Source organism: Marinobacter sp. CA1 (assembly GCF_020546665.1).
GTDB classification, from domain to species: domain Bacteria; phylum Pseudomonadota; class Gammaproteobacteria; order Pseudomonadales; family Oleiphilaceae; genus Marinobacter; species Marinobacter xestospongiae.
Window position 1 is genome coordinate 1,358,860 of the sequence record NZ_CP071785.1, and the last position, 226,063, is coordinate 1,584,922.

Sequence of the window (226,063 nt, forward strand, 5' to 3'; positions counted from 1 at the left end):
CCGGTCATTCCTGAACCCTTCCGTCACCAGTTGCGGGAGCGCTTCAAGGGCACCCTGATTGTGGCCGGGGGCTATGATCGTGACCGCGCCAACGACCTGCTGGCTGCTGGCCTGACGGACCTGGTGGCGTTTGGCCGCCCGTTCGTGGCCAACCCTGACCTGCCGGAACGGTTGCTGCACGACTGGCCCCTGGCGGCCGCGGACCCGACAGCACTGTTTGGCGGCGACCAGCGTGGTTACAGCGATTATCCCCGTTTTGATCCATCCACCATTGATCCGGCCGTTGCGGCCAACCACTCCGAAGGAGCTGACTCATGAAGGCCATTGGCTATCGAACCCCGCAGCCCATTGACAGTGCCGAGGCACTGGAATCGTTTGACCTGGCGCAGCCCCAGCCTGGTCCCCACGACGTTCTGGTCCGGGTGGCTGCTGTTGCGGTGAACCCGGTGGACAGCAAGATTCGCCGCAACGTCACGCCGGAAGAGGGCGGCCCCCGAATCCTGGGGTGGGACGCCGCGGGGGACGTGGTGGCGGTGGGGGAGCAGGTGACACTGTTCCAGCCGGGTGACCGGGTCTGGTACGCCGGCGACCTGAATCGGCCGGGCAGCAATGCCGAGTATCAACGGGTGGATGAGCGCCTGGTGGGCCGAATGCCGGAAACCCTGACCTACGCCGAGGCCGCGGCCATGCCGTTGACCACCATCACCGCCTGGGAGCTGTTGTTTGATCGCCTTGGCCTGGCGCGGCGGGCCGCCGGTTCGGAGCGAGCGCTGACGGCGGACTCGCCGTGCCTGCTGGTGGTCGGAGCCGGCGGTGGGGTGGGGTCGATCCTGGTGCAGCTGGCCCGTCAACTGACCGGTGCCCGGGTTATCGCTACCGCTTCCCGGGCAGAAACACGGGACTGGCTGCTGACGCTGGGGGCGGATCATGTCATCAATCACCACGACGATCTGGCGGATCAACTGGCGGGACTGGGGTTGGACAACGTCAGCCATGTGGCGTCGTTGAACGGTACCGAACAGCACCTGGCAGCGTTGGTGGAGGTTTTGCGTCCCCAGGGGCGATTCGGATTGATTGATGATCCCCAGACGCTGGATGTGATGGCGCTGAAGCGCAAGAGCATTTCACTGCACTGGGAGTTCATGTTTACCCGTTCCATGTTCGCCACCGATGATCGCATCGAACAGCACCGGCTGTTGACGGAAGTGGCGTCCCTAGTGGATCAGGGCATTCTGCGGACCACTATGGGGCAGCATCTGGGCGGGCTCTCGGTGGCCAACCTGCGGCGGGCCCATGAGCTTCAGGAATCCGGTCAGGTGCGGGGGAAACTGGTGTTGGACGGGTTCTAGAATTTCAGTGATTAAGCCCCGGCCCTGGCGGCCGGGGTGGTTCGATGTTGCTTACAGCACCGATTCAAACCCTTCGAACTGAGGCGGTCCCAGGTACAGATCCTTGGCCGGTTTGGCGTTGGCGTGCGCCTTCTTGAACGCTTCAGATTTGGTCCAGTCGATAAACGCCTGCTCCGAATCCCATACCGTGTGGGTGCTGAACAGGGTGTGGTCCTCGTGTTTTGGGCCCTGCAGCAGGTGGAAACTCTGGATACCGGGTACCTCGTCCAGGTAGCTGTCCCGTCCCTGCCAGATCTCGATGAATTCCTGTTCTTTGCCCGGCGTAATACGGAACCGGTTCATGGCGATATACATGGGCTGAACCTCTGTTGGTTAATGATTCTCATTGAATGTTATTTCGGTAACCCCTGTGTAGGCAAGCCCGCATACTGCAAGGTTCGACATTTGGCTAATATCCTCGTTCTGGCAACATGCGATTTTTAGATCTATAAAGATGGTCAGAGGCTGCGATTGTTGGTGGAGATCTGTATTCAGCCTCTATACCTATCCAACGTATCTGCGGTCATTGATACGGAAAGGAATCCCCTCTGTCCAAAGATGAATAGAACGATAAGCAGTCCAGGGGTTCCCGAGAGTGTTAAACAGACTAACGATTCGATATCGCCTTCTGATTTCCTACGCCTTGCCGGTGATCGCGGTGATCGCGGTGACCATCTACGGCATGACGTCCTTCACCCGGGTTGAGCAGGGGGTTTTGAGCCTCTATGACGACCGGATAGTGCCACTCAAACAGCTAAAGAACATTTCCGACAGCTACGCCGTACTGATCATTGATGCCGTCAACAAGGCCAATGCCGGCCGGATGACGGCGTCGGAGGCGGCCAATGGCATCCGTCAGGCCCAGCAGACCATTGAGGACCAGTGGGGGCGTTACAGCGAAACCCGGCTGACTGAGGAAGAAGCGCGGTTGGTCCGGCAGGTGGAAACGGATTTCCAGCGCGCTGACCGGGCCATTGCTGATGCACTCACCGCGTTGTCGAGGACAAGCGGCAATGCGGAAGGTCAACTGGATGCGATTGACGGGCCTCTCTACGACGCCATTGATCCGGTTACCTCGCGCATCGAGGAACTGATGCAGGTGCAATTACGGGCATCGGAAGTGATTCGTGATGATACCGTCGAACTGCACGATCGAGTTGTGTTGATCTATTCCGTTACCTGTATCGGCCTGATTGTGGTGCTACTGGTGGTGGGGATGTTGATCGGCCGCTCCATTTCCGGGCCCATTGGCAATCTGAGGGCAATGATCAATCGCATTGCCGAAAACTCGGACCTGTCCCTGCGCCTGCAGAGCGTGGGTACCGATGAGGTGGCGGCAACGTCGGACTCCTTCAACAACATGCTGGACCAGATGGAGTCATTGGTGCGCCGGTTGTCTGGTGCCACTGCGGAAGTGGCCTCGGCCGCGGAAGAAATGTCAGCGGTCAGCAACCAGACCCAGCAGTCCATTGACCTGCAGGCGGAGCAGACCGATCAGGTAGCGACCGCGATGAACCAGATGAGCGCCGCCAGCCAGGACGTGGCCCGCAGCGCCAGTGAAGCCCAGGCGGCGGCCACCAACGCCGATCAGTTGGCCAGCGAAGGCCGGAATAAAGGCAACGACAACCGGGAGCGTTTGCAGAAGCTGTCGACCGAAGTGGCGTCGATCTCCGAGACCATTCGTGGTCTGGCGGACCAGAGCCAGTCCATCGGTCGGGTGATCCAGGTGATCAACGACATCGCCGAGCAGACCAATCTGTTGGCGTTGAATGCTGCCATTGAGGCCGCGCGGGCGGGCGAGCAGGGCCGTGGCTTTGCCGTGGTGGCCGATGAGGTTCGCTCCCTGGCTCGGCGCACCCAGGATTCCACCGAAGAGATCGAGTCCCTGGTAACGGCGCTTCAGGGCGAGAGTGACCGGGCGGTGGCCGCCATGGAATCCGGCCAGCGGGACGTGGAAGCCAGCCGTGACCAAGTGGTGGAAGTTGCCGATATCCTGGAGCGCATCAGTGGGGCGATCGAGCACATTACCGGCATGGGTGCCCAGATCGCCAGCGCGTCGGAGGAACAGTCGGTGGCTGCGGACCAGGTGAATGCCAACCTGACCCAGATTGTTGACACCGCCGAGCAGACCCGCACCGGGGCAGGGCACACCGCCCAGGGCAGTGAGGATCTGGCGCGACTGGCGGCAGAACTGCAGTCCCTGGTCAGCGAGTTCCGCATCTCCGGCGCCCGCTGACGCTTCAGACCGTCAGAGCCCCGTCTGGTCAGCGAGACGACCGGACGGGGCACCGGGGTGTCGGCATTCTTGACACCCTGGCTTGGCTGACGGTTTCTCCCGTTTCCACACTGACTGATATTACTGCCGAGTTGCCGTTCTGGCATGAGCTATGCCCTTGTGTTTTTGATCGAAGCGAAGCTTATTGATCAACTCTCAACAGCAGCCAGGCATGGCGAGACCACGACGTTTCCCGCCTGAACCAAGATCTGAGAGTACCTACCATTGATGCTGCCGACCGGTCCCAAGGTTGGCGGTCTGGAGCAGTGGCCAGTTGTCGGTTGCCTTGATGGATCATGCGTACCACATGGGAGAGTGAACGATGACAAGGACCCTAATGCATCCAACCCCGGGGCTGGGTTGCCCGGGCCACGGTGGTGGTGGCCGCCGCCCGTCGGCCGAAGCCCTGGCTCGCCTGTCCGGCCATGATGACCCTGGCATGTTTGGCCGTATGTTCCCGGATTTGCCACCACTGGAAGTTGCCGAAGACAAACTGCGGGCACTGGCAGAGACCATGGTCGCTGCCGACGCGGTGGACCCGGCGCTGGACAACCGCCACATTCCGGCCGGTTATACCTACTTCGGGCAGTTTGTTGACCATGACATCACCCTGGACCTGGCGTCCCTCAACCAGCGCCGCCGGGACCCGTTGGGTGTTACCAACTTCCGCACGCCGGCGCTGGATCTCGACAATGTCTATGGTCTCGGGCCGGAGGGTAGCCCTCACCTGTATGCGCGCCTGGCCGGCAATCCGCGGGTTCGGGGGGAACGGCTGCTGTTGGGGCATAACATGCGGATTCACTATGGCTCTGTTCCCGGCCACTTCCGCAATGATCTGCCCCGCAGTGCCGAGGGTATGGCGTTGATCGGCGATCCCCGCAACGACGAAAACCTCCTGGTGGCTCAGACCCACCTGGCATTCCTGAAGTTTCACAACCGGGTTTGCGATCAACTCGAGGCCGATGGCGTTCCCCGGGAGGCGCGCTTCGAACAGGCACGACGACTGGTCACCTGGCACTATCAATGGCTGGTGCTTCACGATTGGATGGAAAAACTCTGCGGTGACGGTACCACCGCCCGCATTCTGGCCGATGGGCGGCAGTTCTATCGATTCCAGGAAACCCCGTACATGCCGGTGGAGTTTTCTGCAGCGGCCTATCGTCTGGGCCACAGCATGGTGCGCCAGACCTACCATCTGAACCGGCTATACAGCCCGATTGATTTCCCGGAAATCTTCCGTTTCAGCGGCCTGGCCGGCGCTATTGTAGGCAACCTGGCGCCGGATGACATGGATGGTGGTGACCTGGTGCGGTCCCTGCCCAGTGCCCTGATCATCGATTGGCGCCGGTTCTACGATGTGGATCAATCTCCGGGGCTGGCCACCAACCTGTCCCGACGTATCGACGCCCGTCTGGCGCCCGAGCTGCACGAGCTGCCCGGTGGTGGCGGCAACCTGGCGTTGCGCAATCTCCAGCGAGGTGTCCAGCTGGGTCTGCCATCGGGACAGGACGTCGCCACGGCCATGGGCATCAGCAATCCACTCACCGCGGCGGAAATTGCCACCGGTCCGGACGGTGATGAGGCCCGGCGTCAGGGACTCGATGCTGCTACGCCGCTGTGGTATTACATCCTGAAAGAGGCGGAAGTCCGGGAAAACGGTGAGCGATTGGGGCCGGTGGGCGCGACCATCGTGTCTGAGGTGCTGGTTGGACTGGTACACGGTGATCGCCAGTCGTACCTGTGGCTGGACGGCCCGGATTGGCAGCCAAGCCTGCCGTCGGCGGTGCCGGGAACCTTCACCATGGCTGATCTGATCCGCTACGTGGACGACATCAACCCGATTGGAGACTAGGGCGTCTAATCAGGAGTCTTTTAATCAGGAGCCTTTCTGCTGTTGCTGTCGTTGCTCGAAATCCTCCAGCTCCACGTTGATGGCGTTGGTGGAGATGATGATTTCATACAGTGAGTAGAGCAGGGACAGCGACAGCAGAATCAGGCTGATGCCGAAACAGACCACGCCAAGGGTTTGTGCGCCGAGGAACAGGGCAAACATCGACAGGGTACAGCCGAAAAAGCTCAGCACGCCCAAAGCCTGCATGCGCTTGGTCAGCACAATGCGTTTACGCAGCATGCCGAGCTGGCGGGCGATGATGCTGCGTTCCTTCTCGGATTCCATCTGTTTGAGCTGGCGGATGAGCTGGGCCAGGACCAGAAAACGGTTGGTGTAGGCAAGCAGCAGCAGGGAGATGGCGGGGAACAGCAGTGCGGGTGTGGTCAGGGTCAAGGCATGATCCTTTTTGGCGGACCGGCTGCTGCCTGATCAGGCAGCAGCCAACTCGTGGGTATCTGTCCACCAGCATACCGGGATTATAGCGTGGCCAGAATTGCCAGCTTCCCTTACTCGGCCGTGATTCAGCCGCGGTTCAGTCTTCGTTGTTGCTGTCGCCGCCGGCTATGGCGTTGAGCACAGAGGGCTTCTTGAGCGCCTTGGCGAACAGGTCTTTCTCTTCTGCGATGGCGAGGGCTGCTTTCTCTGCCAGCTCTTCGCCAAGCCCCTCCACCCGGTTATGGAGGAACTGGGTAATCTCTTCCGCCAGCTCCAGGATCTTGTCGCGGGCGTCGGCATCGGCCTTGGACGAAAACAGCATCGTGTCTGGGTGTTTCAGTGCCATGTCCAGCCCATCCCTCTCTGAATAGTACAGTGCTTTTACGGCCATGAATGTCTCTCCATTGGTTCCCCTGGGCATCGTTGGTGCCGGGGTGGCGTTTGACTCGGAAAAGAGTGTACCTGAATTGCTGTATATAAATACAGTCTTTGTGTGATTGGCCCGACAGGCGCTTCTTGGCCGGGATGGCTTCGACCTGCTTCAGGCTCGGCCACGTACCCGTCAGAATTGTTCTGGGATAGTCGGGATTCAACCATCGACCAACCGACGGCAGGACAACAACAATGACCCAGACCAAGGCCCTCTGGGGCTTCCCCATCGATGAACAGCTGCATGCCGATGCCCAGGCAACGGCGGATAAGATCCGTAGCGATAGTGGCAACAGTACCCGCCGGCTGAGCGAAGAAGCGGCCCATGTGGTGATCCGCCTGACCGAGCATGGGCTGCAGAGCTATTATCATCGCCCCACCGAGATCGTGCCGTTGACCCCGGGGCTGAAGCGATCGGCCGACACGGGCATTCGCGCGATCATGGGAGCGATCCAGATGGTCATCAAGCAGTTTTTCAGCAAACGCAATGAGGCGGAACTGCGGGAGCTGAGTGTGTACCTGGAGCAGATGCTGTGGCTGCATCCGGAACGGCAAGAGCCCCACCTGGTGTTCAGTGTCCATGGTGAGCTGCACGACCGGGCGCTGCGATTGATTGCCCAGGTGAGAACCGATGAGCACCCCGGTAACTACATCGATGACGTGATCGACGCCCTGTGTGAAATCGTCGATCTGAGCATCGTCAACTATTACCACCAACCCACAGATCGGGTGGCCATGGGACGGGTCAGCAAGAAGACCGCGGACCTCGGCATCAACACCGCGGAGAAGGGCATTCGCAAGCTCATCGACAAGCTGTTGCGGGAGCTTCAGCATAACCAGTTGGTGGAGCTTTCCTACCACCTTGAAAGCCTGATTCACGCCAGCGAATCCCGCTGAGTTAATGAACTTGTCAGAGGCTCCCCGGTGTCCCGTCTGGTTAATTCGTTAACTTAATGCTTGTCTCTGAGGGTTCTGACCAAGGCGCCGCTGTGCCGATGTGGTGGTTCCACATCAAACAGTGGCAACACAGGCTCAGAGCCCTCAGAGACAAGCCCTTCGGGAGCCACTGACAACCCGAATAGCGTCGTTGTACTGTCTTGATTTGGAACCACCAAACCTTCACCAGCACGCCTAGCTCTTCGGGTTGTCAGTGGCTCAGTAAGTCAACGAATTAACCAGACGGGACACTAGTCCCGCCGGTCCGACGGTTCAGTCGGACCGGTTATCCCGCAGCCGCTCCAACGCCTGCACCCGCCGTAACTCCCGCTCATCGAAATGCTGCTGTCTGGCAAGCGCCAGGCGACGCTGTTGCGTTGCCGGGTCGAGGCCACTGCTGGCCAGGATCTGTTGCCGTTGCCGCAGCCACTGCTCAAGGCGCCGATCCCATTGCGCCCGCTTCTGATCGAGTGCCTGCAGGCGTTGGGCGGCTTCATCCCCGAACGCTTCTGCCCGCCTCTGGTAGCGTTCGGCCGCTGTCCGGGGAGCGCCTGCGGATGGTGGTGACTGGCTCAGGCCGGCGGTCAGGGTCTGCATCTCTGAGGGCAGGTTTGCCCGCAGTTGCTGCAGTTGTAGCTGGCGCTCAGCCGGTGCAAGGTCCTCCCTTGCCATCAGTGCCAGGCGATCGAGGGTGTAGCGGTTGTAGCGGTTCTCATCACCAAAGAACGCGGCCGCCGCCGTCTCTCCCAGGTGTTGCACCTGCAGGGATTCCATCAGCGCAAGACGGGCCCGCATCTGTTCGGGCTGCAGTTGCATGGCTGCAGGCGTAGCGCCGTCACCGAGCTCTCCGGCGGCTGCCTGCCAGGCCAGATATCGGGCCAGCAGTTGCTCGGCATCGACCACTGCGCTGGCCGGCAGGCTGGCTTGCAAGTAACGCTGGAGCCTGCTCAAGACAACACCGGCGGGCTCTTCGCCAATGATAGACAGAAAATAGTCGAATACCCGGCGAACCGCGTGCTCAATCACCAGCCGGCCATCGTCGCTGGCTTGCAGCCGGCCGTCCACCGCCGTGCCACGGAGCGAGGGCGGCAGATTCGACAGGCCGTCCTCGCCCAGATCCGGTGATGTTGCGTTGGCAGTGGGCGGTGTATCGGTGGTGGCCGGCAACGTCGAGGGCTGGCCAGGATCGGCCGCCGCGGTTGACGCTGCCAGAGTGGCGGGCGGCTTGTCCGTCTGACCAGCCAGCATAAGCCCGCCCCCGGCGACAACGGCGATGGCCACCAGGCCGGCACCCAGCCGGCGCAGAGAAGGTGGAGTCATGGGTCGCCTCAGAGCCCGGCCTGTTTCAGCCGGTTGGCGTGAATCCTGAACACCGATTTGGGGTTGGTTTCAAACAGGTAGGTCAGGCCAATCATCTGGTTCACCTCATCCAGATGATTCATGCGGTAGTTGTCCCGGATGACTGTGCCCAGATGACTGGAACAGCGTCCAACCAGCCCATCGTTGGCTTCACCATTGAACGCCAGGCCAGTCAGAGACAGCGCATAGTCGCTGACATCGGCCACGTTGGTGAGGGTGCGGGTACCGCTCCAGGAGTAATAACGCACGCCATTGGTTTCGGCGGCGCCCTGGCCGCAGGGGTCATTGAGCGCTGGCATGCCGGCCGGGAAGCGGGCATTGAAATCCGCTGCGCCTTCGGTGGTCAGCGACGCCAGCCCGGCCAGGGCATCCTGCTCGTAGGCTTCCCCGGAGAGCAGTCCGACCAGGCCGAAGAAGCCGTTCAGCACCGAAGACAGCACCGGCCCCAGTTCCAGGGCTTCGCCCACCTCACTGGTGCGCAGGTCGTCCACCAGGTCCGCCACTGGCGAGCCGGTGTTGGGACCGCCGATGGCGGTCGCGGACGCCACCAGTTCCGGGGCGACTCCGGCAACATAGCGAATGGAGTGGGAGCCATGGCTGTGGCCGATCAGGTTGACCCGGTCGGCGCCGGTGATAGCCAGAATGTCCTCGACCTGTTGCAGCAACTGCTCACCCCGGACCTCGGAACTCTCGAACGACGCCACCTGGGTAATGAACACGTCGGCGCCGTTGCGGGCCAGGTCTTGGGGAATCTGATACCAGTAGTCCAGCGGGCCAACTCTGGAAAATCCCGCCATACCATGGGCCAATACGATGGGGTAGCGGGTGTCGGCGTAGCGGCTCCAGCCCCAGGGACTGGCTGTTTCAGAGCACCCGGACACGCTGCAGATGGAGATACTGCCGGCCGCCATGGTGGTCGCCGGGGCGACCAGGCCGATGGCCGTGGTGAGTAAAAGGGAAGAGCATAGCTTGTTCATTCATTGTTCCTCATTGTTGTTTTTGTGATCAATGCCAACTGAGCGTAGTGGGTGGTCCGGGGTGGGTCGAGCCATACGGTGAGGTTTGGCCTGCTTGGCCATCAGAGGCTCCCTTGCTCTCCTTCGACGTCGTGCCCTGTGTGTGAATCGGCCTCGGGACCGGCGGTGGTTCGGAGATAATCAGTTAGGGCATCGGAGATTTGTACGACGAATTGAGGCTGGAGCTGACACGGGATTACCTGCATCATACCGGCCTGCTGTGGGAGCCGGCCTGCCACCAGGCTGAGAAGTGGCCTATAGTTAGCAGAGGCTCCTTAACGGAAGACGTCCGTCGCTACGGCGACATGCGGATCAGGGATGATCGGATAAGGTATTTGCATGAACGAGCTTTTCTCTCTTGTCAGGCTTTCCTGGCTGCGATTGCTGGTGGTTGTCCTGTGCAGCGTCTGGGTGGTGGGCTGCAGTAGCACTCCGCCGGATAACCTGGGGTTGCAGAACGATCAGAGGCTGGCACCCTGTCCCGAGACACCCAACTGTGTATGCAGCGTGGTGGAGAATCTGGACAGTGAGCACTACATTGCGCCGTTGGTGGGGGACCTGGGCACCTGGAACTCATTGCCCGTACTGGTCTCCTCCCAGCCCAACCTGCGGATAGTTGAGCAGGGCGAGACCTATCTCAGGGCAGAGGCCACCTCCAACATCTTCCGATTTGTTGACGATGTCGAGTTTCACTTCCTGCCGGAAGAGGGGTTGATCCATATCCGCTCGGCGTCCCGTGTGGGCTATTCCGATTTTGGCGTTAACCGGGAGCGGCTGGAGGAGATTCGCCGACGGCTGCGCCTGGCGGTGCGGCCGTCCTAGTGTTCCGAGCGGCGAATTCACCGCTCGGAACACTGGCTGGTTATCACTCAGTCTTCGGGCTTCTGGTCCGGGTCCATCCAGAACGGCTCCCACAGATGGCCGTCCAGATCCTCGAATGACCGACCGTACATGAAGCCGTAGTCCTCGGTGTCCCGGTATTCACTGGCGCCGGCCTGGATGGCCCTGGTGAACAGGCTGTCTACTGCTTCCCGGCTCTCCAGTTGCAGGGCCAGCAGCACCTCCGTGGCCTGTTTGGCATCAACGATCGTTTTGCGAGTGAAGCGCGTCAGGCTTTCGTGGGTGTGAAGCATGACCCGTAAGTGGTCCGATATCACGATCGCGGCTGTCTCATCATTGGTGAATTGCGGGTTGTGCTCAAATCCGAGCTTGGCGAAGAAAGTAATGGCGCGGTCCAGATCAGTCACTGGCATGTTGATATAGGCGGCTTGCGGCATGGTGATTTCCTTTTCCGGCTTGAATCAGTGAAAGAGTGTCTTCAGTGAAAGAGTGTCTTCAGTGAAAGCATGTCTTCACTGACTGATCGACCGACGCCCGCTGGATTCGACAGTCACCCGTCGTTTTTTTCACCGAAACCGCGGTGGAGAATGCAGAAGTAGGTGTCGATGACCCGTCGCCCCTCGGTTTCAAAGTCAAAATCCCCCTGCCTTAACAACCACATATAGATCAGACCGGTAATCTGGACATGGAGGAATAGCACCGCCCGCTCCACATCCAGATCGGCCGGCAGCTGCTGGCGGTGGATGGCGTTGTTAAGAATTCGGCTCATCCGCTCAGAGGCGGTGACAAAGCCCTGGCGGTGACGCTCCGCCAGGGACGCGTTCTCCTCTGACAGCTCGCACTTCTGCAGCACAATCTCATAGACCCGGCGGCGTTTGGGGTCGTTGGCAATTTCGCTCATCAGGTAATAGAGGAACTTGCGCATCTCGCCCAGGGGATCTTCCTGTTCCGGGGCGGCGATGGCCTGGTGCAGGATTTCCAGCGGCAGGTCCATGCGTTCCAGCATGGCCTCGAAAACGTCGTGCTTGTTCTTGAAGTGCCAGTACAGCGCTCCCCGGGTCAGCCCTGCCTCCTCGGCAATGTCGTTGAGGGAGGTTTTGGATACGCCCTTGCGATGGAAGACCGTCTCGGCGGCATCCAGCAATTGTTCGCGGGTTTTCTGGGCGTCTTCTTTGGTGCGTCTGGCCATGCCTTGGCTTGCTCCTGGCGATTCTGTTCAAAGATTGTGCGAAAGTTTACCTACTATACATACATTCATGGATGTATGTATGATCGTGCTTTCCCTGATTCTCCATCGGGCGTTGACTGGCGGTCCCCCCAGTCAACGCCCGGATTCAACTGCCTTTCAGCCAACAGGTGTTCTTCGGCACCTGTTGGCGTAGGCCAGACAACAACAGAGGTACTGTTGATGCGACAATATAAACTTCCCTTCGTACTGACGGCGCTGTTGGTACTGGCCGGTTGTGAGCCGTCCAAACCGCAGTCGGCCGGTCAACGGCCTGCGCCGGAAGTGGGTTACATGACGGTGTCGGCCCAGCCTTACACCGTGGTGAATGAACTGCCGGGTCGGACCACGCCCTACCGGGTAGCGGAAGTTCGCCCCCAGGTTACCGGCATCCTAGAGCAGCGACTGTTTGAAGAAGGCGAGACCGTCACTGCCGGTCAGGCGCTCTATCAGATTGATGACAGCCTGTACCAGACCGCTCTGGCCAGTGCCAAGGCTGAGCTGGCATCGGCTGAGGCGTCCCTGGAGACCGCTCGCCTCAAGGCCGAGCGTTACGAACGCCTGATCAAGACCGGTGCCATCAGCCAGCAGGAGCTGGACGAGGCTCGCTCCTCACTCAATGCCGGTCAGGCACGGGTCGATGCCAGCCGAGCGGCGTTGGAAACGGCGCGAATCAACCTCGACTATACTACCATCACTGCGCCCATCGACGGCCGTATTGGCCGTTCTTCGGTGACCGCTGGCGCTCTGGTGACGGCTAACCAGGCCGACGCGCTGGTGACCATTCGCCAGCTCGATCCAATCTATGTCGACCTGACCCAGTCTTACAGCTCCCTGCAGACGTTGCGTAACGCCATGGCCGAGGGCCAGCTGCAAACCGTGGGCGAGGATCGTGCTGCGGTCACCCTGGTGCATCAGGACGGCGCGTCGTATCCCCAGAGCGGCAGCCTGCAGTTCTCCGAGTTTGCGGTGGATGAAACCACGGGTTCAGTGACCCTGCGGGCACTGTTCCCCAACCCGGATGACTCACTTTTGCCCGGCATGTTCGTTCGTGCCCGCCTACCTCAGGCGGAACGGGACGAAGCCATCCTGGTGCCACAGAAAGGCATTGGCCGCGAACCCAATGGCCAGGCCATCGCCATGGTGGTCGCCGCAGACAATACCGTTGAAAAGCGTCAGGTGGTTGCAGAGAAAGCCGTGGGTGACCAGTGGCTGATCCGCGATGGTCTGCAGGTTGGTGATCGGCTGATCCTGGAAGGACTGCAGAAGATTCGCACTGGAGCCTCCGTGCGACCGGTGGCCGTCGATGGCGGCCAGGTGGCGGATGCCGTCAGCGAGCAAGGGGAGCAGGGCTAAACCATGGCGCGTTTCTTCATTGACCGACCCATCTTCGCCTGGGTGATCGCCATTGTGCTGATGATGGCCGGTGCCCTGTCGATCTATTTCCTGCCGGTGGAGCAGTACCCGACAGTGGCGCCACCGGAAGTCACCATATCGGCGAACTACCCCGGCGCGTCCGCCAAGGCCGTGGAGGATTCGGTCACCCAGGTGATCGAGCAGGAAATGAACGGCATCGACAATCTGCTGTACATGTCCTCCAAGAGCGATTCCTCCGGCAATGCCTCCATTACCCTGACGTTTGCTGCCGGAACCGATCCGGACATCGCCCAGGTCCAGGTGCAGAACAAACTGCAACTGGCGACCCCAAGCCTGCCACAGGTGGTGCAACAGCAAGGTGTTCAGGTGACCAAGTCGTCGGATTCCTTCCTGATGGTGATGGCATTCATCTCCAACGATGACAGCCTGACCCGGGAGGACATCGCCGATTTCGTCGCCGCCAACATCCAGGACCCGATCAGCCGGACCCAGGGTGTCGGCCAGGTGCAGCTGTTCGGTGCCCCTTACGCCATGCGGGTTTGGCTTGATCCGAACCGCCTCAACGAATTCAACCTGACCCCCGCCGATGTGACCCAGGCGATTCAGGTGCAGAACAACCAGGTGGTTGGCGGCCAGCTCGGCGGTGCCCCTGCGGTGGAAGCCCAGCAGATGAACGCTTCTATCGTGGTGCAGACGCTGCTGGAAACCCCTGAGCAGTTTGGCAGCATCCTGATCCGGGTGACCGCCGATGGCTCCGAGGTGCGTCTGAGCGACGTGGCCCGTATTGAACTGGGGGCAGAGAACTACGCCATCCAGGGGCGCTTCAATGGCAATGCGGCCGCGGGTCTGGGGATCAACCTGGCCTCCGGCGCCAATGCCCTGGATACCGCTGAGCGGGTCAAGGCCCGTATTGATGAGCTGCGTCAGTACTTCCCGGACAGCCTGGAAGTGGTGTATCCCTACGACACCACACCGTTCGTGGAAATCTCGATCTGGGAGGTGGTGAAGACCCTGCTCGAGGGCATTGTTCTGGTGTTCCTGGTGATGTACCTGTTCCTGCAGAACTTCCGCGCCACGCTGATTCCGACCATCGCGGTGCCGGTGGTACTGCTGGGTACCTTTGCGGTGCTGTTTGCCTTCGGCTTCTCAGTCAACACCCTGACCATGTTCGGCATGGTACTGGCGATTGGTCTGCTGGTGGATGACGCCATTGTGGTGGTGGAGAACGTCGAGCGGGTGATGGCCGAGGAGGGGCTGTCGCCTCTGGAGGCCACCCGCAAGTCGATGGGTCAGATCACCGGCGCCCTGGTGGGGATCGCCCTGGTACTATCTGCCGTTTTTGTTCCAATGGCATTCTTCCCAGGCTCCACCGGAGCTATCTATCGCCAGTTCTCCATCACCATTGTGTCAGCGATGGTGCTGTCGGTGCTGGTGGCAATGATCCTGACGCCGGCATTGTGCGCCACCATGCTCAAGCCATTGAAAGGCGATCACCAGACCAAGGGCGGGTTCTTCGGCTGGTTTAACCGCAGCTTTGATCGGGCCACCGGACGCTACCAGAGTCGGGTTGAGAAGATCCTCGGGCGTCGCGGACGTTACCTGTTGATCTACGTCGGGGTTGTGGTGGCGCTCGGCTACAGCTTTATGCGCCTGCCGACCGCCTTCCTGCCCGATGAAGACCAGGGCATCCTGCTGGCCCAGGTACAGCTGCCGGTGGGCTCAACCCAGGGCCAGACCCTGGAAGTGCTGGAGAAACTGGAGCACCACTTTCTGGTGAACGAAGCCGAGGCGGTGGAATCGATGTTCGTTGTCGCCGGGTTCAGCTTCGCCGGCCAGGGCCAGAACTCGGGGCTGGCCTTTGTACGGCTGAAGGACTGGGAAGACAGGGATCTGGAAACCAACGGTGTCAACGCCATCATTGGCCGGGCGATGGGTGCATTCTCGCAGATTCGTGAGGCGGTGATCTTCGCGCTCAACCCGCCCTCGATTCCCGCCCTTGGTGTCGCCAGTGGTTTTGATTTCTATCTCCAGGATCGCGGCGGTCAGGGTCACCAGGCCCTGGTGGACGCCTCCAACAGCCTGCTGGGGCAGGGTAATCAGCATCCGGTATTGACCCAGGTGCGTTACAACGGCCTGCCGGACGCGCCCCAGTACCGACTCGATGTGGATCGGCAGAAAGCCCGGGCCATGGGAGTCTCGCTCAACGACATCAACACCACTATGGCGGTGGCGTGGGGCTCGTCCTACGTGAATGACTTCGTCGACCGTGGCCGCATCAAACGGGTTTACGTCCAGGCCGATGCACCTTACCGCATGCTGCCCAGCGACATTGACAACTGGTATGTCCGCAATGGCGAGGGCGACATGGTGCCATTCTCCAGTTTCGCCACCGGTGAGTGGACCCACGGTCCGCAACAGCTCCAGCGCTACAACGGTGTGTCTGCCATGAATATTCAGGGCAGTGCGGTGCCAGGTGTCAGTACCGGTGAAGCCATGGCGGCCATGGAGCAGCTGGCGGATCAACTGCCGGGCGGGTTCGGCTACGAGTGGACCGGACTGTCCTATCAGGAACGCCAGTCCGGCAGCCAGGCGCCAGCGCTCTACGCCCTGTCGCTGATTGTGGTGTTCCTGTGTCTGGCGGCCTTGTATGAGAGCTGGTCAATTCCGTTTGCGGTCATGCTGGTGGTACCGCTGGGGGTGATCGGCGCGGTGCTGGCAGCGACCCTGAGAGGGCTTGAAAACGACGTGTTCTTCCAGGTCGGCCTGCTGACCACCATTGGGTTGTCGGCGAAGAACGCCATCCTGATTGCCGAGTTCGCGCTGGAGCTGGAGCACAAGGGCAAAGGCCTGCTGAACGCCACATTGCAGGCGGTAAGGATGCGGTTGCGGCCGATTCTGATGACGTCGCTGGCCTTCATGCTTGGGGTCACGCCACTGATGCTTAGCACCGGGGCCGGCTCTGGCGCCCGCAACGCCATCGGGACGGGCGTTTTTGGCGGCATGCTGACCGCTACCGTGCTGGCCATCTTCTTTATCCCGCTGTTCTACGTACTGGTACGTCGGTTGTCTGGCGTGCCCCTGAACCAGCCGACACAGACGGTGTCTCCGCAACCCCAGGAGGTGAATGGATGAAACAACGGACCTTAGCGGCCGTGGCTGTCAGCCTGCTGGGCGGCTGCAGCCTGGTGCCCAATTACCAGACCCCGGAATTGCCGGTCGCGGAACAGGTAGGTACTGCTGTGGACGGCGGTGACCAGGCCACGTTGCCCACCTTGCCCACTTTACCAGGGTGGCGCACGATGTTTCCCGATAGCCAGTTGCAGGAATTGATCGCCTCCGCGTTGAGCAATAACCGGGATCTGCGGATGGCCATGCTCAACGTGGCCGAGGCCCGTGCCCAGTACGGCATTGAAGGCGCCGCACTCTACCCGGAACTGGCGGTGGGGGCGGATGGTAGTCGCCAGCGGCTGCCGGCAGACCTGAGTGGCAGCGGTGACAGCCGGGTGGCGGCACAATACGGCGTTCAGCTGGGCTTGATGTCCTACGAGCTGGACCTGTTTGGCCGAGTGCGCAGCCTGGAGTCGGCGGCGTTGCAGCAATATCTGGCGACGGAGGAAGCGCGTCGCAGCGCCCAGCTGACCCTGGTGTCGGAAGTGACGGCTGCCTACCTGACGCTGATGGCTGATGCAGAGAAACTGCGCATCAGCGAGCAGGCGGAAGCCGACCAGCAGCGGGCCATCAATCTGATCCGGCGCCGTTACGAATCCGGGCTCAGCACGGAACTGGACCTGCGCCAGGCCGAGATTGCGCTGGAGACTGCCCGTGCCAGCCGTGCCCAGTACGCCCGCCTGGTGAGCAAGGATCGCAACGCACTGGCGGTGCTGGTGGGTGGTGACACCCCGGTGCTGGCCATGCGGGAGCTGACCGATCCTGCGGTCACACCTTTGACCGGGGTGCCGGCTGGCTTGCCTGCCACGGTGCTGACGGCTCGGCCGGACATCCGTCAGGCCGAGCACCGGCTGCGCTCCGCCAATGCCAACATTGGTGCGGCTCGCGCTGCGTTTTTTCCGCGCATTGCCCTGACCGGCTCGGTGGGTACGGCCAGTGGCGAGCTGTCGGGCCTGTTCGACGCCGGCTCCGGTGCCTGGTCGTTTGCCCCCAGCCTGTCGCTGCCGATTTTCACCGGCGGCCGCAATCAGGCCAACCTGGACCTGGCGGAGATCCGTCGCGACCAGCGCGTGGTGGACTATGAGCAAACCGTACAGCAGGCATTCCGGGAAGTGGCTGACACGCTGTCAGCCCGGCAGTTCCTGGCTCAGCAGGAGCAGGCCCAGTCCGCCCTGGTGGCAGCAACCGCCCGCTCCCTGACCCTGGCGGAAGCCCGCTTCGAGGAAGGTGTGGATGATTACCTCGCGGTGTTGGATGCCCGCCGCGCGTTGCTGGATGCCCGCCAACAGCTGGTGTCGGTGACGTTGCAGAAGCTCACCAACCGGGTTCAGCTCTATCGTTCCCTTGGCGGAGGTGGTCAGGCCGACCGGCCAACCCTGGTGGGAGACGCCGTCGAGGCGCCGTCCGGCTGAATGCTGGTGGCAGACGGGGGCGGCTGGTTCAACTAGAATCGTGCCGGAACACACGTATACCAGCCAAAGGAGTGGATGTTGAAATTGCCCCCGTCCCGTTATTTCGCCTACCTGTTGTCCCTGTTCGGGTTACTGGTGTCGCTGCCCCTGGCCATTGCCGGGCTGGTCGGGTACTGGCTGCCCGGCATACTGGCGCTACTCGCTGCCCTGGGTACCTACGACCTGTTGCAGCGTCGGCATTCGGTCAGTCGCAACTACCCCATTCTGGCCAACATCCGCTATTTCCTGGAATCCTTCGGGCCGGAGATCCGCCAGTACTTTATCCAGTCCGATACCGAGGAGCGGCCGTTCTCGCGGGAGCAGCGGGCGATCGTTTACCAGCGCGCCAAGAGCACACTCGATAAGCGTCCATTCGGTTCCCAACTGGCGATGTACGAGGAGGGGTTCGAGTGGATGAATCACTCGCTGCAGCCCACCCGGATCGACAATCCGGACTTCCGGGTGGTCATCGGCGCCGACTGTGACAAGCCTTACCGGGCCAGTGTTTTCAATATCTCTGCGATGAGTTTCGGATCGCTGTCTGCCAACGCCATCCTGGCGCTCAACACCGGTGCCCGCAAAGGCGGTTTTTATCATGATACCGGCGAAGGATCGATCTCCCGCTACCACCGTCAACCGGGTGGAGATCTGGTGTGGGAAATCGGCTCTGGTTATTTCGGCTGCCGCAATGACGATGGCAGCTTCAGCGAAGAGAAATTCATAGAGAATGCCACCCGGGACCAGGTCAAAATGATCGAGGTCAAGCTGTCCCAGGGAGCGAAACCGGGCCATGGTGGTATCTTGCCGGGCGCCAAGGTGACACCGGAGATCGCCGAAGCTCGTGGTGTAGCAGTGGGACAGGACGTGGTGTCGCCGGCCAGCCACTCGGCGTTCTCCACGCCGCGGGAGCTGCTGGTGTTCATTGACTGCCTGCGGGAACTGTCGGGTGGAAAGCCGGTCGGCTTCAAGCTGGCCATTGGTCACCCCTGGGAGTGGTTTGCCATCGTCAAGGCGATGCTGGAAACCGGACGTCGGCCCGATTTCATCGTGGTGGATGGCGGCGAGGGCGGCACCGGTGCGGCGCCGCTGGAGTTCATCAATCGCTTGGGGATGCCGCTGACCGAAGCGCTGCTATTGGTTCACAACACCCTGGTCGGGACCCACCTGCGGGAACACATCTCGATAGGCGCTGCCGGCAAGATTACCTCGGCCTTCAACATTGCCCGCACCCTGGCGCTGGGGGCAGACTGGTGTAATGCCGCTCGGGGCTACATGTTTGCCCTCGGCTGTATTCAGTCACTGAGCTGTCACAGCGGCAAGTGTCCGACCGGTATTGCGACTCAGGACCCTGGACGCAGCCAGGGGCTGGACGTGGCAAACAAGAGCGAGCGGGTCTACCACTTCCACCATAACACGGTGAGTGCGCTGGCTAACCTGCTGGCAGCCGCGGGCCTCACCCATCCCTCCGAGCTGGGGCCGGAACACATCATCCGGCGGGTATCCCGCAATGAGGTCAGCTCTTACCTCGACATGTACGCCTTTCTGGAACCGGGCGCACTCCTGCGGGGGCGGACGGGGCAGGCAGTGTTTGACCGCTACTGGCCGATGGCGGACAGCACCAGCTTCGATCCACCCGCATCCATCCGACAGCTGCGTGAGAGCAAGCTGCGATAACCGGTCCAGGCCCTTTCATGACGCCTGAACCGGACGCCATCAATAGTTGTTGTCAAAGAGAAACCGCTTGCGCTCGTAGGCGGTGTCCACACCCATAGGGAAGTGGTGACGGCCCTGGTGGTGCATTCCCATTCCTTTATCCATGGTATCGGGGGCCATGGTGTCAGAGGCCATGGAATCCTCCATCATGGCGTCTTTCATCATGCGATCTCCGGCTTTGGCCGGACCGGCTGCAGTCGGTCCGTATGTGCGGTGAATCTGCTCTACCGGATTGGCCATGGAGCGGCCATCGTTGTGGTGTAAACGGTCAGCCCGGCTGTCAGCGTGGGTCTGGGCGAAGGGCAACAGAAACAGGCTGGCAGACAGCAGAAGCGTGCGGCTCAGCGTTGTGAATTGGCTGCGAATCATGGTGGAACCTCCATCGTATCGGTTGGGGTGAGCGGAGCAGGCATTTGCTGCAACGCTACCCCTGAGACCGCCCGTCACGGTGGAAGTTGGTCACGTTCAGACACCATTCGGTCACGTTTCGGTGAACGCTCTGTCACGGTTCTGTCACGGCGAAAACGAGAACGGTTACGCGTCGCGTGGAGCGACAGTTTCTTTTTTCTGGCGTGTCGAATGTCTCAGAATTCAATCGATAAATTGTCCTTTCGGGCCGAACAATGGCCTTTGTGACCCCTTGGCAACACCCTGTCTGACGGGCCTACCTATACTCGTGCCGCTCAGCAGTTTGCGCCCGGCGACCTTCTGCGTCAGCCGGCGGGCAAGGAGGCCATCCTTCTGGGTAGTACCCGGGAATACCCGGCAGTCCAGCGCCGTTGTCTTGGGAATCAGGCTCGGTGCCGGAGATGTAGGGCTCCCGGACTACCGGTAGTCAGAGGTTCTTAAACAACAACACAAGACCTCGAGCCATGACACACATACCTTTGACCTCTCGGCATACCCCTTACAAAGTGCCGATCCTGGCGGTGCGCTATGCCCGCCGTTTCGCCCGGTTCATGGAGAGCCGGGGTATTGGCCGGCGGGCCCTGCTGTCGGGCAGCGGGCTGGAACCGTCACAACTGGATAACCCCGACGCCTTTCTGACCATGGAGGAGGTGATGGCCGTGGTACAGCAGGCCCAGCAGTTGCTGGGCGATGAGCTGGCACCCTTCCAGTTTGGCCAGCAGCTGGATTTCCCGGCCCATGGGCTGCTTGGTTTTGCGCTGATGAGTCAGCAAAGCCAATCCAAACTCACCCACATGATCGTGCAGTACCTCCGGGTCGGGTTGCCGGTGATGGACATGGAAGTCAGCTCCACCAGCCGCAACATTCATCTCCACCTGCGGGATACCTGGGACCTGGGGCCGGTACGACCGTTTGTTGCCAAGATCTACATGGGCAGCATCCACTCGCTGGCGTCCCAGGTCTGTCGCAGCATGCGTTTTGAGTGTGATTTTTCCTCCGGGCTGGCGCCCACCCAGTGGCAGGCCCAGGCCCGCTGTGCCGAATTTCACTTCGACAGCGGCAGTTGCCAGGTCATCATGCCGCTGACCGAGCGGCTGCCGGTGGACTCGGTGGACACCAGCTATGTGCTGGCCAGGGAACGATCACGGCAGTCGGAACAACCGGAGCGGGTCACCGAAGTGGTGGCCCAGGTGCGTGAGTTTGTTTCCCGTGATCCGGGTCGGGGCACGTCACTGGACGCTGTCGCGCGCAAACTGGATATCAGCGCCCGGTCCCTGCGTAGCCGGCTGGCAGAGGCGGGCGAGTCGTTCAGGGACATCCGTAACGACATCCGCGAGGCCTACGCCACCCGATATCTGAGGGACACCTCCCTGGCGCTGGACATCATTGCCGAAAAAGTCGGCTTCAGTGATCAGGCCGCTTTCACTCGCGCCTATCGCAGTTGGACCGGTCACACCCCCGGTGAGGTTCGCCGGCTGGCCCAGAACTGAGCGGCACGGTCTGGTTCCCCCCTGATTAAGGGCCTCTGATTAAGGAGCCCCTGATTCACTCCGCATCTGGGCAGTGCAGAAGCTGTCCGGAGTGAATTGGAGGCTCCCTGGTTCCGGGGGGAGGTTGACCGCCGTCACGTTTTCAAACACCGGTGCCGGGGCCTGCCAGAACTGTCAATGATCCTGCCGTTTTTCGCAATGACGATCCGCCGCTCCCCGCCGCTTAATAGAGCCAGGCATCGGAACCCCGATGCGTTGCTTGTGGTCGTTGTGGCGACCCCCGCGACCTCTCCACAGATCGATTGAGGTGTCCTCATCGATGCCGTCTGTGCACAAACAATGATCAATAAGACCAATACAGAGGACGAATGATGAACCCGACGAATGCACGCAAGCGGTCACGCCTGTTGTCATCCGCCGTTGCCTCGGCATCCCTGATGGCTCTGGGCAGTGCGGCGTATGCGGAACCCGTTAACCTCACCCTGGAATACAGCTGTCCCTTCCCGCTGATCGGTGATCAGCCCATCTTCGCTGAGATCAGTGCCGATATTCCTGCCGAGGTCAAAGTTGGCGAGCCACTTGGTCCCTTCCAGATCGAAGCGCTGACCACCGTTAACGAGGACTCCCGGCTGGGGCTGAAACTGGTTGGTTCGGCCACCATCGAGGGGGTTGCCACCTCCACCAACATCATTACCACCGGTGCTGGCGACCGTCAGATCGTGGTGCCCCTGACCATTCCCCAGTCGCCGATTCCTGACCAGTCCGGCGCCTTTACCGTACCGGCCACCGGTGAAGCAGAGCAGCAGGTATTTGATGCCGCTGACGTTGGCCAGGGCACCATTTCCGTGGGTGGCCTGGTACTCGACATGGTCGCACGCACCGCCAGTGGTGATGTCGCGCCGGCGCCAATTGGCGAATTCACGGCCGACTGTACCCAGGTTGCCGGTCAGGACAACATTCTGCAGACCTTCGAGGTGGTGAATGATGATCCGGTCCCGGATCCGAAGATTGAGGTAACGCCTGACAACCTCGAGTTCGGTAATGTCCAGTTGGGTCTGTCCGCAGAACAGAGTGTCACCATTGCCAACACCGGTGGCGCCATTCTCGGCATCAACGCCATCACCATTGATGGTTCCGCTGCCTCTGCCTACATGCAGACCAACGACTGTACGACGGTTGCGCCGGGTGAAAGCTGCACCGTTGATGTCACCTACTTCCCCTCCGGAGAAGGTGAGCAACTCGCTGAGCTGAGCATCCAGTCGGATGATCCGGACAATGGCCTGGTGGGTGTGCCCATGTCGGGTACCAGCGTGCTCCAGCCTGAGCCGGAAATCAGTGTCGATCCGCAGTCGGTGGATTTCGGCAAGATCCAGGTAGGTACGTCCGCCTCTGCCGACATCACCGTCAGCAACGTTGGTGACGAAGTGCTGTACATCAACGGTGTCAGCCTCGACGGTGCCGCCAGTGGCGACTTCCTGCAGACCCATGACTGCGCCATGCTCACCCAGGATCAGGCCTGTACCATCACTGTGACCTATACCGCTCCGGCGGCTGGCGTCAGCACCGCTAATCTGGTGATCGAGTCTGATGACCCGGATGCCGGTGTTGTCGACGTTGCCCTGCAGGGCGAGGGTGACAGCGGTTCCAGCGGCACCGTGGATTTCCTGCTGGACCTGGAAGGTGCCACCACCATTAACGCCAATGGTAGCTCACTGCCGCTGAGCGGCTCCATTGATGCGGTACTGGAACTGGCCACGGGCCTGTTCACCGCCGATCTCACCATCGCGCCGACCGAAGGTACCTTCCAGATTTCCCGTCTGTTCCGTCGCCTGACCGCGACCGCAGAGGTGACCTTCGAGCAGGTGGGTGACACCACCGGACAACTGGCCAACAGTGTGTTGAGCTCGGAATCCCAGATGTACGTCCAGGTACCGGAAGTGACCACCCGTCTGTTCGGCTTCAAGATCCCGCTGGGTGGTGGCTCCGAGTGCCGCACCATTGATCCGGTCACCATTGCCATGCAAACCCCGGATGGCGAGACCTTCGAACCGCTCACTGGTGGCAACCTCAGCGGTACCTACGACCTGCCGCCACTGGAGAACTGCGGTCTGTTGACCGACGTGCTGAACCTGTTCATGGCCGGTTCCGGCAACACCATTGACCTGGAGCTGACTCCGAACCTGTAAGCCAAAAGCCGGGCCCGCGAGGGCCCGGCCACACGGTCAGCCAAGGTTATGCGCAAGAAGAACAAAGGACGACATAAGAAGGACTTATAACAATGAAAAGCCTGAAAATTTCAACACTGGTCCTGGCTACTTCGATGGCACCTCTGGTAGCACAGGCAGAACTGCAAGCGCTGAACGACCAATCCATGGGGCAGGTCACCGGTCAGTCCGGGATCACCATTGAGCTGGAGGCACAAGTTCAGTTGGGAGAGTTCCGCTACGAGGATGAAGGCTCTCTGGCCATCAGCGACATCTTTATCGGCGGTGCCGACCGGGATGACATGTTTCCGGAACTGGGCTTCCCAATCCCCAATCAGGCCTCCACGGCGATTGATAACATCAAGATCGACATCGACATCATGGCGGACGGTGACGCGGTATTTAATGTCTTGCCGCTGTATGGCTCGCCGGTGGACTTCGCCATCCGCACCGGCAAATGGGAGCTGATTGCCCAGAATGGACCCCGCGACGGCACGGTTCTCATGGATAACGTCAACGTCGAAGGGGTGTTCGGCTCGATGCGAATCGTGATCGACAACCAGACCGAGAAGATGAATGTGAACACCCGCTTCGCGGTCGACAAGCTGGAAGCGGACGTGCCGTTCCTGGCCATGGGTATCCGCGACATGCAGATTACCGGCGCCGGTTACGGTACCGCACCGGGCGAATCCGAAAACGTCGTGCGTCTGTTTGCGATGGCGGACTTTGATATCTACAAGGCGCCAAACGCCGCCGGTGTGGATGCCCTGGCCCTGGATATCAACTCGTTCGATGCTGACATGCACATTGGTGCGCTGGAGCTGGGGGGAACCTCAATCGGCGCGGTGCACCTGGATGACCTGTCGGTGTACAACACCAGCATGCGCATCTACGGCCACTGATCACGCAAGGCCTTTATGTTCGACTACTCCACTGGCCCCCGCGCCGATAAGGCGTCGGGGGTATTTTTGTTTTTACTGAAACCGGCCGCTCGCCCGGTTGCAGAATGTTGTTTGATGTAAATCTGCCAAACATCCCCTTTCCTGTCAGAGCCATCTGTGCAAAGTTACCGCCAATCTTTTCGACCCCGGTGGATGCCCGCACATGAATCTCAAGCCGCTCTTTCTGTTTTCCCTGTCGTTGTCTCTGATTGCCTGTGGTGGTGGCGGTAGTGACGGCGAGACCGCTCCGTCCGCACAGGAGTCGTCCTCCGGGGCGGTGGAATCATCAACCGATCAGCCGGTGGACGATACCGACCTCACGGGCGGCGGCACCGGAGCCTGTGAGCTGACCGAGATGCAGGCACAGTTGCTGGTCAGCCTCAATCAGGCCAGGTCACAGGCTCGCGACTGTGGCGACGAGCGTCATCCCGCGGCCCCGGCATTGACTTACAGCTGTGAGATTGCACCAGCAGCGCTTGCCCACAGCATCGACATGGCCACCAACAACTTCTTCAGTCACACCGGTTCCGACGGTTTGAAAGCGTCACAGCGGGTTGATGCCACCGGATATCAGTGGCGCGTGGTGGGGGAGAACATCGCCGCCGGGTATCACGACGTTGACAGTGTCATGGCGGGCTGGCTGGAAAGCCCCGGGCATTGTCGCAACATCATGGACCCGCGTTTTGAAGAGGTCGCAGTGGAGCGTGTGCTGGCCGAGAATGCCGACTACAGTTCCTATTGGACCCAGGTGTTTGCCACTCCGCGTTGATGACGGCGTTGGTCCTGAATTCAGGATCACAGGCAGTTCCGGTTGATATCACCAGACGATCGTGCCTCTGGTGGCAGTTTGATCAAAAAGTGGTTAAAATTTCGCCGGTTTCGTATTGCCCCCCGTTTGGGCATTCCATTCACTTTCAAATGCTGTGTGATTGCCATGAGTCCTTCTCAACTCAAGATGGCCATCACTGGCGCCTGTCTGCTGGTTATGCTGGTGGGGGCGCTGTTGATGGTGCAGTTCATGAATGATGGGGCTGGATCGGCCGGCATGACGCTGGGCGCCATGCTCATCCTGATTCCGGCCTCGGTGATGATGACCCGTCTTCCCCGGCTCTGGAAGTACCAGTCGATGAACCGGGATTGGTACCACACCACCTACCCGGACCGGGTTCAGGGTAACCAGTTGGCCTGCCGTGCCTGTGGTAGTGACCATATCCACACCCGTCAGTTGAGCCCGTTCACGGGCTACCTTGGCCACATCTGTGGCCGCTGCGACACCACACTGTTCTATTCCTGAGCAGACACCGGGAGGCATCGTTCTCCCGGTTTTCCAATCCGTCCTGTCGTTTCCAAGCCCGTCCAGCCGTGTCCAATGCGTTCTGCCGTTTACAATGTACTAACCGGCTGTTACCCCCTGCCAGCGATTCCGGCGCATCATGGAAGACCGCTCACCAATCCCGGTGGGCCGCGTATCTGTGACGATCAAGGGAGAACGGAACAATGACCACCAAGAAACTGCTTCTTCTGGCCGGCGACTTCGCCGAAGACTACGAAACCATGGTGCCTTTCCAGGCCCTGACCATGCTCGGGTATGAGGTGCATGCCGTGTGTCCGGACAAGAAAGCCGGTGAGACGGTGAAGACCGCTATCCACGATTTCGAGGGTGACCAGACCTACACCGAAAAGCCCGGTCACAATTTCGCCCTGAGTTACAATTTCGACGAAGTGAAAGTTGAGGACTATGTCGGTCTGGTGGTTCCCGGCGGTCGTGCTCCGGAGTATCTGCGGCTGAACGAGCGGGTAATCGAGATCGTTCAGGCGTTCAATCAGGCTGATAAGCCGATCGCCGCCGTGTGCCACGGTGCCCAGTTGTTGGCCGCAGCCGGTGTTCTGGACGGTCGTGAATGCAGTGCCTACCCGGCCTGTGGACCAGATGTAAAAATGGCGGGCGGTGAATACATGGATATCGCCGTGGACCAGGCCCATGTCCAAGGCAACCTGGTGACGGCGCCAGCATGGCCAGCGCACCCGGCCTGGCTGGCGGCATTTGTGAAACTGCTGGGCGCCCAGATTACGCTGTGATTGATGATGGCCATGGCATATGTCGCCGTGGCCATTCCCATTGGAGACTGCGATGTGTGAACTCTACGTCAAGGCGGATCCGATCCTCTACGAATCCCGCTCCCGTTCCCTGCGGATTCGTGGAGTGGTCACCACACTGCGGCTGGAGAACCAGTTCTGGGACATTCTCCAGGAGATCGCTGAAGTTGATGGCATGACCACCAACCAGTTGATCAGCAAACTCTATGATGAAGTCACCGAGCTACGGGGCGAGGTGGATAACTTCGCGTCTTTCCTGCGGGTCAGCTGTACCCGTTACCTGGCCCAACGTGAGGCCCGAACCGTGCCGCTGACGGTGGTAGGACAGAAAGCGGTCGGATAATCGATCAGAGGCGACGGCCGATGTGGTTGTCGCTCCACAGGATCGCTGCTGTCTGGGCTATGCTCAGGACAGGGCCCGCCGGCGTGTTGCTGCCCGGGGGCACTGTCAGCAGGAGCGTGAGCGATGCCCCGGCACGACTCTCAACAGGCGGTCTTACGCATCGTTGTGGTCTCAGCCCTGGCGGTGGTGGTGGGATCGACCGCGTCACTGGCGGCGATTGGCTTCGTTGAGGCCCTTCATTGGCTCAACGATTTGTTGCTGGTCTCGCCCTATGCCCGCATCCAGCGTGCTGACCAGCCCGCCCTGGTGATGCTGGCCACGGTGCTGGTACCCACCCTGGGCGGTCTTGTGGTCGGCCTGGTGGTGAGTCGGCTGGTGCGGGAACGGCGAGGTCTGGCACCGCCGGACGCGATCCTGGCGGTGCAGACCCGGCGCCCGCCGCCAGACTTTCGCAGCGGACTGGCGTCGACCCTGGCCGCGCTGTTGTCCCTGGGAGCAGGCGCTTCCGTTGGTCAGTATGGTCCCCTGGTCTATCTGGGCAGCATGTTTGGTGCGTTGGCGGGGCGTTTGCACCTGCCTGTCCGCAACCTGCGGGCGATTGCCATTGGCTGTGGGGTGTCAGCCGCCATTGCCACCGCTTTCAACGCGCCAATCGCCGGCCTGGTGTTTGCCCACGAAGTCATGCTCCGCCATTACTCCCTGCGCGCTTTCGCACCGGTCACGGTGGCTGCGGCCGTGGGTTACGTGGTGGCCAACGTTTTCCTTCACCGCCCTCCGTTGTTTCAGGTGAGCTTTGCTGGTGTCGCTCACAGTTACGAGTTCGTGCTGTTTGCGCTGGAGGGGGTGTTTTGCGTCGGCCTGGCGGTGGTCTTTGTCCAGTTGATTCAGGGCAGTGCCCGGCTGGCGAGTCGACTGCCGGTCCCCGCCTGGGGACGCCCGGCGCTGGCCGGCCTGGGGCTGGGAATGGTGGCGCTGTGGTTGCCTGAGGTGCTGGGTATCGGCCAGGAAACCCTGCGCTTTGCCACCATCGAAGGGGCATTCGGACGCACTGAACTCGCCCTGATCGTGGTGGCCAAACTGCTGGTCACGGCCCTGTGCCTGGGGTTTGGATTTGTTGGCGGTGTTTTCAGCCCGGCGCTGCTGATTGGTATTCTTTTCGGTGCGCTCTATGGCCTGCTTCTGCCCGAGCTGTTGCCCATCCCCCTGTCTGGCCAGGTGGTTTACGCCGTCTGCGGCATGATGGCGCTGGCCAGCTCCGTCATTGGTGCCCCCTTGAGCACCATCCTCATTGTGTTTGAACTGACTCGCAGCTATGACCTCACCATCGCCGCCATGGTGGCCGTGGTGTTTGCCAACCTGGTCTCCTACCGCGTGATGGGGCGTTCGTTATTTGACCTGCAATTGCGCCAGCGCCATTTCGACCTCTCCCAGGGCCGGGACAAGGCCATTCTGGGCACCCATGCGGTGGCGGATTATCGCGTGGACGACTGCATTCTGGCTTGGCCCGACGAGACCGTCGCCGATGTCCAGCGACGCCTGGGCGAGGGCAAGCGGGCCGAAGCCATGCTGGTGGATGACCAGCGTCGTTACCTGGGCACTCTGCACCTGGCGGATCTGTTGACTGAGCCGGCAGCGCAACCCGTCGCCGGTCTGGCAAGCCCGCCGGCGCTGGTGTTCGATGAGCGGACCTCGGTGTGGGAGTCGATGGAGCAGTTACCGGGATTCATTGGCGAGGCGGTGCCGCTGCTGGCGGATGATGGCCGTCTGCTGGGCGTGGTGCCGGAGGAAGCGGTGATAAGGGCCTACCTGGAGATCATCCATGACCTGCGACAGGAAGAGAACGAAGCGGCCTAGTGTCTGGCTTGCGGCCCTGGGGTGGTTGTTGGCCGCACCGGTAGTGGCGGAGTTGGTGGCGGAATCAGGGGCGGAATCGCCAGCCCCAACCCCGCTGACGGTGCTGACCTGGGGTGGCGCCTACGAGGCCAGTCAGCGGCAGGCGTACTTTGCTGCGTTTACCGACGCTACGGGCATCCCCATCAGGACGGTCCACTACGATGGCGGCCTGGCCGATCTGCGTCGCCACCTGGCCAGTGGCGATGTGACCTGGGACCTGGTGGACATGGTCTATGCCGACGCCTTGGCGGCCTGCGACGCCGGTCTGCTGGAACCGTTGCCGGCGGAACTGCTGGCGCCGTCGCCAACTGGTGTTGCCGCGCGGGAGGATTTTCTGCCGGGGCTATTACCCGCTGTGGCGTGGCTCACCTGGTGTTTTCGACGGTACTGGCCTTCGATGAACGGGCCTTTCCCGGAGTTAAACCAAGCTCCGTGGCGGATTTCTTTGATCTCGAACGGTTCCCCGGCAAGCGGGCGCTGCGACGGGTACCGGTGGGGTTGATGGAGTGGGCGTTGTTGTCCTATCAAGTACCGCGACAGCAATTGTACAACCTGCTGAGTACCGAGCGGGGGTTTGACCTGGCGTTCCGCCGCCTGGACCAGATTCGACCGGATTTGCGCTGGTGGACCTCGGGTGATCAGCCTGCCCGTTGGCTGGAGGATGGCGAGGTGGCCATGGCGTCCGGCTTCAATGGTCGCTTCTTTCACGCCCAGGTGACCCGGGGAGCACCGATCACCGTGATCTGGGACGGTCAGTTGCTGGATTACAACAGCTGGGCCATTCTCCGCGGCAGTGACCAGGTGGACGAAGCCCATCGTTTCATTCGCCACGCTACCCGTACTGAGGCCATGGCGGCGCTGGCGAATCGTATCAGCTATGGGCCGACCCGTTATTCGGCGCAACGGCGGGTTGGCCGACATCGGGCGTCGGGTGTTGCCATGGCTCCCCATCTGCCCACCGCGCCGTCGCACCTGTCCGGGGCGATTGATCGCGACCATGACTGGTATGCCCGCACGGCAGGGTTACGGGCGCGGCGGTTCGAGGCCTGGCTGAAGCGCGATGGTGAGGCACAGGGAGACGCTGATTGACGACGTCCGTTTCGCCAGCGTTTGTGGCCAGGGAGTGAATGCGGGACTCCCTGGATGAATTCTTCTCCATCTGCCTTGTGGTTTGCCATCGCCGGGCCCATGGTGAGAGTAGAGCGTTGGACGCATTGCCTTGATCAAAATCAAGGCGGACGCCTGCGCCAGCCGATCTTCAATGCGACGCCGTTCCTGGTCATGGCCGGGCGGTTTGGGCGGATGTGATGACTCAACGTCAATGGACCATCGCGGTTTTCCTGGCCCTGTTTGCGGTCGGGCTGCTGGCTGTCCAGTCGCCGGACCACGCCGGTGGACCGGTGCTGACCGACCTGGCAGTGGAGTGGTCACTGGATGCCGATGGCCGTGACCCGTCGCCGTCGGATGGCCCCTGGCTGATCCTGTGCGTCGTAGCCAGTGTGCTGCTGTCGTCCAGGGCCGTCCCGCTGACGGCCCGCGGCCTGCGATCCCCAAGGCGTCGTCTGATTCATTTCCCCCAGTTGCCTCAGGCGCCTCCGGCCCGCTACTGAACCCCGATCCGATTTTGCGCCTGGCATTGTGACCAGTGCCAGGCGTTTCGATTTTCTGTTCTGTAGTGAGGTACACAATGAGCAACTATTACCATGCCCTGACCGCAACCGCGGCGCAGCCGTCTGCCGCTATCGTCCAGCCTGGCAGTCATTTGGAGCTGACGCTCGATGATCCGGCGCTGATCCTGATGACGGATTTTCGCCAGCAGGCTCCCTCGGTGATTGATCATGACCTGTCCGTCGGTGACGCCCGCGTGCGGATGAAGCTGGCGGATGTCGCTCTCAAGCTGGTGGTTAACCGAAGTGGTGATTGCATCGGCCTGATTGCCCTCAAGGACGTGTTGGGCAAGCGCGCCATGGCGCGCGCCCATCAGATGGGGCGGCCGCTTGAGGAGGTGCGGGTTCCCGACATCATGCAGCCACTGTCGTCGTTGCCGTTGGTCCGTCTGGCGGACCTGGAACGGGCCAGCGTGGGGGATGTGGTGGCCACCTTCCAGCACCAGCATGCGGAGCACCTGGTGGTGACCGATGGCAGTGCGAATGCGGTGGTGGGGCTGATCTCTGCCAGCCAGGTCTCCAAACGGCTGCAGATCCCGCTGGACAGTGAGGTCCGGGCGACATCCTTCTCCGACATCATGGCAGCGGTACAGGGCCATTTCGACTGATCGAACCGCCGGCGCCGGGTCATTGATCCGGTTGCCGGCTCGCGGTCTGATGGCCTATTGAGCCGCAGCTCTGAGTTCAAAGCCGTGTCGGGGAAAGTGCAGATGCACGGTGCCGATCCCGGGATCGGCGTGGGCAACTACCAGGGCATGATCATCGGCATGACGCAGTTGCCCGGTTACCGGATCGCGGCCATAGTCGTTGGGCGCAACCGTGACGGTATCGCCGCACAGGGCCTTGTCGCAGCAGTCGACGGGGCGTGGTGTGGCGGCCTTGGCCAGTGCCAGAGCATCATCACTGGTCATCGGCATGGGCTGGCCATGGCCAAAGGCCCGCATCCTGCCAAACCATTCCTCCACCGCAGGCCATTTGCGCAGTACCGGTTTGCCGGCAAAATCGCACAGGAACCACAGGCTGTGATACGCCGAGAAATCCGCGATGCACGGGGTATCGCCAAACAGAAACGGTTGATGCTGAAGTCGGTCGTTCATCAACGCGTGGTGGTTGTCCAGCCGCTGTTTTGCCTGCCAGGGGCTGTCGGCTTTGACCTTTGCCAGACGTGCAATGCCAGCACGGTCTCGCAGAAACTGCCAGGTGTCCACCAACGACGTTTGCCGGATCATCTTCCATAGCACGCCAGGCCCGCCGGCTGTGATCAGACTGGCCAGAAAAACGGCCTGGTCGGCTTCCGCTACAAAGGCCTGGATCTGCTCACTCTGTTGTTCCACCACCAGCTCCGGCGCATGGCCCAGTCGGGCGATTTCCCGCGCCACCGAGCGGGTGTCGCAGAACACGTCGGCACCCAGCTGGGCAACCGGAATCCGGCGGTAACCGCCGGCAAGCGTGGCCAGCTCAGGACGGGGAGGCATTTCCCGCACAGTGACCGAGTGCCACGCCAGACCGGTGTAGCCCAGCATGGCCCGGATCTTTTCTGAGAACGGCGACAGCGGGTAGTGGTAGAGGATCAGTTCCTGCACTGGGGTGCCTCCAGGCGATGTATTGTCAGGCGTTGTATTGTAGAGCGGATGGGCTACCGTAACGGAATGCGCGGACTGGACAAATGGCCGTGCCGACCATTGAATGGCGCGCTATCGGCGGGTAGTGCTCGATGGTTCTTGGCTGGATCTGAAGGGGGATAGGCGCAGATGCGAAAGCGGCGCAGGTGGTACGCAGCGCAACTGGTGCTGCTTTGGTGGGCGAGCCTGGCCTGGATCTGCACGGCACGGGCTGAACCGGTACAGATGGTGACCGAAGCGTGGCCACCGTTGCTGGTTGAGGGCGAGAGCGGGCCCGAAGGAGTGCTCTGGGAGATCACCGAGGCGGTGTTCCAGCGCATGGATACCCCGGTTGAGCTGACGTTCCTGCCCTGGAAACGGGCAATGCGACAACTGGAGCGAGGCCATAGCGACGCCATCCTCGGAATCAAGCGAAACCCCGACCGGGCCCGACGGTTTCAGTTTTCCGGGGTGCCCCTGGTGAGCAGTGAATCGGTGATCCTGCACACCCGGGCTCGCTCCGAAACTCTGGATGATCTGGCCGATCTGGACGGCCTGCGCATCGGCTACTCGGCGGGCTATTTCTATTGCCCTGAGTTTGAGGCGTTGGACACCATCCACCGCCACCGGGTGCCTGATCTGGACGCCGGGCTGAAAATGCTGGAGTTGGAGCGTATTGACGCGTTGCTGATGAACCGGCAAGTGGCGGAGTTCTACGTCAGCCAGGATCGCTACCAGGGGCGCTTCCGTGCTTCCCCCCACGTTGCCTGCACTATGGATCTGTTCATCGCGTTCTCGCGGCAGACCTCCGAGTCCCTGATCCACTCGTTTGATGAGGCCCTGCGCCAGCTCCGAAGCAGCCCCGCCTATCAGGACATGCTGCGTCGCTACCGGAATGCGACAGGCCGAAGCTGAGCGCCGACTCCAGACGGGACCCTGGCGCTACAGGTATTTGCGCAGGTCCAGGTTGAAGTAACGGTAGAGCACGCTGCGCTGCTCCCGCTCAGACTGTCGCCAGCCGTAGATCGCCGGTGCTTCCTTCTCGATGGCCAGGGTGTCGAAGATCAGCCAGTCGTAAAGCGCCAGCGAACCGCATACGTTTCTGGCGGAGTTGCGACCGCGGGCGTGATGGTGATGGTGCTGGGTCGGAAAGGTGAAAACGTGGGCCAGCGCCCACATGGTTTTCCGCACCCATGCCCAGCGATGATTGTGGAAATACAGGTCGTAGTTCCAGCCGGCGTGGGTATGGGCCGCCCACAGACCTTTGGTCACCGTCCCCCAGAGGAACACTTCAGTCAGTCCCAGGTACAGGCACAGCAGCTGGAACCAGTAGTTGGGCATGATCAGCCACCACAGCCAGCCGTTGGTAAAGGTCTGAGTGGCGGTCAGGCGACCCCGGTCGTCGCTGCCACTCAGATGATGGGGGCGGTGGGAGTGCTTGAACACGGCCTGGGCAAGCTGTGCCCAGCGGGCTTTGGGGCGGCGACAGTGGGCAAAGTAGTGGCCCGCGCCGTGGATCAGTTCCTCCAGGCAGAAAAAGGCAATCAGGGTGGGCCAGAAATAGGTACTCTCCAGCCACGCCAGGGAACCGGCGCTACCCGGCCACATCAGGCTCAGGCCTGCGCCGATCAGAAACAGCACCAGCGGGCGTTGTACGGCGATCATCATGAAGGTGGTCAGGCCGGCAATCTGCCAGTCCTTGGCGGTGCGGCCGCCATTGGCACTGCGGCCGGTCGCCCATTCCAGTACGGCGGCAATCAGGACAAACGCCAGTACCGACAGGGCAACAAGGTCGTTGGTTGTCATTGTTGTTCTCCCGTTGTTTGTTGTTTGATCATCTTGCGGCGCGGTGCTCTTTTTTGGCCAATCAATATCCTGTATATGTAATTTCCATGAAGCTGAATTTACGATCGGTTGATCTGAACCTGTTGCCGGTGTTTGTTGCTGTGGTGGAGGCTGGCCAGCTATCGCGTGCTGCGGACCGGCTGGGTATGAGCCAGCCTGCGGTAAGCGCGGCCCTGCAACGCCTGCGTGTCACGGTGGGGGACCCGTTGTTCTCCCGAACCCGTGCCGGGCTGGTGCCGACAACCCGGGCCCGGGAGCTCCACGAGCAGGTGCGGGCCGGTCTGGACCAGTTGATCCTTGCCCTCGATCCTGACCGTGCGTTTGATCCTGCAACTGCCGAGCGGTCGTTTCGACTGCTGGCCGTGGATTACTTTGAAACCCTGATGCTGGGGCCGTTGATGGCTCGGTTGCGTGAATTCGGCCCAGGTCTGGGGGTACAGGTGCGGCCACCGCTGGCCGGCTGGCAGCGCCTGTTGCTGGACGGGGAGGCGGATTTCGCCTTCGACACCCAGGCCCCGGAAGACCCGAGACTGGCGGCCCGGGTTGTGGCATCGGAGACCCTGGCGGTGGTTGCCCGTGCAGGCCATCCGGCCATTCGGGGTCGCCTGGAGCTGGCCGCCTTCCTGGAGGCCGAGCATGTGGTGCTGCCGGCAACCGAGCGTCACACCCTGCCGCTGGAGCAGATTCTCGGGCGACCTGACTGGCGCCGCCGGGTAGGCGCGCAAGTGGTGCACTACAGCAACCTGCTGTCAGTCGCCAGCGCCAGTGATCTGATTGCCACGGTGCCACTGCGGCTGGCGCAGCGGCTGGGGGGCGGGCTGAAGCTGCAGGTATTGCCTTTCCCGGTGGCGGTACCACCCATCCCGATCTACCTGATCTGGCCCCGGGTTCTGGAATCCGATCGGGCTCATGGCTGGTTTTGCGAACAGCTGTTGGCCTGCCTGCCAACCGACGACCGGTAGCCTTTCACGCCCGTCTCCCGAAGAAAATCTTTCCGCTGACCTGACGTCATTGAAATCTTGTCTACACTGAAGAATGTGTCGCAATCATAGGTATTGACAGGCAGTGCACTCAGACTGGCTGTGTTTCTGACGGGCCGCCTGTTTTACCGGATTTCAAACTCCGACTGTCATTCGAAGCGTAATTTCCGCCGCGTGTAACGGTGGCTTAGCGCTCATCGGACCAAACTGATGGATGTGTGACTGGTGACCTTGTGAAGGATCATGCCGATGCCCAGAGTTTCTGAAGGCCCCTCCTATTTGATGCCCCTGGCCGCTATTGCCGGTACCCTGACGGGGTTGCTGATGCTTTGGCTGACTGTCGACTGGCTGGCGGTCGTGGTGGCTGCCGTGGTCCCGGCAGCGATGGTTTGGCTGATCGCCCGCCAGGATCACAGCGTTGAAGACGCAGCCCAGGTCAGCGCCGGGGAGCGCGCCGCAGAGCATGAGGTGTTGCGGGGGATTGGTGAGCTGGCACAGGACGAATTTTCCCTGCATCGGGAGCAGCTCCAGAGTCTGCAAGGCGTGCTTGAAGACGGTGTGCAGCTGCTTCGGGGCGCGTTTGATGACATTCATCGCCTGCTGAACGAGCAGAAACAGGCCATTGGCGAGATTCTCTCGGGACAGGACCCGTCAGATCAGGGCATCAGCATCGACGATTTTTCCAGCAAGACCTCGGAGATGCTGGACTTTCTGATCGGCAATACCGTGAAGATCAGCGAAGACCTCACCGATCTGGTCACCAAAGTCACTTCCGTTGATCAACAGATGCCAGCGGTGATGAAGGCCCTGGAAGAGATTGACCAGTTGGCGGAACAGACCAACCTGCTGGCTCTTAATGCCGCTATTGAGGCTGCCCGGGCAGGGGAGCACGGCCGTGGGTTTGCCGTGGTTGCCGACGAGGTAAGGTCGCTCTCCAAACGATCCGCGGAATTCAGCAGCGATATCCGTAAGCAGCTTCAGGGCATCAATGAGGCGGTCGCCCACCTGAGCCAGCACATTGGTGCCATTGCGGCCCAGGACCTGGATACCCTCACCGAGTCCAAGGCCGAAGCTGAGGCATCGATCAGGAACCTTCAAAAGCTGGCCGACCGCGAACGGATGTTGACCCAGAACGTCAATCGCATTGCCGAAGAGCTGGTTGACGCATCTGATCGCGCCACCCGGGGCCTGCAATTCGAGGATATTTCCACCCAGACCTCCGACTACCTGAGCCAGCGCCTGGGGCTGTTGAGCGAGCTGGCGATGGCGTTGTCCCGAAGTGATGAGCCGGCGCAACTGGCGGCGGCGTTGGCAGAAGCCCAGCGTGGCCTGTCCGGGTTCCGGAAGAGCCCGGTCAGTCAACAATCCATGGCAGCCGGTGAGGTGGAACTGTTTTAGGGGCAACCAGTCGCGACTGCCAAACAGCGAATCATAGCTAACGATCTATAGCTAACGATCTATAAACAACGATCTATAAACAACGATCTACAAACAAAGACTAAAAAAACACGACAAGGGAGCCGTCGTCAGCTCCCCATGCATTCCGACCTTCTGGAGAGAGTATATGGGCAAGCACGTTTTGATTGTTGATGACTCCGCGTCGATCCGACAGATGGTGGAGCATACGCTTAAAACCGGTGGCTATCAGGTGACGGCCGCGGCCGATGGCCAGCAGGCACTGGATCTGTGCAAAACCACCCGTTACGACTTTGTGTTGACCGACCAGAACATGCCGAAGATGGATGGCCTGACCCTGATCAAGAGCCTGCGTTCCATGGCCAGCTACGGGCGCACACCGATCGTGGTGCTGACCACCGAGGCCAGCGATGACATGAAAGCCAAGGGCCGGTCGGCCGGCGCCACGGGCTGGATGGTGAAACCGTTCAACCCCGCCAATCTGTTGGAGATCACCGCCAAAGTCCTGCGTTAGGGCAGTTCCGGAGACTGCCATGAGCATCGACCTGAACCAGTTCCATACGGTGTTCTTCGAGGAGAGCCAGGAACACCTGGATACCATGGAACAACGGCTGATGGACCTCGACCTGGGCCAGCCGGACCCGGAGGACCTCAACAGCATCTTTCGTGCTGCCCATTCGATCAAGGGCGGCAGTGGCATCTTCGGCTTTTCCGCCCTAGGCCAGATCACCCATGTGATGGAGAACCTGCTGGATCAACTGCGCCAGGGCCAGCGGCATCCCGATAACGCCTTGATCGACCTGCTATTGTCAGTGGTGGACTGCCTCCGTCGAATTCTTGAACGTTACCGCGAGGAAGCCGAGCCGGACTGGGATGAAGTCGCCAGCGTGACCAAGGAGCTGGAGCAGGTGTTGGCCTGCAAAGGCGCTGGTGAGCGGGACGACGTGGGCGCGCTGCAGGCCGATGCCGAATCCGATGCGTTTGGTTTCTTTGACGATCCGCCGGCCGAAAAAGCCGACTGCGATTCGGCCAACACGGATTCAGCCGACCGCGACGACACCGGCTGGGGCCTGTTTGAGGATGGCCCGGCATCGGGCGCTGGTCCGCCTGCCGATTCCGGTGCCGGGCCGGATGTCGATGCGTCGGCGGCGTTTGGTTTCTTTGACGAGCCGACAGCCCCTGCTGAGGCGAACCCCGACAGCGTCCCGAGTTCCCCTGGTGCAGCGGCGGCCGGTGCGGGTCAACAGGCTGCGCTCCGCAAAAGCAAGGCGGCAGCGACCAGCGAGTCGGCGACTATCCGCGTGGGCGTCGACAAGGTGGATTCGCTGATCAACCTGGTAGGGGAACTGGTGATCACCCAGTCCATGCTCAAGGTATTGGGGGAAGATCCGGAGAATCTCGACCCGATGAAGATGGCCACTGTACTGGCGGAACTGGAACGGCATACCCGTGAGATTCAGGAATCGGTGATGTCGATCCGGATGATCCCGGTGTCGTTTGTGTTCAACCGCTTCCCCCGGGTGGTGCGGGACCTTGCCGGAAAGCTGGATAAGAAGGTAGAGCTGGTGCTGGAAGGCACCCAGACCGAGCTGGACAAGGGGCTGATCGAGAAGCTGGTGGACCCGCTGACCCATCTGGTTCGCAACAGCATTGATCACGGCATTGAGACCCCGGATCGCCGTCGGGCGGCGGGCAAGCCGGAGCAGGGCACCATCGTGATCAGCGCCAGTCAGCGTGGTGGCAGCATTGTGATCGCAATCAGTGATGACGGCGCCGGCCTGAATCGGGAGCGCATCCTTGCCAAGGCCCGGGAGAACGGTCTGGCTGCCAGTGACGATCTGCCGGATCAGGAGGTCTGGGAGTTGATCTTCCAGCCGGGCTTTTCCACCGCCGAACAGGTCACGGACGTGTCCGGCCGGGGCGTCGGGATGGACGTGGTACGTCGCAACATCCAGCAGCTGGGCGGCCGCATCGAGATTGCCAGTTCGGAGCATCAGGGATCGACCTTCACCATCCAGTTGCCGCTTACCCTGGCCATTGTCGATGGCATGGGCGTCTCGGTGGGTGGTCAGACGTTCATCATTCCGCTGGTGAGCATCGTGGAATCGATGCAGCCGCCAGCGGCCAACCTGAACCGTTTGGCCGGCTCCAACCTGTTGCATGTCCGGGAGGAATACTGGCCGTTGTTGCCGCTGGGCGATGTGATGGATGTGACGCCCCGGCACCGTGATCCGGCAGACGCCATCGTGGTGCTGATTGAAACCACCAAACGACGCTACGGCCTGGTGGTGGATGAGCTGGTGGGGCAACAGCAGGTGGTGATCAAGAGTCTGGAACAGCACTACAAGCGGGTACCTGGCACCGCCGGGGCCACCATCATGGGTGACGGCAGTGTGGCAATGATCCTGGATGTGGAGTCGCTCGCTGACATTGTCCAGGACCCGATTGAGGAGGCCATATGAGCAGACAGAAGGACCAGGGTGATGGGGCCCAGGTGACCCGGACCGATGTACGGGAGTACCTGACCTTTTCCCTGGGGGACGAGCACTACGCCCTGGACATTATGGCGGTCAAGGAAATCCGGGGTTATGAGTCGGTTACCCGCATCGCCAATGCCCCGGATTTCATCAAGGGGGTGATCAATCTGCGGGGAGACATCGTTCCCATTGTCGATCTGCGGATCAAATTCAATGTCGGTGAAGCCACCTACAACGAGTTCACGATTGTCATCGTGCTCCAGGTTCATGAGCGCATGGTGGGGATCGTGGTGGATGGAGTGTCCGATGTCATTGCCCTGTCGAGGGAGGAACGCCGACCGCCACCGGAATTCGGGGTGGCGTTTGACAGCCGTTTCCTGGTCGGTCTGGCCAGGGTGCAGGAGCACATGGTGATCCTTGTGAACATCGAGGCACTGATCACCAGCAACGAACTTGGTCTAGTGGATATCGCCACCCAGGAGTCCGAAAATGCCAACTAATCCGTCTCACACCCTCAGCAGTGATTCCCCCTATCACGGTTCCGGGCAGGCTGCGGCCGGTGCGGGTGCGACTGCACCCCCGGTGCCCGGATTTGGCTTGCCGGTGTCCCGTCAGCTCCAGCTATCAGCCGGAGTGCCGTTGATACTTGTGTTGGTCCTCAGCCTGGTTGCGTTGCTGGGCGCCGGTAACGACTCCCTGGTGATGATGTTGATGGCCTTCAACCTGCTGACGGTGATTGTCGGCGGTCTGCTGATTTACCTGGCGGTCCGTCGCCTTCAGGGGGCCCTCGGGGGCGAGCCCCGCGAGTTGCGGCTGGCGGCTGAAGCGCTGGCGGACCAGCGGCTGGACCAGGCATTGCTTTCGCCAGACCACAGTAAGGGCTTGGGTGCCCATTTGCTGCGCCTGCGTGAACGGCTGGTGGAAGGCGAACGGGAATCCGAATTCAACGTACGCATCCGTCAGGCCGTAGACAGTGCAAACACCAACATCATGATTGCCGATGCGGAGCGCAACGTGGTTTACATGAACGACTCCGTGCGCCGCATGTTGCAGGACGCTGAGTCGGAGATCCGCAAGGATCTGCCCAACTTCCAGGTTGATGGTGTGCTGAACAACAGCATCGACCGCTTCCACAAGAACCCGGCTCACCAGATGCAGATGCTGGAACGGTTGACGTCAACCCACCGAGCTGAAATCCGCCTCGGGAGCCACACCTTCGGGCTGATTGCCAATCCCATATTTGCCAGGGACGGTCGCCGACTCGGTACCGTGGTGGAGTGGAAGGACCGCACCCAGGAGCTGGAAGTGGAAGCCGCGGCGGTATTCAACACCCGTATCCGGCAGGCGGTGGACAACTCCAGCAACAACATCATGATCGCCGATGCCGATCGCAACGTGGTGTACATGAACAAGGCGGTGGAGGATATGTTGCGGAATGCGGAAGCACAGATTCGCCGCGACCTGCCGCAGTTTGATGTCGATCGCATACTCAATGGCAGTATCGATCGCTTCCACAAGAATCCGGCCCACCAGATGCAGCTGCTGGGCAATCTACAGGGCACTTACCGTGGCCAGATCACCCTGGGCGACAAGACATTTGGGCTGATCGCCAATCCCATCTTCGGGGCCGGTCAGGAACGCCTGGGAACCGTCGTCGAGTGGCTGGACCGGACCCACGAACTCAAGGCCGCCAATGACGTGACTACTCTGGTTCAGGCGGCCTCGGCCGGAGACTTCAGTCAGCGTATTCCCCGGGATGGCAAGGAGGGTTTCTTCCTGGAGCTGGCCAACGGCCTCAACCAGTTGATGGATACCTCGGACAAAGGTCTGAATGACATCGCCCGGGTGCTGGGCGCTATCGCCGAGGGTGATCTGACCGAGAGAGTGGATGCGGAGTACCAGGGCACCTTCCTGAAGCTGAAAGACTTCTGCAACCGCACCACTGAAAACCTGACACGGATGCTCGGAGAAATCCGGGGGGCGTCAGACACCATTCTGACGGCCTCCAATGAGATTGCCCAGGGTAACGCAGACCTGTCGGCCCGAACCGAGCAGCAGGCGTCCAGTCTTGAAGAAACCGCTTCCAGCATTGAAGAACTGACCTCCACCGTTCGGACCAACACCGACAACGCCAAGCAGGCCAATGTCCTGGCGGAACAGGCGACCGATGTGGCCACCGACGGCGGTGATCTGATCCGTCAGGTGGTGACCACCATGGAGTCCATCAACCAATCGGCCCAGAAGATCAACGACATCATTGGGGTGATTGATGGCATTGCGTTCCAGACCAATATCCTGGCGCTCAATGCTGCGGTCGAGGCGGCCCGGGCCGGTGAGCAGGGCCGGGGGTTTGCCGTGGTCGCCTCGGAGGTGCGTACCCTGGCCCAGCGTTCCGCAGACGCTGCCAAGGATATCAAACAGCTGATCTCCGATTCGGTGGCCAAGATCGAAGGTGGCAATACCCTGGTGAACAAGTCCGGCGAGACCATGACCGAGATCGTGACGGCCATCAAACGGGTTAACGACATCATGTCGGAGATCGCCGCTGCGTCGGTGGAACAAGCCAGTGGTATCGAAGAGGTCAACACCGCGGTTGGCCAGATGGACGAGATGACCCAGCAGAATGCGGCGCTGGTGGAAGAAGCCGCGGCCGCGGCGGAAAGCCTGCAGTCGCAGGCGGGACAGCTTCAGCACAACGTCAGTGTGTTCCGGCTTGATGACAGTGGCACGGCAGCCTCTGTGGCACCGATGGCGCCGTCGCGACCGGCAGCCAGGCCGGCAACAGCCGCCTCAGTTCGCAAACCCGCTGCCAGGCCCGGCAAGGTCAATGCGCCGGAGAGTGAGGATGACGACGATTGGGAATCCTTCTAGGCGGCGCTGAGCAGCGGTCATTGCCATGACAGTCAACGAACCCGATCGGGAGTTCCCTTACCGCCGGGAGGACTTCGACGCTATTCGCCAACGGCTGTATCAGGTTGCCGGCATCAGCATGTCCGACAGCAAACAGCAGTTGGTGTACAGCCGAATCTCCCGACGGCTGCGGGCCCTGGGGCTGGCGAGCTTTGCGGACTATTTGATGTACCTCCGGCACCACGGTGAGGAGCAGCAGGAGTTCGTCAATGCCCTGACCACTAACCTGACGGCATTCTTTCGGGAGTCCCATCATTTCGATCTCTTGAAGCGTTACCTGCAGGCCCACGCCGCCCCCGGCCATCGCTTCCGGCTCTGGTGTGCGGCGTCCAGTACCGGGGAGGAGCCCTATTCAATGGCCATTGCGGCGTTGGAAGCTTTGGGGGAGGCTCCACCGGTCAAGATTCTGGCTACCGATATCGACAGCCGGGTACTGGCGGTTGCCGCTGCCGGCATCTATGACCTGGAGCGGATACGGGATATCAGCCGGGAGCGCCTGAAACGGTTTTTCCTGAAGGGCACGGGTGGTCAGACCGGTCGGGTCAAGGTTCGTCGGCAACTGCGTGAGCTGGTGGAGTTCCGCAGCCTTAACCTGCTGGCACCGCAATGGTCATTAAAGCCCGGTTTCGACCTGATCTTCTGCCGCAATGTAATGATTTACTTTGATAAGCCCACTCAGGCCCGGTTACTGGATCGGATGCTGGGACTGCTGTCGCCGGAGGGGCTATACATTGCCGGGCATTCGGAGAGCTTTGCCCATATGTCCGATCGGGTGCGGCTGGTGGATAAAACCACCTACCGGGCGGTGCCGATGGCGGGGCGCGAGGTACGCGTTTGATGCCAACGGTGGGGCAGTGGGCGAGAGACCATTACCTGGACCGCCATTTCGGTCGCATGGCAACCAAACTACTGCCGGGGGAGTATTACGCTACCCGTGATACCGAGGTTATTGTGACCGTGCTCGGGTCCTGTGTGGCCGCCTGTCTGCTGGACCCGGAATCCGGTGTGGCGGGGATGAATCATTTCCTGCTGCCTGACAATGGCGACGGAGATCAGGCGCGTTCGGCTCGTTACGGTGTTCATGCCATGGAGCTGTTGTACAACCAGTTGGTGGCGCTGGGTGCGGATTGGCGCCGTATCCAGGCCAAGGTATTTGGCGGTGGTCAGGTGATTGAGGGCATGACCCACAACCCGGTGGGCCAACGTAATGCTGTCTTTGTGCGTGACTTCCTCGCCCGGGAGGGGATTCCGCTGGTGGCGGAGGATCTGCTGGGGGATTGCGCCAGGAAGGTGTTCCTGTTCACCGATACTGGTCAGGTATGGGTCAAGAAAATTCGCAACTACAAAAACGACACGATCCAGCAACGCGAGCTGCAGTACCGTGAGCGGGCAAAACGGGCAGCTGTTGAAGGAGCCTGGGATCTGTTTGTGCAGTAGCCATATCGGCTTCTTGAGCGGCGGGATCAGGGGAGGGCAAGATCATGACCATATCCGTCCTGGTGGTGGACGATTCGGCGCTGATACGACAGGTGTTGGGGGAGATGATTCGTACCGCTCCCGGCTTTCACCTGGTTGGGGCCGCGAATGATGCCTATGCGGCCCGTGATCTGGTCAATGCTCACGCCCCGGACGTCATCACGCTGGATATTGAAATGCCCCGAATGGATGGACTGTCGTTCCTGGCGAGATTGATGAAAGCCCGTCCCACGCCTGTGGTGATGGTGTCCACACTTACCGAAGATGGCGCCGAGGCAACGCTCAAGGCCCTTGAGCTGGGGGCAGTGGACTTTGTCGCCAAGCCCAAGCTTGACATCCGCCGCAACCTTGAGAGCTATCGCGAGGAGCTGCTGACCAAACTGCGAGCCGCGGCCGCTGCCCGCGATGCCATCCGCCGTCGGGCAGGTCAGAGGTCCGGGGCCAGCCGGCCCGTGCCGACAGAGCTGTCCGTGCAGGGAACGGAGCAGGTGGTGGCGATAGGCGCCTCCACCGGCGGCACCGAGGCCATCAAGACCCTGCTGGAACAGTTACCCATTGGTATGCCCGGGGTGGTCATGACCCAGCATATGCCACCGGGGTTTACCCGCTCCTTCGCGGAACGACTTGATCGCAGCTGCCGGTTGAAGGTGGCGGAGGTCCGAGGGGGTGAACGGATTCTGCCGGGCCATGCCTATCTGGCGCCTGGTGATCGACATCTCCTGGTTCAGCGGTCTGGTGCCGATCTGGTCTGCCAGTTGTCGGACGCCGAACCGGTTCATCGCCACCGACCGGCGGTGGATGTGATGTTTGACTCCGTCGCCCAGTGCTGCGGGGCCCGTGCAACTGGCGTTCTGCTGACCGGGATGGGGAAGGATGGCGCCGCTGGACTGCTGGCGATGCACCAGCGAGGGGCCAGAACCCTCGCCCAGGATGAGGCCAGCTGCGTGGTGTATGGCATGCCAAAAGAGGCCGTCAGGCTTGGTGCGGTGGATGAGGAAGTGCCGCTGGGGGCGATGGCTGCGACGCTGGTAGAACACCTGCAGCGAGTCAGTCGGGGGAACCGGATGTGACCTCCAGCGACGCTGATCAGGCCCTCGGCGACTACATCGGGTCCATGTTTGACTCGCCGTTGCCGCCGGGGCTGAAAGATCTGCAGACGCTGTTCCCGCCATCGGCATCTCCGGAGCTTCGTGGTCGTGCCCTGCAGTGCACCTGGCGGTCCCGCCCGGAGCCGCCCGAGGCAGTAACCGCTGCGTTGTTCCTGTGGCTGTTGTGGCGTCAGCTTCCCCCCGGTGCGCTGCGTCAGGCATTGATACGCCAGGGCCTGATGTTCGTGGTCAATGGTACATCGATGGGACCGGCACTGGCTTCGCGAGAGCGTGTTGACTAGATTGATAGTTGCACACTGGCGGTTGTCCTGGCGCGAAACGTCTCAGTGCCCTTCAGCGGCGCCGTAGAGGGTTGCAGGATACGGTGGCTTTCCCCCATCACAGGGAGTGTTGGTGCTATGGAAAGACCTGGGATGCTTTTCGCGGTGGTCTGGATTTCGTTGTTCTCCATGGCCTGGGCGGGGTTGGCTCGTGCGGCTGAGACGATGGTGCTGTCGACCTTCTCCGGCTCCGGTCTGAATCTGGTTCAGGAACCGATCATTCGTGAGGCCTACCGTCGTCTGGGAATTGAGCTGAAGATCCTGCAGTTACCCGCTGAGCGAGCCCTGCAGATGGCGAGCCGCGGGCAGGTGGATGGCGAGGTGGCGCGCCTCGCGGTGATCCGGGAACAGTATCCGAGCCTGGTGATGGTTCCGGAGCCCCTGTTCATGATTGAGAATGTGGTGTTCAGTAAGGACATCAGCTTCCCGGTGCAGGGCTACCAGAGCTTGCAGCCATACCAGGTCGTGACCCTGCGGGGGTATAAGCACTTTGAAGAGCGGCTGACCGCTTTGCAGGTGGATTTCAGCCTGCTGCCAACCTATGAACAGATCTTTCAGACCATTGATAAGGACCGCTTTCAGCTGGCTCTGCTGACACGTCTGGATGGCCTGAAGACGCTGTCCGAGTTAGACGTTAGTGGGGTTTTTGCCCTGGAGCCGCCGTTGGAAGTTGTGCCGGCTTACCACTTCCTGCATCGTAAGCATGCCCACCTGGTTCCACGACTGACCCGGGTCCTGCGGGAAATGAGGCAGGCCGGGGTGATTGAGCAGATCCAACTGCGTGTGCAGCAGGAACTAGTGTCCCGTGTGGTTAATTCGCTGGCCTACTGAACCACTGAAAATGTTGAGAGCAAGGCGCGGTAATGAAGATATGGTGGCTCCATATCGAGTTAGCGCAACGCGGCTATCAACATTTTCAGTGGCTCCCAAAGGGTGCCATTCTGGGGCTCTGGGTCGGTGTTGCCAGCGCTTGATGTGGAACCACCACACCTGCGCACTGGCGCCTTGGCCAAGAGCCCCAGAACGGCGCAGTAGGTCAGCGAATTAACCGCACGGGACACCAGCGGCGGGGGTCAGTCATTGATGCCCGCCGGTGGGTAACCCGACAACAACAATCACCGGGAGTCACCACCATGTCTACGCAAGTTATCCTGCCCCGCCTGATGCAGGTTGGAGCGGAAGCCGCTGCCCAGTTGCCCGAGGTTCTGGCCAGCCTGGGTTGCAACAGGCCGTTGATCATCACCGACCCGATGATGGTCAAGCTGGGGTATGTGGACCAGATTCGTCAGTTGCTCGAGCAACAGCAGTTCCCTGTCGAAGTATTTGCCGATACGGTGCCGGAGCCGACCGTCAGTTCCATTCAGGCCGGCGTTGAGCGGGTGCGGCAGGGCGAGTTCGATTGTCTGGTCGCCCTTGGCGGAGGCAGCCCGATCGATAGCGCCAAAGCCATTGGCATTCTCGGCTGCCATGGTGGCGAGATGCGGGACTACCGCTTCCCACGTCAGGTGAATGAGGCCGGGTTGCCTTTGATCGCTATTCCCACCACCGCTGGTACCGGCTCTGAAGCGACCCGGTTTACCATCATTACCGATGACGATACCGACGAGAAAATGCTCTGCGTAGGCCTGGGGTTCATGCCGGTGGCTGCACTGGTGGATTTTACCCTGACCCTCAGTCTGCCGGCCCGAACTACCGCTGATACCGGTATTGATGCCCTGACCCACGCGATCGAGGCCTACGTCAGTCGTAAGGCCAGCCCCTACAGCGATCAGCAGGCGCTGGCGGCAATGCGCCTGATCGGCCCTAACCTGCGGCGGGTGTATCGTGATGGCAGTGATCGGGAGGCCCGTGAAGCCATGATGCTGGGGTCAACACTGGCTGGTATTGCTTTCTCCAACGCCTCGGTGGCGCTGGTTCACGGTATGAGCCGCCCCATCGGTGCGGCGTTCCATGTGCCCCATGGTTTGTCCAATGCGATGCTGTTACCCACCGTCACGGAATTCTCGATCCCGGCGGCGGAGACCCGTTACGCTGACTGCGCCCGGGCCATCGGTGTCGCGGCGGTGGAGGATGGAACAGCCGCTGCCAATGACAAGCTGTTGGCGGAACTGAAGTCACTGAACGAGGATCTGGAGGTGCCTACCCCGGCGGCGTTTGGCATTGAACGCGACGCGTTCTTTGACATCATGGCGACCATGGCGGAACAGGCCCTGCAATCCGGCTCGCCCGGTAACAACCCGCGGGTGCCCACAGCAGAAGAGATCGTCAGCCTGTACCGGGCGTTGTGGTAGCGCGTCACTCGGCCGATTCGTCCAGCAGCTCTTCCCGTTCACGCCGGTATTCCTCGTAGGACCGGTTGTGGGACTGCATACACTGTTCGTAAGCGTCCTTCGGCAGGGTTGGGCAGGCCTGTGTCTGGTTTCGCTGGATCTCCTCGTAGGCCAGTTTTGATGAACAGCCTGCTGTGCTCAGTGCCAGTGTGCACAACAGCAGGCTGGATTTGAGTCTTTGACGCATTGGCTTCTCCCTTTCATGGTTGCCTATACCTGCTTTCCGCCGGAACTCGTTCCAATCGCCGTGGACGCGGGCTTTTGGGGCTATGGTAGACTCGAACTGCCTCGAGTCGAGGCTCCAGTATAGTGAATGGGAATGGAGTGGCGGTGCAACAAAGAGACAATCTGATACTGGTAGGCATGCCCGGAAGCGGCAAAAGCACCGTGGGTGTGCTGTTGGCCAAGTCCCTGGCTCTGGGGTTTGTCGACACGGACCTGCTGATCCAGCAGGCCGAAGGGCGTACGCTTCAGGCCATTGTCGACACGGAGGGCTACCAGGCGCTGCGGCGGATTGAGGAACGGGTATTGTGCCAGGTCTGTGGCAGTCAGCGGGTGATCTCGACCGGTGGCAGTGCGGTGTACAGCGAGCGAGCCATGGCCCACCTGGGTGCCATGGGGGTGGTGGTGTTTCTGGAGGTCGCCCTGCCGACCTTGCGTCAGCGCCTGGGCGACTTCAGTCTGCGAGGGATCTCGAAACCGCCCGGGCAGTCGCTTGAGGCGTTGCTGGATGAGCGCAATCACCTGTACCGGCGTTACGCCGATCTGACCATTGTCAGCGATGGTCGCAGCCAGCATGAGGTCTGTGAGGCCATCGTGGCGGGGTTGCCGGAGAAGTGGCGAACATCATGAGAATGCGAGCGGTAAAGCGGACGATTGCCCTGCTGGTGTTGATGGTGGGTTTGCTGAGCGGGTGCCAAAGCTGGCAGGAACAGCGCCGTATTGGGGCCATGGTCCAGGCGGTGGATGAGGCGATTGCCCACCCGGCTGATCCTGCGGCCCTGCAAACGGTGGTTCGTTACGGCCTGGATTCCCGACATTACGTGATGATTCGGGGCTGGCTCGCCCTGGAGCTTAAGGGCGTGGAAAGCCAGCTTGCGGCCACCCGTAACCCCGAGGATAAGGCTAGATTTCAGTCCAGGGCGGCCTTCCTGCGTCAGGCGATCCGGCGTATTGATCTAGAATAGATCCTGATCCGGGGGCTCCTTAAGCCCGACCCGCCGGCACACCGGTGCCTATTAGCGCAATTCGTTCCTAAAGACTTTTGCCAAACCGCCGTTAACCTGCCCACAAGGTCGCCGGAACCGGATTCCGGCCCAGGCAGGAGGTTTATCGCATGGCTTTTCCCATCACCGGCCCGGGGACGGATACCCCCAACCGTTTCAATGTTGATACGTCCGCCCGCCGGCAGGCCAGTACACCGGCGCCACGGGTAATGACGGACACCTCGTCATCCCAGGTACGCACTCCCCAGGACGCCATTAACGTACTGAAAACCCGGCTTGACCAGCAAATGCAGCAGGTGCTTGGTAACCCCGAAAAGGGGGCCGCAAGAACCGACGTGCCTGCGTTTGAACCGCCCAGCGCTGCCGATGTTGCTTCTCGCATGCTTGGCTTCGTTCAGGCCCGGCTGCAGCAGGAGGCGGACAGTGGCGCCGACCAGGAACGTCTGGCGAATCTGCTGGAGCAGGCCCGCGCCGGAATCGAGAAGGGATTCGGTGAAGCCCGCGAGCAGATCAAGGCGTTGGGAATGATGAACGACACCCTGGCTGCCGATATCGACGACAGCTTCGGCCGTATTCAGGAGGGCCTGGACGACCTTGAGGCCCGTTTCCTGGGTAATCAGGAGCCCTCCGCCCCCGGTGCGGTGGAACGGTCCTCCATGACCCAGGTGGAGGCTTCATCCCGAAATGCTCTGCAGTTTGAGGTGCGGACTCAGGACGGCGACATCGTTACGGTCTCAATGAACGAACGGGCCTACGCCGGTGCCCGAACCGAATCTGTTCAGGGCGAGAATGGCAGTGCCTCCTCATCAACGGCGGTCAGCCTGTTCTCCGGCCGCTATGAATTTTCGGTGGAAGGTGAGCTGGATGAAGGTGAGCGCCAGGCGTTGACGGAGCTGTTCGAGGATGTTCAGTCTGTCTCCAGCCGCTTCTTTGATGGCGATGTGCAGGGCGCGTTTGAGGCTGCCCAGTCTCTGGGAATCGGTGGCGAAGAGCTGGCCAGTTTCAGCCTTAATCTGTCCTCCACCCGCACGGTGCGGGCATCCACCTACGAGTCTGTGGCTCAGCAGAACTCACCTTCAGCGCAGCTCAGACCGCTGGGGGATCTGGCCCAGTCGATCCGGCAGCTGGGTCAGGATGCCCTGAACAACGGCTTGGACACCGACACCCTGGGTAGCCTGATGACCCGGATGATGGACGACCTGCGCCAGCTGTCCCGGGGCGATGAAGAGCCCGCGAGCCAGGACTACATGGGCGACTTCTTCAACCAGATCCTGCAGCGTCTGCAATCGACCGGCACCGATGCCGCCGGTACTGAGCCTGGCAGTGATGCCGACAGTGGCGATGCAGATGCACGGGAGACTGGCGACAGGTCCTCAGAGGCTTCCTGAGTCTGACCTGGCTGTGGGCGTAACCAGCCGTTAGTACAGAAAGCGAGCGGGCCATCCCGCTCGCTTTTTTTGTGGTGGTGGGCGCGGTCAGAGGCTACCGACGGCAGGCAGCCTCGGGGGTGTTCGCAACCACCGTGCTGAAGTGATAGCTGTAGTCGTCGCCAATGGCCTGGGTGCCGTCCTCGCCAGCGTGTCTGCCGATGATCCAGGTGTCTGTTTTGGCGATACCGGCAGCGGCATAGGCAGCAATGTCGGTATCGGCGTTGCCGTAAGCGCGAATGATGTCCAGGCCAACTTTGTCTTTCAGATAGCGGACGTAGTCCGTCTTGAACGACAGGGTGTTGGGCGGAATCGGCCCGTCACCGTAAGGGTTGGAGTGATAGTGCCAGGGTAACAGGCCATAGTGGTCGAACCAGGGGCGGGCGTCACTGGTGACCCAGTAGGGACGCGCCGTCAGATACAGGATCTGGTAGCCTTTGTCGCGGTAGGCTTCGACGGTCTCCGGGGCATAGGCATGGGCCTGCGCGGTCTTGATGCCGACATAGTCAGCGTAGGCCTCAAAGTCGTTGAGTGTCAGTGTGCCGTCGATGTCAAACAACACGGCCTGGCGCCCGGGGTCGACGACGCTCAGGTAGCCATCGACGGTGGTCAGGTCGCCTTCCACCACCATTCTCACCCGGTACTCTCCCACCGCCTTATTGACCGGCACGTAGATTTTGCCATCAGAGTCGGTGCGATAGCGGCCGAGGTCCTGCCAATCCGTCATATCACCGCCATACAGGTAGACACGGATGTTTTCGTCTTCCAGGTCTTTGTGCAGGACCGGGTCATAATCAAACTTGCCAATCAGCGTGGCGTCGTTGCCGGCGGCCACAATGGCGTCGTGGATCATGTGCTGTGGGCGGTAGATGCCCGACAGTAGGATGTTGCCAAAGTGGCGAAAGCCTTCGCGGTCCGGCAGTTCCAGTGCCGGGGCAGAGAGGGGCGCGGTATAGTCCGGGCAGCTGTCGGCCAGTGCTGGTGCTCCGGCGACCAGCAGCCCGCAGGTGGTGAAGGCGATGAGGTGCTGTTTCATGAGGAAACTCCTGATTGTTGTTGTGGCTGGAGCCATCTGGCTTAGGATAAAAGCCAAACTACCTCGAAAAGGTAGCAAAAACGTGACAGGGTGTCGTAGGCGGTGGTTCTCAGTTTGTCGTTGGCATTGGCCAGGTGTCGATTTCTGTGCTCACCATTCGACAAGGGTGTGAGGGCTGGAGCTGATTCTGCATAAGCAGGTGGGTTCAGCCTGAGTGCGTCTGATCATCAAGGAGATTGATATGAGCTACGTTGATGGATTCGTTGCCGCTGTTCCAACGGCACGTAAGGAGGAATACCTGGAGCACGCCCGGCTGGCCGCGACGGTGTTCAAGGAGCACGGCGCCACCAGACTGGTGGAATGCTGGGGAGACGATGTGCCCGAGGGTAAGTTGACCTCATTCCCCATGGCGGTGAAATGCGAGCCTCATGAAACGGTGTGCTTCTCGTGGATTACCTGGCCTTCGAAGGAGGCCCGTAACCGCGGTATGGATAAGGTAATGACCGATCCCCGCCTGCAGGGGGAGATGCCTTTCGACGGCAAGCGCCTGATCTATGGCGGCTTCGATATGCTACTGGATCTGTAGGTTGAGGAAGGCCACACCGTGTGTCGGTGTGGCCCGTACTTTTTAACGCACTAGCAGAAGCGCATTGCTTGAAACGCACCGCTAGAAATGCACGACGTGAGGCCGTACCAGGCGCTCATAATCCTGATAGGTCATCTGCATGACTTCGTCGTGACTGCCGGCATTGAAGGTGATGGTGTCATCTTCCCGTAGATGCTCGCTGACGAAGGTTTCCATACCATACAGGTTGCCAAAGGGTGGCATGGCACCTACGTCACAGTCCGGAAAGGCATTCCGCAGTTCGTCTTCTGTGGCAAGGCTGATGTCATCGGAGCCCAGGGCCCGGCCGAGTTCCAGCAGGTGCACATGGTCCGTTGCGGGCAATACCGCCATGCCGACTTTGCCGTGGGTCTTGAAGATCACGGATTTGGCGAACTCCCGTCCCGGCACATGGGTCACCTCGGCGGTGCGCATGGCATCGGCGGTGGACGGGTGCAGTTCGGTGCGGAATTTCACCGGATGGTCGTCGAGGAAGCGTTGCAGCCGTTCGCTGATCATGGCTCGTCCCTCCTTTCGGGGTGGGTTTGACTCTCCCTGTCGGTGCCGGTGGCCGTGTTACTTCGCTCGTAGGACGCTGGGTAGGCCGGCCTTAACGGTGGTCCAGATTACAGTATAGCGCCGCTTGGCCTGCTCGTATCCGCAAGGGATGCGCTGTTCTTGGTACCTGGGCTGGCAGGAACGGTGCTGGCCAGAAAGCTGGCGATGTTTCGGAACGCCTCTTCGGCCTGCGGTAGTTCCGGGGTAAAGAAATGCCACACGTGCACCATATGAGGCCAGGTCTGCAGTTTGATGGGGGAGCCGGCGCGCTCGGCCTTTCGGGCATAGCGGCGGGCATTATCCAGCAGCATCTCGGTCTCGCTGACCTGAATCAGGGTTGGGGGCAGATTGGCGAGCGAGTCCTGCAGAGGGGAGACGGCGGGGTCTGCCGGGCGCACTCGGGCCAGCAGCCACAGCCCCCAGTACAACAGCGGCCGCGGTACCCGGGTCAAAGCGCCGAAAGCCGGTCCCAGCATTGGGTCCGAGGCCAGATTCGCGCGTAGAGAGGGCGAAGTGAACGACAGATCAGTGGACGGGCACAGCGCAACGGCCGCGTCGGCCGGGCGCAGTCGGTGATCCCGCGCCCAGGCCAGCAGGGCCAGGGTGTGGCTGCCGCCGGCAGAGTCTCCGGCGATGACCATCGACGTCAGAGGCGCGGGGCCGTGGGGGCCGTTGGTGAGGAGCCAGCGGTAGGCCTGCTGGCAGTCCGCCAGACCCTGATGAAAACGGTGTTCAGGAAACAGTCGATAGTTCACCGCGAATACCGCCATCCCGGTCAACTCAGATAGCCGGGAGGTGATGGTGCGGTGGCTGTAAGCGCTGCCGGCCATCCAGGCTCCGCCGTGGACATACAGCAGACGGCGGTCGGGATCTGCGCCGTCGGCCATGACCCACTCGCCGTCCAGGCTATGGCCGTGGGCATCACAGGTAATCAGTGGCCTAAAGCGGGCCTTGAAGGTTTTGCCATCGCCCAGTTGGTCGAGCATCTGGCGCATGGCTTCGACCCTTTGCCGGAACGGCAGGTTGCGCTCCATCCGATTGAACTCGGCCAGTCGCTCCAGCACGCTGCGTTGCGCTTCATCCGGTGTGGCCGGCGGGCAGTCCGGGAGCGGTGCATCCAGGTGGCTGTGGTTGCTGCCGCTGAGCCAGAACCGGGTCAGCAGTGCCAACAGAACCAGGGCTGCCAGTATCAGCCAGAACATCACCAATCTCCCCTGAATCATTGTTTTAACGGTCACTTACCACGCTTTGGCAGCTTACCGGAATGACCAATATTACGCATTGAAATAATCTTGCAACATCTGGACAATCCTCGCTCGTTTCTGTTAACCCTGGCATCTCCCCCCACTGTATAAAGCTGCATTCACCTGACCGTCACGCGATTGGTCGGGGCCTTCGGCGTTGTGGCGGCAGATGCCCATTGCTACCGTGAGGACATACAAATGGGCGGACCATTGGCGGATCTGGTATTCCAGAGCTACGGACGTTGCTGCAAGGACGAGCAGTTCTTCGTCGATTTCTACACCCACTTCATGGCCAGCTCACCGGCAATCAAGGAGCGATTTGCCAATACCGACATGCCGGCCCAGCGCCATCTGCTGCGTAACGGCATCATGCAGCTGGTACTGTTTGCTCGCGGCATGTCGGATCGCAAGCTTCGCGCCCTCGGTGAGTCTCACAACCGCCATGGCTACAACATCCCGGCCGAATGGTATGTGCTCTGGCTCGATTCCCTGATGAAGACCGTCGCCAAACACGATCCCGAGTACGATCGCAGTCTGGAACAGGCCTGGCGGGATGTGCTCCAGCCAGGCATTGACCTGATCAGCGAGGCTTACTGACCGTTACCGGTGACAGCTCCGGGGCGCACTCCAGGCCCCGGGGCTTGCCAACGAAAGGCAGTACACTCGCCAATCCCGCTGCGCCCAGCAGCGCACCCACCCACAGGGGCGATTGCCAGCCCCAGCCTGCTGAAATTGCAGCGCCCCCCAGCCAGGCCCCCATCCCCAGCCCGATATTGATCACAGACGTGTGTACTGTGTTCACCAAAGGACCCGGCAAGGCGATCGCCATGACCCGGGCAATCATCGCCGGATTCATCGGAATACCGGTCAGGCCAATCACAATCACCATCGCCAGGCTGATCCCGCTGGATGTGGCGTTGAGTGCGAACATGGTCATGGCGAGGGTCAGCAAGGTCATGCCTGTCACCAGGACCGGGTAGGTGTGGCGATCCGCCAGTCTGCCCACCACCAGATTGCCGACAACGGTGGCTCCGCCATAGATTGCCAGCAGCCATGGCAGGTCGGTCTGACGGAAGCCGGTCACTTCCGTCAGGATCGGGGCAAAGTAACTGAAGCCTGCAAAGGTCGCACCGATGATCAGGGCACTGGTGCTATAGGCGGCCCACAGTGCCGGCTTGCGAAACTCCGCCAGTTCCTGGCGAAGGCTGGTCGTGGCGGGCGGATGGCCCGCAGGGGCGAGTCGGGCGATGGCGAGGGTGCAGGCAATGGTGACGCCGGTGACGCTCCAGAAGCTGGCGCGCCAGCCCAGCCATTGCTCGATCATGGTGGTCAGCGGCATGCCCAGCACGGTGGCCAGCATCAATCCGGCAAAGACCAGTGAACTGGCCCGACCACGCCGTTCGGGAGAGACCACCTCGGCGCAGATGGCGAGGGCAATACCGAAGCAGGCCGACGCCGCCACGCCGGTCACTACCCGTGCGACGGCCATGACGGCATAGCTGTCGGCCTGGGCCGCCAGTGCCTGGGCGATGGCGTAGCAGGCGAGTAGCGCCAACAGCGCGCGCCGGTTTGGCACGCTGCGGTGGAGAATGAGTAGGGTCAGCAGCGGTCCCCCGATAACCATGCCGCCGGCGTAGAGGGAAATCAGCGTGCCGACGTCACTGACGGCAACCGACAGCGCCGAGGCCAGGGCCGGCATCATGCCGGCAACCATAAACTCGGACGTGGTCAGCGCAAACAGGGTAAGACTGAGCAGGTAAACGATGGGGGGCATGGAGGCTCCTGTTGTGGGTTAAGAATTGGAATAATCGTTACAAAACTGGGTGCAAAAAATAATTGGTGTTCGACGAAAAGGTGTTGAGCGTTTTAGGGAGCCTCTGATTAACTCCGGATCACCTCCGGCCATGGGCTGCGGATCATGCAGAGGCGATCCGGAGTTAATCAGAGGCTCTTAAAGTCTTGCCAGGGTGTCGTTGACGATGTCGGTCAGAAATTCCCGCTCAGGCCGCGACTGGCCGAGCACCCGCAGGCCGTAATAGCCGGCCATGTAGCCCCGGGCCAATTGCCGGGGTGGCTGGTCGGTGCGCAGCTCGCCGAGCTGTTGGCCTTCGGTCATCAGTTCGGTCAGTCGGCGTTCGATCCGGTCCAGATAGGCATCATTGATGCGTTTTACGACCGGGTCCTGGTGGTTACGTTCGAGTACCGAACGCAGCGCCATGCAACTGCGCTGGCAGTTGGGGTCCAGGTCGGCGGTGATGCCCCATTCCATCAGGGCCCGAAGGCGGTGGCGAACGCTGTCGTCCCGGTTGAGGATCTCCAGCTGTGCCTGCAAGCCCAGGTCCTGATAGCGCCTGAGTGCCTGTTCAAACAGTTGCTGCTTGCTGCCAAAGGCGTTGTACAGACTGCCCCGTCCGAGCCCGGTGCCTTCACACAAGGCCTGCGCCGATGTGCCTTCATAGCCGTGTTGCCAGAACACCTCCATCGCTGCGTCGATGACGGCCTGGGCATCAAACTGTCTGGGTCTGCCACTCATTGGGGGTTCCGGTGGATGTGTGTCAGGCTACTTTAGCCATTATGGAACAATCGGTCAATAATAGTGGGCGGTGTCCGGTTCGGCTAACCGAGCGGGACATCAGGCTTCGGAACTACACGGGTTTGAGGGCTTACCGCGCTGGTGGGTGCCCAGGGTACACCTTCTGGGTGTGGGGGCGGCGGAACTGGCGGAACACGGCGACTTCCCAGGGGCGAATGGCCAGCATCATGCTCATCCCGAAGCGCTGGTCGAGCGGAAGGGCCAGGTCCTCCTGGTGACAGTGGCGGAAGTCCAGCGCCAGTCGCCTGAGCTTCTGCTGCATCACGTCGTTGTTGCGGGTCGAAAGCATGCCGTTCAGGAACAGGCGCAACTCGCCGGGTCGGTTGAAGCGACACTCAAAGAAATCCGCCTGCACCTGAGATTCAAAGAAGGCCTGGATCGGACCATTTCTCAGCCAGTGGAAATCGTGGCTGATCAGGGCCTTGATACGATTACCTGGCAGCAGCTCCACCAATCCCATTCGGTCCAGCCTGGCGAGACAGCGGATGATTGTGGGTTCGTCGAGGGTGTAGTTCTCCAGTATCTGGGGCAGGGTCCAGCGATTCAATGCGCAGATGGCGATGAGCAGTAGCGCATTATCCGACACCAGTTCCTTCTCCTGCTCGGGCGTCAGTTGGTCGATGCGGGGTTCCGGCTCCAGGCGCCGCACCAGGTCACTGATTTCCAGCCCCATCAGCCCGCAGACCTGGTCCAGGCGTTTCAGCGATAACTGCCGCTCCGAAAACAGCCGTTTGACACTGGCTTCCGATAGCGACAGCGCTTCGGCGACCTGTTGGTAGGTCAGGCCGTGTTCTTTCAGCGCCCTTTTCAGTGCGTCCACGATGGCGATTGTCTGTGCCAAATCGGCTCCTCCATGAATCAATGTATCGATATTTAATACTTTCAGGTTCACGTCCTGCAACCTTTGGGGTTTGTCTGGCTGCTGGCTGTCGCAGCGGCAATAGTGGCTGCACACAGAGACGCTGAGTTGGCGTCTTGCCTGGTCGCCTGAACGTGGGGCGGTTGATGATCCATCCACACAAGGTGTTGGAGGCGAAGATGGAAAGCGAACTGAAAAGCAACTCGACAGGATGGCTGTTCTACGTGAAAGCATCGTTTGCAGTCGCCCTGCTGGCAACAGGCGCGGGAATCGTGTTTGCGCCAATCGATCTGCTGGTGAAGGGGTACATGGGCATTTGCGCGCTGTTCCTGGTGAGTACGACCATAACTCTGTCGAAGACCCTTCGTGACGAGCACGAAAGCCAGCGCATCCATAACCGCATCTCCGAGGCCCGGGCCCAGCAACTGCTGAAAGAATACACCGAGTGATGGAAGCGCGAACAAGAGGGGAGTGATGACCATGATGATCTGGAGAAAAGTAGGCACCCTGTTCCGTGCCTCGGCCTGTGAGCCGGCAGAGAAACTGGTGGATGCCAACGCACTGCGCATCCTTGCCCAGGAGCTTCGGGAAACCGAACAGGCAATGGTGCAGGCCAAGCGCGAGCTGGCGTCGCTGATGGCCGAAGGACGACAGCTGGAGCGCCACAACAGCCAGCTGGAGCGGGTGATCCGGGAACGGGAAACCCAGGCCCGGGAGGCTATGGCGCGGAGTGAGTATGCCCTGGCCGAAGAGTTGGCGGAAGCCATCGCCCGGGATGAGAATCTGTTGACGGAGCAGCGTCAGCACGCTGATCGTCTGGCCTCTCAGGAGAAGAGTCTGCGGGAGCAGCTGCGCCTGGCCGCTCACGCCCTGCAGCGCTACAAGCGGGAAATGAGCCTGGCCCGGGCAAATCACAACGCCGAACAGGTGCTGCGACAATTGGGCAGTCAGACATCCGGGCTGCAGGCTCATCTTGGCGATGTGGCCCAGTCAGTAGAACGTATCCGCTCACGTCAGTCTCACCGCAGTGACGTCAACGATGCGCTGCAGGAGCTGGACCGGGAAGCCAGTGGCGAAGACCTGGAGCAACGCCTGCAACGGGCGGGTATCGCCACTGGCAAGCAGGACGCCAGCGCAGTGCTTGCCCGGCTGCGCGCCGGTAGCGACAGCACTGGCGAAGACGGTCGGGTCACTCGACCGTAACGGTGACGACTTCTGAGGCCACCGGCGGGCTATGGGGAATATGCTGGTGGTCGCCCAGCAGCAACTGCAGGGTGTGTTGCCCTGGCGGCAGGTCCACGGTCACTTCGGTCTGACCACCGCCGAAATGGCGATGGTGGTCATCGGCCGGAATGGGCTGATCCGGCGCGGGAAGTTCCTCCACATCAATCAACAGGTGATGATGACCGGTGTGGGCCTGCTCAACGCCGGCGGGTGCCACGCCCATGCCGGCCAGGCCAAAGCGGACCTTGACCGGGGAGGTCACGGTTTCGCCATTGGCCGGGCTGATGATGTAAGCGCTGGCACCGTCCGGAGCCGGCGAGGCGAGAGCTGCCAGCGGCAGCGAAGCCAGGGCCAGCAGGGCGCTGGCGCTCAGGTTGCGTAGCGGGAATGTCATAGTGCCTCTCCTTTTGCGATACGCGGGTTACGTTCCAGTCCGCTTTAGCATAGGAAACCGGCGGAGGCTCCGCTACCGGCTGTAACGAAAACCGGTAGCGGATTGGGGTTACTGCGACAGCTCGAGCCGGAAGCCAAAGTCCGCAAGCTGGGTTCGTATCTGCTCGTGGGTGGCATCCGGAGCCGTGATGTTGACGCACTGGCCAAACTTCTTGTCAGCGGTCACCTCAACGACAATCGGGTGGGGCAGTTCAGCCAGTTCCTGGCGAACCAGATCTGCGACCAGTTGGTGCCTTAATTCCGGTTTGAAGATCTTGCCCACGGCCGTCAGCGGGACTCGATCGACGAACAGGACTTCCTTGGGTACCGCCGCTCGCTCATGGATGGTTTCCCGGCCATGAGCCAGAAGCTCTTCGGCGGACACTCTGGCACCTGGTTTCAATTGTACGAACAGCACCGGCAACTCGCCGACGCGACGGTCGGGCTTACCGACGGCGACGGCCTCCGCGACATCAGGGTGTTGGTAATAGGCCTCTTCTATCATCTGTGGATCGATGTTATGGCCGCCTCGAATGATCAGATCCTTGCTGCGCCCGGTCAGCCAGAGGTAGCCGTCTTCGTCCAGTCGGCCCAGGTCGCCGGTATTGAACCAGCCTTCTTCCACCCACTGGCCGTCGTTCTGGTCCGGCTGTTTGTAGCCGGCGAAGACATTGGGGCCACTGATGGCGACGCAGCCGGACTCGTTGGTGCCGCAGTCGCGAATCCATCGGCCGTTGTCATCCACTTCAACAATGCGGATGCCGGTGTAAGGCATGGGCAGGCCGACCGAGCCAACCCGGCGGTCGCCGAACTTTGGGTTGCAGGAGGTGGCGCAGGTGCCTTCGGTCTGGCCATAGCCTTCCAGCAGCACGATACCCGTCTTGGCCTCAAACCGGCGCATCAACTCGGTGGCGAGCGGCGCGGCACCGCACAGGGCGGCATCGAGAGAGGATAGGTCGTGACCTTCCGTCGGTACCTCCAGCAGGGCGCTGAGAATGGTTGGCACACAGCTGAAGAAGGTCACCTGGTACTTTTCCACCAGGTGCCAGAAGTTGGTCAGTACGGCTGGCGTCCGGTAACCCGCCGCGGTGGCCAGGATCACCTGGGCGCCACGCATCCAGGGCGCGAGTCCGGTCACAAAGACGCCATTGACGTGGAACAGCGGCAAACCACAGAGACAGCGACTGGCGTCATTCAGCTCGACGATGGCACCCATCAGGTAGCTGCAGCTGACCTCGTTGAAATGGGTGTGGGGCGCCAGCTTGGGCGTGCCGGTGGTGCCGCCGGTGTGGAAATACGAAGCGATGTCCGTGGGCTGGATCTGGCGACCACTGAGCAGACGGTCAGCGGGTTGGGCTGCGATGAGCTGATCAAAGTCGAGCACGGTTTCGGAGAGATAGCTGGCATCCGCCGCATCGCCGGTGACGTTTACCGCCACCAGATAACGCAGGCTCGGGACCTGTTCCCGTACTGCCAGGGCCTTGTCCCAAAGATCGGAGCCGGGGGTTTGTGCCAGAGTTACGAGGACTCGGGTGTTGGCCTCACGAAGGATGCCGGCGACGTGTTCCACGTCCAGCAGCGGATTGATCGGGTTGAAGATGCCGGCAGCCTCGGCCCCCCAGATGGTGAAATGACTCTGGGGCAGGTTGGGCAGCATCATTGACACCACCGACTGGCTCTCGACACCAAGTGCATGGAACGCGTTGGCGGTTTGGGTAATGCGCGCGAACAGCTGGCGGAACGACAGCTCGATGGGCGTTTCCTCGGCGGTTCCGGCCGCCAGGAAGGTCAGAGCCGTGCGGTCGCCGTAGTGTGTCGCGGCCTGTTCGATGGCCTGGTAGGTGCTGGCTGGCAGGTTGCGCTCTGCCAGTGGGGTGGCCTCGAAACGCCGAACGTCGTCCAGGTTGGCGATCTGCACCGTGTCCTTGGGTGAGTACGTCATTATTATGGTTCTCTTTGTTGTGTCTCTGGAGCAGGCTTGTGGTTAGCCTGCTATCTGGATTCTCGCAATACCAATGCGACAGGCAAAGACCCGTTGTATAGGATTTCTGTAACAACGGGCCAGTCTGGTTGCACCGGTGATTGATCTGGGTCAGCTCTTGTTGCGGGCCACTTGCCGTTGCTTCGCCTTGCCCCAAGTCTGTAGTAACCTGACCGGTATTCCATCCTACTCGTCGGAATTCGTCCCCATGAGCCGAACCCGGTGCCAACAGACTGCCCAGGACGCGGACAGCACGATTTACAAGGCGCTTCTGGAATCCACCAAAGCCATTCCATGGAAGCTGGACTGGCACTCCATGGAGTTCGTCTATATCGGGCCCCAGATAGAGCAGATTCTGGGCTGGTCCCCGGAAAGCTGGGTGACCATTGATGACTGGGCCAATCGGATGCACCCGGACGATCGCCATTGGGTTGTGGATTTCTGCGTCTCCCAGTCCCGGGAAGGGGCCGATCATGAGGCCGATTACCGGGCCTTGACCAAGTCTGGTGAATATCGCTGGATTCGTGATGTGGTCCATGTCATGCGGGATGAGGACGGCAACGTGGAGGCGTTGCTGGGCTTCATGTTCGATATTCATGAACGGAAACGCACCGAACTTGAGCTGGTGCGTCTGCAGAAGGAGTTGGAGGCACTGTCCTACAAAGATGGTTTGACGGGTGTTGCCAATCGCCGAATGTTTGATGAAACCCTCGCCGAGGAGTGGGCGCGGGCGCGGCGTCATCGTCAGCCGCTGTCACTGATTCTGCTGGATATCGATTTCTTCAAGCAGTACAACGATCATTTCGGGCATGTGCAGGGCGATGAGAGTTTGCGTCAGGTAGCCCAGGCACTGGCTGGTGCAGCGACCCGTCCAAGGGATTTTGTCGCCCGCTACGGCGGAGAGGAGTTCGTTCTGGTGTTGCCCGAGACCGATGCCAGGGCTGCGCATCTGATTGCCGAGCGCTGTCGCAACCAGATTTTCAAATTGCAGATTGCGCACCCGTCATCGGCGGTCAGCCAGGTATTGACTGTGAGCCTGGGGCTGGGCACACGGATTCCGGACCATGGTGATGAACCAACCGCCTTCCTGCGCCAGGTTGACGAGTGTCTCTACAACGCCAAGCAGCAGGGGCGGAACCGCCTGGTATCCCTGGCCTGATCAGGATCACAGGGATACCGGGAAGCCGCCGGTGGCCTCGGATGCTGCCGCACCGAAACACACCAGCGTGTACTGCCGCTCAGCCGCGGCTGGTCACTTCCAGCAGGTGATAGCCGAACTGGGTCTTCACCGGGCCCAGGACAGTGTTGAGTTCACCACTGAAGACCACTTTGTCGAATTCCGGCACCATCTGGCCCGGGCCAAATGACCCCAGGTCGCCGCCGTTACGGCCGGAAGGGCAGGAAGAGTGTTGCTTGGCCACCTCGGCAAAGTCCTGGCCGCCTTCAATCGCCGTCTTCAGTTCGAGGCATTTGTCTTCGCTGTCGACCAGGATGTGGCGTGCTGTCGCCTGTGTCATGTTCGTTTTCCTATCGTTGCTAATCATTGGGCTAACAGGGCCGACCTGGCCCCTACTGGCATGCTGCCTCGCGCCGGCAACACTGGCAAGCGCTTTCTGGTTCCCCGAGCCTGCCGGCGGCACCCGGAGCGCGTGTCTTATCGATCGGCGGCAGGTAAACTGACCGCCCTTGTCTACCCTCAGGACCCCGCCCTTTGAACGAATCCCACTATATAGATGCCACACGCCGATGGGTTGAGCGTGTGGTTGTTGCGCTCAATCTGTGTCCGTTTGCCAAGAAAGAACTGGTGCAGGAGCGTGTCCGCTTTGTATGCTCCGAGGCTGTGTCTGAAGAGGCCTTGCTGTGTGACGTGCATGATGAGCTCCAGCATCTGGAACAACATCCCGACGTCGAAACCACCCTGCTGATCCACCCACGGGTGCTGCAGGAGTTTGACGCTTACCTTGACGGATTGGCCGATGCCGAAGCCCTGTTGGCCCATCTCGGCTTGGAGGGTGTCTATCAGATCGCCAGCTTCCACCCGGATTATCAGTTCGCCGGTACTGACAATGAGGCCGTGGAGAACTATACCAATCGCTCACCCTATCCGATGATGCATCTGTTGCGAGAGCAGAGCCTGGAGCAGGCCATTGCCCGCTATCCGGATATCGAATCGATTCCCCGGAACAACATTGACCGGGTGGAGTCTCTGGGCGAGCCGGCGATGAGGGCCATGGTGGTCGAGTGTCTGCAGGCCGCTGGTCCGGAGAGGGATACGACCTGCGATTCTGACTGAATCAGACGCTCCCTAAGGTGCCATGCTAGCCCTGCCGTTGGTGCCCAGCAGACTCTCCAGAGGGCGTGGCGCCATCAGCAGAAAGCCCTGGAGATAGTGGATGCCGAGGTTTCTCAGCAGCCGCTCCGTTTCGGCGGATTCCACGCAGAGCGCCATCGACTGTATGCCCATGGACTGGCAGATGTCGTGGATGGCGCGCACCTTGGCCAGTTCAGTCTGGTCCGAGGCCGCCTGTGTCACAAAGGTCTGATCGATTTTGACCGCTTCCACGGGCAATCCTTTCAGGTAGCTGAACGCGTTCAGGCTGGCGCCGAAATGATCCACCAGCAGGTGGCTGCCCAGACGGGCGAGTCGTTTGATCAGCGCCTGTGCATCGGTCAGGTTGTGGACCAGCGTGTCTTCACTGATCTCGAAGCATAGCTGGCTGGCCAGGGAGGGGTGCGGCTGAAGCCGCTCTTCAACGACATTGATAAAGTTCGGGTCGATCACCGAGGCGGCTGAGAGGTTCAGGTGGCAGATCGTCGGCGGTTGTGACTCAGGGACCTGGCGGGCCTGAAGGAGCGACAGGGTCTGCTCGACTACCCAGCGATCCAGGGCCGGGCCAAGGCCAAGCTGGAATGCCGGTTCCAGAAACTGGCCGGGCAGGCACAGGCTGCCGTCCTGTTGCGCCAGACGGAGCAGAACCTCCAGCCGTCGATGGGGGGCGTTTTCTGTGGTGTCGATGATTTCTTGGCCGTAAAGCCGGAACTGCCCTTCGGTCAGGGCGGTTTCCAGGATCAAACGCCAGTCCGGAGATGCTGGCTGTCCCAGGGCCTGGGTGGATTGATCACCGGCCTCGCAGACCTGGTTGCGGCCCTGACGCTTGGCGCGGTAACAGGCAATGTCGGCCGCTCGCATCAACGCACTGATGTCTGGCGCGTGACGATCAATGGCAGCGAGCCCGACACTCGCACCGATGCGGTGTTGTCGGCCTTCCCAGGTAAAGGTGAACTGCTCAATGGATTTCCGCAGTTTTTCCGCCAGTGGTCGGGCGGTCGGCAGATCGCAGTTCTCCAGAATCAGACCAAACTCATCCCCGCCGAGTCGGGCCACCACATCGCCGTCCCGTACCCCCGAGCGGATCAGCTTTGCCAGCTGGCGCAGGAGCTGGTCGCCAGCGCCGTGTCCGGAGGTGTCGTTGACCGCCTTGAACCGGTCCAGATCAACAAAGCACAGCACATGCTGGGTATGCTCGCTACGGGCTCGGCCCAGGGTGCTGGCAAGCCGGTGCTCGAACGCCCGCCGGTTGAGCAGGTCGGTGAGGGCGTCGTGGCTGGCCTGGTAACTGAGTTCGTTGGACAGCCGATAGGACTCGGAAATGTCCTCCAGCATCACGATGGCGTAGGGCCCATCGCCGTTGTGGTCGACCACTTCGGTCATGGTCAGGCGGGCCCAGATGGTTTCGCCGTTGCCCTTGAGGGCGCGCAGCTCCCGTACCTGGGCGTCGGCGTGATGGCTGGCGGTCAGGGGCGGGCTGTCCGGATCATCCCGCTGACCGGGAAACAGCTGTTCCAGCCGGCAGGCCAGCAGGCGCTCGCGGGAATAGCCCAGAATCCCGCAACTGGCCGAGTTGGCGTCCAGCAGAACGCCATTGCGCGCTACCTGGAGAATGCCGACGGAACTCTGCTCGAAGATCGCCCTGAAGCGGTGTTCCGAGCGTCGCAGCAGGCGTACCAGCCGGGCTCCCAGAAGCCACGCCGCCAGCGACAGGCCGACGACAAACAGCATACTGGCCAGGGTCAGCAGATTGGCCAGGGAGTGACTGGCCTGGGTCATGGCGATGCGGAAGCGGGTGGCCTTGGTGCCGAGATCTTCATTCAGCAGTGACAGCCGCTCTCTCATGGAGGCCAGCCGTTGTTGATCCGGCTGCGGGCGTTGCCATTCGGCGGCCAGCCTGTCCGCTATCGCATCAAGCTCCAGCAGGCCCCGGTCAGCGGCACGCCATTCATCCAGTGCCTTGCGAAAAGGCGGGTAGCCGGAGAAATAGCGATACAGCCAGATCAGACCGGGAATATCGTCCGGGTGATTGTATCCACGCTGGAAGCCGTCTTCAGCGGCCTCCAGATCAGGTTCAGGAAGATCCATTGCTTCCCGGGCTGCGAGGTCTCCAAGCGGGATATCCAGCCAGCGGCGGGCAGTGGCCAGATCCGTGGGGTTGCCGGTCTCGGTATAGCGGCTGAGGTAGTGGATGGTGGTGGTCTGGCCACGGGACCAGGCGCTTTCGCCAGCGACATAGGAGGTGACAGTCTGCTGAATCTGGACAATACCAATAGCGAAGCCGGTTGCAATCGCCACCAGTGACAGCAGCCCGGCAACCAGCCCAAGTTTTTTCCTGCGGTGCGAAGAGCGTGTTGGATTGCCTGTCATAGTTACGTTGGTGGCTGGTCATTGCATCGGGGTTGGCTGGAATGGACGCCTACAGGAAAGCATAGACGGTGGCGGCCGGTTTCGGTTTGGTTTTGCAAGAGTTTTAAAAACAACCATGGCAATTTCTGGCCATTCCGTGAACAATATCAATCAGAGTCCGTTGCAACTTGATCGAATCCGGCCGGCTGGCCGCGGGAGATGGTGTTTGACCCTACGTAGTGTCTGCATTGCCCTTTGGGCGATGCTCTCGCTGAGTGTGTGTTCGGCTGTAACTGCAGAGGGAAATCCCGAATCGCCCAACCCGATGTCTGACTCGCCGGTGCTGGTGGCAGCGCTGGCGGAGCTTGACTACCCGCCATTCTATTTCCGGGAAGACGACGCGTTGACCGGTTTCTCCATCGAGGTTCTGAACCGGGTGGCGGAACAGCTTGGTATCGTCATTTCCTATCGCCGCTTGTCCTGGCCGCGGGTGCTTCAGTCCCTGCGTAATGGGCAGGTGGATATGGTCACCACGTTCACCCCGACCCCGGAACGGCAAAAAATGGTGTACTTCACCAGCCTGCCGCATGCTGTGGAGCACAATCACCTGTTCGTGAGAGCGGATCGGCAGGTCGACTTCAAAGGCGAACTGCAGTCCCTCAGTCCGTACCTCATTGGTGTGATCACCGGGTACTCCTACGGTGCCGAGTTTGATCAGGCGGAGTATCTGCACAAGGATGAGGTACTGGATGAGCAGACTCTGGTCCGCATGGTTCTTGGCAAGCGGTTTGACGCTGGCGTAGGCAATCCCTTTGCGATCCGTCTGGAGGTCGCGAAGTATGGCCGGGCAGGGCAGTTGACGTTTGTCGATCCGCCGATCAACAGTAACCCGATCCACATGGGCTTCAGCCGTAAACTGCCTCAGGGCCAGGCATTGGCGGAACGCTTCAGCCAGGCGATTGCCCGGCTCAAGTCAGGGCCTGACTACCAACAATTGCTTCGAAAGTATCACCTGCAACCGAACGGGGTGGCCATGGACGTGAACCGGAATACAAACACCGGGTCCCCAAACTGAATCAGGGCGCCCGTTCCGCCAGAATCTGCTCCAGTTTGTCGTGCAACTGGGCTTCCCGCTTGATCAGTTGTTGACGGGTCTTTTCATCCGGTCGGTAGGTGTAGAGGTCGACGTAGGTTTGTGCGACTTCATTCATTACCGGGTGCTGTTGTTTGAACTGCTCGTCTCTCATGGTTGTTCTCCGTACCGAAGACAGACTTCATCAGGGCCTCTGAGAAGCCCCAATGGTTTAATCCTACGTCGGCCGGAAATGCCGGGGAAATAACCTTTACGCCCGTGAGATGGCTGCTGCCTGTGAATCGGCTATAAACATCGTCGCTCGCTTCACGCCTTGAGGGCCGGCGCCTGTTTCAGGTCATCCCAGCGCCAGTCCGGTCGCCCCGGTCCCAGTTCAATGCCTCCCAGCCATCGCCTTGGGGGCTGGCACTCCATCCAGTCCTGCCTGCGGCGCAACAACGCCCCGCCCAGCTCGGTAAGCGTCACCACCCGCTGGTGCCAGTTGCTGTGGCTGGAACCGGCAACCAGCGCCAGCGGTGGCTGCGGTGCTTTCAGCAGGCAGCGCACGATGTGCCAGAACATCGCATCGCCGAGCCAGGGTCTGGGTTCGGTTTCCATCATCTGAATACGGAACAGGTCACCAAGGCTCTGGTCGCCGCTGTGAAGTGGTTGCAGTGTCAGTCGCTCGGTCAGGCTCAAGCCGTCGTGGAGCCCCGGCAGCTCCTGAAGATGGCGGAGCAGGGCGCCGGCCAGATAAGGCAGGTGGGCGGTGTCCGGAGCGGTGACCAGCGCCGCCAGGGCGCCAGGATCAGGCTGCATCAGGGCATGCCATGTCCGCTCGCCCAATTGGAGCTGGGCCTTGGTAACGGCCGTTCTCCGCTGCCAGAGCTCTGTGAGGGCCTTGCTGTCCAGTTGGCCGAGGCCGATAAAGCGCTCGATTCCCGGATAGTGGTCGGTGCTCACCAGCTCCAGCCTGTCAGGAACGCCGTTGCGTTGCAGGCGGTCCAGCACCCGGCACAGCAACAGCTGGTCATAGCTGTCGTGCTCGAACCACAGCACCACCCGCTGATAGTCCTGGCTGGCTCGGGCCAGGCGCTGTTCGGACTCCGTCAACAGCGCCCGGGTGGCGGCCAGGGCCTGGTCGTCACCTTGCTCGTAGGCGTTACTGATAAAGCGTGCGCGGGCCTCCAGGGCGTCGTCGCCATCCAGCACCGGCCCCTGGCACACGGGATCGGCGTACTCGAGGAAATCGCCTCTGAAACCGGCCGCTTCCAGCGTCAGCCGAATGTCCGATCCGCAGCGGATATGGAGGGTTCTGTAATCGTCATCGAGAGCCATCGGATGGTCCTGTGGAGTGGCGTTTCAGGCTGCCCGGATAAGCCCGGATGGGCGATCCACCGGTTCAGTGAGTGTGATCGGCTGATACCATCGCCGGCGGTAAGAGCGGATCGTCGGCGATCAGCGGGGCATCGATGTCGTAGGCATCCGGCCGGAACATCAAGTGCCCGTCGCTGTCCGCTTCGGCGGTCCAGTACGCCAGCAGTACCGGCACGCTGCGAGGCAAATGTACGTTGTGGGATTCGCCGCTGGCGCGCAGTTCCTCGAACTGCTTGCGGTAACGCGTTGGGGCGTCGCCAATCAGGGTTTCGGCCAGGGACATGGCGTCTTCCACCCGGACACAGCCGGAGCTGTAAAAACGGCTGTTGGTATTGAACAGCCAGGACGACGGCGTATCGTGCAGGTAGACTGCGAACGGGTTGGAGAAGCGGATCACCACCTTACCGAGGGCATTGCCCGGCCCCGGGGCCTGTCGCAGCAGTATGCCGCGAGGGTTGTTCCAGTCCACATCGGCGGCATCGATGCGGTCGCCGCGGTAGTTGAACACACCGATATTGCGGTCTTCGAGGTAGCCCGGGTCCTGCTGGATCAGCGGTAGCTTGTCCTCCACAAAGATGGTGGTGGGAATGGTCCAGCTGGGGTTGACCGTCACATGGGTGATCAGCGATTTCAGCCGTGGTGTTTCCCGCAATGGCTGGCCAACCTGGGCGCGGCCAGACCACGCCAGCTCACCCTGACGGTAGTACTCGATGCGGGCGGCGGCGATGTCCACCAGCAACATGGTCTGTTCCAGATCGGCCGCCAGCCGCCGCATCCGTTCCAGGTTGGCGCGAATCTGGGCAAGTCGGTGTTGGGGCTGAACGTTGAGTTGTGCCCGGGTATTGTCTCCGACCCGGCCGTCCGCCGTCAGGTAGTGGCGTCGCTGGAATGCCTTCACGGCCTCCGCCAGTGCGTTATCGAAATGGTCCGGATCGGTTGTCGAGGTAAGGTCGGCGTAGCCTTCGGCCTGCAGCCGCTGTCGCAGCAAACGGACCTCCGCCGTGCGATCACCCGGCGCCAGGGTGGGGCCGGGGTCGAGGGTGGGCCAGCGCGCCGGCAGTGCTTCCCGTGCGTGCTGGTAAGCCTGGCGCAGATTCTGGTACCGGGGCAGTGCCGGACGGGTCTGATCAAATGTCGTGGATACTGGCTGGCTGCCACCGCCGGCCAGGGCCAGCAGGTTGTCGACCGAACGGCGATCGCCCAACTGCGGTGAGTACCAGGTGGCATCGGCTTCGGTATCGGCAGGGCGCCCGTAGCCCAGATCCGCCAGGGCGCTGAGATAGGCGAATGAGGCCAGCTCGGCGTCGCAGTCGTTGAGCGAACCCCAGGTGTTGCGAAAGCCAAGTACTTCCCGCAGGTCGGTGATGTGATAGTGCTGAGGGTCCAGGCCATCGGCGGTCAGAGCGGCCAGCTGCTGGATCAGGCTCTCCAGACGGCCGGGCGCGTGCCAGAAATCGTTGCCAACCTGATCCTGGAACCGTTGGGTGGCCTGAAACAGCGCCGTATCCGGTGCCGGCAGGGTGATGCAGTCCTGGGGATCAAAGCGGAAGCCGGCCTGAGTCAGCGGCGCGGTCAGCCACAACAACAACCCGGTGCAGAGGGCGGTGATGTTGTGTTTTGTATGAAAACTGTACATATGGGCTGGCCGTTCTCAATTTCCCTGTTAGAATCCGCCAGTGTTGCCTGGAAGGTATATCTGCCGCTCCAGACGACTTCCAGGGGTTGCTGTTCGGTATTCCCTGCCGATTATCCCGCCTGTCAGACACCAGCGATTTGACCCGAGGCCTCTTGGATGACCGTAACCCGTCACGCCCCTTTGCTCAACTGTCTGTTTGCCGTTCTGGCGTTTTCATTGCCGTTGCGGAGCTTAGCAGATCCGGTACCTTCGGCGCTCTACCACCAACTGGTAAAGGCAGCGCCGGCACTGGATGAACAGGTTCTGGGCAAAGCGTTGATGGCCACCCAGTGTGCCGTTCGCCATGGCGTTTCCGAGGCCCGCAGGCTGGCGGTGATCGATTATTCTCTGCCTTCCAGCGAGCCCCGGCTGTGGCTGTTTGATCTGGACGAGGGCCGGCTGGTGCTGCGGGATCGGGTCGCCCATGGCAAGAACTCAGGCCTGGCGGCAGCCACTGAATTTTCCAACATTGAGGGCAGCCACCAGTCCAGTATCGGCCTGTTCCGTGCCAGCGAAAGCTATCGGGGCCGTCATGGCTACTCGTTGCGTCTTGATGGGCTGGAACCTGGCATCAACGATCAGGCGCGCCAGCGGGCAATCGTGATCCATGGTGCCGATTATGTGGCGCAATCCTGGGTGGAAGACTATGGCCGCATCGGCCGCAGCCTGGGGTGCCCGGCGGTCAGTCAGGGCATGATCCGGGAGGTGGTGGACAACCTCAAGGGGGGGCAACTGGTGTTCAGCTACTATCCGGACGCCCAGTGGCTGGCGGCCTCCGAGTTCCTCAACTGTGATGATGCCCAGGTGGCGGACGCTGGCAGCCGGCCAGCAAGCGGCGACAGCTAATCACGGTTTCGTCACCCCAGACACTCAGGGTCTTCGCCCCAGGCTTTCAGGAGCTGTCTTCAGGGGACGCTTTAAAACAAAAAGGCGTGGCGGTCAGTAACCGCCACGCCTTTTTTATGGGTGCTTGTAAGCCGTGCCTTGATCAGGCCAGGTTGTAGATAAACACCACCAGCACCGCGATCGGAGTGACGAAGCGCAGGGTGTTGTACCACAGCTTGAAGCCGGACTCGGACAGCGACAGTTCGTTCTCTACCGCCTGCTTGGACATGAACCAGCCCACGACGATGGCGACCAGCAGGCCACCCAGCGGCAGCAGGATGTTGGCGGTGAGGAAGTCGAGAAGGTCGAAGATGGTTTTGCCTTCAAACATCGCAAACATGCCCAGCGGCGTGACGTCGGACCACAGGTTCAGTGACAGAATTGAGGCAATGCCCAGCAGCCAGCAGGCAATACCGGCGGCCAGGGTACTGATGGTGCGGTTCATGCCTTTTTGCTCTTCCAGCCATTCCACCAGCGGTTCCAGCAGAGAAATGCCGGAGGTCCAGGCGGCGAAAATCAGCAGCACGAAGAACAGGGTGCCGAACAGGGTGCCCATCGGCATCTGACCAAAGGCCAGCGGCAGGGTCTGGAAGATCAGGCCCGGGCCGGCGCCCGGCTCCATGCCGTTGGCGAATACGATCGGGAAGATGGCCAGGCCAGCCAGCAGGGCAACGCCGGTATCCATAATGGACACGGTAATGGAGGTCTTGGCGATGGAGATGTTCTTCGGCAGGTAGGAGCCATAGGCCATCATCACCGCCATGCCCAGGCTCAGGGTGAAGAAGGCATGCCCCAGGGCCACCAGAACGCCTGACGTAGTCAGCTTGGAGAAGTCCGGCTGGAACAGGAAGCTGACCGCTTCACCGAAATGGCCGGTGGTCATGGCGTAGCCAACGACAATCAGCAGCAGAATGAACAGACCAGGCATCAGGATGCTGACGGCGCGTTCCAGACCGGAGCGGACGCCACGGGCAACCACCACCATCACCAGGGCCATGAAGACGGTGTGCCACAGCAGTAGGGTGCCGGGGTCGCCCAGCAGTCCGGTGAAGATTGCTTCGACCGCCTCCGGTGTGGCGCCGGCGAGTTGGCCACTGGCCGCGGTGCCGACGTAGGACACCGCCCAGCCGCCGATCACGGAGTAGAAGGAAAGAATCAGGAAGGCCGCAAGCACACCAATGATGCCAGCAATCTTCCAGGCAGGGTTGAGCTTGTCCCGCTCGGCGATCAGCCGCAGGCTGTTGACCGGACTGTGACCACCACGACGGCCAATCAGCACCTCCGCCATCATGATTGGGATACCCACGGCCGCGATACACACCAGATACACCAGTACAAAGGCACCGCCACCATTCTCACCGGTGATGTAGGGAAATTTCCAGATGTTGCCCAACCCCACAGCGGAGCCGGTTGCGGCGAGAATGAAAGCCAGCCGGGAGGACCAGAGTCCGCGGCTGGCAGACGCGCCTTCCAGGGTTCCGGAAGCCGTGGCGGAGGAAGAATAGGACATAGCTGTCTCCTGCTTACATCTTTTTGTTTTCGGGGGACAGGGGCCGACCAGGTTGGCCGACCCCAGGGAGTTCACACGTTGCTCATTTGATCAGGCGTCCGTTAGCCGGCTTTTGCCAGCGATTCGGGTTGCTGATCTTTCTGGGCGGGGATGTGCTGGAAGCGTTCCTCTGCCAGCTCGTTGGCGATGGCGCCGGTGGGGCGGCCATCCCGGTCGGAGCGGGTGAAGATTTCTTCCAGGGTTTCACCGATGGACTCGACATGGGCGCGAACCTTGTCGGCATCGTGATCGGTACGCTCGTGGAAGACGTCAATAATGCCACCGGCATTGATGACGAAGTCCGGAGTGTAGAGAATGCCGCGCTTCATCAGCGCTTCATCGTGATGGGGGTGTTCCAGCTGGTTGTTGGCCGCGCCGGCAACCACGGTGGCCTTGAGTTTCGGAATGCTCTGGTCATTCAGTACCGCGCCCAGGGCACAGGGTGCAACCACATCCACCGGCAGGGTGAGGATTTCTTCCGCACTGACCGGTGTGGCGCCGAATTCTTCGACCGCGCGATCCATCTGATCCTGGTGGATGTCGTACACCCACAGTTTGGCGCCTGCCTCGTGGAGGTGGCGCGCCAGGCGATAGCCGACGTTGCCGATGCCCTGAACGGCCACTTTCAGTCCGGTCAGGTCGGTGCGGCCAAGCTTGTGCTTGACGGCCGCCTTGAGGCCAACAAAGGTGCCATAGGCGGTGGCCGGCGACGGGTCCCCATTGCTGGGATTGCCGTCAAAGCCTTTGCGGGCGGAGACGCCGGCGACATTGCTGGTCTGGCGTCCCATGATTTTCAGGTCGGCGACGCTGGTGCCGGAATCCTCGGCCGCGATGTAGCTGCCTCCAAGGGTTTCCAGGAAGCGGCCCATGGCCTCCATCAGCTCTTCCGTCTTGTGCTTGCGGGGATCACCGATGATGACCGATTTGCCGCCACCGAGGTCCAGGTTGGCGAGTGCCGACTTGTAGGTCATGCCACGGGACAGGCGGAGCACATCGCGCAGGGCCTCTTCGTCGGTGGCGTAGGGATACATTCGGCAGCCGCCGAGCGCCGGGCCCCGTGAGCTGTTGTGAACGGCGACAATGGCCTTAAGCCCGGTTTTGGGATCGCAGAAGAAAGAGACCTGTTCGTGGTTGTCGAACTCGGGATGGCTGAATACGTTCATGGCGTTTCACCTTGCTTTCTGGCCACTGCGACCCTTGTGAGGGCAGTGGCTGGTTTGGTTTGGGCCTTTCCGGGATCACCGGGCCGGCCCTCTCTTGTTAGTTTAGTTCGTAATGCGATGTATCGGTTCACGCCGCAGCGCTGGCGATCCGGTTGTGTTCGGGAGCGCTGGGGTTGATTTCCCGGCGCAACTGTTGGCGTTCCCTGGCTGCGGCTTCATAGGCGGCCTCTTTGACCGGTCCGTATCCGCGGACTTTCGCCGGCAGCGCCGCCAGCGCCCGGGCTGCGTCCAGATGGTCGCGGCTCAGGTGCTGGAGCAGCCAGTGGACGTCGGCTTCGTACTCGCGGATCAGCGCCCGCTCCAGGCGCCGGTCGGCGGTGTAGCCGAACACATCCAGAGGCGTGCCGCGCAGGACCTTGAACCGGGCCAGAGCCCGGAACACCTTCTCCATCCACGGCCCGAATCGGAGTTTGCGGGGGCGTGCGCCGTCTTTACCGCGGGACAACAGCGGCGGAGCCAGATTGAATTCCAGCTCGTAGTCACCCTCAAACTGCTCTTCCAGTTGCTTGAGCAGGCTACCGTTGCTGAACAGCCGGGCAACTTCGTACTCGTCCTTGTAGGCCAATACCCTGGCGTAGTTTTCGGCCACCGCCCGCACCAGCATGGGATCTCGGCCCAGCTTTGCGTCCACCGCCTTCTCGACCTTGCGCACCAGGTTCTCGTACCGCTTTGCGTAGCTCTCACTCTGGTACGCTTCCAGGTGGCGTTTGTTGCGTTCGATTAGCTGCTCGGTGGTCTCCATGACCTGAACCACGTCGGCCTTGGGCTGCGGGAATGCCAAAGACATCACCGCGTCCAGGTCATGGGCGGCGCGGCGGCCCCACACAAAGGCCTGCTTGTTGGCGTTCACGGCGACGTTGTTGAGTTCGATCGCCCGTTCAATCGAGGCTGCCTTCAGGGGCAGCAGGCCCTGTTGGTAGGCAAAACCCACGGTGAACAGGTTCACCGCCATGGCATCCCCCATCAGTGCTTTGGCCAGCTTGCCGGCATCCAGGAACCAGCTGCCGTCCGCTTTTGAGGCCTCGCGGATGGTGGTTTCCATGGCCTCACCGGGGTATTGCAGGTCCGGGTTGCGGGTGAACGCCGCCGGCATTGCGGTCTCGGTATTGACCACGCTGCGGGAGAAGCGGTTGTCCAGCTTGGCCAGCGCGTCGTCGCTGGCGGCCACCATCAGGTCGAAGGCCATCATCAGGTCGGCCTCACCGGCCGGAATACGCACTGCGTGAATGTCTTCCTGGCGATCACCAATGCGAATGTGGCTGACCACGGCACCGAACTTCTGCGCCAGGCCCGCCTGGTCCAGCACCGACACGCCCTTGCCTTCCAGGTGGGCGGCCATGCCCAGCAGGGCGCTGACGGTGACCACGCCGGTGCCGCCAACGCCGGTCAGCAGGATGCCGTAGGGATCGTGTTCGCCAACGAAGGTTGGTTCCGGCAGGGTCGGGAAGTCGACATCCTGACTCACACCGGCAGGCTTCTTGAGTTTGCCGCCCTTGACGGTGACAAAGCTGGGGCAGAAGCCCCGGACGCAGCTGAAATCCTTGTTGCAGGCGGACTGGTCGATGGTGCGCTTGCGGCCCTGTTCGGTCTCCTTGGGCAGGATCGACAGGCAGTTGGACTGGATGCCGCAGTCACCACAGCCTTCGCAGACATCGGCATGGATCATCACCCGCTGGTCCGGGTCGGTCATGGTGCCGCGTTTGCGGCGGCGACGCTTCTCGGCGGCGCAGGTCTGGTCGTAGATCAGCACCGAGCAGCCCTCAATCTCCCGCATCTCCCGTTGAACCTCATCGAGATCGTCACGGTGATGGAAGGTGGTGCTGTCGGCAAAGTCCGCCCGCGAGGGGTACTTGTCGATGTCGTCGCTGACAACGGCAATCCGGCGTACTCCCTCACCATTGAGCTGGTGGGTGATCTGCTGCACCGTCAGGGTGCCGTCCACCGGCTGACCACCGGTCATGGCGACGGCATCGTTGTACAGAATCTTGTAGGTGATGTTGGCGCCGGAGGCGATCGCCGCGCGGATGGCCAGCAGCCCGGAGTGGAAGTAGGTGCCGTCACCGAGGTTCTGGAACACGTGCTTCTGGTTGGTGAACGGGGCCTGACCGAGCCAGGTGACACCTTCGCCACCCATCTGGGTGAAGGTGTCCGTGCCGCGGTCCATCCAGGTGGCCATGTAGTGACAACCGATGCCGCCGAGGGCGCGACTGCCTTCCGGCACCCGGGTGGAGGTGTTGTGGGGGCAGCCCGAGCAGAAATGCGGCGTTCGCTCCAGGCGCTCCTTCGGTTGCGCCAGGCTGGATTCCTTTTCGGTGAGAAAGTCCAGCCGCTGGCGCAGGGTGTCGTTGCAGTAGTGATCCTTGATGCGTGCGGCAATCGCCCGCGCCACCATGGCAGGGGTCAGCTCGTCGTTGGAGCGTAGCAGTTCGGCGCCGGTTTCATCCCGTTTGCCGATGATTCGTGGAGCCTTGCGATCCTGCCAGCCGTACAGCTGGGTTTTGATCTGGTCTTCGATCAGGCCGCGTTTCTCCTCCACCACCAGGATCTCATCGAGGCCGCCGGCGAACTCGAAAATTCCTTCCGGTTCCAGCGGCCAGGGCATGGCGACCTTATATACCGTCAGTCCCAGGGCTTCGCACTCGGCGTCGCCCAGGCCCAGATCCGCCAGGGCCTGGATGGTGTCCAGATAGGATTTGCCGGTGGTGACGATACCAAATCGTGGTTTGCTGGCACTGACCACGGTCCGGTCCAGACGATTGGCGCGAGCGAAAGCTTTGGCCGCCTCAAGCTTGTAGCGGTGCAGGCGCTCTTCCTGGGCCAGCGGCTTGTCTGGCCAGCGGGCATTGAGACCGCCCTCGGGCAAAGTGAAGTTATCCGGTATGCGGATGTCGATGCGGCTCAGGTCGAGGTTGGCGCTGAGGGAGGAATCCATCACTTCCGCCAGGGCCTTGAACCCGACCCAACAGCCACTGTAACGAGACATGGCCCAGCCATAGAGACCGAGATCCAGAATCTCCTGCACGCCGCTGGGATTGAGCACCGGCATGGAGGCGTCTACGAAACCGTAGTCGCTCTGGTGGGGCAGGGTGGACGATTTGCAGGCGTGGTCATCGCCGGCCACCGCCAGCACACCCCCATACTGCGAACTGCCGGCGGCGTTGGCGTGCTTGAAGACGTCACCGGTGCGGTCGACGCCGGGCCCCTTGCCGTACCACAGTGCGAAGACGCCATCGTACTTGGCGCCTTCAAAGATGTTTACTTGCTGAGAGCCCCATACGGCGGTGGCGCCCAGGTCTTCGTTGACGCCCGGCAGGAAGTGCACGTGGCGCTGTTTGAGGTAGTCCTTGGCCTGCCACAGGACCTTGTCGAAACCGCCCAGTGGGGAGCCGCGATAGCCGGAGATGAAGCCAGCGGTGTTAAGGCCATTTTGCTGATCAAGCTGGGCCTGCAGCAGGGGGAGGCGTGCCAGGGCCTGGCTGCCGGTCATGTACATCGGACCTGCGTCGCGCTCCCACACATCGTTGAGACTGACATCACGCATAACGAATTACCTTTCTGCTCGATAAACCAGACACCTGCTGCAGCGAGATTGCTGAGCCAAAAGGGTGTTGGTGGAAAATCAGGAACGAATCAGGTCCGGATCAGCGCAGGGCGACCGGAAGGCAAGTGCCGTCTGGCGTCAGGCCCGGGTCCTGGGGTATCGAATCGAGTAACAGAGAAAGGTCTGGTATGCGGAGGGTGTGACCGTGCATCGGGCACAGTCCGGTTGTGGTAACCGATAATGTGGACATTCTGAAATCCTCTCCCACCCGGCCGGATCACGGCGTCAGTGGTTGTCTTGTTTTTGTAGTTCGGCTTTTGGCCGACATAACGATTTCATCGTCTGCGACCCCTTGTGGGGGCGCGACCAAGTGCCAAACTAGATGCTTTTTCTATAGAGGTCAACGACTATTTTCTAACCAAAAAGTCGGTCTGGTTTCACCCGCGGATATTTGCCAGAGGCGCGGAAATGGCCTGCCTGGCGCTGTACCAACCGGCTTTTTCTGGGGTTTTCCGGACCAGGGAATCGGCGACCACGCCGCGACGGATCAGCAGGCGCAGTGACCGTCCGATGGCGGGAGTGTGACCTGGGTCGCGTTGCCGGGCCGGGGCCAATCGGGGGTTCATCGTGGTGATTGCGGGGCGAACCCGGGGCGCTTCTCAGGTAGACTCCCCGGTCCGTTCAATCTCAGAAGGACTCCCATGGCCGACCTGTCGTTGCTGCAATACGTTTTGATTGGGCTGATCTTCATCTGGAGCGGTTTCGTCCGATCCGGACTGGGGTTTGGTGGTGCGGTCCTGTCGCTGCCGTTTCTGCTGCTGGTGCACAACGATCCGCTGGTGTACCTGCCGCTGATTTCGGTACACCTGCTGGTGTTCTCATCCCTGACCATTGTGATGAACAACCGTAAGCAGGCGGCTACTGCCGAGGCTCCGGCCAGCGCCGGCGGCACCGTGGACTGGGTCTATCTGCGGCGCATCCTGGCCATCATGATTGTGCCAAAGCTGATCGGGGTGTTTGGCTTGATCACCCTGCCGGCGCAGGTGATGAGCGGCATTATCTTTGCCATCGTGTCGGTCTATTCGCTGTCCTACATTTTCAACCGGCCGTTCCGCAGCAACAGCAAGGCCGTCGACACCGTGTTCCTGATGCTGGGAGGCTACATCAGCGGTACATCGCTGATTGGCGCGCCGCTGATCATTGCGGTGGCGGCCCAGCATCTGCCCAAGGAGAAACTGCGGGACACCCTGTTTGCGCTCTGGTTCATCCTGGTCACCATCAAGATGGGGGCATTCGTCTGGGCGGAAGTTGACCTGCAACTGATTCACCACCTCTGGCTGTTGCCCTGCGCCGCCATAGGTCATGTGATTGGCCTGCGGTTTCATGAGCGTATGCTGAAGGCGGAGACGCCGATCTTTTTCCGGGTGCTGGGATCGATTCTGTTGGTGATCAGCTGCGTCGGGTTGTGGAATGGGCTGACCTGACCAGAGATCGGGTAAAAAACGGATATTACCGGATTCACTAACCCGTCGGCGGCTATCGCCAGACAGTCTGAGTATTGGCCGACGGGACAATTTGGCTGTTTTATAATCGGGCTGTGACCGTTCGCGACTCTGCGCGAGGGAGGTGCTGTCATGAAACGGCTTTTCTATGTAGTGGATCGTATTGACGATGTGCAGGACATCTCCGACGACCTGCATGCCCGGGGCATCCGCGATTCCCGCTTCCATATCGTCAGCCGTGATGAGGCTGGTCTGTACACCCACCGTCTGCACCGTGCCAGCATTCTGGATCGCACCGATCTGGCCCGCTTTGTCGAGCGCGGCATGCTGATCGGTCTGGTGTTGGCCCTGTCGTTCATCCTGCCTGCGATGCTGTGGTCGGGCATCCAGTGGCCGACCCTGGCCTGGGTGGCGCTGGCAGCGTTTGCGGTGATGGCGGGCGGCTGGTTGGGAGGCTTCGGCGGCATCTCGTCGGAGAACTACCGGATCCGCCGGTTCCATGGCGAGATTGAGGCCGGCAAGTACCTGGTGATGGTGGATGTGCCCCGCAAGTTTGCGGTGGAAATTGAGCAGGAAATGCTGGAGAACCACCCTGAAGCGGTGCTGAAAGGGGAGGGCAGTAGCGTCAACAACCCCTTCGCCGGCAGCGATGGGCGGGTTCATATCATTTAGGCCAGTTGGCCCCGACAGATGAGCACGCCCGGAGACGGACAGAGACGGACAGCAACTGATAACGCGTGCTGTCGCCGGAAACGATACAAACGAGAAGTAATATCGTTTAGAGTGGCGACTCTGAGTTGATAGCCGTTGAGTCCGTCCCGATGCCCCAGTATGCCCGCTCCGATCTCCAGACCCCGCTGAGCCGCATTGAGCGTGTGCTCGACCATATTCACCGCAATCTGGATCAGCCGCTGTCGGTCCAGGCCCTGGCAGCTCTGGGGGGCTGGTCCCGCTGGCAGTTTCAGCGGGTCTTTGCCGCTCACACCGGGCTGTCGGTGGCCCAGTATGTCCGGGAATTGCGCCTCAGCCGCGCCGCCGAGGCCCTGCTGTCCGGTACCCAGCGACAGCTGGACATTGCCCTGGCCTGCGGCTTTGACTCCGAAATCAGCTTCAGCCGCAGCTTTCGCCAGATGTTCGGGTGCAGCCCCGGACAGTATCGCAAACGTGGCCAGCGTTCCGGCCTGCGCACGCCCATCCACAGTCGTGACCTGCCGTTACCGCCGGAGGAGCTGAACCCGCGGATGCTGCAGATTCGGGTGGAGACCCGACCGGCGTTCGATGTGGTGGGGGTGTGTGGCCAGGTAAGCGGCCTGTTTGCCGACCAGCCGGACTTTGCCACCAAGGTACCCGCGCTCTGGCAGCAGTTGCTGGCCAAGGTCGAACGCCCCAGCGACCGTCCGCTGATTGGCGTCATGGACATTTCCGAAGCGGCGGATTCCGGCGCCAGCTTTCCCTACTGGGCGACTGTGGAAGCGGACGGGCTGGAGCCTCCTCCTCACCTGCCACGGCTGACGGTGCCGGCGCAGGAATACGCCGTGATTCCGTTTCAGGGGCCCTTGGCCGCGCTGGAAAAGACTCTGGAATGGTTTATCCATCACTGGCTGCCGTCGTCAGGTTACCGTGGCCGCTACGGCTTCGATCTGGAGGTGTATCACCCCGAGTTCACCATGGATCAGTCCACCACCCGCATGGAGTATTGGGTGCCGGTGGAGCCCGAGCGTTAATCAGAGGCTTCCTGACACCGATGCATCATGCACCAAATGGTTAAGTCGTGGTTGTCAGAATCTCTAGAATAAGAATGATTGGCATTTGAATTGTCAGCTTTCATGTCTTCATTCAGGAGTATCAGGTAACCCATGATCCCAAGACTTTCCCAACCGCGTTCCCTGCTTTCCCTGGCCATTGGACTGGCCCTGGTTTCCACTGCCCAGGCCGATGAGACTCTCGGGTCCCTGGACGAGCTGACGGTGTATGGAGACACGTATCGCAGCACTGCCACCAAAACCGCGCTGGCGCCGGAGGAAACGCCCCAGAGCATCAGTGTCCTTGACCAGCAGGTCCTGGAGATGCGGGATGCCGATTCTGTGGCCACGGCGCTGCGTTATGCCCCGGGGGTGAACACCGAGCTGCGTGGTGGTGCGGTGGGACGCATCGACCTGTTCAGCATGCGCGGCTTCATCAACTACCAGAACTACTACGACGGCCTGCAACTGCTCTACAACGACTGGAACCTGCAGCCCCAGGTGGACCTGGCGGCGGTGGAGCAGGTCGAGGTGTTCCGTGGACCGACGTCAACCCTGTACGGGGCCATGCCGCCGGGGGGCATGGTTAACCTGATATCCAAGAAACCGTCGACCCGCAGCGATCACCGGATCGAGCTGGCCGGTGGCTCGCGCAACCTGCTGGAAGCCTCTGTGGACAGTGCCGGTCAGTTGGGTGATTCCGATCTGTCCTACCGTCTGGTGGCGCTGACCCGTGGCCGTGATGGTCAGGCCGAAACCTCTGAGGAAGAACGCCACCTGATCGCGCCCTCGGTGGACTGGCAGGTCAGTGAAGATACCCTGGTCAACTTCAACCTGTACTACCAGAAAGACCCGGAGATGGGCATCTATACCAGCCTGCCGGCGTCCACCGTGTTCAAGCCCAACCCCAACGGCCGCCTGCCGACCGACGCCTTCTCCGGGGATGCCAACTGGAACACCTTCGATAAAGAAGTGTTGATGGCAGGGTACAAGATCAATCACAACATCAACGACAACTGGCGCTTTCTGCAGAACTTCCGCTATACCGACGCCGAGGCCTACCAGACCAACACCTACAGCACGGTGCTGGCGGCGGACGCCCGCACCCTGTCCCGGCGTGCCTACCTGACGGATGAGACAACCACCGGATTCACCGTCGACAACCAGTTCTCAGGCCGCTTCCGCACCGGCCCTCTGGAACACAACCTGCTGGTGGGTGTGGACTACATGGAACTGGAGTCCGATGTGCGCTACGAGGATGCCGCAGCGCCGGACATCGACCTGTTCCACCCGGACTACTATCAGATCAATGCGGCCACCATCGACATGACCGGCACTGCCTACAGCTCCGATTTCACCATCGACAAGAAGCAGCTCGGGGTGTACCTGCAGGATCAGGTCCGGCTGGATCGCCTGGTGATGATTGCCGGCGTGCGCTGGGACGATTTTGAAGGCACCGAGAAAGGCCTGAAGTACGGTCAGCGGGTGGATTCCAAACTGGAGCAGGACAATGTATCGGCGCGCGCAGGGGTGCTGTATGAACTTCCTGGCGGTTTTTCACCCTACCTCAATTACGCCGAAAGCTACGAACCCCAGACTGGCTCAGACCGCAATGGCAGGGAGTTCGATCCGTCCACCGGCGAGCAGCTTGAGGCAGGCGTGAAGTACAAGTCGGCGGACGGCCTCCATCAGGTGAACCTGGCGGCGTTCCGGATCGACAAGGAAAACGTGCCCACCCGCGACCCCAACGGCAGCTCCATTGACAAGATTCAGGCCGGTGAGGTGCGTTCCCAGGGCGTTGAGCTGGAAGCGCTGGCGCAGCCCACCGATAACCTGTTGCTGTCGTTGTCCTACACCCTGCAGGATGTGGAAGTCACCGAAGACAACACCGGGCTGGAAGGCAAGACCCCAATCTGGGTGCCGGAGCAGATGGTTTCGGCCTGGGCAGACTACGGTTTCTATGACGGCGCCCTGCGGGGCCTGACCGCCGGCGCCGGCGTGCGTTACATCGGCGAAGCCGAGCTGGATGCGGTCACCAACGAAGGTAAGGTCCCGTCTGCGACGCTGGTGGATGTGGCAATCCGCTACGATCTGGGCATGGCCAGCGCGGCCCTGAAAGGCACATCCCTGGGGCTGTCCGTCAACAACCTGATGGATGAGCGCTATTACAGCTGCTTCGATGCCCTCAACTGCTGGTTTGGTGAGGAGCGCACGGTCGAAGCCAGCGTCGCCTACGCGTTCTGACAGGCGCCCAGCCGGCGCGCCAGGGATGGTGCGCTGTGGTATGGTCAGACAGGTCCCGGCCCGCACCTGCGGGCCGGCCTTCGTCGACTACCTGAGCGCAACGGAGATGCTCCATGAACGTGTTGTTGCTGGGTGCCACCGGGCTCACCGGGCGGCACTGCCTTGAGGGTCTGCTGGCGCTGCCGGAAGTCAGCCGGGTGACCACGGTGACCCGCCAGCCCCTAGATCACCATCACCCGAAACTGAAGGCCGTTGTGGCGGATTTCGAGCACCTGGAATCGGTGGCCAGCCACTTCGAAGTGGATGCCCTGGTCTGTTGCCTGGGAACCACGCTGAAACAGGCCGGCTCGCGGCAACGGTTCCGCCGTGTCGACCACGACTACTGCCTGCACGCCGCCAAACTCGGCCGCGCCCGGGGCGCCAAGGCGTTCCTGCTGATGTCTGCGGTGGGGGCATCCCGCCGTTCACCGGTGTTCTACAACCGCGTCAAGGGCCAGATCCAGGATGCGATTGCCGCCCTGGGCTATCCCCAATTCTCGATCTACCAGCCTGGTCTACTGCTGGGGGAACGTCAGCAGCATCGCCGTGGCGAAGCCGCCCTAGCCACCGTGATGCCGACCCTGAACCGGCTAATGGTCGGCCCGCTGTCGGCTTACCGGGGCATTGAGTCGAGTCGCGTTGCCCAGGCCATGGTCAATGAAGTTCGAGCCCTTGATCCTGCCGCCCTGAAACAGGCCGATCCCCAGGTCGTCATTCGCCGCCACGAGGACGTGCTCGCCCTGGCTTGTGCCGCGCCGCTGGTGGACTGACGCAAGACGGGCCTGGCTTGGTGAGGTACGGGTTTCTACCTATTCGCTTGCGGCGCTGGATTGCATAGCGTGCGATTATGAGCACACTATCGACCCCCTATCAGCTCCAGCCCGACCGGGTCCGCGCTGAATTCCTGCGGCTGCTGCCGATCTCGCTGTTCGTTGTGGCGTTCGGCGCTGCGTTTGGTCTGGCCGCGGTACAGACTGGCCTGACGCCCTTTCAGTCCTCGCTGATGAGCGTGGCGGTGTTTGCCGGCGCATCCCAGTTTGCCGTGCTGGACATGTGGGGGCCGGAGATTGCCGTATTGCCGATGATGGCGGTGGTGTTTGCCATCAATTCCCGTCACCTGTTGATGGGGGCGTCGCTCTACCCGATGCTCAAGCAACTGCCGCCGCTGAAGCGGTACGGCATCCTGCTGTTCCTCACCGATGCCAACTGGGCGGTTGCCGCTCAGGACTATCAGAACGGCAAGCGCAACCTGGAAGTGATTCTTGGCGGCGGCGCGGTGATCTGGCTGGCCTGGCTGGTGGGGACGTTGCTCGGTGTCTACTTCGGTGGGCTGCTGGACGATCCCCAACGCCTGGGGCTCGATATGGTTCTGGGCTGCTTCCTGTTGTCCATGGCCCTTGGCGGCAAAACCTCCCCCCGAATCCTGGTGGCCTGGACCGTGTCTGGTGCCGCGGCCATGGCCGCCTTCTGGTGGCTGCCGCCTCACACCCACGTGGTGGTGGGGGCACTCGCCGGCGGCGCGGTGGGTTATTTCTGGCTGGAGCGGGATGAGTCATGACCATTGAAACCACCACCACCGGCATCCTGGTGGTCATCGCCATCATGAGCCTGGTTACCCTTGCGACCCGCTGGGGCGGGGTGTACCTGATGTCCTATGTGCGGATCAGTCCGCGCATCGAGAGCTTTATCAACACCATGGCCAGTTCGGTGCTGATTGCCATCATCGTACCCATGGCGTTTGAGGGCGACCTGGGCGCCCGGCTGGCGCTGTTCACCACCGCTGTGATCGTGGTGGTGCTGAAAAAGCCGCTACCGGCCATTGCGGCCGGTGTGGCCATGGCGGCACTGACGCGGATGTTCTGGTAGCGCAGCCGCCGGTGCTGGCCCTGGCCCTTTAATCAAAAGCTCCTCAAGTTTACTGGCCATCGGCCGATACGAAGTGCAGTCCTTCGTAGTCCGGAGATCGGCCATGATCAGCAGTAGCCAAGTCAGCTTTTCCCAGAGCCACAGTCGCACCACCTCACAGATGGACGCCAGTCAGTATCGCCTTGCCCGACAGAGCGATGGCGGTGGTGATGGGCCGCGAGAGCTGTTTGCCCGCCGTGACGCCTCCTACCACTACCGTGGTCAGCAACAGGTGGCGTTTTCCGGCAACAGCCAGATCCAGGGCTCCGGGGGCACCCGGGTCATGGCCAACAATCAGGTTATCGAGCGTACCGCCGATGTCATGCTGCAGGGGCGCCAGGCCATTCGGGTCAGCCGCGCGGCGCTGGGCGACAATGTCGGGGTGGGTAGTGGTAACAGTGCCTCGGTAAACGTCACCGCCAGCCGCTATTCCTTCTACTCGATGAATGAAACCCGTTCCTTTGCGGCCAGTGGCAGTATTGAGGTCGACGGCGAGACCATCGATTTCACCCTGTCGCTGCGTCAGCAGCAGAGCCATTCCTACGAGTACTCCGAGAGCCTGCAGATCACCGAGCGCCAGATGACCGATCCGCTGGTGATCAACTTCGGCTCGGCGACCGCCAGTCTGACGGATTCGCTGTTTGAGTTTGATCTCAATGGCGATGGTGAGGACGAGCAACTGGCCACCCTCGGCAGTGGCAGCGGTTACCTGGTGTTCGATCGCAATGGCAACGGCAAGGTGGACGACGGCTCCGAGCTGTTCGGGCCGCAATCCGGCTCCGGCTTTGCCGATCTGGCCCAGTTCGACAGTGATGGCAACCAGTGGCTTGATGCCAACGACGAAGCGTTCAGCTCGCTGCAGGTCTGGGTCCAGACCGCTGGCGGAGGCCAGGAGTTGCGTTCCCTTGAGGAGGTGGGCGTGCGGGCGCTCTACGTGGAAGGTGCCAGCGATCGCTTCACCATGACCAACAGTCAGGGGGTGCCCCTGGGGCAGGTCAAGGCGTCCGGCATCTATCTGACTGATGATGGCGAGGTGCGCACACTGGAGGAGCTGGATCTGATGGATCAGCGTCAGACAGCAACCGCCGGTTCCGATGTGGTGATGAACACGCCTCTTGGGGCGCCAAACGAGGCTGGTACCGGGCTGTCTGATGAGCAGCGTCTGGCCGCCATTCGGGAAGCTCTGGCCAAACTCAACGAAATCCGCGAACAGCAGAAAGAAATGCTGGAACGGGGCGAGGAAGAGGGCGTACTGTCCTTTGAGGAGTACATGAGCGAGATCGACCGAATGAGGCTGGCACTGCTGGCCAGCCAGGCCGAGAAAGAGAAGGCCGCCAACACCTATCGCGACGTGTCAGAACCTGGCTAGGCCGTTGCGTGGGACCTGGCTGCCTGCTTGAGAGCCGCTGGCGGGACGCCTCGCCAGCGCATGAATGCCCGCCGCATACGCTCGGTATCAACAAAGCCGCACTGGCGGGCAACCGCCTTCAGTGATCCATAGCCGCTGGCCAGGGCATTGCTGGCGGCTTCCACCCGCAGCCGTTCCACCGCCCTGGCGGGCGTTTCACCCATTTCCTCCCGAAAGACCCGGGCAAAATGCCGGGCGCTCATGCAGGCCTGGTCCGCCAGTTCCTCCACCGTCAGTGGCCGCTCCAGGTTTCGCCGGATGAAGTCCATCAGGTCGGCAAAGCGCCCCTGCTCCCCACCCAGTTCCAGCAGTTCCGAATGCTGGGTCTGCCCGCCAGGACGGCGGTAATACACTACCAGTTGTCGGGCCACCTGACGGGCGATGGTTTCGCCCAGATCCTCCGCAATCAGCGCCAGCGCCAGGTCAATCCCGGCAGTGATGCCAGCGGAGGTCCATAGCCGGCCCTCGCGCACATAGATCCGGTCCACCTCCAGTTGTACTGCCGGGAACCGGCGCTGGAACTCCGTTGTGCGGCGCCAATGGGTGGTTGCCCGTAGCCCGTCCAGCATGCCCAGGGATGCGAGCAGAAAGGCGCCGGAACACACGCTGGCCAGCCGTCGACAGCTCTGGCCATGGCGGCGCACAAACGCCTGGGTAACCGGGCAGGCCAGCGCCTGATCAATACCTGAGCCACCGCTGATGATCAGGGTGTCAGGGGAGGCCACCGCTTCGAACGACTCAGTGACGACTTCAAGCCCGGCATAGCTGTCCACCGCGCCGCCATCACGACTGACGTGCTGCATCCGGTAACTGCCGGGCGCGAAATGGTTGGCGGCGTCGAAAGCCGCCAGCGGGCCGGTGTGATCAAGGATCTGGAACCCGGGGTACAGCAGGAAAACAAGTGATCGGCTCATGGCAGAATATGCAGGATAGTTGTCATTTATGCCTTAGCCTAGCGTGCGATGCTGTTACCCACAAGATCAGAGGCTCCATAGCGGGAAATCGCAATGCAGAAAACCAATGTGATGCTGCTGGCCCTGTGCCAGGCAGCGGTGATGACCATGACCAGCCTGGTGCTGTCCTCCTCAGCGCTGATCGGCGCGGATCTGGCCTCGGCCCAGTGGGCGACGGTACCACTGGCAGTGCAATACCTGGGGACCATGTTGCTGACCTATCCCATGTCTCGCTGGATGGGCCGCTGGGGGCGGCGACCGGTGTTTGTGATGGGGGCGCTATTGGGAGCCGGTGGTCTGCTGCTGGCGGCGGCCGGCATCCACCAGGGCAGCTTTGCGCTGTTTGTTGTTGCCGGGCTGCTGATTGGCAGCTTTACCGCCGTCGGGCAGTTTTTCCGTTTTGCCGCGGCAGAGGCGGCCCCGCCCGAGAGCCGTTCACGAGCCATTTCACTGACGCTGACCGGCGGCCTGCTGGCGGCTGTGGCGGGGCCCCAACTGGCTCGGTTTACCGCCGATGCCTGGACGCCTACCTTCACCGCCAGCTTCCTTGCCCTGGCACTGGTGGCCCTGCTGGCGGCGGGTCTGGCGAGCCGGCTGCGGCTGTCACCTCTGGCCGCTCACCCGCAATCGGCAGGCAGCGCATCCTGGTCGAAACTGCTTGCGAACCCTCGCCTTGTCTTGGCGATGGCTGCGGGCGTGGTGGGCTACGGTGTGATGAACCTGCTGATGACCGCCACCCCGCTGGCCATGCTTTGTTCCCAGCTCGCGTTTGATGACACCGCCAGCGTGATCCAGTGGCACCTGGTGGCGATGTTTGCGCCATCCTTCTTTACCGGCTGGCTGATCCAGCGTCTGGGCGTCATGGTGGTGATGCTTGCCGGCTGCGGCCTCAACCTGGCCGGCATCGCTGTCAGCCTGGAAGGGGTCAGCTACAGCCACTATCTGGTGGCGCTGATGCTGGTCGGTGGCGGCTGGAATTTCCTCTACATCGGTGCCACCAGCCTGTTGACGGACAGCTGCCCGGAAGCCGAGAAAACCCGGGTACAGGGCCTGAATGACACCCTGGTGTTCCTGGGCTTGACCGTGGCCACTATGGGATCGGGGGCGCTGGTCACCCATCTGGGGTGGGAGGTTGTCAATCTCTGGGCCGCCGTGCCGGTGCTGATGGTGATCGTGGCGATTGTGGTGCTGTGGCTTTGGGAGCAGCGCCGGCCGGGCCTGGCCCGTTCGTCATCCTGAGCTAGCCTGAAGTAGGGTGCCTGAGATTCCGGGGCCCTTAACTTCGTGGCAATCGCAACAGGGAGAGCGTCATGTCCAATCATCATACTTACAAAAAGGTGGAAGTGGTCGGTTCATCGACCGAGAGCATTGACGCCGCCATCGAGAACGCGGTGGGTGAATGCAGCAAGAGCATTCGTAATGTGGAGTGGTTCGAGGTGCAGGAAATCCGTGGCCACGTGGTGGATGGCAAGGTGGGCCACTACCAGGTGGTCATGAAGGTGGGGTTCCGGATCGAAGGCAGCTGACGCTCCTCAGCTGCCGGACCGGGCAATGATGTCGTACCGGGACCCGCCGGCGCCCGGGGTGCTGGCAAACAGGCTGATGCGGTTGACCGGAAACGGCGCTGACCGAAAGTGGGACCAGGCCTCGAGATAGGGTGTAGCCTCTGCGCCTTTGCCCAGTCGGGCGACGGTGACATGGGGACGGAAGGGGCGTGTGTCACGGGCAATACCCAATGGCACCAGGGCATCGGCGAGCCGCTCATGGAGTCGCCGTAGCGGCGATTCCGGTTGAGCGCCCAGCCAGATGGCGCGGTGATGAAAGTGGCCGGCACCGGTCAGGATCAGGTTGAAATGGCCCAGACCGAAAGTCCGTACCAGCCGCTTAATGCCGGCGCAGTCGTTGTCCGGCACATTTCCCAGGAAGTTCAATGTCAGATGCAATTGCTCGTCAGTTTGCCAGCGGGCGTGGGCAAGAGGCATATGGGTGGCGAGCACCTGCGTCTTGATGGCGGCGGGCAGTTCCAGACCGATGAACAGTCGCATAGAGGCACTCCTTCAGTCGGCCGCGCTGTCCTGGCGGAAGGGCAGGGCGGTGCCGGCATCCTGGCGATATTGCCGGACCTGCTCTGCTTCTTCCTCAACAAATCGGGCGATGGCCTCCCGAAACCCTGGGTGAGCAATGCCGTGCCAGGAGTGGGTCAGGGTAGGCTCGAAGCCGCGGATCAGCTTGTGCTCGCCCTGGGCCCCGGCGTCAAACCGCCCGAGTCCACGCTCAATAGCCAGCTCGATTCCCTGGTAGTAGCAGGTTTCAAAGTGCAGGTGCTGGTACTCCTCAAGGCAGCCCCAGTAACGGCCATAAAGTGTGTCGTCGCCGATCAGGAACAGCGCAGCGGCGATCCATTGCCCCTGACGCCGGGCCATCACCAGATGAAGCGACTCAGGCTGTTGCCATTGCAACTCGCGGAAAAAATCCAGGTTCAGATAAGGCCGTTGGCCACGCTTGAAGTAGGTCGCCTGATAGTACCCGTAAAAGGTTTCCAGGGCGTCGGCGGGCATGCGGCCGCCGCTGAAGTGCTCGAAGCTGATCCCCTGCTCCAGCACCTGCCGGCGCTCACGGCGTATGGATTTGCGTTTGCGGGACGTCAGCCGGGCGAGGAAGTCATCAAAGCCGGAGTAACCCCGGTTGTGCCAGTGGAACTGACAGCCAAGGCGGTGCAACTGACCAGCGCCACAGTTCGCATCGGGAACCTCGTTTAGATCGTTGAGCAGTCGCTGGTCAGCGCCGTCCGGGAACAGCAGGTGCCAGGAAGACAGCCCCAGACCTGCCATCAGCTGGTCCAGTGCCTGGTTGATCTGGCCGGGACGGAGCTGATCGCGGAAGCTCGGTTCAAGCAGCAATCTCGGCCCCTGGCATGGCGTGAAGGGCACCGCGACCAGCAGCTTCGGATAGTAACGGAGACCATGTTGGCGGTAGGCATCGGCCCAGGCCCAGTCGAACACATACTCGCCCATGGAATGCCCTTTCAGGTAGGCCGGCGCCACGCCGACCAGCTCGCCGTTGAGGGACAGCTTGAGATGACAGGGCTGCCAGCCGGTGTCGGCGTTGGTGCAGCCACTGCGTTCAAGCGCCGCCAGAAAGCTGTGGCGCAGGAAGGGATGGCGGCCACCGCTAAAGTGGTCCCAGGTGGTCTGGGGAATCGCCAGGATGCTGTCTTCGGTGGTCAGGGAGAGTTCGGGCATGGGGTCCGCTACTGGCCGGGGAACATCGACACCTTACCGCCAAGCGGCCGGTAAGCGAACCCCCTTGCTCTCTTGGTGTTGGCTGTTGGCGTTAGCTCTTGATGCTGCGCCTATCGTTTGACGCCAGGCCCTCAAGCTGGCGCCAGCGGGTTACTGCTCGTCCGAGGCCTCTTGGCAGCGTTCCCGCATGCGGTCCTGTCGCTCAGCCATACGTTCCTGCCACTTGGCTTGCTGTTCATCGCGGATGGTATCCCAGGTTTGCCGTTGTGCTGGTGTGAGTTCCAGGCGCTCGGCCATCTCGGCATGGCGTTCGTTCATGCGTTCCTGGTGTTGCTGCCATCGTTGCTGATGACGTCCTTCCCGTCCGTCCTGGAAGCGTTCACATGTTTCGGCAGAGGGTTTGCCACGAGAGTGATCGCCGTCAGGGCCATGGTGGCCGGCGAACGCCATGGGGCTGGCCAGCAGTGCAGCGGAGCACAGGGCCGGCAGCAGCCAGCGCCGGGATGGGCCGGTGGGACGGCGGGTGCCGGTGGTATGGGGTGTGGTCAATGGCATGGTCGCACTCCTTGAGTATCGTGCTTGCCCGCATTGCTGGCGGGCCGGTGAATGTACGTTGCCAGTTTATGATTGGCGGTGTCAGCTGCCGTCAGCAGGGTGTAAAGGTTGTGCAAAGCCCGATCCGGCGTCAGAGTGCGCCTGGGCGCCATGGTATATTGAGCCGCAACGACGCAGGAGGTGGCAGGGTGCAGAACCGGGTATTGCTGATAGAGGATGACGACGAGCTGCGCCAGCTCCTGGCCCGCTATCTCGACAGCCAGGGTTTTACCGTGCGGGAGGCGGCCAACGGTGAGGATGGCCTGGCGCTGGCGGCGGAACACTACTGCGATGTGGTAGTGCTGGACATCATGCTGCCGGATCTCAACGGCCTGGAAGTGCTGCGTCGTCTGCGCAGTCGCACACACCTGCCAGTGATCCTGCTGACCGCGCGCGGTGACGAGACCGATCGCATCGTCGGTTTTGAGGTCGGTGCCGATGACTACATTCCCAAACCCTGTAATCCCCGGGAGCTGGTGGCCAGGCTGCAGGCCTTGTTGCGCCGCATCAGCTGGGATCAGAAAGCGGAGGCGGATGCTGTGCGTCACTATGGTGACGTGCGACTGGAGCCGGACCAGCGCCGTATCCTGCTCAACGACCAGGTGCTGGACCTGACCGCCACCGAATACGAAATCCTGCAGGTACTGCTGGCCCATGCTGGCAGTGTGGTGCGCAAGACCGACCTGATGCAGTGGGCCCTGGGTCGACGGCTGTCGCCCCATGACCGTACGCTGGATATGCACATCAGCAACCTGCGCCGCAAACTGTCTGACCAGGGTGGCAAACGGATCGAAACGCTGCGTGGGCTCGGCTACAGCTACCGGGTGCCGGCATGATCGGGCCGCGGGGATTTCCGTTGTTCTGGCGCATCTTCCTGTTGATCTGGCTGGCCATGGTGGTGACCGTGCTGGCGGCCAACTTCGCCACGCGCGAACTGGTGGAGCGGGAGCGCAGCAGTATCGAGCGGGAGAAAGGCCTGCGGGATGTGGGCCAGCAGGCAGTGACCATCCGTGAGACACAGAGCCTGCGGGCTGCCCGCCGTTATCTGCGGGAGCAGGGGCGGGAGCTGTCGCTGTTCATTGCCCTGTTGGAGAGAGGGCAGCGAGGCGACAGCCTGCCACCGGAAATCCGCGAACGGATGAAGGAAGGTTGGCTGCGCCACCGCCCCGTGGTACTGCACCTGCCGGGGCATTACCGCCTGGTGGCCTGGCCCCGGGAGGGTGGTGAAGGCTGGCTCGATCCGCGCTGGTTCCGTTGGCTGCAGATGGCAATCGGCTTTGTGGTCATTACCCTGGCCTGCTGGTGGCTGGCACGAATCCTGGCCAAGCCACTACGGCACATGGAGCACACCGCCCGCCAGATTGCCGATGGCGACATCTCCCTTCGGGTGAGTGAGCGGATCTCCCGACGCCGGGATGAGGTCGGGGCCATGGCGACCGCGTTCAACGACATGACCGACCGCCTGTGTCAGCTGCTGGAGCGCCAGAAACACCTGCTGCGGGATATCTCCCACGATCTACGAACCCCCCTGAGCCGCCAGCGGGTGGCGATTGAGCTGGCCTGCGATGCAGGAGCGGATGTTGAGCTGATGGACAGCATTCGGCGTCAGAATGAACGCCTGGAAGCGATGACAGCGCAGATACTGTCGCTGTACCAGGTTCAGGACCAGCGCTGGTCAATGCCCCGATCCCCGGTTGAGCCGGTGCGGGTCATGCAGACTGTGTTGCGGGATGCAGCGGATTACGCCGAGCACCAGCGGGTGGATTGTCACCTGGATGTTGCTGACGGTGTACGGGATATGCTGGTCCTTGGCGATGCCGACTGGCTGCAGCGGGCATTCGAGAATGTGCTCCAGAACGCCTTGGATCACACACCGCCCTCGGGGGTGGTGTCCGTGCTGATCACCGCCACCGCGGAATCCATGACTGTCCGGGTGCAGGACCAGGGGCCCGGCGTCGAGGCTGGTGCCCTGGCCCATCTGTTCGAGCCCTTCTACCGTACTGACCAAGCCCGTTCAGGTCAGGGTTGGGGCTTGGGGTTGGCGATTGCCCGTGACATCATTGCGGTGCACGACGGCTCGGTGTCGGCCGAAAATCTGGCACAGGGTGGGCTGGAAATCCGGATTCAGCTGCCGCTATTCAGCGACGGTGTTGAGCCTTTGTAGCGCCGATCCGTCACTTTTATCCTGGTTGTCGGTCTCGGGCGTTGTATCCGGGGCCGGTTTGAGTTGCTCCGCAGCCGAAAAATCAATACCTTCCTGCAGTTCATCGGCGCCGAAGCGAATGCCGCAGCCGGCTTTTTCCAGCTTTGCCGCCGGGGCAGTGCCAGGCGTATGCTTTTGCTCTTCGGACATGGTGTGCTCCTGGCTGAAAACCCGCTGACCGGGAAACTACTGACTGGACAGCGACAGAACAAGGCGTTATCCGTTATGGCACAGGATTATCCCATACCTGCCGGTTTCCTGGAACGTGAGACCGAAATCAAGAAGAGCCGGTTCATTGCCCGGGTGGCACCGGTGACCTCCCGGGATGACGTTCGGGGCTGGCTTGATCAGGCTCACCGGGACCACCCTGATGCCCGCCACATCTGCTGGGCCTACCAGATCGGTCGTCCCGGGTCGGCTGCCGAAGCCGCCATGAACGACGACGGTGAACCCTCGGGCACCGCTGGCAAGCCGATCCTGAACGTGATTCAGCACAAGGATATGGGCGACGTGCTGGTGATGGTGATCCGTTACTTTGGCGGTATCAAACTGGGAGCTGGCGGTCTGGTGCGTGCCTATGCGGGCGCGGCAGAGAGCGTATTATCCCAGGTCGAGCGGGTGATTCAGCCGGCCCTGGAGAGCGTTACCATCACCATGGGATTCGCCGATGAACAGCCGCTGCGGCACTGGTGTGACCAGCACCAGGCACTGATTGACGACATGATCTATGGCAGTGGCGTCGAGGCCAGGGTCCGGGTGCCCACCGATGCCATAGAGACCTTGACGGCCTATTGCGAGGCCCAGGGCCTGCAAATGGTGGTGGCCGATGTCTGAGCCTGGATGCCGGTCGGGAACATTGGCTGCAGGTAGGGTCAAACAACCAGATAGTGGGCGAGGTTTCGCAACCCACGTGGGAGGTTAAGATGATGATGCGCTCGGTAACTATGGTGATTGCCGCCCTGGCCATGGCTGGTTGTGCCAGTCAGGTCGTGACCGATTACGATACCCAGGTGGCGTTTGATCGCTACTCGTCCTGGGCTTTCTCCAGCCATCCTGAGGAGACGGGCTTCAAATCCCTCGACAGTCGCCGGGTGGAGTCGGTGCTGGAGCGGGAGCTGGCCGCCAAGAATCTTAGCCGCCAACCGGAAGACCAGGCCGATCTGCTGGTCAGCTATCAGGTGATCGAGCAGGAGCGGTTGGACAGCTACGGCTTCAGTTATGGCGTGGGTTTCAGCCATCGGCCCTTTGGCTGGGGCATTGCTACAGCGCCTCCGACGCGGGAAGTGATTGAAGGCAAACTGGTGGTGGAACTGGTGGACCGCAGTAACGAACAGGTTGTCTGGCGAGCTACCAGTAAGCGTTACCTCAATGAGGACCAGTCGCCGGACTATCGCCGCGAGCTGATCGACGACGTGGTCCGGGAGATGTTTAACCAGTACCCGCCGCAGATGCACTGACGGCGGTTCAGGATTCAGGAGTTAATATGAAGAAGCATTCCAGTGGCGGCCTGGTTTATTCCACAGACCAGGGCCGTATGTGCCCGGAATGCCGCGAACCCCTTGAACAATGCCGCTGCAAGGCCAAATCGCCTCCCAAGGGGGATGGCGTGGTGCGGGTGCAGCGGGAGACCAAGGGCCGCAAGGGTAAGGGGGTGACTCTGGTTACCGGCATCCCCTTGCCAGAGAAAGAACTCAAAGCCCTGGCCAAGGAGCTCAAGGGCAAGTGTGGTACCGGTGGCACCGTCAGGGACGGGGTGGTTGAGATTCAGGGAGACCAGCGGGATCTGCTGGTGATGCTGCTTCAGGCCAAGGGCTGGGTGGTGAAGAAAGCCGGAGGGTAACCGCCATTCCCGCTGTTCCCGATCTTTTCTGACGAAAACCTGCGGCGAAAGTCGCCGGGTCATGGTGACGGCAACCCGTTACAATGCCCAATATTCCATTTGATTTGCCCAGCGGAGGTGGTTATGCACATTCTGGTCATGGGGGCAGGGGTGGTCGGTGTGACCACCGCCTGGTACCTGCGCAAGGCCGGCTATGAGGTCACCGTGGTGGATCGTCAGAGCCGGGCCGCGCTGGAAACCAGCTACGCCAACGGTGGCCAGATCTCCGTTTGCCACGCTGAGCCGTGGGCCAACCCCAAGGCGCCGCTGAAAGTGCTGAAATGGCTGGGGCAGGCCGATGCGCCCCTGCTGTTCCGTCCCCGCCTGGACCCGGGACAGTGGCGTTGGGCAATGGCGTTCCTGGCCCAGTGCACCAGCGCCCGCGCTGCCCACAACCTGCGCCAGATGGTGAACTTGGGCACCTTTAGTCGTACCTGTCTGCAGGCGCTGCGGGACGAGACCGGTATCGAGTACGACTGTCTGACCCGGGGCATTCTGCACTTTTACACCGATCCGGCGGAGTTTGAGAGTGCCCTGGAGCCGGCCCGCCAGATGCGTGAGCTGGGGTGCGACCGCCAGGTGGTGGACGTCGACCGGGCCATCGAGTTAGAGCCCGCGTTGGCGCCAGCGCGTGATCGGCTGGCGGGGGCGACCTACACCGCCGAGGACGAATCCGGCGATGCCCGAAAATTCACCCAGGCACTGGCGTTGATGGCGGAGGCTGCTGGCGTGCGGTTCCATTTCGATACTGAGATTCTGGGCTTCGACAAGGCGCGGGACCGGGTGCTTGGCGTGCGGACCCTGCGCCACGGCCATCACGAGACCCTGCGTGCCGACAGCTATGTCCTCAGCCTCGGCAGCTTCAGTGGTCCGCTGGCCCGTCAGCTGGGGCTGCACCTCAACATTTACCCCGCCAAGGGCTATTCGATCACCGTACCGGTGAAGAACGAGGAGGCGGCCTACCAGGTCAGCCTCACGGATGATGAGTACAAGCTGGTGTATTCACGTCTGGGAGATCGAATCCGGGTTGCAGGCACCGCCGAGCTGAACGGTTACACCCGCACCCTCAACATGACCCGCTGCCGCGCCATTGTGCGCCGTTGTGCCGAGCTGATGCCCGAGGCGGCCTACTGGGATCAGGCGGAATTCTGGACCGGCCTGCGTCCTGCAACCCCCTCCAATGTGCCCTACATCGGCCGCAGCCACTTTGGCAATCTGTTCCTGAATACCGGCCACGGCACCCTGGGCTGGACCCACTCCTGTGGCTCGGCGGCGGCCCTGGCCGCAATCGTCGCGGGCGGGCGTCCGGAGGTGGATTTCAACTTCACCGGCCTGTAGGGAGCGGATTCGACGCTCCCTACAGGCCGGGTTACCGACCTTTGTCCCGTTTGCGGCGCACATACAGCACTTTATTAACCCGCGCGACCAGCTCACCCTTGTCATTGACGATGTCCACATCCCAGGCTGGCAGGTACTTGTCACCATTGGCGGTTGCGCCCCGGATTTCCTCCAGGCGTTCGTCGGTGACTTCAAAATTGGCGGATACCCGGCCGCTTCCCGGTTTGATGAATTCGATACTGGCGGATTTGTCCCAGACGATGTAGTCCTTGCCGAGCCGGTTCATCAGCAACAGCATGTACATCGGATCTACCATGCTGTAGAGCGAACCGCCGAAGTGAGTGCCAACGTAGTTGGTGTTGTACCAGCGGAGGGTCATTTCCACACTGGCGCTGCGGTAGTCCGGGGCAATGTGGGTCACTTTAACGCCGGCGCCGAGGTATGGCCCGTAAACGTTGATGATCTTGCGGATGCCATCCGGGCTGCTGATCCACTTGCGCAGACGCGACATCATAACGCGGCTCCTGTTTGTTGTTGCCTGAAGGGAGCGGAATTATAACGGCAAAGCGCGGTGTGAGGGGATGTCGACATCAGTAAGCGGGGCCTCTCACTGGAGGCCCCGCCAAGGGCTTAGCCCAACTGGTCGCGAATCATCTTCTTGTTGATCTTGCCCACGCTGGTCTTGGGGATATCTTCAACAAAGTCGATGGACGCAGGGATCGCCCACTTGTTGATTTCGCCAGCGTCAACGAACTGCTGCAGGTGGGCCTGGATGTCCTCGACACCAAGGTCCTCGCCCGGTTTGAGCGTCACCAGGGCATGCGGCCGCTCTCCCCACTTGTCGTCGGGAACGCCGACCACGGCTGCGGCGGCCACGGAACCGTGCTGACTGATGAGGTTCTCCAGATCGAGGGAGGACAGCCACTCGCCGCCGGTCTTGATCACATCCTTGATACGATCCTTGATCACCAGGGTATGGTCCGGCTCGATGCTGGCTACGTCACCGGTGTGCAGCCAGCCGCCTTCCCACAGCGCTTCGCCTTTCTCCGGTTCCTTGAAGTAGCTCTGGGTGAGCCAGGGCGCACGGGCCACGACCTCGCCTTTGCTGGTGCCGTCGTGGGGCAGTGGCTTGCCTTCCGGGTCCACTACCTGGATGTCCACCAGAGGCACAGGCACCCCGGTTTTGACCCGCTTCGATGCCTGCTGCTCCAGCGGCAGCTCCAAGTCTTCCGGCGTCAGATGGGTGGCGGTCAACAGTGGCCCGGTTTCGGACATGCCGTAGCCGGTGTACATGCGAATGCCCATGCTGGCGCCGGTGCGGCATAGACTTTCAGTAAGCGCGCTGCCGCCAATCAGCACGTGCCAGTTGCTGAGGTCGGCGGTCTTGATGGAATCGGTGGCGAGCATCATCTGCATGATGGTGGGCACACAATGGGAGAAGGTGACCTTATGGGTCTTGATCAGCTCCACCAGCAGCTCCGGCTCGTAGCGACCAGGGTAGACCTGCTTCAGCCCCAGCATGGTGGCAGCGTAAGGGGCACCCCAGGCATGGACGTGGAACATCGGGGTGATCGGCATATAGACCGAAGACGAGCGCAGCAGCGGCATCTCGTCGTAGGCGGAGAAGTTGGCCGCCATGCCCAGGGTATGCAGAACCAGCTGACGGTGGCTGAAGAACACCCCCTTGGGATTACCGGTGGTGCCGGTGGTGTAGAAGGTGGTGGCGACGCTGTTCTCGTCAAAGTCCGGGAAGTCGTAATGGCTGTCACATCCAGCCAGCAGTGACTCATATTCACCCAGGGTGTCCAGTTGGGTGGCCGCGGGCTGATCGTTGTCGGTCAGCTGGATATAGCCGCGTACGGTTTCCACCTGGTCACGAATGCCTTCCACAATCGGCAGGAAGTCGTCATGCACCAGCACCAGGTCGTCTTCGGCGTGATTCATGGTGTAGAGGATCTGCTCCGGAGACAGCCGCACGTTGACGGTGTGAAGGATCGCGCCAATCATCGGGATGGCGAAGAAGCACTCCAGGTAGCGGGGGGTGTCCCAGTCCAGAACCGCCACGGTGTCGCCGGCCTTGATGCCGGCCTCGGTCAGGGCGTGGGCAAGACGGTGTACCCGTTCCAGCAGGTCGGTGTAGGTGTACTTGCTGCGGTTGGCATAGACGATCTCCTGATCCGGCGCGTAGCGCGGACCGGACAGCAACAGCTGCTTGATCAGCAGAGGGTACTGGTAGGCGTTGTCAGCCGCGGGCAGTATCTTGGTATTGACCATGCAATCCTATCTCCAGGTTTCTTGTCGGTTTTGTGAGGTTACCCAGGAGTCCAAATCTGACACAGATCACAGTCTCAGGAAAGATGGCGGTGGAGAAAGATAACGCTTTGTTACGTAATGGGCTTGCAGGGAGCGGGCGGGAAGGATAAATGGCGGTCGGTGGCCGTCCGCATCGAGGCGCGAACGGTCTTGGGGAAGTGGCCGCCAGGCCGGCAATGGCCTGATGGGCCTGGCGGCAAGCTGGTATGTTGTGCGCTTACTCGTAGGTGCAGAGGTAGGCGGTATCGATGTCGGTCTTGGCCTTGAAGCTGGCCTGGCCGGCCACTTCGAAGGCTTCGCCAGCGCCGTAGGTCATCCACTCGCTCATACCCGGCAGCATCACTGTCAGGGCGCCACTGATGACGGTCATGGTTTCCTTCTTGGAGGTGCCGAACTCATACTCACCCGGGCTGATCACACCGACAGTGGCCGGCAGGGTCGAGGTTTCGAACGAGATGGACTTTGCCTTGCCGTCAAAATATTCGTTTACCTTCAGCATAGCGTGGCTCCTTGAAATGATTGGCTGCCTACTATACGGCAAAAAGGTGTACTGGGAATGACAAAATTGCCTTCAGAAACAACCAATGGCCTGTCCGGGGTGGAGCGACAGCGGCACCAGCAGGCACTGGCCCGGCTGGACCGCTATGCCCGCCGACTCGACAGCCAGTTCCGGATACCGTTCACCCGAATCCGCTTTGGGCTTGATCCGCTGATCGGGCTCCTTCCGGGCATCGGTGATCTGGTGGGTCTGGGTCTGTCACTGTATCTGGTGGTGGAGGCGATCCGGCTGGGCGCCGGGCCTGCCCTGGTGATGCGGATGCTGGCCAACCTGGGGTTGGAATTCCTGGTGGGGCTGGTTCCGGTGCTGGGCGATGCGTTCGATCTGTTGTATCGCGCCAACGACCGTAACGCCGCCATGCTGCGGCGCCACATAGAGCGTCAGCTGGAGCCGCCCCGGCAGGGCTGGAGCTGGCTGTCCTGGCTGATGGTGGCGGCCTGTCTGGTGCTGGTGGCCTTGCTGGCCTATCGCCTGGGCCAGCTTCTGCTGGCCGCCGGTGGTTACTGATCCCAGGGGTTGCCGTGGGTTTCCGGGGTGCGCGCCACACCAATGTGCATGGCGGCCTTGGCAAGGATGTTGGCGCTGACCGGAGCGGTCAGGAACAGGAACACCGTGATCAGAATCTCGGCGACGTGGACCTGGCCTTCGGACACGGTGAAATAGGCCACCGAACCCAGCATGATCGCGCCCACACCCAGGGTTGTGGCCTTGGTGGGGGCATGCAGGCGGGCAAAGAAATCCGGCAGCCGGGCCAGCCCGATGGCGCCAATCAGGGTAAAGGCCCCACCAATCAGCAGCAGGCCCGCAATCAGGTATTCGGCAAAAGCTTGCATGGTCGGTCTCCCAGTTTATTCGATGACGCTGCCGCGCTTGAGGTATTTCGCCATGGCGACGGTTCCGACGAAGCCCATCACCGCGATCAGCAGGGCCGACTCCATGTACATCCGGGTGCCGAGGGTAATACCCAGCAGGATGATCAGCGCAATGGCGTTGATGTAGAGCGTATCCAGTGCCAGTACCCGATCCGGAGCGTCAGGGCCTTTGATCAGACGGTACACGTTCAGCAGCATGGCCAGGGTCACCATGGCGATGGTGATGTACAGGGCGATGGTGATCATTGGAAGATCTCCTGCAGCGGCTTCTCGTAACGGCTGCGAATGGTTTCAATGATGGCCTGTTCATCCTCGGCGTCGAGGGCATGGATCAGCAGGATGCGCTGATCATCACTGACATCGGCACTCACGGTGCCCGGGGTCAGTGAGATGGTGCTGGCCAGCATGGTGATGGCCAGAGGATGCTCCAGTGTCAGCGGATAGGAAATGAACGCCGGCCGTGGCTTGCGCGGGCTGAGTACCAGCCGTGCGACCGAGATGCTGGCTACCACGATGTCCCACAGTACCCGCAGGACGTACAGCGGCAAAAGCCAGCCCTTGAGCAGGGCCGGGCGCTCTGGCCAGAAGTTACGTGTCAGCTGTGGCAGCATCCAGGCGAGGATCGCGCCCATGACCACACTGCCGCCGGAGAAACCGTCGTTTAACAGCTGCCAGACCAGAAACAGGCAGAGGCTGAGGAACGGCTGTGGAAAGCCGAGTCGGGCAAACATCAGGCACCTCCCTTCACAGCAGTGGTATCAAGGATCTCCAGGTAGGCCCCGGTATCAAACAGCTGAGCCGCCGTGGCGTCGACGTAGGCGCTGATCGGGCCAGCCAGCAGTACGATAATGATCGCCATGGCGATCAGACCGCCTGCGGCCACACCCAGGGACAGCGTCAGTTTGCCGGGCTTCTCCACGTGGCCATCAACGTTGCGCCAGAATACGATGGAACCGGCGCGGCTGTAGGCCACCAGGGTGAAGAAGCTGCCAATAATCAGCGTACCCCAGAGCCACGCCATTTCCACTCCGGGTGTGGTGGCCTGCAGGATCAGTACCTTGGCAAAGAACCCGCTCAGTGGCGGCAGGCCCACGGCGGCCACCGCGCCCAGCAGGAACAGCACGCTCAACAGGGTGCGGTTGTACATCCGCGGGGCGGTGACAATCTTGTCCGACGCAGAACCGCGCTGACCGGACACCAGATCCACCACCAGAAACAGGCCGCCCACCACCCAGGTGGTGTTGAGCATGTAGAACAGTGCCGCTGAGGTGCCCGCTTCGGTGCCCAGGGCTACGGCTGCCAGCAGGGTGCCGACCGAGATAATCACCTGCCAGGTAATCAGAGTCCGCAGACTGCGGGCGCCAACAGCGCCGATCACGCCCATCGCCAGGGTTGCCAGCGCCATCGGGAACAGCCAGTCCAGTCCCAGCCCCGCCAGGGCGCCGGCCTGAGCACCAAACACCAGGGTGAATACCCGCACGATGGCGTAAAAGCCGACCTTGGTCATCACCGCAAACAGGGCGGCGACGGGGGCTGTGGCGTTGCCATAGGCCTTCGGCAGCCAGAAACTCAGTGGCAACACCGCCGCCTTGAGCCCGAATACCACCAGCAACATCAGGCCGCCGGCTTGCACCATCGGCAGATCCTCGGCGCTGACCTGGGGGATTTTCGCCGCCAGGTCCGCCATGTTGAGCGTACCGGTCACGCTGTAGAGCATGCCCACGCTGATCAGGAACAGCGCCGAGCCGGCCAGGTTCAGCACCACGTAGTGCAGGCTGGGGATGGTGCGCTCGGTGCCGTGGCCCTGCATCATCAGACCGTAGGAGGCGATCAGCAGTACCTCAAAGGCGACGAACAGGTTGAACAGGTCGCCGGTCAGGAAGGCGATGTTCAGGCCCATCAGCTCGAACAGGAACAGCGCGTGGAACTGGCGGCTGCTCTCATCGGCCTTGTTCATCGAGTAGAGGTGACAGAAGAACGCCAGAATGGCCGTCATCAGCACCATCAGCGCCGAGAGCCGGTCCAGCACCAGCACAATGCCAAACGGTGGCTCCCAGTTGCCGAACGCGTAGACCCGATAGCTGCCGTCGCTGGCCAGGATCAGCAACACAACGGACGCCGCCAGCAGCAGTACCGTGGTGGTCATGGCCAGGGTGCGACGCAGGGACAGCGGCGCGTAGCCGATGAAGATCTGCAGAATCCCGCCCAGCAGGGGAATCAGGATGGGGGCAGTCAGCCAGTGGTTCATCGGCCCTTGTCCTCCTCGTTGTCCTCATCGGGCGACGGTGCCGGGCGGCGACCGTCGACATGGTCGTCGTCGTTATCAGCCTGGTTGCGCAGCGCCAGCACCACCACAAAGGCGGTCATGGCGAAGCCGATAACGATCGCCGTCAGCACCAGCGCCTGAGGCAGCGGGTCGGCGTAGTCAGCGGTGCTGCCGATAATGGGCTGGCCGCCAGTGGCCAGGCGACCGCTGGAAAACAGAAACAGGTTGACGCCATAGGACAGCAGCGTCAGCCCCATCACCACGGGGAAGGTCCGCGCCCGCAGCATCAGGTACACACCGGACGCGGTCAATGCGCCAATCACCAGGGCATAGGCCAGTTCCATTACACCCCTCCTTTCTTGCTTTTAATGGCGGAATGCGGCGACAGCCGACCAATGCTGACCAGGGCCAGCAGGGTCGCACCAATCACGGTGAAGTAGACGCCAAGGTCGAATACCAGGGCTGAGGCCACCTCGAACTTGCCCACCACCGGCCAGGTAATGTAGCCGAAGGTGGTCGTCAGGAACGGGTAGCCAAAGGCAAAGCTGCCGGCCCCGGCGATCACGGCGAGCAGCAGGCCAATGCCGATGACGTTGTGGTAGCGGAACGGCACCCGCTCCTGGGTCCACACCATGCCACTGGCAATGTACTGCAGCACCAGCGCCACCGAGGTGATCAGGCCGGCGATGAAGCCACCGCCCGGCAGGTTGTGGCCACGCAGGAAGATGTACAGTGACACCATCAGCGCCAGTGGCAGCATGGGCCGGGCAATCTGGCGCAGCATCACCGGGTAGGCATCGCGGGTCCAGGGGTGGCCCTGGCCGTCACCCGGCGGCGGGGTCATCGCGGTGTTCTTGAGCATGGCGTAGATGCCCAGCGCGGCGATCGCCAGTACGGTGATCTCGCCCAGCGTATCGAAGCCCCGGAAATCCACCAGGATGACGTTCACGGCGTTGGTGCCGCCGCCCCCCGGCTTGCTGTTGGCCAGGAAGTAGCTGGAGATCGACTCGAAAGGTTGGGTCAGCATCGCCAGGGTGATCAGGGTCATGCCTACCCCGGCCGTCAGCGCGACGGCGATGTCCCGCACCCGTCGTGGCCAGGAGGTTTCAATCGGCGTCCAGGATGGCATGTAATACAGCGCCAGCATCAGCAATACGATGGTGACCACCTCAACCGACAGCTGGGTCATTGCCAGGTCCGGCGCCGAGAAGCGGGCGAAGGCCAGGGACACCAGCAGACCCACCACACTCAGCAGTACCAGGGCGTAGAAGCGATCCCGGTGCATCGCCGCGGTTGCCAGCGCACAGAGTGCCAGCAGGCCGGCGGCGATACCGGTCGGCCAGTCCAGGGGCGTCAGGCCGTTGCTACCAATCAGGATACCCTGGGAGCTGATCGGAACCAGGGCCACCACGATGGCGCTGACCACCAGCAACAGGGCATAGCGTTGCAGTGAGCCGTTCTCCAGGCGGGCGGTCAAGCGTCCGGCAAGGTCCTCCAGCCACAGGGCAGCGCGTTCAAATACCGCTTTCTCGTCGATTTCCTTGAAGCGGGCGTGGAAGTCGAAGAACTTCTGCCGCTGGCTGTACATCAGCAGGCCACCGAAGAACGCCAGGAAACTCATCATCAATGGCAGGTTGAAGCCGTGCATCACCGCCAGCTGGTACTCCGGCACATCGCCACCCAGAGTGGCGGAGGCAGCCGCGTACAGCAGCGGGCCAATGGAAATGGCCGGGAACATGCCCACCATGATGCAGGCGAACACCAGGATCTCCACCGGAATCTTCATGTACCGTGGTGGCTCGTGTGGCGGGTAGATCGGCAGGTCCACCGGCTTGCCGTTGAAGAAGACGTCATGGATAAAGCGGGCTGAGTAAGCCACCGCGAAGATCCCCGCCAGGGTGGCTACCAGTGGCGGAATGTAGGCCCAGATGCCCGGCAGGTTCAGCTCCAGCGCCTCGGCGAAGAACATTTCCTTGCTGAGGAAGCCGTTCAGCAACGGGACACCGGCCATGGAGGACGCGGCGACCATCGCCAGGGTGGCGGTGTGGGGCATGAAGCGCCACAGGCCGTTGATGCGGCGCATGTCCCGGGTACCGGTTTCGTGGTCGATAATACCGGCGGCCATAAACAGAGAGGCTTTGAAGATGGCGTGGTTGATGACGTGGAACACCGCCGCCACGGCGGCCAGTTTGGTCCCCATGCCGAACAGCAGGGTGATCAGGCCCAGGTGGCTGACGGTGGAGTGGGCCAACAGGCCCTTGAGATCGTGCTTGAACAACGCCACGTAGGCGCCGATCAACAGGGTCGCCATGCCGGTAAAGCTGACCATGTAGAACCACTGCTCAGTGCCGGCCAGCGCCGGGTACAGCCGGGCCATCAGGAAGATCCCCGCCTTCACCATGGTGGCGGAGTGCAGGTACGCCGACACCGGAGTGGGCGCCTGCATGGCGTGGGGTAGCCAGAAGTGGAACGGGAACTGGGCCGACTTGGTAAACGCCCCCAGCAACACCAGGGTCAGCGCGAATGGGTACAGGGCGTGGGCCTTGATCAGGTCCCCGGCGGCCAGCACGTCGTCCAGCTCATAGCTGCCAACAATGCGGCCGATCAGCAGAATGCCTGCCAGCAACGCAAGGCCGCCACCGCCGGTGATCGCCAGCGCCATCCGGGCGCCGCGCCGGGCGTCCTGTTTGTGATTCCAGAAACTGATCAGCAGGAACGACACCAGGCTGGTCAACTCCCAGAAGATCAGCATCAACAGCAGGTTGCTGGACAGCACAATGCCCAGCATGGCGCCCTTGAAACACAACAGCAGGGAGTAAAATTTGCCAACGTTTTCCTTGGCTTTCAGATAGTAACGGGCGTACAGAATGATCAGCAGCCCAATCACCAGAATCAGCAGCGCAAACAGCAGTGACAGGCCATCCAGGCGAAAGCTCAGGGATAGCCCCACGGCGGGCAGCCACTGATAGGTCTGCACCAGTGTTCCGCCTTCGGCCAGGGTTGGCCAGTGCGGAAACAGCGCCGCCAGGGCGACCAGGGCGGGCACCGATGAGGCAATGGCTATCGCGGTTCGGCCCGCCTGGGCGAACAGGGGCGCAGCAATCGCCCCGATAAAAGGGAGTAAGACGACCAGCAGAAGCGTCATCGCAACCTCGTTATTGAGTCCATGTCACTGATGTGACTGTGTTTAGAGCTACGGTTGCCTGAGTTTAGCCGCCGATATGCGTAAATGCATGACATCGGCCACGACGGCTAGCCGTGACGGGGTGGGTCGGGGAAGTACGGGAGCCGGCCCCAGCGAACGTCGGTGTACGCCGGGATGAGGGTTGTCACTGGGCCAGGTAGGTCTCTGGTCCTGTCGATCATGAAAGCTCCGCAAGTGTTACGCGAAGTGTGATGATACGTGGCCGGGACCGGAGGTCAAGAGCGTTGAGGGATATCTTCATTGCTCAAAAATTAACCGCTCGTCACTGGTCAGAGCGCTGCAACAGGTTCTAAATAGGGAGTACGGACGAAATGTCCCAGTCGGTCCCGGTCCACCGGAACTGACGTTGAGTAGCCGTGACCAGGAGTCGGCAGTTGGTCGCAGATCGAAAGAGAGCACCCAGTACGACAAGCGTACAGGAGGACCATACTGATGAAGATCGGCAACCTGACGTGTATCAGCCTGTTTACCGCCGCCCTGGCGGCGTCACCACTGACCTGGGCAGCCCATCACGGGGATGACCACAGCGACGGTGGCATGAGCGCCATGGAGGAAAAAGAGTCCATGGGCAGCGAATCCATGACTGGCGACGGCATGGCAATGGAGGCGCCGAAGTTTGATCGCCTTGATGCCAATGGCGATGGACAGCTCAGCGCCGATGAGCTGAATGTCTATGGCAGCACGGCCGCCGGCAGCGAAACGGGTACGGCCGTCGACCTGGACATGTACGACAGCAACGGCGACGGCAGTCTCAGCCGCGAGGAGTACCAGCGCGGCACCATGCCGACGCAGGACCCCATGGACAACATGCAGCAATAAGGGAGTTGGCTCCGGAGAGCGGCTATGGTCGCTCCGGAGCCGGACTCAGAACCCCCGACGATCCTCGTAGGCTTTTTCCGGATCACTGGTGTTACGCGCCACTGCCGTGCGTTGGTTGGTGCGTGCCAGAATCTTCTTCTGCAATCGGGTTTCCCAGTCCAGTGCGGCCTTGTCCGGCGCGGACCAGGTGCGGTTGAAGAGCAGCTTGCTGGCAGCCACCGCATCCGGTGAGCGTTCCGACAGTTCCCGGGCAAATGCCTGGGCTTCCGCCAGCGGATCATCACATACACGGCTGACCAGTCCCATTTCTTTGGCTTCGGCACCATTGAAGCGACGAGCTGTCATGGTCAGTTCCTTGGCCAGGTCAATGCTTATCAGTTCCCGCAGCGTGACCGTAAGGCTCATGTCCGGGATCAGCCCCCACTTGGTTTCCATGATCGAGAACTCGCAGTCGCTGGTGCTGAAACGAAAGTCCGCGCCCAGGGCGATCTGGAATCCGCCGCCAAAACAGTATCCATGGGTGACGGCAATGACCGGCGCAGGCACGTCCCGCCACAGATAACCTACGTCCTGGGCCAGGTTGCTGATCTTGCGACCTGGCTTGACCAGAAGCTTGAGGAAGTTCACCGGATTCTTGGATACCTTGGCCACGTCCAGTCCGGAGCAGAAGGCTTCTCCGGCACCCTTGAGAATGACCGCGCGAACACTCCGGTCCTTCTTCAGTTGCCGTGTCACTGCGACAATGGCGTCAAACATCGCCATGTCCAGGCCGTTGTATTTGTCCGGTCGATTGAGGGTCACGGTGGCGATGCCCTGGTCGATTTCAAGCACCACGCGGTTATTGTTGGTCGTTGCCATGAGTCGGCCCCATCTCATACGTTAGTCGAAGGTTGCTATGCTACCATTCCGACTCCTGATGAGAATGGCAGAGAGAAAAAAAGATGACCGCCGCCTATCCCAACCTGTTGAAACCTCTGGACCTTGGCTTCACCGAACTGAAAAATCGGGTGTTGATGGGGTCGATGCATACCGGCCTGGAAGACCGCTTCTGGAACATTCACAAACTGGCCCGCTATTTTGCCGAACGGGCTGAGGGTGGGGTTGGCCTGATGGTCACCGGTGGTTTCTCCCCCAATCTGGTGGGGCAACTGGCGCCACTGGCCTCCACCATGAACAACCGTGCCACCGCGCTCCTGCATCGCCACGTGACCGGGGCGGTCCATGAAGCCGGCGGCAAGATCTGTCTGCAACTGCTCCACGCCGGTCGCTATGGCTATCAGCCGTTGATTGTGTCGGCTTCCGCCACCAAGGCCCCGATCAGCCCGTTCAAGGCCCGCGCGCTGTCCACCAGGGGCGTGGACCGGCAGATCGACGATTTTGTCAGCGCCGCCAAGCTGGCTCAGTTCGCCGGCTACGATGGCATCGAAGTGATGGGCTCGGAAGGCTACTTCATCAACCAGTTCCTGTGTGAGCGTACCAATAAGCGTACCGACCGCTGGGGAGGCTCCTACCAAAACCGCATGCGCCTGCCGGTGGAAATCGTCCGCCGAATCCGCGAAGCGGTGGGGCCGGAGTTCATCATCATCTACCGGCTGTCGATGCTGGATCTGGTGGAGGGCGGCCAGACCTGGGAGCAGATCGTGACCCTGGGCAAGGCCATCGAGCAGGCCGGTGCCACCATCATCAATACCGGCATTGGCTGGCACGAGGCGCGGGTGCCGACCATTGTCACTTCGGTTCCCCGGGGTGGGTTTGCCGATGTCACCGCCAAGTTCTACGGCGAAGTCTCGATTCCGCTGTGCACCACCAACCGCATCAATACCCCGGACAAGGCCGAGGAAATTCTCGCAGCCGGCAAGGCGGACATGGTGTCGATGGCCCGCCCACTGCTGGCTGACAGCGAATTTGTGCGCAAGGCCGAGCAGTCGCGGGCGGACGAAATCAACACCTGCATCGCCTGCAACCAGGCCTGCCTTGACCATGTGTTCCAGGCCAAGCGGGCATCCTGTCTGGTCAATCCCCGAGCCTGTCATGAGACCGAGTTGGTGCTGACGGTCGCGCCTGTGGTGAAGAAGGTCGCAGTGGTGGGGGCTGGTCCGGCCGGCCTGGCGGCGGCCACGACCGCGGCCAAACGGGGGCATCAGGTGACCCTGTTCGAAGCCGATGATCGCATTGGTGGCCAGTTCAACTACGCCAAGCGAATTCCCGGCAAGGAAGAGTTTCACGAAACCCTGCGCTACTACCGCAACCAGATCGACAAGCTGGGCATTGAGCTCAAACTCAGTACCCGCGTTGATGCCGATGCCCTGACCAGCGCCGGGTTCGATGAGGTGCTGGTGGCGACCGGCGTCAAGCCCCGGACGCCGGGGATTGATGGCATCGACCATCCCAAGGTGCTGGGCTATCTGGACGTGCTGAAGGAGAACAAGCCCGTTGGTGAGACCGTTGCGGTGATTGGCGCCGGCGGTATCGGGTTTGATGTCAGTGAGTTCCTGACCCACGATTTCGGGAAACAGCCGGAAGGGCAGCAGGTGGATCTGGGGCACTGGCAGCAGGAATGGGGCGTGGCCCAGGATTATGAGGGACCGGGTGGGCTGGCGGAGCGTCAGCCGATGACTTCGCCCCGCAAGATCTATCTGATGCAGCGCAAGACCAGCAAGGTCGGTGGCGGCCTGGGCAAGACCTCAGGCTGGGTACACCGGAACAGTCTGAAGCACCGGCAGGTGGAAATGCTGGCAGGCTGCCGTTACGACCGCATTGACGATGACGGCCTGCACATCACGGTGACCAGTCGCGATGGTAAACAGCAAGAGTCACGGCTGTTGGCGGTGGATCACGTGATCATCTGTGCCGGTCAGGAGTCGTTCCGCGAACTGCACGATCAGTTGACCGAACGGGGCGTCAACTCACACCTGATTGGCGGTGCTGATGTGGCAGAGGAACTGGATGCCAAGCGGGCCATTCGCCAGGGCACGGAGGTTGCGGCGCAGCTTTAACACCCGATCGGCTTCCGGTCGGGGCCCTTAATCCATACCTCATGGCCGGTCCGGATTGACTCCGGGCCGGCCGATGCAGATTTGGGTCTGCTGTTAGGGAGCACTAACGCCCGCTTTTGAGGGCATCGCTGATGGCCTGGGCTTCCGCCGACAGTACCCGATAGAGCAGGGTGTCCTGTTGCTTGCTGGCCTGCAGCAGCTGCTTGAGTTTCAGATCGTAGAGTCGGCTGAGCAAAGCGGTCTGGTCGACTTTGTCTGGGGTTTTCATGGCGACTACCTCCCACGCACGAGGCTGGTAACACCGTTTTCGATAGAGCCGGACGGGTTCATGTCCGGTTGCCGTTCCGTTGGCCTATTCACGGCCTGATACAGTGATCCTGACTTCGCGTCAGGTGCCTTTACACTGGTTATCGGCCGGGCTGGTCACAGCTGAAGCGCTGCATAGCTCATGCCACAGGTGCCAACTGGTTGTTTCCCCGGGATATGGCAGAAAAACGCAGGATCGGCCCGGGATTGACCTGTCAGAATCCTGTCAGAGTACGCCGGAACGTGTCGAACCGGTGCCGCTGGGCGGCAACCCCTGGCCGGTGCCAGAGTTGGCGATTCCGCCGACCATGAACCAGACTGGTGAGAACAACAATAATCATCCCTGGTGTAACCATGTCCAACCATTACCGGCCTGTTGACTGCGCCGTCCACAGCGCCCTGCGTGGCTACCTTCATACCGGCGAACTGGTGGAACTTGTGTTCCGCGATGAATCCGGCCAGGTGCTGACCCTGCACGAGGAGATTCGGGACCTGTTCTCTCGGGCCGGTGAGGATTTCCTGCTTACCAGTCGCGGTCGCCTGGTGCGGCTGGATCATCTGATGATGGTGAATGGCCAGGCCCTGTCGACCTGATTTGCCCTTTCATGCCCTGTCGGGATGTTAATCGCCAGGTAATTCGCCTGACGAACGAATCAAGCATACTGTCTCCATTGATTCTCAACCCCAAAGGAGGAGGGATATGAGTATGCGTAAACCGGTAGCAATGACCGCAGCCGTTCTGATGGCAGCTGGACTCGCAGCTTGCAGTGATAACGACGAGCAAGCGCTGGACCTGGAACAGGCGTCTGACAACGCCGCAGACATCGCCCAGGACGCTGGTGATGCCGCCGGTGACCAGATTCAGGAGATGACCGGCGACACCGACACCACCTGGGAGAAAACCAAAGATACCGCTGGTGAAGTCAGCGAGCGCATTGGTGATGCTGCTGAAGAGACCGGCGATGCGGTCGAAGACGGTTACAACGACATCACTGGCGAGTAACGCCTTGCCAAAAGCTCCGGTGGCGGAGCTGTATCTCCACTAACGCACGTTTGCCCGATGCCGAAAGGTTTCGGGCTTTTTTGTGTGTGATCAGTTGGTTCCAACGCATGCAGGCGGTCTGGATGCTGTCTTGAATCTGTCATCTTGCTGCCATAATTGTTTCACAGCGCAGTCAAATTCCTTCCCCACACTGGGCGCACCAGAAAAACGATCCAGTATGAGAGGGATAACTGACATGGCGAAGAAAGACATCAACCCGTTGTACAACGACCCGGACTACGAGCCGGTGGTCAATGAGTCCGGCAATACGCCATTTGCCAACGTTCTGGCAGCCCGCATGGAGCGCCGGACACTGATGAAAGGCAGTGTGGGTGCCGCACTGGTTGGCCTGATGGGCGGCAGCCTGGTGGGTTGCAGCGACGACGATGATGACGACAACCGTCCGGGCAATCCCGGTTCCCAGGTTGAGCTGGGCTTTGAACCGGTAGCCGTGTCAACCCTGAACAAGGTAGTCGTGCCTGCTGGCTATACCGCCACTGCCTTTGTCCCCTGGGGCACGCCGCTCACCGGTGGCCTGCCGGAATTCCGTACCGACGGCACCAACAGTGGCGCCGACCAGGAAAGCCAGGTGGGCATGCATCATGATGGCATGCATTTCTTCCCCATTGACCTGAAATCCGGCGGCAGCAGCTCGGAAGAAGGGTTGCTGGTGATGAACCACGAATACATCAACCAGGATGCCCTGCACCCTGCTGGCGCTACCTACGTCAACGACAAGCGCCCGGACGACGAAGTACGCAAGGAAATCGCCGCCCACGGTGTTTCCGTTATCCACGTCAAGCGGGACGGCAACGGTGCCTGGTCTGTGGTACACGGCAGCAACTACAACCGGCGGGTGACCGGTGGCACCGAAATGGACATTCGTGGTCCGGTGCGCGGTTTCGACAAGCTGGTGACCAAGTTCAGCCCGGATGGCACCCGCACCCGCGGTACCCTCAATAATTGTTCCATGGGACCGACGCCCTGGGGAACCTACATGGCGGCCGAAGAGAACTGGCATGGTTACTTCGCCAACAGCGACGCTGAGCAGCCCCGGGAGCAGGTGCGCCATGGTGTTGGCGATGCTTCCCGTTACGACTGGGAGCTGGCCGAGAGTGGCGCCGACGAGTTTGTCCGTTTCAACATCTCCACCCTGGCTGCCAGCGCGGCGGAGGATTACCGCAACGAAGCCAACACCTACGGCTTCATGGTGGAAATTGACCCCTTCAACCCCCAAAGCAAGCCCCAGAAGCGCACGGCCCTGGGACGCTTTGGCCACGAAGGCGTGATCTTCGCACCGGCCAAACAGGGCAAGCCGGTGGTGTGCTACTCCGGTGACGATTCCCGTTTCGAGTACATCTACAAGTTCGTGTCCGCCAACAACTACGATGCCGCCGCTGCCGACGGCTCATTGCTGGACAACGGCACGCTGTACGTGGCCAGGTTCAACGACGATGGCTCTGGCGACTGGCTGCCGCTGTCACTGGACGACGCCGGCTTTGTCGCCAAGATGAATGCGGCGGTGAACGCCGGTTCTGTTGGCAGTATTCCGTTTACGGCTCCGTTCAGCTCGCAGGCGGATCTGCTGCTCAACACCCGCCTGGCGGCGGATATTGCCGGCGCCACGCCGATGGACCGTCCGGAGTGGGGCGCGGTTGACCCCAATAATGGCGAAGTCTACTTCACCCTGACCAACAACTCCCGCCGTGAGCCGGATGACACCAACGCGGCCAACCCGCTGGGTCCGAACCCGACCGGTCACATCATTCGCTGGATGGAGAAGGGCAATAACCACGCCGCCACCGAATTTGAGTGGGACATTTTTGTGTTCGCTGGTGAAGCCGGCACAGAAACCGTGGTTGACGGCAACGCCGTGGTGACCCTGGATGACAGCAACCTGTTCAACAGCCCGGACGGCCTGTGGTTCGACTACAAGGGCAAGCTGTGGATTCAGACCGACGGCTCCGATGCGCCTCCCTACCAGAACAACATGATGCTGGCGGCCAACCCTGAGACCCGCGACATTCGCCGGTTCTTCGTGGGCCCGGTGGGTTGTGAGGTCACCGGTGTGGTGACGACGCCGGACTGCAAGACCATGTTTGTCAACATTCAGCATCCGGAAGCGAACTGGCCGGACGCCAGCAGTGAGCGTCCGCGGGATGCCACCGTAATTGTCACCAAGGATGACGGTGGTGTGATCGGTAGCTGATCAAGCCGATTGACAGCAAAAACCTAAAACCCCATTCCGGGGCCGGCCAAGCCGGCTTTCGGAATGGGGTTTTTGTCGTGAAAGTGTAATCCCCCTCCAAAATAGCTCTCGAATCGAACTAAAGTAGAAGTTATAAGCAGCGGCTGATTTTCTAGTCTCGTTCAGGGTGGTGAAGAGCCAGCGCAAGGGCGTCGGCTTCTGTTGAGTGAATCAGTAGCTCGCCCGGGATAAGACATCGAACCGAGGTATCTATGAAGCTGTTGGCGGGACGGGTGTTCTGGATCGGCGGACTGGTTGCGTTGCTGGTTTTGGCGGCAACCTATTGGGGGGCGCCGATGGTGGGCCTGGACGCGGTATCCATCGTCGTGGGCGCGTTGTTGGGTATGGCGATCAGCACCGGTTATCTGGTGTGGCGGGTTGTGGAGCCACTGGAAACCGGGGTTGAGCGGCTGACCCGGGGAGAAGTGCCTGAGGACCCGGCTCTGGCGGCCCGCTGTCATGATCTGCTTGCCGCTGCCGACGCTGGCAAGGCGTTGATTGAGCGGCTGTCTGGCAATGCGGATGCCAATGCCATTTCGGCGGCGGAAGTGGCCCATGCGTCGGAGCAGCTCAAGCGCCGGCTGGATCAACAGGTCACCGACATTTCTCAGATGGCCGACTATGCCGGCCAGATTACCGAGACCGTGCGGCAATCGGCCCAGCAAGCGGATGAAGCAGCGGAGACCGCCCGTGATGCCAGCCGCATCAGCGCCGATGGCCGTGACGCACTGGCCGGCGCCATTGAGCGGGTGCGCCAGGTGCATGAACAGTCTGGCGAGAACCTGCGCCTGATACAGGACCTGAACGAGAAGTCCAACCGCATCCAGGGCGTCACCGGAGTGATCGAAGGCATCGCCGAGCAGACCAATCTGCTGGCCCTGAATGCCGCCATCGAAGCCGCCCGAGCTGGCGAGCAGGGCCGCGGCTTCGCGGTGGTGGCGGATGAAGTGCGCCAGCTTGCCGGTCGCACCGCCCAGGCAACCGGCGAAGTTGCTCAGACTCTGGAGGAAGTGCGGGCCGATACCGCCCAGATCGTTGCCCGTATTGAAGACCTGGCCAGCAGTGTTGAAACCGGCCTGCAGGCGGTGGAAGGGGTGGGCGAGCGCCTGGATGAGATCCGCGATCAGGCCGATCAGCTTGAACAGCGGGTCGGCGCCATGGCCGCCAATGACCAGCACAACGAGCAGAGCCTGCAGGAGATGTTCCGCGCGATTGAATCCCAGCGCGATCAGATCGCCGAAAGCGATCACAGTGTTGAGGGGCTGGCGCAGCAGGCCACCCGACTCATGGAGCTGGCGGAGGAGGCCAACGCGGCCTACGCCAGCCATAGCGACACCAGCTATCACCAGTTCTTCTACCACCAGGCCAGGGCCGGCGCCCGGCGCATTGGTGACGCCTTTGAGCAGGCCCTCAAGGCGGGGCGGATCAGTGACAGAGATCTGTTCGATTCCGGCCGCCAACCCCTGGCCGGGACCGATCCCCAGAAATACAGCAGTGGCTTCGACCGATTCACCGACGAAGTGTTGCCGGCGATTCAGGAACCGATCAAGGACAGCCATCCGGCGATGGTGTTTGCCATTGCTGCGGCTCCCGACGGTTACGTTCCCACCCACAACCGGGATTTTGCCCATCCGCCCAGCGGAGACCCGACGGTCGACCTGGTGAAGAGCCGAAGCAAGCGGCTCTTTGCTGACCGCACTGGCGCCCGCTGCGGCAGCCATACCGAAGCCATGCTGTTACAAACCTACCGCCGGGATACCGGCGAGATCATGCACGACCTGTCTGTGCCTATCTACGTCAACGGCCGTCACTGGGGCGGGCTGCGCCTGGGGTACCGTCCCAATACGGCCTGATGTCGCCCCGATAGGGAAGTCTCCCATCCCGGGGATGTTGGAACGGGGCTCTAACGGTCGACAGCGAGCAGCAATGAGGCCTGCTGTACCAGGGTCTGGGTCAGCCGTTCCATGAAATCACCACCGTGCCGCCAGTAATGCCAGTACAGATCCACGTCCACCGATACCCCCGGCGCCAGATCCGCCAGATCACCACTGGCGAGCCACTCCTGGCCCTGGTGGTCGGGAATCATGCCGTAGCCAATGCCCGCCCGCGCCAGTCTTACAAACCCCTCTGATGAAGGGCACAGGTGAAAGGGAAACTGACCATGGTAGCCCTGGCTGGCGAGGAAACGGTGCTGGAGCTGGTCGTGGGGGCCGAACACGATGGCCGGTGCCTGGCGAAAGGCGGCGAGGACGCCGGAATCCGGAAAGTGACGGCCAATGTAATCGGGGCGAGCCAGGGCGCGGTACTGCATCCGGCCCAATCCGGTACAGCGGGCGCCGGCCACCGGCTGGTCGCTGCTGCACAGGCAGGCGGCGACATCGCCTTCCCGCATGCGTCGCAGGCCGATGTCCTGATCCTCGATCACCAGATCCAGCAGCAGGTTTTCCCTTTGGCAGAAGTCGCCGATGGCCTGGGCCCACCAGGTCGCCAGGCTGTCGGCGTTCAGGGCAATGCGCAGACGGGTCCGGTTGTTGGTCAGCGCTGGCAGGGTATGGCGCAGGTCCCGTTCCAGCAGTTGCACCTGTTGCACGTGGTTGAGGAGCCGCTGGCCGGCGGCGGTGGCTTTCAGGCTGGGGTGGCGTACCAGCACCGGTTGTCCCAGCCGCGCTTCCAGCAGCTTGATGCGTTGGGATACGGCGGACTGGGACAGCCCCAGGGTCAGGCCTGCACGTTCAAAACCACCGGTTTCGATCACCGTGGCCAGGGCTTCCAGAAGTTTGTAGTCCAGCATAAGTAAATTTAATGCAGCATAAAGAGTATGATTTTTCAGTATAGCGGCTTCGCTCTACACTGGCTTCCTGCATTGGTGCCTGAGCTGGGCCGGAGACGGTTCGATTTGTGAGCGAGGGCGCCCGGGGAACTGATTGACGGAGAGTGGGGCTGTGCTGGAGAGCTATCTGACTGGGTTGGTGGTGTGTGGCGGTATTATCGTGGCGATTGGTGCCCAGAACGCCTATGTGCTGGGCCAGGCGATCCGCCGTGAGCACCACTGGTGGGCGGCGGGGCTGTGTATGAGCAGTGATGTGCTGCTGTTCACCGCCGGTATGTTCGGGATCAGCGCTGCGCTGCTGGCCTGGCCGGAGGCGCTGGAAGTGTTTCGCTGGCTGGGGGTGGTGTTTCTTGGCTGGCTTGCCATCCAGGCCGGGTGGCGGGCGTTGGGCGGTCGGGTGGCGCTGAACACCGGCGATGAAGCCGAGGGCAACAGCCGCCGCGCGGTGTTGCTGACGACCCTGGCGGTGACATTGCTCAATCCCCAGGTCTATCTGGATACCCTGTTGTTGATCCCCGCCATTGGTGCCCAGCAGACGGATCAGCTGACCTTTGTCGCCGGTGCCAGCAGTGCCTCCGTCATGTGGTTTGGTTTGCTGGCCTGGGGTGGCTCGGCGCTCGCGCCGGTACTTGCCCGCCCGATGGCGTGGCGGATCATCGACGGGGTGATCGCGGTGATGATGGCAGCCATTGCCCTGCACATCGCCAGCAATGGCATCCAGCTACCGGCGGCATAATGCTGGGGCAGGCTCTGCGGCTTGTGGTAATGTGAGGCCATCAATCCATTTGCTGGAGGTGGCTGTGGCCGAACAGGAATTTATACCCGCCAACCCTGACCCGGAAGCACGTAAGGCGGAGCCGGCCCGCAACCTGGCCGTGGCGGTTTACATACTTCAGGCGCTGTCGTTTTTTACCGGTGGTGTGACGGCGCTGGTAGGGGTCATCATCAACTACGTCAAACTGGATGACATGAACGGCACCTGGATTGAGCCGCATTTTCGCTGGCAGATCCGGACCTTCTGGTTCAGCCTGTTCTGGATGGTGGTGGGGACTTTGACCACCTTCCTGCTGGTGGGCTGGCTGATTCTGCTGGTGTTGTCGATCTGGCTGATCTACCGCATCGTCAAGGGCGCCCTGGCGCTGAACGATGGTGTCTCGCCCTGAGCCAGTGCTTGTATACCTCTTCTCAGGCTTCTTGCAGGCGATAGGCGGACCAGGCCCCCACCGCTCCCATGCCCCCCAGGAACAGGATCACCACCGGGACCGAGACCGTTGACAGCAGCGCACTGATGCCGCCGATGACCAGCAGCAACAGGCCAATCAGGGTATTGCTGACGGAGGTGTAGTCGGTGCGCTTGTTACCTCCGGCCATGTCGACCAGATAGGTCTTGCGCCCCAGACGAACACCGGCGTGGGCAATCCCCAACACAAAGAACGCGGCCGGATAGGCCCAGGCGGATAGCCGGTCCTCTCCGCCAGCGACGGTTATCAGTCCGGTCGCAAGGCACAGGACGCTGGCAATCACCGCGCCCAGGATCATGACCTGGCGACTGGAGCGATCCGCCATCCAGCCCCAGATGCTGGCACTGACCGAGCTGGCCAGGCTGCTGGCGAGCAGGAAGCTGCCCAGGAGCCAACCGGACTCGTTACTGTTCTGCGCCAGCAGCACCAGATAAGGTGCCGCCAGGGCGGAACACAGCAGCAGGGCGCGGGTGATAACGAACTGACGGAAAGGGGCGTCATCCCGCAACAGGCTCAGGCTTTTGATCGCCTGCCCGAGAGCGTGGCCACCGCCTGCGGTCTCGCCGGCGTATTCATCAATATTGGCAAACAGGGCGCCGGCAACCAGCCAGAGCAGGGCGGCAAACACCAGCAACAGGGTATAGAACTGCAGCGACGGTTCGCCACCGTCCCGGAACAGCAGGATGGTCAGGGCGACGGTGGTTGTGCCCCCGAGGGTTGTCGCCAGGCCGGACAGGCGTCCCCGTCGCCCTTTGGGAATGCATTTGCCCTGCACGTCTTTCATCGCCACCGAGCAGAATCCCCGTGACAGTGAAAACACCACCAGTGCTGCGACGATGCCGTAGCCGGCGGCATAGCCCTCCAAAAAATGAACACTGGCCGCCATGGCGGCAACGCTGATGGCCTGGCCCAGCGCCCCGAGGCTCCAGAACCACTTGCGCACTGGCTTGCGACGTACCCAGGCTCCGATGGCCAGTTGTGGCACCATGGAGCCGGATTCCCGGATGGGGACCAGCCAGGCCACCAGCGCCGGTGCGCCTACCGCGCCCAGCAACCAGGTCAGCACGGTTTTGGGGCTGACCAGCAGATCGCCCAGTTTGGTCAACACATTGCAAACCAGAATCAGAAAGAAATTGCGGGGGACTTCCTGACAGGCGGAGTCAGGCAGGTCCGAGCAGGCGCGGGCGTCCTCCTCGTTGGCGATCAGGCTGTAAAGCTGCTCGGTTGCGCTGGAATCAGGTTTGGCCACGTTGGCACTCCGCTGTGGAACGAGGCGCCAAGCTTACCATTGCCTGGCGCTGTGCTCATCCGGGCGATCAGACGAAGGGCGTGAGGTGGTTGTCCCAGCGCAGCGGATACTGTTGGAGGGGCTGGGGAGTGGTGGAGCGTGGATCGATCCTGTAGATCCGGCCAATGCCGGAGGTCACCAGAAAGCCGTCCTCGCCATCGGGCAGGGCGCCGGCGCAGTCGGGAATCGCCAGCTCGCGGATCAGTGTCTTTTTCTGATAATCCACCAACACCGTACGTCCGCCCCGGGGAGCGGTAATCGCTGCCACCGAGGCGCGAGGGTGGATGGCGATGCTGGCGGTGTAGTTGTTGAGGCTGGCCTGTAACGGCGAGGGCAGCTCGATCTCGCTGAACTGGCGCGCCTGGCTGTCCAAACGGGCGATCAGTGGGGGGGTGTGCCAGCGTGGCCCCTGGTACTGGTAGCCGGCGATGACAATGCCTTCCGGGCTGACGTCGAGGTGACGGCAACTGAGCTGGTGGTGGGAGGGCTGATAGCGCTGTCGCTCCTGACCACTGTGCCGGTCGATCAGCACCAGTGCCGGCGCCATGGTATCCAGATTAAGCTTGATGCGGTCGTAATCCGGATGGGTCTGGATGCCGCCAACCGCTACCACCAGGGTCTCACCGTCCGGGTGCAGCCGCAGTTCGTGCGGGCCGATGCCACCAGCGGGCAGGTGGTCCACCAGACGATAGCCATTGTGGACATCGTAGACGCCGATCAGGCCATCACCGCTGGGGTAATGGTTCATGGTGGTGTAGAGCCGGCTGCCATCGGGGCTGAACACCCCATGGCCGTAGAAATGATGCTCCTCTCCCGCCGCCACCTGAGTGACCAGATCGCCGCGGGCACTGTCGATCACGTAGAAGTGACGGCCCGGGCGGCGGGCGAACAGCACCACATGACCGCCATCCGGACTGGGGCAACCACCGTGACAACGCTCCGGCACGGGCAGGGTGACCGGCGCAGCCCCTCCCAGCTCAACGCTCACCAGGGCATGTCGGCCGTCCTCGGTATCGGCGGCACTGAACAGGCGGGTCCGGGCTGGCGCAGTCTGGCCGGAGGGTGCGAGGGCACAACCGGGCAGTCCGGCGCCCAGGCTCAGTCCGGCCAGACCCCATTGCAGAAATCGACGGCGTGAAAGCACTTTCTAGTCACCGTCGCTGGAATTGAAACCGCGAATTACACCCAGGGCGGCGGCAATGTCGTTGTTCAGGGTCTGTTCCAGCTGTACCACGTCAATGTAGATGGATTGCAGTTGGCCAAAGCCCTCGTCATCCTCAATCAGCGGCGCCATGCCCGCTGGTGCGTTCTCCAGGTCACCCAGTACTTCCTCGAAGGCGTCGTTCAGTTGCTCACCAAGATCGGCGTGGCCCTGGGCTGCAAGTTCTGCCATCAGGCCGGGAACGAAGTAGCGCTGCAGACCTTCAATGCTGGCGCGGATTCCGGCCAGTGAGGTTTCGCTGCGCCAGGCATCCGCCAGGTAGGGATTGCGGCGGCCTGAACCCCGCAGACCCATGGGCGCGCCCATGCGGCGATCCTGTAGGATCTCCAGGGCGTTCATCGCGGAACGAATGGTGCCGTGGGTGTAATCGTCGGTAGCCAGGTAGTGGGGCTTCATCGCTTGCCACTGCTGTTGCAGTTCCAGAGCGTTGGCGTGGGTGTGGCTGCTGATGGCGTTGAACAGCTGACAGCTGCGCTCGGCCGGCAGCGCCTGCTCCGACTGCTGGAATCGGGGATCGGCCAGCAGGAATTCCAGTGCAGGGAAGCCCTGTACGGCGACGCCGGCGCCGTCGATGGTGGCTGTGTTCAGTTCGGTCTCGGCGGAAAGCCAGTAGTTGACCTTGCGAGCCACCAGGTTCTTGGCATCCGGCCAGAACTGGAATTGCCACGCCAGGCTGTCCTGTTCAATCGGGCCAAACTCGACAAAACGCACCTGTTGCCAGCTCTCGAACGCCTGCAGCCAGGCATCGCCGAGCTGGCGGCGTCCGCTGGCGTCGGGGCCTTGGCAGTAGCCATCGCCGGCGTCCATCAGCTGCTGGGTGTGGTCTGCCAGCTGCTGGTAACCGGTGGCGATGTCCTGATGCCAGCGTTCCCGTGGGGTGTCAGCCAGGGCAGCGACCGGCAGGGCAGTGATAGCTGCTGCCAGTGTCAGGGAACGGGTAATGCGACCGAAGCGCCGGGAACCGGGCATGGCATGCTCCTCTTTTGAAAGTCTTTTGAGAATCTTTTCGAAAGTCTTCTCGAAAACGTTGCTGAAAACGTTCTTGGAAACTGTATTGACGACTTTTCCAGCGCCAACATCACTCTGGTTGGCGCCGATGCATTATAGCGATTCCAGGAAGCGGATCAGCGCCTGTCGGTCTGTGGCGTCCAGGCTGCGATAGCCGTCGGCGGCCGGCTGGGCTTCGCCACCGTGCCAGAGCACCGCTTCTTCCAGGGTCCGGGCGCGGCCGTCGTGAAGGAAGCCGGTACGCGGCAGGATGGTCTGGGCCAGGCCGATCCCCCACAGCGGCGGTGTTCGCCACTCGTTGCCGTTGGCCAGAAACTCCGGGCGACCATCGGCCAGGGCCGGGCCCATATCGTGCAGCAGCAGGTCGGTGTAGGGCCAGATAGTCTGTTGACTCAGGTCTGGCCGATCGGCCACGTCACCGGTTTGGTGCCGGGGGGTATGGCACCCGGCGCACCCCAGTTCATTGAACTGACGGGCGCCTGCCTGAACGTCCGGGTCGTTGAAATCCCGGCGGGCCGGCACCGCCAGGCTGCTGGCGTAGAACGACACGAAGCCGGCCACTTTGTCACTGACCTCAGGGTCCCCTCCGCTGGCGTACTGGTCACAGCCCTGGGCTGCGGTACAGTCGGTGCCGGGGCTGGTGCTGGACGTCAGGCCCATGTCGCCGGCAAAGGCACCCATGCTCTGCTGGTGAACCGTGGGTTCGGCCGCCTTCCAGCCAAACCGTCCCAGCACGGTCTGGTTGGTGGCTTTGTTCCAGACCCGGTTGGCCTTGCCGGAAATGCCGTCGCCATTGGCATCATTCAGGTCTTCCCGGGCGACCAGGTCGGATTCCGGAATGTGCTCCAGCAGACCCAGGCCGATCATTGCCGGGGCCATGCGGGGCGACACCAGCAGGTCGTCAGGCAGTGGGCCGTAGTTGGGGTTCTCGATGTGGTAGACCGGCTTGCGCAGGGTGACCTCCGTGCCGTCGGCCAGGGTATCGATGACCGTCTCCCAGCTCACCACCAGATCGGCCTCCGGTTTCACGCCGGGGATGGCTGCGGTCTGCAGCTGGCTGCCGTACACCGGCGCCGGCTTGAAGCCATGCTGTTTCAGCAGCTCCGCATCTTTGTCGGGGTCCGCCGGCACCGCCAGGCGAAGGAACAGCGAGACCGAGCCGCCCTGTTCATCCTGGGGGTGACCGCGACCGTCCTTGATGTGACAGCCCTGGCAGGAGTTGGTGTTGAACAACGGGCCGAGGCCATCGCGGGCATCGGTGCTGGCAGGCGCTTCCACCCAGGGGTTGCGGAAGAAGCTGTTGCCGACGCTGAAATCCAGCCGCTTGGTCATCGACAGGTTGCCCTGGGGCAGGGAAAAGGCGTTGTGGTCAAACTGCTCCACGGTGCCGTCACCGCCGGTCATCGGGGTGTCCTGAATCGGGTAGTCGGCAGTCGGTGTAGCATGGGTCTGGGTGACGGCCAGGGCGAATAGCCAGGGCGTCAGGTACTTCGGACGTAATGTTGGCATGGTAATACTTGGTCAAGAGGGAAGTCGTCGCCAGCCTGCCAGAAAAGTGCCAGGCTGGCCATGACTTACCTCAACACGGAGCCAGCGGCTCCGTGTTGATGGTTGGATCAGAAGCTGTGGCCGGCATCATCCGGTTGCAGCGAGTTGACGCCCAGGATCTGGGCAGCCTTCTCGATGGAGCCGGTCTGCTCCACCAGGGCCACGATGGTGTTGTTAATGACTTTCGCGCCTTCGGTGTTGTTCGGGGCGATCATCATGTCGAACTTCACCGGGTTTTCGGAGGCTTCCGCCGTTTGCTTCATGGTGCTCAGGGCGGCCATGGAGGCGTTCAGCTGGTCGTTGAGAGTGCTGTCCAGCTCCGGATTGGCTTCGGCGACCAGGTCGGACAGGGACGGGCCTTCGAACACGGTGCCGTCGATGCGGGTGTAGCTGCCGGTGTAGACGTTCTGTACGCCCTGACCGTTGTAATAGTGGGAGTTGTGGGTGTTGTCGCTGAAGCAGTCGTGCTCATCCTCGTAGGAGTTGGCTTCCAGAGCAACCTTCATGCGCTCGCCCGCCAGTTCGCCCAGGGACAGCGAGCCCATGCCGAACAGCATGCGCTGGAACGCTTCCTCCGGTGCCAGGCCGGTGAGTTCGGCGCGGTAGTTGTCGGCCTGCTCGGGTGCCCACTGGGCAACCATCCACTCCAGGTCGCTGATCAGCAGGTCCGTGGTGGCGTCCAGGTAGTCGGCACGACGGTCACAGTGGCCGTTGGTGCAGTCGTCACCCTGGGCGAAGTCGGTCGCCGGGCGATTGCCGTTGCCGGCGCCAAAGCCGTTCAGGTCCTGACCCCAGAGCAGGAATTCGATAGCGTGGTAACCGGTGGCAACGTTGGCTTCGGACCCGCCAATCTCGTTCAGGTCTGCCAGCAGCTGCGGCGTCAGCTCCGTGGTGTCAATGGTTTCGCCACCGACGTTGATGGAGGTGGAGGCGATGATGTTGGCGGTGGCGCCGTCGTTGCCCAGCTCATACTGGTAGTCAGCGTCTGCAACGTAGTCGATCAGGCCTTCGTCCAGCGGCCAGGCGTTGAGCTGGCCTTCCCAGTCGTCAACCACGGCGTTGCCGAAACGGAAAACTTCGGTTTGCTGGTAGGGAACCCGGGCGGCGAGCCAGGCTTCCTTGGCGGCTGCCAGATTGGCGGCGGTCGGCTCGCTGATCAGTTTGTCGGTCGCGGCATCCAGTGCCTTGGCGGCGGTCAGGGCATCCTGGAAGTTGGCGTGGGCCAGATCGGCGTAATGGCTGACAACCGCGGCTTTGTCCACGGACTGGGCGGCTGCCTGTTCGGCCTGCGGGGTGTCTTTTTCAGCGTCGGCTGCGGCGTTGTCCTGGCCGGTGCTGCAGGCTGTCGCCAGAGTCATGGCGGAAACGGCAACGAACAGCGGATTACGGGAAAGTCTGGCGATCATGGTGATGCTCCGTGCATTCCTTGTTGGTGAGGTGGGAATAAAAGTCATTAACATTAACGATTATAGAGATTCGTTCATTACGAATGCAATGTTCATCCACCGGGAAATGATCCTGGCGCTTGTCTGGTCGGGCGATATGGGGCCTAATTCAGCCTCTGGACTTTCTGGGACCCACGATGCTCAGTTACCTTCATGCCTATCACGCCGGCAACATTGCCGACGTTCAGAAGCACGCCGCGCTGTCTCTGACCCTGTCGATGATGCAGACCAAGCCTTCTGCGATTGCCTGCTTCGACACCCATGCCGGCCGGGGTCTTTACGACCTGCAGGACGAACGTGCCCGCAAGACCGCGGAGGCGGACAGCGGTATTCAGCAGGTCTGGGCGGTTCGTGACACCCTGGTGTCGGACGACTGGCAGCATTTCCTGCAACCTCTGGAAGCCCTGAACCGGGGCGGTGCGGGGCTGCGTTACTATCCGGGATCACCGCGTTGGTTCTGCCACTGGAAGCGCGCCCAGGATGCGCTGACTCTGTTCGAACTCCATGGCAACGAGAACGATCAGCTGCACCGCAAAGTGCCGCTGCCCGATGTCCGTATCCGCCATGAGGATGGTCTCAAGGGGCTGCTGCGTTCCCTGCCGCCAGCGGCGCCACGGTTGCTGGTGCTGATGGACCCATCCTACGAAATTCGCAGTGACTACGCCGATACCGCGCGCACCCTGGCCCGGGCCTGGCGTCAGTGTCGCCATGGCGTCTATCTTGTGTGGTACCCGATTCTGCTCGACGGTGGCCACCAGGTGTTGCTGGATCTGGTTTCTGAGGGCCAGGCCGGGCCGGTGATTCGGCACGAACTGCGGCTTCAGTCGCCACCTGAGCGGGGTATGATCGGGTCGGGCATGCTGGTGCTTAACCCACCCTGGCAGTGGCAGCACCGGCTTGAAGCGATGTTGGCCCCCGTCTGCGGTGCTGACATTCTGGCGTCAACACAGCAGTGGGACTGGCTGGTGCCCGAGTAATCTGCGTCGCCGGAGTTATGCGGCTCGGATCAATTGAACGGATCAAGACAAAGGAGCCGTCCTGAGTGATGAGTGAATCGGCCGTTGCCCGCCCAACCGGCGCGACTGAGGTGCCGGAACCGCCGATGGCATTGCCCGGTGGCCTGGTCTCGTTGGCAGATTGGCGACTGCCGCCGGCATCAGTCCGCCACACCGTGCGGGATCTGCTGCGCTCAACCTGGGGCCAGTTTCGTCACCGCTTTGACCCCGGCGAACACGGTTTTCGCCCGGAGCCGGACATCGAAACACTGACCTCCCTGCAATTGCGACGTTTTGCCCCTGATCCTGACAGAACCGCTCAGGTTCAGGCCCTAGGCGCGGAAATAGACCGTCAGCAGGCGCAGACCCGAGATGGCGTGCTGGCGCTGGTAACGCCGCCGTGTTCTGGCCTGCGGGAGACGCTGGTGACCCTGGCTGAAGAGCGCGGCTGGCGAGTCATCCAGCCGCCAGAGGTCTGGCCGGCCTCCCAGGCGGAAGCGGAGAACTGGTGGCAGCAGCAGGCTCTGGACGAGCCCTGGCTGATCGCCGATCTGGCCGGGTTGTGGCGTCGCCATCGGCGGGGCCTGTGGTTGCTCAAGGCGTTTTTTCAGGGGCTGGCGCTGGGGCGTTTTGGCGCCGGGGTGGTGCACTGTTCCAGCTGGTGTTGGGGATTCTGGCAGCGCTATCTGCCACAGCTGCCCGTGGCCAGTTGTACGCCCGCGGCGCTGGATGAGCCATTGCTGGCTGCCTGGCTGGGTTCGCTTGTTGGTGGCGAATCCGGCCTGACGGTTCGGATGAGCGACAGCGGTGACGGCGTGCTTCCCCTTGAGAGTGAGCGTAATGGCAGCCGTCAGCACCGGTTGATTCGCGACCTGGCAGCGTTTTCCCGTGGTAATCCCGGCGTGGCCCTGGCGATCTGGCGCAAGCTTCTGCGGGCTCGGCCAGAGGCGCCCGAAGCGGATGCCGACAAGCCGGCCACCGGGGCCCGGAGCTGTTGGGCGATACCGCTGGAACAACTGAGTCTGCCCGCGGTGCCGTCGTCACCGGACCGCGGCGTCACCCTGATCCTGCACGCGCTGTTGTTGCACGATGGCCTGTCCCTCGGAGAGCTGCCAGCGGTCACCGGGCTGGGTAGCGACGCCGTGGCCATCCTGCTGCAGACGCTGCGCAACGGCGAGCTGGTGGCTGAGGGCGAGCGTGGCTGGCAGGTGACGGCACTGGGGTATCCGGCGGTGCGACGCCAGCTGTTGAACGATGGCTATCCGGTAGATGGGTTCTGATTGCGATGAATGATTTTGGTCTCAAGGACGCGCTGTCGTCGCTAAGTTCCCAGTCGGTGTTCGAGGCGTTGCTGCTGGTGGCGGTCGCGGTGGCCCTGATCATGGCCATCCAGGCCTTTTTGCCGCGGCTGGCAGGCCAGTTGGGGGGCAAGCCCCGACTCTACCTGCTGGCATCGGTGCCGCTGTTGCGGTTGCTGATCATCGTCGCCACCGTGCTGCTGGTGGTGCCGGTGCTGATCGAGCCCTCGTTCGAGAACATGTTCGCGGTGTTTGCCGCGCTGGCGTTGGCCCTGGGGTTTGCCTTCAAGGACTACGCCAACAGCCTGATTGCCGGCATCGTCACGCTGTATGAGATGCCCTACCGTCCGGGCGACTGGATTGAGGTGGATGGCCATTACGGGGAGGTCCGGCGGATTGGAACACGCGCTGCGGAGATTGTGACCGCTGACGATACCGTGGTGGTGATTCCCCATGGCGTGCTCTGGAACGCCCTGATTGCTAACGCCAACAAGGGCTCGGACAACCTGATGACGGTCACCGAGTTCCACCTGCGGCCGGGGCACGATGTGGCGGCAATGCAGGCGCTGTTGCGGGATGTGGCGTTTACCAGCCCGTTGGTGCGGATCTGGCAACCGATCAAGGTGGTGGTGGCGCAACGGCCTTACGGCTTCTGCTATCGGGTGAAGGCCTATCCGCTGGCGCCGGCAGACCAGTTTGCGCTGATCTCGGACCTGACCGCCCGCGGCAGTGAAGCCTTGGGGGAAGCAGGGGCGACGTTTGTGGAGGTGCCTCCCGTCGCCGCCTGAAGGCAGGTGTGATTGCCAGCCCGGCCGGGCTGGCAATCAGGGCTGCCGGGTATTACATCTCGCCGGAGTCGGCCTCTTCCACCATGGAGGTGATGGTGTCGAGGATTTCCTGACCACGTTCACCGGCGGCTTCGAGGTAGATGTCACGAACGCCCATGCTGGCATCGCGGAACACCGCCCGTTGCTCGTCAGTCAGCTCAACCACTTCGATATCGCTGTTCTGGGTGATCTTTTCCAGGCGCTCGCCGTTGAACTCGGCCTGCTTCTGGTAGATGTAGTCGACCAGTTCGGCGCGGGTGTCGTCCAGCCACTTGCGCTGGTCGTCGGGCAGAGACTCATACCACTCCTTGTTCGACACCAGGGTGGTGATGAACTGGGCGTGATTGGCCAGGGTCATCGCTTCCTGAACTTCGTAGAAGCTCATTTCCTCGATGGCGAAGATCGGGTTTACCTGACCGTCGATCTGCTTCAACTGCAGGCCGCTGTAGACCTCGGAGTAAGGCATGGGCGACGGGTTGGCGCCGTAGGCCTTGTAGGACTCGGTCAGAATCGGGGAGGTCATGGTGCGCATCTTGAACTCGGAGAAATCCGCCGGAGTGCGCAGCGGCTTGTTGCCGGTCCAGACCATCCAGCCTTCAGGAACAATACCCAGCAGCTGCATGTTCTGTTCGGCGTAAGGAGCATCGAACAGGTTGTGGACCTTGCTGCTGGACAGCACTTCCTTGTTCACGTCGTTGTCGTCAGACAGCACGAAATGCAGGGTGAAAACCCCCACTTCCGGGATGACGGATGCCAGGTGACCCGGGGACGCGAAAGCCAACTGGATAGAACCGTCCTGAACCAGCTCGGTCAGCTGTGAGGATGTGCCGAGGGCACCGTAGTGGTAAATCTCGATCACGATCTGTCCATCGGACATGTCCTCGATCTGGCGCTTGAACTCTTGAGCGTAGGCATCCTGGACACTGCCTTCGATTTCTTCCAGCGCGAAGCGCCAGGTCACCGGTTCAGCCTTCGCTGCCGGTTCTGCGGATTGGCTGGATGAGCTCGATGAGCTTGAGCTGGAGGTGGAAGCGGCCTCCTGCTCGGTCTCGCCGCTGTCGGAGCAGCCGACCAGAACCAGCGAGAATGCAAAGATCAGGCTTCCGAGCCAGCGTGTGAGTTTCGTCATTTGTTATCTCCTTTGCTGTGTCGTCCTCTAGAACTAACGTGTGCAAACTGTTCCTAACAGCCTATTAGATAGACACATTTCTTGATGTTTGCCACCTATATCACCCTATACTGTATGGACGCACATTGGAAACGGAGTCCAGTTTATGGCCGAACCGAGCGAGGAAAAACAAGCTGCGGGTATCGGAAACATCTTAAAAATTCCCCTTCGTTGGCTTGATACAGGCCTCAACTTCATCGAGAAATCCATTCTGATTGTCGGCATCCTGCTGATGGCCGGCGTCAGTGTCCTGAACGTCTTTGCCCGCAACCTGGGCGCCAGTCTGTCGTTTGCAGACGAAGTTGCCCAGCTCCTCGTGGTGGTGGTGACCTTTGTCGGTGTCGGCTACGGCGTCCGCAATGCCCGTCACATCCGGGTATCCGCCCTCCATGACCTGCTGCCTCCCTTGGGGCAGAAAATCCTGCTGACGATCGTCAGTTTCGTCTCCTGCGCGCTGTTGGCCCTATTGGCGGTGTACGCCTGGGAATACGTCATGAAGCTGCAGGCGTCCGGCCGTCGCATGCCATCGCTGGGGATGCCGCTGTGGACGGTGTACCTGATTGCACCCATTGGTCTGGCGGTTGGGTCGGCCCAGTTCCTGCTTGCCGGCGTGCGCAACCTCATCAGTCCGGGGGCCTGGCTGTCCTGGCACAACCCGGATGAATACGAGGACGAGCTCGACGAGATGACGTCGGAGATCGGGCTGAAGGACGACTTTGCGGGAACGTCGGAGACGGAGAAGAACAATGGATAACCTGATCGACGTGCTGGGCCTGGGCGGCCTGGATCTCGCCTCGATGGCGGTGGTGGTAGCCGTGGTGATGGTGGTGCTGCTGCTGATGGGCTTTCCGATGATGGTGCCGCTGCTGGTTGGGGCGATGGTGCTGTTGTTTACCCAGTTCCCGTTCATGGAGGGGCCGGTGATCATCCAGCAGATGATCGGTGGGATCTCCCAGAGCGTGCTGGTGGCGGTGCCCATGTTCATACTGGCGGCCGACATCATGATCAAGGGCCACACAGCGGACCGGCTGCTGGATCTGGTGTCCAAGTTTGTCGGCCATCTTCGCGGTGGCTTGCCCATGACCACGGCAGTGTCCTGCACACTGTTTGGCGCCGTGTCCGGCTCGACCCAGGCAACGGTGGTGGCCATGGGCCAGCCCCTGCGACCGAAAATGATAGAAGCGGGGTATTCGGACAAGTTCACCATGGCGCTGATCATCAACGCCAGCGACATCGCCCTGTTGATCCCGCCGTCGATCGGCATGATCATCTACGGGGTGGTTTCCGGCACCTCGGTGGGTGACCTGTTCATCGCCGGTATTGGTCCCGGTCTGCTGATCCTCGCGCTGTTCTCGATCTACTGCTACTTCAAGTCGGTCAAACTGAAGATTCCGCTGATGGAGAAGGCCCCCTGGCCGGAGCGGATCACCGCGCTGAAGCGGGCGATCCTGCCGATGGGGTTCCCGGTGATTATCATCGGTGGTATCTACTCCGGGCTGTTCAGCCCGACCGAGGCCGCCTCCATGTCGGTGGCTTACGCCCTGGTGCTGGAAATGGCAATCTTCCGTCAGGTCAGCTTCAAGGACCTGCCCAGCATCGCACTGTCCACCGGTCTGATCACCGCGGTGGTGTTTATCCTGGTGGCCGCAGGTACTGCCTTCTCCTGGGTGATCTCCTTCGCCAAGCTGCCCGAACTGATGCTCGGCGGGGTCATCGAGAACGCGGCGGACAGCCCTTACATGATCCTGGGACTCATTGCGGTGTCCTACTTCATCGGCTGCATGTTTGTGGACCCGATTGTGGTGATCCTGATCCTGACGCCCATTTTTGCCCCGGCGGTCGCCGCGGCGGGCATTGATCCGGTTCTGGTGGGTACCCTGGTCACCCTGCAGGCGGCCATCGGCTCGGCGACACCGCCGTTCGGATGCGATATATTCACCGCCGTGGCCATTTTCCGAAGGCCTTACCTGGATGTGATCGCGGGTACACCACCGTTTATCGTGCTGCTCCTGCTGTCGACGGTGTTGCTGATTCTGTTCCCGCAGATCGCGTTGTTCCTGCCCGGTTTGATGGAGTAGCGAGCCGGGCCATGATCGAGTTGATTAGCCGCCATGAAAAACCAGACCCACGCCATGCTGTTCGGGCTTGGCGCCGTCCTGCTTTGGTCCACCGTCGCCACGGCCTTCAAGCTGTCTCTGCGAGAGCTGAGTCCGGTGCAGATGTTACTGGTGGCCTGTGTGGCGTCTGTGGTGGTGATTGGCCTGGTGCTGGTGGTCCAGGGTCGCTGGCGCCAGGTGTTCTCGCTGCGGCGGGGGCAGTACCTGCAATCCCTGCTGATGGGGCTGATCAATCCCTGCCTGTACTACTTCCTGCTGTTCGGCGCCTTTGACCGGCTGCCGGCGCAGGAAGCGCAACCCCTGAACTACACCTGGGCACTGGTGCTGGCGTATCTGTCGGTACCGTTCCTGGGGCAGCGGCTGCGTCGCGCCGACATCATTGCCGGCCTGATCTGCTACAGCGGGGTGGTGGTGATCGCCACCCGGGGCGAGGTACTGTCACTGACCTTCTCGAATCCCGCTGGGGTCGCTTTTGCCCTCGCCAGCACCCTGGTGTGGGCATCCTACTGGATTCTCGCAACCCGCGATGAGCGCGACCCGGTGGTGGGGCTGTTCCTCAACTTCGTCTGTGGGTTGCCGTTCATCGTCCTGGCCTGTGGACTCACCGATGGCTTTGCGTTCGATCCTGGTACCGCCTTCTACAGTGCCCTGTACGTGGGCATTTTCGAAATGGGACTGGCCTTTGTGCTCTGGTCCTATGCCATGAAGCGAGCGGAGAACACTTCCCGCATCAGCAACCTGATCTTTATCTCACCGTTCCTGTCGCTGGTCTTTATCTACCTGATTCTCGGCGAAGTCATCCTTGGCTCCACCTACGTAGGGCTGGGCCTGATCATGGCCGGATTGTGGGTGCAGCAGCGCAAGGTCCGTGACAAGGTCGCCGAAGCCGAGGCGGTGTGATCCCGTGTCGTCTCAAACTCTCTGGCATCTGTATCTGGTGAGAACCGCGTCCGGTGCGCTCTATACCGGCATTACCACCGATGTCCCCCGACGGTTTGCCGAGCATCAGGCCGGTGCCCCCAAAGGGGCGAGGAGTCTGCGTGGGAAGGGGCCGTTGACCCTGGTTTTCAGTACCCCGGTGGGTACTCGTGCCGAAGCATCGCGGCTGGAGTGGCAGGTGAAGCGCTGGCCCAGGGCCCGTAAACAGGCCCTGGTGACCGGGGAGCTGGAATTGGCCGAGCCGGCCGTTTCAGCGGCTGAGCACTGACATCATGCCGCGGGTGATTCGGTCCGGCAGCCACTTGCTGGCCAGTGAGAGGGATTTGAACTGCCGGCTTACCAGGTGATGAACCTCATGGCCCCGGTACGCCTTCCACACCTCCTCCGCCAGATCTTCCGCAGTCAGTGACACTCCCAGGCGCTCGATCACCGGGGCGCGAAAGCTCTGGTTATCCACCATCGGCGTCTTGACGAAGGGTGTCATGATGTCCTGTACCAGGATATCGTGGCGCTTCCACTCGATATTGAGGGCTTCGGTCAGCCCTCGCACGGCGAACTTGGAAGCCGAGTAACTGGCGAAATGCGGGGTGCCATACAGCGCTGAGGCTGAGCTCATGTTGATGACCCGGGCGCGGTCGGTCTGTTGCAGCAGTGGGAACGCGGCCAGGCATACCCGCATCAGTCCGCTGACGTTGATGTCAAGGATACGGGCGTGCTCCGCCATGGGGATGTCTTCAAAAGGCCCGACCCGCAGGATGCCGGCGCAGTTGAAGAGGATGTCGAGACGGCCGTCGGCAAAGCCATCAAAGGCGGCCAGGGCGTCGGTGACGGACGCCTGGTCTGTGACATCCACGGCCTGGGTCCAGTGTTTGCCCCCCAGGGACTGGTTCAGGTTGGTCAGTGCCTCGCCGTTGACGTCCATCAGGCCCAGGCGCCAGCCCTCCCGGGCAAACAGCCGGGCGGTAGCGGCGCCGATGCCGGACGCGGCGCCGGTAATCAGGATGGTGTTCATAGTGCCTGGTGCCTCCGAATGTGTTGACCTGCCGCCTGGATGGCGTCGGTGGCCCGGCTAAGCTGGCCGGCGTGAACCTGAAACACGTGCCAGAGCCCGTTGTAGACCTCCAGCACCACTTCGCCACCCTGCTCGCGAACCTTACGCGCCAGACGCTCGGAATCGTTGAGCAGGATTTCCTCACTGCCCACCTGTACCAGCATCGGTGGCAACCCGGACAGGTCGCCGAACAGCGGCGAGATGTAAGGGTGGTTGCGGGGTTCGCCGTGGCAGTAGAGCCGGGCGGCATTGTCGATCCAGCGCTGCTGTAGCAGCGGTTCGACCACTGGGGTGTACAGGCTGGTGTGGGTCAGATCGGTCCACGGTGACAGCAGGGTCAGTGACGCGGGCAGGGGCAGCTTTTCGTCACGCAGTCGCATCGCCAGTGCCAGTGACAGACCACCGCCGGCGGAGTCACCGGCCACGGACAGCCGATCTGCAGGAATCCCCTGGTCCAGCAAGGCCCTGTAAGCCGAGACGGCATCGTCCAGGGCGGCCGGGTAAGGGTGTTTGGGTGCCAGCCGATAGTCGATGGCATAAACCGTGGCCCCGGTGGCTTTGGCCAGGTGACCGGTCAGTCCTCGGTGGGTGGCAGGAGAGCCGACGATGTACGCGCCGCCGTGCAGATACAGCAGGCCATAGCGGTCGTCGCTTTGACAGCTTACCTTGAGCGTGTCGACGCCACCGAGCGTGGTGCTCTGGAAACGGCTGCCCAGAGGAGGCAACGAGCTGCGGTAGGCCTGGCGGATCAGGGTCCGTTGCAGCGGGACGCCCAGTGACGGGTTGAGCATCGGTTTGACCACCCGTTGCAGGGTTTGGCGAAGGCCAGTGGCCAGCGCGGACTGAAGCATGGCGTGTCTCCTCAAAGAGGCGATGTGGAATGGCTCAAAGACCCATAAGGTTAGGCGGCTTGCCGGGTGCCGCCAATGGCTTGGCTGACGTTGCCAATCCGGCACTCCCAAGGGTAACCGGATTGGGGGCCGGTTATGCTACTCTTTGGCTAAATTCAGGCGCCAGCGGCAGTCCAGGCATCTGCAGTCACTTCCGCCATGGCCAACAAGTCACCGATTGATGACGGGCGTTTAATCCCTCGTGTACTGGAAAACCGATAACATAGAAATTCCCGATTGGGACCGGCAGTCGCTGTTGGCCAAGCTGGTGCCGTTTGATCCGGATCAGCCCGGCGAACTCGGCGCGGAAGCCACGGCCTACTGCCGTTATTACGGTCTGGACCTGTGGGTGGAACATCCCGCAGTCCGGTACCAGCAGGGGCTCCTGCAGGCCGGTGGTCATAAGGTGGTTTTGCATTACTACCGTCAGCCCGATGCGGAGTCGTGCCGGGGCACGGTCTTTATCCTCCACGGCTACTTCGATCATGTGGGGCTATACAGTCAGCTGATTGATCGTTGCCTGGGAGCCGGATTCGACGTGCTGGCCTACGACCAGCCGGGACATGGTCTGTCCAGTGGCACACCGGCGGCCATTGGCAGCTTTATGGAGTACCAGGCGGTGTTGTGCGACGTCATGGCCCGGGTCCGGTCGCAGTTGCGCGGTCCCTGGTTTGCGGTTGGCCAGAGCACCGGTGGCGCGATTCTGATCGACTACCTGCTGTCGAACCGTCACGACACCGACTCCTCGGCTTTTCGCCGGGTGGTGTTACTGGCACCGCTGGTGCGTCCCACCGGGTGGCTGGGGGCCAAGGTCCTTCACAGTGTGATGCGGCCGTTTATCAAGCGCTGGCGTCGGCTGTTCTCCGAGAACAGCAGTGACGGCCGGTTCCTGAGGTTCCTCAAGGAGCACGACCCGTTACAGGCACGGGCCGTGCACGTGGACTGGGTGTCGGCGTTAAGGCAGTGGGTGCCGCATATCGAGTCGTGCCCACCGGTGGATTACCCGATCACCGTGGTACAGGGTGAAAAAGACCTGACGGTGGACTGGCAGCACAACCTGCGGATCATCCGCAACAAGTTCGCCGACGTCGAGGAAGTCCGGATTCCCGATGGCCGGCACCATCTGGTGAACGAGGCGAAGGATCTGCAGGCCACAGTGTTCAACACCATTGTGGAAACGTTTACCAGCGACCAGACAGATCGATACCCGGAAGCCTGTTGAGGGTAGAAGACTTCCAGCAAACGGCTGGATTCACATAACAGCAGAGGTGTAGTTGCAGTGAAAAAGACAATCCTGGCCGTTACAGCGGCGGCAACGCTGAGCGGGTGTATGACCTACGATCCATACACCGGCGAAGAGAAAGTCTCGAATGCCACCACCGGTGCCGTAATTGGCGCTATTGGCGGCGCAGCGGTAGGTGCTGCAACATCCAGCAAGAGTGATCGGGGCAAGGGTGCGCTGATCGGTGCGGCCTCTGGTGGGGCCATCGGTGGCGGTATTGGCTATTACATGGACCGCCAGGAAGCCCAGCTTCGCCACAAGCTGGAAGGCACCGGTGTACGGGTGGTGCGCAATGGCGACCAGATTGAGCTGGTGATGCCGGGCAACATCACTTTTGATGTCAGCCAGTCCACCATCAAGTCGTCGTTCCATGGGGTGTTGGAGTCGGTGGCACTGGTACTGAAAGAGTTTGACCAGACCATCATCAACATCGAAGGGCACACCGACAGTACCGGCTCACAGAACTTCAACCAGTTGCTGAGTGAGCGTCGGGCGGGGTCAGTTCGAGATTTCCTGCTGGCGCAGGGCATTCAGTCCGGTCGTACCCGGGCTGTGGGCTATGGTCCCCGTTACCCCATCGCCACCAATTCCACGGCGGCCGGTCGTGAACAGAACCGGCGAGTGGAGCTGACCCTGGTGCCGATGCAGCAGTAATACCCTGCATGGCATCCGGAGCCGCCCCGACGGGCGGTTCCGGGACAGCTGGCCGGTGCTCAGTTGGCGTTGCTGGGCAGCCAGTCGTCAATACGGGCCTTCAGGTCCTGCAGTTTGTCTTCGCCGGCATCCCGAAGGTTGGACAGTTCCTGACGTGCTGTCTCGACCCGACCCTCCAGATCCTTGATCTTCTCCGCGAACTCCCGTTCAACCTCGGCTTCCGCCGCTTCGTCCCGCGCTTCGGCAATGCGGGCATCGGCCTCGCTGCGCAGGTTGTCGATCTGCTTGCTCCACTTCTCGGACTGGGTTTCCAGTTTCTGCAACAAAGAATCCTTCAGAGACATGGGATGCTCCTTGATCTTGTGTGGGTGATGCAAGGCTTTTGTGCCCTGACCCTTTAGACCATGGCTGCGCGACGGCATTTTACAAGGTGGCCGGCATGAATAGCGGCTTACGGGTCGTTAATCCGGCCCGTTCTGACAGGCACAAAAAAACCGCGGCGCAGGCCGCGGTTTTCGGAGGGTGCCGGTTACCGGCGATGATCGACCTCCAGGCTCAGAACAGCACCCGGCAGCGGATGGTGCCCTTGACGGACTTGAGCTTCTCCAGCGCCAGTTCGCCGTACTCCTTGTCCACATCGATCACCACGTAGCCGATCTCTTCCTTGGTCTGCAGGTACTGACCGCATACGTTGATGCCGTTCTCTGAGAACACCTGGTTGATCTCGGACATCACGCCCGGCACGTTCTCGTGGATGTGCAGCAGGCGGTGCTGGTTGGGGTGTGACGGCAGGGCAACTTCCGGGAAGTTGACGGACGACACTGAGGTGCCGTTGTCGCTGTACATGGACAGCTTCTCGGCCACTTCGCGACCAATGTTCTCCTGCGCTTCCATGGTGGAGCCGCCCACATGCGGGGTCAGGATCACGTTGTCAAACTCACGCAGCGGCGAGACGAACTCTTCGTCGTTGGACTTCGGCTCCACCGGGAACACGTCAATCGCGGCGCCCAGCAGCTTGCCGCTGCTGACGGCTTCAGACAGCGCGTCGATGTCGACAACGGTACCGCGGGAGGCGTTCATCAGAATGCTGCCCGGCTTCATCTGGGCGAACTGCTCGGCACCAAACATGTACTTGGTGGCCGGTGTTTCCGGAACGTGCAGGCTGACCACGTCAGCGATGTTCAGCAGTTCCTGCAGGGTGCCGACCTGGGTGGCGTTACCGATCGACAGCTTGGAGACCACATCGTAGAAGTACACTTCCATGCCCAGGGACTCGGCCAGAACGCTGAACTGGGTACCGATGTTGCCGTAGCCGATGATGCCCAGTTTCTTGCCGCGAATCTCGTAGCTGTTCTTGGCGGATTTGATCCATTCACCACGATGGGCCTTGGCGTTCTTCTCGGGTACACCGCGCAGCAGCAGGATCGCCTGTGCCAGCACCAGTTCCGCGACACTGCGGGTGTTGGAGAACGGTGCGTTGAACACGGCGATACCGCGGCGGGTGGCTGCTTTCAGGTCCACCTGGTTGGTACCGATGCAGAAACAGCCCACGGCCACCAGCTTCTTGGCAGCGTCGAATACACGCTCGGTCAGTTGGGTCCGGGAACGGATGCCAACAAAATGGGCGTCGGCGATCTTCTCGATCAGATCGTCCTCGGCCAGAGAATGAGTCAGGTACTCGATGTTGGTGTAGCCTGCGGCGTTCAGTGTATCAATAGCGGATTGATGCACGCCTTCCAGCAGCAGGATACGGATTTTGCTCTTTTCGAGAGACGTATTAGACATGGGCTTGCTTCCAGACCTTTCGTCGCGTGGTAAGACAGAAGTGTCATCTGTGCAGCCTGGCGTCGTCTACTGCAAGGGGGCAGGCTCACAGAACAGGGGCGGTATGATACCATAAACGCAGATTTTCACAGCGCATCAATTCGCTCGGATCAATTCCACTTTCCGATAATGCTTATGCGCCTAACCGTTAACGTGCCATCCTGATTGAGACCGGAACTTCCATGACTCCCGAACAGATCATCGCCACGCTCAAGACCCTGGTGGATGAAGGCAAAGTCCTGACCGATCCCGCCGACCTGGACAACTACGGCAAGGACTGGACCAAAATCTATCCGCCCAAGCCCCTGGCCATTGTGTTTCCCAAGACCACCGAACAGGTACAGGCACTGGTGAAATTTGCCAATGAGGCCGACGTGGCGCTGGTACCCTCGGGCGGGCGTACCGGTCTGAGTGCCGGAGCTGTCGCGGCCAATGGTGAAGTGGTGGTGGCGTTCGACTACATGAACCAGATTGTCGATTTCAACGCCAGTGACCGTACCGTGCGTTGTCAGGCCGGGGTGATCACCGAGCAGTTGCAGACGTTTGCCGAGGACAACGGCCTCTATTATCCGGTGGATTTCGCCTCGGCCGGGTCCAGCCAGCTGGGTGGTAATTTGTCCACCAACGCCGGCGGTATCAAGGTGATTCGTTATGGCATGAGCCGCGACTGGGTGGCTGGTCTCACGGTGGTGACGGGCAAAGGCGATGTCCTTGAGCTCAATAAGGATCTGGAGAAGAACAACACCGGTTACGACCTGCGCCACCTGTTTATCGGCGCCGAGGGCACTCTGGGCTTCATCACCGAAGCCACCATGAAGCTGACCCGCAAGCCCGACAACCTGACCGTGCTGGTGCTGGGGCTCAATGACCTCACCAACACCATGGATGTGCTGCAAACCTTCCAGAACCGCATCGACCTGACGGCGTATGAGTTCTTCTCCCATCAGGCCATGCAGCATGTACTGGCGCACGGCCAGGTGCAGGCACCGTTCGAAACCGAGGCGCCTTACTACGCGCTGCTGGAGTTTGAGGCGGTGTCTGACCAGGTGATGGACGATGCCATGGCACTGTTTGAACAGTGTGTCGAGAATGGCTGGGTGCTGGATGGGGTGATCAGCCAGAGCGAAACCCAGGCCAAGAACCTGTGGATGCTGCGCGAAGGCATCTCCGAGTCCATTGCGCCCCGCACGCCCTACAAGAACGACATCTCCGTAGTGGTGTCCAAAGTGCCGGAGTTCCTCACCGAGATCGACCAGGTGGTAACCGAGCATTACCCCGACTTTGAGATCATCTGGTTCGGCCATATTGGTGATGGCAACCTCCACCTGAACATCCTCAAGCCGGAAGATCTGCCGAAGGAGGATTTCTTCGAGAAATGCCAGCAGGTCAACAAATGGGTGTTCGAGATTGTCGAGCGTTACCAGGGCAGTGTCTCTGCCGAGCATGGCGTGGGCATGACCAAGAAGCCCTACCTGCAGTACACCCGCAGTGAGACCGAGATTGCCTACCTGCGCGCCATCAAGCAGGTGTTTGATCCCAAGGGGGTGATGAACCCCGGCAAGGTGTTCGATCTGTGAAACCGCACATTGTCGTACTGACCGGCGCTGGTATCAGCGCCGAAAGCGGGCTTTCCACGTTCCGTGACAACGGCGGTCTGTGGGAGCAGCACAGTGTGTACGACGTGGCCACACCGGAGGCTTTCGAGCGTAATCCGGAGCTGGTGTTGCGGTTCTACAACGAGCGTCGCCGCCAGCTGGCCAGTGTGGAGCCGAACCGGGCCCATCAACTGCTGGCGGAGCTGGAGGCGCAGTATCGCGTCTCCATCGTCACCCAGAATGTGGACAACCTGCACGAACGCGCCGGTTCAAGCCAGGTGATCCACCTCCACGGTGAACTCACCAAGGTGCGCAGCAGCCGTTATCCGGAGCAGGTTTACGACATTGGCTGTGACCCGATTGCCCTGGGCGACACCTGTGATCGTGGCGCCCAGCTCCGGCCCCACATCGTCTGGTTTGGTGAAGAGGTTCCGATGATTGAGGTCGCTGCGGACGTGGTGCGGACCGCGGACCAGCTGCTGATTGTGGGGACGTCCTTGCAGGTCTACCCCGCCGCCGGGCTCGTGCATGAGATCGACACCCATGTGCCGGTGACGGTGATCGACCCGGGTGAGCCGGCGAGCGTGTCCCGCGCCCGGGTGATTCGCAAGGGCGCCAGCGAGGGCGTGGCGGAATGGTTAGCCAACCTGGCGGTGTAGCAATCAAGAAGCTACCAGGTGGCAACCGGTGTGCCTTGGCAGTTAATCGGCGGCTGCCAGATACTTCTCCAGTTCCGAGCGGAACGCCGCCTGCACCCCTAATCGCCTCAGCATCCAATAGTGGCCGGCAATCATCCGGTCAATGAAAATGCTTTCCACCGGCGGCTTGAAGTAGTCCAGGTACTGGAACACGGTGCTGGTCTTGGCGGCGACGTCCTTGTGGATCTCGGAATCGGCGAAGTCGTAGGGCTGATGGCCATCGAACGGGCGGATCAGGATGTCCCGCCACATGGCGTAGTAGGCTTCATCGATGGCCGGCTTGTTCTCCACCCGCGCCCCCAGATCAATCAGGTGGCGATCCAGCGCCTGGTAATCCTCCTCCAGGGCCGCCACCAGGGCGTTGCGGTAGGCCTTGACGATCTCCGGCTTGAGCTTCTTCACACACCCGAAATCGTAAAGAATGATGGTGCCATCCGGGCGGTAGGCGAAGTTGCCGGCATGCGGGTCGCCGTGGATGCACTGGTAGCGGAACAGCTGGTCCGCCATGGTGACGAAAATCCGGTGACCGATCTGGTTGATGGTGTCCTGACTGTAGCGTTCCGGAGACACCTGGCTGATGTGGTCGCCTTCCACCAGTTCCAGTGTCAGCACCCTGCGGGTGGAGTGGCTGTCGATCACCGCGGGAATCAGTACGCCGGAATCGTCCTTGTGGAAATCCCGGAACAGATGGATGTTACGGGCTTCGTTGTCGTAATCCAGCTCTTCCTTCAGGCGTTCGCGAATTTCGGCAAACAGCTGGTCAACGCTTTCCTTCGGCATCTTCAGTAGCCCGCCCAGGCGCAGCGCCATGCGCAGCTGCTTGAGGTCGGAATCGCAGGAGTCGTCCACCCCTGGATACTGCACCTTGACGATCACGTCGGTGCCGTCATGCAGGCGGGCGCGATGAACCTGGCCAATGGAGGCGGCGGCGTAGGGCTCCTCCTGCAGGTACTCGAACAGTTCATGGATGGGTTTGCCCAGTTCCTGCTCGACCTGGGCGGTGATCACCTCGAAAGGCATGGGTGGTGCTTCTTTCTGCAGCCGTTGCAGCGCGTCTGAGAATTCCTTGGGCAGGAAATCCTGGGTCTGGGACGCGATCTGTCCCACTTTCATCACCGCGCCCTTGAGCTCTCCCAGGGTGCCGGCGATCTGGTCGGCCATCTTGCCGTAGCTTTCGCTGCGCGCCTGCTCGTCCTGCTCCCGGCCGATTAGCCGTCGCGCCCGCTGGCCGGCATACTGACCGGCCACTGAGGCGGTCATGCCGGCGAGTTTGAAGAAGCGTCCACCGCGGGATGTGATTGGTTTCTTGGCCATGCTTTGGGTACGTCCACTGTCCGAAAACGGTTTGCTCAGAGTCTGCTGAGAGCCAGGGCACCAGCAAAAGCGGTGCCCTGCTGACCTTACACCACGGTGGTTTCGACGAACAGGGCCGGGTCCCGCTCTGGATCAGGCAGCAGTGACAGGGAGAGTGTGTGGCCGCTTTCGAGCGCGCCGACACCCGCAGGCGTTCCGGTCAGGATCACGTCTCCCGGCTGCAGGCTGAAAATCTGGCTGATGTGCTGGATCAGTGGCACCACCGGGTTGAGCATGTCGCCAGTATCTCCGGTCTGGCGGCGCTCACCGTTGATGTCGAGGGTAAAGTGCAGCGTCTCCGAGCTCAGGCCCTGGGCGCTGATAAACGGGGAGAGTGGGCAGGCGCCGTCAAAGGCTTTGGCGCGTTCCCAGGGGTGCCCTTTGGTCTTGAGCTCAGACTGGACATCTCTCAGGGTGAGATCGAGAGCCAGGCCGTAGCCGAGGATGGCGTCCCGGGCCTGGGTTTCGGTCGCGGCGGAGAGCGGCTGGCCAATCAGTACTGCCAGTTCGGTCTCGAAGTGTACCGCACCCTGGTCCCGTGGGGGTGCCAGCGGCCGGGTGATGTACATGGCCGAGCTGGCTGGTTTGATGAACAGCAGCGGGGTTTCCGGAATGGGGTTGTTCAGCTCTTCGGCGTGGGCGGCGTAATTGCGGCCCACGCAGACGATCTTGCCCAGGGGGAAGTGGATCGGCGTGCCGTCTTTCCAGTGGTGTTGGTATTCAGGCATGATCGATCTCCTTGTTGGTACTGGGCTCGGGGGAGCGGTTTAGTCCCCCTCAAAAGAACAGACAGTATAAACCGCCAGCTCGTCTTCACGCAGCTTTTGTGAGCCTCCCAGGTCGGGCAGATCAATCATCGCAGCGACCTCGACAATCTCGGCCCCGATCCGGCGAATCAGCCGGGAAGCCGCCAGCATGGTGCCGCCGGTGGCGATCAGATCGTCCACCAGGATCACCCGGTCGCCTTCGTGAAAGGCGTCCTTGTGCAGCTCCACTGAGGCGGTGCCGTATTCCAGCTCGTAGTCTTCCACCAGGGTATCGAACGGCAGTTTGCCCTTCTTCCGCACCAGTACCAGGCTGGCGTTCAGCTCGTAGGCCAGTGCCGAGCCGATGATAAAGCCACGGGCATCCACGGCCGCCACGGCGTCGATGTTCTGACCGTGGTAGCGGTGGACAAAGGCGTCAATGAGCTTGCGAAACGCAGTGCGGTCCTGCAGCACGGTGGTGATGTCGCGGAACGAGACACCGGGCTTGGGCCAGTCAGGAACGGTCCGGATGGCCTGTTTGATGCTTTCTGAGAAATAGTCCATGGGTATTCCGGTCAGTCTGTGGCCAATCAGGCCGCATCCAGGAAGATGAATTTAAGGACGAACACAACGGCGATGATGGCAACGCTGGCGCTCAGCTGCGACCAGCGGCCGCTGAGAGCCTTGAGGGCGGCGTAGGTGATGAAGCCCAGGGCGATGCCGTTGGCGATGGAGAAGGTCAGCGGCATCATCAGTGCGGTGACCACGGCCGGAGCTGCTTCGGTGACGTCTTCCCAGTCGATCAGCTTAAGGCCGCTGGTCATCAGCACGGCGACGTACAGCAGTGCCGGCGCGGTGGCGTAGGCCGGAATGATGCTGGCAATCGGTGACAGCAGCAGACAGGCCAGGAACAGCGCGGCGACAACCACAGCGGTCAGCCCGGTGCGGCCACCAGCGGCGATACCGGCGGTGGACTCGATGTAGCTGGTGGTAGTGGAGGTGCCCAGGGTTGCGCCGGACATGGTGGCCACCGAATCACTCATCAGGGCACGGCCAAGTCGTGGGAGTTTGCCGTTTTCATCCAGCAGGCCACCGCGCTGGGCGGCGCCAATCAGGGTGCCGGACGTGTCGAACAGATCCACAAACAGGAACGCGAAGATCACGCTGATCATAGCCACATCAAGGGCACCGGCAATGTCCAGTTGCATGAAGGTGGGAGCCAGGCTCGGCGGCGCAGAAATAAAGCCCTTGTACTCGACCAGTCCCAGCATCATGGCAACTGCGGTGACGGCGATGATGCCAATCATCACGGAGCCGGTGACCTGGCGATAAGAGAGAGCACAGATCAGCAGAAACCCACCGAAGAACAGCAGTGACTCGGCCGCCTTCAGATCGCCAATGCCCACCAGGGTGGCCGGGTGGTCAATCACGATACCGGCGTTCTTAAGGGCGATCAGCGCCAGGAAAAAGCCAATACCGGCCGAGATGCCGAATCGCAGCGACATCGGAATCGAGTTAATGATCCATTCCCGCACCCGGAAGATACTGAGCAGGAAGAAGATCAGACCGGACAGGAACACCGCTCCGAGCGCGATCTGCCAGCTGTAGCCCATGCTGCCGACCACGGTGAATGAGAAGAAAGCGTTCAGACCCATGCCCGGAGCCAGGGCGATGGGGTAGTTGGCCCAGAGGCCCATGATCAGGGTGCCGATAACGGCGGCCAGGCAGGTGGCAACGAACACCGCCCCGAAGTCCATGCCGGTGCCCTGCAGGATACTGGGGTTGACCACGATGATGTACGCCATGGTCAGGAAGGTGGTGATGCCGGCGATCACTTCTTTACGAACAGTGGTGCCGTGGGCCTTGAGTTGAAAGAGTCGTTCAAGCATTGGGAATGTCTGCCTTGCTAAGGGCCAGTGGGGGTTTGGAGTTTGGGTATTGGCTAACGGAATATCAGACCGGTGACGGGGAGATTGGGTGCGTTCCCCTCCGGTTGGGTGAAAAAAGGGCAATGTTACCGACTGAGCGCCCTCAGGCCAAGGGCCTGCGCCCTGGCTTGATCAATCCGATCGTAAAATCACCGTTGTTGATGGGCCGTGATGGCAGATTTCTGCGGGAAAGCCGCAATTGACCCGGAACAAAGTAATGCGTCCTGGGACATCACTATAATTATGGCTAATGGTGCGCCATCAGTGGATTTCATTGGATTCACCCGGGGGGCGCCTTATGCTGAGGCGCATAACCGTAACAACAGCCAACAATAACCGAGGAATCAGACCATGCGGGCAATCTTGTGCAAGGCCTATGGGCCAGCGGAAAACCTGGTGATCGAAGACGTCGAGAGCCCCCAGGCGCGGGGCCATGGGGTGCGGGTGCGGGTCAGTGCGGCCGGGCTCAATTTTCCCGATACCCTGATCATCGAGGGCAAGTACCAGTTCAAGCCCAACCTGCCGTTCTCGCCGGGCGGCGAAATGGCCGGTGAGGTCATTGAGATTGGTGACAAGGTTACCCGCTTCAAACCCGGTGACCGGGTGGTGGGGCTCACCGGCTTTGGCGCCTTTGCCGAGGAAATCGTGGTGTCCGAGCACAATCTGTTGCCGGCACCGGACACCATGAGTGATGAGAAGGCAGCGGCGTTCACCATGGTCTATGGCACTTCCTACTACGCCCTCAAACAGCGCGCCAACCTCCAGCCCGGCGAGACCCTGCTGGTGCTGGGCGCCAGCGGTGGTGTGGGATTGGCGACGGTTGAGCTCGGTAAGGCCATGGGTGCCCGGGTGATCGCCGCGGCCAGCAGTGCCGAGAAGCTGGCGGTGGCCAAAGAGGCCGGCGCCGATGACCTGATCAACTACAGCGAAGAGCCGCTGAAAGACGCCGTCAAGAAGCTGACCGGCGGCAAAGGTGTGGATGTAATCTACGATCCGGTGGGTGGTGACTTCACCGAGCAGGCGCTGCGGACCATGGCCTGGAACGGCCGTCACCTGATTGTCGGGTTCGCCGCCGGGGACATCCCCAAGATCCCCGCCAACCTCACCCTGCTCAAGGGCTGCTCGGTGGTCGGTGTGTTCTGGGGCAGCTTCACCCAGCGGGAACCGGAGGCCAATGGCCGCAACATGATGGAGCTGCTTGCGATGTACCAGGAAGGCAAGATCGATCCCCGGATCAGCGAAGTCTATGACTTCGAAGACTACGCCCAGGCCCTGAACGCACTGACCGAGCGTCGCGCCAAGGGCAAGATCGTGTTGCGGGTGACCAGGGCCTGAGGCCTGCGCCCCGGCGACACAGGGGCTTGGCATCGCAGTCGGCTGGTGAAAGAATGATCAGGTGAAACTCTGATAAGGCGAGATTCTGTTCTCGGCCAACGGGAGGCGTCGCTATGTACGCCATGGTGCTTCACCAGCAGCAACAGCCGCTCCGGCTGGAGCAGTGGCCAGCGCCGGTGCCGCAGGATCACCAGATCCAGGTTCGGGTGCTGGCTTGCGGTATCTGCCGCACCGATCTTCACGTGGTGGATGCCGATCTCACCGAACCTGTCCTGCCATTGATTCCCGGTCACCAGATTGTGGGCCGGGTCACCCGGGTGGGGGCAGCCGTTACCGACGTCGCGGTGGGGCAGCGGGTTGGCATTCCCTGGCTGGGAGGTAGCTGTGGCCGCTGCTTTTTCTGTCGGCGGGATCAGGAGAATCTGTGCGACGACGCCCGCTACACCGGCTACCAGATTCAGGGTGGCTTTGCGGAGTACGCGGTGGCCGATGCGCGCTACTGCTTTGCCATTCCCGAGGGTTTCACTGACTTGCAGGCGGCGCCTCTGCTGTGTGCCGGGCTGATTGGCTACCGCGCCTATCGCCAGGTCCAGGACAGTGAGCACCTGGGGCTGTACGGGTTTGGCTCTGCTGCCCACATCCTGCTGCAGGTGGCCCGCTACCGCAAACAGCAGGTCTATGCCTTTACCCGAGATGGCGATACCGCCGCCCAGGCCTTCGCCCGTGACTTGGGCGCCACCTGGGCTGGCTCGTCGTCCCAGTTGCCCCCCGCGACCCTGGATGGAGCCATTATCTTTGCGCCCGCCGGTGAGCTGGTGCCGGCGGCATTGCAGGCCGTGCGTAAAGGCGGCCGGGTGGTGTGCGCCGGCATTCACATGTCCGAGATACCCGCCTTTCCCTACCGCATTCTCTGGGGCGAACGCCAGCTCACTTCCGTCGCCAACCTGACCCGCTGGGATGGCGAAGCTTTCCTGCCCCTGGCCGCGAAGATTCCGGTGACCACCACGGTCCATACCTATCATCTGGACCAGGCCAACCAGGCACTCGACGACCTGAGGGCAGGGCGCTTTACCGGTTCGGCGGTGTTGGTGCCTTCGTTGTCGGGGCAGGGGACGGAGGCAAGATCAGGCTGACCGTCTGCTTGACGTAGTCGTACATGCCCGGGCAACTGCTGGCCCTGGGGCCGGCCACATTGAGAATGCCAACCTCAAAATCCTCCACGAAGGCGCGGATCACCTCCGCCGCTCTTGAGGGCTCCATCAGTGCGACATCAATAAGCTTGTAGGGCTTGTTCTGGCGAATGCAGAACAACACCGTCGCTTCCGTGCCTCCCTGAACGTAGGTGTCGTAGAAAATGACGGTGCCATCCGCATCCACCACGTTTTGCTTGGTTCGCTGGCGGTAGCCTCCCCCGATCTCGGTCAGCGGGTAGATGGCATCAATTGGCCCATCCTCGGCTTTGCGGCCCACGGGGCAGCTGCCGCCAATGGCAAACGAGGCGTCGAGGGCGGCATCCAGCGCCGCCCGGTCAGCGCCGGTCTGTGCACCACTGATAATCCTGGTCAGCATGGCGTGTCCTCTACGCGGTTGTTGGCGCCTGCAGAAAAGCTTCGATTTCGGAAGGCGACGTCAGATGATGCACCGTCTTCGATCCACGGACCTCGTTGATAAACTGCCGATATCGAGGGGTCAGCTTGCGATGGCATAGCCAGAGTACCCGATAGCTGTTCAGGGTTCCCTTCACGATAGAACTGCCCTCCGGCCAACCCTCGGGCGCAATGAATAAGCCTTTCAGCAGCCGTTTGGTCACCCAGAGGGCATGGGTTCGCAGCGGCAGATCAATGAACACCAGGGTATCCGCCGCCGCAAAGCGTTCCCAGGCAGAGGGAACACAGCCAAATCCGTCGATGATCCAGGCATCCTGGGCCAGCAAGCGCGAATGAAGGCTGAGATACTCTTCCCGTGGGATTTCCTTCCCATCAGGCCGGAACTGAATCTTGTCCAGGGAGTGAAGTGGAAGGTGAGAGGCCTCGGCCAGCCGCCTGGCCAGAGACGACTTACCGCCGCCGGCGTTGCCGAAGATTGCGACCTTTTTCATGATGACTCCTGTGGCTGTTGATAGAGCCCAGGACGCCGATCATGAAAAACCCGCCACCTGGGCGGGTTTGAAAAACGGCTGACGCGTCCAATCCCACCATCCCTAGGGAATGATGGTGATAATTCGGAATGCTTGAGGCGCGTGCTGTGTGTTCATTGCTTGATCATTGCGGATTGGGGGTTCAGAAGTCAACTCTGGTGGGGGTTACGCAAACTTCTTGGCATGTGCCCGCAGCTTTTTCATGGCCCAATCGTAGTGACTGGAAAGGGTGGAGACGCAGTAGCTGCCGAGAGAGGTTGAGCCTGTCCAGTCAAAGTGCTGCTTGGTGAACAGCTCGTCGTCTGAAAACGTCTGGACCAGCTCAAGCACCGCTTGATGGCTGTCGGTTACCATGCCCTTGGCGTCCTCAAGCGATGTGCCTTGGTGTTGCTGCCAGAATGCCTGGTTCATCTCGCCATAAGTCTTCCAGATGTACGGCTCTGGCAGAAAATCTCTTCTCTTCCCCTGCATGTTCGAGCTCACCCAGGTCAGGAGCAACTGGTGCCATTCGTAGAGGTGAACCAACACATCCCGGAGATTCTTGTCCCGTCGCCAGTGAGCCTCTTTCTTGCCGGTATCGTTTGAGAAATCGAACTCGGTATCCAGAGCCTCCTGAGGCATGGCTTCAATGAGCTGCCAGAGTTTCTCGAAGTTCGTTTGTGCAGCCTCTACAAGGGTGGCTTTGGTTGTGGGGCGGCTCATGTGAATCCTCCTTTTACCGCTTTGGGGGACTAGCCAACGGTGACGTTACCCCATCACCGGACCTGTCTTCGGGCTGCCTGACCCGGACTCTGGACCTGAAGTCGTTGGAGAAGCAGCGCCTCACTCTCCGATCCGGCTTGTCAGCAACTTGAAGCTCGCAGCACCAAAAAACATCGAAAAGACGCTTTCAAACACCACCTTGGATTTCAGGTATACCCGTCTTGCGGTGCCATTGGAGAACAGCACGGCATAGCCAAGAAAAACCAGCGAGCTGACCGCCCCGACGACCAGAATGACCGACAGCAATGCCGGGGGCGATACGGTTGCGGGAACGCCAATCGAGTAAAGGGAACCGAAGAACAGAATGGCTTTGGGGTTGGTCAGGTGGATCAACAGCCCTTTGAAGTAGTTGCTCCGTGCACTGGCAACCTTGTTCTCTGGCAGGCTCAATTGTCGGGAGTTGAAGGCGGAGTGCAGGGATTTCAGCGCCAGGTACAGAAGGTAGAGCGCACCGCAGTATCTCAGGATTTCAAAGAACCATACATTGGCATGCAGTATGGCTGCGAGCCCAAACGCTGCCGATGTCGACCACACCAGTGACCCGGTAAGGACACCAGCGGCCATTGACAGGCCCAGGTAGCGTCCTTGATTCATCGAGGTACCCGCTATCGCCAGGGTCGCGGGCCCGGGACTGGCGATTGCGGCCAAAGCGGCTAACACGATAAGCAGATAATTGATCTCTTCCATTTGTTGTTCTCCGGCTGAAGCTCCACCGCCCGATAGGGCGATGTCACGAAGTCTGGGATACGCTGGCGTTGACGGAAGCGCCGCTACGGGGTGTTCAGCAACGCCTCAGGCTGACACATCCCCCCGGTAGACCAGATGGATCTTGTTGCCATCAAGGTCCCGCAGGTAAGCGCCGTAGTAGCCCTTGCCGTAATGTTCCCTTTCGCCGGGTTGGCCTTCATCCGCGCCGCCAAGCTCGATGGCTGCCTTGAACGCCTGGTCGACCGCCTCGACGCTGGGCGCAGAGAACGCAACCATTGCACCGTTACCTGCTGAGGCACTTTCGCCATTGAAGGGTTCGTAAACGTAGAACCGTGGCAGCGGTGCCTCTCCATTGACCCAGCACGCGGCTAAAGGCCCGCCATCTGGCTCGACGATTCGTTGCTGAAAGCCGAGGTGACACAGTACGGCGTTATAGAATTCGGTTGCTTCCCTTAAGTTACCGGTTCCAACGGTGATATGGCTGAACATGCCTGTTACTCCTTTGGGCTGGCATGATGCTATGGTACCCACTTCCTGGGGACTGGCACTGAGGCGATCCGGAGTGAATCCGAGGCTCCCCTGAAACGCTTTAAAAGCCAAGACCTACGGCTCAGCCTGCGGCGGGCGCGGAATGGTCAATATGCTTGTGCGGTTATTGATCGTCAACTGATTGAGGCAGGCAATGTCAGGGTCGGGACGCCGCTCAATCAACTCGGTTCGGGTTTTTCGCCAGCCGGGAATGGAGCACGTCATCCTGCCGCGGCCGCCGGTTCAGAATAGTGCAATCTGTTCGCCACCGGGCCGGCGATACAGGTCGGTCCTCAAGGGCTCGTGGTCGACCTGGTTGAGGCCGACCGCCCGGGCCTTTCTGTTGAATCGCTGCCGGATGAGATCAGCGTAGGGTCCGGTGCCGGACATTCGTTCGCCGAATCGGGCGCTGTAACTCTGCCCGCCCCGCAAATCCCGCATGCGATTCATCACATGGTCTGCCCGCTGGGGAAAGTGGCGCTGTAGCCAGTCCTGGAACAGCTCATCCAACTCCAGCGGTAGCCGCAGCAGAATCCAGGTGGCCTGTTGCGCGCCAGCTCCGGCCGCCGCCTCCAGTATCGATTCGATCTCCTGGTCGTTGATAAACGGAATCACCGGCCCGATGATGATACCGGTGGGAATGCCTGCATTGGAGAGCTCCCGTAGCACCTTCAGGCGAGTGGCGGGTGCCGCAGTGCGTGGCTCCATGCGGCGTTTCAGGTCGTTGTCCAGGGTGGTCTGACTCACCCGCACCGAGCACAGCCCCTGGGCTGCGAGTTCCGACAGCAGGTCGAGGTCACGCAGAATCAGTGCGCCCTTGGTGATGATGGAGACCGGGTGCCGGTACTCGGTAAGCACTTCCAGGATTTCCCGGGTGATCCGCCGTTCTTTCTCCAGTGGCTGGTAGGCATCGGTGTTGACTCCCAGGGCGATGGGGGAGGGCCGGTAGCCGGGTTTGTCCAGCTCCTGGCGCAGTTGCCGGGCGGCATTGGGCTTGGCAATCAGCCGGGTCTCAAAGTCCAGGCCCGGCGATAGATCCCAGTAAGCATGGGTGGGACGGGCAAAGCAGTAGATGCAGGCGTGTTCACAGCCCCGGTACGGGTTGATGGACTGGTCAAACGGCACGTCCGGAGACTGGTTCCGGCTGATGATGGTGCGGACCCGTTCGTCGGTGATTTCGGTGGCCACGGAATCCGGGCAGACCTCATCACTGGGGTCACGGTGCCAGCCATCATCGACTTGGCGGTCGGTTGCGATAGGCTGGAACCGGTTGTTGGGGTTCAGGGCGGTGGCTCGGGTTTTCATGGCGGGCTCTCGGCACTGTTTATATATACAGGTAGTTGAATGCTACGCCTTGCCGGATGCCTGCGCAAGGGTTCTCCAACCGGCGGCTGAACGAGAGAGGGCCCGGGTGTTGAGCAATGGTCGGAGGTTGCAACGCCGGCAGTTAAGAGATCTTATACTCCATGAACACCGCTTCCGGGTGAGGATTAAACCGGTAAGGTGGGATCTCTGTGAAGCCAAGGTCTTGGTATAAACGCAAGGCCTTATCAAGCTCACGAATACTGTCCAGCCGCGCTGAACCGTAGCCCATTTCTTTTGCCTGGCCGAGGAATGCTTCAGTCAGGGCTTTACCAACCCCCATGCCATGATAGTCCGGCAGAACAAACATCCGCTTCATCTCAGCAACGCCGGGCTCGAACTCTCTCAGGCCGACCGCACCAACATAAATTCCCTCCCACGTTGCCAGCAGTAGTGCACCTCTGGGTGGGCCGTACATTCTGGGCAGCGATGCCAACTCACTCGAGAACCCCTGAAACTCCAGATCCAGCCCCAGAAATTCGGCATACGCACGAATCAACCGGCCACCTGCCTCAAACTGCTCGGTGGTCTCGGCCACTTCAATCTTTACGGACATTCCTATCTCCTAAGGCGGAAACCTTGCGTCAAACCTGCAGCCGTAAAGCGGCGCAAAAGCAGGCCGTAGTGCAGCCATCGGTTATAAGCCAATGTATCCCAAAGCCATATCGACATCGGTGAAATCACGAACCGATTTGGGGCTAGCAATACGATCCCCGACTGAGACGAAGTTGTAACCCAGAGCCTCGGAAGCTCTCTGATCCCAGGGGCCATCCCCAAAATAGGTCATGGAATCGTACGGACTCTTCCCCGCACGTCTTTCGGCCAACCGCATGATCTCTGTTCTGCTGTAGTGATCCGAGGAAGAGGCCAACGGCACAGAAGAGAAGGTGAGACCCGCAGCATCAAGTTTCATCTTCGCGGATTCACTCCAGCCACCAGTCGCGAACGCTACCGCCACGTTCTTGCGTTCGATGAGCTGAGATAAGAACGCCTGCGCGCCGGGGATTGGAGATACAGCGTGGCACGAAATGTAATCCGCCACTCTGCTCAGGAACCGTTCTTTGACTTCTGCGGTGATCCTCTCGCTGTCAGGTTGAAAGCCCAGCCCATCAATCACCTCCGCGAGGATTCCGGAGTCAGTCACATGATGATAGTGACCCCAGTCCGGCCCTATCGTCACTCCCAATACGTCCTGAATCGCTGCTTGAAAGCACTCCGTATCGAAGTCGTATGACTCAACCAACGTTCCGTCGATGTCGAATAGGACCAGATGCATAACCCCTCCCTAAGCATTGGCATTCTGTGCATGTCTGTTCTGTTTACTATTTATAAGAACCAACTTTAACGCCGAGCAAGAAACAGAGTGAAGTAAATGCTGTAACAACCAGAAAGATGGTAACCGCATCGAAATGGTTCTCGTCAGTGGCTTCAACCCCGAAATGAATTAAATACCATGATGGAATAAGAATTAGCGGCTGCATCCATAATGCTAATAACTGACCCTTCTTGCCTTCAGTGTTTTTCTGGATCAATGTGAACGTCACAACACACACAGCAAGGGAGGTGACCATGGAAAAAAGAGTGGTCCCTTCTGCCTGAAAGAAAAATTTTAAGAAAAACCCTATAGGGATAAGTAATATTGATCCGATTGAAATAAGGTCAGATTATTTAAGTGGCCTAGCCATTCTCCCGGTTCTCCCACACATAGAAACTATGGCTCCTCAACAAAAGGGGTTAGATAGATTTTAAATTAATCAATCTGACCCCTTTCTGAATGTGGTGGCAGTCCTCTGTGGGATAATCACCACTCAATGGGAGCTTCGCAATTGAACGCTAGCCACTAGTGAATGGCAAGGGCCGATTCGCGGGGCGTCGTCTGGAGGAAGCCTCGTGATCTGAGGGGCACCGAAAATGATACGGCGTTTTCATTCACTCTGAATAGCGTAAGGTTAGAATGTCTCTATTTAGTATGCTAAGCCTCATGAAATCGATAAACTCCCTGTCTTCATTCTTGAGATAGATCTTGGCTAAAAACTCCAAGATCATATCTACCTTTTTGGGTTCAAATCTTGGGCCTTTAATGAATGAAATGTAGCTGGCACCAATTCCAAATAAATGAAATCCATATTCCTTCTCCAAATGCTCTGCCAACCTGTAATTCTCAAATGGAGATAGGTCGCAGCTAAAATAACCATTTGGAAAAGAAAGTATCGCTTCATAGCTATATTCTACTGGCACTTTAAGAAGATAGACCTCTTTGTCGATGACTGTTAATGGATTTTTGTTGACTTCAATAACGTCGTCTCTCGACTCTTGGTCTAAAAATAATGATTTCTTGAAGATATCTTCAAGCTTAACGTTAGAGAGTCCATGCTTGAATCCTAGTTTTCGAATTAAGAATTTCTTGTCAAAGCCAAGGTCATCGCGCAAGAAGTCTCCGTCCATCCATGATGGGTCAATATTTTCAGAAGTAAGCCATTCACCGCCATCCAATTCGTTGCTCATTTTCGAATGCATAGAGGTATAAGAGGCTTGGCCTATATCATCTAAGGTCATGATGAACTTGTAGCCATGGCTCCCCTGACTCAATACCTGAGCTTCATATAAAATATCATTGATATCAACAAGGTCGTGAATCCGGTAGTATCCACAAAGAAACTCTCCGCAATAATTTTTTCTATACTCTAATTTCATAAGATCTCTCTTTAGGAAGCGGTCCACTTTCTTCAGTGAATCATCCAGCGGAAGGGTCGTCTTCGCCCGGCGGATGTCCCGGTCCAGTTCGGCCTTGGTACAATACCACTAAATTTCACGACTGGATTTGATGTCCTTGGGGTAGGAAAAAAGTAAGTGTGCCGCATGTTCTGAGGTGCCAGGGTGGAAATAGTCTTGATAGTTGATCACGACCATCGAACCCTGATTGTGGTTGTAGTAGCTGAATCCAGGCTTTTCAACCGGCATGCTTTAGTTTGAGCTCACAATGGTTTATCCATTTGCGCTCTTGTTTCGGTAAAACCCATATTCTTGTATGAGACCCTGGCTCGCTCATTTGACAAGGAGACATCTAGCTGTATGAACTGCGCTCCCTTAGTTTTACCCCATGCCTCTGCATGGGTAATGAGCTGCTCTGCTATCCCAGTCCCCCTGTATTTTTCTGCCACGAATATGCTTTCAATATATACATAGGGAACAGTGTAAAATGCCTGAAGTGCGGCGACAATGAATCCTACTTGTTCAAATTCATTTTCCGCTGTGTATCCCTGCACATAGTCACTTGACTCAATTGCTTCCATTCCATAGCTCATCTCGCTAATTAAGCTGGCTGGAACGCTAATGCCTGGGTAAGATTTTCTAAATGCTTCCGAATTTCCCTCAACATAAAAATCGAGATCCAGGCGTGCTTTAAACTCTCTTATATTCATAGATTAAAGTTAAACCCTAGCGTCGTAATCATGGGATTGCTGAAGTGGGGTGTGGGAAAATCTTTAAAACAACATGTTATAAATTTTTCGTATCAACTCGGCATCCACAATATATGCATACGACTGAGCCACAAAACCACTTTGCGACAACTGTTGCCCAATTGCCGCTTGATGCCGAATGTGGTTTTTGGAAGGCTTGAATTGTGAGGCATCGATGACAGTGAGGGCAGCGAACGAAAAAAGCGAGAGCAAAGTGAGCTACGCCGAAGAAAAGAAACCCGCAAAATAACTGTAGTAATGTGCTCTCGCTTCCGTCCTCAGTTGCCAGCGCGTAGACAAAGTAAAGGGCGAAAATCGCTAGCATGGCCCAAGACAAAAAAAAACTGATAGCATTCAGTTGTCCAATAGTTGTGCGACTTATCACGATATCGATCCTTGTGAACTATAACACGAAAATATACGGCACCCATGGAGTATAGCGTAGTGGGCGTCCGGTGGAGACCCGAAGGGCCACATCTGCGCTTGTGTACACCCAAAATGGGCATGAACTAACAGGGTGAAAGTTTCCTTTGGGCCTCAACGCTTTCAGTGGCCCGGTAGATCGGCAAATTAACCGCACGGGACACTAGTTAGATTACGAGGCCTCAATCTTGACTATGGTTCCAAGAGAGACCGCAACCAGCTTTTCCTCTCCATCTGCTAGCCCGTACACTTTGCACTCACATGTCGCTTGCCGTTTTCCAGAAGACAAAACTGTTGATCTGGCGATCAATCTATCCCCGATCGCAGGCCGAACGTAGTTAACTTTGTACTCTGAGGTGACACAGCGCCCTAGTACTGAGGCTCCCGCAAAAGTGATGCAGTTATCAGCCAAATAGCTGATGACACCACCGTGCGCAAACCCATTGTTTTGCTTGAGATCCTCTCGAATTTCTAGGCTTAATTCAGCGGTTCCGGCTTCAAAGGCTTCCAGCTTTGCTCCCAAAAGCAAGCTGAAGGACTGTTGAGACAAAATCTCTTGCCCTTTTTCTAACATATTGCTCAATGTTCTGCTCCTTTGTCGGTACTTCGGGCAATACCGGTGACAAAACCTGCGCTAAGCGCAGGTTACGGCATCTGGTGTATGATCTGTTTATATGGAATTTCAATCCACGACGAAGAGTTTTGCGCCGTGCTCAGTCGATGACCGATGAAGTTCAGCATTGTCCGCCACCTGATAGCTGGAACCCGGCCGGAGAACAAAGCAACGCCCGTCCTTTAATTTGGTGTGTAGCTCACCTTCCAGGCAGAGAAGGATGTGCCCTTTGGCGCACCAATGATCTGCCAGATAGCCCGGGCTGTACTCGACCATACGAACCCGAATATCGCCAAAGGTGCGAGTCTGCCAATAAGCGGCTCCCTGTTCACCTGCGTGTTCGGTCTTCTCTACTTCAGACCAATCAGTAACTCCAAAGGGTAGATTTTTTATATTCAATTTGTTTTTCCTTAAATAAATAAAATCATTAATAAACAATATCATGGAGCGCCATGAATGAAACGGGATTTTATTTCCTCTGTATGAGCTTTGGGTTAGGTAATCCGCGTGGCTGTGAGGTGGACCCAATCAGTTGGACAACCTGACGGTGTCCCTAAGCTATGATTCGGTTGTTTCCCTGGCTCAGGCTGCCAGAGAGATGGGTTGCCCGTAGTACACCTCATCGGGCGTTTGGTATTCAAGGGTTTGGTGGTACCGGGTCTGATTGTAATGCCGAAAGTACCGGTGGAGCGCCTGTTTCAAGTGGTGTCCATCCTCGAAGGCTGTGAGGTAGACGCACTCGTGTTTGACGCTGCGCCAGAGCCGTTCCACGAAGATGTTGTCATGGTAGCAGCCCTTGCCGTCCATGCTGATCCGGATGTCATGATCTTTGAGAACGCCTGTGAAGGCTTCACTGGTGAACTGGGCACCCTGATCGGTGTTGAAGATCTCCGGCGTTCCATGGCGCTGTAGGGCCTCCTCCAGAGCATCGATGCAGAAGTCTGTGTCCATGGTGTTAGAGACCCGCCAGGACAGCACCTTGCGGCTGTACCAGTCGATGACGGCGACCAGGTGCATGAAGCCCCGGGCCAGCGGAACGTAGCTGATGTCAGTCGCCCACACCTGGTTGGGGCGGTCGATCTTCAGCCCTTTGAGCAGGTACGGATAAACCTTGTGCCCATCACCCGGAATGCTGGTCCTGGGCCTTGGATACACCGCCTGGATGCCCATGGTGCGCATCAGCCGCTGCACCCGCTTGCGGTTTATCCGGTGGCCCTGGCGTTCCAGGTGGACTCGCATCTTACGAGAGCCATAGTACGGCGTTTCCAGATACTGCTGGTCAATCAGGTACATCAGATCCAGATCCTCCTGACATTGCTCACGAGGGACGTAGTACACCGATGAGCGGCTCAGCTTGAGCAACTCACACTGGCGCACAATGCTGACTTGGGGATGACCACGCTCGATCATCGCCAACCGGCGTTGACGGCTTACTGATCGAGCTTGCGCGACAAAAAATCGCGTTCCACTGTCAGTCGGCCGATCTCGCGATAAAGCTCGTCAGAACTGGGCTCGCTGGACTGTTTGCCGGTCTTCTTCTTGCCTTCGAAGAGGTCCGGGGCATTCTCCAGCAGCTCGCGTTTCCAGTTGCTGACCATGGTCGGGTGAATCTCGAACCGGGCAGCGATTTCAGATGTGGTCTGGTCACCCTTGAGCGCGGCCAGAGCGACTTTGGACTTGAATGATGCGCTGTATTGCTTGCGTTTCTTGCTCATGATTCTCCTCCTTGTGGAGATGATGAATCAGAGCTTGGGCACCTGTCCAAAATTTGGGGTCCACCTCACTGCCCCAAAATCAACTAAGCTTTGACCTGAGAGTTGGTAACCAACCCACTCACTTTTAGGTTTTGCACCGATAGATTCGTAGAAATCGATTGCGGGCCGATTCCAATCCAAGACGCTCCACTCAAAGCGACCGCAACCCTCCGTTACAGCCTTCTTTGCCAAATATCTTAGCAAGAGCTTGCCTGCACCAGAACCACGGGACTCAGGTGTAACGTACAAATCTTCTAAGTACAGGCCTTTTTTACCCTGCCAGGTTGAGTAGTTATAGAAGTACACAGCAAAGCCAATTGGAGTGCCGTCCCGCTCACAGATGACGGCTTCAACTGTTGAGTTTTCACTAAAGATCGATTTCTTAATATCTTCCACTGACGCTGTAGCCTCATGCTCAGCTTTTTCATACCTGGCAAGCTCTTTCACGAAGCGGAGAATCAAGGCTGAGTCGGATGAGTTTGCTTTTCTAATTTCTAATTTTGTCATTACATTATCTCTCTGACGATTGCCTAAAACACGAAGATTCGGACGACTTGTAACGCAGCGTAGTGGGCGCCCGGTGGAGCCTGAAGGGCCGGAACGAATTTGATTGCCTTGTTATATTATTTGCACTTGGGGAGGCACAAACCATTTCCCTTTTTCCACCACTTGAAACAGATGATCAACCGTGACCGGAAAGGCAAGCCTGTGCTTTTCTCTGGAGCGATTGAGAAGGCGGCTCCAAAGGCCCTCGGCCTCTCCATGGAAGTACAGCTCAAAATCCAGGTCGGACAGTTCAGTACCAAATTTCTCGTAAATTGACTCTAGTAGCTCCCAGGCATCATCACCGGTTATACCGCAGTCTTGTTCGAGTCTGGAGTTCGAGAATAGCTATTCCGGTCTGAGCCCGGTTTGCTCGAGAAAGATGGCTTCAAGTTGTAGTGGTCAAGTGTTTTAGGCCACTGTCTTTTGAGTTTTCCAGTAGGCCTGTTCGGCCACGTTCGGCGGCAATCCACCGTTGTATTTGTGCGGTCGCAGCGCACTGTAATAGCCGATCATATAGTCCATGACTGATTGCTTCGCCGAGACAAAGCATGGATATCCGATTTCCGGCACCCATTCTGTCTTCAGGCTCCGGAAGAAGCGCTCGGTCGGGGCATTATCCCAGCAATTCCCTCGCCGGCTGAGGCTCTGTTCCATCTGGTAGCTCCATAGCAACTGCCGGAATCTCAGGCTGGTGTATTGGCACCCCTGGTCCGAGTGGAACATGACTCCTGAGGGCTTCCCACGGGCTTCATACGCAATCGTCAGAGCCTTCTTCACCAGGTCTGTATTCGGCGACAGGGATATGGCCCAGCCCACCGGTTTACGGGAGAACAAATCGATCACAACAGCCAGATAAGCCCAGCGCGCACCCGTCCACAGATAGGTTATGTCTCCGGTCCATACCTGGTTGGGCTCCTCTACGTCGAACTTCCGGTCAAGAAGGTTCGGAATATCCAGGTGCGGCTGATCAGCCTTCTTGTAAGCGTGGCTTGGCGGTTGCGTACTTACCAGTCCCAACTGCTTCATCCGTCTGCTGGCGCGGTAACGGCTCAGCGGTATTCCGGCCTGCGTTACCATGCTGGCAATCGTTCGCGCCCCGGCTGAACCCTTGCTGGTCTTGTACGCCTCGACAACCTGCGCCTGGAGCTCTTGCTCCGCCTCACAGGGCGTTCTATCCCGGTCACGCCATGCCCGGTAGCTGCTGCGATGCACCCCAAACACCTGACACAGGCGCTGCACCGCATGGCTCTCTTCAAGTCGCTCGATTATCGAGAATTGCTCAGGGAGTCTGACATCAAGAGAGCGGTAGCCTTTTTTAGGATTTCCTTTTCTTCCTCCGCCCGACGAAGACGACGCTTCAGTTCCTGAATCTCACGCTGCTCTGTGGTCAGGGCCTCGCCTCTGGGCGCTTTGCCAGCCCGTTCGGAGCGAAGTTTACGGACCCAGTACTCCATGGTGGATTTGCCGACACCCATGGCATCGCAGGCAGCTTTCACCGTGTATCCTTGGTCGACCACCAGTTGGGCAGCCTCCAAACGGAATTCCGGACTGAAGGATCTCTTTTTCGTCATCGTCTTCACCTGATTCATTATGTGAGTGATCATACACTCAAAATCAGGTGGCCAGATTCACTATGCCACTACAAGTTCCTGTTTAGTTACTCTGTTCATGCTTGGTCAGCTTCGCTGGTAACGCGGGCTTGCTTTGCTTTGATTCCAACATATAGCCCAAAAATCTCCATAGCATTCTCATCCCAAGATGTGGCAGAAACTGAACCAAAAGGCCAAACGTCACCTTGTCACCTCTTTTTCACTCTGAATGCACGAATGGGTTTTATATTCGTATTTACCGCCTGCATCCAGACAACGATCAATTGCTGTTTGCTGCTTTAGCCATGGGCCAACAATAGCGGTGAGAATCCCAATAGTGATCAGCAATATAGGAAATAACAGCATGAGCTTGGCTTCCCTACTGAAATGATTGCTCACCTTCAGCATTGATCTCTCTACTTTGGTCCTACCCACTAAAATGGGGGTGCAGCGGCCGTACAAAAAAACTCAAAATAAGACGTCGGCTGCATTGCTTGGTGTACGCCCACCATGGGCATGAACTAATGGGGTGAAAGTCTCCTGTGGGAAGATCACCGCTCAATGGGTTTTACCCGATTGAACGCTAACCACTAGCGAATGGCAAGGGCTGAACCGCGAGGTTCCGTCTGGAGGGCCGAAGGCGCCGTGAATACCTGGAGCGGCCGGGATGCCGAACGCAAAACTGCGAGCTGATGAACAAGAACATCATATGAGGCGTAGGCCGAAGGCGAGTTGGCACAAGACGACGAAGCCGCGTGATCTAACGGCCACCGTAAATGATGCAGCAGTGCAGTGACAGTGCATGTCCTTATCTGGGGCGGTCCGACGTATCGGGGTCTGCTCAACGAGCGATTGGTCAATGACCAGTCAGGCCACTGGTTGATCAAGCCTGGGCGCAGCCGTTGCCATCGGCGGTTGCGAGCGAACGAGATGGACACCGATAGTGTCTGCGGGGGTAACCTTGCCGGTGATTGAGCAGAAGCAGACGGCATAGTAGCCAAATGCCCATCGTAATGGGTGGGACAGGGTGAAGGCCTGAACTCGAAAATCAATGAGGAGCCTGTGCAGCTCAATGACTCCATATCCGACCGTTCCAAGGAACATTGGCGCAAAATCAGAAGCCATCATTGGGGTAAGCAGGAGGTAATCGGCCGACTTGCTCTAAACGTTTTCGGGAAACGCCCTGTGCGGTCCCGCATGCAGGGTGTTGTGGGGGCTGGGGGCTAGATACCCACGGCTACCCGATTAGCAATTCAAAATCTCAATGCCTTAGCGAGAGATAGTTCTTCCTGATCGACAGTAGGAGAGGTCTTTAATTCGAATCGCTCTGAAAGCTTTCTTAGAATAGGGTTATTACGTGCAACCCATCTTTTCAACAGTGGAAGATAGCTGTCATTACATTGAAAATTCTCCAGGTCTCCGGTTAGGAGTCCTGCTTCCAGTAAATTCTCAATCCCCGAGTCAGCTTCCTCAGGAAAGTGAAAAAATTCTTTCGATTTCTCGAGTGCTTCCAGAGTATTAGCGCCGGATTTAATAATAGCCGCAAGCACAACATAATGAGCAGGGAAATCAAGGAACGACTCCAATTTCCTTTTGAGCTTGATCGGCAAGAGAGCTTTCACCGACGCTTCTCTAGCCGTTGTTCGAAACTCGGTAAGCTCATTTTTTATCGAAGAGATGATGGCTTCCCTATCTTGGTTATCTAAACGACCTGCTTCACCAACTGCTTGGATTTTTTCCTCTATATTCTGTGTAATAGTCTGTTCGGCTTGGTCAAGACGTCTGTTGATCATCTCCTCAAAAACCTGAGCCCCGCTCTTCTCTACCGCTTCAGGGCTTCCATATTGGTTCTGCTCAATAAGTGAATCGAGCATCTTTGAAGAGAAATCCTTCTGATGTGTAAGACTCACTTCCACAAGGGTGCGAATTTCACCACTTAGATCTTTCACTGAGTCTAATGCTTGCTCAGATCTATTGCTGAATTGGAAACTAAGCCAAATAGCGAAAACTGCTAACCCGATCGAGAGGAGACCAAGACCTACGGAGATAGCGAGATTCACTGTATCGAACACTTCCATATGACCCTCTTCTTTAATGGGTTGCCTAAATTGCTAACGCCCGGATCACGCGCCGGTTTGGAGCCGCAAAGCGGCGGAAAATCGGTCGCCGTGCAGCCGATTGTTAAGTTTTTTAGAGACTACATATTCAGAGCTGCCAAGCCGTACCGCTAACTCATATTCTTTAAGCTTTTTCCCATGAGAACTCAAAAAGACCACTCCCTGTAACGTGGCCTCATGAAGCTGACTCACATCGCTCTCTGGACCAATGAGGACGGTTGCATCCAAGGAGAAGGATCTTTTAGACAACCGGACTATCTGTAAGCCTTTAGCTCCGTCACACCACAAGTAATCAGGACCGCTTACTCGCTTAATGCTCCAGGTCAAAAGCCACTCAAGATCATTTTCAAGCTTTGCCCTATGCCATCTCGGCATAGATAGATCGACAGCGAGACGATTCTCCGTTCTTCGTATTTTCTTATTGAGAAATCGGCTGCTGTAGATTTCATTCATGCTCATAAACTTAACGCCCGCAGCACATGCGGCCTTGTAGTGGAGGCGCAGCCGCAGCAAAAAGGCCGTCGCTGTGCCTGGCCTTGTTAAGCATCATTTGATTCCAAGCTCCTTTCTCATTTGCCGCACGATTTCCTCAAACAGCACTTGGGTTCTTTCGCCTTTTTCCTTCATCTCGCCGGATAGGCTTGAGCTTGGATTATTTATGTCCATTTGATTCAGGTTTCTCATTACGGAACACGATGAATCTATAAGCTCGCGCTGTATATTTACGTACTCGTTAACTTTTTGGAGAAGCTTCTCGGAACAGACCAAGCGCAGACCGTGAAGTTCTTGTGTTGCTTGAGTGAAGGATTTCCGGATATATGCTGTAAGATTGTTCACCTCCTGATTAAGGCGAACCAACGGATCAGAAGACTGCCCCTCCGTAGTAAGAATCTCATTCATGCAGTTTGCATAAGTTTCGCTCATAAAGCGCTCAAAGTCAGCATGACTAGACGAGGCAATCTGCTCTAATGCCTTTAGGTAGTGCTTGTACTCTTCATAACGTATCTCGAAGTTTCTTCGTTTCTTGTCATCCCAGCGCTTTAAAAAGAAGAAGATCAGCGGCCCAACAATGGCGGAAACGATGGCAGCGACAACCGCTGGCTGCAATATTGCCTCAATTGTCACTATTCCCCCCCCCGAAATGCTTAACATTGATTCAACGTCACATGCCGTGTTTAAACACATCACCATACGCAATACCCCGACACATTCCTCCACCAACGCTAAACGCAAACCCTCGCCCTGGCAAGGGCTTAGCACTTTTGCTGCTGGTTGTCGCGGTGCGAAATTTGTCATATGCCATAGTATCCCGATGACGGTGTCGCTTTGGGTATCAAGGCCTGTTCGTATAGTGACGGGCGTTTCGTTGTCGCCGTTTCATCCCATGGCATAATGCGCTAACACTGTCTCGGGCCGTCTCTTAACCTGTGTTCCCGGGAAGGCCGGAGCAGGGAGGTCGTATGGCATCAACTATCCAGGGTAAAGAACCAAGGGTGTTTCGGGGGGGGCGGCGGTGGTTGTTGGGGTGTGTTGTGCTCGTCGGTGGCCCGGTTTGGGCGGAGATGGCTGTGCCGGTTTCGCTCAGTGTTGCCTATCCCGCTGGCGAGCACCGGCTGTCGGTGTCCCGCAATGGTGATGCGTTTCTGGCCTATGCGGCCCACCCCAAGATGATTCCGCTGGCGCCTGGGACGTTCGATGTGCAGGCGCTGTATGAACAACTGGCGCCGCACCTGCATCCGAATCTGCCTCGTGAACAACGCCCCGATCCCGAGGCCCTTTACGGCATGGTTCAGGTTCGCGATGACCAGGGGGAGACCTCGCATTATCTGATCTTTCAGGCGGACTCCTGGGTCGGGCCGTTGTTCCAGAAGGCCCGGGACAACGTTCAGGAAGACGTGCCTTCCTGGTGGCCGCCGTTATAAGACGCTCGTCATGTCTGCGAGCGCTGCCGCCCTTTGCGTTCATCGCTCCGCGCAATCTCCATCCAGCGTTCTGACCCGTGCTATGCTGCGGCCGTATCCTGCTGAATAAAGAGAAGAAATGATTGAAGTGTCGAACTACCCCGGTTTGCCATGGGGCGTCCGCTGGCACCTGAAGCAGCATCGCCTGGGTTGGCATTACTTTATTGGCGCCCGTCAGACCCTGCGGGTGATGATCGGGCTCATCTGCCTGATCTGCTTGCTGCCGTCCGCGGTGATGGTGGTGGTGCTGGAGGGTGGGGAAGGTGTGTTCTATGCGGTGGTTGCCGGGTTGCTGGCACTGGCAACACTGATACTGACCGGTGTACGGCAGCACCTGGTGTTCGATGCCACGGAACAGGCGCTGGTGGAGCGCCGTGGCTGGTGGCGTACACCGCGGAAGGAGCGGCAGCGCTGGTTGCTGGCCGACGTAACCGCGGTGGTTGCCCCGATTGCTTCGGTGGAGCAGGGCTGTCAGCTGGAGATTGTTGACCATCGCTACACCATCGGCAGCTGGGACGATACCGCTGCTCTCGCCCGTTTTCTCCAGTCGGTCTATGGGGTTCGGGCGATGGATCGGGTGACCTGCTGGCCCGAGACACGGCCCCTGGACGCTGAGGCTGCCGAGGCGCCCAGCCCGCAACCAACGGGCGTTCAATCAACCACCGCTCAATCAAAGAGGCCCGGCGCGACGGTTTCCGGCACGGCTTCTCCGATGCCCGAGGCGGCTGGCTCACCGGGTCACTATGTACCGGTCTGGGATCAGCGGCCGCTGTTAAAGCTGGCGCTGGCGTTTCCTGCGTTTGTGCTGATCGGGTATGGCCTGTCGTTGCTGGGAGGATAATGGCATGAGCAAATGGAAGATCGTCTCGCCGACTCAGGGGCGTCTGGTGTTTGGTCGCTGGGCCTGGTTGATGGCTGTACCGCTGATGCTGGTGGTGATTCCGCTGGCAGTGTTTGGCATGCCCGCGGAGATCGGCGCCATTCTGGGCTGGGCGACCGCCGCCACGCTGGCCTGGCACGCCCTCTTCGGTTGCCACAAGCTGGAGATCGATCTGCAACGGGGTGTCCTCCGGCAGTCCATTCGCAGCCTGTATCCGGCCGCGCAGCTGGAAGTTCCGCTGGCGGACGTTGTCGGCTTTTGCACCGCCGCGTCGTTGCTGGAGGCCAGGCGGTATGATCTGGTGCTGGTCACCCGTCAGGGTCAGCGCCTGCCGTTGCTGCGCAGGATAGGGCGCTCCCGGGCGGAGACCTATGGCAAGGATCTGGCGGCGTTCTGTGACCGGCCCTATCGGCGGGAGTGGGAGGCGAAGTGAGCAAATTCAGATGCTATCGTTAAAGCATAGATTCCGGTTCTTCCAGCAGGGTTACCACTATGAAAGTCGCCGTATTCAACACCAAGCCCTATGAGCAGGAGATCTTCGAGCAGCTCAACGAAGATCATCAACTGACGTTTCTGGAGCCGCATCTGAATGCCACCACGGCTTCCCTGGCGGCAGGGTATCCGGCGGTGTGTGCGTTTGTGAACGACGATCTTTCCGGGCCGGTGCTGGAGCAGTTGGCGGCGGCTGGTACCCGGGTGGTGGCGTTGCGATCCGCCGGGTTCAATAACGTGGACCTGGCGGTGGCGGAGCGGCTGGGTATCCCGGTGCTGCGGGTGCCGGCCTATTCACCCTATGCGGTGGCCGAGCATACCGTGGCGTTGATGCTGTCGCTCAATCGCAACCTCCATCGCGCCTACGCCCGGGTCCGGGAGGGCAACTTTGCGTTGCAGGGGCTGATGGGGTTTGATTTTCACGGTCGCACGGCGGGCATTGTGGGTACCGGCAAGATTGGCCGGGTGCTGGCCCGTATTCTCACCGGGTTTGGTATGACGGTGCTGGCAACGGACCCCTATCCCCATGACGAGTGCCTCAGCCTGGGGGTGCGCTACGTGGAGCTGGAGGAACTGCTGGCCAGGTCGGATGTGGTGTCCCTGCATTGTCCGTTGACGCCGGAAAGCCGTCACCTGATCAACGAAGCGGCGATCGCGCAGATGAAGCCGGGCGTCATGCTGATCAACACCAGCCGGGGTGCACTGATTGACAGCCGGGCAGTGATCGCCGGCCTGAAATCCGGCCGGATTGGTCACCTCGGGCTGGACGTCTATGAGGAGGAAGCCGATCTGTTTTTTGAGGACCTGTCCGACCAGGTCATCCAGGACGATGTTTTCAGCCGCCTGCTGACCTTCCCCAATGTGGTGATCACCGCGCATCAGGCGTTCTTTACCCGCAACGCCCTGGAAAACATTGTCTCGACCACGCTGGCCAACCTCGACGAGTTCGACCGCACCGGCGAGTGTGGCAACCGGGTGATTCAGTCACAGGTGGCCGGGTAGTCCGGTCACCTGTGCCCAGTTGCTCAGCCAGCCCCCTCAGAAGCTGACCTTGCCATCGCTGATGTCCTGCTCCAGTGCCGGAGTCACCAGGGTGTATTCTTGGGTTCTCGGCAGCCAGACGTACACATCATCCTCCGCTTTGGCGGTGCTGTAGCCCAGTTTCTGGATGTCGACTTTGCGGTACTTGAAGGTGCCGGTTTTCTCGATGCCGTCGGTCACCCGGATGAAGACGGGCACCGCATAAGCTGGCAGGTTGTCGTTGAGGTAGACGAACAGTGCCTGGATGTCGAATGACGCGCCGCCGTTCTGGGGCACCAGGGTGACCATGCCGGCTTTGCCGTTGGTGTGGGGAATTTCGACGCCGTAGACGATGGCTTCTTCCACCATGCCGGAGCCGTCAATGATGTTTTCAACCTCGGTGGTGGAAACGTTCTCGCCCTTCCAACGGAAAGTGTCGCCCATGCGATCGACGAACTGCAGGTGGCGGAAGCCAATCTCCTTCAGCACGTCACCGGTGTTGAACCATTCGTCACCCTTCTTGAAGGCGTCGCGGAGAATGGATTTCTCGGTGGCTTCTTTCTGGGTATAGCCCTCAAACGACCACTTCTTGGTGATTTCTCCGATCAGTAGACCGGGGTCCCCGGGTGCGACCTCTTCCATGAAACCCTGATCGTTGCGGATCGGGTCGCGGGTACCCTCGTGGAACTTCACCAGTTTGTAGGGCGCGGTGGAGAAGCCCACGGTGTTGTCCATGTTGAAGAAGTTGCTGAAGCCGATGTTGCCCTCACTGGAGGCGTACAGCTCGGCCACGGTATCGATACCAAAGCGTTCCTTGAACGGTTTCCAGATGGAAGGTCGCAGGCCGTTGCCGATCATTTTGGTGAGGGTGTGGTGGCGGTCCTGGTCGCTGGCAGGCTGGTTCAGCAGGTAGCGGCACAGCTCGCCGACGTAGCCGAAGGTGGTGGCCTGGTAGCGGCGGATGTCGTCCCAGAACGCGCTGGCGGAGAACTTGCGCCGCAGGGCAATGGCCGAGCCACCGGCCAGCACCGAGCCCCAGCACACCAGCAGCGCGGTGCCGTGGTACAGGGGCAGGGTGCAGTAGAGCACATCCTCCGGCTCCATGTTCAGGGACATCAGCCCGAAGCCGCCATAGGCCTTGATGAATTTGCGATGGGAACCGGGAGCCGCCTTCGGCAGCCCGGTGGTGCCGGAGGTAAACAGGTAGATGGCGGTATCACCCAGGGTGGGCGGGTCCAGTACCACCGGGTCGACACCACGGAAGCCGCTCACCTGCTCCGCCAGGTTGGCGTAGCCTTCAGGGGCATCGCCAAACACGTTGAGGGTGTTGGCATCCGCGAGGAACTGGAACGGCTGCGGATGGTCCAGCTGGAGCTCGTCCCGTACGCCGTCGAAGGCGTCGGTGAGTTCCTCGCCCACCACCACCATCTTGGGTTCGATCAGGTTGATGCTGTGAGCCAGTACCTTACCTTTCTGGGAGGTGTTCAGCATGGCGCAGGCCACACCAATCTTGGCGGCGCCGGCAACCACCGCCAGCAGTTCCGGGCGGTTTTCCAGGAACACCGCAATGGCGTCTCCTTTCTGCAGGCCCTGGACGCGGAAGAAGTGGGCATAGCGGTTGGCCCACTCATTGAAGTCGCCCCAGCTGATGCGGAAGTCATCGCTGAGAATGGCCGGCCGGTTGCGGTAACGCCGGGCATTGCGTTCAATCAGCGTGCCCAGGGTCAGGGGCTTCTGGTCGTCCTTGACTGAGTAGTAGTAGAAGCCCCGGGCAATGGTGGGAAAGCGCCGCAGAATGCCAGGCAGACTGCGGACAAGGTCACGTGCGGAAACGGTATGTTCGGTCATACGATCATCCAGTTGGTACGTTGTTATTGGTATGTGCCCGGAAGATCGACGCTTCCGGGTCAGTCCAGGAACAGGTCCGGCAGCAACGGTTTGCTGCCGTCGCCATACCGGTAATGCTCAAAGTCGGTGATGCCATCCTGTCGCAGCAGGTCCTCGTCGATCAGCGCCTGGCCGGTGAGCGAGTGGTCACCGCGGCACAGGATGCTGAGCGCCGCATCGGCCATGATCTCGGGCTTGCGGCCCTGGGCCATCATCTGTGGGCCGCCCACTTCGAACTCGATGGCGGCGGTGGCAATCAGGGTTTTCGGCCACAGCGCGTTGACGGCGATGCCATGGCTGCGGAATTCCTCGGCCATGCCCAGGGTCAACATGGTCATGGCGTACTTGGTGGTGGTGTAGGGGCCATACTGGGCAAACCACTTGGGTGCCAGGTTCAGTGGCGGCGACAGGCTGAGGATGTGGGCCTGGTCGGACTGCTTCAGCCACGGCAACGCCGCCTGGCTGCAGGTGAATACCGCGCGGGCGTTGACCTGGTGCATCAGGTCGTAACGGCTGGGCTTGAGCTTCTCGACGCCCTGCAGGCGGATCGCGCCGGCGTTGTTGACCAGCATGTCGAGACCGCCAAAGTGCTCCGCGGCCTCATCGATGCGGGCTTTGACCATGGCGTCGTCCCGCACATCCAGCACCAGTGGCAGGGCCTGGCCGCCGGCCTCACGCACTTCCTCCGCGACCGAGTGAATGGTGCCCGGCAGCTTCGGGTGCGGGGTGTCGGACTTGGCGGCAATCACCACGTTGGCGCCTTCCCGGGCGCAGGCGAGGGCGATGGCGCGGCCGATGCCACGGCTGCCCCCGGTGATAAAAACGGTTCGGTTGGTCAGTCGGCTCATTGTTCGGATTCCTTCGATGCGTGTGTGTCGTCACTGTCCGTGGGGGTGATCTCTACCAGCAGTTGCTGTCGGCGGACCTGGTCGCCCTGGCGGGTGTGGATGCCGGCCACCTGGCCGTCCCGATCGGCTTTGACCGGATGCTCCATTTTCATGGCCTCCAGGATCACCACGACATCCCCCTGGCGGACGGTTTGTCCCTCCGTTACCGGGACGTCGACAATGGCGCCGTCCATGGTGGCCAGGATGCGTCCGGAGCCTGACAGGGCATCCACATCCGGCGGCTGATGGGTACGGTCGCGGAATCGGGCCGACTGCCCGAACGCCTGCAAATATAGGTGATCCCCCGAACGCTGATATTGGCAATGTTGACGTACCCCATTGTCGATATAGCCTAGCTCACCGTTTGCGACGGTCAGGATGCTCAACTGGTACTGGTCGTCGCCCAGGGTGACGGTGAGCTGATCCTGCTGACGCCGGACCAGTAACTCGTAGTGGGCGTCATCGGTGGCCAGCCGCATCGGTGTTACCGTAGCCAGGGCGTTGCTCCAGCCCTGCTGGTCCGGGTTGTCGCTGAGGATGGCGGCCGCCAGTGCCAGTTGTTTCAGTGACGGCTCCGCTGTGTTCAGTGACGGATCGTCTGCGAAGTGCTGCGTCAGGAACGCGGTGGTGGCTTCGCCGGCGCCGAATACGTCGTGGTCAATCAGTCGGCTCAGGAAGTAGCGGTTGGTGGTGACGCCGAACACCCGGGTGTCTTCCAGCGCCCGAACCAGCCGGCGACGGGCCTGGTCCCGATCCTGTCCCCAGGCAATGACCTTGGCGAGCATGGGGTCGTAGTGGGGGGTGACGGTATCGCCGCTGCAGATGCCACTGTCGACCCGGATGCCTTCGCCACGGGCCGGTTCGAACAGCGACAGGTGACCGGTCTGGGGGGTGAACTGGTTGGCCGGGTCTTCGGCGTACAGCCGCACCTCAATGGCGTGACCGTTCAGGGTGATCTGGTCCTGGCTCAGGGGCAGGGGGGCGCCCTCGGCGACCGCCAGTTGCCAGGCCACCAGGTCCTGGCCGGTCACCAGTTCGGTGACCGGGTGCTCCACCTGCAGGCGGGTGTTCATCTCCAGGAAGTAGAAGTTGCGCTCCCGGTCCACCAGAAACTCCACGGTGCCGGCACCGCGATACTGACAGGCCAGGGCCGCCTGAACCGCCGCCTTCCCCATGGCCTCTCGCAGTTCCGGAGTCACGAACGGTGAGGGCGCTTCTTCCACCACTTTTTGGTGCCGGCGCTGGATGGAGCAGTCCCGCTCGCCCAGGTAGACGGCATTGCCATGGTCGTCGGCAAACATCTGGATCTCGATGTGGCGGGGTTCGATAACCGCTTTCTCCAGAATCAGCTCGTCATCACCAAAGGCCTGCTTGGCTTCTGACCGGGCGCGGGCAATGTTGTCCGCCAGCTCTGATTCCTGATGCACCAGCCGCATGCCTCGGCCACCACCACCGGCAGAGGCCTTAATCATCAGTGGGTAGCCGATGTCACGGGCGGCGGCGATCAGTTCCTCGTCGCTGGCGTTGTCGCCCTCAAAGCCGGGCACCACTGGTACACCGGCGGCCTGCATGGCGATCTTGGAGCGGCGCTTGCTGCCCATCAGTTCAATGGCGGCAGCGGGTGGGCCCACGAACACCAGGCCGGCGTCGGTGCAGGCGTTGGCAAAATCGGCGTTCTCCGACAGGAAACCATAGCCGGGGTGAACGCAGTCCGCGCCGGTCTTGCGGGCGGCCTCCAGAATGGCATCGGCACGGAGGTAGGAGGCGGCCACCGGGGCCGGGCCGATATGAACGGCCTCGTCAGCGGCTTTCACGTGCAGCGACTGGGCGTCGGCGTCCGAGTACACCGCCACCGTTCGGTAGCCGAGGGCACGGGCAGTGCGGATGACCCGCACCGCAATTTCGCCGCGGTTGGCGACTAGCAGTTTCTTCAGCATGGCGAGTCCTCAGTGTTGGTCGTCCGGGCCGGTTTCAGCCCAGGCGGGTGGACGTTTCTGCATGAACGCCATCGTGCCTTCGGCGCCCTCGCTGCCGCGGACCGCGGCCGCAAACTGCTCGGCGGCGTCGTCCAGCAGGCTGTGCATCGGTTCCTTGCCGACCCGGTGCAGCAGTTGTTTGGTGTTGGCGGTTGCCGCTGGAGCGCAGTGGCGAACCCGATCCAGAGCCTCGGTGATGGCGTCGTTGAGCGCTGTCTCATCGGCGCAGAGCTGATGCACCAGGCCCAGCCGTACCGCCTCTTCGCCATCAATGCGCAGCCCCAGCAGGGCCAGGCGTCGGGTCTGGGTCAGGCCAATGCGCTCCACCACAAACGGCGCGATCTGAGCCGGAATCACCCCCAGGCTGGTCTCCGGCAGGCCAAACCGGACGCTGGGGCCGGCGATGGCCACATCTGACACGCAGGCGAGGCCGAAGCCTCCCCCCATCACGGCCCCTTCCAGCACGGCGATCACCACCTTGGCGGATTCGTTGACCTGCTGGATCATATGGCCGAAGGCACGATTGAGGCGGTAGAACGGGTCCTGCTCGCCGTCACCGGCCGGCTGGCTGCGGGCGCCCGCCATGTCCTTGATGTCGCCGCCGGCGCAGAAGTGGCCTTCGCTGCCCCGCAACACCACCGCGCGAATCGAATCGTCAGCGTTGATCTGGGTAAACACAGTGGCCAGTTCCGCCACCATCTGCAGGCTCATGGCGTTGCGGGCCTGGGGCCGGTTCAGGGTCACCAGCAGGGCATGGCCCTGGCGAGCCAGGGTCAGGGTTTCGCAATGGGGTAGGTCTGTCATGGCTGTTCTCCCGTGGCCTGGCGCCGGTTACTTTTTCTTGCCGGGCAGGGTGCCCATCATTTTGCAGATAATGCCGAGCATGATTTCGTCAGCACCGCCGCCGATGGACACCAGCCGAACGTCCCGGAAGGCCCGGGCCACCGGGTTGTCCCACATGTAACCCATGCCGCCCCAGTACTGCAGGCAGCTGTCGGTGACTTCGCGGCCAAGACGGCCGGCCTTGAGCTTGGCCATGGAGGCCAGGCGGGTGACGTCCTTGCCTTCAATGTGCAGCTCGCAGGCCTGGTAGGTGAGGGCGCGCAGGGCCTCGACTTCGGTTTGCAGCTCGGCCAGGCGGAAATGAATGACCTGGTTGTCGATCAGCGGCTGACCGAAGGTCTTGCGCTCGCGGCAGTACTCAATGGTTTTGTCGATGCAGCTCTCCAGCGCCTTGATCACGTTGGCCGCGCCCCACATGCGTTCCTCCTGGAACTGCAGCATCTGCATCATGAAGCCGGTACCCTCGGCGCCAATACGGTTGCGTTGGGGCACCCGGACATCGTCAAAGAATACCTGCGCGGTTTCCGACGACCGCATGCCGAGCTTGTCCAGGTGGGTGCTGAAGCTGATGCCGGGGGAGTTCATTGGCACGATGATCAGCGACTTGTTCTTGTGCACCGAATCGTCCGAGGTGTTGGCCAGCAGGCAGATGAAGTCGGACTGTGGCGAATTGGTGATCCACATCTTGGAGCCGTTTATGACGTAGTCCTCGCCGTCCTTGCGGGCTGTTGTCTTGAGGCCCGCCACGTCGGAACCGGCGCCGACCTCGCTGACGCCGATGCAGCCGACCATGTCGCCGGCGATGGCCGGGGCCAGGTAGTCCCGCTTCAGTTCATCGGAACCAAAGCGCGCCAGGGCCGGGGTGCACATATCGGTTTGCACACCGATGGACAGCGGTACGCCACCACACAGCGCCAGGCCGAATTCTTCAGCCGCCACCAGGTTGTAGCTGTAGTCCAGCCCCATACCGCCATATTCCTCCGGCTTCTGGATGCCCAGCAGGCCCAGGTTGCCCAGTTTCTTGAACAGGTCATGGATGGGGTATTCGCCGGCTTTCTCCCACTCATCGCAGTGGGGGTTGATCTCTTTCTCGACAAAATCGCGGACGGTCTTGCGCAGGGCGTTGTGTTCGGCGGTGAATTTCATGGTTCTCTCCGTGTGTTCGGTTATCAATCTTGTTGTCAATGAGATACTGGGTGCTTGCGGGCAGCTCTTTGCCCGCTGCCCGGTTGGCCCGCATTAAAGCCGTGCGACACCAAAGCTGTTAGGGCGAAGTGGCCTGGCCTCTGCCTCTCGGCACACCGACAGCGCCAGTGCCAGCACTCGCCGGGTATCCCGGGGATCGATCAGGCCGTCGTCCCACAGGCGGGCGGTGCCAAACAGGGCGGTGGAGCCTTCCTCCAGTTTTTTGGCGGTGGCCTGTTCGAGGAACGACAGTGTTTTTTCGTCCGGCTCAACGCCACTGCGCCGCTGTTTGTCCTCGGCGACAATCCGCATCACCTTGCCGGCCTGGGCCGGTCCCATGACCGCTGTGCGGCTGTTGGGCCAGGCGAAAATGAAGCGAGGGTCGAGGCCGCGGCCACACATGGCGTAGTTGCCGGCACCGTAAGAGCCACCCACCACCACGGCGATCTTGGGCACCCGGCAGTTGGCGACGGCCTGGATCATCTTCGAGCCGTGTTTGATGATGCCGTTCTGCTCGGCATGGGTGCCCACCATGAAGCCGGTGGTGTTGTGAAGGAACAGCAGTGGCGTACCGGCCTGGTCGCAAAGCTGGATGAACTGCGCCGCCTTGGTGGCGCCGTCCGGGGTGATCGGGCCGTTGTTGCCGATCACCCCCACCGAGTGGCCTTCAATGCGGATGGTGCCGCAGACGGTCTGGTCATCCAGGTTGTTCTTGAAGTCCATGAAGCGGGAGCCGTCGGCAATCCGGGCGATAATCTCGCGAACATCGTAGGGGCGTTTGGCGTCGGACGGTACGACGCCGATCAGTTCCTCCGGCGAAAGCTGGGGCTCCTCCCAGCTGGGCTCCTGGCGGGCGGGCAGCTGTTCGTTCCAGGGCAGGGACGCGAGGATGTTGCGGGCGTAGCGAATGCCATCGGCATCGTCCTCTGCCAGGTATTCGGCAGTGCCGGCGACCTGGGCGTGCATTTCGGCGCCACCCAGTTCTTCGTCGGTGGCGACTTCCCCGGTGGCGGCCTTCAGCAGCGGCGGCCCGGCGAGGAACATCTTGGCCTTGTTACGCACTGCGATCACGTAATCCGACAGCCCGGGCTGGTAGGCACCGCCGGCGGTGGCGTTGCCGTGGACCACGGTTACCTGGGGAATGCCGGCGGCGGACATGCGCGCCTGGTTGGCGAAGCCGCGGGCGCCGAGCACAAAGATGTCGGTGGCGTAGTTGAGGTTGGCGCCTCCGCTCTCGGACAGTGACACCACCGGCAGTTTGTTCTCCATGGCGATCTGTTGCAGCCGCAGGGTCTTGTCCAGTCCGGCGGGGGTAATGGTGCCGCCCTTGATGGCGCTGTTACTGGCAACCACCAGGCAGCGAATGCCACTGACGCTGCCGATACCGGCAATGATGCCGCCGCCGGCCATGCTGCCATCCTTGTCATCGTGCATCTTGTAGCCGGCTAGGGAACACAGCTCCAGAAACGGGGTGCCCCGATCCAGCAGCCGGTTGATGCGGTCCCGTGGCAGCAGTTTGCCGCGTTTGGTGAATTTCTCCCGGGCTGACTCGGCCAGGTCGAGCACTTTCTGTTCCACCTCACGCCAGGTCTGGATATGGCCTTCCATGACCTCGGCGTTGTCGCGGAACTCGTCAGACTCCGGGGTGAGGGTGCTGGTCAGTACTTCCATCGGGTTGCTCCTCAGTCGTCGCTGAGCACTTTTGGTGTGCTGCTGCGATGGAAACCGTTGAAAGGCTCGTTGTTGTTGGCGTCTGGCAGTGGCCAGATCGGTGAGCCCTGGGAGGCGCCGCCGTCGATGCGCAGGCAGTCGCCGTTGATGAAGGCTGCCCCCGGGCTGAGCAGGAAGCAGATGGCGGCACTGATCTCCGCCTCGGTACCCATGCGTTTGAGCGGCACGTGGGTGGCAAGGTTGCGAATCCAGTCCCGCATCGCCGCCGGGTAATTGTCCATGCCGCTGGAGGCGATCCAGCCCGGCGCGACGGCGTTGACCCGGACTCCGGAGTGACCCCATTCATAGGCGGCGGTCTGGGTGAAGTTGACCATGCCGGCACGGGCTGCGCCGGAGTGTCCCATACCCGGCATACCGCCCCACATGTCGGCGACAATGTTGACGATGGCGCCCCCGGATTTCGACAGCGCCTGGGTATAGGCCTCACGGGCCATCAGGAAGCCACCGGTAAGATTGGTGCGGACGACGGTTTCCCAGCCTTTCTGGTTGATGCCGGTTAGCGGCGAGGGGAACTGGCCACCGGCGTTGTTGACCACTGCGTGAAGGCCGCCGTGTTCCTGGATGATGGCTTTGACCGTGGCGCTGACAGACTCCTCCTCGCGGATATCGCAGACGTGGGCGCTGGCAACGCCGCCGTCTTCTTCAATCTCCGCTTTAACGGCTTCCACCTTCTCGGCCTTGCGACCGACCAACGCCACCCGGGCGCCCAGAGAGGCAAGTTCATGGGCGGTGCAGCGACCGATGCCGGAGCCGCCCCCGGTAACAATGACGGTCTGGCCTTCGAACAGGCCGGGACGAAGTACGGATTGATAGCTCATCAGTGGCTTCCTTTTTTCACAACGGCGGACGCAATGGGAACCGGGATTTCAAGTAACTGCTGGGCAAAGGCCTTGCCCTGGGGATCGATGCGCAGGCTGGCGACACCGCCGCCGCCCAGGCTGTGCTCCAGCAGGAAGTTGAAGGCATTGAGGCCCGGCAGTGCCCAGCGCAGCACGCGGCCGGTGTCCGGGTTCAGGGTGTGTGCCATCCACTCCGCGACCCGCTGCTCTGTGAGGGCTGCGGCGATGTAGGGCGCGTACTCGGCGCGGCGGGCGATCACACCGATGTTGCTGTGGTCGCCCTTATCGCCACTGCGGGCCCAGGCCAGATCGATCAGGCGTACTTCGGTATCGGTAGCCGGCGCAGCGATGGTCAGGTCGTCGTCTGGCAAGGTGGCGGGATCGAAGCCGCCAGCGGTGTCCACGGCAATCGGGGTGATCTCACCGTTCAGGTCGACGGTGACCGTCACGGAGGTTTTGGCAACCAGGCAGGAGTACAGCCGAATCTTCGGCCATACCGTCGGCCGGCCCCCGACGATGCCGGTGAGCCCCGGCGCCATGCCGGTCGCGGCCTGGGCAATCTCGCGGGAGAACAGTACCAGGGCCTCTTTCTTGGCATGGGCAACGCTGATCTTCACCACCACCTCGCGGCATTGTCCGCCCTGATCGTGGGGGCCGTAGGTGGCCTCGGTGCCGAGCAGTTCAACATGGGTGTCGGCGTAGGGGGGCAGGTCCCGTTGCTCGAACATCCGGCCGGTCTTGGCCAGGATGGCGTTGGCGACCCGCTCGGCCTTGGCGGGGGCATCGATACCGGCCAGCAGGAAGGTGACGGTGCACTTGAAGCCATCGGGCCAGGTACCGGACACCTTGTAGCTGTCTGTGGGTTTGCGCCCCCGGGCTCCGCTGACCCGGACCCGGTCCGGTCCCTGCTGCTCCAGTTGGACCTGGGTGAAATCGCAACTGACGTCGGGCAACAGGTAGGCGCGGGGATCGCCGATTTCGTAAACCAGCTGCTCGGCAACGGTACCGTAGGTAACCTGGCCGCCGGTGTCGTCGGGTTTGGTGATCACCACGTCGCCGTCGGCAGACACCTCGGCAATCGGGAAGCCCATGTCTTCATAGCCGTCGGCGACCTGTTGCCAGTCGGTAAAGTTGCCACCAGTGGCCTGGGCACCGCATTCCAGCAGGTGGCCGGCCAGGCTACCCTGGGCCAGCCGATCGTAGTCGTCCCACTGCCAGCCGAATTCGTGCACCAGTGGTGCCAGCACCAGCGCGCTGTCGGCCACCCGACCGGTGATTACGATGTCCGCGCCCTGGGCCAGTGCGGCCACCAGTCCCGGAGCGCCCAGGTAGGCGTTGAGACTGACCATCATCGCGGGCATCGGTGCGCCGGTAGCCAGCTCGGTGGTGCCGGCGTCGGCCAGGGCTTTCTTCTGGGGCAGCAGGTCATCACCCAGGACAAGGGCAATCTTCAGCTCGATGCCGGCCTTGTCGCAAAGCGCCTGCAGGGCATCGCGACAGGCTACCGGGTTGACCCCGCCAGCGTTGCTGAGCACGCGGATGCCTTTTGCCTTGATGTCGGCCAGCAGTGGGCCCATCACCGTCTGCACGAAATCCCGGGCATAGCCTGCGCCCGGGTCTTTCATCTTCTGACCAGCCATGATCGACATGGTGATTTCAGCCAGATAGTCGGAGACCAGGTAATCAATGTTGCCCTTGCTGACGAGCTGTCGGGCGGCGGTTTCGGTATCGCCCCAGAAGGCGGCGGAGCAGCCGATGCGAACGGTGCCGGGATTGGTTGGATCTGCCATGGCTTGTTGTCCTTTCCTGACAGTGGAGTGACGAGGTGCCGAACGTCCCGACGCTCTGGTTTGTAGCGGCCGGGGGTGGCGTGAAGGCAGCCTTGTCGATTGTTGTGCTGGCAAGATACCAAGCAAGCGCTTGGTTTGTAAATAGGCCGAATCCGGGTAAACTAGGGGATCTGCCCCGAATCGACCGGAATTGCCTGTGAACCAAGACACCATCCTCAAGACTCTGATTGCCGACAACGTTGTTTCCGACCCCGCCAGCGCCCGTGGGCGCCTGCTGAAAGAAGCCGCCAAACTGTTCCGTGACAAAGGCTATGAACGCACCACGGTGCGTGATCTGGCGGCCGCGGTCGGAATTCAGTCCGGCAGCCTGTTTCATCACTTCCGCTCCAAGGAAGACATTCTCAAGGCGGTGATGGTGGAAACCATCCAGCTCAACACCGCCCTGATGCGGGCTGCCGTGGAGGCGGCGGACAGTCATGAAGACAAGCTGAGGGCACTGATCCGGGCGGAGCTGGAGTCGGTGCTGGGGCAGACCGGTGAGGCCATGGCGGTGCTGGTGTTCGAATGGCGCAGCCTGTCTGATGGCGCTCAGGCCGAGGTGCTGGCGTTGCGGGACATCTACGAGCAGCTGTGGCTGGATGTGCTGGCAACGCTGGCGGAAGCGGGAGCGATCAAGGCCGATGCATTTGTGGTCCGTCGATTGCTGACTGGCGCCCTGAGCTGGACTATTACCTGGTACCGTTCGGACGGTGGCATGGACCTGGCGGAGCTGACCGATCAGGTGATGCTCACCCTGGCGGTCTCTCACTGAGTTTTACTTTTATATGGTACGTTTGTACCACTGCTGATTTGTGCTTCAACTGATTGTTATTTATTGCTTTATTGATGAATGTCAAACCCGTTGGTGAAGGGCCATTGGCCTCATCGGCATGATTTTTGGGCATTAGAGCCATTTCTGTCGGACAAGGTTCGTCGCATCCTCTGCACTGTGAAAATCAACCTATAAGAACAATGCAGACACGGGGCGAACCATGACTTCCTCCTTGCTCAATCTGACCGAAACCATCCGCGGCAGCCGTCTTTCCTGCGCCTGGCTCCGTGGCGGGGTGCTGTCCGCCCTCACTGTCCTGGCCGGCTGCTCGGTCAACCCGATCTATTCCACCACCGGTATTGTGCTGTCGAACTACTCCGAGGGCGAGGCGACGCCTTACGTGTTGCAGATGGAAGACTCCCATCTGGCCTGCAGCCTCGGCGAGGGAGTGGACCCGTTGCTGTATTCGTTCTCCCGGGTGACGGATGCGCCCGACAGCACCGGTTCCCTGCTGATGCTGCTGGCGGCGAACTGCTCCGAACAGCGCGCCTGGGAAGAAGAGTTGCGCTACCTGCGGGCGGACTATCAGGGTGATGTGCCGGCGGCCAAGGATGCCCGCGAAGCCATGAAGCGCCTCAATGCCGAGATTGCCACCCGCCGTTATGAGGCCTTCCTGCGGGCGATGCGGGCCTACGACTACGATCCTTCGCTGGACAATCCCGCCTGCCCGGATCTCTCAACCGAGCAGGACGAACTGACCTTCCTGTTGGGCCTGCTGACTGGCATGCAGGCCATCGTCAACGATGCCAACTCCGGCGCCATGGCCGGCGTTCCCCGTAACATTGCACCTCAGGCCGAGCGTGCGGCCCAGTGTCTGGACAACCAGCAATGGGCCGGTCTGCCCAACGCGGTGCGGGCACTGGTGTGGCTGCTGATTCCCGACACTCAGCCTGCCGGCGCGCAAGACCCGTGGCAGGTCTTCGCCGACAGTGCCCGGTTGGGGGTCGACAATGGCATGCGCATTTCAATGGCTCTTGAGGCAGTGGCGGCAGAGACCTTCGGTCGCCCGGACGTGCTGGAAACGGTGCTGGCACGCTTTGCCGATTCCGAGAGTGGTTTTGAGGTACGGGAAGACTACCGCCTGGTGGATTCGGTCGCCGGTGAGGTGGTGCAGTTCATCTCCGACAAGCACTGGACGGCCAACTATGGCTACCGCACCCCCCAGCGCTACTTCGGCCAGCTGAGCGAGCAGAGCCAGCAGGCGCCGGCGGAAGTGATGGACCTGGAAGGACTGTTGTAATCCGGCCACGGCCGGACCGAACACGCGGCTGAATCAGCCTGAGAATCTCTACGACAAGCATAACAATGACCCGGAGGTCACCCATGATCCGTAAATTCCTTGCTGCCCTTACCCTGTCCCTGGTAACGCCGCTGGCTGCTGCCCAGGAGCCGGTGCGGATGTGCGTGTTTGACGTCATCGGTGCCAATGGCGATGTCTTTAACATGGTCAAGGACTACGCCCTCGAGATGAAGAGCCACGGTGTCGACTTTGAACTGCGTCCCTACACCGATGAAGGCGTCGCGGTCGGGGATTTCTCCTCCGGTCAATGCGATGCGGTTGCTGCAACCGACCTGCGGATTCGTCCGTTCAACCGGTTTACCGGCAGTGTCAGTGCGGTGGGCGCGATCCCCACCTACGATGACCTGCGCACCCTGCTGGCGACCCTGGCCCAGCCCAAGGCGGCGCCGCTGATGAAGCAGGACGGTTATGAGGTTCTGGGGATTGTACCGGCGGGCGCCGGTTACCTGTTCGTCAACGACCGCTCCATCGATACCGCCGGTGAACTGGCGGGCAAGCGGATGGCGACACTGGATTACCAGAAGGACGCCATCCACATGGTGAACTACGTCAAGGCTACGGTGGTGCCGTCGGACATCACTAACTTTGCCGGCAAGTTCAACAACGGGTCGGTGGATACCGCCTACGCACCCGCTTTCGCCTATGAGGCGCTGGAGCTGTACAAGGGCATCGGCGATACCGGTGGCATTGTCGATTACCCGCTGGCCCAGCTGACCATCCAGATCATCGCCCGTGATGAGGTGCTGGATGACGCCACTGCCCAGCAGGCGCGGGAAGTGGCGTGGGGCATGTACGGCCAGGCCATGGATCTGGTGTCGCGTCTGGAGAGTGCCATTCCCGAGGACAAGTGGATCAACATTCCCGCCAACGATGTGCAGGGCTATCAGGAAATGTTCCGTGAGAACCGCCTGCAACTGCGGGACGGCGTCAACGGAGCCGAGCAGGTCTACCATCCCAAGATGATGAGCCTGCTGAGTAAAATCCGCTGCGCCAGCAATCCGGCCGCCTCGGAGTGCACCGCCGGCAACCGCGAATAAATGTTCGGTATTTGATAATAAGACCAAAGGGCTGAACCTCCATGATCTCCCGCGTACTGTCGACCGCCCGGACCACCACGTTGTATCCCATGCATCGCTTGCATGGGATGGTCCTGCTGCTGCTCCTGCTGTTCACCCTGCTGCTGGGGATGGGCAATTCGCTTCACAGCCGGTTGCTGTGGGTGGGTGAGCAGACCTGGCCCAACTACTACCTGCTCAATCCGGACGCCACCGCGCCGGAGTGCGATCTCAGCATGGATGTGGACACCGAGGTGCAGCGCCGGCTCGACGCCTACAAGCCCGATCCGGATGATCTGTTCAGCTCGCCGCCCAATGCCTCTGCCCTGCGGGAATCCCTGCAGCGCAACCTGGCACTGTGCGAGCAGAAGTTTGCCGCCTTCGAGGAAAACCAGAAGCACGCCACCCCGGCACTGGCGGCCTTCAAGACCGTGGAGCAGGGGCTGGCGGATTTCCTGCTGGATAACATCGACCTGATGAAATACCTGTTCATCGCGATGTTCGCGATGGCCGCGGCGGTGTCTGCCCTGGACGCCGATCACATTGCCCTGCGGTTGCCCCGGAACCGCTCGGAGTGGCGATTGAGTCAGGGTGTCCAGTTGCTGACCAACGGTCTGATGGTGGCGTCCCTGCAATCCTACGCCGGCCGGCTCAGCACGACACCTGGCTCGGAAGATGTTGCTGCCCTGCAGCTGGCCTGGACGCTGGTGTTCGGGCTGTTTATGGTGATCAACGCCGTGCGGCTGCTGTGGGTGCCGGAACGCATGCGCGCTGGCGGTCTCAATGCCTCCTCCCCGCTGGTGATCCCGCTCTACTGTGCCATGGGGCTGATCGCCATGAGTTACTTCTTCTTCGTGGACGGTTACAGCTCGGGTCTGGCGATCTATTTCGGCATGATGAGCAACCTGTCGTCGATGTTCATCAACATCGGTCTCTACGTGCTGGTGGGTATGGCCCTCAAGCAGACCCGGCTGCCGGAGCTGCTGATCAACGTCATCAAGCCGTTCCAGTTGCCGGCGCCGTTGCTGGCGTCGGTGATGATCTTTGCCACCGCATTCCCCACCGCGTTCACCGGGGCGTCCGGCATCTTCATCCTGGCCGTGGGTGGAGTGGTCTATGACGAACTGCGCCGTGCCGGCGCCGGGCGTCAGTTGTCGCTGGCAACCACCGCGATGTCCGGCAGCCTGGGTGTGGTGCTCAACCCCTGTCTGCTGATCGTTGTGGTCGCTGCGCTTAACAAGGAAGTGACCACCTCGGAACTCTATGGCTGGGGTTTCTGGGTGTTCCTGATGTCCGCCTGTCTGTTCTCCTTTGTCGTCTGCAAGACCGAGGGTAACTGGAAGCCCAAGCCCCGACCGGGTGCCCTGCGGGAATCCATGGCCCAGCTGCGTCCGTTGTTGCCCTATGCCGTGGTGGCCGGTCTGGTGATCCTGGCGGTCTGGCTGCTGCTGGACCTGCGTTTCAACGAGTACAGCGCGCCGCTGATTCTGCCGCTGGTGATGCTGGCGCTGGTCTTGCTGGATGCGGACAAGGATAACCGTGATGACGGCCAGTCCCGCGGAGGTGCCTTCTGGTCCCGCAGTACCGCGGCAGCCAGCGACTCGGCGGTGCACATTGGCGCGCTGCTGGCGCTGATCGGGTTCTCGATCTGTCTGGGCGGGATTCTTGAGCGTTCGGAGATCGTTCACGCCATCTTCCCTGAGCATCTGGACAACCCCTGGCTGGTGATGCTGGTGGTGGTGTTCATGCTGACCTTTATCGGCATGGTGATGGACCCGTTCGGCGCGGTGATCCTGGTCTCTGCCACCATCGCCCAGGCGGCCATCAACCTGGGGATCGATCCACTGCATTTCTGGATCGTCTGTCTGGTGGCCTTTGAGTTGGGCTACCTGAGCCCGCCGGTGGCGCTCAATCATCTGTTGACCCGGCAGGTGGTCGGGGAGACCGAAGTGCTTGCAGCCGAGCGCACCGGTTCCTTCTGGCACCGCTACGAGCGCCTGTTGCTGCCACTGCTGGTGATGGCCACAACGCTGCTTTTGGTCGCCTTCATTCCCATGTTCTTCTACGCCCTGTGAGGCACTGAGCGGTCTCAACCCTGGCCGGTTCCGGGAAGTTCGGACTACGGAACCGGCGCCTTGCGCTCTGCCGCCCTATTCAGGGCGGCTTTTTTATGAGCGAATTCTGCCGTACGCTCGTATCCTGAAAAGGGTGGTTTGTGGCTGGAGGTGAATAGCCAATGATTTCCGGGACAGAGATCGGCAGATTTAAGGCGTTGGCGGTGTTGGCAGCTTCTCTGGTGCTGTTCGCCTGTGGCGGAGGCGGTGGCAGTAGTGACAATGGCGGCGACGACGGGGGTGATGGCGGTGATGGAGGCGGCGACGCACCGTCAGGTCCGGCGTTGTCCGGTACCATCACCATTGAAAGTCGCACCCGGGTGGACTCCGATACCGCCGATGACAGCCGCACCGGCACCGCCGTGGAGAACGATCCCGTGGCATTGGCCCAGTGGCTCCCCGAGACCGGTACGGTGGGCGGCTACCTCAGTGCCACCGCGGGGGTGTATCCCGATGACGGCCTGAACGGCCCGGTGTTTTCCTACAATCAGGACACCATTGACAGCTTTCGAATTCGGTTGAATGACGGTGACCGGGTGGTGTTGCAGGTGTTTGCTGCCAGTCCGGTGGACCCGGAGGTGGCGATGATCATATCGCCGCCATCGGGGGGCGATATCTGCGGCAATGACTGCTTTGGGCCGCCGCCGTTCAGCCATCAGGTGTCGCTGCCTGATGGCGAGACGGTTGAGCATGTAGTGCGCATTGGCGCTGCCGGTGGCGGTCCGTTTCGCTATGTATTGACGGTGTCTGCCGAAGGCACCCAGGCAACGTCGGCGGCGTTCCCCGAGCCGGCGCTGGTTGAGGATGAGGCAATTGTGGTGATGGACACGGCCACCGCCGCAGCGCAGGGCGCGAGGCCACTTCGCTCGGCGGCAGCCGGTGGCCCGGACTACCGTCCCCTGGCCCCTGGCGTGTGGGCGGTTACCCGGCCGCAAACAGCGACCTTGCGCAGCCAGTCAGTGGATCGGCGGGAGGACACCGTGGCGTGGATTCGCTCGCTGCAGCAACAGCCGGGGGTCCGGTTGGCGGAGCCCAACTACCGTTATCGCAGCCTGGCGGTGAATCCCGGTAACGACAGCCTTTACCGCCTGCAGTGGCATTACCCGCTGATCAGCCTGCCTGTCGCCTGGCAGTCCGCGCCCAATGGTGGCCAGGGCGTTGGGGTGGCGGTGATGGACACCGGTCTTTTCAGTAGCCAGCCCGCCAGTTATGGCAACTGGCATCCGGACCTGGCTGCCAACGTTATCGGATTCAGCGGCGAGATCCTGGACTTTGTCTCTGGCGAGCTCGACATCGATACCGAGGACAATCAGCAGCGCGACGTCAACCCGGCAGACCCCGGCGACGGCCGAAGCCAGGCCAGCAACTTCCATGGCACCCACGTCGCCGGCATCGTGGCCGGAGTGGACAACCAGCAGGGCATCGTCGGAGTCGCGCCAAAATCCACCCTGTATCCGGTCCGGGTGCTGGGCCGTGACGGCTCCGGAAGCACCGCGGATCTGGTGGCAGCGCTGAACTGGGCCGCTACCCGCAGCGATGTCGATGTGATCAACCTGAGCCTGGGCGGCTCCGCACCCAGCGACACTCTGCGCCAGGCCATTGACCGGGCCCACAACGCCGGCAAACTGGTGGTTGCTGCGGCCGGTAACGAGGGCATCGACCAGCTGACCTATCCGGCCGCGTTCGAGCGCGTGGTGGGTGTTGGCGCAGTGGACGGGGCCAAGGTGCGGGCGTCCTACTCCAATATTGGTGGGTCGGTGGATCTGGTCGCTCCGGGCGGGGATGCAACCCGTGATGCCAACCTGGATGGTGACGCCGATCTGATCATCAGTGCCTGGGGCGACGATTCCCAGGGGCGTTTCGAACCGATGTACGCCGGCCTGCAGGGGACTTCCATGGCGGCGCCTCATGTCAGCGGTGTCTATGCCCTGATGAAGGGGGCTGCCCAGGACCAGGGGCTGGACGTTACGCCGGACGACTTTTTTGCCATGCTGGCCAGCGGCGAACTGACCGATCCCCTTGGCAACCGCACGGAATACGGCGCCGGGCTGATCAACGCGGTCAAAGCGGTGGATGCGGCCCTGGCTGGCGCGACCCCGGTGGTGCTGGCGGCGGAGCCGTCGTCGCTGCAGTTCAGCGAGGCCCGGGCGACCCAGACCCTGAACCTGACGGTGTATCCTTCCGGCCAGCCGGTAACGGTGCAGTCGGTGGCCAGTGTCCCCGGCTGGCTGTCACTGTCGCCGCAACTGGTGGTGGGGCAGGTGCCACCGGAAACCCTACAGGTATCGGTGGATCTTGATCAGCTGAATCAGGACACCAGCTACGCCACCGAACTGGCCTTTAGCTACGACGCCGCCGGCCAGCAGCGCGAGCTGGCGGTGCCGATCACGGTGCGCCGTGTTGACCCGGAAGATCAGCGGGATGCCGGCCGTCACTACGTGCTACTGGTGGACCCGGACGATGAGGTGGAGACCCAGCAGGCGGTGGTAGTTGTCAGCAACGGCCAGTACCAGTTTGAGTTTGCGGATGCCGCGCTCGGGGAGTATCTGCTGGTGGCAGGGACGGACATCGACAATAATGGCCTGATCTGTGAGAACGGTGAAGCCTGCGCCGAGTATCCGGTCATTGGCTTGCCGGAGCCGGTGGCGATTGGTGAGGCACCGGTCAGTGGCGTGGTGATGAACACCGGCTTCCGGCGGCCGACCCTGTCGGAGATGGGCCTGCCGCGGTACGGCTTCAAGGGCTACCGGGTGCCTCGTCCAACGCAGATGGCCATCAAACATTATCAGGGAGGAACACCATGAGAAACTGGTCCACTGCCGCGTTGGGCGTGGCCCTGGCGGGGCTGCTGGGTGGCTGCGCGTTGTCCGAAGACTCGGTGGCGGTAAATACATCGCCAGCCCAAGAGGTGGCCGCCTCCCTGCACTGCGGATTGACTGCCCCCGGCGCAGTGCTGGTACAGAGCCGGGAAGACCTCCAGCGTCTCGCCAGTGTGCCGGGCATGAACCTGGATCTGGGCAGCCTGCCGACAGAGAACCTGCAACAGCAGCCGCTGGTGGTGGTATCACAGGGCCAGAAACCGACTGCCGGTTACTCGGTATCCCTCAAAGCGGCCGGGCTGAACGGCGATCGGCTGCTGCTGGCTATGGCCATTTCTGAACCCAGGGCGGATGCCATGGTGGCTCAGGTGCTGACCACCCCGTGTGTGGTGGTGGCGGTGACGGCGGAGGGCTGGCAGACCCTGACAGTCGAGGGCCAGGGCTTGCCGGAGATTACTCGCCAGCGCAGCGCTGATACAAACAACCGTTGATCTTTGCCGGCAAATCCCTAAGCTAGGTAGCCTCAGAAAATGCTCTCCTGGTGGTGCCGAGGCACACGCCAGGTGAGCTTGTGGCGTACCGCCGTCCCATCCGTTGGCCACAGCTGCCAACCCGTTGCAAAATCGCCTCCGGAGTTGCTCCTCACCTATGAGCCAGAAAGAATACAACGCTGATGCCATTGAAGTCCTGAGTGGCCTTGACCCGGTTCGCAAGCGGCCTGGCATGTACACCGAAACCAGTCGCCCGAACCACCTTGCCCAGGAAGTGATCGATAACAGTGTCGATGAGGCCCTCGCCGGGCACGCCCGCCGTATTGATGTCACCCTGTACAGCGATGGTTCTCTCAGTGTTGAGGATGACGGTCGCGGTATGCCGGTCGACATCCACAAGGAAGAGGGACTGCCCGGGGTTGAGCTGATCCTGACCCGGCTCCACGCCGGCGGCAAGTTTTCCCAGGGCAACTACAACTTTTCCGGTGGCTTGCACGGGGTCGGTGTGTCTGTGGTGAACGCCCTCTCCAAGACCCTGGAAGTGACCATCAAACGGGATGGCCAGGTCCACCGGATGACCTTCGCCGACGGCGAAAAGGCATCAGATCTGACGGTGGTGGATACCGTTGGCAAGCGCAATACCGGTACCCGGCTGCACTTTCTACCGGACGCTTCCTACTTTGATTCTCCCAAGTTCTCAGTCAGTCGCTTGCGTCACAACCTGCGGGCCAAGGCGGTGCTGTGTCCCGGTCTGACGGTCACTTTCCTGCAGGAAGCCACCGGCGAGAAAGACGAGTGGTACTACGAAGACGGCCTGCGAGACTACCTGCGCACCGCCCTGGCGGACATCGAGGCGGTGCCGCTGGACCCGTTCACCGGGAGCTTCTCGGGCAACACCGAAGAGGTTGACTGGGCCCTGCAATGGCTGCCGGAAGGCGGCGAAGCGGTGACCGAGAGCTACGTCAACCTGATTCCCACCGCCCAGGGAGGCACCCACGTCAACGGCCTGCGGACCGGCCTGCTGGAGGCCATGCGGGAATTCTGTGAGTTCCGCAACCTGCTGCCGCGAGGAGTGAAACTGTCGCCGGAAGACATCTGGGAGCGCTGCAGCTACGTGTTGTCGTTCAAGATGCAGGACCCGCAGTTCTCCGGCCAGACCAAGGAGCGGCTGTCGTCCCGGGAAGCGGCGGCGTTTATCTCCGGTGTGGTGAAGGACGCGTTCAGCCTCTGGCTCAACCAGCACACCGACGTGGCCGAAGCGCTGGCGGAACTGTTCATCAGCAACGCCCAGCGACGTCTGCGAGCCAGCAAGAAAGTGGCCCGCAAGAAGGTGACCTCGGGACCGGCACTGCCTGGCAAACTGGCGGACTGTTCCGGCGCCGATACCAACCGCTCCGAGCTGTTCCTGGTGGAAGGGGATTCGGCCGGCGGCTCCGCCAAACAGGCCCGCGACCGGGAGTTTCAGGCGGTGATGCCGCTGCGGGGCAAGATCCTCAATACCTGGGAGGTGGATTCCGGCGAGATCCTGGCGTCCCAGGAAGTTCACGACATTGCCGTGGCCATTGGCGTTGATCCCAGCTCGGACCAGCTTGATGGGCTGCGGTACAACAAGATCTGTATCCTCGCGGATGCGGATTCTGATGGTCTTCACATTGCCACCCTGCTGTGCGCGCTATTCGTCAAGCACTTCCGTCCGCTGGTGGCCGCCGGCCACGTGTTTGTGGCGATGCCGCCATTGTACCGGGTGGATCTGGGCAAGGAGACCTTCTACGCCCTCGATGAACACGAGAAGCAGGGCATCCTCGACCGGCTGGAGGCGGAGAAGCGCCGTGGCAAGATACAGGTCACCCGCTTCAAGGGCTTGGGCGAGATGAACCCGCTGCAACTGCGGGAGACCACCATGGCGCCGGATACCCGCCGACTGGTGATGCTGACTCTGGAAGAGGGCGATGAGACCGATGAGCGGATGGACATGCTGCTCGGCAAGAAGCGCGCCTCGGACCGGCGCAACTGGCTGGAAAGCTATGGCAACCTGGCGGACCTGACGGTGTAACCGTCGGGCCTGCCGGTTTATTCTTTTCGGTGCTTTAAAAAGCAGCCTTTATTCTTTCTCCCCAAAATTCATCTTCGCTATCCTTGCCCTTTTCCAGACTGGATCGATCGGATGGACTGGCAGGGCTGGTTTTCCCTGGGCCTTGCGGGCCTGGCGTTGATAATCATGGTTACCGGACGTGTGGCTCCGCACCTGGTCATGCTGGGTGTGATGGTGCTGCTCAGTGTCAGCGGTATCATTGACGCCAACCTGGCCCTGGCCGGGTTCAGTAACACTGGCCTGATTACTGTGGTGGCAATGTTCGTGGTGGCCGCCGGTATTCATCATTCCGGTGGCGTCGACCTGGTGGTCCAGCATCTGCTGCGCTCTCCCCGCAGCGTACGTTCCGCCCAGGCACGCATCGCGGTGCCGGTGTCGCTGCTCAGTGGATTTCTCAATAACACCCCGGTGGTGGCCACCATGATTCCGGCGGTGCATGCCTGGTCCCGCAAGATCGGCATTTCCCCCTCCAAGCTGATGATGCCGTTGAGCTATTCCGCCATTCTCGGTGGTACCCTGACGCTCATTGGCACCAGCACCAACCTGGTGGTGAACGGTCAGTATCAGCAGCTGACCGGTGAGGCCGGGTTCTCGGTGTTCTCAATTACGGCGGTCGGTTTGCCGGTGGCGGTGATTGGTCTGGCCGCGATGCTGCTGGTGTTGCCGCGGATGCTGCCGGATCGCAAGGATCAGCAGAAGTTCGGCTCGATGCGTGAGTTCACCCTGGAGGTGGCGGTGGCGTTTGACGGGCCGCTGGTGGGCAAGAGTGTTGGCGAGGCCGGGCTGCGGGAGCTTGAGCGACTGTATCTGGTGGAAATTGAGCGGGATGGCAGCGTGGTGACGGCAGTGCCGTCGGAAGAGCGGCTGTGTGGCGGCGATCGCCTGGTTTTCGCCGGCGATACCCAGGCGATCTCGGATCTGCTGCGGATCAATGGCATAGTACCGTCCGTTCACGACGATGAGCCCTCTCTCAGCAAAGACCGTGCTGAGCGCTGCCTGGTGGAAGCGGCCCTGTCACCGCAATCCGATGTGCTGGGCCTGACCATCCGGGACGCCCGCTTCCGGGATCGCTACGGCGCGGTGGTGCTGGCGGTGGCCCGTGGCGGTGAACGGGTGTCGGGCAACCTGGGAAATATACGTCTACGCCCGGGGGATGTTCTTTTGCTGGAGGCGCGACCGGCCTTTATCAGTCGCCAGCGTTACAACAAGGATTTTCTGCTGATCAATGACTTGGGGACCGAAACCCCTCGTCATGACCGTGCCTATGTGTCCTGGGGCATCCTGGTGGTGCTGGTGGGTGCTGCCGCCCTGGGCTGGCTGTCGATGCTCAATGCGGCGCTGCTGGGTGCCGGTCTGATGATTGCCACCGGCTGTTGCTCGGTGGGACAGGCCCAGAAGGCGGTGGATGTGCCGGTGATACTGACCATCGCGTCGTCTTTTGCGCTCGGCGGTGCGCTGCAGGTAACCGGTGCGGCGGAGCTGGTGGCTGCACAGATACTTTCTGTCAGTGCTGGCCACCCGTTGCTGACCATTCTGCTGGTCTATCTGGCGGTTTCTGTGCTCACAGAGGTGATTACCAACAACGCCGCCGCAGTGCTGATGATCCCTATTGTGCTGTCGATGACGGCCAGTCTCGGCGTCGAGTCGGAGCCGTTTGTGATTGCCGTGATGATGGCGGCGTCGGCCAGCTTTGCAACACCACTGGGGTACCAGACCAACACCATGGTGTTCGGCCCCGGCGGCTATCGGTTCATGGATTTCGTGCGCATTGGCCTGCCGTTCAACATCTTTGTCGGGTTGGTGACCGTGGTGGTGATCGCGCTGGTGTACCAGGTGCCCTGGTAAGTACGGGGGCTAAAGACTGGAGCTCAGATGTTCCATGCGGTTGGCCAGCAGATCGCAGCACAGCACCTGAATCCGGCCATGATGGTTGTATGCCAGCGACAGGGTGACGCACATATGGGCGCCGGTGACTGAAAGGTAGGGGCTGGTGACCTGGAGGATGTTGGGCTGGGCAAGGGCATCCTTGAGGTAATTCTGGCGGAACCAGTCGGCGCTTTCGGTGTTCTCCAGCGGCTGGAAGCGGGGATCGACCTGATAGCGGGAATCCGCGGCGACCACCGTATCCTGCAGTTGTACGCCGTTGGTGTCGATGAGGTAGCAGCGGGAAACCGCCGGGTGTTCAAGTAGCGACTGGCAGGACCTGTCCAGGGTGCTGCCCTGTTTCAGCAGGGTGATGGCGGTCAGGAAATAGTCGCTGAAGAAGCTGACGATCTGCTGGGACGGGTCCAGTTGCAGTTGCTTGCGGCTCTTGTAGTCCGCCAGCAGGGTTTCAAAATCCGGAGCCTTGCTGGCAATGCTGGGGAGTTCCGTGCTGGGATGGCTGAAATAGTAGCCCTGGACAAAATCCACCCCCGCATCGATGGCAATCATGGCCTGCTCGTGGGTTTCCACCCCTTCCAGCAACACCAGGCAGCCGGACTGATGCAACAGCGATACGATACCGTTGAGAATCTGTCGGGCCTTGCGATCGTCCGTGGCTCGGGTGATCAAAGTGCGGTCGAGTTTGACGATGTCCGGTGACAGGTTCCAGATCCGCTCGAAGTTGGAGTGTCCCGCGCCAAAGTCGTCGATCGCTGTCAGGCATCCCAGTTGCTGGTAATAGCTCACCGTCTCCCGAAGCTGCTCGGCGTCATCCGTTGGTTGTTCCACTATTTCCATCACCACCCTATGGGCGGGTAGTCCGGTCTTGCGTAACAGATTGCCGAAGAAGGAGTCGTGTTGCCGCCCGGTGGCGACGACCCGGGGGGAGACGTTGAGAAACAGCCAGTTCAGGCTGTCGCTCAACTGGGAATAGTTCTGTACATGCAGGTGGCGGCACAGCCGGTCCAGAAACAGATTCTCTGCGGCGTCCCGCGGCAACTGGAACAGGTGGATCGGCAGCACGCTGGCAGCGTCATTATCGAAGGCCCGCACCAAGGCTTCGTATCCGATGATCCGTTTATGGGAAATGCTGAAAATCGGCTGTAGTGCGGTCTTCAGGGTCAGCCCCTGATAGCTGGCTGTCCAGCCCTCACTGCCCTGGGTCAGCAGAGAGTCAATCAGATCGTTTTCGGTGCTGGCCAGTTGGTCGGGCAGAAACTTGGACATGGTGCTGTACTGATGAGTCTGAAACGGAGTGATCGGTCGGTGTCAGCGTCAGAGCGCCGTGGCACGAAACGGGCGTCCGTGTGCATTTCGTGGGGAGGTGCTCAGGGGATATCGAGTGCGGCAGCAGGTAAGTTCATAGCAACCCTGGGAAGTACCGAAAACGTGAAGAGATTGCCAGACTTTACCTGAGCTTGCCAGTGGATTTGGCAAGAGTTTGCATATTGGCCAGAAGCAGGTCCGGAAAACAGGGGAGGGGCAGAGCGCTGCCCTGGCGTGGGCACTGGGTGCCACGCTAGCCAGGCGAAATCTCAGTTGTTGCTGGGAACAACAACGTGTTCGTCAAATTCGACTTCCATGATTTTATCTCCTGTCGGGTGGTCGCTGATGGTTGACAATTCTATTAGGTGTATTAATTCCATCAATCAGTAAAACCCGCATACGACAAAAGCTTAGCCGCAAAAACGTTACCGATTTGTAGGGGAACTTGCGGGGCTGGCTCCGATCTTACGAAACTTCAGGGTGACGGCGGCATGCAAAGGAGAGTGCGCCCTAATTAACTTGTTCAATTAATTTGAACCTGGAAGCCAAATAATTTCGTTTTATTTTTCATTAGGCTGGCTCTATCATTCTTCTCATTACTGACGTATTTGATTGATCAAACAGGAACTTTATCAATGCCGCTGCGCAATTCCTCCAGCCGATATGGGGCTGTCCACATCCTGCTTCACTGGGTGATCGCAATTGCGATCTTTGGTCTTTTCGGGCTGGGTTATTACATGGTGGATCTCAGCTACTACGATGACCTGTATCGCACCGCGCCGCACATTCACAAGAGTATTGGGGTGCTGGTGCTGCTGGCCATGCTGTTCCGCCTGGTGTGGAAAGTGATGAACAGCAATCCGAAGGCGCTGCCGACCCATCAGCGCTGGGAAGTGGTGGCGGCTCACGCCACCCACCATTTGCTGTACCTGCTGATTTTTGTGGCGTTGGTCAGCGGCTACCTGATTTCCACCGCCGATGGTTCTTCCATCGACGTGTTTAACTGGTTTTCGGTGCCTTCCGTAACCGGTCAAATCAAAGGCATGGAAGACGTTGCTGGCGATGTGCATTACTGGGTGACCTGGGCGCTCGTCATTCTCGCGGCGGTGCACGGTCTGGCCGCGCTGAAGCATCACATTCTCGACAAGGATGAAACCCTGAGGCGAATGCTGGGCCTGTCGCCGCGCAACTGATCCAGCTCATACATTTAAACCCCATGCCTGTGAGGCATGACATCAAGGAGAACGTTATGAAAAAACAGTTGCTTGCTTCTGCTGTTGCAGTGACGATGGCCGCGACCACGGTTCAGGCGGATGAAGGTTCTGGCAGTTACGCTTTTGACGAAAAAGGCACTCACCAGTTCGTCATGTTCAAGATCTCCCACCTGGGTTATAGCTGGCTGTACGGCCGTTTCAACGACTTTGACGGTCAGTTCAGCTTCGACGCCGACAATCCGGCCAACAGCTCCGTGAACGTGACCATCGACACCGCCAGTGTGGACTCCAACCACGCAGAGCGTGACAAGCACATCCGCAGCGAAGACTTCCTGTACGCCGATGAATTCCCGGAAGCGACCTTCACCAGCAAGCGCATCGTGGTGGATGAGGATGGCGATGAAGCCGACATCATCGGTGATCTGACCCTGCGTGGCGTCACCAAGGAAATTACGCTGGAGGCCGAGCTGATCGGTCACGGTGAGGACCCCTGGGGTGGCTACCGCATGGGCTTTGAGGCAGAAACCGAATTGCGGCTGTCTGACTTTGGCATCCCGATGAACCTGGGGCCGGCGTCTGAAACCGTTGAGATGATCATCTCTGTCGAAGGTGTCCGTCAGTAACAGGTCGCCTTCTTGGTCGCCCGGCCACAGTGCCGGGCGGCAATCCTGCCAGTTGCTCCTTCCCTGTTCCTCGCTCTGCCGTTATTCCGGGGCGTCTTAAATTCGGAAACGACGGACCTCTTCGCTCAGGTTTTTTGCGTGTTGGGCCACGTCCTGACTGATCTGGCTGATCTCCCGTGACCGGCCGGCGCCAGCATCCGCCAGTTCGCTCACCTGTGTTACGTTGCGATTGATTTCATCCACCACCAGGGTTTGTTGCTCGGTGGCGGACGCCACACTCAGATTGATGTCGCTGATACGTTCCAGTGCCTGCACATTGGTGGACAATGCGGCTTCCGCCGCACTGGCCAGTGTCTCGGTATCCGCTGCCTGCTGGCTGCTGGTCTCCATCACTTCAACCACTTCGGCGACACCGCTCTGCAGGGTGGAGATCATCTTCTGGATGTCTTCGGTGGAGGACTGGGTGCGCCCGGCCAGGGTGCGCACCTCGTCGGCGACAACGGCGAAGCCCCGGCCCTGTTCCCCGGCCCGGGCCGCCTCGATCGCTGCATTGAGGGCCAGCAGGTTGGTCTGCTCGGCAATCCCACGAATGACATCCAGCACCGAGCTGATGTTGTCCGAATCCTTCGCCAGACGTTGTATGACCTCCACTGCACTGCCAATCTGGCTGACCAGTCGTTGCACCTGGTCGGAGGAGGCGCGGACTTGATTGGCGCCTTCGTCGCCGCTGGCTTTGGCTTCCCGGGTGGCTTCTGTGGCGTGGGCTGCGTTGCCAGCCACTTCCTGGATGGCGCTGTGAAGCTGGTTGATGGCCGTTGCTACCTGGTTGATGGCGTCGGTCTGCTGGCCCACGCTGCTGTCATTGTCGGAGACCTGGCCGGACAGGTGCTGGGCGTCCTGACCGAGTTGTTCGGCCAGTTCCTTGATGGATCGCACCATCGACTGGAGATTGTCCAGTACCTGATTGAAGCTGACGGCCAGCTTGCCCAGGTCGTCCTGTCGCTCGACAGGAATGCGGCGGGTGAGGTCGCCCTTGCCCTCGGCAATATCGTCAAAGCGGTGCCTCAGTCGTCGCACGGCCACCAGGATTGAGCGGGCAAAGAGTACCGACAGACCGCCGCTGATCAGCAGTGCCACGGCGGTCACCGTGAGGGCAAGCGTGTTGTTGGCATTGCCCTGGGCAATGGCGGCGGTGGTTGTGGCTGAGGCCTGCTCGTCGGCAAGCAGGCCAACTTCGTCGTAATAGTTGCGCAGGGTGTCGAACTGCTGGCTGCTGGTGGTGCGCAGCAGCGTCTGGGCCTCCCTGATTTGTCCCTGATCGGCCAGCGTCATGGTCTTCCGGGCGGTGCCAAACCATTGCTCAAATGCACTCTCGAAGCCTCGCATCAATTGCTGGCTTTGGGGAGAGTCGAGCCGATCTGCCGCCAGTTGCAGCCGTTCCAGAGCCTGATCGCTGTTCTCGTTGAAGCTGTCCTGATGGCCGCTCGCGTCCCGGCCATCGGCCCTGGTGTTTACATACGCCATCTGTGCAACCAGTGCCTGGTAAAGGTCCCGGTCCCCATTGAGGGCAAGGCTGATGGCGGGCAACAGGCGTTCGCTGGAGTGTTCGGCGTTGGCAATCAGGGTGCGGATACCGTGGACGCCGAGGGCGCAGGTAATGGCAATGGCGAGCGCCATCAATGCCAGGGGCAGGCCAATCTGGATATGTAGGCCGAGGGATGACATCCGTTTCATGATCGGACTCCCTGAATAGTATTGGCGTCACCGGGTCCGGCTTGATCAAAGTGTTTCTACAGCGGCTGATTTGCCGTCGGCAGAAGGTGAAACGATCATTTTCCGGGGCTGCTATCCCCTGGTGCGGTCACCCTGAACGCAATAACGTTGTGTTTCTTCCGCACAATGACGGTGTGTTGTTAAGGCTGCGTCTGTTCAGTGTCGTTGTGGCGTTGCTATGGAGAGAGTCTAGCAGATCAGGGAGAGGGTGCCGGGAAGGCGAAGTCAGCTGTCAGCGGAACGGCAGAGGTGGCGTTCCCGGAGGAACTGGGCAACAAAAATGATGGCCCAGATCAGCAGGCCGGCCCACAGGTACGGCTCGGTCATGTGCAGGGTTCCGCTGATGGCAAACTCAACCAGGAGCATCAATGCCAACGCCAGGGAACCGTTGATGAACGCGGTCAGCATGGCGCGAAAACAGGCTTTCAGGGTTGGAGTCATAGTGTCTGCCCGGTCTGTTTTTTACACAGGTAGCCCACGGTTTTTGCTGAGGACCGCCGGGCAGAATACGGTCTGCCCCCGGGAGCCAACATTCGTGAATTCCGCTATTGGCAATCAGACGCTGATGTTGGGCTTGATTTTCAAGGAGATGGCGACTTTTTGCTCGGGGATTGGTGTAACTGCGGTCGGCTCCATATAATGAGCGACCAACCTGAGGAACCGCCACGGCGGTGGTCAGAACTCATTACAGTCAGCAAGAGGCATCCATGCCAGAGTTTCAGACGACGGATGAGGGATTCGAGCGGGTCTCTCTCAAGGAATACACCGAGAAGGCTTACCTCGACTATTCCATGTACGTCATTCTCGACCGGGCGCTGCCCAATGTCGGTGACGGCCTGAAGCCAGTCCAGCGGCGCATCGTCTACGCCATGTCGGAACTGGGGCTGAAATCCACGGCCAAGTACAAGAAGTCTGCCCGTACCGTGGGCGATGTGCTGGGTAAGTTCCATCCTCACGGCGACAGCGCCTGTTATGAGGCCATGGTGCTGATGGCCCAGCCGTTCTCCTACCGCTACCCGCTGGTGGACGGTCAGGGCAACTGGGGCTCGCCGGACGATCCCAAGTCGTTTGCCGCCATGCGTTATACCGAATCCCGGCTGACCGCGTTCTCGGACGTGCTGCTGGGAGAGTTGGGGCAGGGCACAGTGGATTGGGTGCCCAACTTTGATGGCACCATGGAGGAGCCCGCCACTCTACCGGCCCGGCTGCCTCATGTACTGCTTAATGGCACCACAGGCATTGCGGTGGGGATGGCCACGGACATTCCACCCCATAACGCCCGGGAAGTGACGGCCGCCTGTATCCGGTTGCTGGACAGTCCTGAGGCGACGGTGGAACAGCTCTGTGAACACATCAAAGGGCCGGATTTTCCCACCCGCGCTGAGGTGATAACCCCTCGCCGCGATCTGCTGCAGATGTACCAGACCGGTCGTGGTTCCCTGCGTATGCGGGCCCGCTGGATCAACGAAGGTGGCGAAGTGGTGATCACCGATCTGCCGCACCAGGTCTCCGGCAACAAGGTGCTGGAGCAGATTGCCCAGCAGATGCAGGCCAAAAAGCTGCCGATGGTGGCGGACCTGCGGGACGAGTCGGATCATGAAAACCCGACCCGCCTGGTGATTGTGCCCCGCTCCAACCGGGTTGATCTGGAAGGGCTGATGGCCCACCTGTTCGCCAGCACCGATCTGGAGAAGACCTACCGGGTCAACGTCAATGTCATCGGCAACGATGGTCGCCCCGGCGTCAAGGATCTGCGCACGCTGCTGACCGAGTGGCTGGACTATCGCCGGACCACCGTTCGCCGCCGCCTCAACTACCGTCTGGACAAGGTGCAGGCTCGACTGCACATACTCGCCGGCCTATTGATTGCCTACCTCAATATCGATGAGGTCATCGAGATCATCCGCACCGAAGACAAGCCCAAAGCGGTGCTGATGGAGCGGTTTGGTCTGACCGATATCCAGGCCGAGGCCATCCTGGAGCTGAAACTGCGCCACCTCGCCAAGCTGGAAGAAATGAAGATCCGCGGCGAGCAGGATGAGCTGGCCGCTGAACGGGACGAGCTGCAGGCCATCCTCGGCTCCGAGACGCGGTTGCGGGATCTGATCAAGGGCGAGCTGGAAGCCGATGCCGAGAAGTACGGCGACGACCGTCGCTCGCCCATTGTCGAGCGCGAAGAAGCCCGAGCCTTCAGCGAAACCGACCTGGTCTCCAACGACCCGGTGACGGTTGTGTTGTCAGAAAAGGGCTGGGTGCGGGCCGCCAAGGGCCACGATATCGAGCCGGAAGGGCTCAGCTACAAGTCCGGAGATCGCTTCGCCCTGGCCGCGAAAGGGCGGAACAACCAGCAGGCGATCTTCCTTGACTCCACCGGGCGCGCCTATTCCCTGATGGCCCACAGTTTGCCATCGGCGCGGGGCCAGGGTGAGCCTCTGACCGGTCGGATCAACCCCATTTCCGGAGCCACTTACGCCGGCCTGCTGATGGGGGAGAGTGCGCAGAAGGTGCTGCTGGTGACCGACGCCGGCTACGGTTTTGTCACTTCCCTCGGAGACATGATCAGCAAGAACCGCAATGGCAAGGCGGTGGTGACGGTGCCCAAAGGGGCTCGCATTATGCAGCCGGTCTCCGTACCGGTTACGGAAGACCCGCAGTACCTGGCGGCGATTTCCAATGAGGGACGCATGCTGGTGTTCCCGTTGAGTGAGCTGCCGGAGCTGGCCAAGGGTAAGGGCAACAAGATCATCAGCATCCCCTCGGCCAGGGTTCAGAACCGGGAAGAGTTTGTCGTGGCGCTGGCGGTGTTCGGCGAGGCGGATCAACTGGAAATCCGCGCTGGCAAGCGCAAGATGGGGCTCCAGTTTGCTGATCTGGAGCACTACCTCGGTGAGCGCGGGCGCCGCGGCCACAAGCTGCCTCGCGGACTGCAGCGGGTAGATGGTATTGAGGTGATCCGAGCCGCGAAACAACAGGAGCAGGGCGACCGTGAGTGAACTGGTACTGATTAACGTGTCCGGGCGCGACAAGCCCGGGCTGACGTCGGAGATCACCGGCATCATGGGGCAGTACGATGTCCGAATTCTCGACATTGGCCAGGCGGTTATCCACGACCATCTGACCTGGGGCATCCTGGCGGAGATACCGGACGAGGCCAACGCGCCGCCGGTGATCCGCGACCTGATGTTCCGCCTTCACGCCCTGGACCTGCAGGTGCGTTTCGCGCCGATCACCGTGGAGGAATACCAGCAGTGGGCCGCTGGCCGCAATCGGGCCTGCTACATCGTCACCCTGCTGTCCCGGGACATCAAGGCGGAGCAGATCGCCAAGGTATCGGCGATCACCGCGCGTCATGGCCTCAACATCGACAACATCAGCCGTCTGTCGGCGCGACCGTCGCTGGACCCGACGGAGAACCGCATCGCCTGTGTCGAGTTCTCGGTGCGCGGCACGCCCTCGGATCTTCAGCAGCTGCGGGGGGATTTCCTCCATATCGCCGCTGAGATGAATGTCGATATCGCCTTCCAGGAAGACTCCATCTTCCGCCGTAACCGTCGGCTGGTGGTGTTTGACATGGACTCCACGCTGATTGAAGCGGAGGTGATTGATGAGCTGGCGTTGGAGGCCGGCGTTGGCGATCAGGTCGCCGAGATCACCGAGAGGGCCATGCAGGGCGAGCTGGATTTCAGTCAGAGCTTTGCCGAGAGGCTGGCACTGCTGAAAGGGCTGGACGAGTCGGTGCTGGAGCGCATTGCCGATCGCCTCAAGCTGACCGAGGGTGCCGAACACCTGATTTCCAGGCTGAAGTCCCTGGGCTATCGCACGGCGATCCTGTCGGGCGGTTTCACCTACTTTGCCCGTCACTTGCAGCAAAAGCTGGGCATCGACTATGTCTATGCCAACGAGCTGGACATTGTGGATGGCAAGGTTACTGGCGAGGTATCTGGCCAGATCGTTGATGGCAAGCGCAAGGCCGAGCTGCTGCTGGAAATTGCCGACAAGGAGCACATTTCCCGTGAGCAGGTGATCGCGGTGGGAGATGGGGCCAACGACCTGCCGATGCTGAGTCAGGCCGGGCTGGGGGTGGCATTCCGTGCCAAGCCGCTGGTCAAGGAGTCCGCCCGCCATGCGATCTCGACCCTGGGGCTGGATGCGATCCTGTATCTGATCGGGTTCCGGGAGAGTGAGAACCACTGAACCGGCAGGACAAAAAAAGGGCGCCAACTGGCGCCCTTTTTTACTTGAGCCGCTCCGGCCTACTCGCCGAAATCGTAGTTCATCTGTGGTACCGGGGCCTGCACGTAGTAGCCCTGGATGTAGTTGACGCCGGCCTGCCAGAGGGTGGCCAGTACAGTGGCATTCTCCACCATCGGAATGATGGTCAGTTTGCCGGCACTCTGCAGGCTCTGGACCATTTCCTTGAGCTGCTCCTTGGCCTCGTCGTTCTTCTGCAGCTCCTCTGTGAACGATCCGTCGATCTTCACGTAATCCACGTCAACGTGCTTGAGGGTGTTGAAGGGGTTGATGGCGCCGCCAAACTGGCTCAGGGAGATCTTGCAGTGGAGCTCATGCAGCGAGCGTACAAACTCCTTGGCCTGTTTCATGTGATTGGTGGTGTCGCCCTCGCGCATCTGGAAAATCAGCGCATCGCCAGGCAGCCGAACCGCCTTGAGAGCGACGCTGAGCCAGGCGCTGAAGGTTTTGTCCACCAGGGTTTCGGCACTGACGTTCAGGAACAACCGGGTGTCGTGGCCGCGGGCACGGTGCGTGGCCAGCTGCTTCACTGTTTGCAGGATCACCCAGCGGTCGATCTTGACCGCCATCTCTGATGGGCCAGCCGGTGGCAGGATGTCGTAGGGGGACACGTCATTGCCCTCGGTATCAATCATCCGCACGGTGGCTTCGTAGTGCTCCTCACCCTCGCCGCGGAGGTTGATGATGGGCTGGAACAGCAGCCGGAAGCGATCTTCATCCAGGGCTTTCTGAATTTCGTCCGCCGCGGTGATTTCACCCTTGCCTTCCGCCGCCGGGTTGTAGGCCACCACGCCATTGCCGCTCTCATGGCCTTCCAGTTTGCGCACGTCCGCCGACGCCGCCAGTCCACGGCCCAGAAGATCGTTTGCCTTGGGCGCGTTCTCGGTGATCGCTGCAACACCGATGCTGGCCGTCATCTGGATGGTGCGGCCGTTGACTTCAAACAGGTAGTCTTCGATTTTCTTGCGCAATTGCTCGCAGCTTTCCATCATCGACTTTTCGTCACAGCTGCGATCGAGGATGCCGAAGGCGTCGTCGCTCAGGCGCGCCAGCAACTGGTCTTCGCCAACGTGTTCCCGCACCAGGTCAGCGACATCACTCAGCAGCAGATCGGCACCGGCAATACCCACCAGGCTCTTGTTGGCGGTGAAGTTGTCCAGTGAGACATAGGCGAGGGCGCCGTTTGGCGTCTGTTCACCGATTGCATTGGCAAGTTCATCCATGAAGTGCTGGCGGTTATAAAGTCCGGTGAGCAGATCCTGGCTGCTGATCTGGCGGAGCTTTTCTTCCAGCTCGGCGTCGCTGTGTTCCGGCTGGATAACAATCTGGGTGCAGGGCTCGCTGTCGTAGGTGGCGGAGGATACCGACATGGTGACGTTGAGCTCGTGGTCGTCGCTCCGGCGCGCGACGCAGTTGAGGGTCATGCCGTCCTGCCGGGTTTCGGCGAACTGCTTCATGAAGCCCTTGTATTCGGTCTGGCTTGCCGGCGTCAGGGTATCGAGGATGGGAACGCACATCAGCTCGTCCAGGTCGTCGTAACCGAGGAACTCCATGTACGACTGGTTGGCGTAGATGTGCATGCCGTCGTTGATGTAGGCAATGGCGTCCTTGGAGCTCTCCAGCAGCAACTGACAGCGTTGTTCGGCTTCCCGCAGGTGCGCTTCAAGTGACCGACGGCGACGGCGTTCGTCCAGCGCCGCCAGCTCGCGTTTTACTGCCAGCAGCATCAGATCATTGCAGTCCGCCGGGACCACGTCCATGGCGCCGCTCTTGAGAAACTGGACCGAGCGCTCCCGGTTGAAGTCTGACGTCAGCAGGATGAAGGGCACATCTTTGTCCATGCGACGAACCAGGTTCAGGGCATCCTCGGCGGTGAATTCCTGGTCCACATCCCGGGCCAGCAACAGATCCCAGGTTCCGGACTTCAGCGCCTCCTCAAGGTCTTCCTCAGAGGTGATGCGATGGGCCCGGGTTGCCCGTCCGGCGTTACGGAGCAGGCTGACCAGCGATTCGGCATCGTTCTGGGAAGGATCAAGGATGAGCAGGTGAACCGTGGAATTCTTTTTCTGCATGCTGTTGGCGTCTCGATGTGTCCGGATGTTGTGGCCGATACCCTGTACCCGCGTCTGGGCGCGGTCACGGTGCAGGAAAGCGTGTCGGTGATTCGGGCGAAGCCTGGCCGCCTCCTGCCGGTCGTGTTGCGAGCAGGGCGTCGTCGGGACGGTCGCGACGTCTCGCGATAACAGCGCCGGGCCAGGTGCCTGGGTACCTTAACATAAGCCGAATGATGAAGGGGATGCCCTTTAATAACAACCCTTGACGATGCCCGGGCACGGATCGGCCGACGGCCTGTCCGTATCTTGCAATTCAGTTGCAGGCCGCAGACCCTGGCCGCTTACAGCGATGGCCAGAGGGAGTTGAACTCGTCCTCGCTGGTACCATCGGGGCGGCTGTGTCGGGACGGGCTGGGTGTGCTGCTGCGCTGGAGCTTGAGTTCGAACTGGCTGACACTGCCGGTGGCGGCGACCCGCTTCGATAATTGCCCCTGGTCCTCCCGGCCATCGTGGATCAGATGGATGCGGCTGCCGGTCTGGAACGGAAGTCTGGGAGTGATCAGCGTCGCGGGCTGATTGATCACGCTGATTTCGGGCAGCATCAGGCCACGCAGGTACTCACTGCTGGTGCCCACCTTCTGGATCAGCTTGACGCCGCAGGGCGCGGCGCTGGGCGCCAGCAACTCGATGCCCATCTGGGTACCCTGATTACGGACCTGTCGAATCCAGCGCACGATAGCGACACTCCAAGGCTGGCCGGCCTGTTCCCGTACCCCGAGGATTTCCCCGGCCTGCATGGAGGGCGGTATGCTGGCTCCCCAGGATACGCAATAACCGCCAGGGCTGGTGTTGACCAGAGCCGCTTTGTGGCAGGGCGGCCGTTTGGCGTCCTGCTGGGGGCTGGTCACTGAGCCGCTGCTGCTGCGGAAGTTGATGGGCGTATCGGCGGAGTACAACCGCTCTTCATTGGGGCCAGCGTCAAACGCCCCCGACCAGGCGTCGTTCTTGCGGCGGGATGAGCTCATGAAGACGTTCTCGTCGTCATCAACAACCTGCTCGTTGCCGGCCACAAACTGGGTGAAGTTCTTCTCGCCGGCGATGTAGTAATGCGTTGCCGTCAAGCCAACGCAGAGCTCCAGTGCGCCTTCGCTGGCGACGCGGTTGAAGCTGCGTTTGGTGAGAATGCCAAGGGCCTGGCTCAGGTGAGTGAGTAACGTATCGCTGATGCCCTGGGGTAACCGGAACTCGGGTTCGTAGTCGCGGTTGTGTAGTTCCAGGTGTTGATACAGGTACTCGGCAATGCTTTCGGACAGCTTGCGGGTATCAAAGCCCAGCAGGTCACCGGTACCGGTGTTCGGCGCCAGGCTGCGGTAAATCGGCGAACTGTCCTGTTCCATGTTCACCACAAACAGGCTGTCGCTGGCCTGATCGGTGGTGCACAGGGCCAGTTCAGTCCAGTTCTCGAACAGATCGTAGGTCTGGGTCAGTTCGTTCTGGCGTAACTGGTTGGGACGGGCACAGCCGAGCAGCAACAGGCGCTTGTAGCTGTCTGCCACGGAGCTGCTGCGGCGATGCTGCAGGGTGTCGTCCTCGATGGCCGCTTCGGCGATCTTGTTGCGTGAGGCAAAACGGAAGATGCGGTGGCATTCGAGCCAGCTGCGTGCCGGGCTGGGGCAATAAAGCTGGTGTGCTCGCACCACGGTTGCGGCCAATTCGGAGATGGCCCGATGGCAGCACAGGGCAACGGCCTTCTTGGCTTTCTCGAAGGTACTGTTATCGGATGTGAATTCCAGAATGCACAGCTTGTAACCATTGGCCAGGTGCAGTTGAAGGGCCTGGTTCAGGTTGGCAATCTTGCGCTGCTTTTCAGGCAGTGATACGGCGTGGCCGAGATAATGCCGGGCCAGCTCGCCGCATACGAAACGAATCTTAGGGCGCAACAGCTCCAGTAACTGCAGGCGAACCTGAGGCGACACGAACAGCTGGTTCAGCTCGATAATGGCGTGATAGAGCTGGCGCGATGACTCGCCGACATTGGCCATGGGCAAGTTGGCTACCCACCCCTTGAAGGCTTTCGGGGACGCATCGCAGAAAGACAGGCTTGCGATCTTCTGCTCGGGGACTGTCAGGTCAGGTCTCAGGGTCATTCGTCCGAGTGCTCATGCCGTAGGGTTGACGCCGAACTATCCATGTACTGGCGGCGTATTGCTGATCAGATCGTAAGCAGGAAAAACGCCGGAATTACAGTTCGTTATTTGTGGTTATTCTGCACTCTAAAATAGCAGAGCCAGAACGAAAAGCCAGCAAATCACCGGTTTACAAAAATTGACAATTGTGGCCGGCAAGGACCTGCGGTTTATTCGGCGTGCAGGTCCAGTGGCGTTTTGGCGGTTCGTCCCGGCACCTCCCGAACCAGCTTTGGCACCAGGAATCCAGGCAGTCGTTCCAGCAGCTGGCGTGCCAGGGCCCGGGCCTGATCGTCATCCACGTCAAAATGGTGGGCGCCGAGCACCGGGTCGAAGGCGTGCAGGTAGTAGGGCAGCACGCCCGCGTCGAACAACGCTTCGCTGAGCTCTGCGAGGGTGTCTGCGTCGTCATTCACGCCCCGCAGCATCACGCTCTGGTTCAGCAGGGTGACGCCGGCCTGTCGCAGTCTGGCCAGGGCGTCGCGAGTGGCCGCGTCAATCTCATTGCCATGGTTGATATGCAGTACCATCACGGGCTGTAGTCGGGTTGCGCTGAGCCAGCCCAGCAGTTCCTCGGTCACCCGTTGTGGAATCACCACTGGCAGCCGGCTGTGAATGCGGATACGCCGCAGATGTGGGATCTCGGCCAGATCACGAACCCAGCGGGCCAGGAGTCGGTCGTTGACCGCCAGCGGATCTCCACCGCTGAAGATCACCTCATTGATCTCCGGCGAGTCGGCCAGGGTCGCAATGGCGCGTTGGCGATCCGCCGGCCCAAGCCGGTGATCGTCATAGGGAAAGTGGCGACGGAAACAGTAACGGCAGTTGATGGCGCATTGGCCGGTGACCATCAGCAGCGCCCGACTGCGATACTTGCGGATCAGGCCGGTGCCGGCGGTTGCCTGGTCTTCCTCCAGCGGGTCGAGCAGGTAGCCGGGGCGGGTTTCCGCTTCCGCGCTCAGCGGCAGCACCTGGCGCAGCAGCGGGTCGTCGGCGTTGCCCGGCTCGATGCGTTGCAGGTAGGGGTGCGGCACCCGGATCGGGAACAGGCGGTGACCGGCGGTGGCGCCCTTGAGCCAATGCCCGGCATCCAGACCCAGTTCGCCCAGCAGCGCTTCCGGGGTGGTAATGGAGTTTGCCAGGATCTGTTGCCAGCGGTCGGAATCGTTATCTTGTTGGCGGGCTTCTATACGGACGGGGGTTCGCTGTATCATAGCGAGCTTTCGATTCCCAACAGCATCGTTTCGGGCGATACATCTTGTTCAGATATGCCAGCCGATGCATGAGTTTCAGTCGACACATCAGTTTCAGGTGATATTAACATGGCTTCCTATTCTACCAACGAATTTCGCAGTGGTCTCAAAGTATTATTGGATGGCGACCCCTGTGTGATCCTGGACAACGAATTCGTCAAGCCGGGCAAGGGCCAGGCGTTCAACCGGGTCAAACTGCGGAACCTCAACAACAACCGGGTCTGGGAGCGTACGTTCAAGTCCGGTGAGAGCCTGGAGGCCGCCGACGTCGTTGAGCAGGACATGGAATACCTGTACACCGACGGTGAGTTCTGGCACTTCATGGCCACAGACGGCTCCTTCGAGCAGCATCCTGCGGATGAGAAAGCGGTTGCTGATGCCCTGAAGTGGCTGAAGGAGCAGGATATTTACACCGTGACTCTGTACAACGGTGCCCCGCTGTCGGTGACCCCGCCCAACTTTGTTGAGTTGGAAGTCGTTGAAACCGACCCGGGTATGAAAGGCGACACTGCACAGGGCGGCTCCAAGCCGGCAACCCTGTCCACCGGCGCTGTGGTTAACGTTCCGCTGTTCATCACCATTGGCGAAGTGCTGAAGGTGGATACCCGTACCGGTGAGTACGTCAACCGCGTCAAGAGCAGCTAAGTTTCCTGCCATGACCGCCAACGAACGCTGGCAACCCACCGCCTCGTTGGCGGACCTGCAGGCCCGGGCCCTTCAACTGGCCTACCTGCGGGACTTCTTTGATCGCCGGGGTGTCCTCGAGGTGGAAACCCCGGTGCTCGGTCGCCACGGCGTGACCGATCTCAACCTCGACAGCATTGCCGCCCGGTTTGCGCCGATTGCCGGCGACTCCTGTGACCGGGGGTGGCTGCAGACATCCCCCGAATACCACATGAAACGGCTGCTGGCAGCCGGCAGTGGTCCCATCTTTCAGGTCTTCCGCGCCTTCCGCAGCGGCGAGCGGGGCCATCGTCACAACCCCGAGTTTTCGTTGCTGGAGTGGTATCGCCCCGGCTTTACCGACCAGCAGTTGATGGCGGAGGTCGCCGACCTGGTGTGTGGCTGGCTGGGGTGTTCCCGTCCCGGGGTGTTGAGTTATCGGGATGCCATGCAGCGCCATGCCGGGATTGATCCGTTTACCGTGGCTGATGAGGTGCTGGTGCAGCGTTGTGGTGCCTGGGTGGGGGAATCGCTGGCAGCTTCGCTGGATCGGGACACCCTGCTTGAACTGGTGATGAGTCATCAGGTAGAGGTGGCGCTGGCGGAGGAATCGCCTACCTTTATCCATCAGTACCCGGCCAGCCAGGCAGCGCTGGCGCGGATCTCACAGGTCGACGGCGTTGCGGTGGCGCACCGCTTTGAGCTCTACATTGGCGGGCTGGAACTGTGCAACGGTTACTGGGAGCTGACCGATGCGGACGAGCAGCGTGCCCGTTTTGAGGCTGATAACCGCGCCCGTCTGGCGCAGGGGAAACCGGCCATGCCGGTGGATGAAGAATTGCTGGCGGCGTTGTCCGCAGGCCTTCCGGACTGCGCCGGCGTGGCGCTGGGGCTGGACCGGCTGCTGATGCTCAAGCAGGGGCGGGATGCCATCGACGATGTCGTGGCATTCCCTCTTGAACGAGCTTAGGTATTGACGGTTCAGGCCTTGCTGCCGAACGCCTGTCCCATGCGAACCACATCTCCGGCGGCCAGTTCCGGCTGCCAGCTCACCGCACCCTTCGGCATCACCATCACCACCGTTGAGCCCAGACGGAAACGGCCCATCTCGTCGCCCTTGGCGAAGCGGATCGGGTCCTGCTGGGTGTAGCGGCTGGTGGTGACCGATGGCGTGCCCGGGGCCACCACACCGGCCCAGGTGGTTTCCACGCTGCCAACAATCATCGCGCCCACCAGAACCATGGCCAACGGACCGAACTCGGTATCGAACATGGCGACCACCCGCTCATTACGGGCGAACAGGTTGGGCACGTTGGCGGCAGTGACTGGATTCACTGAAAACAGCTTGCCGGGAATGTGGACCATCTCCCGCAAGGTGCCGGCCAGTGGCATGTGGACCCGGTGGTAGTCCTTCGGGGCCAGATAAATGGTGGCAAACTCGCCGCCGGCGAAAGGAGCGGCGCGCTCGCTGTCGCCGCCAAGCAGCTCCAGCAGGCTGAAGTGCTGGCCCTTGGCCTGGAAGACCCGATTGCCGTCGATACGGCCCAGTTGGCTGATAGCACCGTCCACCGGGCTGGTCATCACCTGCTGGTCGGCGACCACTGGGCGGGCACCGGGCTGGAGTTCGCGGGTGAAAAACTCGTTGAAACTGGCGTAAGCACTCGGGTCCTGCTCCAGGGCTTCGCTCATGTCGACACCGTAGCGCTGGATGAACCAGCGGATGACGCGGTTCTTCATCGCTGGGGAGCGGTCATGATCCGCCAGTTTTCCGGCCAGTCGGGAGACCGCCAGTTGAGGAGTAAGGTATTGACTTAAAACAAATAACTTGTCGAACATGAATCGCTACTCGTGCCAGGGCAGCGGCAGATTCTAGCAAAGACTCCGTATCGGCGGACAGTCCGGGAAAAATGTTTGTTATTTTCGCCGTTTGCGAATGCCCTTGCTATGATTGGAGCGGCTGCCATTGGGATCGGCGTTTCCGATCCAGGTATTCAGTAATAAAGGTGTTGGTAGAGTCTATGGCATTAATCCTTGGTTCAATCATCGTCGTGGCCTGTGTCCTCGGGGGCTACGTACTCCACGGCGGTAAACTGCCGGTACTTTGGCAGCCTACGGAAGTCCTGATCATTTTCGGGGCGGCATTTGGTTCCTTTGTCATTGCCAACCCGGTCAATATCATCAAGCAGGTGTTCGTAGGTGTGATGCGGCTGATCACCGGCTCGCCCTACAACAAAGCGTTCTACCTTGACCTGCTCAGCATGCTCTACGACATCTTCGACAAATCCCGCAAGCAGGGGGTGATGTCGATTGAAGAAGATATCGACAACCCGGACTCCAGTGCCATCTTCAGCCGTTATCCCGCCGTACTCAAATCCAAGGAGCTGATGGCGTTCGTGACCGATTACCTGCGCATTATCTCTGCCGGCAATATGGCGCCTCACGAGCTGGAAGGCATGATGGATAACGAGATCGACAGCCGCCAGCACGAGCTGGAAGAGCCGGCTCATGCCGTCAACAAGATAGCGGATGCGCTCCCTGGCCTTGGGATCGTCGCGGCGGTGCTGGGTATCGTGATCACCATGAACTTCCTCTCGGAAGGTCCGGAACGCATCGGTCTCAGCGTCGCAGCCGCGCTGGTGGGGACCTTCTTGGGGATCTGGATGGGCTACGGCTTTGTGGGACCGACCTCCATCGCTCTGGAGCATGCGGTGAAGTACGAAGTGAAGGCCTACGAATGCGTCAAGGCCTCAGTGGTGGCGACGGTGTCTGGCCAGGCGCCCCAGATGGCGATTGAGTTCGGCCGCAAGGCCCTGCCGACCCACAAAAGGCCCGGGTTCCAGGAGCTCAACGACCACGTCCGGTCGAAGTAGCGCGACCGGCCCGGGTAATGCCGCCGGTCTGGTGCCGGTGCGGTTTAACGATCAGCAGGTGCAGTTGTGGAAGAAAGACCGATCATCGTCAAACGGGTGAAGAAGGTATCCGGGGGCCATCACGGGGGGTCCTGGAAGGTAGCCTTTGCTGACTTCGCTACCGCCATGATGGCGTTCTTCCTGGTGCTTTGGCTGACGGCTACCGCCACGCCGGAGCAGATCGAGGCCGTTGAGGGTTACTTCCGTGATCCGGTCGGTTTCACCGAGGGCGGCTCCCCCAATCCGGTGGACCTGGAGGGCAGCGCCTCGGTGGTGGAGTCCAGTCAGGCCGACATCGCGGATCAGCAGATCGTGATTGAAGATGAGACCATCGAAGAGCTGGCGGATACCCTGGAGCAACGCCAGATGGAGCAGCTGTTCCAGGATCTGCAGGAGCAGATCGAGCAGAGTGAAACGCTGCAGGAATTCAAGGACCAGCTGCTGATCGACATCACCGATGAGGGGCTGCGGATCCAGATCGTCGACCGTTCCCAGCGCCCGATGTTCGACAGCGGCCGGGCCCAGCTCAAGTACTATTCCCAGGACATTCTGTTCGAACTCGCCAAGCCCTTGGGGGCGGTGGCCAACAAGCTCAGTATCACCGGCCATACCGATGCCACGCCATTCAGCGGCCGGCCCGGCTACACCAACTGGGAGCTGTCGGCAGAGCGGGCCAATACTGCCCGCCGTGCGTTGGTGGCCGGTGGTGTCGGGTCTGATCAGATTGCCCGCGTCGTGGGGTTGAGTGATTCCGTGCTGTTTGACCAGAGCAACCCGAAAGCGCCGGTGAATCGCCGCATCTCCATCATTGTGCTCAACAAGAAAGCCCAGAAAGACATCCGCGACAACGCCGGCGGCCAGCCCCTGATTGATCTGACCGAACCCAGTGCGGCGGAGCGTAAGCAGGCGCAGGACAAGCTCGAAAGTGGTGACTGGTTCCAGCCCAAGCCGGAACCGGATGCCGAGGAACTGAGCTGGTAGACGGCGGAGAACAGGGGCGGCTCAGCCTCCCTGTTCTTCCATGTCCTGTAGAATGCGATGGAAGCTGTGCAGCCGTTCGGGGCTGATGCGGCCGTCCCGTGCCGCTTCGTCGATGGCGCAGCCGGGGTCGCCCTGGTGACGGCAGTTGCGGAACCGGCACAGACCAATCACCTCGCGGATTTCCCGGAACCCCTGCTCGATATCGTCCGGCGACATGTGCCACAGGCCGAACTCGCGGATGCCCGGCGAGTCGATCAGATCGCCGCCACAGTCCAGGTGGAACAGTTTTGCGGTGGTGGTGGTGTGCACGCCCTTGCCGGTGCTCTGGGAAACCGCGCCCACGCGGATATCTTCCTCAGGCAACAGGGTCTGGATCAGTGACGATTTGCCGACCCCGGACTGACCCACGAACACGCTGGTGCGCCGGGTCACCAGTTCAGTGACCTGGGGGGCCGGAGCGCCGTCTCCGGCGTGGGCGCAAGTCCGTTCTACCCGGTAGCCGAGGCGCTGATAGCGGGCCAGTAGCTGCTCAATGTGGTCGCGGTTGTGATCGTCAATCAGGTCTTCCTTGTTCAGCAGGATTACCGCCGGAATGTCGGTCAGCTCCGCGGCAACCAGGTAACGGTCGATCAGGTTGTCGTGGGGTTCCGGCTGTGGCGCGATCACCAGGATAATGTGGTCGATGTTGGCGGCCACCGGCTTCAGCTGGCCGTACTTGTCGGGACGTTGCAGCAGTGACTGGCGTTCGCTGCGGGCCACAATCACCCCGCTCTGGTCGGCGCCGGGGCGCCACACCACCCGGTCACCGGTGACCAGGCTGTCGATGTTGGCGCGTACGAAGCAGCGGAAAAGCTCGCCTTTGCGTTCGCCCTCCAGAGCCTCGATGTCCAGTTGCTGGCCATAGTGAGCCATCACCAGGCCGGCCTGCTCGCTGCCGAGTTCGCCGGAATCGAGCTGGCGGTCGATGTTGCGCTCCTTGCGCTTGGCACGCTCGGCCCGTTCAGACTGGATTTTCTGGATGCGCCACTGCTGTTGCTTGTTGAGTCGACGTTTAGCCATGAAGAAGTTATGCCGTAAAAGGGACTGTCGGATTCCGGTGTCGGGGGCGGATTGGTGTAACATCATACGCGAATCGTCGCCCGCCTGTCTGGCCGGGCGCTCACTCTCTCGACCACTGGAGACGCCCCATGGCCGCTGCCGATCGCCTGGTTTGGATTGATCTGGAAATGACCGGACTCGATCCGGAGCAGGAACGCATTATCGAAATCGCGACTATTGTCACCGATGCCAATCTCAACATCCTCGCTGAAGGCCCGGTTATTGCCATCCATCAGCCCGATGCTGTGCTGGATGCGATGGACGAATGGTGCACCCGCACCCACGGTGAGAACGGCCTGACCCAGCGGGTTCGCGACAGTAAGACTTCGGAAGCGGAGGCCGAGCAGCAGACCCTGGCTTTCCTGCGTGAGCACCTGGAAGCTGGTCAGTCACCGCTGTGCGGCAACAGCATTGGCCAGGACCGTCGCTTCCTGGTGAAGTACATGCCCGAACTGGAGGGGTTCTTCCACTACCGCAACCTGGATGTCAGCACCGTCAAGGAGCTGGCGCGACGCTGGCGACCCGATGTGCTGGCCGGAGTTCGCAAGAAGGGCTCCCATCTGGCTCTGGACGACATTCGCGATTCCATCGCCGAACTCCAGCACTACCGCGAGCAGTTCTTCCGCATGGAGCCCTGAGTCAGTTCGTTGGCGCTGGTATAGTGGCCGGATCGATGCCGTGCCGTGCCAGCGCCCAGTGCACATGCTCCTGCACCAGCGCCGATGGGAAATGCGCCCGTTGCTTCAGTGCCTCCACAACCGGAATGGTTGAGGGGGCATTGCCCAGACCTACCGCCAGGTTTCGCAGCCAGCCTTCGTAGCCGGTGCGGCGAATGGCCGACCCTTCCGTCCGTTTGAGAAATTCCGCCTCGGTCCACAGAAACAGTTCCGCCAGTTCGGTATTGTCGAGTTGATGGCGGGGATGGAAATCGTCCTCGTCGCTGACCTTGCTGAACCGGTTCCACGGGCACACCAGCTGACAGTCGTCGCAACCGAAAACCCGGTTGCCCATCAGAGCTCGAAGCTCCTCGGGAATGCTGCCTTTGAGCTCAATGGTGAGGTAGCTGATGCAGCGTCGGGCATCGAGGCGATAGGGGCTGGGGAAGGCGTCGGTCGGGCACTTGTCGAGACAGGCGCGACAGCGGCCGCAGTGTTCCTTGTCGTAAGGCTCGTCCACCGGCAGAGGGGCGCTGGTGAAGATCTCTCCCAGAAAGAAGAACGACCCGGCCTTGCGGCTGAGGATCATGGTGTTCTTGCCCTGCCACCCCAGGCCCGCCCGCTGCGCCAGGGCCCTTTCCAGAACTGGGGCGCTGTCGACGAACGCCCGATAGTCGTAACCGGCCACGGCCTCGTCGATCCGCTTGGCCAGGGTGGCCAGGCGTTTGCGGATCAGCTTGTGGTAGTCCCGCCCCAGGGTGTAGCGGGAAATGTAGGCTTTCTCCGGGTTGGCGAGGACATCTTTCGGGCTGTCCGGTGCGCTGAGGTAGTCCATGCGCAGGGAGATAACCCGCAGGGTGCCCGGTATCAGGGAATCCGGGGTGTAGCGTTTGTCGCCATGATCGGCCATGTAGGCCATTTCACCGTGCAGGCCTTCGGCCAGCCACTGCTTCAAGTGGTCACCGTGGGTGCCGGTATCGGGCAGGGTGATACCGACGTCGGCGAAGCCCAGTTCCTGGGCCCATTGGCGGATAAGGTCCGGCAGGGACTCTAGGGTGTCAGTCATGGTGTTGGCTGGGGAGGCGGATCTAACCAAATTGAAATTGATTAAGTTATGACCTTTCTATCTGTTTTGCTATTCTTTACAGACATCTGGCCAATTAACTTAAACTGGATTCTTTACCGGGGTTGCGGCGATGAATAATGCTGGTAGCCACAGCTTACCAGAAACCCTCTATTCCGCCGATGCGGTGAGGGAAATCGACCGTTATGTGATCGAGGGTGGTCACGTCGACGGTTTCGAACTGATGCAGCGTGCCGCCGCGGCTACCTTCCGCCATCTGGTCAAGGTCTGGCCGGAGCCGGGACTGCTGTTGGTTCTGTGTGGCGCCGGTAATAACGGTGGCGATGGTTACCTGGTCGCCGCCAGCGCCGTGCGCCATGGCTGGTCAGTGGCCTGCGTGGCAGTGGCCGATCCGCAGCGGTTGCAGGGCGATGCCCGACGGGCCTGGCAGAAGGCCGAGGACGACGGTGTTCCGGTGCAGCGTTGGCAGGATCTGGATTCGTCCGCGGCCGACCATCTGTTTGACGGCGCCGGCCTGATTGTGGACGCCATGCTTGGTACCGGCGTGCGAGGCGCGCCGCGGGGCGATTTCGCTGACCTGATTGCACGTTGCAATGCGATTGCTGCGCCGGTGTTGGCGGTGGACTTGCCTTCCGGCCTGGATGCGACCACCGGCCAGGTGGCGGGTGAGGCGGTGAAGGCCGACCTCACCGTCACCTTTATTGGCCTCAAGACCGGTCTGTTCACCGCTCAGGGGCCGGCCTATAGCGGCCGTGTAGTATTTGACGATCTTGATATTGAGGCGCTGCTACCCCAGAGCGGACAGGCGCCGCAGGCCTGGCGGCGGAACTGGCAAAGTCTGGCGGTCAGCCTGCCGCGGCGACCGGCGACGGCTCACAAAGGCCGCTTTGGCCACCTGCTGGTGGTGGCCGGAGATCGCGGTTTCGGTGGTGCAGCACTGCTGGCGGCAGAAGCGGCCGCCCGTTCCGGTGCCGGCCTGGTCACGTTGGCGACGCGACCTGAGCATGTGGCTCCGGCGTTGACGCGGTGTCCGTCGCTGATGGTTCAGGGTGTGATCCATGGCTCTGAACTGCCGCCGTTGCTGGCACGAGCCACCGCGGTGGTGTGTGGCCCGGGGCTGGGACAGGGCAGTTGGGGGCAGCAGATGCTGCAGCAGGTACTGGTCAGTGAGGTACCGCAGATTCTCGATGCCGACGCCCTCAACCTGATGGCGACCCGGGTGCCGGTCAGGGCCGGCAACCATGTGCTGACGCCCCATCCCGGCGAAGCCGCGCGACTGCTGGGAGTGTCTGTGCCGGAGGTGGAGGCGGACCGACTGGCGGCGGCAGTGAGCCTGCAGCAGACTTTCGGCGGCACCGTGCTGCTCAAGGGCGCAGGTACCGTCGTTGTTGGCGACGAAGGTCTGCCCACGGTGATTGACGGCAGCAACCCTGGCCTGGCCACCGGTGGAATGGGCGACGTGCTGTCCGGTATCATCGCCGCGCTTCTGGCCCAGACCGGCGACCCCCGGGCGTCGGCGGAGATGGCCGCAGCCCTGCACCTGGCGGCGGCGGATCGGGCGTCGCGGCAGCGCGGCTTTATGGGGTTGTTGCCGATGGATGTGATTGACCGGTTACCGGAACTGCTGGGCGCGGCCGAAGGCGTCGTGGCACCGGCAGGTCCCAACAGCGGAATGCTTGAATGACTGAAGTAAGCGATAGCTCACCCTACCGGCGCGAGCTGGCAGACGAAGGCGAAACCGAGCGGCTTGGCCGTGATCTGGCGGCTGCAATCCTGGCCAGTGGTCACGGCTTGACCGTGTTTCTGGAAGGTAACCTGGGCATGGGCAAGACCACGCTCAGCCGGGGGCTGTTACGGGGGCTGGGACATGGCGGATCGGTCAAGAGCCCGACCTACACGCTGGTGGAGCCCTATGAACAGCTCAAGCCGGTGGCCTACCATTTTGATCTCTATCGTCTGGGCGATCCGGAAGAGCTGGAGTACATGGGCATCCGGGACTACTTCCTGGGCGAGGACATCTGCCTGATTGAATGGCCGGAACGGGGGCAGGGCATCCTGCCGGAGCCAGACCTGGAAATCGAGCTGTCGACCTCCGGTACCGGGCGCCTGGCCCACCTTAGGGCCGGCACCGAACGGGGTGAGTACATCATCAGTGAACTGCAGGGTCGGGGGCGACCTGGAGACTGAGGAACTGTCCGATGCAGAAGCGAATCAGAACACAGGGGAAGGCCGTACTGTTGAGCGCATTGCGGGGCGCGTTGACGGTCTGCCTGTTGACCGCTGCGGCGATGGCCCAGGCCGCGACTCAGGTGGAAGGCGCACGGCTGTGGCCGGCACCGGATCACACCCGGCTGGTGCTGGATACCGGGGCCCAGGTGCAGCACAACATCTTTACCCTCTCGGGCCCGGCCCGGGTGGTGATCGACATCAGCGATGCCGAGCTGAAGACCAGCCTTTCGGAGCTGGATCTGTCCGGCAGCCCCATTCAGCGCATTCGCAGTGCCCCCCGCAATGGTTCGGACCTGCGGGTGGTGCTGGATCTCAAGGAATCCGTGCGGCCCCGCAGCTTCGTGCTGGAACCCAATCAGCAGTATGGGCACCGGCTGGTGCTCGACCTGGTGGGAGAGTCCGCCGGCCGTAGCCAGACCCCGCCCCAGCCAACACTCAGCGACGATCCCTCCGGCAAGCGTGACATCATTGTGGTGGTGGATGCCGGCCATGGCGGTGAGGACCCGGGCGCGATCGGTCCCCGCGGTACCCGGGAGAAAGACGTGGTGTTGCGCCTGGCCCGCAAACTGGCGGAGATGATTGAGGCCCAGCCCGGCTATACCGCCCGCCTGACCCGCACCGGCGACTACTACATCGACCTGCGCAGCCGGACCCTGCTGGCCCGACGCCACAACGCAGACCTGTTTGTGTCGGTGCATGCCGACGCCTTCCGCACACCGCAACCCCGCGGGGCGTCGGTTTTTGCTTTGTCTCAGCGCGGTGCTACCAGTGAAACCGCGCGTTGGCTGGCGCGTTCGGAAAACCGTTCCGACCTGATTGGCGGCTCTGGTGGAGTGTCCCTGGATGGCAAGGACGACACCCTCGCCGGGGTGCTGCTGGACCTGTCGATGACGGCGAGTATCAACGCCAGCATCGGCGTGGGCGATTATGTGCTGCGGGAGCTGGATGATGTCACCCGCCTGCACAAGCAGAGCGTGGAGCAGGCGGCGTTTGTGGTGCTGAAGTCTCCGGATATCCCTTCGATTCTGGTGGAGGCCGGCTTTATCTCCAACCCGGACGAGGAGCGTAACCTGGGCAGCTCCAGTTACCGCGACCGTCTGGCACGGGCGGTGCTGGGCGGTATCCGCAACTATTTTGAGCATACCCCGCCGCCGGGCACGCTGGTGGCCTGGGAGAAGCGTCAGGGTAACGAGGGTGGCAGTTACCGGATTCGTCGCGGTGATACCCTGTCGGCCGTGGCCCGGGACAACCAGACCACCGTGGGTGAACTGATGCGTCACAACGGTCTGAGCAATGACCGGGTGGTGGTCGGCCAGACCATACGCATTCCCGCATCCTGAGCGACTTTTGCAGAGTGTGGTGACCACGGATGAGCCGGTTGCCGCCCTTCTGCTATCATCGCAGCACTCTGATGGTTGTTATTGAGCCATCCATCTTCCGGGCAGGCAGCCCTGGCCTGTTGGTCAGTCCGTCTGCTTGCCGTCACCCTTGCCGTGCCAGGAGAGTGCGTCCCCGATGTCTTCGATCAAGCTGTTATCCCCCCGACTGGCCAACCAGATCGCTGCCGGTGAGGTGGTCGAGCGGCCGGCTTCCGTGTTGAAGGAGCTGGTTGAGAATGCCCTGGATGCCGGTGCGGGCACGATTGACGTGGATGTCGAGCAGGGGGGCGTCAAGCTGATTCGGGTCCGTGACAATGGCGGCGGTATTCCCGAGGCCGATCTGCCGCTGGCGCTCAGTCGTCACGCCACCAGCAAGATTGCCAGCCTGGACGATCTCGAGGCGGTGGGTTCCCTTGGGTTCCGGGGCGAGGCGCTTGCCAGTATCAGTTCGGTGTCGCGGCTGTCGCTGACCTCGCGGACGCCGGAGCAGGACGCCGCCGCCCGGGTAGAGGTGGAAGGCCGGGACATGGATGCGCGCATTTCACCAGCGGCGCATCCGGTGGGCACCACCGTGGAAGTGCGTGATCTGTTCTTCAACACCCCGGCACGGCGCAAGTTCCTGCGCACCGAGAAGACCGAGTTCAACCATCTGGAAGAGTGTCTCCGTCGCCAGGCCCTGGGCCGGTTTGATACCGGCTTCAGCCTGCGTCACAACCAGAAGGTGGTGCAGAGCCTGCGTCCGGCGCAGAGTCAGCTTGACCGGGAGCGCCGTATCGGTGCCCTGTGTGGCCAGAAGTTCATTGACAATGCGGTGGTGATCGATGCCGAAGCCACCGGTCTCAGACTCTGGGGCTGGGTGGCGTTGCCAACGTTCTCTCGCAGCCAGGCTGACCTGCAGTACTTTTTCGTCAACAGCCGGGTGATCCGGGACCGGCTGGTGGCCCACGCGGTGCGCCAGGCCTACCGCGATGTGCTCTACAACAACCGCCATCCCGCTTTTGTGCTGTATCTGGAGGTGGACCCGGCCAGTGTTGATGTCAACGTCCATCCCACCAAGCACGAGGTGCGGTTCCGTGACGGTCGCCTGGTCCACGATTTCATCTTCCGAACCCTGCACAAGGCGCTGGCGGATGTGCGCCCGGACGATCACTTTCGCGGCGCCGTGGCCCAGTCGATGCCGGCCGCGCCGCAGCCGCAAGCCGAACCCGGCAGTGGCGGTGCCGCGACCATCCATGCCGCAGCGACCGCCAATGCCGCACCGACCGTGCCTACCAGTTCGCTGTTTGCCCAGCCCGCCCAGGGGCGCCCTGAGGAGTCGGGCGGAACGACCTGGGAGGCGCGGGACCAGATGGCGTTCTACCAGTCCCTGAACGACGGCGGCGGCGTGACGCAGACGGCATCGTCCCAGCCTGCACCCGCCAACCTGCAGGCGTTGCCAACACCGCCCCAGGGCGAAGGTGAGGAGCCCCCGCTGGGCTACGCCGTTGCCCAGCTCCACGGCATCTACATCCTGGCCCAGAGTCATCAGGGCATGGTCGTGGTCGACATGCACGCAGCCCACGAGCGCATCACCTATGAACGCATGAAGCTGGCGCTTGAGGCCCAGGATCTGAAGAGTCAGCCGTTGCTGGTGCCGCTGTCACTGGCGGTAAGCCAGAAAGAGGCCGGGCTGGCGGAGAGCCATGGCGATGACCTTCAGAAGCTGGGGCTGCTGGTGGAGCGCATCGGTCCGGAGACCATCGCGGTGCGCCAGATTCCGGCGCTGTTGCGGGGAGCGGATGCCGAACAGCTGGTGCGCGATGTGCTGGCGGATCTTATTGAACATGGCCAGAGCGACCGGGTGGAGGCGATGACCCACGAGCTGCTGGGCACCATGGCCTGTCACGGCTCGGTGAGGGCCAACCGTCAGCTCACCATTCCTGAGATGAATGCGCTGCTGCGGGACATGGAGGCCACCGAACGTAGCGGCCAGTGCAACCATGGTCGCCCGACCTGGGCGCTGATGACACTCTCCGAGCTAGACAAGCTCTTCCTGCGGGGGCGTTGATACTATGACGGATACCAGCGCTGCGCCACCAGCGATCCTGTTGATGGGACCCACCGCGTCCGGCAAGACCGATCTGGCCATCGAACTGACTCAAAAGCTGCCTTGCGAGCTCATCAGCGTCGATTCGGCAATGATCTACCGTGGTATGGACATCGGGACAGCCAAGCCCACGGCCGAGGAGCTGGAGCAGGCGCCCCACCGGCTGATCGATATCTGTGACCCGGCCGAGGCCTATTCTGCTGCCGACTTCCGACGTGATGCCCTGGCCGAAATGCAGGCCATTACCGCTAAAGGTCGTATTCCGCTTCTGGTTGGCGGCACTATGATGTACTTCAAGGCGTTACTGCATGGCATGTCCAATCTGCCGTCGGCCGATCCGGCGGTTCGCCAGGCCCTGGAGGACGAGGCGTTGCAGCGGGGCTGGGCTGCCCTGCACCGGGATCTGGCGGCGCTGGACCCGAAGGCGGCAGAGCTTATTCACCCCAACAACCGGCAGCGGCTGCTGCGGGCGCTGGAGGTGATCCGCCTCACCGGCCGGCCGATCTCCGAGATCTGGCAGGCGTCTGCCGGCGCTGGGAATGAAAAACGTGAAGGTATCGAGGATTACCCGTATTTCACCCAGTGGCAGGCAGACGAGCCGAGCGCGCTGCCGTATACTGTTACCCAGCTTGCGATCGCTCCAGACGAGCGGCGTGTGCTCCATGAAAGAATACGTCTCCGGTTCCTGAAGATGCTGGATCAGGGCTTTCTGGACGAGGTCCGGGGCCTGATGGCAAGAGGGGACCTGACTCCCGAGCTTCCATCCATGCGCTGTGTTGGTTACCGCCAGGCCTGGGAATACCTGGCAGGCGGTTGCGATTACGATGAAATGGTGGCAAAAGGCGTGGCCGCGACCCGGCAACTGGCCAAACGGCAGTTGACCTGGTTGAGAAAGTGGCCGGATGTGAACTGGCTGGCATCGGAAGCTGAGGATAATGTTGAGGCTGCCTTGAAAATTATCAGGCTTCGCACCACATTTAATTGACTATTGACGATCTGCTTTTAATAAATAAACAGGAGAATACACATGTCAAAAGGGCATTCTTTACAAGACCCTTACCTCAACGCATTGCGCAAGGAGCGTATTCCGGTATCCATCTTCCTTGTTAACGGTATCAAGCTGCAGGGCCAGATCGAGTCATTCGATCAGTTTGTCATCCTGCTCAAGAACACCGTTAGCCAAATGGTTTACAAGCACGCAATTTCTACCGTCGTGCCGGCCCGTAACGTACGGATTCCCCAGCAGAATCCAGCCGGTGAAGGCGAAGCCGAAGGCTGATTGCCAATCTCTGCTGTACATTCCGGCCCTGCGGCCGCATTCAACCCGCGTATTCCGGCCCTGTCGATGACAGGAACCGGTGCGCGGGTGTTTACGTTTTCAGGCGCCATCGCCGAATACTTTCGATTTTCCCTGTCGCTGGCCCGGCCAAGTGGCCAGCCGGCCATCAACCGAATACTGGAGTCAGTCACTCTTGTTTGAACGTCCTGATGTAGGTGAACGGGCGGTCCTGGTCCACATCGACTTCACATCCCAGAGCGAAGGTGAGGACCTGGGCGAGTTCACCGAACTGGTCACATCTGCCGGTGTCGAGCCGGTGGCGACAGTCACCGGGTCCCGCAATCAGCCCAGTCCCCGCTTGTTTGTGGGGGAAGGCAAGCTGGACGAGATCCGTCAGGCCATTGCCTTCAATGAAGCCGACGTGGTGCTGTTCAATCATGCCCTGTCTCCCAGCCAGGAGCGCAACCTGGAAGGGGAGCTGAAGTGCCGGGTGCTGGACCGCACCGGTGTTATCCTGGACATTTTCGCCCAACGGGCACGAACCCACGAAGGCAAGCTGCAGGTTGAGCTGGCCCAACTGGAGCATATGTCCACCCGGCTGGTGCGGGGCTGGACCCACCTTGAGCGTCAAAAGGGCGGGATCGGCCTGCGCGGTCCGGGTGAAACCCAACTGGAAACCGACCGTCGTCTGCTGCGTGAACGTATCAAGTCAATTCACCGGCGTCTGGGCAAGGTGCGTAAACAGCGCGATCAGGGCCGCCGGGCCCGTCAGCGGGCGGACATCCCCACGGTGTCCCTGGTTGGTTACACCAACGCCGGCAAGTCGACGCTATTCAACCGGGTGACCACGGCGACGGTGTACGCCGCTGATCAGCTTTTCGCCACTCTGGACCCGACGTTGCGTCGATTGGAACTCCCGGACATTGGCGGTGTCGTATTCGCCGACACCGTGGGCTTTATCCGTCATCTGCCGCACAAACTGGTGGAGTCATTTCGGGCCACTCTGGAAGAAACCACCGACGCCAGCCTGTTGCTGCATGTGATTGACTGCAGTGATGAGCGTCGGGACGACAACATCGACCAGGTGGAAAACGTCCTGATTGAAATCGGTGCGGACGAGGTACCCGTATTACAGGTATTCAACAAGATCGACCTGCTGGAGGATTTTCAGCCGCGGGTGGATCGCGACGAAGACGGGGTGCCGGTGCGGGTATGGGTTTCTGCCATCTCGGGGGACGGCCTGGAATTGCTCACGGATGCGGTGGTTGAGCGGTTGGCGGAGAATGTGGTGCATCATCACGTGCAGCTTCACCCCAGGGATGGCCGATTCCGCTCGTTGCTGCATCAGACCGGCTCGGTGCTGAGTGAGCGCCACCTCGACAACGGCGATGCGGTGATCGAGGTTCGCCTTCAGGAGCGGGACTGGCTACAGTTGCTAAGGCGTGCGGGGATCGAACCGGAACAGGTTCAGCTGGTGTCTCCGGACACTGGTCCGGCATCCCGATAAACCGGTTGCTATTGCCCGAAAGGGCAATAACTCCTAGTATTTGCAGCCATTCGAACAGTTTGGAACGGAGAGGACTATGGCCTGGAATGAACCGGGTGGAAACCGTAACGACAATGATCCCTGGGGAACCGGGGGCGGTCGTGGCGGCAATGATCAGGGACCCCCAGACCTGGATGAGGCTCTGAAGAAAGGTTTGGACCGCCTCAACAAGATGCTGGGCGGCAAGGGCGGTAACTCCGGCAATGGCTCCGGCGGCTCCAGCAGCAGCGGCGGCACCGGATTCGGTGCACTGCTGGTGGTGGCTGTCATCGTATTTGCCATCTACGTCGTCTGGCAGTCCTTCTACACCGTTGATGAGCAGGAACGGGCCGTGGTGCTCCGTTTCGGTGAGTACAACAAGACTGAGAATCCGGGTCTGCGCTTCAAGGTGCCGTTGATCGATAACGTCACCAAGGTGCGGGTCACCAATGTGCGTAACGCCGAATCCCGTGGCCAGATGCTGACTCAGGACGAAAACCTGGTCACCGTCGACCTTCAGGTCCAGTATCGCGTTGCCAGCGCCCGCGACTACGTGCTCAACGTGCGTGATTCCAACCAGGCTCTGGCATTCGCTACCGACAGTGCCCTGCGTCACGAGGTGGGTAGCTCCCAGCTGGATGACGTGCTGACCGAAGGTCGGGCCGAACTGGCGGTGCGGGTTGAACAGCGCCTGCAAAGCTTCCTGGAAGAATACGGCACCGGCCTGGAAATCGTCCGGGTCAACGTTGAAAGCACCCAGCCTCCGGCGCCGGTGCAGGATGCCTTCCGCGAAGTCCAGCGCGCACGGGAAGACGAGCAGCGTCTGAAGGAAGAGGCCGAAACCTACCGCAACAAGGTGGTCCCGGAAGCTCGGGGTCGCGCACAGCGGATGGTGGAAGAGGCTACGGCCTACAAGGAAGAAGTCATTGAGCGGGCTCGCGGTGAAACGTCGCGCTTCCTGGAAATGCTTGCGGTGTACCAGCAGGCGCCCCGGGTTACCCGTGAACGCATGTACCTGCAGGCCATGGAAACGGTCATGTCCAGTACCAGCAAGATTCTGGTGGATACCAAGGGCGGCAACAACATGATGTACCTGCCTCTGGACCGTCTGGTGAACCAGGCTGGCTCCATCGGTTCCCGCAGTGGCGGAAGCAGCAGTGGTTCGGAGCCGGTGATCACCGAGAGCGACATCCGTTCGCTCACCGATCGGGTGATCCAGGAGCTGCAGAATCGTCAGAACACCAGTGTACGTAGGGGGAGATAATCATGGGGCCTAAATCTGTTGCCGGACTGGCAGGCGCCCTGTTGGTGATCCTGCTGGTTCTGTCCAGTGTCTACATCATCCCGGAAACCCACCGCGGCGTTCTGCTGCGGTTCGGGGAGTTGATTGAAACCGACATCCAGGCGGGCATCCACTTCAAGGTGCCGCTGGTGGACGAGGTGCGTCAGTTTGACGTGCGGGTGCTGACCAACGACCTGCCGGCCAAGCAGTACCTGACCATCGAGAAGAAGCCGCTGGATGTGGACTCCTACATCGCCTGGCGTATTCGTGACGTCGATGAGTTCTACCGGGCCACCGGTGGTGATGAGCTGCGGGCGCAGTCGCTGCTGTCTTCCCGCGTCGACAATGGCCTGCGGGACGAGTTCGGTATCCGCACCATGCACGAAGTGGTCTCTGGTCAGCGTGATGAGCTGATGCACACCCTGCGTGACCGGGTCAACGAAACCTCGGTGACCGAGTTCGGTATCGAAGTGCTGGATATCCGCGTCAAGGCCATCGAGCTGCCGGGGCAGGTCAGCGAGAACGTCTACCGCCGTATGGCGACAGAGCGTGAGAAGCTGGCCCAGGAGTTCCGGTCCGGTGGTCGTGAGGCCGCTGAAGGCATTCGCGCCGGTGCCGACCGTCAGCGCACGGTCATCCTGGCTGAGGCTTTCGCCAAAGCGGAAGAGCTGCGCGGTGAAGGCGACGGTGAGGCTGCCGCGATCTACGCCGATGCCTACAGCTCCAATGAAGACTTCTATGCCTTCTACCGGAGCCTTGAGGCTTACCAGAAGACCTTCGCAAACAAGGAGGATCTGATGGTGATCGACGCCGACAGCGACTTCCTGAAGTTCCTCAAGGACCCGCGCGGCGCCAGCAACTAAGCACAGCGCCAGCCGACAAACCGGAATGCTTCCGCATTCCGGTTTTTTTGTGGCTGGCAACCGTGTAAACTTCTGCCGGTTTTGGCCCGGATTTCTGATCCGCCCGGGCCTGACCCTCAACTTTCCGAATCCCGGTCCGCGCCGAGGCCACCGGGACCGAAGACGGACACTAGAATCTCATGACAGTATCAGATCGCTGGTTACTGCCGGACGGGGTAGAAGACATTCTGCCGCCACTGGCAGGACGGATAGAGTCGCTGCGTCGGGACGTTATGGATACCTGCCAACGCTGGGGCTACCAGCTGGTAATCCCGCCGCTCATCGAATACCTCGAATCCCTCTTCACCGGCACCGGTCACGACCTCGAACTGCAAACCTTCAAACTGACCGACCAGCTCACCGGCCGGATGATGGGTGTGCGTGCCGACATGACACCGCAGGCGGCGCGGATTGACGCCCATACCCTGCGCGAAGACGGCATTACCCGTTTGTGCTACGCCGGCCATGTACTCAACACCCGTCCCCGTCACATGCTGACCGGGCGGGCGCCCATCCAGGCAGGCTGCGAGCTGTTTGGCAGCGGTTCTGAGGCCGCCGACCTGGAAGTGATCAGTCTGATGCTGGCCACGCTGCGGGTGGCGGGTCTGCCGCGGGTCCACCTTGATCTGGCCCATGTGGCGATCTACCAGTCCCTGATCGCCGAAGGCGCGTTCAGCAGCGAGATGGAAGCCACCATCTTTGATGCCATGCAGCGCAAATCGGTACCGGAGCTGAACGAACTGCTGGGTGACTGTCCGGCAGACAGTGCCGGTGGCCGGCTGCGCCGTCTGGCGGCGATCTGCGGCGGTATGGAGGCGCTGGCCCAGGCCCGGGACGTGCTTGCGGGTGCCTCTGACGACGTTGTGGCGGCGCTGGATCAGCTGGAGCGGGTGGCTACGCTGCTGAACCGCGATTTCCCGGAAGTCGGCGTCGGATTCGATTTCTGCGAACTGCGAGGCTACAACTATCACACGGGACTGGTGTTTGCCGCCTACGCCCCGGGCCACGGTGATGCGGTTGCCAAAGGCGGTCGCTACGACGCCATTGGCAGCGATTTCGGCCGTGCCCGTCCTGCTACCGGTTTCAGTCTGGATGTCCGGGCGCTGGTGGCGTTGGGCGAGCGGGTTCAGCACCGGGCCGGTGCTGTCTGGGCCCCAGCTTCCGAAGATACCGCCCTGGCCGGGGTGATTGCCGGCCTTCGTATGACCGAAACGGTGGTGCAGGCACTGCCGGAAGACACCGATACCGACCCGCGTGGCCGGGGTTGCGACCGGGTCCTGGTCCAGCGGGATGGTCAGTGGGTTGTCGAGTCACTGTAAACGTTTAGTGTTATCCACGGTGTGGTCGGCACGGGGTTTGACCGGCCATATCATTCATCGAGTGAACCTTTTCGCCGTCACCGGCATTGTCGGAGCGGACACTGAGAGAGAATCATGGGCAAGAATGTTGTAGTACTGGGCACCCAATGGGGTGATGAAGGCAAAGGCAAGATTGTCGACCTGCTGACCGAGGAAGTGGCGGCGGTCGTACGCTTCCAGGGCGGCCACAATGCCGGTCATACCCTGGTCATCGAAGGCAAGAAAACAGCTCTGCACCTGATTCCCTCCGGTATCCTGCGGCAGAACGTCAACTGCCTCATCGGCAATGGTGTGGTGCTGTCTTTGGACGCCCTGTTCAAGGAAGTTCGGGAACTGGAGGAGCGCGGTGTGGCGGTACGCGAACGCCTGAAGATCTCCCTGGCCTGTCCGCTGATCCTGCCGACCCACATCCGCATCGATCAGGCCCGCGAACGTGCCCGTGGCAACGACAAGATCGGCACCACCGGTCGGGGCATTGGTCCGGCCTACGAAGACAAGGTGTCCCGCCGTGGCCTGCGGGTGGGTGACCTGTTCAACGCTGCCAGCTTTGAGACCAAGCTGCGGGAAATCATGAGCTACCACAACTTCGTGTTGACCGAGTACTTCAAGGAAGAGGCGGTTGATGTGGACGCAGCTCTGGCGGAACTGCTGGCCCAGGGTGAGGAAATCCGGCCGATGGCGGCCGATGTGACCGACCTGCTGCACGATTACCGCAAGAAGGGTGAGCACATCCTGTTTGAGGGTGCCCAGGGTTCTCTGCTGGATATCGACCTCGGTACCTACCCGTACGTGACCTCTTCCAACACCACCGCTGGCGGCACCGCCACGGGCTCCGGTTTTGGTCCGCTGTTCCTCGATTATGTGCTGGGAATCACCAAGGCCTACACCACCCGTGTTGGTTCCGGACCGTTCCCGACTGAGCTGTTTGATGAAGTGGGCGAGCGCCTGGCAATCAAGGGCAATGAGGTGGGTACCACCACCGGTCGCGGACGTCGCTGTGGCTGGTTTGATGCCGTGGCACTGCGTCACGCCATCCAGATCAACAGCGTCTCCGGTATCTGTCTGACCAAGCTGGACGTGCTTGACGGCCTCGACACCGTGAAAGTCTGCGTCGGCTACCGCACGCCCAATGGCGAGATCCAGCGTCCGCCAATTGGCTGTGACAATTACGCCGACATCGAGCCGATCTACGAGGAACTGCCCGGTTGGCAGGAGAGCACGTTTGGCATCACCAGTCTGGAACAGCTGCCGGAGAACGCGAAGGCCTACATTCGCTTCCTGGAGCAGCAGATTGAGGCGCCGATCGACATCATCTCTACCGGTCCGGACCGGGTTGAGACGGTGATCATGCGCCACCCGTTCGGCCAGTAAGTGACCGGACAGCCGAACTCCCGGGTTCGGCACCACAAACAAGGCCAGCACCGACATGCTGGCCCAGACTGCTGACAAACCCTCGCCATGGTAGCGGGGGTTTGTTGTAATTGGGCCAGCGACTTTCCAGAGACTGCCCCATGCTCAAAGAGCCCTCCCCACAACAACACGAACTCGAGATGGTCTGTCTCGAGTCCCTGGTTCCTGAAACCCATCTGCTTCGCTCAATCGATCACGTCATTGATTTCGAGTTCATTCGTGAGCGTGTACGGCACCTGTATTGCGCGAACAACGGCCGCCCGGCCCTTGATCCGGTGGTGTTGTTCAAGATGCTGTTTCTGGGCTACCTGTTCGGTATCCGCAGTGAGCGGCAGCTGGTGCGGGAGATTCAGGTCAATGTGGCCTACCGCTGGTTCCTGCGTTTCAACCTGACCGACAAGGTGCCAGATGCCTCCACGCTGAGCCAGAACCGCCGTCGTCGCTTTCATGACAGCCACATCTATCAGGAGATCTTCGATGAGATCGTGCTTCAGGCCATGAGGTACGGCCTGGTCGGTGGCGAAGTGCTCTACACCGACAGCACCCACCTCAAGGCCAACGCCAACAAGAACAAGTACGACCTGGCACAGGCGGAAGTGAAGGTGGTGGATTACCTGGAGAGTTTGGAGCAGGCGATCGAGAGCGACCGCAAGGCTCATGGCAAGCAGCCGCTGAAAACGAAGCTGTCCGAGCAGCCGCCCAAAATGAAGGACACCAAGGTGAGTCGTACCGACTCGGACAGCGGTTACATGGTGCGGGAAGGGAAACCCAAGGGCTTCTTCTATCTGGACCACCGGACGGTGGATGGGCGTCATGCCATCATCACAGACAGTTACGCGACCCCGGCCAATCTCCATGACAGCCGGCCTTACCTCGATCGGTTGGACCGCCAGCGAGAACGCTTCGGTTTTGACGTCTGGGGTGTGGGGTTGGATGCGGGGTACTACACGGCGGGTCTCTGCAAGGGCCTGGAAGACCGGGGCATCTATGGCGTGATGGGCTACCGACGCCCCAACAAGCCCAAGGGCTATCTCCCCAAGCGCGCCTTCACCTATGACCCGGAAACCAATACCTATCGCTGCCCCGAGGGACAGTTGCTGATCTACGCCACCACCAACCGGCAGGGCTACCGGGAGTACAAGTCCAACCCGGTTCACTGCAAAGACTGCCCGCTACTTGGTCAGTGCACGCGCAGCGCTAACCACGTCAAGGTGCTCACCCGCCATGTTTGGCAGGACTGCAAAGAACGAGTCGACCAAAACCGATTAACGCCTTGGGGCAAGGCGCTGTACAAACGACGGCAAGAGACGGTGGAGCGCTCGTTCGCGGATGCCAAGCAGTTGCATGGCCATCGCTATGCTCGATTGCGAGGGCTGTCAAAGGTCCGCGAGCAATGTCTGTTGGCTGCGACTGCCCAGAATATGAAGAAGATCGCGCAGCTCCTGGCGCGTATTTTGGGGCTGAAATCGCTCGCAGCACTGGTCTTACAGGCATCAATCCTGGCATGGACTCAAAAACGGGTTGATAGGAAGTATCGACGAGGAAGGCTGACTCAAGCGACCGTCGGCTGAAAACAGAACGACCAAATGCAACAAACCCCGGAAAACCGGGGTTTGTCAGCAGTCTGGGCCAGCACCGACATGCTGGCCTTTTTTGTTTTACCGGGTGGCAGTGGAGCTCCCTGGGGCTTCTTCGCAATACCCTAGGGCTTCTCCGCAATAATGGTCGCGCGCCGGGGGCCGGGGTAGCCCTCAATGGTTCTGGCGGGATCGTCGGGATCGAGGAAGTCCGCCAGGGACTGGAAACGCATCCAGTCAGTGGTTCGCTGTTCCTCGGTGGTGGTGTCGGTTACGTCCACCACCCGGGCCTGGCGGAAGCCGGTGCGATCCAGCCATCGCAACAGGGTGTCGCAACTGGGCAGGAACCAGACGTTGCGCATCTGGCCGTAACGGTCCTCCGGCATCAGGCTGTAGCCTTCAGGGCCGTCCACCACCAGGGTTTCCAGCACCAGTTCGCCACCCCGGCGCAGGGTGCTTTTGAGCTCCAGCAGATGGTCCAGGGGGGATCGGCGATGGTACAGAACACCCATCGAGAAGGTGGTGTCGAAGGCTTCCAGCCGGTCTGGCATGTCTTCCATGCGGATCGGGAGCAGGTCGACGGGGACCTCGCCGAGATAGCGTTTAACGCTGAGGAACTGGAACAGGAACAGCAGGCCTGGATCGATGCCCACAACCCGGCGGGCACCCAGGCCGGCCATGCGCCAGCAGTGGTAGCCGGAACCGCAGCCGACGTCCAGAATGCGTCGCCCCTGCAGGTCCGACAGGTACGGCGCTACCCGATCCCACTTCCAGTCCGAGCGCCACTCGGTATCAATACCCACGCCAAAGAAGTCGAACGGGCCCTTACGCCAGGGCATCAGGCCCCGGAGCCCGGCTTCAAGTTTTTGACGGGCGTCGTCCGCCAGAGTTGATGTGCTCAGGGTGACGGCGGAGCGGTTCAGATCGGCTTCAACGTCTGCCACCGCCGGCAACTGCTGCAGGGCCTGCTGCCAGCGCGCCATATCGCCGTGGGGATTGGATTCGAAGCGCCACACCAGTTGCTGCCGCAACTGTTCCGCCCAACTGCCGAGGTCGTCCTGTTCCAGGTGGGTGAGCAGGTCCTGATAGCAGGATTGCCAGTCAAAGGTAGACACGGTTAGCCCTTACTCCGGTGATTTGGTGGCCAGCATGGAGACGAAATTGAAACACTGATACCACAGCATCACCTGATCGAAACCGGCCTTCAGCAGGCGTTGCCGGTGTTCCTCCAGCGTTTCGGGGATCAGCACCTGTTCCAGCGCTGAACGTTTCTGGCTGATTTCCAGGTCGGAGTAGCCATTGGCGCGCTTGAATTCGTGATGCAGCCGGGTCTGACTGTCCTGCTCCTCCTGGCAATCGAAGCGGATCTTCTCCGACAGGATCAGCGCTCCTCCGGGACGGGTGGCATCGGCAATCCGGGTCAGCAGTGGCAGGCGCTGGTCCGGCGCCACGAATTGTAGCGTGAAGTTGAGGGTGGTGACCGAGGCATTGGTCAGCTCGGTGGTCAGGATGTCCTCGCACTTCAGAGTCACCGGCAGGGGATGGTCGTCGAGGGCGACATAATGTTCGCACCGTTCGATCATCGCAGCGGAGTTGTCGACGCCGATCAGTTGGCAGTCATCGTGGCGGATGCCATGACGCATGGCCAGTGTGGAGGCGCCCAGCGAGCAGCCCAGGTCATAGCAGTGGCTGCCGGGCTGAACGTACTGGTCGGTGAT

General features: G+C 60.9%; 214 protein-coding genes and 2 pseudogenes (2 of these 216 running past the window's edge). 118 read left to right on the forward strand and 98 right to left on the reverse strand.

Annotated elements, in window-relative coordinates:
* Positions 1-318, forward strand: the final stretch of a protein-coding gene (locus J2887_RS06330) for an alkene reductase (RefSeq protein ID WP_227175142.1). Its footprint begins 828 nt before the window's first position; 318 of the gene's 1,146 nt are visible here — the last part of the coding sequence; its start codon lies off the left edge, out of view; its stop codon occupies positions 316-318.
* Positions 315-1,349: a zinc-binding alcohol dehydrogenase family protein gene (locus J2887_RS06335; RefSeq protein WP_227175143.1), complete on the forward strand. Its 1,035-nt coding sequence runs from the start codon at positions 315-317 to the stop codon at positions 1,347-1,349. Before J2887_RS06330 ends, J2887_RS06335 begins: the two co-directional genes overlap by 4 nt.
* A 51-nt stretch (positions 1,350-1,400) precedes the next feature.
* On the opposite strand, the gene J2887_RS06340 is transcribed toward J2887_RS06335, so the two are convergent.
* Entirely contained in the window at positions 1,401-1,703 is a 303-nt protein-coding gene (locus tag J2887_RS06340) for an antibiotic biosynthesis monooxygenase family protein (RefSeq protein ID WP_227175144.1), read from the reverse strand.
* 280 nt (positions 1,704-1,983) lie between these two features.
* On the opposite strand from J2887_RS06340, the gene J2887_RS06345 reads away from it, so the two are divergent.
* Positions 1,984-3,624, forward strand: coding sequence for a methyl-accepting chemotaxis protein (locus J2887_RS06345; protein ID WP_227175145.1), 1,641 nt, complete (start codon positions 1,984-1,986; stop codon positions 3,622-3,624).
* A gap of 361 nt (positions 3,625-3,985) precedes the next feature.
* Positions 3,986-5,515, forward strand: coding sequence for a peroxidase family protein (locus tag J2887_RS06350; RefSeq protein WP_227175146.1), 1,530 nt, complete (start codon positions 3,986-3,988; stop codon positions 5,513-5,515).
* Between the two features lie 24 nt (positions 5,516-5,539).
* Here the strand turns inward: J2887_RS06350 and J2887_RS06355 are convergent, their stop codons facing one another.
* Both J2887_RS06355 and J2887_RS06360 read right to left on the reverse strand, forming a co-directional pair.
* Positions 5,540-5,947, reverse strand: a complete 408-nt coding sequence (locus tag J2887_RS06355; protein ID WP_227175147.1) for a DUF2721 domain-containing protein — start codon at positions 5,945-5,947, stop codon at positions 5,540-5,542.
* A 139-nt stretch (positions 5,948-6,086) separates the two neighbouring features.
* A complete protein-coding gene (locus tag J2887_RS06360; RefSeq protein ID WP_227175148.1) occupies positions 6,087-6,380 on the reverse strand; it encodes a YebG family protein in 294 nt (97 codons plus the stop codon).
* A 233-nt stretch (positions 6,381-6,613) separates the two neighbouring features.
* Here J2887_RS06360 and J2887_RS06365 point away from each other — a divergent pair, with 233 nt between their 5' ends.
* On the forward strand, positions 6,614-7,315 hold the full coding sequence (locus tag J2887_RS06365; protein WP_227175149.1) for a hypothetical protein: 702 nt from the start codon (positions 6,614-6,616) through the stop codon (positions 7,313-7,315).
* 312 nt (positions 7,316-7,627) lie between these two features.
* On the opposite strand, the gene J2887_RS06370 is transcribed toward J2887_RS06365, so the two are convergent.
* The gene (locus J2887_RS06370; protein ID WP_227175150.1) at positions 7,628-8,674 is read right to left on the reverse strand and encodes a lipase secretion chaperone; all 1,047 of its coding nucleotides are present in this window, start codon (positions 8,672-8,674) and stop codon (positions 7,628-7,630) included.
* Positions 8,675-8,682: 8 nt separating this feature from the next.
* Positions 8,683-9,690 (reverse strand): lipase family alpha/beta hydrolase, encoded by a 1,008-nt coding sequence (locus J2887_RS06375; protein ID WP_227175151.1) that lies wholly within the window; start codon positions 9,688-9,690, stop codon positions 8,683-8,685.
* A 378-nt stretch (positions 9,691-10,068) separates the two neighbouring features.
* Between J2887_RS06375 and J2887_RS06380 the strand changes: the two genes are divergently transcribed.
* The gene (locus J2887_RS06380; RefSeq protein WP_227175152.1) at positions 10,069-10,551 is read left to right on the forward strand and encodes a DUF1499 domain-containing protein; all 483 of its coding nucleotides are present in this window, start codon (positions 10,069-10,071) and stop codon (positions 10,549-10,551) included.
* Between the two features lie 47 nt (positions 10,552-10,598).
* Here J2887_RS06380 and J2887_RS06385 read toward each other — a convergent pair whose 3' ends face one another.
* Positions 10,599-11,006 (reverse strand): VOC family protein, encoded by a 408-nt coding sequence (locus J2887_RS06385; RefSeq protein ID WP_227175153.1) that lies wholly within the window; start codon positions 11,004-11,006, stop codon positions 10,599-10,601.
* A gap of 113 nt (positions 11,007-11,119) precedes the next feature.
* A complete protein-coding gene (locus J2887_RS06390) occupies positions 11,120-11,758 on the reverse strand; it encodes a TetR family transcriptional regulator (RefSeq protein WP_227175154.1) in 639 nt (212 codons plus the stop codon).
* A gap of 219 nt (positions 11,759-11,977) precedes the next feature.
* Here J2887_RS06390 and J2887_RS06395 point away from each other — a divergent pair, with 219 nt between their 5' ends.
* The 4 genes from J2887_RS06395 (at position 11,978) to J2887_RS06410 (ending at position 19,464) form a co-directional block, all read left to right on the forward strand.
* On the forward strand, positions 11,978-13,150 hold the full coding sequence (locus J2887_RS06395) for an efflux RND transporter periplasmic adaptor subunit (RefSeq protein ID WP_227175155.1): 1,173 nt from the start codon (positions 11,978-11,980) through the stop codon (positions 13,148-13,150).
* 3 nt (positions 13,151-13,153) lie between these two features.
* Positions 13,154-16,303 carry an efflux RND transporter permease subunit gene (locus tag J2887_RS06400; protein ID WP_227175156.1) on the forward strand — a complete coding sequence of 1,050 codons (3,150 nt, stop codon included), beginning with the start codon at positions 13,154-13,156 and terminating at the stop codon, positions 16,301-16,303.
* The gene (locus J2887_RS06405; protein ID WP_227175157.1) at positions 16,300-17,751 is read left to right on the forward strand and encodes an efflux transporter outer membrane subunit; all 1,452 of its coding nucleotides are present in this window, start codon (positions 16,300-16,302) and stop codon (positions 17,749-17,751) included. The genes J2887_RS06400 and J2887_RS06405 overlap by 4 nt, the downstream gene beginning before the upstream one ends.
* A 75-nt stretch (positions 17,752-17,826) precedes the next feature.
* Entirely contained in the window at positions 17,827-19,464 is a 1,638-nt protein-coding gene (locus J2887_RS06410) for an FMN-binding glutamate synthase family protein (RefSeq protein WP_227175158.1), read from the forward strand.
* A 39-nt stretch (positions 19,465-19,503) separates the two neighbouring features.
* Here the strand turns inward: J2887_RS06410 and J2887_RS06415 are convergent, their stop codons facing one another.
* Positions 19,504-19,872, reverse strand: coding sequence for a hypothetical protein (locus tag J2887_RS06415; protein WP_227175159.1), 369 nt, complete (start codon positions 19,870-19,872; stop codon positions 19,504-19,506).
* Positions 19,873-20,375: 503 nt separating this feature from the next.
* Between J2887_RS06415 and J2887_RS06420 the strand changes: the two genes are divergently transcribed.
* The 12 genes from J2887_RS06420 to J2887_RS06475 all read left to right on the forward strand — a co-directional run bounded on the left by J2887_RS06420 (position 20,376) and on the right by J2887_RS06475 (position 31,154).
* Positions 20,376-21,401 (forward strand): helix-turn-helix transcriptional regulator, encoded by a 1,026-nt coding sequence (locus J2887_RS06420; protein WP_227175160.1) that lies wholly within the window; start codon positions 20,376-20,378, stop codon positions 21,399-21,401.
* A gap of 368 nt (positions 21,402-21,769) precedes the next feature.
* On the forward strand, positions 21,770-23,587 hold the full coding sequence (locus tag J2887_RS06425) for a choice-of-anchor D domain-containing protein (RefSeq protein WP_227175161.1): 1,818 nt from the start codon (positions 21,770-21,772) through the stop codon (positions 23,585-23,587).
* Positions 23,588-23,679: 92 nt separating this feature from the next.
* Complete coding sequence (locus J2887_RS06430) at positions 23,680-24,507, forward strand: DUF6160 family protein (RefSeq protein ID WP_227175162.1); 828 nt, start codon at positions 23,680-23,682, stop codon at positions 24,505-24,507.
* Between the two features lie 202 nt (positions 24,508-24,709).
* Complete coding sequence (locus J2887_RS06435; protein WP_227175163.1) at positions 24,710-25,315, forward strand: CAP domain-containing protein; 606 nt, start codon at positions 24,710-24,712, stop codon at positions 25,313-25,315.
* A gap of 165 nt (positions 25,316-25,480) precedes the next feature.
* Entirely contained in the window at positions 25,481-25,840 is a 360-nt protein-coding gene (locus tag J2887_RS06440) for a hypothetical protein (protein ID WP_227175164.1), read from the forward strand.
* A gap of 203 nt (positions 25,841-26,043) precedes the next feature.
* Positions 26,044-26,625 carry a DJ-1/PfpI family protein gene (locus J2887_RS06445; RefSeq protein ID WP_227175165.1) on the forward strand — a complete coding sequence of 194 codons (582 nt, stop codon included), beginning with the start codon at positions 26,044-26,046 and terminating at the stop codon, positions 26,623-26,625.
* A gap of 52 nt (positions 26,626-26,677) precedes the next feature.
* Positions 26,678-26,986, forward strand: coding sequence for a ribbon-helix-helix domain-containing protein (locus tag J2887_RS06450; RefSeq protein WP_227175166.1), 309 nt, complete (start codon positions 26,678-26,680; stop codon positions 26,984-26,986).
* Between the two features lie 123 nt (positions 26,987-27,109).
* Complete coding sequence (locus J2887_RS06455) at positions 27,110-28,840, forward strand: chloride channel protein (protein ID WP_227175167.1); 1,731 nt, start codon at positions 27,110-27,112, stop codon at positions 28,838-28,840.
* Between the two features lie 28 nt (positions 28,841-28,868).
* Entirely contained in the window at positions 28,869-29,381 is a 513-nt protein-coding gene (locus tag J2887_RS06460) for a hypothetical protein (protein ID WP_227175168.1), read from the forward strand.
* The gene (locus J2887_RS06465; protein ID WP_267461613.1) at positions 29,312-29,968 is read left to right on the forward strand and encodes an extracellular solute-binding protein; all 657 of its coding nucleotides are present in this window, start codon (positions 29,312-29,314) and stop codon (positions 29,966-29,968) included. Before J2887_RS06460 ends, J2887_RS06465 begins: the two co-directional genes overlap by 70 nt.
* A 218-nt stretch (positions 29,969-30,186) precedes the next feature.
* Positions 30,187-30,489, forward strand: coding sequence for a hypothetical protein (locus J2887_RS06470; protein WP_227175169.1), 303 nt, complete (start codon positions 30,187-30,189; stop codon positions 30,487-30,489).
* Positions 30,490-30,566: 77 nt separating this feature from the next.
* Positions 30,567-31,154, forward strand: coding sequence for a CBS domain-containing protein (locus tag J2887_RS06475; RefSeq protein ID WP_227175170.1), 588 nt, complete (start codon positions 30,567-30,569; stop codon positions 31,152-31,154).
* Positions 31,155-31,208: 54 nt separating this feature from the next.
* Here J2887_RS06475 and J2887_RS06480 read toward each other — a convergent pair whose 3' ends face one another.
* Positions 31,209-32,129: a glutathione S-transferase family protein gene (locus tag J2887_RS06480; protein WP_227175171.1), complete on the reverse strand. Its 921-nt coding sequence runs from the start codon at positions 32,127-32,129 to the stop codon at positions 31,209-31,211.
* Positions 32,130-32,297: 168 nt separating this feature from the next.
* On the opposite strand from J2887_RS06480, the gene J2887_RS06485 reads away from it, so the two are divergent.
* Positions 32,298-33,062, forward strand: a complete 765-nt coding sequence (locus tag J2887_RS06485; RefSeq protein WP_227175172.1) for a substrate-binding periplasmic protein — start codon at positions 32,298-32,300, stop codon at positions 33,060-33,062.
* A 27-nt stretch (positions 33,063-33,089) separates the two neighbouring features.
* Here J2887_RS06485 and J2887_RS06490 read toward each other — a convergent pair whose 3' ends face one another.
* Entirely contained in the window at positions 33,090-33,953 is an 864-nt protein-coding gene (locus J2887_RS06490) for a sterol desaturase family protein (protein WP_227175173.1), read from the reverse strand.
* A gap of 86 nt (positions 33,954-34,039) precedes the next feature.
* Here J2887_RS06490 and J2887_RS06495 point away from each other — a divergent pair, with 86 nt between their 5' ends.
* The 12 genes from J2887_RS06495 (at position 34,040) to J2887_RS06550 (ending at position 46,971) form a co-directional block, all read left to right on the forward strand.
* The gene (locus tag J2887_RS06495; protein ID WP_227175174.1) at positions 34,040-34,954 is read left to right on the forward strand and encodes a LysR family transcriptional regulator; all 915 of its coding nucleotides are present in this window, start codon (positions 34,040-34,042) and stop codon (positions 34,952-34,954) included.
* A gap of 267 nt (positions 34,955-35,221) precedes the next feature.
* The gene (locus J2887_RS06500) at positions 35,222-36,370 is read left to right on the forward strand and encodes a methyl-accepting chemotaxis protein (protein ID WP_227175175.1); all 1,149 of its coding nucleotides are present in this window, start codon (positions 35,222-35,224) and stop codon (positions 36,368-36,370) included.
* Positions 36,371-36,536: 166 nt separating this feature from the next.
* A complete protein-coding gene (locus J2887_RS06505) occupies positions 36,537-36,902 on the forward strand; it encodes a response regulator (protein WP_227175176.1) in 366 nt (121 codons plus the stop codon).
* A 19-nt stretch (positions 36,903-36,921) separates the two neighbouring features.
* Positions 36,922-38,850 carry a chemotaxis protein CheA gene (locus J2887_RS06510; RefSeq protein ID WP_227175177.1) on the forward strand — a complete coding sequence of 643 codons (1,929 nt, stop codon included), beginning with the start codon at positions 36,922-36,924 and terminating at the stop codon, positions 38,848-38,850.
* Positions 38,847-39,365, forward strand: coding sequence for a chemotaxis protein CheW (locus J2887_RS06515; protein WP_227175178.1), 519 nt, complete (start codon positions 38,847-38,849; stop codon positions 39,363-39,365). Before J2887_RS06510 ends, J2887_RS06515 begins: the two co-directional genes overlap by 4 nt.
* Positions 39,355-41,736, forward strand: coding sequence for a methyl-accepting chemotaxis protein (locus J2887_RS06520; protein ID WP_324197253.1), 2,382 nt, complete (start codon positions 39,355-39,357; stop codon positions 41,734-41,736). Before J2887_RS06515 ends, J2887_RS06520 begins: the two co-directional genes overlap by 11 nt.
* 25 nt (positions 41,737-41,761) lie before the next feature.
* Positions 41,762-42,613: a CheR family methyltransferase gene (locus J2887_RS06525; protein WP_227175179.1), complete on the forward strand. Its 852-nt coding sequence runs from the start codon at positions 41,762-41,764 to the stop codon at positions 42,611-42,613.
* The gene (gene cheD / locus J2887_RS06530) at positions 42,613-43,212 is read left to right on the forward strand and encodes a chemoreceptor glutamine deamidase CheD (protein ID WP_227175180.1); all 600 of its coding nucleotides are present in this window, start codon (positions 42,613-42,615) and stop codon (positions 43,210-43,212) included. Before J2887_RS06525 ends, cheD begins: the two co-directional genes overlap by 1 nt.
* Positions 43,213-43,256: 44 nt before the next feature.
* Complete coding sequence (locus tag J2887_RS06535; protein WP_324197254.1) at positions 43,257-44,321, forward strand: chemotaxis response regulator protein-glutamate methylesterase; 1,065 nt, start codon at positions 43,257-43,259, stop codon at positions 44,319-44,321.
* A complete protein-coding gene (locus tag J2887_RS06540; RefSeq protein WP_227175181.1) occupies positions 44,318-44,641 on the forward strand; it encodes a hypothetical protein in 324 nt (107 codons plus the stop codon). The genes J2887_RS06535 and J2887_RS06540 overlap by 4 nt, the downstream gene beginning before the upstream one ends.
* Before the next feature lie 117 nt (positions 44,642-44,758).
* A complete protein-coding gene (locus J2887_RS06545; protein ID WP_227175182.1) occupies positions 44,759-45,511 on the forward strand; it encodes a substrate-binding periplasmic protein in 753 nt (250 codons plus the stop codon).
* 302 nt (positions 45,512-45,813) lie between these two features.
* Positions 45,814-46,971 carry an iron-containing alcohol dehydrogenase gene (locus J2887_RS06550; RefSeq protein ID WP_227175183.1) on the forward strand — a complete coding sequence of 386 codons (1,158 nt, stop codon included), beginning with the start codon at positions 45,814-45,816 and terminating at the stop codon, positions 46,969-46,971.
* A 4-nt stretch (positions 46,972-46,975) separates the two neighbouring features.
* Here J2887_RS06550 and J2887_RS06555 read toward each other — a convergent pair whose 3' ends face one another.
* Positions 46,976-47,197 (reverse strand): hypothetical protein, encoded by a 222-nt coding sequence (locus J2887_RS06555; RefSeq protein WP_227175184.1) that lies wholly within the window; start codon positions 47,195-47,197, stop codon positions 46,976-46,978.
* A gap of 176 nt (positions 47,198-47,373) precedes the next feature.
* Here J2887_RS06555 and J2887_RS06560 point away from each other — a divergent pair, with 176 nt between their 5' ends.
* The 3 genes from J2887_RS06560 (at position 47,374) to J2887_RS06570 (ending at position 49,624) form a co-directional block, all read left to right on the forward strand.
* Positions 47,374-47,862 (forward strand): shikimate kinase, encoded by a 489-nt coding sequence (locus J2887_RS06560; RefSeq protein WP_227176063.1) that lies wholly within the window; start codon positions 47,374-47,376, stop codon positions 47,860-47,862.
* Positions 47,859-48,197, forward strand: coding sequence for a hypothetical protein (locus tag J2887_RS06565; RefSeq protein ID WP_227175185.1), 339 nt, complete (start codon positions 47,859-47,861; stop codon positions 48,195-48,197). Before J2887_RS06560 ends, J2887_RS06565 begins: the two co-directional genes overlap by 4 nt.
* A 149-nt stretch (positions 48,198-48,346) precedes the next feature.
* Positions 48,347-49,624, forward strand: a complete 1,278-nt coding sequence (locus tag J2887_RS06570; RefSeq protein WP_227175186.1) for a DUF5610 domain-containing protein — start codon at positions 48,347-48,349, stop codon at positions 49,622-49,624.
* 94 nt (positions 49,625-49,718) lie between these two features.
* Here the strand turns inward: J2887_RS06570 and J2887_RS06575 are convergent, their stop codons facing one another.
* Positions 49,719-50,699: a lipin/Ned1/Smp2 family protein gene (locus J2887_RS06575; protein ID WP_227175187.1), complete on the reverse strand. Its 981-nt coding sequence runs from the start codon at positions 50,697-50,699 to the stop codon at positions 49,719-49,721.
* 241 nt (positions 50,700-50,940) lie between these two features.
* Between J2887_RS06575 and J2887_RS06580 the strand changes: the two genes are divergently transcribed.
* Positions 50,941-51,285, forward strand: a complete 345-nt coding sequence (locus J2887_RS06580; protein ID WP_227175188.1) for a DUF1428 domain-containing protein — start codon at positions 50,941-50,943, stop codon at positions 51,283-51,285.
* 81 nt (positions 51,286-51,366) lie between these two features.
* On the opposite strand, the gene J2887_RS06585 is transcribed toward J2887_RS06580, so the two are convergent.
* Together J2887_RS06585 and J2887_RS06590 are read right to left on the reverse strand one after the other, a co-directional pair.
* Complete coding sequence (locus J2887_RS06585; RefSeq protein ID WP_227175189.1) at positions 51,367-51,822, reverse strand: aminoacyl-tRNA deacylase; 456 nt, start codon at positions 51,820-51,822, stop codon at positions 51,367-51,369.
* Between the two features lie 107 nt (positions 51,823-51,929).
* Positions 51,930-53,063, reverse strand: a complete 1,134-nt coding sequence (locus J2887_RS06590; protein ID WP_227175190.1) for an alpha/beta hydrolase — start codon at positions 53,061-53,063, stop codon at positions 51,930-51,932.
* A 240-nt stretch (positions 53,064-53,303) separates the two neighbouring features.
* On the opposite strand from J2887_RS06590, the gene J2887_RS06595 reads away from it, so the two are divergent.
* A complete protein-coding gene (locus tag J2887_RS06595) occupies positions 53,304-53,702 on the forward strand; it encodes a globin (protein ID WP_227175191.1) in 399 nt (132 codons plus the stop codon).
* Here the strand turns inward: J2887_RS06595 and J2887_RS06600 are convergent.
* The 3 genes from J2887_RS06600 to J2887_RS06610 form a co-directional block, all read right to left on the reverse strand.
* Positions 53,686-54,879 carry an MFS transporter gene (locus tag J2887_RS06600; protein WP_227175192.1) on the reverse strand — a complete coding sequence of 398 codons (1,194 nt, stop codon included), beginning with the start codon at positions 54,877-54,879 and terminating at the stop codon, positions 53,686-53,688. The two genes, J2887_RS06595 and J2887_RS06600, sit on opposite strands and share 17 nt — an antisense overlap.
* A gap of 177 nt (positions 54,880-55,056) precedes the next feature.
* Positions 55,057-55,638 carry a TetR/AcrR family transcriptional regulator gene (locus J2887_RS06605; protein WP_227175193.1) on the reverse strand — a complete coding sequence of 194 codons (582 nt, stop codon included), beginning with the start codon at positions 55,636-55,638 and terminating at the stop codon, positions 55,057-55,059.
* A 130-nt stretch (positions 55,639-55,768) separates the two neighbouring features.
* Entirely contained in the window at positions 55,769-56,539 is a 771-nt protein-coding gene (locus tag J2887_RS06610; RefSeq protein WP_227175194.1) for a helix-turn-helix domain-containing protein, read from the reverse strand.
* Between the two features lie 197 nt (positions 56,540-56,736).
* Here J2887_RS06610 and J2887_RS06615 point away from each other — a divergent pair, with 197 nt between their 5' ends.
* Positions 56,737-57,006 (forward strand): YiaA/YiaB family inner membrane protein, encoded by a 270-nt coding sequence (locus J2887_RS06615; protein ID WP_227175195.1) that lies wholly within the window; start codon positions 56,737-56,739, stop codon positions 57,004-57,006.
* A 31-nt stretch (positions 57,007-57,037) separates the two neighbouring features.
* Positions 57,038-57,760 (forward strand): PspA/IM30 family protein, encoded by a 723-nt coding sequence (locus tag J2887_RS06620; protein WP_227175196.1) that lies wholly within the window; start codon positions 57,038-57,040, stop codon positions 57,758-57,760.
* Here the strand turns inward: J2887_RS06620 and J2887_RS06625 are convergent.
* Both J2887_RS06625 and J2887_RS06630 read right to left on the reverse strand, forming a co-directional pair.
* A complete protein-coding gene (locus J2887_RS06625) occupies positions 57,747-58,175 on the reverse strand; it encodes a DUF4399 domain-containing protein (RefSeq protein ID WP_227175197.1) in 429 nt (142 codons plus the stop codon). The genes J2887_RS06620 and J2887_RS06625 overlap by 14 nt on opposite strands.
* Positions 58,176-58,283: 108 nt before the next feature.
* Entirely contained in the window at positions 58,284-60,155 is a 1,872-nt protein-coding gene (locus J2887_RS06630) for an acyl-CoA synthetase (RefSeq protein WP_227175198.1), read from the reverse strand.
* Between the two features lie 247 nt (positions 60,156-60,402).
* Here J2887_RS06630 and J2887_RS06635 point away from each other — a divergent pair, with 247 nt between their 5' ends.
* Entirely contained in the window at positions 60,403-61,353 is a 951-nt protein-coding gene (locus J2887_RS06635) for a GGDEF domain-containing protein (protein ID WP_227175199.1), read from the forward strand.
* 79 nt (positions 61,354-61,432) lie between these two features.
* Here J2887_RS06635 and J2887_RS06640 read toward each other — a convergent pair whose 3' ends face one another.
* The gene (locus tag J2887_RS06640) at positions 61,433-61,711 is read right to left on the reverse strand and encodes a peptidylprolyl isomerase (RefSeq protein ID WP_227175200.1); all 279 of its coding nucleotides are present in this window, start codon (positions 61,709-61,711) and stop codon (positions 61,433-61,435) included.
* Between the two features lie 194 nt (positions 61,712-61,905).
* Here J2887_RS06640 and J2887_RS06645 point away from each other — a divergent pair, with 194 nt between their 5' ends.
* Positions 61,906-62,487, forward strand: a complete 582-nt coding sequence (locus J2887_RS06645) for a DUF1415 domain-containing protein (RefSeq protein ID WP_227175201.1) — start codon at positions 61,906-61,908, stop codon at positions 62,485-62,487.
* A 12-nt stretch (positions 62,488-62,499) separates the two neighbouring features.
* Here the strand turns inward: J2887_RS06645 and J2887_RS06650 are convergent, their stop codons facing one another.
* Positions 62,500-64,821, reverse strand: a complete 2,322-nt coding sequence (locus J2887_RS06650; protein WP_227175202.1) for a putative bifunctional diguanylate cyclase/phosphodiesterase — start codon at positions 64,819-64,821, stop codon at positions 62,500-62,502.
* Positions 64,822-65,098: 277 nt separating this feature from the next.
* Here J2887_RS06650 and J2887_RS06655 point away from each other — a divergent pair, with 277 nt between their 5' ends.
* Entirely contained in the window at positions 65,099-65,947 is an 849-nt protein-coding gene (locus J2887_RS06655; RefSeq protein WP_227175203.1) for a substrate-binding periplasmic protein, read from the forward strand.
* Position 65,948: 1 nt separating this feature from the next.
* Here J2887_RS06655 and J2887_RS06660 read toward each other — a convergent pair whose 3' ends face one another.
* The 3 genes from J2887_RS06660 to J2887_RS06670 all read right to left on the reverse strand — a co-directional run bounded on the left by J2887_RS06660 (position 65,949) and on the right by J2887_RS06670 (position 68,957).
* A complete protein-coding gene (locus tag J2887_RS06660; RefSeq protein ID WP_227175204.1) occupies positions 65,949-66,119 on the reverse strand; it encodes a hypothetical protein in 171 nt (56 codons plus the stop codon).
* Between the two features lie 152 nt (positions 66,120-66,271).
* Positions 66,272-67,282 (reverse strand): DUF1835 domain-containing protein, encoded by a 1,011-nt coding sequence (locus J2887_RS06665; RefSeq protein WP_227175205.1) that lies wholly within the window; start codon positions 67,280-67,282, stop codon positions 66,272-66,274.
* Between the two features lie 64 nt (positions 67,283-67,346).
* Positions 67,347-68,957, reverse strand: a complete 1,611-nt coding sequence (locus J2887_RS06670) for a L,D-transpeptidase family protein (protein WP_227175206.1) — start codon at positions 68,955-68,957, stop codon at positions 67,347-67,349.
* Positions 68,958-69,113: 156 nt separating this feature from the next.
* On the opposite strand from J2887_RS06670, the gene J2887_RS06675 reads away from it, so the two are divergent.
* On the forward strand, positions 69,114-69,842 hold the full coding sequence (locus J2887_RS06675) for a murein L,D-transpeptidase catalytic domain family protein (RefSeq protein ID WP_227175207.1): 729 nt from the start codon (positions 69,114-69,116) through the stop codon (positions 69,840-69,842).
* 142 nt (positions 69,843-69,984) lie between these two features.
* Here J2887_RS06675 and J2887_RS06680 read toward each other — a convergent pair whose 3' ends face one another.
* The 3 genes from J2887_RS06680 to J2887_RS06690 all read right to left on the reverse strand — a co-directional run bounded on the left by J2887_RS06680 (position 69,985) and on the right by J2887_RS06690 (position 76,194).
* Entirely contained in the window at positions 69,985-71,391 is a 1,407-nt protein-coding gene (locus tag J2887_RS06680; protein ID WP_227175208.1) for a sodium-dependent transporter, read from the reverse strand.
* A 101-nt stretch (positions 71,392-71,492) separates the two neighbouring features.
* The gene (locus J2887_RS06685) at positions 71,493-72,593 is read right to left on the reverse strand and encodes a Glu/Leu/Phe/Val family dehydrogenase (protein ID WP_227175209.1); all 1,101 of its coding nucleotides are present in this window, start codon (positions 72,591-72,593) and stop codon (positions 71,493-71,495) included.
* Positions 72,594-72,720: 127 nt separating this feature from the next.
* Complete coding sequence (locus J2887_RS06690) at positions 72,721-76,194, reverse strand: indolepyruvate ferredoxin oxidoreductase family protein (RefSeq protein WP_227175210.1); 3,474 nt, start codon at positions 76,192-76,194, stop codon at positions 72,721-72,723.
* Between the two features lie 701 nt (positions 76,195-76,895).
* Between J2887_RS06690 and J2887_RS06695 the strand changes: the two genes are divergently transcribed.
* The 8 genes from J2887_RS06695 to J2887_RS06730 all read left to right on the forward strand — a co-directional run bounded on the left by J2887_RS06695 (position 76,896) and on the right by J2887_RS06730 (position 84,995).
* The gene (locus tag J2887_RS06695; protein ID WP_227175211.1) at positions 76,896-77,678 is read left to right on the forward strand and encodes a TSUP family transporter; all 783 of its coding nucleotides are present in this window, start codon (positions 76,896-76,898) and stop codon (positions 77,676-77,678) included.
* Positions 77,679-77,828: 150 nt separating this feature from the next.
* The gene (locus J2887_RS06700) at positions 77,829-78,368 is read left to right on the forward strand and encodes a hypothetical protein (RefSeq protein ID WP_227175212.1); all 540 of its coding nucleotides are present in this window, start codon (positions 77,829-77,831) and stop codon (positions 78,366-78,368) included.
* 149 nt (positions 78,369-78,517) lie between these two features.
* A complete protein-coding gene (locus J2887_RS06705; protein ID WP_227175213.1) occupies positions 78,518-79,420 on the forward strand; it encodes a helix-turn-helix domain-containing protein in 903 nt (300 codons plus the stop codon).
* A gap of 132 nt (positions 79,421-79,552) precedes the next feature.
* Entirely contained in the window at positions 79,553-81,682 is a 2,130-nt protein-coding gene (locus tag J2887_RS06710; protein WP_227175214.1) for a TonB-dependent siderophore receptor, read from the forward strand.
* A 113-nt stretch (positions 81,683-81,795) separates the two neighbouring features.
* A complete protein-coding gene (locus J2887_RS06715) occupies positions 81,796-82,491 on the forward strand; it encodes an NAD(P)H-binding protein (protein ID WP_227175215.1) in 696 nt (231 codons plus the stop codon).
* Positions 82,492-82,568: 77 nt separating this feature from the next.
* Complete coding sequence (locus tag J2887_RS06720; protein ID WP_227175216.1) at positions 82,569-83,279, forward strand: AzlC family ABC transporter permease; 711 nt, start codon at positions 82,569-82,571, stop codon at positions 83,277-83,279.
* Entirely contained in the window at positions 83,276-83,587 is a 312-nt protein-coding gene (locus J2887_RS06725; protein WP_227175217.1) for an AzlD family protein, read from the forward strand. The genes J2887_RS06720 and J2887_RS06725 overlap by 4 nt, the downstream gene beginning before the upstream one ends.
* 103 nt (positions 83,588-83,690) lie before the next feature.
* On the forward strand, positions 83,691-84,995 hold the full coding sequence (locus tag J2887_RS06730; RefSeq protein ID WP_227175218.1) for a hypothetical protein: 1,305 nt from the start codon (positions 83,691-83,693) through the stop codon (positions 84,993-84,995).
* On the opposite strand, the gene J2887_RS06735 is transcribed toward J2887_RS06730, so the two are convergent.
* On the reverse strand, positions 84,992-85,948 hold the full coding sequence (locus tag J2887_RS06735) for a GlxA family transcriptional regulator (protein ID WP_227175219.1): 957 nt from the start codon (positions 85,946-85,948) through the stop codon (positions 84,992-84,994). The genes J2887_RS06730 and J2887_RS06735 overlap by 4 nt on opposite strands.
* Before the next feature lie 93 nt (positions 85,949-86,041).
* Here J2887_RS06735 and J2887_RS06740 point away from each other — a divergent pair, with 93 nt between their 5' ends.
* Both J2887_RS06740 and J2887_RS06745 read left to right on the forward strand, forming a co-directional pair.
* Positions 86,042-87,226 (forward strand): MFS transporter, encoded by a 1,185-nt coding sequence (locus J2887_RS06740; RefSeq protein ID WP_227175220.1) that lies wholly within the window; start codon positions 86,042-86,044, stop codon positions 87,224-87,226.
* 71 nt (positions 87,227-87,297) lie between these two features.
* On the forward strand, positions 87,298-87,513 hold the full coding sequence (locus tag J2887_RS06745) for a dodecin (RefSeq protein WP_227175221.1): 216 nt from the start codon (positions 87,298-87,300) through the stop codon (positions 87,511-87,513).
* A 6-nt stretch (positions 87,514-87,519) separates the two neighbouring features.
* On the opposite strand, the gene thpR is transcribed toward J2887_RS06745, so the two are convergent.
* The 3 genes from thpR to J2887_RS06760 all read right to left on the reverse strand — a co-directional run bounded on the left by thpR (position 87,520) and on the right by J2887_RS06760 (position 89,784).
* Entirely contained in the window at positions 87,520-88,032 is a 513-nt protein-coding gene (thpR, locus tag J2887_RS06750; protein WP_227175222.1) for an RNA 2',3'-cyclic phosphodiesterase, read from the reverse strand.
* A gap of 12 nt (positions 88,033-88,044) precedes the next feature.
* On the reverse strand, positions 88,045-89,229 hold the full coding sequence (locus J2887_RS06755) for a GNAT family N-acetyltransferase (protein ID WP_227175223.1): 1,185 nt from the start codon (positions 89,227-89,229) through the stop codon (positions 88,045-88,047).
* Positions 89,230-89,379: 150 nt separating this feature from the next.
* Positions 89,380-89,784 carry a Spy/CpxP family protein refolding chaperone gene (locus tag J2887_RS06760; RefSeq protein WP_227175224.1) on the reverse strand — a complete coding sequence of 135 codons (405 nt, stop codon included), beginning with the start codon at positions 89,782-89,784 and terminating at the stop codon, positions 89,380-89,382.
* A 188-nt stretch (positions 89,785-89,972) separates the two neighbouring features.
* Here J2887_RS06760 and J2887_RS06765 point away from each other — a divergent pair, with 188 nt between their 5' ends.
* Positions 89,973-90,659 (forward strand): response regulator transcription factor, encoded by a 687-nt coding sequence (locus J2887_RS06765; RefSeq protein ID WP_227175225.1) that lies wholly within the window; start codon positions 89,973-89,975, stop codon positions 90,657-90,659.
* Positions 90,656-91,987 carry a sensor histidine kinase gene (locus J2887_RS06770; RefSeq protein ID WP_227175226.1) on the forward strand — a complete coding sequence of 444 codons (1,332 nt, stop codon included), beginning with the start codon at positions 90,656-90,658 and terminating at the stop codon, positions 91,985-91,987. The genes J2887_RS06765 and J2887_RS06770 overlap by 4 nt, the downstream gene beginning before the upstream one ends.
* On the opposite strand, the gene J2887_RS06775 is transcribed toward J2887_RS06770, so the two are convergent.
* A complete protein-coding gene (locus J2887_RS06775; RefSeq protein ID WP_227175227.1) occupies positions 91,958-92,176 on the reverse strand; it encodes a hypothetical protein in 219 nt (72 codons plus the stop codon). The two genes, J2887_RS06770 and J2887_RS06775, sit on opposite strands and share 30 nt — an antisense overlap.
* A gap of 75 nt (positions 92,177-92,251) precedes the next feature.
* On the opposite strand from J2887_RS06775, the gene J2887_RS06780 reads away from it, so the two are divergent.
* The 4 genes from J2887_RS06780 to J2887_RS06795 all read left to right on the forward strand — a co-directional run bounded on the left by J2887_RS06780 (position 92,252) and on the right by J2887_RS06795 (position 95,243).
* Positions 92,252-92,860, forward strand: coding sequence for a YigZ family protein (locus J2887_RS06780; RefSeq protein ID WP_227175228.1), 609 nt, complete (start codon positions 92,252-92,254; stop codon positions 92,858-92,860).
* 89 nt (positions 92,861-92,949) lie between these two features.
* Positions 92,950-93,483, forward strand: a complete 534-nt coding sequence (locus tag J2887_RS06785) for a DUF4136 domain-containing protein (RefSeq protein WP_324197255.1) — start codon at positions 92,950-92,952, stop codon at positions 93,481-93,483.
* 26 nt (positions 93,484-93,509) lie between these two features.
* Complete coding sequence (locus J2887_RS06790; RefSeq protein WP_227175229.1) at positions 93,510-93,866, forward strand: translation initiation factor Sui1; 357 nt, start codon at positions 93,510-93,512, stop codon at positions 93,864-93,866.
* Between the two features lie 123 nt (positions 93,867-93,989).
* Positions 93,990-95,243, forward strand: coding sequence for a D-amino acid dehydrogenase (locus J2887_RS06795; protein ID WP_227175230.1), 1,254 nt, complete (start codon positions 93,990-93,992; stop codon positions 95,241-95,243).
* Between the two features lie 31 nt (positions 95,244-95,274).
* On the opposite strand, the gene J2887_RS06800 is transcribed toward J2887_RS06795, so the two are convergent.
* The 3 genes from J2887_RS06800 to J2887_RS06810 all read right to left on the reverse strand — a co-directional run bounded on the left by J2887_RS06800 (position 95,275) and on the right by J2887_RS06810 (position 98,055).
* Positions 95,275-95,757, reverse strand: a complete 483-nt coding sequence (locus J2887_RS06800; RefSeq protein ID WP_227175231.1) for a DUF4442 domain-containing protein — start codon at positions 95,755-95,757, stop codon at positions 95,275-95,277.
* A gap of 116 nt (positions 95,758-95,873) precedes the next feature.
* Positions 95,874-97,517 carry a fatty acid--CoA ligase gene (locus J2887_RS06805; protein WP_227175232.1) on the reverse strand — a complete coding sequence of 548 codons (1,644 nt, stop codon included), beginning with the start codon at positions 97,515-97,517 and terminating at the stop codon, positions 95,874-95,876.
* A 256-nt stretch (positions 97,518-97,773) separates the two neighbouring features.
* Positions 97,774-98,055: a pyrimidine/purine nucleoside phosphorylase gene (locus tag J2887_RS06810; protein WP_227175233.1), complete on the reverse strand. Its 282-nt coding sequence runs from the start codon at positions 98,053-98,055 to the stop codon at positions 97,774-97,776.
* Between the two features lie 57 nt (positions 98,056-98,112).
* Here J2887_RS06810 and J2887_RS06815 point away from each other — a divergent pair, with 57 nt between their 5' ends.
* Positions 98,113-98,622, forward strand: coding sequence for a DUF4112 domain-containing protein (locus J2887_RS06815; RefSeq protein WP_227175234.1), 510 nt, complete (start codon positions 98,113-98,115; stop codon positions 98,620-98,622).
* Here the strand turns inward: J2887_RS06815 and J2887_RS06820 are convergent.
* From J2887_RS06820 to J2887_RS06845, 6 genes are read right to left on the reverse strand one after another with little or no spacing between them, the layout of a single operon-like run.
* Complete coding sequence (locus tag J2887_RS06820) at positions 98,616-98,948, reverse strand: Na+/H+ antiporter subunit G (RefSeq protein ID WP_227175235.1); 333 nt, start codon at positions 98,946-98,948, stop codon at positions 98,616-98,618. The genes J2887_RS06815 and J2887_RS06820 overlap by 7 nt on opposite strands.
* Positions 98,949-98,963: 15 nt before the next feature.
* Entirely contained in the window at positions 98,964-99,233 is a 270-nt protein-coding gene (locus tag J2887_RS06825) for a K+/H+ antiporter subunit F (RefSeq protein WP_227175236.1), read from the reverse strand.
* Positions 99,230-99,718: a Na+/H+ antiporter subunit E gene (locus J2887_RS06830; RefSeq protein WP_227175237.1), complete on the reverse strand. Its 489-nt coding sequence runs from the start codon at positions 99,716-99,718 to the stop codon at positions 99,230-99,232. Before J2887_RS06830 ends, J2887_RS06825 begins: the two co-directional genes overlap by 4 nt.
* Positions 99,718-101,235 (reverse strand): monovalent cation/H+ antiporter subunit D, encoded by a 1,518-nt coding sequence (locus J2887_RS06835; RefSeq protein WP_227175238.1) that lies wholly within the window; start codon positions 101,233-101,235, stop codon positions 99,718-99,720. Before J2887_RS06835 ends, J2887_RS06830 begins: the two co-directional genes overlap by 1 nt.
* Positions 101,232-101,597 (reverse strand): Na+/H+ antiporter subunit C, encoded by a 366-nt coding sequence (locus J2887_RS06840; protein ID WP_227175239.1) that lies wholly within the window; start codon positions 101,595-101,597, stop codon positions 101,232-101,234. Before J2887_RS06840 ends, J2887_RS06835 begins: the two co-directional genes overlap by 4 nt.
* Positions 101,597-104,398, reverse strand: a complete 2,802-nt coding sequence (locus J2887_RS06845; RefSeq protein ID WP_227175240.1) for a monovalent cation/H+ antiporter subunit A — start codon at positions 104,396-104,398, stop codon at positions 101,597-101,599. The genes J2887_RS06840 and J2887_RS06845 overlap by 1 nt, the downstream gene beginning before the upstream one ends.
* A 492-nt stretch (positions 104,399-104,890) precedes the next feature.
* Here J2887_RS06845 and J2887_RS06850 point away from each other — a divergent pair, with 492 nt between their 5' ends.
* Complete coding sequence (locus J2887_RS06850) at positions 104,891-105,277, forward strand: EF-hand domain-containing protein (RefSeq protein ID WP_227175241.1); 387 nt, start codon at positions 104,891-104,893, stop codon at positions 105,275-105,277.
* 45 nt (positions 105,278-105,322) lie between these two features.
* Here the strand turns inward: J2887_RS06850 and J2887_RS06855 are convergent, their stop codons facing one another.
* The gene (locus J2887_RS06855; RefSeq protein ID WP_227175242.1) at positions 105,323-106,135 is read right to left on the reverse strand and encodes a crotonase/enoyl-CoA hydratase family protein; all 813 of its coding nucleotides are present in this window, start codon (positions 106,133-106,135) and stop codon (positions 105,323-105,325) included.
* A gap of 83 nt (positions 106,136-106,218) precedes the next feature.
* On the opposite strand from J2887_RS06855, the gene J2887_RS06860 reads away from it, so the two are divergent.
* Positions 106,219-108,273 carry an NADPH-dependent 2,4-dienoyl-CoA reductase gene (locus J2887_RS06860; RefSeq protein WP_227175243.1) on the forward strand — a complete coding sequence of 685 codons (2,055 nt, stop codon included), beginning with the start codon at positions 106,219-106,221 and terminating at the stop codon, positions 108,271-108,273.
* A 103-nt stretch (positions 108,274-108,376) separates the two neighbouring features.
* On the opposite strand, the gene J2887_RS06865 is transcribed toward J2887_RS06860, so the two are convergent.
* Complete coding sequence (locus J2887_RS06865) at positions 108,377-108,541, reverse strand: hypothetical protein (RefSeq protein WP_227175244.1); 165 nt, start codon at positions 108,539-108,541, stop codon at positions 108,377-108,379.
* Between the two features lie 392 nt (positions 108,542-108,933).
* On the opposite strand from J2887_RS06865, the gene J2887_RS06870 reads away from it, so the two are divergent.
* The 4 genes from J2887_RS06870 to J2887_RS06885 all read left to right on the forward strand — a co-directional run bounded on the left by J2887_RS06870 (position 108,934) and on the right by J2887_RS06885 (position 113,722).
* Positions 108,934-109,173, forward strand: a complete 240-nt coding sequence (locus J2887_RS06870) for a hypothetical protein (RefSeq protein ID WP_227175245.1) — start codon at positions 108,934-108,936, stop codon at positions 109,171-109,173.
* Positions 109,174-109,279: 106 nt separating this feature from the next.
* Positions 109,280-109,582: a hypothetical protein gene (locus tag J2887_RS06875; RefSeq protein WP_227175246.1), complete on the forward strand. Its 303-nt coding sequence runs from the start codon at positions 109,280-109,282 to the stop codon at positions 109,580-109,582.
* A 235-nt stretch (positions 109,583-109,817) separates the two neighbouring features.
* Positions 109,818-111,830, forward strand: coding sequence for a PhoX family protein (locus J2887_RS06880; RefSeq protein ID WP_227175247.1), 2,013 nt, complete (start codon positions 109,818-109,820; stop codon positions 111,828-111,830).
* Positions 111,831-112,081: 251 nt separating this feature from the next.
* The gene (locus J2887_RS06885; protein ID WP_227175248.1) at positions 112,082-113,722 is read left to right on the forward strand and encodes a methyl-accepting chemotaxis protein; all 1,641 of its coding nucleotides are present in this window, start codon (positions 112,082-112,084) and stop codon (positions 113,720-113,722) included.
* A 50-nt stretch (positions 113,723-113,772) separates the two neighbouring features.
* Here the strand turns inward: J2887_RS06885 and J2887_RS06890 are convergent, their stop codons facing one another.
* Positions 113,773-114,660 (reverse strand): LysR family transcriptional regulator ArgP, encoded by an 888-nt coding sequence (locus tag J2887_RS06890; RefSeq protein ID WP_227175249.1) that lies wholly within the window; start codon positions 114,658-114,660, stop codon positions 113,773-113,775.
* Between the two features lie 151 nt (positions 114,661-114,811).
* Between J2887_RS06890 and J2887_RS06895 the strand changes: the two genes are divergently transcribed.
* Both J2887_RS06895 and J2887_RS06900 read left to right on the forward strand, forming a co-directional pair.
* Positions 114,812-115,435, forward strand: a complete 624-nt coding sequence (locus J2887_RS06895) for a LysE/ArgO family amino acid transporter (RefSeq protein ID WP_227175250.1) — start codon at positions 114,812-114,814, stop codon at positions 115,433-115,435.
* Between the two features lie 64 nt (positions 115,436-115,499).
* On the forward strand, positions 115,500-115,862 hold the full coding sequence (locus tag J2887_RS06900; RefSeq protein ID WP_227175251.1) for a DUF4870 family protein: 363 nt from the start codon (positions 115,500-115,502) through the stop codon (positions 115,860-115,862).
* A 22-nt stretch (positions 115,863-115,884) separates the two neighbouring features.
* On the opposite strand, the gene J2887_RS06905 is transcribed toward J2887_RS06900, so the two are convergent.
* The 5 genes from J2887_RS06905 to J2887_RS06925 form a co-directional block, all read right to left on the reverse strand.
* Positions 115,885-117,189 (reverse strand): MFS transporter, encoded by a 1,305-nt coding sequence (locus tag J2887_RS06905; RefSeq protein ID WP_227175252.1) that lies wholly within the window; start codon positions 117,187-117,189, stop codon positions 115,885-115,887.
* Positions 117,190-117,256: 67 nt separating this feature from the next.
* Positions 117,257-118,372 carry a DUF1513 domain-containing protein gene (locus J2887_RS06910; RefSeq protein ID WP_227175253.1) on the reverse strand — a complete coding sequence of 372 codons (1,116 nt, stop codon included), beginning with the start codon at positions 118,370-118,372 and terminating at the stop codon, positions 117,257-117,259.
* A 3-nt stretch (positions 118,373-118,375) separates the two neighbouring features.
* Positions 118,376-119,419, reverse strand: a complete 1,044-nt coding sequence (locus J2887_RS06915) for an imelysin family protein (protein ID WP_227175254.1) — start codon at positions 119,417-119,419, stop codon at positions 118,376-118,378.
* A 132-nt stretch (positions 119,420-119,551) separates the two neighbouring features.
* A complete protein-coding gene (locus J2887_RS06920) occupies positions 119,552-120,967 on the reverse strand; it encodes a di-heme oxidoredictase family protein (protein WP_227175255.1) in 1,416 nt (471 codons plus the stop codon).
* A gap of 107 nt (positions 120,968-121,074) precedes the next feature.
* Entirely contained in the window at positions 121,075-122,412 is a 1,338-nt protein-coding gene (locus J2887_RS06925) for an imelysin family protein (RefSeq protein WP_227175256.1), read from the reverse strand.
* A gap of 176 nt (positions 122,413-122,588) precedes the next feature.
* Here J2887_RS06925 and rlmJ point away from each other — a divergent pair, with 176 nt between their 5' ends.
* The 3 genes from rlmJ to J2887_RS06940 all read left to right on the forward strand — a co-directional run bounded on the left by rlmJ (position 122,589) and on the right by J2887_RS06940 (position 125,532).
* Complete coding sequence (gene rlmJ / locus J2887_RS06930; RefSeq protein WP_227175257.1) at positions 122,589-123,428, forward strand: 23S rRNA (adenine(2030)-N(6))-methyltransferase RlmJ; 840 nt, start codon at positions 122,589-122,591, stop codon at positions 123,426-123,428.
* Positions 123,429-123,496: 68 nt separating this feature from the next.
* Positions 123,497-124,726: a hypothetical protein gene (locus J2887_RS06935; protein ID WP_227175258.1), complete on the forward strand. Its 1,230-nt coding sequence runs from the start codon at positions 123,497-123,499 to the stop codon at positions 124,724-124,726.
* A gap of 5 nt (positions 124,727-124,731) precedes the next feature.
* Positions 124,732-125,532, forward strand: a complete 801-nt coding sequence (locus tag J2887_RS06940) for a mechanosensitive ion channel domain-containing protein (RefSeq protein WP_227175259.1) — start codon at positions 124,732-124,734, stop codon at positions 125,530-125,532.
* A 52-nt stretch (positions 125,533-125,584) separates the two neighbouring features.
* Here J2887_RS06940 and dctP read toward each other — a convergent pair whose 3' ends face one another.
* The gene (gene dctP / locus J2887_RS06945) at positions 125,585-126,700 is read right to left on the reverse strand and encodes a TRAP transporter substrate-binding protein DctP (protein WP_227175260.1); all 1,116 of its coding nucleotides are present in this window, start codon (positions 126,698-126,700) and stop codon (positions 125,585-125,587) included.
* 145 nt (positions 126,701-126,845) lie between these two features.
* On the opposite strand from dctP, the gene J2887_RS06950 reads away from it, so the two are divergent.
* Genes J2887_RS06950 through J2887_RS06965 form a run of 4 tightly spaced genes read left to right on the forward strand, consistent with a single transcriptional unit; the run spans position 126,846 to position 130,063 of the window.
* Positions 126,846-127,493: a TRAP transporter small permease gene (locus tag J2887_RS06950; protein ID WP_227175261.1), complete on the forward strand. Its 648-nt coding sequence runs from the start codon at positions 126,846-126,848 to the stop codon at positions 127,491-127,493.
* Positions 127,494-127,536: 43 nt separating this feature from the next.
* Positions 127,537-128,817, forward strand: a complete 1,281-nt coding sequence (locus J2887_RS06955) for a TRAP transporter large permease (protein WP_227176065.1) — start codon at positions 127,537-127,539, stop codon at positions 128,815-128,817.
* Positions 128,818-128,850: 33 nt separating this feature from the next.
* Entirely contained in the window at positions 128,851-129,756 is a 906-nt protein-coding gene (locus J2887_RS06960; protein ID WP_227175262.1) for a DMT family transporter, read from the forward strand.
* Between the two features lie 4 nt (positions 129,757-129,760).
* Positions 129,761-130,063, forward strand: coding sequence for a GIY-YIG nuclease family protein (locus J2887_RS06965; protein ID WP_227175263.1), 303 nt, complete (start codon positions 129,761-129,763; stop codon positions 130,061-130,063).
* On the opposite strand, the gene J2887_RS06970 is transcribed toward J2887_RS06965, so the two are convergent.
* Positions 130,046-130,807, reverse strand: coding sequence for an SDR family oxidoreductase (locus J2887_RS06970; protein ID WP_227175264.1), 762 nt, complete (start codon positions 130,805-130,807; stop codon positions 130,046-130,048). The genes J2887_RS06965 and J2887_RS06970 overlap by 18 nt on opposite strands.
* Complete coding sequence (locus J2887_RS06975; protein ID WP_227175265.1) at positions 130,804-131,697, reverse strand: alpha/beta hydrolase; 894 nt, start codon at positions 131,695-131,697, stop codon at positions 130,804-130,806. Before J2887_RS06975 ends, J2887_RS06970 begins: the two co-directional genes overlap by 4 nt.
* A gap of 241 nt (positions 131,698-131,938) precedes the next feature.
* Between J2887_RS06975 and J2887_RS06980 the strand changes: the two genes are divergently transcribed.
* Together J2887_RS06980 and J2887_RS06985 are read left to right on the forward strand one after the other, a co-directional pair.
* A complete protein-coding gene (locus J2887_RS06980) occupies positions 131,939-132,958 on the forward strand; it encodes an alpha/beta hydrolase (protein WP_227175266.1) in 1,020 nt (339 codons plus the stop codon).
* Positions 132,959-133,015: 57 nt separating this feature from the next.
* On the forward strand, positions 133,016-133,672 hold the full coding sequence (locus J2887_RS06985) for an OmpA family protein (RefSeq protein ID WP_227175267.1): 657 nt from the start codon (positions 133,016-133,018) through the stop codon (positions 133,670-133,672).
* Positions 133,673-133,731: 59 nt separating this feature from the next.
* Here J2887_RS06985 and J2887_RS06990 read toward each other — a convergent pair whose 3' ends face one another.
* Together J2887_RS06990 and serA are read right to left on the reverse strand one after the other, a co-directional pair.
* The gene (locus J2887_RS06990; RefSeq protein ID WP_227175268.1) at positions 133,732-134,016 is read right to left on the reverse strand and encodes a hypothetical protein; all 285 of its coding nucleotides are present in this window, start codon (positions 134,014-134,016) and stop codon (positions 133,732-133,734) included.
* 211 nt (positions 134,017-134,227) lie between these two features.
* Complete coding sequence (serA, locus tag J2887_RS06995; protein ID WP_227175269.1) at positions 134,228-135,457, reverse strand: phosphoglycerate dehydrogenase; 1,230 nt, start codon at positions 135,455-135,457, stop codon at positions 134,228-134,230.
* Positions 135,458-135,678: 221 nt separating this feature from the next.
* Here serA and J2887_RS07000 point away from each other — a divergent pair, with 221 nt between their 5' ends.
* Positions 135,679-137,073: an FAD-binding oxidoreductase gene (locus J2887_RS07000; RefSeq protein WP_227175270.1), complete on the forward strand. Its 1,395-nt coding sequence runs from the start codon at positions 135,679-135,681 to the stop codon at positions 137,071-137,073.
* The gene (locus J2887_RS07005; protein ID WP_227175271.1) at positions 137,070-137,750 is read left to right on the forward strand and encodes an SIR2 family NAD-dependent protein deacylase; all 681 of its coding nucleotides are present in this window, start codon (positions 137,070-137,072) and stop codon (positions 137,748-137,750) included. The genes J2887_RS07000 and J2887_RS07005 overlap by 4 nt, the downstream gene beginning before the upstream one ends.
* A gap of 42 nt (positions 137,751-137,792) precedes the next feature.
* On the opposite strand, the gene J2887_RS07010 is transcribed toward J2887_RS07005, so the two are convergent.
* The 4 genes from J2887_RS07010 to J2887_RS07025 form a co-directional block, all read right to left on the reverse strand.
* Entirely contained in the window at positions 137,793-139,103 is a 1,311-nt protein-coding gene (locus tag J2887_RS07010; protein ID WP_227175272.1) for an ABC1 kinase family protein, read from the reverse strand.
* 86 nt (positions 139,104-139,189) lie between these two features.
* Positions 139,190-139,870, reverse strand: a complete 681-nt coding sequence (locus J2887_RS07015; RefSeq protein WP_227175273.1) for a fumarylacetoacetate hydrolase family protein — start codon at positions 139,868-139,870, stop codon at positions 139,190-139,192.
* 39 nt (positions 139,871-139,909) lie between these two features.
* A complete protein-coding gene (locus tag J2887_RS07020; protein ID WP_227175274.1) occupies positions 139,910-140,452 on the reverse strand; it encodes an adenine phosphoribosyltransferase in 543 nt (180 codons plus the stop codon).
* Positions 140,453-140,478: 26 nt separating this feature from the next.
* Positions 140,479-141,777 carry an NCS2 family permease gene (locus J2887_RS07025; protein WP_227175275.1) on the reverse strand — a complete coding sequence of 433 codons (1,299 nt, stop codon included), beginning with the start codon at positions 141,775-141,777 and terminating at the stop codon, positions 140,479-140,481.
* 390 nt (positions 141,778-142,167) lie between these two features.
* On the opposite strand from J2887_RS07025, the gene J2887_RS07030 reads away from it, so the two are divergent.
* Positions 142,168-143,151, forward strand: coding sequence for an NADPH:quinone oxidoreductase family protein (locus tag J2887_RS07030; protein ID WP_227175276.1), 984 nt, complete (start codon positions 142,168-142,170; stop codon positions 143,149-143,151).
* A gap of 113 nt (positions 143,152-143,264) precedes the next feature.
* Positions 143,265-144,284, forward strand: coding sequence for a zinc-dependent alcohol dehydrogenase family protein (locus J2887_RS07035; RefSeq protein WP_227175277.1), 1,020 nt, complete (start codon positions 143,265-143,267; stop codon positions 144,282-144,284).
* Here J2887_RS07035 and J2887_RS07040 read toward each other — a convergent pair.
* The 21 genes and pseudogenes from J2887_RS07040 to J2887_RS07135 all read right to left on the reverse strand — a co-directional run bounded on the left by J2887_RS07040 (position 144,220) and on the right by J2887_RS07135 (position 160,447).
* Positions 144,220-144,720: a putative molybdenum carrier protein gene (locus J2887_RS07040; RefSeq protein ID WP_227175278.1), complete on the reverse strand. Its 501-nt coding sequence runs from the start codon at positions 144,718-144,720 to the stop codon at positions 144,220-144,222. The two genes, J2887_RS07035 and J2887_RS07040, sit on opposite strands and share 65 nt — an antisense overlap.
* 10 nt (positions 144,721-144,730) lie before the next feature.
* Complete coding sequence (locus tag J2887_RS07045) at positions 144,731-145,249, reverse strand: adenylate kinase (protein ID WP_227175279.1); 519 nt, start codon at positions 145,247-145,249, stop codon at positions 144,731-144,733.
* Between the two features lie 204 nt (positions 145,250-145,453).
* Entirely contained in the window at positions 145,454-145,990 is a 537-nt protein-coding gene (locus tag J2887_RS07050) for a ClbS/DfsB family four-helix bundle protein (RefSeq protein ID WP_227175280.1), read from the reverse strand.
* Between the two features lie 120 nt (positions 145,991-146,110).
* Positions 146,111-146,737 carry a LysE family translocator gene (locus tag J2887_RS07055; protein WP_227175281.1) on the reverse strand — a complete coding sequence of 209 codons (627 nt, stop codon included), beginning with the start codon at positions 146,735-146,737 and terminating at the stop codon, positions 146,111-146,113.
* Positions 146,738-146,842: 105 nt separating this feature from the next.
* The gene (locus J2887_RS07060) at positions 146,843-147,247 is read right to left on the reverse strand and encodes a VOC family protein (RefSeq protein ID WP_227175282.1); all 405 of its coding nucleotides are present in this window, start codon (positions 147,245-147,247) and stop codon (positions 146,843-146,845) included.
* 282 nt (positions 147,248-147,529) lie between these two features.
* Complete coding sequence (locus J2887_RS07065) at positions 147,530-148,591, reverse strand: PA0069 family radical SAM protein (RefSeq protein ID WP_227175283.1); 1,062 nt, start codon at positions 148,589-148,591, stop codon at positions 147,530-147,532.
* A 142-nt stretch (positions 148,592-148,733) separates the two neighbouring features.
* Entirely contained in the window at positions 148,734-149,204 is a 471-nt protein-coding gene (locus tag J2887_RS07070; protein ID WP_227175284.1) for a GNAT family N-acetyltransferase, read from the reverse strand.
* A gap of 81 nt (positions 149,205-149,285) precedes the next feature.
* Entirely contained in the window at positions 149,286-149,924 is a 639-nt protein-coding gene (locus J2887_RS07075) for an HAD family hydrolase (protein ID WP_227175285.1), read from the reverse strand.
* A gap of 653 nt (positions 149,925-150,577) precedes the next feature.
* The gene (locus tag J2887_RS07080; protein WP_227175286.1) at positions 150,578-151,342 is read right to left on the reverse strand and encodes a hypothetical protein; all 765 of its coding nucleotides are present in this window, start codon (positions 151,340-151,342) and stop codon (positions 150,578-150,580) included.
* A gap of 9 nt (positions 151,343-151,351) precedes the next feature.
* Positions 151,352-151,609 (reverse strand): annotated as a pseudogene (locus J2887_RS21820) (hypothetical protein); the annotation flags it as partial.
* A 14-nt stretch (positions 151,610-151,623) separates the two neighbouring features.
* Complete coding sequence (locus J2887_RS07085; protein ID WP_227175287.1) at positions 151,624-152,070, reverse strand: GNAT family N-acetyltransferase; 447 nt, start codon at positions 152,068-152,070, stop codon at positions 151,624-151,626.
* 634 nt (positions 152,071-152,704) lie between these two features.
* Complete coding sequence (locus J2887_RS07090) at positions 152,705-153,106, reverse strand: PaaI family thioesterase (RefSeq protein ID WP_227176066.1); 402 nt, start codon at positions 153,104-153,106, stop codon at positions 152,705-152,707.
* 108 nt (positions 153,107-153,214) lie between these two features.
* Positions 153,215-153,544 carry a DHCW motif cupin fold protein gene (locus J2887_RS07095; protein WP_228752867.1) on the reverse strand — a complete coding sequence of 110 codons (330 nt, stop codon included), beginning with the start codon at positions 153,542-153,544 and terminating at the stop codon, positions 153,215-153,217.
* Between the two features lie 183 nt (positions 153,545-153,727).
* A protein-coding gene (locus tag J2887_RS07100; protein WP_227174066.1) for an IS3 family transposase occupies positions 153,728-154,860 on the reverse strand; the annotation gives its coding sequence in 2 pieces (ribosomal slippage) (positions 153,728-154,590 and positions 154,590-154,860; 1,134 coding nt in all).
* Between the two features lie 27 nt (positions 154,861-154,887).
* Entirely contained in the window at positions 154,888-155,406 is a 519-nt protein-coding gene (locus tag J2887_RS07105) for a GNAT family N-acetyltransferase (RefSeq protein WP_227175289.1), read from the reverse strand.
* Positions 155,407-155,517: 111 nt separating this feature from the next.
* A pseudogene (locus J2887_RS21825) lies at positions 155,518-155,769 on the reverse strand (DUF1493 family protein); the annotation flags it as partial.
* Between the two features lie 84 nt (positions 155,770-155,853).
* A protein-coding gene (locus J2887_RS07115) for an IS3 family transposase (RefSeq protein WP_416381911.1) occupies positions 155,854-157,016 on the reverse strand; the annotation gives its coding sequence in 2 pieces (ribosomal slippage) (positions 155,854-156,755 and positions 156,755-157,016; 1,164 coding nt in all).
* Between the two features lie 219 nt (positions 157,017-157,235).
* The gene (locus tag J2887_RS07120) at positions 157,236-157,442 is read right to left on the reverse strand and encodes a hypothetical protein (protein ID WP_227175290.1); all 207 of its coding nucleotides are present in this window, start codon (positions 157,440-157,442) and stop codon (positions 157,236-157,238) included.
* Between the two features lie 845 nt (positions 157,443-158,287).
* Positions 158,288-159,112 carry a hypothetical protein gene (locus J2887_RS07125; protein WP_227175291.1) on the reverse strand — a complete coding sequence of 275 codons (825 nt, stop codon included), beginning with the start codon at positions 159,110-159,112 and terminating at the stop codon, positions 158,288-158,290.
* A gap of 45 nt (positions 159,113-159,157) precedes the next feature.
* On the reverse strand, positions 159,158-159,604 hold the full coding sequence (locus tag J2887_RS07130) for a hypothetical protein (protein ID WP_227175292.1): 447 nt from the start codon (positions 159,602-159,604) through the stop codon (positions 159,158-159,160).
* A 93-nt stretch (positions 159,605-159,697) separates the two neighbouring features.
* The gene (locus J2887_RS07135; protein WP_227175293.1) at positions 159,698-160,447 is read right to left on the reverse strand and encodes a hypothetical protein; all 750 of its coding nucleotides are present in this window, start codon (positions 160,445-160,447) and stop codon (positions 159,698-159,700) included.
* 272 nt (positions 160,448-160,719) lie between these two features.
* Between J2887_RS07135 and J2887_RS07140 the strand changes: the two genes are divergently transcribed.
* The 4 genes from J2887_RS07140 (at position 160,720) to J2887_RS07155 (ending at position 163,486) form a co-directional block, all read left to right on the forward strand.
* Positions 160,720-161,073 carry a hypothetical protein gene (locus J2887_RS07140; RefSeq protein WP_227175294.1) on the forward strand — a complete coding sequence of 118 codons (354 nt, stop codon included), beginning with the start codon at positions 160,720-160,722 and terminating at the stop codon, positions 161,071-161,073.
* 118 nt (positions 161,074-161,191) lie between these two features.
* Positions 161,192-161,953, forward strand: coding sequence for a hypothetical protein (locus J2887_RS07145; RefSeq protein WP_227175295.1), 762 nt, complete (start codon positions 161,192-161,194; stop codon positions 161,951-161,953).
* 4 nt (positions 161,954-161,957) lie between these two features.
* Positions 161,958-162,425 (forward strand): hypothetical protein, encoded by a 468-nt coding sequence (locus J2887_RS07150; RefSeq protein ID WP_227175296.1) that lies wholly within the window; start codon positions 161,958-161,960, stop codon positions 162,423-162,425.
* Between the two features lie 59 nt (positions 162,426-162,484).
* Positions 162,485-163,486: a 2-hydroxyacid dehydrogenase gene (locus J2887_RS07155; RefSeq protein WP_227175297.1), complete on the forward strand. Its 1,002-nt coding sequence runs from the start codon at positions 162,485-162,487 to the stop codon at positions 163,484-163,486.
* 36 nt (positions 163,487-163,522) lie between these two features.
* Here the strand turns inward: J2887_RS07155 and J2887_RS07160 are convergent, their stop codons facing one another.
* The 8 genes from J2887_RS07160 to J2887_RS07195 all read right to left on the reverse strand — a co-directional run bounded on the left by J2887_RS07160 (position 163,523) and on the right by J2887_RS07195 (position 174,642).
* Complete coding sequence (locus J2887_RS07160; protein ID WP_227175298.1) at positions 163,523-165,352, reverse strand: long-chain-acyl-CoA synthetase; 1,830 nt, start codon at positions 165,350-165,352, stop codon at positions 163,523-163,525.
* Positions 165,353-165,411: 59 nt separating this feature from the next.
* Positions 165,412-166,239: an SDR family oxidoreductase gene (locus J2887_RS07165; protein WP_227175299.1), complete on the reverse strand. Its 828-nt coding sequence runs from the start codon at positions 166,237-166,239 to the stop codon at positions 165,412-165,414.
* A complete protein-coding gene (locus tag J2887_RS07170) occupies positions 166,236-168,215 on the reverse strand; it encodes an acetyl/propionyl/methylcrotonyl-CoA carboxylase subunit alpha (protein ID WP_227175300.1) in 1,980 nt (659 codons plus the stop codon). The genes J2887_RS07165 and J2887_RS07170 overlap by 4 nt, the downstream gene beginning before the upstream one ends.
* Before the next feature lie 9 nt (positions 168,216-168,224).
* Positions 168,225-169,058, reverse strand: coding sequence for an enoyl-CoA hydratase/isomerase family protein (locus J2887_RS07175; protein ID WP_227175301.1), 834 nt, complete (start codon positions 169,056-169,058; stop codon positions 168,225-168,227).
* 27 nt (positions 169,059-169,085) lie between these two features.
* On the reverse strand, positions 169,086-170,243 hold the full coding sequence (atuD, locus tag J2887_RS07180; RefSeq protein WP_227175302.1) for a citronellyl-CoA dehydrogenase: 1,158 nt from the start codon (positions 170,241-170,243) through the stop codon (positions 169,086-169,088).
* Between the two features lie 93 nt (positions 170,244-170,336).
* Entirely contained in the window at positions 170,337-171,953 is a 1,617-nt protein-coding gene (locus J2887_RS07185) for an acyl-CoA carboxylase subunit beta (protein ID WP_227175303.1), read from the reverse strand.
* 11 nt (positions 171,954-171,964) lie between these two features.
* Entirely contained in the window at positions 171,965-172,831 is an 867-nt protein-coding gene (locus J2887_RS07190) for an SDR family oxidoreductase (protein ID WP_227175304.1), read from the reverse strand.
* On the reverse strand, positions 172,831-174,642 hold the full coding sequence (locus J2887_RS07195; protein ID WP_227175305.1) for an acyclic terpene utilization AtuA family protein: 1,812 nt from the start codon (positions 174,640-174,642) through the stop codon (positions 172,831-172,833). Before J2887_RS07195 ends, J2887_RS07190 begins: the two co-directional genes overlap by 1 nt.
* A gap of 196 nt (positions 174,643-174,838) precedes the next feature.
* Between J2887_RS07195 and J2887_RS07200 the strand changes: the two genes are divergently transcribed.
* From J2887_RS07200 to J2887_RS07235, 8 genes are all read left to right on the forward strand, one after another.
* A complete protein-coding gene (locus tag J2887_RS07200) occupies positions 174,839-175,453 on the forward strand; it encodes a TetR/AcrR family transcriptional regulator (RefSeq protein ID WP_227175306.1) in 615 nt (204 codons plus the stop codon).
* Positions 175,454-175,673: 220 nt separating this feature from the next.
* Positions 175,674-176,753, forward strand: coding sequence for a hypothetical protein (locus J2887_RS07205; protein WP_227175307.1), 1,080 nt, complete (start codon positions 175,674-175,676; stop codon positions 176,751-176,753).
* 83 nt (positions 176,754-176,836) lie between these two features.
* On the forward strand, positions 176,837-177,850 hold the full coding sequence (locus tag J2887_RS07210; RefSeq protein ID WP_227175308.1) for a putative solute-binding protein: 1,014 nt from the start codon (positions 176,837-176,839) through the stop codon (positions 177,848-177,850).
* Positions 177,851-177,891: 41 nt separating this feature from the next.
* Positions 177,892-179,943 carry a TRAP transporter large permease subunit gene (locus J2887_RS07215; protein WP_227175309.1) on the forward strand — a complete coding sequence of 684 codons (2,052 nt, stop codon included), beginning with the start codon at positions 177,892-177,894 and terminating at the stop codon, positions 179,941-179,943.
* Between the two features lie 161 nt (positions 179,944-180,104).
* Positions 180,105-182,786 (forward strand): S8 family peptidase, encoded by a 2,682-nt coding sequence (locus J2887_RS07220; RefSeq protein ID WP_227175310.1) that lies wholly within the window; start codon positions 180,105-180,107, stop codon positions 182,784-182,786.
* Positions 182,783-183,292, forward strand: coding sequence for a protease complex subunit PrcB family protein (locus J2887_RS07225; RefSeq protein ID WP_227175311.1), 510 nt, complete (start codon positions 182,783-182,785; stop codon positions 183,290-183,292). Before J2887_RS07220 ends, J2887_RS07225 begins: the two co-directional genes overlap by 4 nt.
* A 157-nt stretch (positions 183,293-183,449) precedes the next feature.
* Complete coding sequence (gene parE / locus J2887_RS07230) at positions 183,450-185,345, forward strand: DNA topoisomerase IV subunit B (RefSeq protein WP_227175312.1); 1,896 nt, start codon at positions 183,450-183,452, stop codon at positions 185,343-185,345.
* Between the two features lie 111 nt (positions 185,346-185,456).
* Positions 185,457-187,229: an SLC13 family permease gene (locus J2887_RS07235; RefSeq protein WP_227175313.1), complete on the forward strand. Its 1,773-nt coding sequence runs from the start codon at positions 185,457-185,459 to the stop codon at positions 187,227-187,229.
* A gap of 9 nt (positions 187,230-187,238) precedes the next feature.
* Here the strand turns inward: J2887_RS07235 and J2887_RS07240 are convergent, their stop codons facing one another.
* A complete protein-coding gene (locus J2887_RS07240; protein ID WP_227175314.1) occupies positions 187,239-188,534 on the reverse strand; it encodes an EAL domain-containing protein in 1,296 nt (431 codons plus the stop codon).
* Between the two features lie 674 nt (positions 188,535-189,208).
* Here J2887_RS07240 and J2887_RS07245 point away from each other — a divergent pair.
* Together J2887_RS07245 and J2887_RS07250 are read left to right on the forward strand one after the other, a co-directional pair.
* Positions 189,209-189,766: a cytochrome b gene (locus J2887_RS07245; RefSeq protein WP_227175315.1), complete on the forward strand. Its 558-nt coding sequence runs from the start codon at positions 189,209-189,211 to the stop codon at positions 189,764-189,766.
* A 56-nt stretch (positions 189,767-189,822) separates the two neighbouring features.
* Complete coding sequence (locus J2887_RS07250) at positions 189,823-190,410, forward strand: YceI family protein (RefSeq protein WP_227175316.1); 588 nt, start codon at positions 189,823-189,825, stop codon at positions 190,408-190,410.
* Positions 190,411-190,506: 96 nt separating this feature from the next.
* Here J2887_RS07250 and J2887_RS07255 read toward each other — a convergent pair whose 3' ends face one another.
* Both J2887_RS07255 and J2887_RS07260 read right to left on the reverse strand, forming a co-directional pair.
* On the reverse strand, positions 190,507-192,144 hold the full coding sequence (locus J2887_RS07255; protein WP_227175317.1) for a methyl-accepting chemotaxis protein: 1,638 nt from the start codon (positions 192,142-192,144) through the stop codon (positions 190,507-190,509).
* A gap of 264 nt (positions 192,145-192,408) precedes the next feature.
* The gene (locus J2887_RS07260) at positions 192,409-192,624 is read right to left on the reverse strand and encodes a hypothetical protein (protein WP_227175318.1); all 216 of its coding nucleotides are present in this window, start codon (positions 192,622-192,624) and stop codon (positions 192,409-192,411) included.
* Positions 192,625-192,890: 266 nt separating this feature from the next.
* Here J2887_RS07260 and parC point away from each other — a divergent pair, with 266 nt between their 5' ends.
* Together parC and serB are read left to right on the forward strand one after the other, a co-directional pair.
* The gene (gene parC / locus J2887_RS07265) at positions 192,891-195,176 is read left to right on the forward strand and encodes a DNA topoisomerase IV subunit A (protein WP_227175319.1); all 2,286 of its coding nucleotides are present in this window, start codon (positions 192,891-192,893) and stop codon (positions 195,174-195,176) included.
* Positions 195,169-196,377 (forward strand): phosphoserine phosphatase SerB, encoded by a 1,209-nt coding sequence (gene serB, locus J2887_RS07270; protein ID WP_227175320.1) that lies wholly within the window; start codon positions 195,169-195,171, stop codon positions 196,375-196,377. The genes parC and serB overlap by 8 nt, the downstream gene beginning before the upstream one ends.
* A 59-nt stretch (positions 196,378-196,436) precedes the next feature.
* Here the strand turns inward: serB and J2887_RS07275 are convergent, their stop codons facing one another.
* On the reverse strand, positions 196,437-198,506 hold the full coding sequence (locus J2887_RS07275) for an EAL domain-containing protein (protein ID WP_227175321.1): 2,070 nt from the start codon (positions 198,504-198,506) through the stop codon (positions 196,437-196,439).
* A gap of 15 nt (positions 198,507-198,521) precedes the next feature.
* Between J2887_RS07275 and J2887_RS07280 the strand changes: the two genes are divergently transcribed.
* On the forward strand, positions 198,522-198,677 hold the full coding sequence (locus J2887_RS07280) for a hypothetical protein (RefSeq protein WP_227175322.1): 156 nt from the start codon (positions 198,522-198,524) through the stop codon (positions 198,675-198,677).
* A gap of 152 nt (positions 198,678-198,829) precedes the next feature.
* Here J2887_RS07280 and J2887_RS07285 read toward each other — a convergent pair whose 3' ends face one another.
* Together J2887_RS07285 and epmB are read right to left on the reverse strand one after the other, a co-directional pair.
* Complete coding sequence (locus J2887_RS07285; protein WP_227175323.1) at positions 198,830-200,635, reverse strand: GTPase; 1,806 nt, start codon at positions 200,633-200,635, stop codon at positions 198,830-198,832.
* Positions 200,636-200,844: 209 nt separating this feature from the next.
* Positions 200,845-201,888, reverse strand: coding sequence for an EF-P beta-lysylation protein EpmB (epmB, locus tag J2887_RS07290; RefSeq protein WP_227175324.1), 1,044 nt, complete (start codon positions 201,886-201,888; stop codon positions 200,845-200,847).
* Between the two features lie 108 nt (positions 201,889-201,996).
* Between epmB and efp the strand changes: the two genes are divergently transcribed.
* Positions 201,997-202,572, forward strand: coding sequence for an elongation factor P (gene efp, locus J2887_RS07295; RefSeq protein ID WP_227175325.1), 576 nt, complete (start codon positions 201,997-201,999; stop codon positions 202,570-202,572).
* 10 nt (positions 202,573-202,582) lie between these two features.
* Positions 202,583-203,560, forward strand: coding sequence for an EF-P lysine aminoacylase EpmA (epmA, locus tag J2887_RS07300; protein WP_227175326.1), 978 nt, complete (start codon positions 202,583-202,585; stop codon positions 203,558-203,560).
* Between the two features lie 11 nt (positions 203,561-203,571).
* On the opposite strand, the gene asd is transcribed toward epmA, so the two are convergent.
* Entirely contained in the window at positions 203,572-204,426 is an 855-nt protein-coding gene (asd, locus tag J2887_RS07305) for an archaetidylserine decarboxylase (RefSeq protein WP_227175327.1), read from the reverse strand.
* A gap of 182 nt (positions 204,427-204,608) precedes the next feature.
* On the opposite strand from asd, the gene motA reads away from it, so the two are divergent.
* Positions 204,609-205,460, forward strand: a complete 852-nt coding sequence (gene motA / locus J2887_RS07310; RefSeq protein WP_227175328.1) for a flagellar motor stator protein MotA — start codon at positions 204,609-204,611, stop codon at positions 205,458-205,460.
* A 66-nt stretch (positions 205,461-205,526) separates the two neighbouring features.
* Positions 205,527-206,480 carry a flagellar motor protein MotB gene (gene motB, locus J2887_RS07315; RefSeq protein ID WP_227175329.1) on the forward strand — a complete coding sequence of 318 codons (954 nt, stop codon included), beginning with the start codon at positions 205,527-205,529 and terminating at the stop codon, positions 206,478-206,480.
* A 21-nt stretch (positions 206,481-206,501) separates the two neighbouring features.
* Here the strand turns inward: motB and rsgA are convergent, their stop codons facing one another.
* Complete coding sequence (rsgA, locus tag J2887_RS07320; protein ID WP_227175330.1) at positions 206,502-207,539, reverse strand: small ribosomal subunit biogenesis GTPase RsgA; 1,038 nt, start codon at positions 207,537-207,539, stop codon at positions 206,502-206,504.
* Between the two features lie 128 nt (positions 207,540-207,667).
* On the opposite strand from rsgA, the gene orn reads away from it, so the two are divergent.
* Positions 207,668-208,216 (forward strand): oligoribonuclease, encoded by a 549-nt coding sequence (orn, locus tag J2887_RS07325; protein WP_227175331.1) that lies wholly within the window; start codon positions 207,668-207,670, stop codon positions 208,214-208,216.
* Between the two features lies 1 nt (position 208,217).
* On the opposite strand, the gene queG is transcribed toward orn, so the two are convergent.
* Positions 208,218-209,300: a tRNA epoxyqueuosine(34) reductase QueG gene (queG, locus tag J2887_RS07330; RefSeq protein WP_227175332.1), complete on the reverse strand. Its 1,083-nt coding sequence runs from the start codon at positions 209,298-209,300 to the stop codon at positions 208,218-208,220.
* Between the two features lie 130 nt (positions 209,301-209,430).
* Here queG and J2887_RS07335 point away from each other — a divergent pair, with 130 nt between their 5' ends.
* The 12 genes from J2887_RS07335 to J2887_RS07390 all read left to right on the forward strand — a co-directional run bounded on the left by J2887_RS07335 (position 209,431) and on the right by J2887_RS07390 (position 224,339).
* Positions 209,431-211,002 carry an NAD(P)H-hydrate dehydratase gene (locus tag J2887_RS07335; RefSeq protein WP_227175333.1) on the forward strand — a complete coding sequence of 524 codons (1,572 nt, stop codon included), beginning with the start codon at positions 209,431-209,433 and terminating at the stop codon, positions 211,000-211,002.
* On the forward strand, positions 210,999-211,505 hold the full coding sequence (tsaE, locus tag J2887_RS07340) for a tRNA (adenosine(37)-N6)-threonylcarbamoyltransferase complex ATPase subunit type 1 TsaE (RefSeq protein ID WP_227175334.1): 507 nt from the start codon (positions 210,999-211,001) through the stop codon (positions 211,503-211,505). The genes J2887_RS07335 and tsaE overlap by 4 nt, the downstream gene beginning before the upstream one ends.
* 11 nt (positions 211,506-211,516) lie before the next feature.
* Entirely contained in the window at positions 211,517-212,887 is a 1,371-nt protein-coding gene (locus J2887_RS07345; protein WP_416381896.1) for an N-acetylmuramoyl-L-alanine amidase, read from the forward strand.
* Positions 212,888-213,062: 175 nt separating this feature from the next.
* Positions 213,063-214,973: a DNA mismatch repair endonuclease MutL gene (gene mutL / locus J2887_RS07350; RefSeq protein WP_227175335.1), complete on the forward strand. Its 1,911-nt coding sequence runs from the start codon at positions 213,063-213,065 to the stop codon at positions 214,971-214,973.
* A gap of 4 nt (positions 214,974-214,977) precedes the next feature.
* Positions 214,978-215,997, forward strand: a complete 1,020-nt coding sequence (miaA, locus tag J2887_RS07355; RefSeq protein WP_227175336.1) for a tRNA (adenosine(37)-N6)-dimethylallyltransferase MiaA — start codon at positions 214,978-214,980, stop codon at positions 215,995-215,997.
* 42 nt (positions 215,998-216,039) lie between these two features.
* Positions 216,040-216,291 (forward strand): RNA chaperone Hfq, encoded by a 252-nt coding sequence (hfq, locus tag J2887_RS07360; RefSeq protein ID WP_092022834.1) that lies wholly within the window; start codon positions 216,040-216,042, stop codon positions 216,289-216,291.
* Between the two features lie 193 nt (positions 216,292-216,484).
* The gene (gene hflX, locus J2887_RS07365) at positions 216,485-217,798 is read left to right on the forward strand and encodes a ribosome rescue GTPase HflX (RefSeq protein WP_227175337.1); all 1,314 of its coding nucleotides are present in this window, start codon (positions 216,485-216,487) and stop codon (positions 217,796-217,798) included.
* 76 nt (positions 217,799-217,874) lie between these two features.
* Positions 217,875-219,080, forward strand: coding sequence for an FtsH protease activity modulator HflK (gene hflK, locus J2887_RS07370; protein WP_227175338.1), 1,206 nt, complete (start codon positions 217,875-217,877; stop codon positions 219,078-219,080).
* A gap of 2 nt (positions 219,081-219,082) precedes the next feature.
* A complete protein-coding gene (gene hflC / locus J2887_RS07375) occupies positions 219,083-219,961 on the forward strand; it encodes a protease modulator HflC (protein ID WP_227175339.1) in 879 nt (292 codons plus the stop codon).
* Positions 219,962-220,140: 179 nt separating this feature from the next.
* A complete protein-coding gene (locus tag J2887_RS07380; protein ID WP_227175340.1) occupies positions 220,141-221,319 on the forward strand; it encodes an ATP phosphoribosyltransferase regulatory subunit in 1,179 nt (392 codons plus the stop codon).
* A 114-nt stretch (positions 221,320-221,433) separates the two neighbouring features.
* Positions 221,434-222,729, forward strand: coding sequence for an adenylosuccinate synthase (locus tag J2887_RS07385; RefSeq protein ID WP_227175341.1), 1,296 nt, complete (start codon positions 221,434-221,436; stop codon positions 222,727-222,729).
* Between the two features lie 140 nt (positions 222,730-222,869).
* A complete protein-coding gene (locus J2887_RS07390; protein WP_227175342.1) occupies positions 222,870-224,339 on the forward strand; it encodes an IS1182 family transposase in 1,470 nt (489 codons plus the stop codon).
* Positions 224,340-224,470: 131 nt separating this feature from the next.
* Here J2887_RS07390 and cmoB read toward each other — a convergent pair whose 3' ends face one another.
* Together cmoB and cmoA are read right to left on the reverse strand one after the other, a co-directional pair.
* Complete coding sequence (cmoB, locus tag J2887_RS07395) at positions 224,471-225,424, reverse strand: tRNA 5-methoxyuridine(34)/uridine 5-oxyacetic acid(34) synthase CmoB (protein WP_227176070.1); 954 nt, start codon at positions 225,422-225,424, stop codon at positions 224,471-224,473.
* A 45-nt stretch (positions 225,425-225,469) separates the two neighbouring features.
* A protein-coding gene (gene cmoA / locus J2887_RS07400) for a carboxy-S-adenosyl-L-methionine synthase CmoA (RefSeq protein ID WP_227175343.1) crosses the window boundary here: on the reverse strand, positions 225,470-226,063 show its 3' portion. It continues 162 nt past the right edge of the window; only the last 594 of its 756 coding nucleotides appear in the window; its start codon lies beyond the right edge, outside the window; it ends in the stop codon at positions 225,470-225,472.

What these genes read in the sequence shown, in the direction of transcription:
- J2887_RS06640 (WP_227175200.1), bottom strand. Translation starts at nt 61,711, where the DNA reads ATGACACAGGCGACAGCACGCCACATCCTGGTCGACAGCGAAGACAAA.
- J2887_RS06340 (WP_227175144.1), bottom strand. Translation starts at nt 1,703, where the DNA reads ATGTATATCGCCATGAACCGGTTCCGTATTACGCCGGGCAAAGAACAG.
- J2887_RS06685 (WP_227175209.1), bottom strand. Translation starts at nt 72,593, where the DNA reads ATGAACGTATTCAGCCATCCCGAGTTCGACAACCACGAACAGGTCTCT.
- J2887_RS06970 (WP_227175264.1), bottom strand. Translation starts at nt 130,807, where the DNA reads ATGAACACCATCCTGATTACCGGCGCCGCGTCCGGCATCGGCGCCGCT.
- J2887_RS06475 (WP_227175170.1), top strand. Translation starts at nt 30,567, where the DNA reads ATGAGCAACTATTACCATGCCCTGACCGCAACCGCGGCGCAGCCGTCT.
- queG (WP_227175332.1), bottom strand. Translation starts at nt 209,300, where the DNA reads ATGACTGACACCCTAGAGTCCCTGCCGGACCTTATCCGCCAATGGGCC.
- J2887_RS06665 (WP_227175205.1), bottom strand. Translation starts at nt 67,282, where the DNA reads ATGGCTCTCGATGACGATTACAGAACCCTCCATATCCGCTGCGGATCG.
- J2887_RS06410 (WP_227175158.1), top strand. Translation starts at nt 17,827, where the DNA reads ATGTTGAAATTGCCCCCGTCCCGTTATTTCGCCTACCTGTTGTCCCTG.
- parE (WP_227175312.1), top strand. Translation starts at nt 183,450, where the DNA reads ATGAGCCAGAAAGAATACAACGCTGATGCCATTGAAGTCCTGAGTGGC.
- J2887_RS06950 (WP_227175261.1), top strand. Translation starts at nt 126,846, where the DNA reads ATGGCCGAACCGAGCGAGGAAAAACAAGCTGCGGGTATCGGAAACATC.
- J2887_RS06845 (WP_227175240.1), bottom strand. Translation starts at nt 104,398, where the DNA reads ATGACGCTTCTGCTGGTCGTCTTACTCCCTTTTATCGGGGCGATTGCT.
- J2887_RS06385 (WP_227175153.1), bottom strand. Translation starts at nt 11,006, where the DNA reads ATGCCGCAAGCCGCCTATATCAACATGCCAGTGACTGATCTGGACCGC.
- J2887_RS06440 (WP_227175164.1), top strand. Translation starts at nt 25,481, where the DNA reads ATGAGTCCTTCTCAACTCAAGATGGCCATCACTGGCGCCTGTCTGCTG.
- J2887_RS06545 (WP_227175182.1), top strand. Translation starts at nt 44,759, where the DNA reads ATGGAAAGACCTGGGATGCTTTTCGCGGTGGTCTGGATTTCGTTGTTC.
- epmB (WP_227175324.1), bottom strand. Translation starts at nt 201,888, where the DNA reads ATGATACAGCGAACCCCCGTCCGTATAGAAGCCCGCCAACAAGATAAC.
- J2887_RS07060 (WP_227175282.1), bottom strand. Translation starts at nt 147,247, where the DNA reads ATGTTCAGCCATATCACCGTTGGAACCGGTAACTTAAGGGAAGCAACC.
- J2887_RS07030 (WP_227175276.1), top strand. Translation starts at nt 142,168, where the DNA reads ATGCGGGCAATCTTGTGCAAGGCCTATGGGCCAGCGGAAAACCTGGTG.
- J2887_RS06635 (WP_227175199.1), top strand. Translation starts at nt 60,403, where the DNA reads ATGAGCCGAACCCGGTGCCAACAGACTGCCCAGGACGCGGACAGCACG.
- atuD (WP_227175302.1), bottom strand. Translation starts at nt 170,243, where the DNA reads ATGAAATTCACCGCCGAACACAACGCCCTGCGCAAGACCGTCCGCGAT.
- J2887_RS06850 (WP_227175241.1), top strand. Translation starts at nt 104,891, where the DNA reads ATGAAGATCGGCAACCTGACGTGTATCAGCCTGTTTACCGCCGCCCTG.
- J2887_RS07155 (WP_227175297.1), top strand. Translation starts at nt 162,485, where the DNA reads ATGAAAGTCGCCGTATTCAACACCAAGCCCTATGAGCAGGAGATCTTC.
- J2887_RS06595 (WP_227175191.1), top strand. Translation starts at nt 53,304, where the DNA reads ATGGGCGGACCATTGGCGGATCTGGTATTCCAGAGCTACGGACGTTGC.
- J2887_RS07250 (WP_227175316.1), top strand. Translation starts at nt 189,823, where the DNA reads ATGAAAAAACAGTTGCTTGCTTCTGCTGTTGCAGTGACGATGGCCGCG.
- J2887_RS06875 (WP_227175246.1), top strand. Translation starts at nt 109,280, where the DNA reads ATGAGTATGCGTAAACCGGTAGCAATGACCGCAGCCGTTCTGATGGCA.
- J2887_RS07275 (WP_227175321.1), bottom strand. Translation starts at nt 198,506, where the DNA reads ATGCAGAAAAAGAATTCCACGGTTCACCTGCTCATCCTTGATCCTTCC.
- J2887_RS06450 (WP_227175166.1), top strand. Translation starts at nt 26,678, where the DNA reads ATGTGTGAACTCTACGTCAAGGCGGATCCGATCCTCTACGAATCCCGC.
- J2887_RS06390 (WP_227175154.1), bottom strand. Translation starts at nt 11,758, where the DNA reads ATGGCCAGACGCACCAAAGAAGACGCCCAGAAAACCCGCGAACAATTG.
- J2887_RS06430 (WP_227175162.1), top strand. Translation starts at nt 23,680, where the DNA reads ATGAAAAGCCTGAAAATTTCAACACTGGTCCTGGCTACTTCGATGGCA.
- J2887_RS06335 (WP_227175143.1), top strand. Translation starts at nt 315, where the DNA reads ATGAAGGCCATTGGCTATCGAACCCCGCAGCCCATTGACAGTGCCGAG.
- J2887_RS06925 (WP_227175256.1), bottom strand. Translation starts at nt 122,412, where the DNA reads ATGATCGCCAGACTTTCCCGTAATCCGCTGTTCGTTGCCGTTTCCGCC.
- J2887_RS06585 (WP_227175189.1), bottom strand. Translation starts at nt 51,822, where the DNA reads ATGATCAGCGAACGGCTGCAACGCTTCCTCGACGACCATCCGGTGAAA.
- J2887_RS06880 (WP_227175247.1), top strand. Translation starts at nt 109,818, where the DNA reads ATGGCGAAGAAAGACATCAACCCGTTGTACAACGACCCGGACTACGAG.
- J2887_RS06350 (WP_227175146.1), top strand. Translation starts at nt 3,986, where the DNA reads ATGACAAGGACCCTAATGCATCCAACCCCGGGGCTGGGTTGCCCGGGC.
- J2887_RS07285 (WP_227175323.1), bottom strand. Translation starts at nt 200,635, where the DNA reads ATGACCCTGAGACCTGACCTGACAGTCCCCGAGCAGAAGATCGCAAGC.
- J2887_RS06485 (WP_227175172.1), top strand. Translation starts at nt 32,298, where the DNA reads ATGCGAAAGCGGCGCAGGTGGTACGCAGCGCAACTGGTGCTGCTTTGG.
- J2887_RS06705 (WP_227175213.1), top strand. Translation starts at nt 78,518, where the DNA reads ATGCCCCAGTATGCCCGCTCCGATCTCCAGACCCCGCTGAGCCGCATT.
- J2887_RS07380 (WP_227175340.1), top strand. Translation starts at nt 220,141, where the DNA reads ATGACAGTATCAGATCGCTGGTTACTGCCGGACGGGGTAGAAGACATT.
- J2887_RS06470 (WP_227175169.1), top strand. Translation starts at nt 30,187, where the DNA reads ATGACTCAACGTCAATGGACCATCGCGGTTTTCCTGGCCCTGTTTGCG.
- J2887_RS06615 (WP_227175195.1), top strand. Translation starts at nt 56,737, where the DNA reads ATGGAAAGCGAACTGAAAAGCAACTCGACAGGATGGCTGTTCTACGTG.
- J2887_RS06510 (WP_227175177.1), top strand. Translation starts at nt 36,922, where the DNA reads ATGAGCATCGACCTGAACCAGTTCCATACGGTGTTCTTCGAGGAGAGC.
- J2887_RS06505 (WP_227175176.1), top strand. Translation starts at nt 36,537, where the DNA reads ATGGGCAAGCACGTTTTGATTGTTGATGACTCCGCGTCGATCCGACAG.
- J2887_RS07045 (WP_227175279.1), bottom strand. Translation starts at nt 145,249, where the DNA reads ATGAAAAAGGTCGCAATCTTCGGCAACGCCGGCGGCGGTAAGTCGTCT.
- J2887_RS06670 (WP_227175206.1), bottom strand. Translation starts at nt 68,957, where the DNA reads ATGTACAGTTTTCATACAAAACACAACATCACCGCCCTCTGCACCGGG.
- serA (WP_227175269.1), bottom strand. Translation starts at nt 135,457, where the DNA reads ATGTCTAATACGTCTCTCGAAAAGAGCAAAATCCGTATCCTGCTGCTG.
- J2887_RS07240 (WP_227175314.1), bottom strand. Translation starts at nt 188,534, where the DNA reads ATGTCCAAGTTTCTGCCCGACCAACTGGCCAGCACCGAAAACGATCTG.
- J2887_RS06935 (WP_227175258.1), top strand. Translation starts at nt 123,497, where the DNA reads ATGAGTGAATCGGCCGTTGCCCGCCCAACCGGCGCGACTGAGGTGCCG.
- J2887_RS06660 (WP_227175204.1), bottom strand. Translation starts at nt 66,119, where the DNA reads ATGAGAGACGAGCAGTTCAAACAACAGCACCCGGTAATGAATGAAGTC.
- J2887_RS06620 (WP_227175196.1), top strand. Translation starts at nt 57,038, where the DNA reads ATGATGATCTGGAGAAAAGTAGGCACCCTGTTCCGTGCCTCGGCCTGT.
- J2887_RS06915 (WP_227175254.1), bottom strand. Translation starts at nt 119,419, where the DNA reads ATGCCCGGTTCCCGGCGCTTCGGTCGCATTACCCGTTCCCTGACACTG.
- J2887_RS07185 (WP_227175303.1), bottom strand. Translation starts at nt 171,953, where the DNA reads ATGGAAGTACTGACCAGCACCCTCACCCCGGAGTCTGACGAGTTCCGC.
- J2887_RS06435 (WP_227175163.1), top strand. Translation starts at nt 24,710, where the DNA reads ATGAATCTCAAGCCGCTCTTTCTGTTTTCCCTGTCGTTGTCTCTGATT.
- J2887_RS06375 (WP_227175151.1), bottom strand. Translation starts at nt 9,690, where the DNA reads ATGAACAAGCTATGCTCTTCCCTTTTACTCACCACGGCCATCGGCCTG.
- J2887_RS06715 (WP_227175215.1), top strand. Translation starts at nt 81,796, where the DNA reads ATGAACGTGTTGTTGCTGGGTGCCACCGGGCTCACCGGGCGGCACTGC.
- J2887_RS07055 (WP_227175281.1), bottom strand. Translation starts at nt 146,737, where the DNA reads ATGGAAGAGATCAATTATCTGCTTATCGTGTTAGCCGCTTTGGCCGCA.
- J2887_RS06790 (WP_227175229.1), top strand. Translation starts at nt 93,510, where the DNA reads ATGAAGAAGCATTCCAGTGGCGGCCTGGTTTATTCCACAGACCAGGGC.
- J2887_RS07220 (WP_227175310.1), top strand. Translation starts at nt 180,105, where the DNA reads ATGATTTCCGGGACAGAGATCGGCAGATTTAAGGCGTTGGCGGTGTTG.
- J2887_RS07105 (WP_227175289.1), bottom strand. Translation starts at nt 155,406, where the DNA reads ATGACAAAATTAGAAATTAGAAAAGCAAACTCATCCGACTCAGCCTTG.
- J2887_RS06625 (WP_227175197.1), bottom strand. Translation starts at nt 58,175, where the DNA reads ATGACATTCCCGCTACGCAACCTGAGCGCCAGCGCCCTGCTGGCCCTG.
- parC (WP_227175319.1), top strand. Translation starts at nt 192,891, where the DNA reads ATGCCAGAGTTTCAGACGACGGATGAGGGATTCGAGCGGGTCTCTCTC.
- J2887_RS07170 (WP_227175300.1), bottom strand. Translation starts at nt 168,215, where the DNA reads ATGCTGAAGAAACTGCTAGTCGCCAACCGCGGCGAAATTGCGGTGCGG.
- J2887_RS06810 (WP_227175233.1), bottom strand. Translation starts at nt 98,055, where the DNA reads ATGCTGAAGGTAAACGAATATTTTGACGGCAAGGCAAAGTCCATCTCG.
- J2887_RS06405 (WP_227175157.1), top strand. Translation starts at nt 16,300, where the DNA reads ATGAAACAACGGACCTTAGCGGCCGTGGCTGTCAGCCTGCTGGGCGGC.
- J2887_RS06570 (WP_227175186.1), top strand. Translation starts at nt 48,347, where the DNA reads ATGGCTTTTCCCATCACCGGCCCGGGGACGGATACCCCCAACCGTTTC.
- J2887_RS06720 (WP_227175216.1), top strand. Translation starts at nt 82,569, where the DNA reads ATGAGCACACTATCGACCCCCTATCAGCTCCAGCCCGACCGGGTCCGC.
- J2887_RS06455 (WP_227175167.1), top strand. Translation starts at nt 27,110, where the DNA reads ATGCCCCGGCACGACTCTCAACAGGCGGTCTTACGCATCGTTGTGGTC.
- J2887_RS07120 (WP_227175290.1), bottom strand. Translation starts at nt 157,442, where the DNA reads ATGCTGAAGGTGAGCAATCATTTCAGTAGGGAAGCCAAGCTCATGCTG.
- thpR (WP_227175222.1), bottom strand. Translation starts at nt 88,032, where the DNA reads ATGCGACTGTTCATCGGTCTGGAACTGCCCGCCGCCATCAAGACGCAG.
- J2887_RS06575 (WP_227175187.1), bottom strand. Translation starts at nt 50,699, where the DNA reads ATGAAACAGCACCTCATCGCCTTCACCACCTGCGGGCTGCTGGTCGCC.
- J2887_RS06975 (WP_227175265.1), bottom strand. Translation starts at nt 131,697, where the DNA reads ATGCTTCAGTCCGCGCTGGCCACTGGCCTTCGCCAAACCCTGCAACGG.
- J2887_RS06770 (WP_227175226.1), top strand. Translation starts at nt 90,656, where the DNA reads ATGATCGGGCCGCGGGGATTTCCGTTGTTCTGGCGCATCTTCCTGTTG.
- J2887_RS06780 (WP_227175228.1), top strand. Translation starts at nt 92,252, where the DNA reads ATGGCACAGGATTATCCCATACCTGCCGGTTTCCTGGAACGTGAGACC.
- J2887_RS06360 (WP_227175148.1), bottom strand. Translation starts at nt 6,380, where the DNA reads ATGGCCGTAAAAGCACTGTACTATTCAGAGAGGGATGGGCTGGACATG.
- J2887_RS06565 (WP_227175185.1), top strand. Translation starts at nt 47,859, where the DNA reads ATGAGAATGCGAGCGGTAAAGCGGACGATTGCCCTGCTGGTGTTGATG.
- J2887_RS07165 (WP_227175299.1), bottom strand. Translation starts at nt 166,239, where the DNA reads ATGAGCCGACTGACCAACCGAACCGTTTTTATCACCGGGGGCAGCCGT.
- J2887_RS06425 (WP_227175161.1), top strand. Translation starts at nt 21,770, where the DNA reads ATGATGAACCCGACGAATGCACGCAAGCGGTCACGCCTGTTGTCATCC.
- J2887_RS06380 (WP_227175152.1), top strand. Translation starts at nt 10,069, where the DNA reads ATGAACGAGCTTTTCTCTCTTGTCAGGCTTTCCTGGCTGCGATTGCTG.
- J2887_RS07000 (WP_227175270.1), top strand. Translation starts at nt 135,679, where the DNA reads ATGACTCCCGAACAGATCATCGCCACGCTCAAGACCCTGGTGGATGAA.
- J2887_RS06865 (WP_227175244.1), bottom strand. Translation starts at nt 108,541, where the DNA reads ATGAAAACCCCAGACAAAGTCGACCAGACCGCTTTGCTCAGCCGACTC.
- J2887_RS06815 (WP_227175234.1), top strand. Translation starts at nt 98,113, where the DNA reads ATGACAAAATTGCCTTCAGAAACAACCAATGGCCTGTCCGGGGTGGAG.
- rlmJ (WP_227175257.1), top strand. Translation starts at nt 122,589, where the DNA reads ATGCTCAGTTACCTTCATGCCTATCACGCCGGCAACATTGCCGACGTT.
- J2887_RS07065 (WP_227175283.1), bottom strand. Translation starts at nt 148,591, where the DNA reads ATGAAAACCCGAGCCACCGCCCTGAACCCCAACAACCGGTTCCAGCCT.
- J2887_RS07015 (WP_227175273.1), bottom strand. Translation starts at nt 139,870, where the DNA reads ATGCCTGAATACCAACACCACTGGAAAGACGGCACGCCGATCCACTTC.
- J2887_RS06885 (WP_227175248.1), top strand. Translation starts at nt 112,082, where the DNA reads ATGAAGCTGTTGGCGGGACGGGTGTTCTGGATCGGCGGACTGGTTGCG.
- rsgA (WP_227175330.1), bottom strand. Translation starts at nt 207,539, where the DNA reads ATGGCTAAACGTCGACTCAACAAGCAACAGCAGTGGCGCATCCAGAAA.
- J2887_RS07150 (WP_227175296.1), top strand. Translation starts at nt 161,958, where the DNA reads ATGAGCAAATGGAAGATCGTCTCGCCGACTCAGGGGCGTCTGGTGTTT.
- J2887_RS07335 (WP_227175333.1), top strand. Translation starts at nt 209,431, where the DNA reads ATGAATAATGCTGGTAGCCACAGCTTACCAGAAACCCTCTATTCCGCC.
- J2887_RS06700 (WP_227175212.1), top strand. Translation starts at nt 77,829, where the DNA reads ATGAAACGGCTTTTCTATGTAGTGGATCGTATTGACGATGTGCAGGAC.
- J2887_RS07145 (WP_227175295.1), top strand. Translation starts at nt 161,192, where the DNA reads ATGATTGAAGTGTCGAACTACCCCGGTTTGCCATGGGGCGTCCGCTGG.
- J2887_RS06395 (WP_227175155.1), top strand. Translation starts at nt 11,978, where the DNA reads ATGCGACAATATAAACTTCCCTTCGTACTGACGGCGCTGTTGGTACTG.
- J2887_RS06775 (WP_227175227.1), bottom strand. Translation starts at nt 92,176, where the DNA reads ATGTCCGAAGAGCAAAAGCATACGCCTGGCACTGCCCCGGCGGCAAAG.
- J2887_RS06840 (WP_227175239.1), bottom strand. Translation starts at nt 101,597, where the DNA reads ATGGAACTGGCCTATGCCCTGGTGATTGGCGCATTGACCGCGTCCGGT.
- hflC (WP_227175339.1), top strand. Translation starts at nt 219,083, where the DNA reads ATGGGGCCTAAATCTGTTGCCGGACTGGCAGGCGCCCTGTTGGTGATC.
- orn (WP_227175331.1), top strand. Translation starts at nt 207,668, where the DNA reads ATGGCCGCTGCCGATCGCCTGGTTTGGATTGATCTGGAAATGACCGGA.
- J2887_RS06400 (WP_227175156.1), top strand. Translation starts at nt 13,154, where the DNA reads ATGGCGCGTTTCTTCATTGACCGACCCATCTTCGCCTGGGTGATCGCC.
- J2887_RS06795 (WP_227175230.1), top strand. Translation starts at nt 93,990, where the DNA reads ATGCACATTCTGGTCATGGGGGCAGGGGTGGTCGGTGTGACCACCGCC.
- J2887_RS07235 (WP_227175313.1), top strand. Translation starts at nt 185,457, where the DNA reads ATGGACTGGCAGGGCTGGTTTTCCCTGGGCCTTGCGGGCCTGGCGTTG.
- hfq (WP_092022834.1), top strand. Translation starts at nt 216,040, where the DNA reads ATGTCAAAAGGGCATTCTTTACAAGACCCTTACCTCAACGCATTGCGC.
- J2887_RS06830 (WP_227175237.1), bottom strand. Translation starts at nt 99,718, where the DNA reads ATGTTTGCCCGACTCGGCTTTCCACAGCCGTTCCTCAGCCTCTGCCTG.
- J2887_RS06940 (WP_227175259.1), top strand. Translation starts at nt 124,732, where the DNA reads ATGAATGATTTTGGTCTCAAGGACGCGCTGTCGTCGCTAAGTTCCCAG.
- J2887_RS06805 (WP_227175232.1), bottom strand. Translation starts at nt 97,517, where the DNA reads ATGGTCAATACCAAGATACTGCCCGCGGCTGACAACGCCTACCAGTAC.
- J2887_RS07050 (WP_227175280.1), bottom strand. Translation starts at nt 145,990, where the DNA reads ATGAGCCGCCCCACAACCAAAGCCACCCTTGTAGAGGCTGCACAAACG.
- J2887_RS07085 (WP_227175287.1), bottom strand. Translation starts at nt 152,070, where the DNA reads ATGAATATAAGAGAGTTTAAAGCACGCCTGGATCTCGATTTTTATGTT.
- J2887_RS07390 (WP_227175342.1), top strand. Translation starts at nt 222,870, where the DNA reads ATGCTCAAAGAGCCCTCCCCACAACAACACGAACTCGAGATGGTCTGT.
- J2887_RS06580 (WP_227175188.1), top strand. Translation starts at nt 50,941, where the DNA reads ATGAGCTACGTTGATGGATTCGTTGCCGCTGTTCCAACGGCACGTAAG.
- J2887_RS06445 (WP_227175165.1), top strand. Translation starts at nt 26,044, where the DNA reads ATGACCACCAAGAAACTGCTTCTTCTGGCCGGCGACTTCGCCGAAGAC.
- J2887_RS06415 (WP_227175159.1), bottom strand. Translation starts at nt 19,872, where the DNA reads ATGATTCGCAGCCAATTCACAACGCTGAGCCGCACGCTTCTGCTGTCT.
- cheD (WP_227175180.1), top strand. Translation starts at nt 42,613, where the DNA reads ATGCCAACGGTGGGGCAGTGGGCGAGAGACCATTACCTGGACCGCCAT.
- J2887_RS06710 (WP_227175214.1), top strand. Translation starts at nt 79,553, where the DNA reads ATGATCCCAAGACTTTCCCAACCGCGTTCCCTGCTTTCCCTGGCCATT.
- J2887_RS06520 (WP_324197253.1), top strand. Translation starts at nt 39,355, where the DNA reads ATGCCAACTAATCCGTCTCACACCCTCAGCAGTGATTCCCCCTATCAC.
- J2887_RS06675 (WP_227175207.1), top strand. Translation starts at nt 69,114, where the DNA reads ATGACCGTAACCCGTCACGCCCCTTTGCTCAACTGTCTGTTTGCCGTT.
- J2887_RS06725 (WP_227175217.1), top strand. Translation starts at nt 83,276, where the DNA reads ATGACCATTGAAACCACCACCACCGGCATCCTGGTGGTCATCGCCATC.
- J2887_RS06755 (WP_227175223.1), bottom strand. Translation starts at nt 89,229, where the DNA reads ATGCCCGAACTCTCCCTGACCACCGAAGACAGCATCCTGGCGATTCCC.
- motA (WP_227175328.1), top strand. Translation starts at nt 204,609, where the DNA reads ATGGCATTAATCCTTGGTTCAATCATCGTCGTGGCCTGTGTCCTCGGG.
- J2887_RS06960 (WP_227175262.1), top strand. Translation starts at nt 128,851, where the DNA reads ATGAAAAACCAGACCCACGCCATGCTGTTCGGGCTTGGCGCCGTCCTG.
- J2887_RS06370 (WP_227175150.1), bottom strand. Translation starts at nt 8,674, where the DNA reads ATGACTCCACCTTCTCTGCGCCGGCTGGGTGCCGGCCTGGTGGCCATC.
- J2887_RS06760 (WP_227175224.1), bottom strand. Translation starts at nt 89,784, where the DNA reads ATGCCATTGACCACACCCCATACCACCGGCACCCGCCGTCCCACCGGC.
- J2887_RS06590 (WP_227175190.1), bottom strand. Translation starts at nt 53,063, where the DNA reads ATGTTCTGGCTGATACTGGCAGCCCTGGTTCTGTTGGCACTGCTGACC.
- efp (WP_227175325.1), top strand. Translation starts at nt 201,997, where the DNA reads ATGGCTTCCTATTCTACCAACGAATTTCGCAGTGGTCTCAAAGTATTA.
- J2887_RS07190 (WP_227175304.1), bottom strand. Translation starts at nt 172,831, where the DNA reads ATGAGCTATCAATCCGTACTTCGTCCCGGCCTGTTCGAAGGCCAGACC.
- J2887_RS06535 (WP_324197254.1), top strand. Translation starts at nt 43,257, where the DNA reads ATGACCATATCCGTCCTGGTGGTGGACGATTCGGCGCTGATACGACAG.
- J2887_RS06515 (WP_227175178.1), top strand. Translation starts at nt 38,847, where the DNA reads ATGAGCAGACAGAAGGACCAGGGTGATGGGGCCCAGGTGACCCGGACC.
- J2887_RS06680 (WP_227175208.1), bottom strand. Translation starts at nt 71,391, where the DNA reads ATGTCCTATTCTTCCTCCGCCACGGCTTCCGGAACCCTGGAAGGCGCG.
- J2887_RS07210 (WP_227175308.1), top strand. Translation starts at nt 176,837, where the DNA reads ATGATCCGTAAATTCCTTGCTGCCCTTACCCTGTCCCTGGTAACGCCG.
- J2887_RS07040 (WP_227175278.1), bottom strand. Translation starts at nt 144,720, where the DNA reads ATGCTGACCAGGATTATCAGTGGTGCACAGACCGGCGCTGACCGGGCG.
- J2887_RS06785 (WP_324197255.1), top strand. Translation starts at nt 92,950, where the DNA reads ATGATGATGCGCTCGGTAACTATGGTGATTGCCGCCCTGGCCATGGCT.
- J2887_RS07130 (WP_227175292.1), bottom strand. Translation starts at nt 159,604, where the DNA reads ATGAATGAAATCTACAGCAGCCGATTTCTCAATAAGAAAATACGAAGA.
- tsaE (WP_227175334.1), top strand. Translation starts at nt 210,999, where the DNA reads ATGACTGAAGTAAGCGATAGCTCACCCTACCGGCGCGAGCTGGCAGAC.
- J2887_RS07080 (WP_227175286.1), bottom strand. Translation starts at nt 151,342, where the DNA reads ATGAAATTAGAGTATAGAAAAAATTATTGCGGAGAGTTTCTTTGTGGA.
- J2887_RS06890 (WP_227175249.1), bottom strand. Translation starts at nt 114,660, where the DNA reads ATGCTGGACTACAAACTTCTGGAAGCCCTGGCCACGGTGATCGAAACC.
- J2887_RS07020 (WP_227175274.1), bottom strand. Translation starts at nt 140,452, where the DNA reads ATGGACTATTTCTCAGAAAGCATCAAACAGGCCATCCGGACCGTTCCT.
- J2887_RS06555 (WP_227175184.1), bottom strand. Translation starts at nt 47,197, where the DNA reads ATGCGTCAAAGACTCAAATCCAGCCTGCTGTTGTGCACACTGGCACTG.
- J2887_RS07090 (WP_227176066.1), bottom strand. Translation starts at nt 153,106, where the DNA reads ATGTTAGAAAAAGGGCAAGAGATTTTGTCTCAACAGTCCTTCAGCTTG.
- J2887_RS06820 (WP_227175235.1), bottom strand. Translation starts at nt 98,948, where the DNA reads ATGCAAGCTTTTGCCGAATACCTGATTGCGGGCCTGCTGCTGATTGGT.
- J2887_RS06420 (WP_227175160.1), top strand. Translation starts at nt 20,376, where the DNA reads ATGACACACATACCTTTGACCTCTCGGCATACCCCTTACAAAGTGCCG.
- J2887_RS06740 (WP_227175220.1), top strand. Translation starts at nt 86,042, where the DNA reads ATGCAGAAAACCAATGTGATGCTGCTGGCCCTGTGCCAGGCAGCGGTG.
- J2887_RS06800 (WP_227175231.1), bottom strand. Translation starts at nt 95,757, where the DNA reads ATGATGTCGCGTCTGCGCAAGTGGATCAGCAGCCCGGATGGCATCCGC.
- J2887_RS06745 (WP_227175221.1), top strand. Translation starts at nt 87,298, where the DNA reads ATGTCCAATCATCATACTTACAAAAAGGTGGAAGTGGTCGGTTCATCG.
- J2887_RS07195 (WP_227175305.1), bottom strand. Translation starts at nt 174,642, where the DNA reads ATGGCAGATCCAACCAATCCCGGCACCGTTCGCATCGGCTGCTCCGCC.
- J2887_RS06870 (WP_227175245.1), top strand. Translation starts at nt 108,934, where the DNA reads ATGTCCAACCATTACCGGCCTGTTGACTGCGCCGTCCACAGCGCCCTG.
- J2887_RS07160 (WP_227175298.1), bottom strand. Translation starts at nt 165,352, where the DNA reads ATGACCGAACATACCGTTTCCGCACGTGACCTTGTCCGCAGTCTGCCT.
- J2887_RS07280 (WP_227175322.1), top strand. Translation starts at nt 198,522, where the DNA reads ATGTGTCCGGATGTTGTGGCCGATACCCTGTACCCGCGTCTGGGCGCG.
- J2887_RS07010 (WP_227175272.1), bottom strand. Translation starts at nt 139,103, where the DNA reads ATGGCCAAGAAACCAATCACATCCCGCGGTGGACGCTTCTTCAAACTC.
- J2887_RS07215 (WP_227175309.1), top strand. Translation starts at nt 177,892, where the DNA reads ATGATCTCCCGCGTACTGTCGACCGCCCGGACCACCACGTTGTATCCC.
- J2887_RS07225 (WP_227175311.1), top strand. Translation starts at nt 182,783, where the DNA reads ATGAGAAACTGGTCCACTGCCGCGTTGGGCGTGGCCCTGGCGGGGCTG.
- J2887_RS06500 (WP_227175175.1), top strand. Translation starts at nt 35,222, where the DNA reads ATGCCCAGAGTTTCTGAAGGCCCCTCCTATTTGATGCCCCTGGCCGCT.
- J2887_RS06920 (WP_227175255.1), bottom strand. Translation starts at nt 120,967, where the DNA reads ATGCCAACATTACGTCCGAAGTACCTGACGCCCTGGCTATTCGCCCTG.
- J2887_RS06855 (WP_227175242.1), bottom strand. Translation starts at nt 106,135, where the DNA reads ATGGCAACGACCAACAATAACCGCGTGGTGCTTGAAATCGACCAGGGC.
- J2887_RS06690 (WP_227175210.1), bottom strand. Translation starts at nt 76,194, where the DNA reads ATGCGTGATGTCAGTCTCAACGATGTGTGGGAGCGCGACGCAGGTCCG.
- J2887_RS06560 (WP_227176063.1), top strand. Translation starts at nt 47,374, where the DNA reads ATGCCCGGAAGCGGCAAAAGCACCGTGGGTGTGCTGTTGGCCAAGTCC.
- J2887_RS07255 (WP_227175317.1), bottom strand. Translation starts at nt 192,144, where the DNA reads ATGAAACGGATGTCATCCCTCGGCCTACATATCCAGATTGGCCTGCCC.
- J2887_RS07025 (WP_227175275.1), bottom strand. Translation starts at nt 141,777, where the DNA reads ATGCTTGAACGACTCTTTCAACTCAAGGCCCACGGCACCACTGTTCGT.
- J2887_RS07035 (WP_227175277.1), top strand. Translation starts at nt 143,265, where the DNA reads ATGTACGCCATGGTGCTTCACCAGCAGCAACAGCCGCTCCGGCTGGAG.
- J2887_RS06955 (WP_227176065.1), top strand. Translation starts at nt 127,537, where the DNA reads ATGGCGGTGGTGGTAGCCGTGGTGATGGTGGTGCTGCTGCTGATGGGC.
- J2887_RS06990 (WP_227175268.1), bottom strand. Translation starts at nt 134,016, where the DNA reads ATGTCTCTGAAGGATTCTTTGTTGCAGAAACTGGAAACCCAGTCCGAG.
- J2887_RS06605 (WP_227175193.1), bottom strand. Translation starts at nt 55,638, where the DNA reads ATGAGTGGCAGACCCAGACAGTTTGATGCCCAGGCCGTCATCGACGCA.
- dctP (WP_227175260.1), bottom strand. Translation starts at nt 126,700, where the DNA reads ATGACGAAACTCACACGCTGGCTCGGAAGCCTGATCTTTGCATTCTCG.
- J2887_RS06835 (WP_227175238.1), bottom strand. Translation starts at nt 101,235, where the DNA reads ATGAACCACTGGCTGACTGCCCCCATCCTGATTCCCCTGCTGGGCGGG.
- J2887_RS06525 (WP_227175179.1), top strand. Translation starts at nt 41,762, where the DNA reads ATGACAGTCAACGAACCCGATCGGGAGTTCCCTTACCGCCGGGAGGAC.
- J2887_RS06730 (WP_227175218.1), top strand. Translation starts at nt 83,691, where the DNA reads ATGATCAGCAGTAGCCAAGTCAGCTTTTCCCAGAGCCACAGTCGCACC.
- J2887_RS07245 (WP_227175315.1), top strand. Translation starts at nt 189,209, where the DNA reads ATGCCGCTGCGCAATTCCTCCAGCCGATATGGGGCTGTCCACATCCTG.
- miaA (WP_227175336.1), top strand. Translation starts at nt 214,978, where the DNA reads ATGACGGATACCAGCGCTGCGCCACCAGCGATCCTGTTGATGGGACCC.
- J2887_RS07135 (WP_227175293.1), bottom strand. Translation starts at nt 160,447, where the DNA reads ATGACAAATTTCGCACCGCGACAACCAGCAGCAAAAGTGCTAAGCCCT.
- hflK (WP_227175338.1), top strand. Translation starts at nt 217,875, where the DNA reads ATGGCCTGGAATGAACCGGGTGGAAACCGTAACGACAATGATCCCTGG.
- J2887_RS07385 (WP_227175341.1), top strand. Translation starts at nt 221,434, where the DNA reads ATGGGCAAGAATGTTGTAGTACTGGGCACCCAATGGGGTGATGAAGGC.
- J2887_RS06630 (WP_227175198.1), bottom strand. Translation starts at nt 60,155, where the DNA reads ATGACGTACTCACCCAAGGACACGGTGCAGATCGCCAACCTGGACGAC.
- J2887_RS06600 (WP_227175192.1), bottom strand. Translation starts at nt 54,879, where the DNA reads ATGCCCCCCATCGTTTACCTGCTCAGTCTTACCCTGTTTGCGCTGACC.
- J2887_RS07175 (WP_227175301.1), bottom strand. Translation starts at nt 169,058, where the DNA reads ATGACAGACCTACCCCATTGCGAAACCCTGACCCTGGCTCGCCAGGGC.
- J2887_RS07125 (WP_227175291.1), bottom strand. Translation starts at nt 159,112, where the DNA reads ATGGAAGTGTTCGATACAGTGAATCTCGCTATCTCCGTAGGTCTTGGT.
- epmA (WP_227175326.1), top strand. Translation starts at nt 202,583, where the DNA reads ATGACCGCCAACGAACGCTGGCAACCCACCGCCTCGTTGGCGGACCTG.
- J2887_RS07345 (WP_416381896.1), top strand. Translation starts at nt 211,517, where the DNA reads ATGCAGAAGCGAATCAGAACACAGGGGAAGGCCGTACTGTTGAGCGCA.
- asd (WP_227175327.1), bottom strand. Translation starts at nt 204,426, where the DNA reads ATGTTCGACAAGTTATTTGTTTTAAGTCAATACCTTACTCCTCAACTG.
- J2887_RS07205 (WP_227175307.1), top strand. Translation starts at nt 175,674, where the DNA reads ATGACTTCCTCCTTGCTCAATCTGACCGAAACCATCCGCGGCAGCCGT.
- J2887_RS06825 (WP_227175236.1), bottom strand. Translation starts at nt 99,233, where the DNA reads ATGATCACCATCGCCCTGTACATCACCATCGCCATGGTGACCCTGGCC.
- J2887_RS06495 (WP_227175174.1), top strand. Translation starts at nt 34,040, where the DNA reads ATGAAGCTGAATTTACGATCGGTTGATCTGAACCTGTTGCCGGTGTTT.
- J2887_RS06860 (WP_227175243.1), top strand. Translation starts at nt 106,219, where the DNA reads ATGACCGCCGCCTATCCCAACCTGTTGAAACCTCTGGACCTTGGCTTC.
- J2887_RS06365 (WP_227175149.1), top strand. Translation starts at nt 6,614, where the DNA reads ATGACCCAGACCAAGGCCCTCTGGGGCTTCCCCATCGATGAACAGCTG.
- mutL (WP_227175335.1), top strand. Translation starts at nt 213,063, where the DNA reads ATGTCTTCGATCAAGCTGTTATCCCCCCGACTGGCCAACCAGATCGCT.
- J2887_RS07070 (WP_227175284.1), bottom strand. Translation starts at nt 149,204, where the DNA reads ATGTCCGTAAAGATTGAAGTGGCCGAGACCACCGAGCAGTTTGAGGCA.
- J2887_RS06490 (WP_227175173.1), bottom strand. Translation starts at nt 33,953, where the DNA reads ATGACAACCAACGACCTTGTTGCCCTGTCGGTACTGGCGTTTGTCCTG.
- J2887_RS06550 (WP_227175183.1), top strand. Translation starts at nt 45,814, where the DNA reads ATGTCTACGCAAGTTATCCTGCCCCGCCTGATGCAGGTTGGAGCGGAA.
- J2887_RS07075 (WP_227175285.1), bottom strand. Translation starts at nt 149,924, where the DNA reads ATGCATCTGGTCCTATTCGACATCGACGGAACGTTGGTTGAGTCATAC.
- J2887_RS07260 (WP_227175318.1), bottom strand. Translation starts at nt 192,624, where the DNA reads ATGACTCCAACCCTGAAAGCCTGTTTTCGCGCCATGCTGACCGCGTTC.
- J2887_RS06695 (WP_227175211.1), top strand. Translation starts at nt 76,896, where the DNA reads ATGGCCGACCTGTCGTTGCTGCAATACGTTTTGATTGGGCTGATCTTC.
- J2887_RS06735 (WP_227175219.1), bottom strand. Translation starts at nt 85,948, where the DNA reads ATGAGCCGATCACTTGTTTTCCTGCTGTACCCCGGGTTCCAGATCCTT.